Origin of the sequence: Bifidobacterium sp. M0404, assembly GCF_016101415.1 — a bacterium.
Taxonomy (GTDB): Bacteria; Actinomycetota; Actinomycetes; order Actinomycetales; family Bifidobacteriaceae; genus Bombiscardovia; species Bombiscardovia polysaccharolytica.
The window spans coordinates 692058-922743 of the sequence record NZ_JACFQP010000001.1; the positions used below are offsets into that span (position 1 = coordinate 692058).

Consider the following 230686-nt stretch of genomic DNA (forward strand, 5'->3'; position numbering starts at 1 on the left):
CCGCCCCCAGAGGACCAGACAGAAGAATCACATCCCCGCCATGCACACACGAGGCCAGGTTTCTGCCCAGGCGTTGCATGTCCTCGCCCGTAGGCACGACCAGCTCAAATCCATCCTGCTGACCGGCGCTGTCCCGCAGGCTCATGCCAATGTCCTTCCCTTGGCGGCAATCAGCTCCACTGCCCGTTCCAGAGCATAACGAGCATCGCCGCTGCTGGTCTTGCTGACCTCATCTGCCTGGGCCAAGGCCTCAATGCAGTCCACAAGACCGGAGGAGGTCCATCCATGCAGCTGCCGTTTTGCCTCCCGCAACTGCCAGTAGGCGGCCTTGGCCTCGGCTGTTGTGATGGATCCCGATTCGATGGCCGCCTCCTTGCCCAGCGTCCGCAACTTCAGAGCCAGTACTCCAATTAGAGAAACCGGTTCATTGCCCTGTTCCAAAGCTGAACGCAGGGCGACAACGGCTTGGGCCGGTCGTCCAGCAAGGGCCCTGTCCGCCACGGCGAATCCGGATACAGCCGGATTATCAGTCAAATACCGGTTAACGATCTCCAAGGCCATGGGGTCCTGGTCAAAATCGAAACAGAGCTGGGAGCACATGGCGGCCAGTTCAGGAGTACGTTCGCCCAGGACATCCACCAGGCGCTGGGCCGCCCGTGGCTGGATGCGGCGCTGATGGGCCTTGAATTGTCCATAGACGAAGTCGATCTTGTCATCGAACTTCTTCAGATCCGGCATCCGCTCTATGACTGCTCCGACTCGTTCCATCTGGTCCAGAAGCCTGCGGCCCCGGTTGCCCCCGTCATGACGTGCGATAACAATGCTGGATTCGGATTCTGCCGGCTCGCGGCAAAAATCCACCAGGGCCTGAGTCAAGGCCTCATCGGCCGCCTGCAGATCATCCAGAAAAACCACGGCCGTCTGACTGAGCAGAGAGGGTCCGACCGCCTCCTGAAAGGCGTAAGCGTCGCAGTCTGCCGCGTCCATTTCTATGTATTCGCTGTCCGGATGGGCTGCACATGCCTGTGCACACAGTTCCTTGACGCGTTGCCCGTTGAGGAAGGGATCGCCACCAACCACCAGATGGACGGAAGGGTTCTCCTGCTGAGCTTTGGTCATGCCTCAAATCTCCCTTCATCACTGGACATTGACATCGGTCGTTTTTGAAGACTAACTGGGCCAAAAGTCCATAGGTCTGTTGCAGCCAGCCCCTGATTGACGCCAAGGCCGACGGCCTAAAGGGAACCCCCGAAGCCACGTTTGTCGTAGTTGACCATGAACAGTCCCGCCTCCGGACGCGGATGAGTCGAATCAGCCGGTGATCAATCACGGCCATGAGACCCAGACCAAGCAGGCAGGCACTGCCAACTGGCCCCGATGGCCAAGCCGCCGGAGCAATAGCCTCGCCCATCCATTTGGCGGCAAAAGCCATAACTCCGGTACCCAGGGAGGTCAGTCGGGCCAGCAAGAACCCCACTGGAGGCCACACCCAGGAGGTAAGCAGAGCCAGCAGGCCGGTCACTGTGGCAGCATCGACCACAGGAGTGACTAACAGGTTGGCCAGCGGGGCCAGCAGAGGCAGTCCTGAACTCATCAGCATCTGCACGGGCAGCGTCCCGGCCTGGGCACACAGGGTCGGGGCCAATGGACGTGCAAGAAATGCTGGAAGATGGTCTTCAAGAAAGGCCGTCAAACGTCGGTTGCCCAGACCGATGCCCAGCACGGCTGCGCAGGAGAGCGCAAAGCCGAAACTTGCTGCCATGGAAGGCCGCAGAATTAGTATCAGCAGCACACACCAGGACAGGGTGTTCAATGACTGGGCAGGCCGACAGGCAGCCAGAGCCAATGCCGAAAGAAGTCCCATGGCCTGAGCTCGCAAGACTGAATCCCCGGGAACCATCAGCATACCCAAACCCATATAGGCTGCAGACAAAACCAAGGCCATCAGCAAGGGCGGCGAGCGTAGAGCCCGCATGATCGAAACCAGCAGCGAGGCCAGGATCATGAAGTGTCCGCCGGAGACGGCCATCAGATGCAGGATGCCAGATGCCCGGAAATTCTGGGTTAGACGAGCAGCATATGCAGGCTCCACTGCCGGTCTGCCCAGAGAACCACCCGACCCGGGTAGGGCTTGGTTACCCAGGATGCCCATGGTCAACCCCGGCACCAGGATTCGCCCCTGGTCATCAAGCCTGCTGGTCTGTTCAAGAAAGGCCTTTTGCATACGAGCTATCAATCGTCTACAGGGCCCTGGCGGCCTGACCTGTTGCAAGCCATTCTCCACGGCCAGCCAAGGCATAGGACGGCCGTACGTGGGGGGTGCCAAAAGGCCTCGCGCACGATACTGTCCGCCCTGCTGCAACAGGCATGACCGGCTGCGAGCGAAGAGCACGATCCGTTCATCGGAAGGCATGCGCACCCCGGCCAAAGTCACCCATTTCAGTTTTAATTCCGCCTGACAGTCCCAGCCTCGCCGAGAGGATGCGCTCATAGGGCCCACAGCTCGGCCATGCACCTCGGCAAGTGCTTTCCCCTGCCGAATCTGACGGGCTGCAGGCCCGTTACGCACTGATTCATGACCAACTGCAGCGGCAGTTGCTACAGCCAAAGCCACCGCAGTCAGGACGGCGAGCATTGGTAGCCTCCGAGGACCAAACCAAGCGGACACCAATGTTTGCAAGGCGGAAACAAGCATGGAAGAAGAACGGAATGAGGAAGACTTGCAATCAGAATAGCGCCTGAACCCGGTGTATGAGCGTTTGCCTGAGAACCGGCGCAACCACTGAATCCGGATATCCCGATGAGTCGTATTCTTATAAACGGTGTCTTTGGTGTTCGTGGTATTCACGCGGGGTGCATTCCGATGGTTTTCGTTCCAACGACTTTTGTCCCTATGATTCTTCTGCCCAGGACTCGCACAAACTCGGGACAGCTGGTTCCGTCTGCGTAAGCGAGGGGACCGCCGACATATCTGACTTCTGCAATCGGGATCCTCTGTGGCGGACAAGCAGACGAGTTTGATGGCAAGCAGGACCATTGCAAGGAGTAATGGAAGCGCTAGGGCAAGCGGCATTATCCAGACCGCCATGCACATGCTTCCACCGGGTGTACTCCCGCCGGCCATAGCGCCTCTGGACTCCTCCGCCGTCTTGGCCCAATCACCGCTCTTGCCTGATACTGGCATGACTGCGCCCATGTTCCTGTCCAGAAGCCATGGGACCAGTAGTGCAACCGCCCAGGCCAGACAGGCAGCGGGGAGCATTCGAAGATTGCGACTGCCGTTCTCCCGATCAGTTGCATCGTGAACCCCAGCGTGAACTCTTGAATAAACGGCCATCATTGCGCCATCAAATATGGGCGTAAGCGGGCCAAGGTCTTGGCACCGATGCCGGGGACGTCCAGGATCTGGTCTACCGAGGTGTACCGACCGCCGATGGCGCGCCGGTGCTCCAATATTTTTGCAGCCTTGACCGGGCCAATTCCCTTGACATTTTCCAGATCCTGCTGGCTGGCGCTGTTAAGATTCACGCGTCCCGCCTGGTCTGCTGACTCCGAGGAGGAACTGGGGGCCGGCACAGCAGGGGCATTGTCGGCCTTTTCAGTATGTTGGGCAGAGTCTGAGGCCGGATCGGCCTGCTCGCTTACTACTGCGCTCGAAGTGTCCCGGCTACGTTCATTACCCGAGGCTTGCTTGCCTCGGTGTGCAGCGCTGTTCACATTACCGTTCGCAGGAGCCGATGAACTGGTCCCGGATCCGTCAACGGCTGCTCCTGCAGCCAGCGCCCGTCCCTGCTGGGCCAGCAGGGTCAGACTTAGGGCAAGAGCCGACACCAGAATAAGGATGGCTGTCAAGGCCTGGAGGGGCGTAAACGACCAGACGGGCCGATCCCGTCGGACCTGGGACTTGGCCTTGCCTTCGGCTGACCCCTCCAAATGAACCGATTGATTCAGGGCCAAAGCTTGTAGGGGCGGCGCTGGCGGCTGGGTGATGTTGATGCTCATGGACCCAGCCTGGCATGAAAAGTCCCCCGATATGAGGTCGGGGGGCTATGTGGTCGAAGGTCGTCATCCGTCCACAGCCTGGCTGCGGACAGTACAGGATCAGGCCGGCACGACCGAAACGATCTTAGGGGCCTTAACAATGACCTTCCGCGGCTCCTTGCCACCCAGCCGCTCCTGGACGGCGGGCAGTTCCAGGGCCATGGCCTCGAGTTCATCAGGCGCGATGTCGGGACTGACCTGCAGCTTGCCGCGGACCTTGCCTTTGACCTGGACAACGGCGGTGACCGTGTCCTCACCAAGATAGCGATCATCCCAGGTCGGCCACTGGGCGTGCGCCAGGGACTCCTTGTGTCCCAGACGGCTCCAGAGCTCCTCGCAGATGTGGGGGGCGATGGGCGAGAGCATGAGCACCAGGGGCTCAATGGCTGCCCTGGGCGTCGGATTCAGCCCGGTCAGATGGTTGTTGAGCACGATCATCCTGGCGATGGCCGTGTTGGGCCGCATGGCCTCCATCTCCACCGTCACGTCGTGGATGGTGGTGTTGAGCAGCTTCAGGGTCTTCTGGTCGAGCTCACCCTCGTCCAGAACCACCTCGCCGGTCCGTTCGTCCACCACGTTGCGCCAGAGCCGCTGCAGGAAGCGCATGCCGCCCACCACGTTGCGCGTATTCCAGGGCCGGGACTCGTCCAGGGGTCCCATGCTCATCTCGTAGAGGCGGAAGGTGTCGGCCCCATAGGTGCGGTACATGTCGTCAGGGGTGATGATGTTCTTCAGGCTCTTGCCCATCTTGCCGAACTCGCGGTTGACCGGCTGCCCCTGCCAGGTGTAGCTGACCTTGCCGCCCTCATCATGCTCCTCCACCTCGGCAGCGGGCACGTATTGACCGCGCTGGTCCGTGTAGGCGTAGGCCTGGATCATTCCTTGGTTGAAGAGCTTGTGGAAGGGCTCCTTGGACGAAACGTAACCCAGATCATAGAGCACCTTGTGCCAGAAGCGGGCATAGAGCAGGTGCAGTACCGCGTGCTCCACACCGCCCACGTAGAGGTCGACACCGCCTGACTCCCCGGCCGTGGCGTTGTGCTGGGGCCCCAGCCAGTAGTCGTATTCCTCCGGATCGACCATGTGCTGGTCATTCTTGGGATCGATGTAGCGCATGTAGTACCAGCAGGAGCCGGCCCAGTTGGGCATGGTATTGGTGTCCCTGTGGTAGACCTTGGGCCCGTCACCCAGGTCCAGGGTCACGTTCACCCAATCCTGGTTGCGGCTCAGCGGGGCCTCCGGGCTGGACTGTGCATCCTCGGGATCAAAGGTCTTGGGCGAGTAGTCGGGCACGTCCGGCAGGGCCACCGGAAGCTGATCGTCGGGCAGCAGGTGGGGCAGGCCCTGATCATCATAGACCACCGGGAAGGGCTCGCCCCAGTAGCGCTGACGGGAGAAGAGCCAGTCGCGCAGCCGGTAGGAGACTGTCCCATGGCCCACGCCTGCCGACTCCAGCCAGGCAGTGACTTTCTCGATGGCCTGGTCAACCCGCAAACCATCCAAGCTGAGCGAGTCGCCAGCGGCCTGGGTTGTCTGAACCGAAGAGTCGACCACAATGCCGTCGTGAGAGACGAAAGGTGCCTTGCCCCGATAGTCGTCCAAGGTCTGTCCGGACTCAGCCAGTGGGCTGACCGTGTAGACGACGGGAAGGCCGTACTTGACGGCGAAGTCGTAATCGCGCTGGTCACCGCCTGGCACAGCCATGATGGCTCCGGTACCGTAGTCCATCAGCACGTAGTCAGCAGTGAAGATGGGCAACTTGGCCCCGGTGATGGGGTTGATCGCGTACAGCCCGGTAAACAGGCCGGTCTTGGCTCCGCCCTCGTCCACGCGATCCTTGGCGGTCTTGGCCTCGGCGGCCCGTCGGTAGGCTTGCACACCATCAGCAGGATTGACATAGCCGCCCTTCCACTGCTCGGGCACATCTTCCGGCCACTCCTGTGGCAAGTGCTGCAGCAGGTCGTGCTCTGGGGAAACCACAGCGAAGGTAGCACCGAAAAGCGTGTCAGGACGGGTGGTGTAGACCTCCATGGTCTGATCGCCGTCAGGGCTGGGCACGGTGAAGTCCACCGAAGCCCCGTGTGACTCCCCGATCCAGTTGCGCTGCATGAGCTTGACCTTATCGGGCCAGTCCAGGATATCCAGATCCTCCAGAAGCCGGTGGCCGTAGGCGGTGATGCGCATGGACCACTGCTTGAGCTCACGCTGGTAGACCGGGTAGTTACCTCGTTCCGAGCGCCCCTCGGCGGTCACCTCCTCATTGGCCAGGACCGTGCCCAGTCCGGGGCACCAGTTGACCGGCGAGCGAGAGATGTAGGCCAAACGGAAGTAGTTGAGCACCTCGGAGCGCTCGGCCTCGTCCAGGTCATCCCAGGAGGCATCGGCATGGCCGGGGATGGGCCTGCTTCCGGACTTGAAGGCCTCAACCAACTCGCTGATGGGCCTGGCCGAGCCCGTCCCTCCATCTGCACGGCGGTAGTCGGGGTCATACCAGGACTCGTAGATGCGCGAGAAGATCCACTGTGTCCAGCGCACGTAGTCGGTATCGATGGTGGCGAAGGAGCGGCGGTCGTCAAAGCTGAGCCCCAGCCGGTGCAGCTGCCACCGCATGTTGGCGATGTTCTGCTCAGTAGTGACCCGGGGGTGCTGGCCGGTCTGGACCGCATACTGCTCGGCGGGCAGGCCGAAGGCGTCATAGCCCATGGCATGCAGGACGTTCTCGCCCTTCATCCGGTGATAGCGGCTGACCACATCGGTGGCGATGTAGCCCAAGGGGTGGCCCACATGCAGGCCCTTGCCCGAAGGATAGGGGAACATGTCGATGACGAAGTAGGGACTGCGGCCCCCAGCATGATCTCCCTGGGCATCCGTCAAGTCGCCCTTGGTGTTGGCGGCCCAGAAGGTGCCCTCCTTGTCCCAGCGCTGCTGCCAGCGCTCCTCGATGGTCTGAGCCATGGCGGCATCGTAGCGGAATTGAGGCTGTTCGGATTCCTGGGTCTGCTGATGATCCCTGTCTTCATTCGCGTTCATATCGTGAATTATCGCCATTCACATGGACACAGCCAGGCTTATGTCCAGCATCCGTCATCCTAACCGGAGCTGTGCTCAGTGGTCGCCAGGCTGCAGGGTGCGAGCTGCGGCATTGATGGAGAAGCCGATGGACTTGGAGGCCCGACCCAGTGCGGCCTTGAAGGATCCGTCCCGCATCATCCTCTTCAAGGCCTGGTCAATGACATCCACCAGCTCCGGATCCCCGTGGGGCACGCCGATACCGTACCGTTCATGGGAGAAGGGATTGCCGACCAGGCGCAGCTGGCCGCCGCCGCGAACATGAGTCAGGCCGGCCAGGGCAAAGTCGTCCCCGCTGGCGGCATCAGTGTCCCCGCTGAGCAGGGCCGTGATGCACTCGGGGAACTCCTCCCGCTCCTGTACCTGGGCTTGGGGGGCCAGCGAGCGCACCAGAGTCCCGGAGGTGGACCCAGCTGCCACGCAGACCCGCTTTTGGGCCAGATCATCCACTCCGGCGATGTCGTTCTGAGTGCGGCGAACCAGTAGGTCCTGCCCCGCAGCCAGGTAGGGCCCGGCGAAATCCACCAGCTTTTGCCGTTCCTGGGTGATGGAATAGCCAGCCACGACCATGTCTACCTGGCCTTGTTCGAGCATGCGCTCGCGGTCCGCAGGCTTCACCTGACGGAAAACGATCTGCGACTCGGCGTATCCAAGTTCGTGGACCACGTACCGGGCCACATCCACATCCAGACCCCGGTACTGGCCGGACTGGGCGAATCCAAGCCCGGGCTGGTCGAAGGAGATGCCCACGCTGATCTTGGGCCCGATGGAACCAGCCCGGTAGCGATCCTCCTGGCGGCCGCACCCGCTCAGGGGCACCGCCAGAACCAGCGCCACCAGAGCCGCCGCAATCCTGCGTGCAAACATAATCGGCCCCTACTTGAACATTCTCGAGCGCGTCAGGAACCAGGTTACCAGGGCGGTCAGCAGGCCTGACAGAATCACCACGACCGCAAATCCCCAGGGCTTGTCGGTAAAGGGCATACCGAACATACCCTGGTTGAAGTTCATGCCATACATGGAGAAAATCAGCGTGGGCACCGACAGGCTGATGGAGATGATAGTGAAGATCCTCATGACGTTGTTGACATTGTTGGAGACAATGGAGGCGAAGGCGTCAGTCATGTTTGAAAGCACGCTTGAGTAGATGTTGGCCATCTCGATGGCCTGCTTGTTTTCGGTAATCACGTCGCCCAGAAGATCCTCGTCGTCCGGGTAGCGCTTGATCCGCTCCAGGCCGGTCAGCTTCTCCAGGACGATCTCGTTAGACTTGAGGCTGGTGGCGAAGTAGACCAAGGTCTTGTTGAGCTCCAACAGCATGAGAATCTCTCTGTTCTGCATGGAGTGGCGCAACTTGAGCTCCAGCCGGTCCGACTCGCGGTCGATGATGCGCAGGTAGCGCAGATAGAGGGTGGCGTTACGGTAAAGGATCTGCAGGATGAAGCGGGACTTCATGAAAGTGTTGAAACCCCGAATGGTGCCCTCCATAAAGGGATGGAGCAGAACCGTGTCTTGCATGCAAACGGTGACGATCAGATCCTCGGTAACGATGATGGACAGAGGAATGGTCTCGTAGTAGTCCCGCCCGTCGCGCTCCTCGGCCCGGGGAATGTCGACGATGACCATGGTGTATTCGTCCTCCACGTCCACACGCGAACGCTCCTCATCGTCCAAGGGTGCACGCAGGTCTGCCAGGTCTATGCCGGTGGTCTGGGAGACATTGGCCAGCTCGACATCAGTTGGAGCCGATAAGCATATCCATGAGCCCTTGGAAGCCTTGCCGATCTGCTCGATCTGCCCGTTCATGGTGCTGAATACTCTCATCATCGCCATCACCGCCTCTCGTGCTCGAACCTGGCCGACGTGTCTGGCCGAACCGATAGTAGCAGATAACCAGTTGCCGCCGTGCTCAATTTCGCAGGGTAGTCCCTGGTCACCCCCTCCATGGGCGCAGGACGGCGGGTTGGATTTGGGAGGCGTCGAAGCGGAAATGACCGGTGATGGGACGATGACCGGGCGATCCCAGGTAGTCGTTCTCCCTGGCGCGCTGGCCCATGTTATGCAGAAGCAAGGGAATACCCCGGCTGTCCCTTTTATCCGAGGCCATGCCGATGTGCCAGGAGGTATCGAAGATGACGATGTCGCCCTGCTGCCACTGGTCGGTGGCCGCGATGTCGTTGGTCAGACGCTGGGCGTGCCGGGACAGGAATACGCCGAGGACGTTGGTGCGTCTGAAGTCGATGTTCGGATCAGGCCTGCTGATGACTCCGGCATAGGCCCCAGGAGACGAGGCGCTGTCAGCGTCGACCATGGCTTTCAGATCGTAGCCGGCCTGTCGGAAGGCCCTCCAGATCTCATCGGTACAGGCACCCCGGTCATCGGGTGGATAGCCGCCCTGATAGTAGCCGCTGTCATAACGTGGATGGATGCGTGCCTCCTGATGGGCTCCACGCACCATAGCCGTGTAATCGTCCACACCGTCGTGGTTGTAGTCCACAGGCGAGATCAGAGGCGGGTGGACAGCAGTCTGCTCAGGAGAATACCCGGGAGGGCTATGGGAAGCGGTCTTGCGGCCGTTTGCAGAGGAACTTTGATTATCATGGCGAGCAGATCCGACACCCATCAGCCTGCCAGCCAAGGCCAAGGAGCCCGCCACAATCAAAGCAAGCGCCAGCAGAACGGCCACCCACCGCAGAACAGTCGTCCGCCCACGACTGTTGCCGCTACGGCTTTGCTCTGTCGGCACGGCGGTCACCTCATCCGGTTGCGAAGGGGTCTGCCATCCATGAACCGACGAAGATTATCCAGGCAAATTTCCCGAACCTTGTCCATGTTGGAGGGGAGATGAGCTCCCCCGGCTACATGCGGAGTGAGCAGGCAGCGTGGTTGCCTCCAGAGTGGGTGGTCTTCAGGCAGAGGTTCCGGTTCGGTCACATCCAGCCCTGCACCGAAAATGCCATCCTTATCCAGGGCTTGGGCCAGAGCCATGCAATCCACGGCATCTCCCCTGCCCGCGTTGATCAGCACGGCGGTGGACTTCATCAATGCAAGACGATGGCCGTCGATGATATGTCTGGTCTGCGGCGTTGAAGGCAGGGCCAGAGCCACTACATCCATCTCAGGCAGCAGGGCATCCAGATCGTCAAAACCAGCCAGACGGTCGAACCCCTCCACCGGCTGGTCGGGATGCCGCCTGATACCGATGGTCCGAGCGCCTACAGCCTTGGCCAGACGAGCGAAGGAGGCTCCGATATCCCCCGTGCCCAACACCAGAACCTGGCAACCGCGCGGTGAAAGGACAGCCCCGCGAGGTTCCCAACGGCCCATGCGTTGATTGTCCCGGTAACCAGGAAGGTCCTTCATCAGGGCCCACATCATGGCGAACATGTGCTCGGAGACCGACTGCCCGTAAGCGCCTGAGGCACTGGTCAACATGGCATCCGGAGGCAGAACCCCCGGTTTCAGGTAGGCATCCACACCCGCGCTGCTGGTCTGCAGCCAGACCAGGTTACGGCAGGCAACCACCTGCTCGGCCGGCGGATTACCCAAAATGATCGTGGCCTCCGATCGGAGGGATTGAGGGACATCGATGAGCCAATGCATGCTCTGCCGCATGTTCGTGCCGACGACGAACTCCTGACGAACGCCCGGAGCCGCCTGAAGGAATTCCTGTCGCTCGCCCTTATCCAAGGGCAAGCAGTTGATGATCAGCTGGTCCCCGGGATGGGCCTTGTTCTGCTTTTCATCCCGCATTCCGGCATCGACTTTGCCTGTCATGGTCCGCCGCCTTTCAGTTGCTGCCGACCCCCTTGGTCGCCCCTTGCCCTCATGCTAGCGCACTAGCAAGCTCAAAACGACCCAAGACCATTCGAGGATAAAATCCATCAAATAGCTCACAATCCCTGCAATTCCGGGGCAACACACTGAGTTGCTCCATTCGCCAATCCCGGTGTACTATGAGCAAGGCTTCACCAAGCAAGGTAAGTACGGGGCTATGGCGCAGCTGGTAGCGCGTCTCCATGGCATGGAGAAGGTCGGGGGTTCGAATCCCCCTAGCTCCACAGATAGAATCCCGGGGTCACCTCGGGATTCTTTTTTATTTCCAGTGCCCTTGCATATGCTGGAGCCTGGACCAAGACAGCACTGCCAAACTCCAGTACGGCGTAGACGGACGATCCCGTTCAATGGCCGTCTGCACTATATAGAACACGCATCTCGATATCTCGATCAAGTCTTTAACCCCAGCCTGCCTGTAATGTTTTTATCTCCCACTCCACTGGGTGGAGCTCGTTCATTTCCCCATTCTTCCGTGCGAATCATGCCTGCTGCATCCGTCGTACTGACAATCTTCCAGGGGCCTTGCAATGATTCTGATTAAAAATGTCACAGTCTATCTGCAGACAGATTAATAGGCTCATCGCAACGACTCCGGAGGCTTGTACAACAATGACCAGAACTGAAAAGGGCGCACTGGGCGCACTTACTGGGTTGTCATTAGGGGACGCGTTGGGCATGCCCACGCAGAGCATGAGTCCTGCAGCAATACATGAGGCCTACGGCAGGATCCACACCCTTTGCGATGCCATTCCGGATCAGCCCATAGCTCCCGGTATGCCTGCAGGGTCTGTAACCGATGATACCGAGCAGGCGTTGATCGTGGCGGAACTGACTATCGAGGGTAAGGGGCACATCGATCCGAAAGAGTTCGCCAAGCGTCTTCTGGCCTGGGAGGATGACATGAAGTCGCGTGGATCGCTCGATTTGCTCGGGCCATCCACCAAGCTGGCCCTGGAACAGGTTCGCCAGGGCGCGGACATCATGACCACAGGAAGGACCGGCACCACCAACGGGGCCGCCATGCGAGTCACTCCGGTAGGCATAGCCAACAGGCCCGAGGACACCAGACAACTGGCCAATCGCATCTACGAGTCCTGCCAGGTCACCCACGACACGGTCGCAGGCTTCCAAAGTGCTGCGCTGATCGCTACGACAGTCAGCCTGGGGCTTGAGGGGATGACCGTTCGCCAGGCACTGAACGAGTCCTTGCGTATGGTGCCCGCCATGGAAACGTCCGGGGCCTGGACTCCGAAGGCATCGGTTCCCGCACGGGCCCGTCAGGCAATACGGCTATCTGAGGAATTCAGTGATGAGGGCGATTTCGAACGCCACCTCATTGAAGACTGCGGAACCTCGGTCGAGGCCAATGAGTCTGTGGCAGCCGCCTTCGCCCTGGCCTGGAGATTCGCTGACGATCCTCAATCGGCTCTGTTCGCTGCAGTCAACCTTGGTGGCGATACGGACACCATCGCCGCAATGACCGGCGCAATGACCGGCGCGTGCACCGGTCCCGAGGTCTTCGACCCTGCACTCTGCTCCCATGTAGCTTCGGTATCCCACCTCGACCTGCAGAAAACTGCCCGTGGTCTGATTGCCCTAAGGTAGCAAAGCGCAAAACGAATACCGTCGAATCCTTCATGAACACAACAATGTAAAATCCACTCAACCCCAAGACCATGGGGTCCACCCAGATCACACCACAGGACTGAACAGACAAGTCATCACTACATCCAGTACATCTTGAGTCAAAGGAGACAATCCATGTCAACTGCACCAAGGGAGGGCACCATCCTCTCCAGAGTCGAGCAAAGGGGCATCGAACCTGTGCCTGAGGACCAGAGGAACGGATCGCCCGGACAGCTCTTCTGGGTCTGGTTCGCCGCCAATATCTCAATTCTGGGAATCCCTCTGGGAGCTACCCTGATTGCCCAGGGACTCAACCTCTGGCAGGCCGTGCTCGCCACGATCATCGGAGCCTTCGGATCCTTCGCCCTCGTCGGCATCATCTCCATAGCCGGAAGAAGAGGCGGCGCGCCCACGCTGACCCTGTCCCGGGCCATTTTCGGCGTCAGAGGCAATGCAGGCCCCACGCTGGTGGCCCTGCTGTCCAGACTGGGCTGGGAGACGGTGAACACGATGACCGGTGCCTTTGCGTTGCTCTCCCTGATCGCCATCAGCTTCGGTACTTCAGCCGACGCCAAGCGCTCCCCCTTCCTGACCTTTGTCTGCATTGCCGTCTTCGTAGCCTTGACCGTGGTGGTCTCGGCCGCCGGTCACGCCTTCATTCTGACTGTGCAGAAGTGGGCCACCTGGATATTCGGAGCCCTTACCCTGCTGGTGGCCATCTATCTGGCCACGACCGTAGATTGGTCCTCCTTCATCGACAATGCTCCCGGATCGGCCAGTGCCTTCCTTATCGGTATCGGCACCATAGCCGCAGGGACGGGCATCGGCTGGGTCAACTCCGGTGCAGACATGGCCCGTTACCAGAAGACCTCGGTAAAATCAGGCCCTCTGATCCTGACCGCGGCGGCAGGCGCCGGAATCCCCCTGGTCGTGGTCATCGGCCTGGGATCGGTCCTGACAGCAGGCAACTCCACCATTGCCTCCGCCGCCGATCCTGTCGCCGCGGTTCGAAGCGCTCTGCCTGCATGGGTTTCAATCCCCTATCTGATTGCCGCATTTGCAGGCCTGCTTATGTCAAACAACCTTTCCGTATATTCGGCCGGCCTGACAACCATCACCTTGGGCATCAGAATCCCCCGCGTCTATGCGGTCGTGGTCGATGTGGTGGTGACCACCTGCGGAGCCTTGTACTTTACCTTGGGTTCCGACGGATTCTATGGCCCCTTCGTCACCTTCATCTCCCTGCTGGCAGTGCCACTGAGCACCTGGGCAGGCATCTTCCTGTCAGATATGATCTTCCGCAAGCGTTACGATTCTAACGGCCTGCTGAACCTTCAAGCAGATTCCCCATACTGGTATTGGCACGGAGTCAACCTCCCAGCCATCATCAGCTGGCTGGTGGGGATAGTCGTCGGCTTTCTGTTTGTGACAGCCCAGGTCTCCAAGAACGAAGTCTGGTTCTCAGGACCGCTGTCCGGCAGCTTCCTGGGCAGGAACGGCCTAGCATGGCTCGTATCCCTCCTCCTGGGAGGAATCCTCTACGCCATTTTGCACCTCCTCTCCAAGGATTCCGTGGCGGTGGGGAGCAAGAGCCATGACTGAACCCAGCATCCTCCATCTGGGTCAGGTGGTGGTTGACCTTAGCATGGACATCGACCACCTCCCGGAGCGTGGAGGGGACATTTTCGCCAGACGAAGTGCCATAAAGGTTGGCGGCGGATACAACGTGATTCGCGCAGCCAGGCAGATGGGAGCGCCCATAGCCTACATGGGGGCGATTGGCACAGGTCCGATGGCGGACATGGTCCGTGTGGCCCTTGCCGCCCTTCAAGTTCCCGCCCAAGGGTCTGTTCTGGAAGACTGCGATACCGGATACTCGGTAGCCATGATCGAACCCTCCGGCGAACGCACCTTTGTTTCAGCAAGGGGCGCAGAGACCCGCGTACCGGAGGGCACCTACGAAAGCATGAATCTGGTTCCTGGCGATGTCATCTATCTGAGCGGATATTCCTTCTGTCACAAGGACAATACCCGAAGCCTGGTCGGTTTTGCTGAGAAACACCAGGACGAGGGATTTCCTGTACTCTTCGATGTGGGACCCATGGTGGCAAATATTGACCTGGATGTGTTTGGTGCGGTCAACGGACTGCATCCGATCTGGTCGCTGAATGAACGCGAGGGACCAATCCTGGCGAAACGTCTGAGGTGCCAACCCAAAACTGGCGACGTAACCGAGTTGGAATCCCTCTGCCGCTCGCTTTCGCTAAGACTGGACAGTCCGGTGGTTCTTAGGGCCGGCGCTCGCGGTGCCTGGTACTGCCAGCCCAAGAATGCGATGCAAATCAAGTACATTCCCACCCCACAGGTTCGTGCCATAGACACCAACGGTGCCGGCGATGCCCATTCGGGCGTCCTTTGTGCTGGCATATTCCAAGGCCTGCCCATCGAGGAGTCACTAATACTGGCCAACTGTGCAGGAGCGCTTTCCACTACTCAGCCCGGTCCAGCCACATGCCCAGATGAGGAAGCCATACGAAAGGCCGCCAGCTCGCTTCAAGGGTGACCAATGCAACGTCGGGAAAAATAAAAGCGACCGCCGACTCCATGCCGACGGTCGCTTGGCATCTCAAAGAAAGATCAGAGCAAGAGGACTCAGAGTTGCTTGCCCAGCTGATCGGCTGCGCGCAGGGCGTGAGCCACATCGGTGGGAGTCACCTCGAAGGGCATGTTGCCCATGGTCTCGTCGGGACCGCAGGCATGCTCGCCGACCTTGAGCAGATCCTCCTCGCTGGCCTGGCCGATGCCGATCTGCTCCAAGGAGGTGGGCAGACCCACGCTGCGGAAGAAGTCATAGACCCTGCGGGTCTCCTCCAGAGGCCGATCCTCAAGGACCAACTGGGCCAAGGTGCCGAAGGCCACCTTTTCGCCGTGCAGCATGGAGTGGGTGCCCTCCAGGGCGGTCATCCCGTCATGAATGGCGTGGGCTGCAGCCAGGCCAGAGCTCTCGAAGCCCAGACCGCTCAGCAGCGTATTGGCCTCGATGATCTTCTCCAGCGCAGCTGTGCGCACACCGGCCTTGGCAGCGGCCACGGCCTTGACCCCGTCCTCCAGCAGGGTATCGCGGCAGAGACGGGCCAAGGCAAAGGCGGCCATGGTGGCGTGGCCTCCGGTCATGGTCACGGCGTTCGACTGCACGCAGGCGGCTGCCTCATAGTAGGTTGCGAAGGCATCGCCCAGTCCTGATACCAAGAAGCGCACCGGAGCCTTGGCGATGACATCGGTATCCATCAGGACCACGTTGGGGTTGGCAGGCAGGGGCAGATAACGGTCAAAGACACCCTCAGGCGTATAGAGCACGGACAGCCTTGAGCAAGGCGCATCCGAGGAGGCTGCCGTGGGCACAATCATGACCGGCAGATGGGCGAAGTGGGCCACAGCCTTGGCGGTATCCAAGGTCTTGCCGCCGCCGATGCCAATTACCGCGTCACTGCCGCCCAAATGGGCACGATGACGGTCGATCTCCTCCATGGAGCACTCGCCGCCGAATTTCATCAGTTCGTAGGGGATCCCATCGTGCTCAAAGGAGGCGACAATGTCGTCGTGGTAGAGCCCGTCGATGACCGGATCGACGATCAGGTGGGCGCCTTTGGTGCCCAGAGTCGCATATTCTCCGGCCAGCTTTCCCATGGCACCCTCCTGCTGAACATAGGAGCCTGGAGAGCACAGAACCTTGCGCATATACACACCTTTCTCATTCTGGTCCCGCCTTCGGGACCAGATCCTTGGGGACGGACCTTATGGACCGCCCGAAAGTGACCCTAGTCACATTACATGGTGGGATGCGTGTGCCGCGCCGAACGGCAGGTCAGTTAAGAGGCGAGGAATTTGTCGTGCTCGTCGGTGACGACTGCGGCGTAGAAGCCGTGTTTGAGGGACTGGGCGTGGAGCCGGTCGCATCAGCAGACGGCGAAGGTGAGCTCGTGGGTTTCCCTCCCTGCTGCTGCACCTGTCCTGACCCTTGTTCGGTGCCTTGGTTCTGATTTGTTCCGGACGGCTGGCTCTGAGGGGCACCCGGGGTCGCCTGGTTCTCAGGCTCCTCTGTGCGCTGCGCGGGCTTTGAGGGAGTCTCCTCCTCCTGGCTGGGGGTTACCACCTGGCTGGCCGGTGGGCTGACGACGTTGCGAACCACCTTGTCGGTGCCTTCGCCTTTGGTCAGGGCATTGATGGCCAAGGCGGAAAGCAGTACGGCCACCAGGGCGCTCACCACGGAGACGATGATGACGTTGCGGTGGCGTTGATCCAGCTTTTTCCTGCTGGTTGCCGTAATGGAGGCCGCATGGGTTCTTGGACCATTGCTGGATGAAATGGTCCTACCGGTCTTGGATGTCGACTTTTCGTCACCGACAGGAGGCATGACTTGGGTGGAACCATCTACCGGGGCCATGACCTGGGTTGATCCATCGGCAGCATCGCTGGAATCGTCAGAACGACCCTTGCCCTGGGCCGGCAACATGGTGGTCTGTCCATCGGCATCCGAATCGTCATTCGATCCGGTTTTGGAGTCAGCATCATCCTGGTCAGCACTGCCGACCACGGACTCCTGCAGCTTCTGGCCGGAGGCTTCCAGAACATTCTTGTAGATCTGCGAGGCCACGGCGGAGACGATGGAACCGATGGCTACGCCGATGATGGATCCTGCCACGCCGATCTTGGCGGCCAGCCAGAAGGAGGTCATGGCTGCAAGAGCGCCGGCGATGATTTGCGCCCAGGAAATGTCATGAAAGAACTGCTTCACTCCGACCCCTTTTGATCCAACGGCTGGTGGCTGCGCTCTTATGGTAGCTGGTGGTCATGGCGATAGTGTGATGGTCGGCCGACCGCCTAGGACCTCAGTCGGTCTGGACCAGCCCTCGGGGATTGTCCCAATCCCCCCGCATGGCGATGGCCGGACCACGATTGTAGTCGATCATGGACCAGCGCAGACCACCGCCTGGCAGGTCTCGTGGCATCAATCGGGCCCAATGGGCGTTCCGCATGGTGACCAGGCCCAGGTATTCGGGATACGCAGTGGCCATGCCCAGCAGAGCCTGAAGAGTCTCGGCAATAAAGGACCCATGAGAGAAGACCATGAGATCCGTGTCCGGACCAGCCCGGTGAATCCATCGATTCAGGGTTTCCAGGCCTCGTTTGCCCACCTGGGCCTTGGTCTCGGCACCGTGGAGCAGCTCTCCCCCGGCGCCCCGGGACCAGGATTCGTAATCCTCAGGCCAGCGTTGACGAACCTCCTCAGCACTGGCTCCCTCCCACTCGCCAAAGCTGCGTTCACGCAGCCCGCGATCAAGATGAACTGGCTGAGCCAATGGATCGGCGAATGCATGAGCAGTGGCAGCAGCCCGGCCCAGATCAGAGGAAACCACCAGCAGGTGACGGTCTTGGGGTGCGCCGTCCACATATTCAGCCCGCAACTCCTCGCCGGTCCTCTCCACCTGCCAGCGGCCTACGCTGTTGAGAGGAATGTCAATCTGGCCCTGCATCCTGTGCCCTGCATTGTATGAGGTCTGCCCATGGCGGACCACAGTCATGGAGCGCACATGCCGGCTATCTTCGGCGGTGGTATCTGTGTCAGTCATGGCTTTCCTGAGGGTCAGCGAAACGGCTGCGTAGATCATCCTCATTCAGATCATCCGCCTTGGAGGCCAGCTGGCCGTCCGGATCATCATCGGCAAGGGTGAAGGGATGCTCCAGCTGCAGGTCCACCTGGGGGCAGTCCTTCCAGAGCCGTTCCAGGTCGTAGTAGGCTCGGGCCTGTTTGTGCATGATATGGATGACGAAGTCACCGTAGTCCAGCAGAACCCACTGAGCCTCCTGCACGCCTTCCCGAGAACGCGGGTCCAGATTCTTTTGCAGATGGAGCTGCTTCTCCACCTCCTCGGCGATGGCCAGAACCTGACGTTCGTTGCTACCGGTGGCCACCATGAAGATGTCAGTGATGGCAATGGGTTGGGAGACGTCGAAGGCCACGATGTCCATAGCCTTGACATCGTTGGCAGCCCGAGCGGCCACCCGGACCGCGTCGATGGATTCCTGCAATGCTGGCACTTGTCACGCCTTTCCTCGTTGTGAAGCAGATGCTGTCATGGTTACCGTTCCCAGGCGGGCTTCCAGTCCGGAACCTGATGCTGGTCATTGGTGGAATAAACCATGGCTCCGTCTTCCACCGGATGGCGGATGACCGATCCGGCTCCGGTCGTAACTCCGTCGCCCACCTGGACCGGAGCTACGAAGAGATTCCCTGCGCCCACGTGCACTTCCGACCCAATCTCGGTGCGGTTCTTATGCACGCCGTCGTAGTTGGCCGTGATGGATCCGCCACCCACGTTGCTGTCGTGGCCTATGTGCGCATCCCCTACATAGGAAAGGTGGGGAACCTTGGTCCCGTGGTCGATGGTGGCCTTCTTCATCTCGACGAAAGCCCCGGCCTTGGTGTCCTCGGCAAGGACGTTGCCAGCCCTCAGATAGGTCCAGGGGCCGATGTTGGCCCGGGCTCCAATCCGGGTCTCCTGCACGCGGGAGCGCTCAACCTTGGCCTGCGGCTCCACAATCGCATCGATCAGGGTGGTATATGGGCCGATGACGGCATCCGAGGCGATCTCGGTATGACCCTGCAGGAAGCAGCCGGGCAGAATGACGGCATCCTGCTGGATGACCACGTCGTCCTCAATCCAGGTGGTGGATGGGTCCAGGATGGTCACCCCCCGGCGCATGAACTCCTGGCAGACCCGCAGGTTATGGGCCTTAGCCAGATCAGCCAACTGAATCCTGTCGTTGACCCCTTCAACCTTGAGTGGATCAGGAGCGGCGAAGGCCCCGACCCTGCCCAGGCGACGAGCAGTCTCCAAGGCATCGGTCAGATAGAACTCCCCCTGGGCGTTGCTGTCGTCCAGGCCGCGGACTGCCTGTCGGAGCAGGTCAGCCTCGAAGACGTAAACAGAGGTGTTGACTTCCTTGACGGCCAGCTCGGTGCCGGTGGCATCCCGCTGTTCGACGATGCGCAGAACCCGTCCATCCTGGTCACGAATGATGCGACCGTATCCGGTGGGATCGTCCAGATTTACTGTCAGCACGGTGGCGCCGTCGCCGGAGCTGACATGATAGTCGAGCAGGCTATGCAACGTGTCTGCGTCCAACAGGGGCATGTCGGAGGCGACGATCAGCACCTGACCGTCGTGTCGAAGTTCCCCATCCAGCTGATCCACGGCGCACTGGACCGCGCGTCCCGTACCCGGTCGGCTGTCCTGACGCACGATGCGCACCTGCGAATCGTAAGAGCGTGCAGCCTGCGCCACCAGGTCGGCCTGATGATGAACTACCACAGCCGTCAGCTCGGGATTCAGAGCAGTCACCGAAGTCATGACCCGTTGCAAGAAAGTCTTGCCGGCCAGGGTGTGCAGAACCTTGGGATGGGCCGAGCGCATGCGAGTGCCCTCGCCTGCAGCCAGAATGATGCCAGCGGTCAGCGTCTGCCCGCCGCTCAAAACTCCACCACCCCGCTCTCGGCGATGTCGATCAGATCCTGAATGGAGTCCACCACCTGGTCAGGGCGGTAGGGGAAGGTTTCCACCTCGGATCGTGTAGTGATGCCGGTCAGCACCAGGAAGGTGTTCAGGCCAGCCTCAACTCCGGCCACCACATCAGTATCCATTCGGTCGCCGATCATGGCCGTGGTCTCGGAGTGGCCGCCCACCCTGTTCAGAGCCGTACGGAACATAATGGGATTGGGCTTGCCCACAAAATAGGGCTCCCGGTTGGTGGCCTTGGTCACCAGAGCTGCGACGGCTCCCGCCGCAGGCAGGACGCCGTTCTCGCTGGGGCCTGTGGCGTCCGGGTTGGTGCAGATGAAACGGGCCCCGCCCAGAATCAAGCGGATAGCTGTGGTGATGGACTCAAAGGAGTAGGTTCGGGTCTCGCCCAGAATCACATAGTCCGGGTTGATATCGGAAAGAATGAACCCGGCCTCGTGCAAGGCTGTGGTCAGCCCGGCCTCACCAATCACATAGGCCGACCCCCGCGGCATAGTCCGAGACACGAAGTCGGCTGTAGCCAAGGCTGAGGTCCAGATCCGGTCTTCAGGCACATCGATACCCGAACGACCAAGGCGGGCCGAAAGGTCGCGAGGGGTGTAGATGGGATTGTTGGTCAGCACCAGATACTGGCGGTTATTGCGCTTGAGGGTGTCGATGAATTCGGCAGCGCCGGGCAGGGCCGTGTTCTCGTGCACCAGCACGCCGTCCATGTCGGTGAGCCAGGTTTCGATCTTCTTGACTGCCAAGACAGTTCCTTTCGGTTGGTCACCGACCCCAAGGAGGCCGTCTCCGACCGGAATCGGCGAGCGTAAGCTCCCCCACCTGGATTCGAACCAAGACTAAGGGTTCCAAAGACCCGTGTGCTGCCTTTACACCATGGGGGAAGGACGGAGCCCTTCAGGCCCCGCCAGGTTCATTATGCCACAGCCGGACGATTACGCCACGCCATGCCGGGCAGGCAAGGCTTTAAGCGAAGAGGAAACCCTGACCATGATGAGCTGGATACGTGTCGAAGAGGCGGGCCACCGAGCCGTCCTCGAAGACCGCCTTGATGGCCGAGGCCAGCAGGGGGGCGATGGACAGAACGGTCAGGCCATCCCAGCGCTTCTCCTGGGGAATGGGAACCGTATCGGTCAGAATGACCTCCTTGGCCTTGCAGGACTTGAGCCGCTCCACGGCGGGTCCGGACATGACGCCATGGGTGGCCACAATGGTGATGGAGTTGGCGCCAGCCTCATCCAGCACGTTGCAGGCCTCGGCGATGGTGCCGCCGGTGTCGATCAAGTCGTCCACCAGCACGCAGTCCAGGCCGCGCACGTCGCCCACCACCCGATGGGCCACAGCCTTATTGGGCTGAGTGATGTCACGTGTCTTGTGGATGAAGGCCAGGGGCACACCTCCCAGACGCTGGGCCCACTGCTCGGCCACCCGGATGCGGCCCGCATCGGGAGAGACCACGGCCACCTTGGACAGATCCATCCGGTCGCGCACATAGTCCACCAACACAGGCATGGCAATCAGGTGATCCACAGGTCCATCGAAGAAGCCCTGGGACTGGGCGGCATGCAGGTCGACCGACATGATTCGGTCCGCACCGGCCGCCTTGAGCAGGTCGAACATGAGTCGGCAGGAGATGGGCTCGCGGCCCAGATGCTTCTTGTCCTGACGGGAGTAGCCCAGGAGTGGGCAGACAGCGGTGATGGACCGCGCCGAGGCCCTCTTGAGGGCGTCGATCATGATCAGCTGCTCCATGATGGACTTGTTGACCGGGTCGGAATGGGTCTGCAAAACGAAGACATCGGCTCCACGCACCGACTCCGTATAACGCACATACATCTCGCCGTTGGCAAAGTCGTATGCTGTCGTCTCCAAGACGTCAATGCCGAGTTGATCGGCCACGTCCGCCGCGAGTCTGGGATGGGTCCGGCCTGTGACAAGTATGAGATTTTTTCCTGGTCTGCCTTTGAGTATCGCGCTCACCATATCTCCAAACGTTGTTTTCGCTGAAGCGGACAGCCTCCATAATAATGGCGCGCGCTGACACAGCAGGGCAGTCCGTGTTGGCGCGTCCGACTGTATGCGATGCTCAGGAAGCCGAGCGGTAAAGCCCGTGCTTCTTGATGTACTGCACCACCCCGTCCGGGACCAGGTACCAGACCGGCATGCCACGGGCCGAACGACGCCGCACGTCCGTGGACGAGATGGACAGGGCCGGAATCTCCAAGGTATCCACCCGTTGAGCAGGCACCTGAAAATCGCGCAGACTAGATGAGTAGCCCGGTCGGGAGACGGCGACGAACTTGGCCAGATCCCACATCCGGTTGGCATCCTTCCAACGCATGATCTCGGCCACGGCATCCGCCCCGGTGATGAAGAAGAGATCGCTGTCGGGGCGCATCCGCTTGATGTCGCGCAGGGTGTCCACGGTATAGGTGATGCCAGGACGCTCAATATCCACCCTGGAGACCGTGAACTTGGGGTTTGAGGCCGTGGCGATTACGGTCATCAGATAGCGGTCCTCGGCATTGGTCACCGTCTTGTTCAGTTTGAAGGCCGGACGGCCGGTAGGCACAAAGATGACCTCATCCAGGTCGTAGACCCAGGCCACCTCCGAGGCAGCCACCAAGTGGCCATTATGGATGGGGTCGAAGGTGCCGCCCATGATTCCCACCCGGGGTCGACGGTTATGGTGGGATGGCCCACAGGCCCGATCAATATCTGATGGCTCCTGCCCAGACTCCCCCTCCTTGGACAGTTCAGACATCATCCGGTTCACGCCTGCTCGCCCTCCCGTCTGGCTTCCGAGGCGTTCTCCTCGTTTTCGGACTCGGCCTCCTGGCGCATTTGCTCGGCGCTGGGGTTGACCCTGTCGGGATCGATCCGCTCCATATCGGCATTCCACTCTTCCTGAACCACACGGCGGATCTCGGAATAGGTGGGCAGGGGAAAGCCTGGCTGGTAGGCTCGACGGACCTGGGCCACGCATCCAGTGATGGCTACCAATGAATCGGACAGATCAGCGATGCGCCCCTCCTGCTCCTGTTTGCGGAAGACAGGCACCCGTTCCTCCATGACGGTGATGTCATGCCTGACCTGGTTGAGCTGGTCTTGGTCCAGGTCGTACACATCATCGGCATGCTCGTCCGGCCATCCAATCAGGACCGCATCGGCGTACTCCAGGCAGGAGCGCTGATCTGCATCCGGGATGCCGTCCTCGATTTGGACCAGAAAGACGTACCGCAGCAGGCTTAGCCGCTCTGAAGCCACCCTCAGCCAGATGCGTGGATTGTCGTGCTCGCGTTGGAAGAGCTCTTCGATCTTCTCGTTCACGGCCGCACCTGCCCCCTGCCGTAGCCGATCCATTTGGTGGTGGTCAGTTCCTGCAGACCCATGGGTCCTCGGGCATGCAGCTTCTGGGTGGAGATGCCCAGCTCGGCACCCATGCCGAACATGCCTCCATCGGTGAATCGCGTTGAGGCGTTGACCATGATCACAGCTGAATCCACCCGACGAGAGAACTCTTCAACAGCCTCATAATCCCGGGCCAGGATGGCCTCGGTATGGCCGGTGGAGTGACGGTTGATGTGCTCGATGGCCTGGTCAAGGGAGTCCACCACGCGCACTCCCATTTTCAAATCCAGATACTCACGGTCCCAGTCGGCTTCCTCAGCGCGGACCAGCAGTTCTTCAGGCAGACCATGACCGGCCAGGATGTCCATGGAGACCGCGTCCAGGTGCAACTCGACCTGTGCCTGGGTCAGCGCTTGTGCCACACGTGGCAGGAACTCAGCGGCCACATCCCTGTGGACGATCAGTTTTTCAGCGGCGTTGCAGACACCCACCCTCTGGGTCTTGGCGTTGACGATGATGGGAATGGCCTGATCCATATCCACCGAGCGATCCACATAAATATGGACATTGCCAGCCCCGGTCTCGATGGTGGGCACGGTGGCCTGCTCTATTACGCTGCGGATCAGCCCTCGGCCACCCCTGGGCACCAGCAGATCAATATGACCGCGTGCCTTCATCAGAGCCTGGGCCCCCTCGCGACCGTATCGGTCCACGGAAGCCACCAGAGCCGGATCCAACCCCTGCTCACGAAGTACCCCGCCTATCAGCTCCACCAGGGCGTGATTGGTGCGTTCAGCCGCGTGACCCCCTCGCAGAAGGGCCGCATTGCCAGACTTGAGGCAGAGGGCCACCACATCGATGGTGACATTGGGTCGGGCCTCATAAATCATGGCCACCACGCCCAAGGGAACCCGCACCTGATTGAGCCGCATGCCGTTGGGCATGTCATGGCCGCGAACCACCTCGCCCAGGGGATCGGTCAGCCCGGCCACCATGCGCACGCCGCTGGCGGCATCCGCGATACGAACCTTGTCCAAGCGCAGACGATCGATCAGACCGGCGCTCATTCCTTCTTCAAAAGCCTGCGTGCAGTCCTGCTCATTGACTGCTGCAATCTGATCGGCCTGGTCGATCAGTGCATCGGCCAGGGCCAGCAAGAGAGCGTTCCTGGCCTCACCGGTCATGCCTGCCAGACCTGCTTGTGCAACAGCCGCTGCATCGGCCATGGCACAAACCTGATCGAACACATCCTGACGATTGGAGTTCTCGTTTTCAGTCATGTTCGTCAGATCCTTTCGCCCTCGCGGGTCAGCCAGACCCATATTCTGTACCGATTGTAACCCTCAGTGAGGGCAATGATGACAGGAGGAGGGAGGGCATTGCTGCACCTCCCTCCTCCAAGGGCCAATCAGTGGGTCTGGTCCAGCTCAGGATAGAGCGGGAAGGCCTCAACCAGCCGGTCCACCCGGGCCTTGAGAGCATCCAGATCCGCCTGGGGGCCCTGGGCCAGCGCAGTGCCGATCACGTCGGCCACCTCCTCGTACTGAGCCGGGCCGAATCCGCGAGTAGCCAGGGCGGAAGTCCCGATGCGCAGACCGGAGGCCACAGAGGCCGGGCGAGGGTCGAAGGGCACTGTATTGCGGTTGACGGTGATGCCAATCTTGGCCAGCAGGTCCTCACCCTGGCGGCCGTCCATCTCGCTGTTGCGCAGATCCACCATGACCAGGTGGACATCCGTACCTCCAGTGAGCACGGTGATGCCATTGTCGGCCACATCCTTGGCCATCAGGCGTTCAGCCAAGATCTTCGCACCCTCCAGGGTGCGCTCCATGCGTTCCTTGAATTCAGGCGTTCCTGCCAGCTTGAAGGCCACAGCCTTGGCAGCGATCACATGCATAAGCGGGCCGCCCTGGTTGCCGGGGAAGACCGAGGAGTTGAGCTTCTTGGCATATTCCTGACGGGCCAGGATGAAGCCGGACCGAGGTCCGCCCAGGGTCTTGTGGGCCGTGGAGGAGACCACATCGGCATAGGGCACCGGGCTGGGATGCAGGCCGGCTGCCACCATACCCGCAAAGTGGGCCATATCCACCCAGAACTTGGCACCTACCTCGTCGGCAATTTCCTTCATGGCTGCGAAGTCCTCAATACGCGGATAGGCGCTCCATCCGCCGATAATCAGGGCTGGATGGGTTTCCAGGGCCCGCTGGCGGATGATCTCGGGCTCGATGCGGAAGGTCTTCGGATCGACCCCGTAGGATTCGGCATGGTAAAAACGTCCAGAGAAGTTGATCTTCATACCGTGGGTCAGATGGCCGCCATGATCCAGAGCCAGGCCCAGCACTGTGTCGCCGGGCTTGATCAGGGCCTGATAGACGGCGGCGTTGGCCTGTGCGCCCGAATGAGGCTGGACATTGGCGTACTCGGCGCCGAACAGGGCCTTGGCGCGGTCCCGGGCCAGGTTCTCGACCTGGTCCACCCACTCGCAACCACCGTAGTAGCGTCTGCCAGGATAGCCCTCGGCATACTTGTTGGTCAGTACGGATCCCTGGGCCTGCAAGACGGCCTTGGGCACGAAGTTCTCTGAGGCGATCATCTCCAGACCACCGCGTTGGCGCTCCAACTCTCCATCCAGCAGTGCGGCGATCTCCGGATCCACCTGCGAGATCGAAGAGTTCAGGACATCGTAGGATTGCTGTACCGGGTTCTCTTCGACCATGGGTCACTCCTTTGTCTATAAGGTCCAGCCACGGATACAGGGCTGGTGGGCAATACTGTACGCCATGCCAACCCCTGGCAGGCCGTGGCGTCCATAGACGGTTTCCTCCGCGAGCCGAGCAAGGCCATGGTTCGGACTCCTGTACGGGGGTAGAATGCCCTGGTAATGATCTGTTCGGCGACATGGCGGAGGGGCAGGCAACCATGAGCACATACCACAGCACCCGAGGCGGCAAGGAGCAACTGCAGTCCAAGCAGGCCATCAGACGAGGCCTGGCTCCTGACGGCGGACTCTATGTCAGCGATGAACTGGACACTGAGACCATCGAACCTGCCTCGGTTGCCGGTCTGGAATACAAGGGCACAGCCAAACTGGTCCTTTCGAGACTGCTGAGTGATTACTCTTCCGCTCAGCTGGACTCCTGCCTGGACGCAGCCTACGGAGAACAGTGGTCCGATACGGCAATCACCCCTCTGGTGGATCTGGGCGGCAACGACTTCGTACTGGAGCTCTTCCGCGGACCCACATCGGCCTTCAAGGACGTGGCCCTGCAGCTTCTGCCGAGACTGATGGCGCTGGCCGGAGACGATGATGAGCGAATCATGGTGCTTACAGCCACCTCCGGAGACACAGGCAAGGCGGCGCTGGCCGGATTCGCGGACGCGCCGGGCACGGGTATCACCGTCTTCTATCCTCAGGGCAAGGTCAGTCAGATCCAACGCCTGCAGATGGTCACCCAGGAGGGCAGCAACCTGCGGGTTTGCGCGGTTCGGGGCAATTTCGACGATGCCCAGTCCGCAGTCAAGTCCATCTTCGCCGACACTGATCTGGCTCGTGAACTGAGCGAGAAGGCCTCAACCGTCCTCTCATCGGCCAACTCCATCAATGTGGGCCGCCTGGCTCCACAGGTCGTCTACTACTTTCGGGCCTATGGCTCCCTGATGGAACGGGGTGTGATCGGACCTGGGGATCCAGTCGAATTCTGCGTGCCCACCGGCAACTTCGGCGATGTGCTGGCTGGATACTATGCCAAAATGATGGGCCTTCCGGTGGCCCGGCTGACCGTGGCCTCGGACCGCAACCGGGTTCTCAACGACTTTCTGACCACAGGCGTTTACGACCGCAACCGCCCCTTCTACACCACCACCTCCCCCAGTATGGACATCCTAATCTCGTCCAACCTGGAGCGGATGCTCTACTACATGGCCGACGGCGACACCAAACTGATTGCCTCGCTTATGGCCGATCTGGAGTCCACGGGACGCTACCAGGTGCCCGAAGCCGTTATGACCAGAATCTGCGGGCTCTTCTCCTGCGGCTGGGCCGACGAGGACCAGGTGGCATCGGCCATCAGCAACTGCTGGGAGAAACGGGGATACCTGATTGATCCGCATACGGCCTGCGGTTACCAGGTCATGACCAAGCAGACCGACAGGGATCCTGCCGTGCCACGGGTGCTGTTGTCTACAGCAAGCCCCTACAAGTTCCCCCGGGTAGTCTGCCAATCCCTGGGCCTGGAGACCCCGGACAGTGATTTCGACTGCATGGACTTCCTGGCCGAGGCCACCAATACCAGACCCCCCAAGGCTCTGCGCGCCCTGGAAAACGCACCTGTACGCTTCCAGGACTGCATCGATCCAGGGGACATGTCCGACTACGTCCGCCACGCGGTCATACAGTCCTGAAGCCGACCCTGGACTGCGAGGACATAAATCACCATAATCGCTGTCAGATTGAAAGTCTGGCGTCAATCAATCTCCCTGCGCGCGTAGACCCTGCTAGAAACGCCTGCTGAGATCAGGTTCGCCAACAAGACGATGGCCAGACCAAGAACTACAGGTTTCCACAGGTCCCCTATAAGAAAACGTCCCAACTTGGTCATAAGGGTTCCCCAGCCCAAAGGCAGCCAGGCCAAGACAATACCGACCAAGGCAATAAGAGCGAAGAGCACCAACAGGGCCCGTCGAGCTTTTACTGGATCAAGCCAGTAGAAAAGTGGGGCGACCAAGGCAAAAAGCAGCATTTCGAACACGAAGATAGCCAAGGTAAACAAGGTCGCAGCCTGCCAAGGATCTGAACCCTTCCAAGGCTGACTTCCAGCTATCCGGAAATAAATCACGAAACAGCAGCATTGAGCCAGGACCAGTAGCGCAACAGCCGAATAGCGTCCCAGCACCTGATGATCACGCGAAATAGGCACAATGCCATTAAGACGAGATGCTGAAGAGGAAAAATCAATGAATAATTGGATCTGCATGGCGGCAGCATCTGCAACGCAGAAACCTGTGACCAATCCACTTAACGAGTCTATATTTCCGTCCTGGTTGTGGCCGGTTACGACGAGAACGCCCTTCAGGACGATTCCTACCAGTGGTGCAGCGATGAGGAGCAGCACACCCGGCCAATAACCGCCGGTGCCTCCGCTGCAACGTTGTAGGTCCAGCCTGATCTGTTTGGCTATCGCCTTCATGCTTCCGTCTCCTTATTCTCCTCGCTCGCAGAAAGTGAGCCCGCGGTCAGTCTGATGATGTTGTCAAAGTCGGCCCGCTCCACCAGATAGCGGTCCTCTGAAGACGCCACAACGGCAGGAGAAGCCAATGCCAGAAAATCCTTCAAGTGTTCAGTAGGCACCAAAGCCTCGAAACCATTGGCGGAACGCTGCAGGCCTATCAGATGGGGTATCTGCGCTCTAGCCAGATCGTCCGGTCCCCCTCTCACAACCTGAAAAGCCTCCAGCAGTTCATCCTTGGAGCCGGTGTAGAAAATCGATCCCCGATTGATATAGGTAACGAAGTCAGCCACCCGTTCAAGATCTGCGGTGATGTGAGTGGAGAAAAGCACCGAGTGACGACCGTCACCGATGTAGTCCAGCAGAATATCCATGAGCTCGTCTCTGGACAGGACATCCAGGCCGCTGGTGGGTTCATCCAGAATCAAGAGCCTTGCATCGTGACTGAGGGCAACGGCCAGCATCAGCTTCATCTGCATGCCACGGGAAAGCTTGCCGATTCTGCGGTTTTCCTGTAGACCGAACCGATGCAGATAATCCTGATAACGATCACTGTTCCAGGAGGGATACATGGGTGCCATCACTGGCTCGACGGCCTTGACCTTCCATGTCTTTAGGAAATAAATGGAATCGAAGACCACACCCAGGTCTGCTTTGACCTCCTCCTCCTGGCTCAAGGGATCACGGCCCAGAATACTGATTTCTCCGCTGTCTCGGCGGATCATATTCAGCAAGAGCCGGATCAGGGTGGATTTGCCTGCGCCGTTGGGACCTATCAATCCCATGATGTAGCCCATGGGCAGGTCCATGGTGACCTGGTGCAGGCGGAAACCCGTGCCGTCAGCCTTGACGTAGCTTTTCCCAAGGTCACTGACGAGCAGGGCATAGTCGACCTCTTCACCAGAAGTCGTCATCGGCGGTGATGCACGCATACTACTATTCCTTTCCTTGTTCGGACGCGGGCGCAGAACCCTTGTCCCCCAGCAGACCGTCGAGCAGGCCGCGAATTCGGTCCGGCTCCATGCCTGCCCAACGAGCCGTATCGACCGCCTCGCCCAGCAGGGACCGCACGCGGTCCTCCAGATGCTGCCGCATGACCTTGTCTCCGCTGTCGGTCACGAAGGTCCCCTTGCCTTGGATGTTTTCCACCAAACCCTCTTGAGCGAGTTCGGTATAGGCGCGGGTCACGGTCAGCACGGACACCCTGAGTTCTCGTGAGAGATGTCGGAGCGAAGGCAGTCCCTCCCCTGCTTTCAGGTCTCCAGTCAGAATGGCCGAACGTATCTGGTCTTCGATCTGCCGATAAATCGGCTGTCCGGACAGGGATGAGATGATCAGCTTCATCCAAGCCCCTTTCATTGATTGTCGGCACGACCCTGGCTGAGCTGTGCCGGTGTTCATGTATACACTATAACAGTTTGGCCATGAAGACAAGCCTATCGCTGATCTTCTTTCTGCGTGATTCAAGATTCGATAGAAACGGTCTGTAGTGCTGATCTGCTGGCCAATCACAGGTAAAGGCAAACGGCCATCAGAATCGGGTCGCCGCCACATTACTCAAGCCAAGGACGGACACGGTGTACTCAACGAAAAATCCAACATGATCGTACCGCACGGCCACCAACAGCCGAATGAGTACAGTCAAAGCATCAAAACGAAAAGCAACAGAATGACGGATGTCGAGCACGTAGCGGCGAGGCTGCAAAAGGCTGCAAAGTCGCCCAAACTTGTCAAAGTCACTAAATTGACGAACGTTGGCACGACAAAGCGTAGACGGCAACCAGACCTATCGGGCCTGGAGCCTGCTGGAGGTCAGAAGCTCCCGAGCGTGCTTCAGGGAGGTCGCAGACTCGCTGCCAGCCAGCATCCGGGCGATCTCCCGCTCTCTGTCTTCGCCCTCTACCTGGCGGACCAGGGTCTCTACAGCATCGCCACCTTCACGTCCTTTGGCCACGACGAACTGTCGGTCGGCCCAGGAAGCCACCTGCGGCAGGTGGGTGACCACAATCACCTGGGCGGTGACAGCCAATCGGGCCAGACGATGACCAAGCTCCACGGCAGCCCGACCGCCAACTCCAGCATCCACCTCGTCGAAGATGAAGGTCATCGTCGGGCCGCCAACCTGGGAATCGAGACCAGTATGCCCATGGCCAGGCCCGTCAGATCCCGAAGAGGTACGGCCTTCGGCGGCCACCAGTTCCAAGGCCAGCATGAGTCGGCTGAGTTCGCCGCCCGAGGCGCTCTTACCCATGGGCAGAAGGTCCGAACCTGGATATGGCCTGAAGAGGAAGTCGATCTGGTCCAGACCATGCCCGTCCATGTCCTGGTCCTGGCGTGGCCTGACGCGGATCTCCAGCCCGGCGCCCGCCATGGCCAGAGAGTGCAATTCGCCATCGACAAGATCGCTCAGTCTTCGTGCAGCCTTGCCCCGCGACGCTGACAGTTTCCGTGCCGCTTTCAAGGCGCTTCCGCGAAGCTGCTCAACCTGCCCTTGGAGCTCCTCCAGCTTCTCGGGTGAGGCATCCATGTCCTCAAGGTCAAATGCAGCCTTCTTGCGCCAAGCCAGAACGTCGTCGATATCTGGTCCCCAGCGTCGGGTCAGCTCATCCAAATCGTGAATCCGGGCGTTGATCTTGTCCAGATCGCCCTCCTGGCCTTCGTCATCCAATTGGCTACTCAGGGTGAAGACCAGATCAGACAGATCGGCATTCAGCGACCGCAGCCGCTGGGCCGACTCCTGAAAGACCCCCTCCACACCGATGCCTTCTAAGGCGGCAATAGCCCGTTCGACCAGTGCCGTGGCCGATGGTGCGTCAGCATCAGGGTCGATTTGGCCGGAGTCCAAGGCGGACAGCGCGGACATGACTCCCTGACTGATCTGGGCAGCATGCTCAATCCGGTCCCGCTGGGCCTTGAGTTCACGATCCTCGCCGGAATGAGGGTCAACGCTGTCAATCCGGGCAATGGATTCACGAAGATAATCAGCTTGGGCCATCGCGCCGGACTGCTGGTTACGCAGCTCCTCCAGATGGTCCTGAGCCTGTCGGTACTGCCTGAAGGCCTTGGAAAAAGCCTCCAGCTGTGGGCCGTCACCGGCATAGGCATCCAGAAATTCGCGCTGCCGGGCCGGACTGGCCATACGCATCTGATCCGCCTGACCATGAACAGTGACCAGCATCCCAGCCACCTCCTCCAACAGGCCACGAGGGGCCGTCCTACCGTTCAGAGCGGCACGGGAACGCCCCTTGACTGGCATGGTTCGGGCCAGGAAGATCTGTCCCTCATCCTCCGCGGGCAGGCCTGCCTCAGTTACGGCAGCGGTCACTGGATTCTCGGCTCCTGCCGCTCCAGCATCGAAAATCCCTTGGACCCACGACTCACGTGCTCCGGGAGACACCAACTGCGGACGGGCAGTGGACCCCGAGATCAGCCTGATGGCGTTGAGCAGCATGGACTTGCCAGCCCCGGTCTCCCCGGTGATGGCCGTCATGCCAGCAGCAGGGCGTAGCAGGGCATGATGGATGGGACCCAGGTCTCGTACTTCCAGCTCTTCCAGCATCAGTGCTCCTTATTCGACTCCTGCGGCTCCCCCTGATCCTGCCCGTTCGCAGCCGCCGAAGGGCGATGTTGCTCCCTCCAGCCGACCACCGGCAGGTCGAACTTGGAGACCAGCCGTCTGGTGAAGGGCACCCCCGACAGCCTGGCCAGCCGCAGGATGTCGTGGGACTGCCGCACCACGATGCGGGAGCGCTTGGGCACTGGCCGCTGACGGCGCCCGTCATTGCAAATCCAACCGGCCGACTGGGAATCACTCAGGACATCCAGGGTGAATTTCGACTTTGGACCGATGATCAGGGATCGGGCAAAAAGGGCATGGGCAGCAATGGGCACCATCTGCAACGACTGCGCATCCGGCCAGACGATGGGCCCGCCTACCGAAAAGGCATAGGCCGTCGATCCGGTTGGGGTGGCCACAATCATGCCGTCGCAGCCGAAGGAGCTCATCTCCACATCGTCCACTCGGACCGATACCTCGATCATCTTGCCCCGATCATATCGTTCCAGGGTCATGTCGTTGAGGGCCCAGTCGCTCAGTGGTCGATCGGCCCCAGGTATCCACAGGTCCACATGGGCCACCATGCGTTCGTCGATGGAATAGTCATGATCAGCCACCCGACGAATGGCCTCCCCTATCTGGAAGCTCTCGAACTCTGCCAGGAATCCCACATGGCCCAGGTTGACCCCCAAAATGGGCACCTGGGTGCCCTTGACCAGCTCTGCAGCCCGCAGAATGGTCCCATCACCACCCAGAACAATGACAATCTCGGTGTCATCGGCCACCTTCTGACTGGGGCTGCCGAATTCCGGGGCGGCAATGTTGTCGACGATCGAAACGCGAAACCCGTCCCGGCGCAACTGCTCCTCGACCTCGTCCACCAGGTGGCCGCTTGCCCGGACCCTGCTGTGCGTGACTACGACAGCGCTACGAGCACCCATGGGGCCTCCCTTCCGGCAACAATGATCATCCTATCGGGCCCGGTCAACAGCGGGGCTCATCGTGGCGGGGTCAAGCCAAACGACGACCAGCAGCTGTGGCCACGCCTTGCCCGGTCTCATACCGGGGCGATCCCGTCCCGTCCACGGCATCGGCATCCACCACAACACGGGAAACATCCGTCCTGTCTGGCAGCTCGAACATGGTCGCCTCAAGGGTGTGCTCAATGATTCCTCGCAAGCCTCGGGCGCCGACCTTGCGCTCCAGGGCAACGGCCGCAACCCGATCCAAGGCGGCATCCGTGAAGATCAGATCAGCCCCGTCATCCAGGAACATGCGCCGGTACTGGTCGACAAGGGCATTGTCCGGTTCGGTCAACACCCTCCGCAACTCATCGGCACCCAGCGGCTCCAGGGTGGAGATGACCGGCAGCCGCCCCACAAACTCGGGAAGCAGGCCAAACTGTTCCAGGTCCTCGGCCCTGACCTGGCTCATGACCCGGTCGTCGGGCACCCTGTCAGACCCCTGAGTAGCCGAGAATCCGCTCTCCCGCAGACCCAGCCGCCGGCGTACGATCTCCTCAAGACCGACGAAGGCGCCGCCGCAGATGAAGAGGATGTTGGCCGTGTCCATGACGACCGTGCGGACATCCCCGTGCCGCCGCGAACCCTGTACCGGCACGCGGGCCTGGGTGCCCTCGATGATCTTGAGCAATGCCTGCTGGACTCCCTCGCCGGACACGTCCCGGGTGATGGAGGTGTTCTCCCCCGATTTTCGGGCGATCTTGTCGATCTCATCAATGTAGATAATCCCCCGCTGGGCCAGGTCCATGTTGCCGTCGGCAGCCTGGAGCAGCCCCTGCAGGACGGATTCCACATCCTCGCCTACATACCCCGCCTCGGTCAGGCTGGTGGCATCCACAATGACGAAGGGAACGTTCATGATGGTGGCCAGTGTCCGCGCCAGGTAGGTCTTGCCCACGCCGGTGGGGCCCATAAGCAGGATGTTGGACTTGTCCACCTGGACGCGTGGGACCGCATCCTTGCGTTCAAACGCAGTGTCTGCAGCACGCCCACGGTCGCCCAGGTCCATGTTGACGCGCTTGTAGTGGTTGTAGACCGCAACCGACAGCGTGCGCTTGGCGGCCTCCTGGCCGATGACATACCGGTTCAGATAGGCGAATATCTTTGAGGGTGCAGGCAGGGTCACCCGCTGGTCGGCAGCGTCCTTGGCCATGTCCTCCTGAATGATCTGAGCGCATAGACGTATGCATTCGTCGCAGATGGCGCAGGAAGGACCTTTGACCAGGCGGCGCACCTGGTGCTCATCCTTGCCGCAGAACTCGCAGCGATTCAGTCCGTCATTGTAGCTGACCACACGGCCCATGGCTCTCCCTTCCCGGAGAATCCGCAAGGATCGGCGAAATCAAATTTGACTGGCATCGTCTATGATGCCAAAAACATCCGGAGGCCGTAGGCCCTAGGGGCCCGCCGCCATCCGGACGATCAATCATATGCGCAGTCACCGGTGCTAATTGCGGTGCTCCAGGACCTCGTCCACCATCCCGTAGTCCTTGGCCTGCTGGGCGGTCAGAATGGTGTCCACCTCGATGTCCTTGCGGATCTTTTCCACATCCTGACCGGTGTGCTTGGCCAGGGTCTCCTCCAGCCAGGTGCGCATGCGCAGCATCTCCTTGGCCTGGATCTCGATCTCGGTGGCCTTGCCGAAGTCCTGCTCCATGGCCGGCTGATGAATCAGCACACGGGCGTTGGGCAGGATCAAGCGCTTGCCCTTGGTGCCTGCCGCCAGGAGAACTGCAGCGGCCGAAGCAGCCTGGCCCAGGCAGACAGTCTGTACATCGGGCTTGATGTACTGCATTGTGTCATAGATGGCGGTCATGGCCGTCATGGATCCCCCCGGCGAGTTGATGTAGATGATCACGTCGCGATTGGAATCCTGGCTCTCCAGAACCAGGAGCTGGGCCATAATGTCGTCCGATGAAGTGTCATCCACCTGGACGCCCATGAAGATGATCCTGTCGTCGAAGAGCCTGGTGTAGGGGTCCTGGCGCTTGTAGCCGTATGGGGTGCGCTCCTCGAACTGCGGCAGCACATAGCGGTCGGTGGGCACAGCGGCCAGGCCGCGAGGGCCTGCCAGTCGACGGGCCCGAGCTACGAATTGCGCTTCTTCAGATGCCATATGGAGTGCTCACTTCCCTTGATCCGCGGTCATAGTGCCGTGGGTGGTCACGATCCGGTCGACGAAGCCATACTCCAGGGCCTGCTGGGCCGTGAACCAGTGATCGTATTCGTTGTCCCGGTAGATCTCTTCCAGGGTGTGGCCAGTCTGCTCGGCTGTCAACTGGGAGAGTGTACGCTTCATGTCCATGATCAGCTCGGCGTTGATCCTGACATCAGTGGCCGTGCCTCCGACACCGCCCGAGGGCTGATGCATGAGCACCCGCGCATGGGAGGTGACGAAGCGCTTGCCCTTGGCCCCGCTAGAAAGCAGGAACTGGCCCATGGAAGCAGCCATGCCGACCGCGACCGTAGCCACGTCGGGCTCGATCAGCTGCATGGTGTCGTAGATGGCCATGCCGGCCGTAATGGAGCCGCCAGGCGAGTTGATATAGAGCCAGATATCCTTCTTAGGATCCTCGGCCGCCAGCATCAGCATCTGTGCGCAGATGACGTTGGCGTTGGCGTCCTTGACCTCGTCCCCCAGCCAGATGATCCTGTCCTTGAGCAGTCGGTTGAAGATGGGATCGGTCGGCGTAGGGGCCTCCCCCTCCTCCATCACGGGACTGGTTGCCAATGAGTTGTTCACCCTGTCTCCTTCGATAAACGTATCTGTATTGAGAGTAGCCCCCGCAATCGACGCGTCCACAGTCTTTCTGCTCTTTGCGCAACCGCTACGACAGGGCCGCACCCAGGCTGTTTCGCCACTGGGTGCGGCCCTGTTCGCTGCTTTGAAAAAGCTACTCCTGATCCTGGGAGAGCTGGTCGGCCACTTCAGCCGCAGCAGAGGCAGCCTGGACGCTCTCGTCCTGCTCCTCCTGGGCCTCGGACTCATCCTCGCCCAGGAAGCGGCTCAGGTCCACCTCCTGGCCATCGGGATCCTTGAAGGTGACGGCCCGCATTCCGGCCAGCATACCCTTGGAGCGGCCGACCTCCTGCACGGCCGAACCCAGCTGGCCGTTACGGACGATGCCGTTGATGAAGGCGCTGGGATCCATACCATACTGCTGGGCGATGGAGGCCAGGAAGTTGGTCACGTCAGCCTGGCTGACCGTGATGCCCAGCTTCTCAGCCAAAACATCCAGGGTCATCTGGTCGCGCAGCTCCTTCTCCACAGTCTGTTCGGCCTCGGCCTTCTCGTCCTTGCTGGCCTTGTCGGGATCCTTGCCGGTGTTCTTAATCTGATCGGTCACCATGGACTGCTTGATGCCCTTGGGCACCGGGATGTCCAAGCCGTCCTGGAGCTTGGCGATGAAGGCATCGCGGGCGTCAGTGGCCTGCCGACCCTCGGCATCCACCTGGCACTGCTTGCGTACGTCCTCGCGCAGCTCCTTCAGGGTCTCGAACTCCGAAGCCTCCTTGGCGAACTCGTCGTCCAGGTCGGGCAGCTCCTCGGCCTTGACCGAGTTGACCTTGACCTTGATTTGGGCCTTCTCGCCCTGGTGCTCGCCGGCCTCCAGGGTACCCTCGAAGGTGGTCTCTTCCCCGGCGGACAGCCCGTCAAGGGCCTCATCCAGGCCATCCAGCATGGTGTTGGAGCCCAGCTCGTAGCTGACCCCCTGCTGGGAGTCCACGGACTCACCGTCGATGACGGCATCCAGATCGATGTTGGCGTAGTCACCCTTGGTGGCGGGGCGATCCACGCTGACCAGGGTGCCGAAACGCTGACGCAGGTTGTCCAGACGCTTGTCCACGTCCTCGTCGGTGACGGCAGGCTTGGGGACCTCAATCTCCATGCCCTCAATGTCGTGAAGCTCGAACTTGGGACGAATCTCCACCTCGGCGGTGAACTTAAGCTTGGTGTCGTCCTTGGCCGAGGAAGGAATGTCCTTGACATCGATCTGCGGCTGGGCCATGGCGTGCAGCTGCTTCTCCTCCAGAGCCTTGGAATAGAGTTCGGGCACGCCCGCGTTGACGGCCTCGCCCGCCACGCTGGCAAAGCCTACGCGCTGATCGATGATGGGTCCAGGCACATGGCCCTTGCGGAAGCCGGGGATGGTCACCTGCTTGCCGATCTCCTTACGGGCCTGATCCAGGTAGGGGTTCAGCTCATCGGGATCGACGGTGATGGTGAGCCTGACCTTGGTGGGCTCGAGGTTTCTGACGCTGATTTTCACGCTGCGCTCCAATTCATCCAAACCGTTTGATCTGCCAGTAAGGCAACCGTTACATAATAGCGCGAGTCAGAGACTCTGACAGGAGTGAAACCTGCCAGGGGCGGGCACCCTCCTGATGCAAAAAGTCGGCCACATCGCGCTTCTCCGGTTCGTCTGTCCAGCAGAGGTTGCGCAGGTAGCGGGGCTTGATCAGAATCTCGTCGGGTGTGTTGGTCCGGCGTCCCACTTCAGTCACCGCCTTGCGCGCTGCCTCCAGCCTTGCAAACCGGTCCGGGTGACGATGCCGCCAGATCTGCATGGACTTGGGGGCATTGGTCTCCTCACACCGCGGCTTGGGAGGCACCGGCAGCTCTTCGGTAGGCAGACTCAGCGCCTCCAGAATAGCCTGTTTCCAGACTGCGGACCTGACCCGGCGCTGGATGGGCGCATAGCGCTCGAACATGCGGTCCTGCTCGCCGCCGGTGTGGATCCTGACCCGCTCGTTCAAGGATCGGATGGCTCGGAACTGCGCGTTGTTGTGCGGCTTGAGTCTGCCGGCCTCGATGATGGCCTTGTCGGGCAGGAGGAGCGTCGGAGCGATGTCGTTGCGTCTGGCCAGCTGATCCCTGACGGTCCACAACGAGCGGGCCACAGCCAGGCCTCGACGGTCATTGTGCAAGGCGTTGATATGCGAGATATGTCGCCAGGGCTGCTCAGGCTCCGGCTTGGGGATTTTGCCCTGCTCCAGCAACCAGGCGAATTCCTGCCTGGCCCATTCATTCTTGCCGTGACTGCGCAGGTCCTCCAGCTCGCGCGTTCGCACCTGATTCAGCAGCTCCACGTCCAAGGCTGCGTAATTGCGCCAATCACGCGGCAGTGGGCGGTAGGACCAGTCTGCGGCAGAATGCTCCTTGGCCAGCGTCAGCCCCAGGTAGTGCGCGGTCACTGCAGACAGGCCGTAATGCCCCAGATTAAGCATCCTGGCTGCAAGCTCGGTGTCGAAGAGAGAGGAGGGCCTCATGCCCAACGCATAGAAGCCAGGCAGATCCTGAGGAGAGTCATGAATGATCCACTGGGCCCCATCAACAGCCTTATTGAATTCCGACCAGTCACAGCCCGCCTTCATCAGCGCCGGTGGGTCCAGCAGGAATATCCCCGCTCCCCGGCGCTTGAACTGGACCAGGTAGTCGTCGTGGCCATAGCGGAAGCCAGAGGCCCGTTCAGCATCCGCGGCCAGCGCACCGCTCCCCTTTGACAGCATTCGACAGGCCCGGCGGTATTCGGCCATATCGTCGATGACCGACGGCACACCCTGGGCGGGCTCTGAAAGCAGCTGCGTCTTAGGTTCCGTGGTCACCTGCGCTCAACCTCTTTTTTAGTTTGTCTTCCATCACGCTACCGGACCGACCGGCCCGGAAAACACACGCCTGAAAGCATAGTCCATGGCCTCAACCCACCGATAAACCCTTGCTAAGCAGACTTCGTCGACAGTTGATCGATTTACGGGGTTGATCATTTACCAAGCCGGTCATTCAGCGTGCCCGTCATTTAGTGAATATGACAGTGAGTGAGTCTGTCATTCGCTGATTGGCTGGCTGGTCTCCGCTCAAGCAAACAAAACTCCCCACGACATCTGCCGTGGGGAGTCACAAGAAAATTAATTGGCTTTCTCCTGGGTCCGTCATGGAACCACAAAGGGTTCTGAGGCTCAGTAGACCACGAAGCCATGGGCCTCCAGCTGCTTCTTGACCCTATCCTTCAGGGCCGCCGAGGGGCCTTTGGCATCCTCCAGTGGGTAGGGAATGCGCAGCTCATGCCATTTGGGCCGTCCAAGCTGATGGAAGGGAAGCACATCAATGTGCTCAATGGCATCCTTGAACTGTTCGCACACCCGCGCGACGTTCTCGACGTTCTCCTCGGAGTCGGTCAGCCCCGGCACCAGCACGAAGCGAACCCAAATCTTGCTGCCACGGGCAGCCAGACGCTTGCCGAATTCGATTGTGGGGGCCAGCGTGCCGCCGGTCACCTTCTTGTAGGTGGCCTCGTCGCCGGATTTGACGTCCAGCAGGCACAGGTCGATATCGTCAATCATGGCATCGGTGTAGTTGCGATTGAGGAAGCCTGAGGTGTCCAGGCATGTGTGGACGCCCATCTCCTTGGCGGCCCGAAAGACGCGTGAGACAAAGGCTGCCTGCATCATGGACTCGCCGCCGCTGAAGGTGATTCCTCCGCCCGTACTTTTGAAGAGGTCCTGGTAGCGGGCCACCTTATCGATCATGGCCTGTAGGTATACGGGCTGGCCATCGCGCATCTTCCAGGTGTCAGGATTCTGGCAGTACTGGCAACGCAGGGGGCATCCGCTCATGAAGACGGTCATCCTTGTGCCCGGCCCGTCCACTGAGGTATTGATGTCCCAGGAGTGAACAAATCCGATGTCGCCCGTGCGCAGGGCATTCATACGGTCGTGCCGGTCCAGTCCAATGGGCGATTCGAACCCCGAAAGGCCGCCCATCAGGGTCTGGCTCTGGTAGACCTTGGATTCCTTGAGCATGTGCGGCTGTGTGGTATGGAAGGTGGTGGTCTCCGTCATTGGATCCTCCTGAAAAAGACGAAAAGGGGGCGGGGCCTTGGTGCGCCCCGCCCCATGATTCACCGTCTCATCAACGGTTGACTATCGCACAAGGGCGATCAGTCGGTCACCGCACCCTGGTGGAAGGTGCGAGAGATCACGTCGAGCTGCTGCTCGCGGGTCAGCTTGACGAAGTTGACGGCGTAGCCCGAGACGCGCACGGTCAGGTGCGGGTACTTCTCGGGGTGTTCGACGGCATCCTCCAGCTGCTCCTTGCGCAGGACGTTGATGTTGGCGTGGTAGAGCCCGTGGCCGTTGCCAGCGTCCAGGATACCCACCAGGTTGTTGATGCGCTCATCCTCGTCGCGGCCCAGGCCGTCAGGGGTGATCGTGTTGGTCAGCGAGATGCCGTCCAGGGCGTCGTCGTAGTCGATCTTGCCCACGGAGAACATGGAGGGCAGCATGCCGTGCGAATCCATACCGTTCTCGGGGTTGGCGCCGGGAGCGTACGGGGTGCCCTTCTTGTGGCCGGAGGGGAAGGACCCGGTGTTCTTGCCATACTCCACGTTGGAAGTAATGGTCAGAATGGACTGGGTCGGCACAGCGCCACGGTAGACAGGCAGACGCTTGATCTGGCCCATAACGGTGGAGACAGTCCACTTGGCCAGGTCGTCGGCGCGATCGTCGTCGTTGCCGTAGATCGGGAACTCGCCGACGGTCTTGTAGTTGACGATCAGATCGTCGTCAGCGCCCTCGACATACTCAGGGGTGCCCTTGGCATCCTTGTTGTAGATCGGGTAGACCTTGGCGTACTTGATAGCCGACAGGGAGTCAGCGGCGATGGACAGGCCGGACATGCCGCAACCCAGGGTGCGGTAGACCTCCTTGTCGTGCAGGGCCATCTCAATGGACTCGTAGTCGTACTTATCGTGCATGTAGTGGATGATGTTCAGAGCCTCAACGTAGGTCTCGCTCAGCCACTCCAAGGCCTTCTCGTAGTTGTCCTTGACCTCCTGGAAGTCCAGAGAACCGTCTTCCTTGGGGGTGACAGGCTTGATCACGTCCTTGTCGATGACCTGCATGCCGGTCATCTCGTCACGGCCGCCGTTCATGGCGTAGAGCAGGGCCTTGGCGGAGTTGACGCGGGCGCCGAAGAACTGCATCTGCTTGCCGACCCTCATGGGGGACACGCAGCAGGCGATGGCAGCGTCATCGCCCCAGTGGGCGCGAATGTCCTTGTCGGACTCGTACTGGATGGCGGAGGTGTCGATGGAGATACGGGCGCAGAAGCGCTTGTAGCCCTCAGGCAGCTTCGGATCCCAGAAGATGGTGATGTTGGGCTCGGGACCGGGTCCAAGGTGCTCCAAGGTCAGAGTAGCCAGCAGACGGAAGGAGGTCTTGGTGACCATGGGCCTGCCATCGTCGCCGAAGCCAGCGTCGGACCAGGTGGCCCAGTAGGGGTCGCCCGAGAAGATGTTGTCGTAGTCCTTGGTCCGCAGGAAGCGCACGATGCGCAGCTTCATCACGATGTTGTCGATGATCTCCTGGGCATCGGTCTCGTCGATCAGGCCAGCGGCCAGATCACGCTCGAAATAGACGTCGAAGAAGGCGGACAGGCGGCCGATGGACATAGCGGCGCCATCCTGGCTTTTGACCGAGGCCAGGTAGGCCATGTAGGTCCACTGGACGGCTTCCTTGGCGTTCATAGCAGGACGGCTCAGGTCCAGGCCGTACTCCTTGCCCAGGTTTAGCAACTGCTTCAGAGCCTTGATCTGCTCAGCGTGCTCCTCACGGAAGCGGATCCAGTGCTCGATCTCTTCCTCGGTAAAGTCGTTGCGGTAAGGAATCGAATCCTTGTCGGCCTTCTTGCGGGCAATCAGCTCGTCGATGCCGTACAAGGCCACACGACGGTAGTCGCCAATGATACGGCCGCGGCCGTAAGCATCGGGCAGACCGGTCAGAATCTTGTTGTGGCGGGCCAGCTTGATCCTCTTGGTGTAGACGTCGAAGACGCCATCGTTGTGGGTCTTGCGATACCGAGTGAAGATCTTCTTGACTTCAGGATCGGGCTCCTTGCCGGCCTCCTTGAGGGCCTGCTCAACCATACGCCAGCCGCCATAGGGCATCATCGCACGCTTGCAGGGGACATCGGTCTGAATGCCGACAATCACGTCGTCTTGTGTTTCGCCGGCAGGCTTGCCATCGATGTATCCGGCCGGGAAGGCGTCAATGCCAGCCGGGGTGTGGGTGTCCACGTCGTAGACGCGCTGCTTGCGCTCTACGGCAAGGAAATTGTCATCCAGGTAATTCCACAGGAACTTGGTCTTCTCTGTGGCCGGTGCCAGGAAGGATTCGTCACCGGTGTACGGAGTGTAGTTTTTTTGGATGAAGTCGCGAACGTCGATGTCTTTCTTCCAGTCCTCGCCCTTGAAGCCCTTCCAAGCCTTGGCTTGCAGCTCTGCGGGAGAGACGGTATTGGTCTCAACTGCTGTCATAGTCAACTCCTTGTTGATATGGTCAATGGCGCTTCCTCACACCACTGTCACTTTCAAGTATAGGGGGCGCATTACCACGGGAAACCGAATCACGACGTGAGCTATATCACACTGCGAGCAGACTCGCAATAGGCGCCACGCCCATATCCTGCAAGCTCGCCCGGCACACCGCCTGAGCCCCGATCCATTCTGATTGCTCAGCCAACTGGTTGCCAACGCTGGTGTGCGATCCAGCGGAAGCTTCATCTGTCAGCTGAGGACTGTTCCTGCCCGGGATCACCCTCCCAGGCCTGCCGCCAACGGCGGTCCTCTTCATCCCATTCCTTGTTCCGGCGCTTGGCAATCTTCCAGGCATCGAGGGCCTCCTGCCTGCTGTGGTAGGGGCCCATCCGCCTGTCCTGCGGAGACAGCTTGCCCTGCTCGGGTCTGCCAGTGACGGTATTGAAGTACCAGGCCGTCCGCTGCTCTTCGGAGCCCATAGCGATCACTCCCTGAAAGCGTTGGTGACGGGCAGCCGCCGGTCCCGGCCGAAGGCCAGGGAGGTGACCTTGGGCCCCAGCGGGTACTGGCGCCGCTTCCACTCGGCCCGATCCACCAGCCGCATGACCGTGTCGACCGTGTCGGGATCGAAGCCGTCGGCCAGAAGGTCGGCCCGACCATGCGCATGCTCGATGTATGCCTCAAGGACCTTGTCGAGCAGGCTGTAGTCTGGCAGGGAATCAGAGTCTTTTTGCCCTTGGCGCAGCTCGGCCGAGGGAGGCTTGACGATGGAGTTGACCGGGATGGGCTCACGTTCACCCCATGCCTGGGCCCGGGCATTCCGCCAGCGAGCCAGCTGCCAGACACGGGTCTTGAGCAGATCCTTGATGGGTGCGTAACCGCCGACCGCATCGCCATAAATAGTTGAATAGCCACAGGCCAGCTCGGACTTGTTGCCTGTGGCCAGTGCCAGAAGCCCCTCGTCATTGGCATAGGCCATGACAATGACGCCGCGTATCCGAGCCTGCAGATTCTCTTCCGCTACCCCTTCCAGATGCAACTGTCCTTGGAAGGCATCAAATTCCGGGCCTATGGCTTGGACCACGTAACGCACGCCCAAACGCTGGGCCAGGTCGGCAGCATCATCCCGGGAACCTTCCGAAGAATAACGGCTGGGCATGGAGATGCCGCGTACATGCTCCCCCCCGCAGGCATCGGCGGCCATGGTGGCCACCAGGGCCGAGTCGATTCCGCCTGACAGCCCCAGGCAGACGCCCGTGAAGTGGTTCTTGGCCATATAGTCTTTCAGCCCCAACACGCAGGCCCGATAGACCTCCTCATCCCCGGGCATCTCTTCGGCCATGCATGACTCACTGGGCAGTGGGCGCTCCCCTGGTGCAGGAAGGGTCCAAGTAGACAGATCCTGGACGAATCTAGGCGAGCGCTCCAGCAAGGTGCCATCCTGGTTCACCACGAAACTGCCGCCGTCAAAGACCAGATCGTCCTGCCCGCCCACCTGGTTCAGGTAGAGCAGAGGCGCACCGACCTGCTTGGCCCGGCGAGCCGCTAACTCGTAGCGGACATGCCCCTTGCCCTCCTCGAAGGGAGAGCCATTGATGGTCACCAGGAGGTCAATGCCCCTGCCAGCCAGGTCGCTGATGGGATCGCCCTCCTGCCAGATGTCCTCGCAGATGGCCAGCCCTATCCGGTGCCCCTGCACCTCCAGGACCACAGTCCTATCCCCCGGGGTAAAAATCCTGTATTCGTCAAAGACCCCGTAGTTGGGCAGGAAGTGCTTGTCGTAGCCGGCCTCGACCCGCCCCTGGTGCAGGACCACCAGCCGATTGCGAGGCCTGTCCTGATCCGTATCGGTGCCCACGGTCCCCACGATCACATACAGATGGCCCAGACCCTGCTCGTCCAGCTCCTTGGCCAGACGGTCGGCCCTAGACCAGGCGGCCCTACGAAAGCTGGCACGAAATGCCAGGTCCTCGATTGGGTAACCGGTCAGGCTCATCTCGGGAAAGACCACCAGGGTCGCTCCCTGCTCAGCTGCCTTTCGGGAGTAGTCCATAATAATGTCGGCGTTGCCGTCAAGATCGCCCACACAGGTGTCGATCTGAGCCAGAGCCACCAGCAGATCGCCATCCCGCCGCGGCTGTTCCTCTTGTTTGACCATACCAATGATTCTAAACCGTGCCTGGGCCGGCTGACCGGCAGACAATCCCAAAAGACCGAGGCAAAGAAGCAGGGTACGGATGCCTCAGACCTTATCGGCGCCAGCCTTGCGAGCAGCCCTACGCACCAGCACCGAGGCGACCAGTCCCAGGAGAAGCAACAGGACTGCAAAGCCCATGGCCCACTGGGCGCCTTGGGTGAATCCCTCAGTCAAGGCATTGGTCACTTGAGGACCCAAGGCTCCCAGTCGGCCCCGGGTGCCTTGAGCTCGCATGCCGACGATGGCATTACCTGCAGAGGATTGAACCGATCTGACCAGGCCATCGGCGATCTGCACTGAAATCCCCTTGAGGGCCGTCAGATGTCTTGGCAGCACCAGACTCAGAGCCAGGGAGAGGGCGGAACCGGAAACTGCAGCGCCCAGGGCAGTACCCCACTGACGAATGGTGGACTGGGTGGCTGAAGCCTGGCCGGACTGGGACACCGGAACACCGGACAGCACCAGACTGGTCAGCTGTGCCGAGGCAAAGCCCAGACCAGCACCGTAGATAATCAGAGTCAGGGTCATGGGCCAAACCGGCACCGACCCACGCATGAGCAGAATGGACAGGGCCACGCCGACGATTTCCATCAGCAGGCCCGTCTGCACCGTGCCTCCAGCTCCCAGTCGGGCTGAGACCACACGAGCCAGACCCCCCGAAACAACTGACCCCAGGGCCATGACACCCAGGATGGATCCTGCCCCCAGGGGACTCAGGCCTCTGGCGTTGATCAGGTAGAGAGGCAGGACGAACATGACCGCGAACTGACCGGCGTTGACGATGGCGGCCGTCAGGTTGCCCCAGCCGAAGGTGCCAATGGCGAACATGGACACGTCCAGGATGACCATCTTGCCCTTGCGCGCCCTAGCCAGCTCGGTCAGCGCAAAGGCGGCCAACAGGGCCAATCCGAGGATCAGACTGACCGGAACCGGCGACAGGGGCACTGCTACAGACCAGTGCAGTGGGCCCAGTTCAAGTGCGGCGCGCGGATGCCACCAGCCGTAGGTCTGCCCCTCAATCAGCGCAAAGACCACCAGGGCCGACCCTAGAGCCGAAAGAAGTATGCCCTTCCAGTCGGCAAGCATCCCCCACCGGTCACCAGTCTGCCGGGGAGCGGACTTGGTCTCGGGCACAAAGACTGCGCTGGCCACGAGAACGATCAGTCCCAGAGGCAGATTGACCAGGAAGATCCACCGCCATCCGATGGTGCTGGTGAAGACCCCGCCCAGGAAGGGACCGACCGCCGCAGCGGATGACATGACGGCTCCCCAGATGCCGAATGCAGTGGCCCGGTGACGACCCCGGAAGGTGGCGGAAATGGTGGACAAGGTGGAAGGCATGACCAGGGAGCCGCCAATTCCCTGAACAAGCCGGGCTAGAAGCAGCACTGTGCCGGAGAAGGCCGATGCGGCGAAGATGGAACCCAACACAAAGATGACCGTACCCACCTGCAGGATCCGCTTGCGCCCGATCATGTCCCCCAGACGACCGGAAGGCAGGAGCAGGGCCGCCAGAACGATGCTGTAGAGAGCGGTCACCCATTGAGCTTGAGCCAAGTTGATGTGGATGGCAGCGATGATGGAAGGAATGGAGACGTTGACAATGGACGAATCCAGCACAATCATGGCCAGACCCAGGGCCAACACCCAGAGGGCACGCCAAGGCGGTGCCGCCTCCAGAGAATCCTGGCTGCCTTTCATACTGCCTTTCTTCACGTCTATGCTTGCCGATCCAGTCATCAGCTCTCCCCCCTCGCCCTGGTCTGCGAATTTTTTGCGACTATACGTCGCGAAAATCCATCTGGCAAATTCACTCAGCGCGGACAAGCCGCACGCTAAAGAGACCCTTACGGCTTGGCTCTGCTGTAAATAGGCCATATCATATGCCCCATGACCGGCTGAGCTTGATTCATCGTCGCTGCAACCAGGAGGCCGAACCAAGGAGGACCATGCCCAGGATCCACGAATCCACGCTCCAGGAACACCGCGCCAAAACACTAGACCAGATCATTGCCGCCGCCGAGGCCATCCTGCGCACCGGCGGACGCGACCGGCTGACCATGGCTGAGGTGGCCCGACGCACCAATCTGGCCCGTAACTCCCTATACCGCTATGCCCGGGATGCCGACCAGCTCTGCGACATGGTCATGGAACGGCACCTGCCCGACTGGGGTCAGGCCCTGGACCAGGCCTTGGGCAGGACAGACGACCCGCGCCGGACAGTCGAGATTTGGACCCGCACCAATCTGGAACAAGCCGGGCTGCACGGACATGGTTGGCTGATGAACCTCTATGCCGAGCAGCACGACGAACAGTTACGCCAGACCCTGATCTACGGCAATCCCTCCAACCCCCAGGAGCCCGTCCCAAGGAGTGATCGACCCACGGACCGGCAGGCCCAAGCCCTTCTGGACTTCCACCGGCAGGTCAACCAGCCGCTGATCCAGGCATGGGCAGCCCTGCGGCCAGCAGATCCTGCCATGGGCGTGGAAGTGACACGTGGCATCGTCCAATCCGGCATGCGACTGATCGATGCTCTGGACCAGGATCTTGCGCCCGAACAGCGGCAGGAACGGCTGACCATCATCATTGAAAAAGTGACCGCCTGCGCCAAGGCCGTCATCGCCACACTGACGGAAGGACCTACATGCGCCTGATCGGCAACATCTGCTGGCTGCTGCTGGGAGGACTGGCCATTGCACTGGCCTGGACCCTGATGGGCATCGTGCTCTGCCTGACAGTGGTGGGTATCCCCCTGGGGGTCCAGGCCTTCAAGATGGCCAGACTCACCCTGACCCCATTTGGCCGACAGGTCATCTACGGAGGCGGGCTGGGATCCTGGCTGGCCAACCTGCTCTGGATCATCCTGGGTGGCTGGTGGCTGGCTCTGGCCTATCTGGCGGCCGGACTGGTCACCATGCTGACCGTGGTGGGCATACCCTTCAGCCTGCAGGCCTTCAAGATGGCCCGCCTGGCCCTGATGCCCTTTGGATCCTCGGTGCGCGTCGCCGTCTTATGAAAGGATTGGGAACATGAGCACAGTCATCATGCATACCTCAGAAGGCGACATTCGCCTGGACCTCTTTGACGATAAGACCCCGGAAACCGTAGCTAACTTCTTGGATCTGGCCGCCGGTCGCAAGGACTGGACCGACCCCGAAACGGGCCAGAAGCGTCAGGATCCTTTCTATGACGGGCTGACCTTCCACCGAATCATCAAGGACTTCATGATTCAGGGCGGCTGTCCGCTGGGTACCGGCACAGGCGGCCCCGGCTACGAATTCGACGATGAGATCGACCCCTCTCTGACCTTTGAGGAACCCTACAAGCTGGCCATGGCCAATGCAGGGTTGCGCCGGGACCCCGCCACCGGAAAGACCCATGGCACCAACGGATCACAGTTCTTCATCACCACCGTTCCCACCCCCTGGCTGAATGGGCACCACACTATCTTCGGCCAGGTTGCCGATGAGGATTCCCGGCAGGTGGTCGACAAGCTGGATGCCGCGGCCACCGACTCGGGCGACCGTCCCCTTGAGCCGGTCTTCATCAACAGCGTCGAAGTCCTCTGAGCCGTGCCGGGGATGGTTTCGAAAAAGACACCCAGCAGATTCCAGCCCGGCACACGCAGCTACACCATGTCCCGAATCAGGGGCACAGAAACATCAATAGAACGCCAGGTCCGGTCCTACCTCTTCTCGCGCGGTCTGCGGTTCCGCAAGAATGACAAGAGGTATCCGGGCCATCCTGATGTGGTTCTGCCCAAGTGGCGGGCCATGGTATTCGTCAATGGCTGTTTCTGGCACATGCATCAGGGCTGTGCCAAATTCTCCCTTCCCAAATCCAATGTGGAGTTTTGGACCACAAAGCTGACAAGGAACCGTTTGCGGGATCAGGAGCAGGGCGATAAGCTGAAAGCCATGGGCTGGCGGGTTTTCACCGTCTGGGAGTGCGAGCTGGATGCACGTCATGCCCAAGAAACCCTGCAGAAATTGTATGAGGCCATCACAGCAGATGGCCATTCGAACGAAGGAGTCAAGGATGAGCAGATTGAACGGCAAACGACAAGAGGCTGAGCAGAAGGGAATGCGGGTCAACTTCGCCATTCTCGGCGCTGGAAGTATAGCCAACGCCCTAGCCAAGACGGTGGTAATGATGGCCCAAGATCCGCAGTACAGTCACCTGGTGGCCCCCTATGCTGTGGCCGCCAGGGACGGGGATCGTGCAGCCGACTTCGCCCAAAAATATGGAATCCAGCATTCCTATGGCTCCTACCAGGAACTCCTGGATGATCCCCAGGTGGATCTGGTCTACATCGCCACGCCTCACAGCCTCCACGCCGAGCAGGCCATCGCCTGCATGAAGGCCGGGAAGAACGTGCTGGTTGAGAAGTCCTTCACCGCTAACGCCGACCAAGCCAGGCAGGTCATGGAGACATCCGAGAGCACCGGCCTGCTCTGCACCGAGGCCATCTGGACCAGGTACATGCCCTCGCGCTCCATCATCGACGATGTCATCTCCTCGGGAGAAATAGGCACCGTAAAAACCGTGACCGCCAACCTGGGATATGTAACCGTGGGCAAGGCCAGAATGACCGACCCCGCCCTGGCCGGTGGCGCCCTGCTCGACGTGGGTGTCTACCCTCTCAACTTCATCGACATGGTCATGGGACCCAAGCCCATCGAACGGGTCTGCACGGATTGGGTCCGCAGCCCGGAGGGCGTGGACAGCCAGAACTCCACAACCATTTCCTACCAGGATGGATCCATGGGAGCAGCAACCAGCTCCATGGTCTCAGTCAGCGACCGGACCGGCCGCATCTGGGGAGATCAGGGTTACCTGCAGTGTGCCAATATCAACAATGTGGAGTCCATCGACCTGTACGACGGGGACCATAAATTGAGGAAAAGCTACCCCATCCCCGACCAGCTGACCGGTTATGAATACGAGGTGGCCAGCGCCGCACAGGCCATCCTGGACGGCAAGACCGAGTGCGCCCAGATGCCCCACAAAGACACCCTGCGCATCATGGAGCTCATGGACTCCCTGCGCCGCCAGTGGGGATTGGTCTTCCCCTTCGAATCATGAACTAGCACACAGGCCACTTCAATGATGGAATCATCCCTCCAGAAGGAGTCTTTGCCAATGAGGAGGATGCAGGCAGACTTGGCCTATTTGATGCGGCGGACCTTGCCATGCTCGACCAGGTAGGCCCGCCGGGCAAGATCGATCATGGGCAGGTCGAAGGCCGAATCGGTGTAGAAGGCGTCAATTGCCGCCTCCTGGCCCAGGGTCCGCTGAAAGTGCAGGGGCTTGTCAGGTCCGAAGTTGAGGTAGCCCACGGTCAGGGACTCCAAATCCAGAGTGGAGCCGATGCAGTGGTTGATGCCCAGTCGTCGGCAGGCCTCCCCGGCCACCAGATCGAATGAGGCGGTCACCACCACGTCGTCGGCCTGGGGGGTGTACCAATCCATGATTTTGTGCATGTTGGCATCCCAGAACTGGCTGACCAGCCGGTCCATGTCAAAGCCGGGACGCGAGGTCAACCGTCGCAGGTAGCGCGAGCCCACCCGACGCATGGCCGAATCCAGCTGCTCCAGGGTGACCCGGCCCAAGCGGTAGCGGACGGCATAGAAGAGGGCAACCGGCAGGTAGTGCAGCACCCGCGGATCCTTGCGGGCAGTGAACAGGTAGAAGTCAAGCAAACTCTCGCCATCGTAAATTGTGCCGTCGAAGTCCAGTACCCGCATGCCAGCCCTTTCCAGATTAGGTCGCGAAAAGAGAACATTTTAGCATACCGTGGAGCAACGACGGTGATAGTCCCCGACCTTGGACGAGCAAAGGGGCAATTCCTTTTAACCCAAGAGCCTGAGGTAGACAGAAAGTTCCTGGATGATCGACTGGTACAGACATCAAGTAGGGGCAGCCTGGGGAATTATGATGCGCCTGGCCTCTGTTCCGATTGTGGACCATCCCCAAGGTGTCGACAGCATTGATATGATGAAAAATGCGTCGTCCGTGCTGGGCCGAGGCTAGGGAGTTGCTGAAAATAGGCCTGGAAGGGGAACGGCGCCGAAGGGGTCCATGCGGTTATCGGGTTAACCATGCCCGCAGAATTCTTCGATCTTCCTTACCAGCTAGGGGGCAGCAGCGATGTTAAAGAAGAGCCACTACCACAACCTGAGCAGCTGCATAGCCGGAATCTACCGGCATGCACGCAACGATGCCAGCCGCTATACAGGCGACTCCACTTTACGGGGTACCCAAGGTGATCTGATTGTATACCTCTATGATCATCCAGGCCTCAGCCAGCGCCAGATAGCACGGGACCTGTGCGTGGATCCCAGTCTGCTGGCTCGGGATCTCAAGGCTTTGAAAGCCCAGGGCCTGGTCAGCCGTGAACAGAACCCCGCTGATCACCGAGTCAATATCATCGCCCTGACCAGGTCAGGCGCAGATATGGCTCGCAAGAGGATCAGGTCAGTCAACAACTGGTGGATCGATCTGTTCAAGCAGAATCCCGATATCGACCCCGAGACTTTCCAAACCGAGTTACGTTGCGTCTACAACCGGCTGCTGGCTAACCAGCTCTGATCTCTCTTATTGAGAAAGGAATATTACTGAGAACAGGACCTGGCCGATTCCTTGGCCGCCCCTCGACGGTACCAGGCTCATGCCAGGCCTTATACCTTTTAGACCCTTTATACCCTTGGGTCGGCACTATCAGCCCACCGAGCGGCCGGACGTCTCCCAGCCCATCAGACCCACAACGAGCATGGAGGCCAGAGCCACCAGGCTGATGGTGACGAAGATTGAGGTGCTTCCCCACTGGCTGAGCATGGCGCCGATCAGCACGGGCATGAGCACATTGCAGAGCTTGGCAACGGCATTGGCAATGCCCACGCAACGGAAGCGGACAGTGGTCGGGAAGAGCTCGGGCGCATAGACGGCCACTACCGAAGACATGAGGACGTAGAGGCTGGCCATGAGCAGGATGCCAACCAGAATGGCCGTGACCTGGCTGGTCTGCGCGGCATAGAGCAGACCGAAGACCGCCGTCAGCAGGAAGGCCGTAACAATGATCCGCTTGCGGCCGACCCGGTCCAGAAGCAGGGATCCGATCAGGCAGCCCAGGGGGGCGCCCAGCATCATCAGGGTGCTGATCCACAGGGACCCGCTCAGATTTATGCCCCGCTTGAGCAGAATGGTGGGCACCCAGGAGGTGAAAGCGTAGGAGCAGACGTTGGTGGCCGAGACAGCCACAGTGGCCACAATCAGGCCACGAACAACGCTACCCGACGCCTTGGCAGATGCCTTAACGTCTTCATTCTTTTCGGCGAGGACGGAGCCGCTGACAAAACCGGAACCTGCCTGTTCCCGACCGTTATCGGCCTCCAGAAGTTCAACCACCTGGGTGGCCTCGGCCATCCGCCCATGCAGGGCAAGCCAGCGAGGAGACTCAGGGATGTCACGCCGCAGGTACCAGATCAGCGCAGCTGCCAAGCCAATGCCCACAAAGAGCGGCCTCCATGACCAGCGGGGAATAATCCAGGCGCACAGGAGCATGGCCAGGGGGACTCCGGTGTTAGCCACGAGCGAGACGATGGCGCTCCAACGGCCGCGGTGCTTGATGGGAGCGAATTCGTTGACCATGGAGAAGCCGGTGACAATCTCGGCGCCCAGCCCCAGGCCGGCCCCTAGACGGCAGACCGAAAGGACGGCCATGTTCGGTGCCAGAGCGCCCAGCAAGGTAAAGCCTCCGAAGAGCAACAGGTTGATCTGATAGGCGGTCTTGCGTCCACGCAGGTCTCCGATAAACCCGGCCAGCAGCGAACCCACCAGGAGCCCTAGGAAGCCGGCCGACAGGAAGAGAGAATTCTGGGCGACCGTGGACCATCCGGTGCTCAAGGCCGAACTGGCTACTGCGCTGCCCACATAGACATCGATGCTGTCCATGAGCATTCCCGCAGCCACCAGGGCCACGATCTTGTAAAAAGTAGCCGATTCACGAGCATTGTCTACTCGCCGGGTAATCTCGCGGACCGCCAAGTCGTCCTCGGCCACACCGAGACCCTTTGATTGTTCGGATATGTCTGCTTTGTCAATGACCGCTGTCGACATCGTCACCCTCGCGCCCGTGCATGAGGCAGGCAAACCCCATGCGTCCATGCCAGGCCTGCCGACGACGACAGACTCCTTGTGGGAGCGTGGCGACCGTCAATATGGAAGGCCTGGACCCTGCGGCGTTTCGGTCATTGTGTGGCTGCTCAACGTCTATTGGGTGCCCAGTATAGGAGTCTCGGCGGTCATTGCCTAGACCCGGCGTTTCCCTCCGGCCCGGCAGCCCTGTCCAGGATGGCCCTGATGGCCTCCAGTCGGGGACCGAGCTGGCGCTCGTAGCCTCGATCATTGGGGTGGTAGTAACGTCGTCCGACCAGTTCGTCCGGCATGTACTGCTGTGGGGCCACCGCGTCCGGCGCATCGTGGGCATACTGATAGCCCTCGTGGTTGCCCCAGGCCTTCATCAGCTTGGTGGGAGCGTTGCGCAAATGAAGGGGAACCTGGCCGATATGCCCGGCGTCCACGTCTTCCAGGGCCTGGTTGATGGCCAGGTAGGACGCGTTGGACTTGGGTGCGGTAGCCACGGCGATAACTGCCTCGGCCAGGATCAGGCGGGCCTCAGGCATGCCCACCATGGCCACGGCCTGAGCAGCTGCGACCGTGATCTCCAACACCTCCGGAGAAGCCATGCCTACCTCCTCGGCAGAGGCGATCATGATTCGTCGGGCGATGAAGCGCGGATCTTCGCCAGCCCGGATCATCCGAGCCAGGTAGTGCAGGGCCGCATCCACGTCAGAACCCCGCATTGACTTGATGAAGGCCGATGCCACGTCGTAGTGATCGTCACCCTTCTTGTCATAGCGGACAGAGGCCACATCCATGACCGAGGAGACCACCTTGGCATTGATCAGCGGCCGACGCGCCCCCTTGGCACGAGGCCCGTCCTCGGTGACAGCTCCCGCTGCAGCCTCCAAAATGGTCAGAGCACGACGGGCATCACCTCCGGAAAAACGCACGATCTGGTCCAAAGCCTCTGGATCCAGTCTTACCTGATCCTTGAGCCCCCGCTGGTCCTTGACAGCCCTGCGGACCAGCTTGGCCAGGTCCTGATCGTCCAAGGCCTCCAGCTTGACCACCACCGAGCGCGAAAGCAGGGGCGAGATGACCGAAAAGCTGGGATTCTCCGTGGTGGCTGCGATAAAAGTCACATCCCGGTTCTCTACGCTGGGTAACAGGGCATCCTGCTGGGACTTGGAGAAGCGGTGGACCTCATCAATAAAGAGGACTGTCTCCTGTCCCTGGCTGACCAGCCGCTCACGAGCCTGGGCGATAACCTGCCGGACCTCCTTAACCCCCGAGGTAACGGCCGAAAGCTCCTCGAAATGCCGCCCGGATTGTCGGGCGACAATGTATGCCAGGGTGGTCTTGCCCACCCCAGGAGGACCGAAGAGAATGACCGAGCTGGGAGCCGTCAGACGGTTGTTCGGATCCGACCGGGCCAGCCGCTCCAAGGGGGTTCCAGGGGCTGTGACCTTGTCCTGGCCGACCACCTCGTCCAGGCTTCTGGGCCGCATCCTGACAGCCAAAGGCAGGGTGTGCTCCTCGGGGGGATCAGCCGCCTGGAAGAGATCATCAACCATCTGCAATACCTCATTCCTCGGGGCCCCTATGGCTCCCCGCCCTCACCAGCATAGGCCTGAGCCTGCCACAAATAGCAAGACGAACGCGCTAGACTGGAAACCCATATGGCCGTATCGCCCAGCGCGTAGTTGGGTTCCAGAAATACGGTGTGTGTACAGTTTACTGGTCATCAGCCTGGATATCTTCAGGAAAGTCCATGGGCGGCAGCAAGGCCTGTCGCCTGAAAAATCGGGACCGGTACAGGTCGGAGCAATAAGGAGAATCGCCAGTGATCGCCAAGCATGTTCGCCAGGGATGGACATCGGGTCCAGGCAGGTGGGTCGTCGGCCTGCTCGCCCTGGTCCTGGGGCTCTCAGCCCTGATCGTCGCCCCCCTGGCCACGCCGGCGCAGGCGACCCAGGACTCCCCCGCCGCGCAGGCGGTCCACGGACGAACCTTCCGCGTCGCCACCGACACCACTTTTGCCCCCTTCGAATTCAGGGACTCCTCTGGCAATCTGGTCGGCATCGATATGGATCTGATTCGCAAGATCGCCGATATTGAGGGGTTCTCGGTGCAGATCCAGTCCTTGGGCTTCAACGCCGCCCTGCAGGCCTTGAACTCCCAGCAGGCCGATGTGGTCATAGCCGGCATGACCATCACCGACCAGCGCAAACAGGTCTACGATTTCACCGACCCATATTTCGACTCCGGCGTACAGATGGCCATCGCCAAGGACAACGACCAGATCCACAGCTACAAGGATCTGCAAGGCACGGTGGTGGCCGTGAAGATGGGTAGCGAGGGTGAGGCTTTCGCCAAGCAGCGTGCAGCCCAATACGGCTTCACAGTCAAGGCGGTGGACCAGTCCTCCACCATGTACGAGATGGTCAAGTCCGGCAATGCCCAAGCGGTCATCGATGACTACCCGGTCCTGGCCTACGGCATCGCCCAGGGCAACGGACTGAAGACCGTGACCAAGAAGGAGCCTGGCGCCTCCTACGGGGCAGCCGTCCGCAAGGGCGAGAACAAGGAGTTCGTAGCCGCCTTCAACGAGGGTCTGGCCAAGATGAAGGCCGACGGCAGCTATAAGAAGCTGGTTGATTCCTACGTAGGCAGCGGCCACTCCAGCAAGAGTGCCCCCGCCTCCCGGCCAGGATTCTTCGAACTGGTCCGCCAGGCATTCCCATCCCTGATGCTGGGCCTGCGCAACACCCTGGCCATCACAGCCATATCCTTCGTCATCGCCCTGGCCATCGGCATCATCCTGGGACTGTGGCGGATAAGCCCCAACCGGATCCTGTCCTGGATTGCCCGCATCTACGTGGCGGTCTTCAGGGGCACACCCGTCCTGGTCTGGGCCTTCTTCTTCTACCTGGGTGTCCCCCAGCTGATCGGCCACCGCATCAGCATCTGGCTGGCCGGCGCGCTGACATTGTCCCTCAACTCCGGAGCCTATCTGGTGGAGATCGTGCGCGGGGCCATTGACTCGGTGGACGTCGGGCAGATGGAGGGAGCACGCAGTCTGGGCCTGACACGTCGCATGGCCCTGCGCCGGGTCATCCTGCCCCAGGCCGTCAGGTTCGCCACGCCCTCCATCATCAACCAGCTGGTCATCATGCTCAAGGACTCCTCCCTGCTGCTGGCCATCGGCTTCGGCGAACTGCTCTACCAGGCCCAACAGATCTACGCGGCCAACTTCCGCGTGACCGAAACCCTGTTCATGGTGGGCGTCATCTACTTCGTCGCCATCAGCGCCCTGACCTGGATGGCCAATATGCTCGATAGGAGGCTGCATCGATGAACTTCGAGGACCCGGACATGGACACCGGACGACTGACCCGTCGCATCCGCCAGAACCAAAGTCGCCGCAACCAGGGAGAGTCCCAGATGGCCGTATCCATCCGCGACCTGCACAAGCGCTACGGCGACACCGAGGTCCTCAAGGGGATCGACATGGAGGTCAAGCCGGGCGAGGTCATCTCCATCATCGGCCCCTCCGGCGCGGGCAAGTCCACCCTGCTGCGCTGCATCAACGCCCTGGAGATGCCGACCTCGGGCACCATCAGCGTCTACGGGATCGACATTTCCGATCCAAAGACCAACATCGACAAGCTGCGCGAGCACGTGGGCATGGTCTTCCAGCACTTCAACCTCTTCCCCAACATGAGTGTGGCCGACAACATCATGCTGGCCCCTCATATGCTACACAAGACGCCCAAGGAGGATGCCCGGCAGCAGGCCCTGGACCTGCTGGAGACCGTAGGGCTTCAGGAGAAGGCGGACGCGCGGCCCACGGATCTGTCAGGCGGGCAGCAGCAGCGTGTGGCCATCGCCCGCGCCCTGGCCATGCACCCGGACATCATGCTCTTCGACGAGGCCACCTCGGCCCTGGATCCGGAGATGGTGGGCGACGTGCTTGAAGTCATCCGCTCACTGGCTGAGGGCGGCATGACCATGATTCTGGTCACCCACGAGATGGCCTTCGCCCGGGAGGTCTCCTCCAGGGTGATCTTCACCGACGCCGGAATCATCGAAGAGGAGGGCACGCCCGAACAGATCTTCGGCCACCCGCAGAGCCCTCGGCTGCAGTCCTTCCTCTCCAAGGTCCTATAGGGACCCGGGTTTATAGGTCCATCAGTTCCTCGATGGGACCCACCCGGTACTCCTTGAAGACCACCTGGCCGCTCTCCTGGGTGGCATCCAGATCCACGATGCCTGCGATGCCCCAGTCGCGCTCCCCCTCGACGTCGTCGAAGATCTGTTGGACCCGCCAGGTGTGCCCCTGGTACTCGTCACGGTCATCCAGGCTGAAGAAGTCCGAGGACCTGGCCTGGGCATCGGTCAGAATCTGCTCATGGTCCTCGTAAAGGTCGTCCAGCGCGTCGCTCCAGGCCCGCAGGCCATAGCCCCAGTCCGCATCCAGGTCGGCCAGGACCTCCGGCCGGTCGGCGGCAACCAGCTCCACCCGCTGGAACATGGCGTTGCGCACCAGCAGGGTCAGTCCCCGCCGGTCCGTCACCACCTGGTTCTCCACCTTGGGCGGAGCGGCATCCAGGCCGCTTGCGACTTCGCCATTTTCAGCCCTGCCCGTGGCCTCCCACTCATCCACCAGGCTGGAATCCACCGAGCGCACAATAAGTCCCAGCCAGGCCAGGATGTCCTCCAGCCGCTCATCCATGAACTCTTCGGGAACCGTCCTGCTGAGCGCCCGATAGGCGTCGGACAGATAACGCAGCAGTGTCCCCTCCGACCGGGATATTCCGTAACGGGCGATGTAGCCGTTGAAGTCCGAGGCTGTCTCGATCATGTCCCGCAGAACAGACTTGGGATGGATCTCATAGTCGTTGGCCCAAGGAACATCCCGGCGGTAGCGGTCGAAGGCCTCCCCCAGCAGCTCTTCCAGGGGCTTGGGCCAGGTCACCTCCTGCAGACGCTCCATACGTTCCTCGTACTCCAGGCCATCCTCCTTCATCTGCTGGATGGCCGCGTCGCGGGCCTGCCGCTGCTGTGCCTTGAGTATCTGCCGGGGATCCTCCAGGGTGGCCTCGACCATGGAGAGCAGATCCATGTCGTAATCAGGGTCCTCGGGATCCAGCAGCTCCAGGGCGGCCAGCAAGAAGGGCGAAAGAGGCTGATCCAGGGCGAAATCCTCGGGCAGATCCACAGTCGTGAAGTAGTCCAGGCCGCCGTCGGGGTTTCGTTCGGTCTCGATGACCCCGGTGTCGGTCAGGGTCTGGAAAATCTCGTCGGCCCGGTCCTGCAGATACTCCTTCTGCTGCGGTGTCTGACGGGAGTCCTCGATCAGGTCCTCCACCCGTCTCCTGGCATCCCCGCCCTGGTCGACCTCGTTGAGCACCATGGCATGGGAGATCTTCAGGTGCGGCGTCAGGGTCTCGGGACGTGCCTCGATCAGCTTGTCAAAAGTCCCCTTGCCCCAGGTTACGAACCCCTCCTGTGGCTTCTTCCGCTTGATCCGCTTGAGCTTCTTGGGGTCGTTGCCAGCCTTGGCCACGGCCCTGGCGTTCTCAATCTCGTATTCGGGGGCCTCGGCCACGACCAGCCCGCTGGTATCGAAGCCCATGCGCCCGGCCCTGCCAGCAATCTGGTGGAATTCCCGAGCCCTCAGGCGACGCATCCTGTAGCCGTCGAACTTGGTCAGTCCGGTCAGCAGGACCGTGTGGATGGGCACATTGATGCCGACCCCCAGGGTGTCCGTGCCACAGATGACCGGCAGAAGGCCATCCTGGGCCAGCTGCTCCACCAGACGCCGATACCGGGGCAGCATGCCCGCATGGTGGACCCCGACCCCGGTGCGCAGCAGCCGCTGCAGAATCCTGCCGAAGGCCGTGGTGAAGCGGGTGCCGGCCATGGCCTCCTTGATCCGGTCCCGCTGGCCCCGGTCGGAGACCCCCGTGCTGGACAGGGCCTGGGCCGTCTCCAGGGCGGCATCCTGTGAGAAGTGGACGATGTAGACCGGCGAATCCCCATCGGCCAGCAAGGACTCCACAGTGTTGGGCAATGGGGTGTCCACATAACGGTAATCCAGTGGGACCGGTCGGGGGGCGTCGGCAACGATGTCCACCCCCACCCCGGTTTTGCGCTCCAGGTCCTGGGCGATCTGATCCACGTCGCCCAGGGTGGCCGACATGAGCAGGAACTGCACATCGGGCAGGGTCAGCAGGGGCACCTGCCAGGCCCAGCCTCGGTCCGGATCCCCGTAATAGTGGAACTCATCCATGGCCACACAGCCGATATCGGCATGGCGACCCTCCCTGAGCGCCTGGTTGGCCAGGATCTCGGCAGTGCAGCAGATGACCGGGGCATCCGTGTTGATATGGGTGTCGCCGGTGATCATACCCACCCGGTCGCGACCCAGAACCGAAACCAGGTCGAAGAACTTCTCGGAGACCAGGGCCTTGATGGGAGCCGTGTAATAGGAGCGCCGCCCAGTGCACAGGGCGATGAAATGCATGGCCAGGGCCACCATGGACTTTCCCGAGCCGGTCGGGGTCGACAGAATCACATGGTCGCCAGAAACCAGGGAGAGGACAGCCTCCTCCTGATGCGGCCAGGGGGTGATGCCCCGGGAAGCCACCCAGGAGAAGAAACGGTCGTAAATCTGATCCTCGGTCAGATTGCGGGGGCCTCCCGCCTCAGGGACCAAGTCGCCCAAGGAGACTGGTTGGTCGGTTGAGGCGGTTGAGGAATCAGCATGTTCTTGGACCATGTCCACCAGTCTATCCGGCCAGGCACACAAGTACGGCCGGACACAGGCTTCGTCAACTAAGTCCAGAAACGGGAAAGCCGCCAGACAGGGAACAGCAAGGAGCTCTTCGTCAGCTCCTTTTCTTGCTGTCTTTGTCGCTGCCGCCTTTCTTCTCCTTCCTGGTCTTCCCCTCGGCTTTCTGCTCACCACCGGAGCGGCTGCCACGGCCGGGTTTAAGGAAGTCCGGAATCTCAAGGCTCGCCTTGTGCGGATCGACCAGCGTGTCGGGCTGAGTCCGGTCATAGCCCTGGATGTAGCGGGTCTTCCTCCAGTGCTGGATGGAGGCATTGGATCCACGGTGGTGGGCGTGGTACTGCAACGGCGCACCGCCGTACCGGTCCTCGTCCACCTCCTTGGCTACGGCTATCTGGTTGACGTTGGAGGGATCCATGATGGCCACGGGCGCGGCCGGCTCCACGAAGTCGGCGGGGGCGGCAGTGCGCTCCTGCATCTTCTTGGGCAGCCAACGGGCGAAGTGCGACAGCAGGAAGCAGACGAAGAAGTAGACCACCGAGGCCACCACCAGGGTCTGCAGGATGTTGAAGTACATGGAGCCCAGGCGACGAGATTCCTGCAGCAGATCCGTGTACATGATGATGGAGCCCAGAGCCGTATCCTTGAGGACCACGACCAGCTGGGTCACGGCCGCCGGTAGCATGGCGTAGACGGCCTGCGGAACCTCGATCTGCATCAGCGACTGGGTCCTGGTCAGCCCCAGTGCCAGGGAGGCCTCACGCTGGCCGTTGGGCAGGTTGCCCACCCCCGAACGAATCAACTCAGCCACCACGGAGCCATTGTAAAGAATGAGGCCCAGCACGACGGCCCAATAGGAGGCCTGGCTGACTCCGGCAAAGGCGAACCAGCGCCAGAAGAAGATCATCATCATAAGAACCGGGACGGCCCGGCAGAACTCCACGATGATTCCTGAGACTGCCCTTACCAGCCAGTTGGGCAGCAGACGGCCAAGGCCGAAGACAAACCCAAAGATGACCGAGCCAATCACTGCAACCACCGAAGCCTTGATGGTCAGCCAGAGCCCAGGCAGATAGAAGTCCGACCAAGCTTCGTAGTCCAGGGCCGGACGCCAAAGCTCCCAGCTGAGCTGGTTCTCCCCATCAGGAGGATTGTGCAGCCTCATCAGCACCAGAATGACCACTATGGCGAAGATGATAGCGGCTATCCAATTGGCGATTCGTATGGTGCGCCGACCCTTGGGACCGGGCTGATCGAAGAGCAGCGAGCTCTCATTATCTGGTGCCATGGCCGCTCACCTCCTCACTGCCAGCTTGTTGGACAGGTACGTGGTCAAAGCTCCGATGGGCAAAACCAGAATCACATATCCTAGGGCGAAAATCAGGAAGATGGCCACAATGGCATTGGCGTGGAACTCTATCATCTCGCTCATCAGGGAGGAGCTCTCGGATGCCACGGAGGCGGCCGCAGCCACGGTGGAGTTCTTCAGCAGGGCGATGAAGGTGTTGCCCAAGGGCGCTACCGAACCACGGAAGGCCTGGGGCAGAATGATCTGCGAGGCCGACTGGAAGAAGCTCAGCCCCAGGGCACGGGCCGCCTCGGCCTGGCCCAGAGGAACCGTGTTGATGCCCGAGCGCAAGGACTCGCAGACAAATGCTGCCGTATACAGGGACAGGCCCGTCACTGCCAGCCAGAAGAAGTTGACGGAGAATTCCGGCGAGAAGCTGATCTTGAGCTGTGCGAAGGCACCCAGGACCATGAAGACCATGATGATGGTCAAAGGCATGTTCTGGAAGAACTCCACATACCCTCGGCCGACGGCCCGCAGGGAGGAGATGGGCGAGATGCGCATGATCACCAGGATGATGCCCAGGATCAGCGAGAAGAGGGCCGACCAGAGGGTCAGCTGGATGTTGACCCAAAAGGCTGCCGGGATGTCGTAGTCGGTGAACAGTTCGATGATGGTTGACATCTCACTCCCCCTCCTTGGGCTTAGGTGGGTTGTAGCGCGGATCGGGTTTGTAATGGGTGCCCCGGGTGTTGTTCTCGAGCGCCCGCTGCCAGGAGCCGTTGGCCTCCATGTCGGCCAGAGCCGCGTTGATCTTGTGGGCCAGCTTGGTATTGCCTTTTTTGATGCCCACACCGTAGTACTCCTGGGTGAAGGGCTTGCCCACCAGCCGCAGCCTTCCACGGGAGGCAGAAGCCAGACCAGCCAGGATGATGTCGTCAGTGGTGACTGCATCGACGATGCCGGAGAAGAGGGCGGTGGCGCATTCGGCGTAGCCCGGCTGCTCCATCAGCTGGACCTCTTTGGCGAACCGTTTCTTGACGGTGACGGCCGAGGTGGATCCGGTCACTGAGCACAGTCGTTTGCCGTTGAGGTCTTCGGGGCCACGGATATGGTGGTCCTCCTTGCGCACCAGCAGGTCCTGTCCGGCCACGATGTAGGGTCCAGCGAAAGAGACGGCCCGCTTGCGCTCATCCGTTATGGAATAGGAGGCCAGGATCATGTCCACGTCGCCATTCTGGAGCATGGCCTCACGCTGCTTGGAGGGGGCCTCCTTCCAGACGATGTCGTCGGGGCTATAACCTAGCTTGTCGGCGATGTAGGTGGCCACGTCCACGTCAAAGCCCACATAGGTTCCGGCCTTCTTGAAGCCCAGACCAGGCTGGTCGAACTTGATGCCCACCCGAATCTTGCCTGCCTCCTTGTCGGAGCCGCAGGCCGCCAAGGAGATCAGGCAACCCAAAGCACACAGGATCGCGGTCAAATTCCTGGCAAGCCGTTTCAACGGCTGGCCCATGCCATGCATGCTTGCATTCATGCGGATACGCTTCCCTCCTGCTTCAGTGGGTCAGAATCTTGGACAGGAAGTCGGCGGCCCTCTGGGTCTTGGGGTGATCGAAGAAGTCGTCGGGGTCGTCCTTCTCCAGAATCCGTCCATCGGCCATGAAAACGATATGGTCGGCGGCCTGGCGGGCAAAGCCCATCTCGTGGGTCACGCAGATCATGGTCATGCCCTCCTGGGCCAGCTGAATCATCACATCCAGCACCTCGTTGACCATCTCCGGGTCAAGAGCCGATGTGGGCTCGTCGAAGAGCATGATCTTGGGCTGCATGGCCAGGGCGCGGGCTATGGCCACACGCTGCTGCTGGCCGCCTGAGAGCTGGGAGGGCATCTTGGAGGCCTGGGATTCCACGCCCACCCGGGCCAAGAGGTCCATGGCCAGGTCCTCAGCATCCTTCTTGGGCATATGGCGCACCTTGATGGGCGCCAGGGTCATGTTCTCCAGGATGGTCTTGTTGGCGAACAGATTGAAAGACTGGAAGACCATGCCCACCTCGGCCCTGAGCCGAGCCAGGTCACGTCCCTCCTGAGGCAAAGGCTCTCCCTCGATCCTGATGACACCGGAGTCGATGGACTCCAGACGATTGATAGTCCGGCACATGGTGGACTTGCCGGAGCCTGAGGGGCCGACCACCACCAGCACTTCGCCGGTATCAACCTGCAGGTTGATGTCCTTGAGGACGTGCAGGTTGCCAAAATGCTTCTCGACGTGCGCCAGCTCGACCAGCGGCCCGGAGTTATCCTGGACGGGGCGATCCGAGGCCGGTTTCTCCGGCAGAATCCGCTCCGACGGCTGTTTGGTTGTTTCGCTCATATTGGGCAGTTTACTCATCCTTTGTTGCAGAGCGGTCATAGAAACGGTTCTCCTGAGAAGCAGAGCCACTGGCCGAACGCGACCGATTGACCTGCTGCGCATAAACTGGCCTAAACAATAAGGGCCGGAATCCCGCAGAATTCCAGCCCTTTTAGACTCTCGTCGACCAGTGACGAAGTGCGCTCAGTCGGTATCCTCCTGATCCGGTTCCCAATCCACGCCGGTCTCGGCGCGTTGCTGGTCGGAGATGGGCGCTGGAGCCCCGGTCATGGGATCCTGGCCGCCACCGGACTTGGGGAAGGCGATGACATCGCGGATGGAGTCCGCTCCGGTCAGGATCTGGGCAGTCCTGTCCCAACCGAAGGCGATGCCTGCGTGGGGCGGAGCGCCGTACTTGAAGGCCTCCAGCAGGAAGCCGAACTTCTCCTGGGCCTCCTCGGGGCCGATGCCCAGCACTTTGAAGACCCGGTCCTGAATGTCATCGCGGTGAATACGCACCGAGCCGCCGCCCATCTCCTCGCCGTTGCAGACGATGTCATAGGAGTCGCTCATGGCGTGTTCGGGATCCTTGTCGAAGCGGTCGATCCAGTCGGCCGAAGGCATGGTGAAGGGATGGTGCATGGAGGTCCACTTAGAATGTCCCACGGCCACATCGTCGTCGTCCGGGTCGTCGGTGGGTTTGAAGAGCGGGAAGTCCACCACCCAGGTCAGGGCGAATTCGTCGGGTTTGAGCAGCCCCTGGCGACGGGCGATCTCCACACGGGCCGCGCCAAGCAGGGTTTGCGAAGCCTCACGGGGACCGGCTGCAAAGAAGACGGCATCCCCGTCCGTGGCGCCTACGGCCTTCTTGAGGCCTTGGCGCTCGGCATCAGACAGGTTCTTGGCCACCGGGCCCTTGAGAGTGCCGTCGCCGGTGAACTGGACATAGGCCAGACCCTTTGCACCACGCTGGCGGGCCCATTCCTGCCAAGCGTCGAACTGCCTGCGGGGCAGGTTAGCCGCACCCTGGTAGACCACGGCGCCTACGTAGGGAGCCTGGAAGACCCGGAAGGGGGTGTTCTTGAAGTAGTCGGTCAGTTCGACGATAGGGTTGCCGAAGCGCAGGTCAGGCTTATCGGAACCATACTTGTCCATGGCCTCCTGCCAGCTGATCCTGGGGATGGGCAGGGTGACCTCGAATCCTGCAGCCTTCCAGACCTCGGCAATGACCTGCTCGGCCATGGCCATGACGTCCTCCTGGGAGGCGAAGCTCATCTCGATGTCCAGCTGGGTGAACTCAGGCTGCCTGTCGGCGCGGAAGTCCTCGTCGCGGTAGCAACGGGCGATTTGGTAGTAACGCTCAAAGCCGCCCACCATCAGCAACTGCTTGAGCAGCTGGGGAGACTGCGGCAGGGCGTACCAGGATCCGGGCACCAGGCGAGCCGGCACCAGGAAGTCACGGGCGCCCTCGGGGGTTGACTTGATCAGGGTCGGCGTCTCGATCTCGCAGAAATCCATCTTGTCCAGGGCAGCACGGGCGGCACGGTTCATGGCGGCCCTTAGACGGATGTTGCGCTGCATGGAGGGGCGACGCAGGTCCAGATAACGGTAGCGCAGCCGCACATCCTCGCCGGGCAGCTTGTTCTCGGCCTCGTTCTCCAGGGCTGTGGACACCTGGAAGGGCAGGGCTGCCGACTTGGCCAGAACCTCGATCTTGTCTGCAACGATCTCGATGTGTCCGGTGGACAGGTGTTCGTTGTCATTGCCCTCAGGGCGTTCGCGAACCTTGCCGGTGACCTGGATGACGTACTCGCTACGCAGGGGCCGGGCCTCTTCCTCGTCATAGATGACGATCTGCACCAGACCGGAGCGGTCACGCAGGTCGATGAAGGCCACGCCTCCGTGATCACGGCGGCGATCCACCCATCCGGCCACCGTCACCTGGCGACCGACCATATCTTCAGTGACATCCGTGGCGTAGCTCGTTCTGTAAGCCGACTGGCCCATGCTTTCCTGTACCTCCATAATGCTCGGCCTGCCCCTGCGTCAGGCCTGGTATTCCACACTCTGCCGGGCATACAGGCTATCCGGCGTCCAAGACACCAGGTCAGCCGGAGTCTGATCGCCGGTGATGATGTTCTTGACCTGGTCGCCCTCCTGCTGTCCCTCCTTGGCAGGGAACCAGACATAGGGGATGCCCAGGTGGTCGGCATAGCGGATCTGTTTGCCAATCTTGGCTGCAGTAGGCGCCACATCAGCGGCAATACCCCTGGCCCGCAGATCCTGGGCGATGTGGTTGCTGATGGTCCGATCCTCTTCGTCCCAGACGGCGACCATGACCGCAGCCGGAGAAACCCTGGAGGCCTGAACCCCGTGGGCCAGCAGGTAGGAGAGCAGGCGAGAAAGCCCAATGGACAGCCCTACGCCTGGATAGGTCCGGTTGCCCTGGCTAGCAAGATTGTCATAGCGGCCGCCGGAACAGATGGATCCCAGGGACTGCGCCCCCTCTAGGAAGGTCTCGTAGACAGAGCCGGTGTAGTAGTCCAGCCCGCGGGCGATCTTCAGGTCGGCGATGACCGAGCCAGGCCGAATGCGAGCGGCCTCATCGATGATCATGGCCAGCGTCTCCAGCCCCTCAATGGCCAAGGCGTACGAAGAAGACTCCTTATCGATGCCAACCTTGTCAACCAAGGCATCGAACCGCTGGCGCAGCTGCTTACCATCGTCGGCGGTCAGCTCGGCCAGAGCCAGGCAGGCCTTGGCCTGGTCCTGATTGGCGCCGCACTCACTGACCAACAGGCTGGCCACCTCGTCAGGGCCGATCTTGTCCAGCTTGTCGATCTCGCGCAAAACGCCCTCGACATCCTCCAGACCCAGACCCCGGTAGAATCCCTCGGATAGCTTGCGGTTGTTGGCGTGCACAGTGGGCTTGGGCAGGCCGAAGGCCCGCAGCTCCTCCAGAGCACTCAGCATGACCAGGGGCACTTCGACCTCGTAGTGGTCGGGCAGCTCTCCATTGCCAATTACGTCAATGTCAGCCTGGACGAACTCCCTGAACCGTCCCTCCTGGGGCCGCTCTCCTCGCCAGACCTTCTGAATCTGCCAGCGTTTGAAGGGGAAGGTCAAGTCGTTGCTGTGCTCCACAACATAGCGACTCAGCGGCACGGTCAGGTCAAAATGCAGCCCCAGCCGGCGCTCCACTGGCACATCCTTTTCCTGGCCCAGATCCTGCAGTCGGGAGAGCAGGTAGATCTCCTTGCTGGTCTCCCCCTTCTTGAGCAGGCTGGAGCCCTCTTCTACGGCTCTGGTCTCAATGCCGATGTAGCCGTTCAATTCGAAGACCTTGCGGAGCGTGTCGAGGATGCGCTGCTCCACCACTCTTTGCGAAGGAAGCCATTCTGGGAAACCGGATAGAGATGTGCCTTTTGCCATAAGAACCTATACTATAGGAGGTCAAGGAAAATGGTATTGCCATATTTTGCGATCTCTCCAACACACAAGCCTAAGGAGCTGGCCATGGCCGACAACACCGCCATCACACCCGAGAACACCTCGACACCGCAGGAGGAGCACACCGCGGACGCGGAGGGCCAGGTCGCCGCTGCGACAACGCCCGAAGCCGGGCAGGAACAGGCTGCCCCCGGACAGACCGCATCTACTGAGGATGCACCAACCCAGAGCGCACCGGTACCGGCTGAGCCACAGCCTGCAACTGCGGAAGCACCCGCGCCAGCAGCTACACCTGCTGCGCCCAAGCCCAAGGCGGTTCCCTCCCCCGCAGCTCTGGCCCACAAGGCCCCTCACGTCAAGGCCGCCCCGGCCGCTCCCACCTACAGCCAGGAGGAGATCGACAAGGCAGAAGCCTTCGGCCGGGTGGACGAGCAGGGCAACGTCTTCGTCCGCGAAGGTGACCAGGAGCGCCAGGTGGGCCAGTTCCCCAATGCTGATGCCAAGGAGGCCCTGGACCTTTACGCCCGCCGATACTTGGACCTCAAGGAGAAGCTGAACCTATTCGCCTCCAGACTGCGCAGTCCCAAGATCAAGGCCCACGAGATCGACGAATCCATAACCTCACTCAAGGAGGAGACCAGTCAGCCTGAAGCAGTCGGCGACCTTGCCGCCCTGCGCACGCAACTGGAGCAGCTGGCCGAAAAGGGGCAGACTCGCAAGGCTGAACTGGCGCAGGCACGCAAGGATGCCATGGCCAAGGCCATCAAGGAGCGGACCGCCATCGTGGAGAAGGCCGAAGAGCTGGCAGCCTCCCTCGGCGACTCCACCAACTGGCGATCCACAGCAGACAAGTTCCGTTCCCTCTTCGAGCAGTGGCAACACCACCAGCGCACCACCATCCGCATCGACAAGGCCGACGCGGACGCGCTCTGGAAGCGTTTCTCCTCCGCCCGCACCACCTTCAACCAGGCCCGCCGCAAGTGGGCCCAGCAGCGTGACGCCCAGCGGTCCGAGACCAAGCGGATCAAGGAAGAAATTATCGCCGAGGCCGACCAGATCAAGGACTCCACTGACTGGGTACCCACTTCCCACCAGTTCAACGAGCTCATGGACCGCTGGAAGCAGGCCGGGCGTGCAGGACGTCAGGATGACGACGCCCTCTGGGCTCGGTTCCGTCAGGCCGCGGATGTCTTCTTCAACGCCCGTCAGGCCGACCGGGACAAGACCTCGGTCAACGAGCGCGAGAACCTGACCAAGAAGGAGGCCCTGGTGGCCAAGGCCGAGGCCTTGCTGCCCGTCAAGGATTCCAAGGCCGCCAAGCAAGCCCGGCAGGAGCTGGCCAAGATTCAGGAGGAATGGGACGCCATTGGTTTCGTCCCCCGTGACGACGTGCGCCGAATCGAGGGCAGGATGGATGCCGTGGACCGGCAAATCAAAGCCGTGGAAGATGCGGCCTGGAACCAGTCCGACCCCGAGGCCGATGCCCGCGTCTCCAGCTTCGAACAGCAGCTGGCCGCCCAGCTTCAGGACCTGGATCAGCGAATCGCTGCCGAGCAGGATCCGGCCAAGAAGCAGGAACTGGAGGCCGAGAAGGCCACCAAGGAGCAGTGGATGAACGCCGTGCGCTGATTGTAGCAGTTTCCGTTAGAACCCCCGGCTTGGTCATTGACCACCGGGGGTCTTTCTGTAATAACCGTTAATAACCGTCTTTTTAATAACCGTCTTTTAGATTTTGAGTCGTTGAATTTTCAAGGCTGAAAGCAAGTAATAGGTTTGACGAGATACCGGCAAAATGCCGTCGCGAGAGTAAGAAGAAAAGTAGGCATAACGGTGATTGCAGGGAAAGTCAGATGGCCCGCATATGGGGTCTGGTCGAACCCTTGGCTCCGGTCAGCCGGTAGGCATCGAAGACACCGTCGATCTTCCTGACAGCCGACAGGAGCGTATTCAGATGTTGGGGGTCGCCCATCTCGAAGACGAATTGACTGACCGCAACCCGGTCACGACCGGTGGATTGGCTGCCCGACAGGATGTTGACCCCGTGGTCGGACAGGACCTGAGTAATGTCCGAGAGCAGGTGGGGCCGGTCCAGGGCCTCCACTTGAATCTGGACCATGAAAGTGCCCTGTTTGCCCGTCCAGGAGACCTCTATGATGCGTTCGGGCTGCTTCTTGCGCAGTTCCAGAAGATTCTGGCAGTCGGACCGATGAACCGAGACGCCCTGGTTGCGGGTGATGAACCCGGTGATGGGGTCCCCTGGCACTGGAGTACAGCAACGGGCCAGCTTGACCCAGACATCGTCCACGCCCTTGACCGAAATCCCCTGGGAGGTCTCCGGCCGGCTGGACTTGGTGACCCGCTGCAGGGGAATGGCCTCCTGCTCCACCTCGTCCTCAAGGGCCGACCGGCCGGCATCATGTACCAGCCGGGAGATCACGTTCTGAGTGGAGACCTGTCCGTCGCCAATAGCGGCGTAAACCGCCTTCTCATTGGGATAGTTGAGCTCGTCGGCAGCCCCCACCATGGCTTCAGGGGTCAGCAAGCTGGCCACGGGCAGGTTCCGCTTGCGCATGGCGCGGATGAGCTCGTCCTTGCCCTCCTCGATGGTCTCCGAACGGCGCTCCTTGCTGAACCACTGACGGATTTTGCTGCGGGCACGGGGGCTCTTGGCAAAGCTGAGCCAGTCGCGCGAGGGCCCATCGGTGTCGGACTTGCTGGTCAGAATCTCTACCGTGTCCCCGTTGCGCAGCTTGGTGTCCAGGGGGACCAGGCGGCCGTTGACCCTGGCGCCCATGGTTCTGTGGCCAACCTCGGTGTGGACGGCATAGGCGAAGTCCACGGGCGTTGAATCGGCCGGCAGGGAGATGATCTTGCCTTTGGGCGTGAATACGTAAACCTCGGCCGCGCCCAGATCATCCTTAAGGGAGCCCAGGAACTCGTTGGAGTCCGGAGTCTCGCTGGTCCAGTCGGCCAACTGCTGGATCCAGGTCAGGTTGTCCTCCTGGCTCAGCTCCCCCTCCTGGCGCTCACGCTTGACGTCGGACTTGTCGGGCTGGGAGAGCTCGCGGCCTGCAGAACCGTTCTCCTTGTACTTCCAGTGGGCGGCGATGCCGAATTCGGCGCGGCGGTGCATCTGCCAGGTGCGAATCTGGATCTCGACCGGCTTTCCGCCCGGGCCCACCACCGTGGTATGCAGGGACTGGTAGCGGTTGGTCTTGGGCATGGCGATGTAGTCCTTGAACCGCCCAGGCACCGGGCTCCAACGGGCATGGACGGCACCCAGGGCAGCATAGCAGTCGCGAATGGTATCCACGATGATGCGCACCCCAACCAGGTCGTAGATGTTGGCGAAATCGTGCCCGCGCACGATCATCTTCTGGTAGATGCTGAAGTAGTCCTTGGGCCGCCCTGTCACCTGAGCCTTAATGCCCTGAGCATCCAGATCCTCGTGAATCTCGTCCAGGATCTGCTGCAGGTAGACCTCCCGCTGGCCGGCTCTGCGGGAGACCAGGACCACGATTTCATTGTAGATCTTGGGATAGAGGGTCTTGAAGCTGAGTTCCTCCAGCTCGGTCTTGATGGCGTTCATGCCCAGCCGGTTGGCAAGGGGCGCATATACGTCCAGGGTCTCACGGGCCTTGCGCTGGGCTGATGAAGCCTTGACATAGCGCCAGGTACGGGCGTTGTGCACACGGTCAGCCAGCTTGACCACCAGGACGCGCACATCCCGGCTCATGGCCACAATCATCTTGCGGATGGTCTCGGCCTGGGCCGAATCGCCGTAATCCATCTTGGATATCTTGGTGACCCCGTCCACCAAGCCAGCCACCGTGTCGCCGAACTCGTCCCTGCACTGCTCCAGGGTGTAGTCGGTGTCCTCCACGGTGTCGTGCAGTAGACCGGCCGAAACCACCGTGGGCCCCATGCCAAGGTCGGCCAGAATTTGTGCCACAGCCAGTGGATGAATGATGTAGGGCTCGCCAGACTTGCGCCTCTGGTCGGCATGCTGGACCACGGCCCGGTCATAGGCGCGCTGAAGCATGGACAAATCCTCATCAGGATGATGGGCGGCGCAGATCTCCCAGATTGGCATCAGGGGGTTGAGCGGATCGTCGCTGACCTCACAGCCCAGGGCTCTGGAGGACAAGCCAGAAGGGGCCTGGTCGCCGACATCATTGCTACAGACGCTGCCCTCCTGAGTGACCATTCAAGCCTCCAATATCCCGATATAATGCACCAATCCTACACTTCGATATAGTCCATTCAGGTCGCTCGTGTCCGAACCGCGCCTCAGCGGCCGGTCGAGCCGAATCCGCTATCCGAACGCGCCGAGCCAGGCAGGCGTTCAGCAGGCACGAAACGGGCCTGCACGTAACGCTGGATGACCAGCTGGGCGATGCGTTCCCCAGGCTCGAAGTGGACCGACTCATGAGGATCCAGGTTGATCAACGGCACCTTGATCTCGCCCCGGTACCCAGCATCAATCGTCCCCGGCGCGTTGAGCACGGTCACCCCCATTTTCACTGCCAGCCCCGAGCGCGGGTGAACCAGGCCGACGTACCCGTTGGGCAGAGCCAAGGCCACTCCCGTAGGAACTAGCGCCCGCTGGAAGGGGGCCAGATCCACAGCCACTCTGGTTCGCAGATCGGCCCCGGCATCGCCGGGCATGGCATATTCCGGCACGTCGGCCCCGCCCAAGGACTTGAACAGGACCTCGACCGTTTCTGGCTCGTTGTAGGACTCGTCATAGGCCATCAGGCGGCGCACTCCTTGCAGACGGGCTTGCCGTCGGGGGTGGTGTAGGCCAGTTGGCTCCGGTGCTTGACCAGGAAGCAGTTGGAGCAGATGAATTCATCGCCCTGCATGGGGATGACGGTCACCGAAGAATCCTCATTGCTTAAGTCGGCGCCAGGAAGCTCGTAGTCCTCGGCGATGGCGTTCTCGTCGTCGTCCAGATCGGCCCCGGCATCCTGGCCGCTTTTGCCGAGCTCCTGCAGGGATTCCTCGTCTTCATCCTTGTCTCGCGGGGTATCGTAATCTTGTGCCATCGTGTACCCTTTCCTTGTTCGACCAGTCACCTCGTATACCGGTCATTCCACACGATATGTACTGCGCATAGGATACACGATTTCAAAAGCACGTAAAATACCAACCGTAGGGCACAATGGAAATACCTGAGGCCGTGTAAAGGAACCGTAAGAGGATAGGGGCGTGCATGTCTGAGAATGGGACCAGGATGGCCAGCTTTGACCATGTCGACGACAGGGGCGATCTGGTCTTCGTCTGTGACCACCGGCACTTCGCCGTACGGGTCGACGATGCGCTTGATCGCGCCATTCTTGAGGCCAAGCAGGTCAAGGAGGAAGAGGATGTGGATCCCCAGACCGGCAAGTCCAAGCCCCTACCTGTCTCGGCCATCCAGGCGGCTGTGCGTGCCGGCGCCCGCCCTGAGCAGGTGGCACAACAATACGCTGTCAACGAAGCGCTGGTACGGCGTTTCGCGGCCCCGGTGGAGACCGAAAAGAAGTATGCCATAGAGCAGTTCCTGACCATGCCGGCGCCCAAAGGGTCGGGCGGGCGAAATTATCAGGAACTGATCGGCAAGGTGCTGGCCCGTGCCGGGGTCAGCCTGGCACAGGTTTCCTGGCAGGCCACCAGACGAGGGTACGAACCCTGGAACATCAACGGCGTGTTTACGCTGGACAAGCGGATCTTCAACGCCCGCTGGGCCTGGAACATGCATGACAACACTGTGACCTGCCTGAACAGGGCAGCCAGGATGCTGCTGGATGATTCCGCAGACGACCATGGCCAGGATCGGCCCGATTTGGACCAGGGCACAGCCGAAGAGATCGATGACCAGACTGACAGGCGCCCTCCAAGCCAGGACGATGCCTTTGCCCAAATAGAGGACGAGGAAGAGGACCATGGATCGGGCGACCAGGAGAACGGGGAGCGTCAGGCGGCGCTCACGGCCTGGCTCTATGGCAAACCCAAGGAAGGCCAGGAGCGGACAGCCGAACGAGAACCCAACCACCTCAGTGCCGAGCTGACTGAGGACCCCGACACGGCTGAGCATCCCCCAATCAGGGACACCGAGTCCACCATGGTCCTGCCTGTTCAGAGCCATGGGCAGAGCCAGGCTGACCAGGAGCAGCTCCAGCAGCCGGATCAAGGCGATGATGCCAGTCAGGACGGTCAGGAGGACGAACCCAAGGAGGGTCGCCGGAGCAAACGCGCCAAAAAGCACTCCGGACGGTCGGCCGTACCCAGCTGGGACGAAATCCTCTTCGGCAAGTAGCTGTAGGGTTCTATCCCCAGCAGTCAGACCAGATCGATCAGGCAGGGAATCTGCGTCTCCAGACGGGTCCAGGAGCCGTGGACGCCAGGCAGTCTGGTCGCTGCATCAGTCTGATCAGCCGAATTCACCAGGGTGACCCGGTCACCGGCCAGAACCAGAAGGTCACCGATCATGGGGCGAATCCGAACGTCCACCGGGCCGAAGATTCCCCTTTCGATGGCCTGATCCCGGGTCAGCACCCAGGCCCGCTCCCCCAGACGCTCCCGCCAACGGGCGGCCACGACCTTGGGATCCGCCCTCTGGTCCAGATAGAGCATGACAGCCCTGGGCTCGCCGCCAACCAGTCGCACTTCCCGGTTCAATTCCGGGTCTTGAGCGATGTCGATGCGCTGATCCGGATCAGCCTCGACCATGCCGTGATCGGCTACGATAACCGTCAGCGTCCCGGCTGGCAGGCGGCGATGAAGCTCGGCCAGCTGTGCATCGGTCGCTTCGAGAGCGGCCACCCATTCTTCGCCCTCCCAACCGCTGTGATGGCCCACCTTGTCCACATCGCGGATGTAGAGGTAGGTCAGCCCTGGCTGGCGGGCAGCCTGGCAGGCGGCCAGGAGACGCTGACGGGAGTGGTTGTGGGCCAGGTACTCTCCGCCGCGCAGAGCCGCACGGGTCAGGGCGGAGTCACGAAAACGCGGCAGGCCCGAAGATGTCACGCGGACCCCCTGCGCCTGGAGGGTCTCGAAGACAGTTGGACGGCGCTGCAGGCGCTCGGGGTCCTGGGCGCCTCTGAACTGGATCATCTGACCAAGCTGGCCGGTGTCGGGGTTCAGCTGTGTGTAGCCGGTCATACCGGTCAGTCCAGGGCTGGTCCCGGTGCCGAAGACCCCCATGGCCGCCACCGTAGTCGAGGGCAGGCTGGTATAGAGGGGACGCTGGTTGATGGGTTCGGACAGCAGAGAGCGCAGGTAGGGCACATGGCCCTGACGGCTGACCAGGTTCCAGAATCCCAGACCATCCACAAGGACGACGACAACCGACCGGGCATCAGGCAGCCCCAGGGCCTCCTGGAGGGCCTTGGCAGACGGATGGACGTCAGTGGCCACAGGCACTCCCAGACATGCGCTCAGGGCGGGCAGGACAGCGGACAGATGCCGAGGTCCGCCAACATGATTGTCCCCCGCCTGGTCCCCGTATTGGATAGGCAGACTCGGCTCCAGCAGTTCCTTCATGTCAGGTGTATCCAGACCCATACCTTCCATTCAAGCACGGTCAGACCCCAGGCCGACACCGGACCCAGCAGGCACGCTTTGGCGGACCGTCCGGTTATCATAAGGCGGAACGTGAAGGAGCAGGAGCTGGAGCATGGCAACTCATCGCAGGAGCAAGGCGGCGGGGTACGACCCCCGGCAGGTCAAGGAGCACATCGTCGAAACCCCCCTGAACGAGGAGATGAGCAAGTCCTTCCTGGAATACGCCTACTCGGTCATCTACGCTAGGGCCCTGCCCGATGCCCGTGACGGACTCAAGCCGGTCCAGCGACGGATCATCTACCAGATGGGCCAGATGAACCTCAACCCGGACCGCCCATACATGAAGTCTGCCAGGGCCGTGGGCGAGGTCATGGGCAAGTTGCATCCCCATGGCGACTCCTCCATATACGAGGCCATGGTCCGCCTGGCACAGCCCTTCGCCATGCGCCTACCTCTGGTCGACGGCCACGGCAACTTCGGATCCTTGGACGACGGACCGGCGGCCTCCCGTTACACCGAGGCCAGGCTGGCCCCGGCGGCTCTGGGCATGAACGCCGACATCGACCAGGACACGGTGGACTTCTCCCCCAACTACGACAACAAACTCAAGGAGCCACAGGTCCTGCCCTCGGCCATCCCCAACCTGCTGGTCAACGGAGCCTCAGGCATCGCCGTGGGCATGGCCACCAATATGATCACCCACAACCTGGGCGAGGTGGTGGCCGCCGCCAAGTATCTGATGGCCCACCCGGACGCAGGGCTGGATGAACTCATGCGCTATGTACCCGGTCCGGATTTGCCCGGAGGCGGGATCATCGTAGGGCGGGACGGCATCCGCAAGGCCTACGAGCACGGCCGGGGGGCCTTTGTGACCAGGTCCGTCACCCACTTGGAAAACGTGACCGCCCGAAAGAAGGCCATCGTGGTCACTGAGCTGCCCTTCATGGTGGGCCCTGAGCGGGTTCTGGAGCGCATCTCCGAGGGGGTGCGCAACCACAAGCTGGAGGGCATCTCCAGCGCCATCGATCTGACCGACCGGCACAACGGGACCCGCCTGGTCATCGAAATCAAGACGGGATTCGACCCAGGCAAGGTCCTAGGCAAGCTCTTCAAGTACACGCCCCTGGAGGACTCTTTCACCATCAACAACGTGGCCTTGGTCCATGGACGACCCAGAACCATGGGGCTCAAGGAGCTGCTGGAGGTCTGGGTGGAGCACCGGCGGACGGTCATCCACCGTCGCAGCGAGTTCCGCCGCAAGAAGGCCCTGGAGCGTCTGCACCTGGTTGAAGGGCTCCTGCTGGCCTTGGTCGACATCGACGAGGTCATCCAGGTCATCCGCAGTTCGGACGACGCGGATGCGGCTAAGACCAAGCTGATGGCGGTCTTCGACCTGGATCAGACCCAGGCCCAGTATATTCTCGACCTGCGGCTGCGGCGGCTGACCAAGATGAGCAGGATCGAGCTGGAGGGCGAGCGCGACGACCTCAAGAAGCAGCTGGAGGAACTGGAGCGGATTCTGGACTCCTCGGCCGAGCTGGACCGGGTGGTCATCCAGGAGATGGATCAGGCGGTGGCCCAGTGGGGCACACCCAGGCGCACGGTCATCCTGGACCAGGAGCCATCCGGAGATCTGGCCCCTGTGCAGTCGGCAGCCAGTGATCAGCAGACCGCTCAACAGACCACCAGTAAGGCCAGTGCTGGCCGAAAGGTTGCACTGGCGGTCAACGGAGGAACCAGCCGCAGCGAAGATGGTGGCGATCTGCACATGGAGGACAAGCCCTGCACGGTCATGATGAGCGCCACCGGACTGCTGGCACGCAGCACTCCAGGCGCCCTGGATGCATGGCGGTCCCGGCCACGCAACCAGGACCGTGGGCATGACGACCAGATCATCGCCATATTCGCCACCACCACCCTGGCCAGATACGGCCTGGTCACCACAGCTGGACGGCTGATCACCACTCCTGTGGCCGACCTACCGCTGATCCCGGCCACCGCCAACCCCAACCTGAGCGGAGGCATCGTGGCCGACGAGCTCCTGAGCGGAACGGCCAGCACCGAACCCCAGGCCGACGAGCACGCCGTCACCGTCATCAACATGACCGACTCCCGGCCTCTGGCACTGGGCACACGCCTGGGCAAGGTCAAGCGCTGGAACCGCGAGTCGCCGACCACCATGGACTCCTGGTCGGTCATCGACCTCAAGGATGACGACCAGGTGATCTTCGCAGCCCCCTGCCAGGACGGGGACCGCATGGTTCTTATCTCCTCGGATGCCAGCCTGCTGACCTTCACCGGGGACAAAGTCCGACCCCAGGGCCGCAATGCAACAGGCATGGCGGGCATACGTCTGGCCCAGGGCTGCCAGGTCGCCACCTTCGCGGTCGTACCGGCAGGGGAGATCGGCTGGACCTACCAGGAGACCGGCGAGGATGGCATGAGCACCCAGGCCGGGGCCGTGGTCCTGACCGTGGCCGGCGACTCCGAGGCCCTGCCAGGCACCGAGAACGGATCGGCCAAGCTGACGCCGCTGGAAATGTATCCGGTCAAGGGCCGTGGCACGGGCGGCGTGCGCTCCCAGCGCTTCCTCAAAGGTCAGGACACCCTGCTGCTGGCCCGGGTGGGCTCCTGGCCCCTGCACGCCAGCACTGCTGCCGGATCGCCGGTCGAACTGCCCGACGTGGACATGCGACGGGATGCCTCCGGCCAGGAACTGGCAGCACCTATCGCCTTCGTGGCATGAGGACGCTCAGCAAAGGCTCAGTAGAGGGCCATGCCACCCGGCCCGGCCGTGAATCCGGCAACGGACATGGCCATGCCCACCGGTTCGCGCATAGTCAGGGGTCGGCCATTGGCATCACTGAAGAGAATGCGTCCCTGCCCGCCCCGCCTCAGCCATGAGGCCAGCTGGGCGAAGGCGGCCTCCAGCAATCCACGGTCCGGCTTGCCGAAGACCAGTAGATGATGACCCTTGGGCGCCGCATAGACCAGGGCACGGCCTCGATTCTGCACCATGAGGTTCCCCATGCGCCGAATGGGCCGACCGCTGCCATCCCCCGATGTGGTTGGCCAGGCAAGGGCCGTGCCATAGAGGTTGGCTGGATCGGTCACGTCCATGACCACGGGTTCGGGGGGCCGCTGCTCGGAATCATCGTTAGCGCGCTCATCCTCTTGGAAGCCTCTGAGCTGGTCAATCACCTCCCGGGGGGCGAACTGGGCGCCGCCGAAACCGTCAACGATGACTCCGCGCGTCAGCTGGCCGGCCTCCTCCATACGTCTGCAGACCTGATAGAGGGCCGAGAATCCGCCAGGGAGGGACCGCACTTCAGACAGTACCGGAGCCAGGAGCCCATAACGGTCCAGGATGGCTTGCTCCTCGTGGACCAGGCGGACGGTCCGCTGCCGGTCAGCGTCCTGGCTACTACCTCTAAGCTCATCGCTTGAATCATCCTTGTGAGTCCCTGACGCACCTCCCGCTGCTCCGCGCTCATCCGCAACCAGAGTCCAGAACCCCTCCGTAGCCGCTGACAGCGCTGATGAGCCGGCTGTCCGCGTCAAGGCCGAACGACCCAAGGGCCTGCCGCGTCCACGCAATCCATGGGGCAAACGGCGGGTCCTACCTGAGGTCTGTGGGCCTGACCCTCGGACAAGGCGCCGTACTGGAGCCAAAGAGGCGTTGGTGACCATTCCACGCCTGACCAGCCACCAGAGCGACCGGGCCAGAGCCTCCTGGTCGGGGGTCTCAGAATCAGTGGAATCAATGTCACTTCTGCCCCGATCGGCGCAGGCTCGCAGAAGCCGATCGAAGCGGTAGGCTCCGCCATCAGCCAGAACATTCAGCAAGGTCTCTTCCAGATCGCCCGCGTTGCCCGAGTTGCTCGACTTGTCGGCCTCATCCGTGACTGGTAGAGAACCGGCAGCATGTGCTGGAAGCTCCTTATCTAGGTCCTCGGCCAGATAAAAGGTCATGGCGCCCAGAGGCCCCTCGCCCTGTTCGGAACCCACCCAGACCACCTTGCCCGAGGCCAGCAGATCGTCCATCAATGCGGGACCGTAATCACGCACCCTGGCCGGGAAGATGGCCGATTCCCAGAGCGCAGGCGGAAGAGCCAGCCCTTCCAGCTGCCCGACTACCTCCAGTAGCCCCTCAGTGCCTATCAGGGGTTCCTGACCGAGGAGTGCCAGACCCTGCCGATGAAGAAGAAAGTCGCTGTAGACATGGCCGGGAACGGGGCTGGCGGCCTTGCTCGCCTTGGCCAGGGACCTCGAGCGCAACCGACGGAAGACCTCGGGATCCAGCCATCCTCGACGGGGTTCGCCTCCCTCCCATCCGGGCTCACCATAGGCACTCAGGTCAGGACGGGGGAAGACCCCGGTCATGAGTAGCTCGCGTGCGACCAAGGAACGCAGTCTGTCCTCCAAGAGGGCACTGCCCAGGCCCAGGTGGCCGGCCAGGTCCGCGGTGGTGAACGGCCCATGGACTGCAGCGTATTGCCTGACCAGCTGGTCGAAGGCCTCGCTGTCTGATTCCTTTGTTGACTGGACGAATGGCTGGATGCCTGGGCCCAGGACCGCCGTAAGCCGCCCCGCCTGACCAGCCCATACCCAGCAGTCGCGAGCGCCTAGCCTGATCTGTACCACCCTGTGCTGGGCCTTCAGCTCTTCCAAAATGACACGAACCTGTGCCTCCGTTGCCGGTTCGTCCTCCTGCCCGTGCATGCGCCGACGAATCCCCGCCAAATCCATGGGGCCCAGGATGCGCAGCAGGTCGGCCAATCCTTCGACCCCCTTGGCCCGGGTCCTGGGCGAGAGCCGCTGCAAATCAGCGGTCACCTGGTCTACTGTCTCCTGGTCCAGAAGGTCGGCCATGTCCACCTGGCCGACCATCTGCTCCAGCAGGTCGGAGTCGATGGCCAGCATAGCGGCATCGCGCTCGGCCTTGGGCATGTCGTACTGGTACATGAAGGTACCCAGGTAGCCGAAGAGCAGCCCTGAGGCCATGGGCGAGGGGGTCTTGGTAGAGGCCGGGACCAGACGGACGCTCCCCTGCTCCAGGTCGGCCATCAGCTCGCGCAGGGCAGGCATGTCGTAGACGTCCTGCAGGCACTCGCGCATGGTCTCCAGAACCAGGGGGAAGTCATCCTCCTTCAGGGCTGCATTTAGCAGACGGGAGGCCCGTAGACGCTGCTGCCAGAGCGGAACCCTGCGGCCGGGCTCCATCCTGGGCATGTAGAGCGAGCGGGCTGCGCACTGGCGGAAGCGGGCTTGGAAGAGCGCAGAGCCAACCAGATGCCGTCGAACCTCGCGTTCCACCTGATCGGGGGTGAATCCGAATATTCGCTGATCTTCCAGGAAGGCATCCGTGTCTGGAATCTGCACGACAATGCCGTCCTCGCCTGCCCAGACGGATCCGTCGTAGCCGCGCTCGCGGGAGAGCCGTGCGGTGATGGCCAAAGCCCAGGGCTCGTTGACCCTGCGTCCGTATGGCGAATGGAGGACCAGCCTCAGGTCGCCCTCCTCGTTGGGGCAACGCTCGACCACCAGATGCCGGTCGTCGGGCACCTGGCCCGTAGAGGCCTGCTGCTCGGCCAGTAAGGCGGCCAAATTGTTGATAGCAGGATAGTCCAAGCCGTCCTCCAACAGACGAGAGCAGACAGCTTGAGTGAAGCCCGGCCGACCGGAGGCGGTCTGGACCGCCGGTATCAGACCCTGGGACAGTTCCCTGGCAAGCTTGCCCAGGCGACGGCCGAAGGCAGGGTCACGTCCAGTGCCTTCACCATGCCAGAAGGGCAGTCTGGCTGAGCGTCCCGGAGCGGGTACCACCACCACACGATCGCGGGTGATCTGCTGGATCCTCCAAGAGGTGGTACCCAGGGTGATCACGTCTCCCTTTCGGGACTCATAGACCATCTCCTCGTCCAGCTCTCCTACTCGACGGGGTTTGCCGCCGGCGGCCTCTGAAGGCATGACCACACTGTAGGAGCCACGGTCGGGAATGGTGCCTCCGGACGTAACCGCCAGGCGTTGCGCGCCGGGGCGGGCTGTCAATGTGCCAGCCTGGTGATCCCAGACCAGGATGGGGCGGAAGGCGGTGAAGTCCTGTGAGGTGTAGGCGCCACTGAGCATGCCCAGCACCGCCCGATAGACTTGCTGGTCCAAGTGGGCGAAGGGTGCAGCCCGTCTGACTGTGGCAAGCCAGTCCTGCTCCTTGAGTGGCCCCATGGCAGCTGCGGCCACCGTCTGCTGAGCCAGAACATCCAAAGGACTGCTGGGCATGATGGTGGGTTCTATATCACCTTGGACCATACTTTCCATGCTGGCCGTGCACTCCAGGATCTGCTCACGAGTCAGGGGGAAAAGCCTGGCTTGCGACACCCGTCCCACCTGGTGGTCGGCCCGGCCCACCCTCTGCAGCCCCGAGGCGGTCGACAGCGGGGCATTGACCTGGATGACCAGATCGACCGAGCCCATATCGATGCCCAGCTCCAGGCTGGAGGTGGCTACTACGCACCGCAGCCTGCCGGCCTTGAGGTCGTCCTCAACCTGGCGGCGGCGCTCCTTGGACACCGAACCATGGTGGGCCATGGCAATGGGTTGGTCGACACTCAGGCCGGAAGTCCTATCGGAAGTGGACCCGGTGGCCGAATCGTAGTGGGCGGGCTCCCTGGCCTGCCCAGCCCTGCCGGTGGACTCGACTTTTTCATGGGATAAACCTGGCTGGTCGTGATTCAAGGCCTGCAGATCTGACTGGTGCAGGTCGTTCAACCGGGCGGTCAGGCGCTCGGCGAGGCCCCGTGAGTTGACGAAGACCAGGGTGGTGTGGTGGGACAGGACCTGGTCCAGAATGGCCCGTTCGACGGCAGGCCAGATGGATCCGCTTCTTTGGTCGCCATCCTGACCATCCTGGCCCGATTGGCCGGGCGGCGCAGCCAGATCGCCCATGTCCTTCAGGGGTTCGATAAGCCGCAGGTCCATGGCTGTGGACGACTTGGGCTGAATCAGGCTGACGGGACGGCTGCCTCCCAGAAAACGGGCCACTTGCTCGGGCGGCCGGACCGTAGCCGACAGACCTATCCGCTGCACTGGCCGTCCGACCAGGTCGTCCAGCCGCTCCAAGCTCAGCGCCAGATGAGCCCCGCGCTTGTTGCCTGCCAAAACGTGGATTTCGTCCACAATAACGGTCTGGACGTTCTTCAGTGTGTTGGCCGTCTTTGAGGTCAGCATCAGATAGAGCGATTCGGGGGTGGTGACAAGAATATCCGGAGGATGAGCAGCCAGAGCCCTACGGCCGCGGGCATCGGTGTCCCCAGTGCGGATGCCCGTCCGGACCTTGGGCACTTTTCGTCCCTGTCTGGCGAAGCGCTCGGCAATGCCGTCCAGCGGATTCTGCAGGTTGCGGGCCACGTCCGTCCCCAGGGCCTTCATGGGCGAGACGTAGAGCACAGCGACACCTGGTTCCCGAGAGCGCCGAGGCCTGGTCACGAGCTCGTCAATGGCCCAAAGAAAGGCAGCCAGAGTTTTGCCTGAACCGGTGGGCGAAATGATCAGCGCATTGCCGCCCGAACGGATGGCCGGCCAGGCTTGTACCTGGGTCGGCGTGGGACCTTCGGGAAAGGCCTGACGGAACCAGTCCGCCGTCTGCGGGGAGAAATTACCCAAGGGATCGTTCATATGTGTCACGTTCCTCTCCCCGTCCTTTTGGACATTCCTGAAGGTCAATCAGGTATCGATCTTGCTCCGGTCGAAGTCGTCGGCATTGTCCACGATGAACTGCTTGCGGGGCGGTACGTCGTCGCCCATGAGCAGGGGGAAGATGCCGGCCGCCTGAGCGGCATCCTCCATGCGGATACGGCGCAGCATGCGGGTCCTGGGGTCCATGGTGGTGTCAGCCAGCTGGTCGGCGTCCATCTCACCCAGACCCTTGTAGCGCTGCACATCGGGATTGTAGTCGATGTGCTTGGCCTGTAGGTCGGCCAGCTTGCCTTCCAGCTCATCGTCCGAATAGGTGTAGATGAACTTCCCCTTGTTCTTGCCTGCAAGAGCGATTCGATGCAGGGGCGGCACGGCTGCATAGACCCGCCCGTTCTCGATCAGGGGCCGCATGTAACGGTAGAAGAGGGTCAGCAACAGGATGCGGATGTGTGCGCCGTCAACATCGGCGTCGGTCATCATGATGACCTTGTTGTAGCGGGCCTGGTCGATGTCGAAGCTGGCTCCCGAGCCAGCACCGACCACCTGGATAATGGAGGCGCACTCCTTGTTGGTCAGCATCTGGGACAGGGAGGCCTTCTGCACGTTGAGGATTTTGCCGCGGATGGGCAGCAGGGCCTGGAACATGGAGTTTCGGGCGGCCTTGGCCGTACCCAGGGCGGAGTCGCCCTCGACGATGAACAGCTCAGCGATGTCGTCGTTGCCAGGCATGGAATCCGAGAGCTTGGAGGGCATGGAAGCTGACTCCAGGGCGTTCTTGCGCCTGGTGACCTCCTTGGTCTTGCGTGCCTGGACGCGGGCGTGCATCTCGCCGACGATCTTCTCCAGTACTTGGCCGGACTGCTCCTTGAAGCCGCGCTTGGAGCCACTGATCATTTGGCCGAACTGATCGTCGGTCATTCGGGTGACGATGGGTTTGACCTGGGCTGTACCCAACACATCCTTGGTCTGGCCCTGGAACTGCGGCTCGGCGATGCGTACCGTGACCACGGCCACCAGCCCAGCCAAGACATCGTCGCGCTCCACCTTAGTGTGAGAGTCCTTGAGGTTGACCTTGAGGCGGCGGGCATTGGCCTCCACGGCCTTGCGCACCTGACGGGTCACGGCGTTCATGAACCCGTCCACGTGCATGCCTCCGCCGGGTGTCTCCACCACATTGACGAAGCTACGGACGACTGAATCGTAGTCATTGACCCAGCGCAGGGCGATATCCACCCCGCAGACACGTTCCACCTGCTCGGCATGCAGCTCGCCGTCCGAACCCACTCGCTGGGTCTCCTCCTGGTAGGTGTCCTGTCCACTGATCCGCCAGATGTCGCTGACCGGCTCACCCTTGGACAGGAAGTCAACAAAGTCCGTCACTCCACCGGTGTGAAGGAACTCCTCCACTCGCTGATGGCCGGACTCGTCCTCCGGCTGCAGCATGAGCCGGTCAGCCCGCTCAGTGGCCGAAAGATTGGCGTCATCTCTCTCATGATCCGATCCGTCGGAATCAGAGCCATCTGAATGTCCGACCGAGGTTAGTGCAGCATCTGCCTGCGTGTCCTCGGCACGTTCGTCTCCGGCACCTTTTTCAGAGATATCGCCGCTGTCAGGCGATTCACGAAGGTTCTCATGAATGTCCTGATCGTCCTGGACCGGAGCGGGGTCGCCGTCAACCTCCAGGCGCAGGTCCTGTTCGGCGCTTCCTGTGGCCGGAATGCGGTCGTCAATCACGGTGATCTTGAGGCCGGGCACCAGGAAGCTGGTCTGACGCACCCGGTCAATCAGCTGGGCGTAGCTGAACCGGGCCGTGGGGTTGAAGATTTCTGGGTCAGCCCAGTAACGCACCCTGGTGCCGGTACGGGACTTGGGCACGCTACCCACTACCTCCAGGGGCGTAGGCCGGTTCTTCCTGGTGCGTTTAAAGGGCGAGTCAGGCGATGGATGCTCCGAATCTGGGTCCTGATAGGTGCCAGGATGACCCTGGTGGAACCGCATCCGATGGGTCTTGCCATCCCTGTCCACCTCCACGTCCAGTCGGGAGCTCAGGGCGTTGACCACCGAAGAGCCCACTCCGTGCAGGCCGCCCACAGCCGTGTATGAAGAGTTACCGAACTTGGCGCCGGCGTGGAGCTTGGTCAGGACCACCTCCACGCCGGTCAGCCCTGTCCGAGGTTCAATATCGACAGGGATGCCTCGGCCGTTGTCGTCAACCTCGATAGAGCCGTCCCGGTGCAGGATGACCTTGATGTGGTCGCACTGGCCAGCCAGGGCCTCATCCACGGCATTGTCGATGATCTCCCAAAGGCAATGCATGAGCCCCTGGCTGTCCGTGGTCCCGATGTACATGCCTGGACGCTTGCGCACTGCATCCAAGCCATCCAGGACCGTCAGACTGCCGGCACCATAGGACTTTCCCTTATCAGGCTTTTTCGCCACCATTTACCTCGCCGTTCACCTCATGGCGCCCAGGAGGATATAGCTCCTCACATGGGCGGTCGCTTACGCACCGATGACCATTTCTAGCAAGGAGGCCTCGACAGTGTCAGATCCTCCCGGTCGGGCGTAGAGGTCACTGATCCAGGAAGTCCCGCAGGGTCTGCGAACGCGAAGGATGCCGCAGCTTGGACATGGTCTTGGACTCGATCTGGCGAATGCGCTCACGGGTGACCCCGTAGACACGGCCGATGTCGTCCAGGGTCTTTGGCTGCCCATCCTCCAGGCCATAGCGCATTTTAATGACGCCGGCCTCGCGGGGGCTCAGGGTCTCAAGAACCTGCTGGAACTGTTCCTGCAGCAGAGAGAAGGCCACAGCATCCGATGGGGCAATGGCATCGGTGTCCTCGATCAGATCACCGAACTCCGAGTCGCCGTCCTCACCCAGAGGGGTGTGCAGGGAGATGGGCTCACGCCCATACTTCTGGACTTCCTGAACCTTCTCGACAGGCATGTCCAGCTCCCGCGCCAGCTCGTCGGGGGTGGGCTCGCGGCCCAGGTCCTGCAACATCTGACGCTGAACGCGGGAAAGCTTGTTGATGACTTCGACCATGTGGACGGGCACGCGGATGGTTCGGGCCTGGTCGGCCATAGCACGGGTGATGGCCTGGCGGATCCACCAGGTGGCGTATGTGGAGAACTTGTAGCCCTTGGTATAGTCGAACTTCTCCACAGCGCGGATCAGACCCAGGTTGCCTTCCTGGATCAGGTCCAGGAAGAGCATGCCCCTGCCGGTGTAACGCTTGGCCAGGGAGACCACCAGTCGCAGATTGGCCTCCAGCAGATGATCCTTGGCCTTCTTCCCGTCATTGGCAGCCCACTTGAGCTCGCGGCGGCGCTTGAAGTCCATGCCCTCGCCCTCGGTGTCCAGCAGATGCTGGGCATAGAGGCCGGCCTCGATACGCTCCGAAAGGTCCACCTCCTGCTCGGCGTTCAGCAGGCTGACTCGGCCAATCTGCTTGAGGTAGTCCTTGACAGGATCGGCAGTGGCGCCAGCGGTGACCACACGACGCTTGGGGTTGCCTGAGGGGGTGACATTCTCGTCGTCATCAGAATCGTCGACAACGAAGGCACCCTTGACCTTGGCAGCGAGGGCATGAGCGGCCTTGCGGTCCTCCTCGGCCTCATCCTCGACCTGGGAGGCCTCATCCTCCTCCTGATCGTCCTCGTCGGGCTCGTCCTCCAGCTGATCCTCGCCCTTGTCCAGCTGGTCGTCCTCCTGGTCCTCTAGCAGGTCCTCGTCGGGCTCTTGCTCCTCCTGCTGCAGGACAGGCTCCTCTTCGACCTTCTTCGTGGTCTTGGAGGCCGAGCGGTGGTTCGTCTTGGTAGCCGAAGTGCCGGCAGTGGCGGTCTTGCGGGCTGTGGTCTTGCGGGACGCCTTGCTGCTGGTCTTGGACCTGGTGGCGGTCTTGGTCTTGCCGGCGGTTGAACTGGTCCGGCCCTTTCCGGTATCCACTGTGGCTGTCTTGGCTGACTTGGTGTCCTTCGTGGCCAAATTCTCCTCCTGGATCATCCCACCCGCCGACACTGCTTTTAAGGCACAGCTATGGCAAGGTCAAATCGTAGACTCACTAAGTGAACCACCCCAGGGGGACGATTATTCCCGATTCAGCCCGATTGCCTCCAAGCTGGGTCGATACTGCGGCCGATCAGTGCTAGAACGATGGCGGCCAAGCTGCATGAGCGGTCGTCGTCCAGGGCTCCCTCAGCAAGACCGGACGCCCGGGATCCCCCACTCCACCAGTCGACATAGGCCGCGACCGCCAGGGGCTGGGACCGGAACCCCGGCGGAACCTTATCCGCCATGGCCTCAAGCATGGCCAGTCCAGCCTGACAACGGGGTTGGTCCGGCCGTGTCGCAGGATCCTTGAAGACCGCATCCAGAATGCTGCAGAGCGCCGTCACGTTGGATGGATCGTTGGGACGAACACACAGGTCCAGCAACCGATCCCTGTGCAGACCAGGCTCAGGCGCCAGGATGGACAGAATAAGCCCGTCGCGTATGGCTAGGGTCTCCTTGATGGCCACAGCCAGACGGTCAGCTGTATCGGAGTCCAAAGGCGGGTACGGCTGCTGCCCTTTCAAGCCGGCAGTCCAGTCCGTCAAGGGTTGCCGGAGCCATCGCCTGTCAGCATCTTCCACACCCCATCGTCGTCGGCCCTCTCGGTAGTTCTCAACAAGTTTTGTCATGCCGTCTTCGTGCATGTCACTCATACAGTCATCGCCTCCCATCCGCTCCCGGTCTGTGGTCCGGGGAGCCTTGGCACCATCCTGAACCAGTTGGAACCGTTGGGAAGGCCACAGCCGATCATGTGGTCAAGTGGGGTCATCCATCCACCATGTTCCTTGCAGCCATGGGCCGTGCAGCCCACCCGCTGGGCAGATATGCAGATAGGCTCTAAGGCATGAAGAGCGTGACAGCAGCACGGGTCGAACAGCGTATGGAGGAACTACTCCATCGCCATTGCGACCACCTGACTGCTCCGAGGCCCGGACCGGACCATCCCCTAGATCAGGACCCCTCCCAGGAGGCTTTGCAGGCGGTTATTCTCCAGGCAATCGAGGCTGGCCGAGGCGGCAAACGGCTGCGTGCCCTGCTGCTCTGCGACGTCTGGAGGGCTCTGGAATCCGAGCAGAATCCAGACCGTGAACAGGCGGTAGTGGACCTTGCCTGTGCCCTGGAGGTCTACCAGACTAGCGCCCTGGTCCACGACGACATCATTGATGGCTCCCCCCGTCGCCGGGGCCGCCCTGCCGCGCATCTGGCTCTGAGCCGGTCGGTTGCCGAAAACAATCCAAACGACCGGGCCCCCGCCCGACCTGATGCTCGCGGCACTGGCTTGGGCATCCTCCTTGGCGACCTGCTGGCATCGCTGAGCACGGCCCTGGCCCTCCAGGCGGCTGCCGACCTGCCTCAGGGGCCGGCCATCGGCAGGGTCTTCCAAGCTATACAGACAGCTGTGGTCACCGGACAAGTCCTGGACATGGGGATGGAAGAGGCTTCCTTGGACGATCCGGAACGTCTGCGCAGCCAGGCCATGCACACCATGGCATGGAAGACCGCCTCCTACACCACCATGGCCCCCCTGGCTCTGGGGTTGCTAGCTGCCGGAACGGACCTGGAAGAGCATAAAGTGTCAGTGCACGCCCTAGGCCTGGATCTGGGACTGGCCTTCCAACTGTCGGACGATCTGCTGGATGTGGTAGGCGACGACCGCCACACCGGCAAACCCGTGGGAGGCGATATTCGCGAGGGCAAGCGGACCGTCCTCCTGGCAGACACTCTGGCCATGGCCAATCCTGACCAGGCCAAGGAGGTTCGCCGTCTCTATGATTCCCCCTCCCAACGCCGCAAGGATGCCCAGGTGAATATGGTCCGTGACCTGATGCAGTCCTGCGGTGCTGTAGAGGCCAGTCGTCGACGCATAGCCGACCTGTCCGTCCGAGCCCAGGCCCGAGCCCAGGCCCTGGCCGATGACCTGCACCTGTCTGCCAGGGGCCGAACCATCTTCTTGAAGGCCTGCCGACGCTTCCTGCCGCTTGCCACCACCGCCGGGTATCATGAACGTGTATCTTCCATTGATGCCGAGGCCGGTCAGGCCTCCGAGGTGCAGAGGGCCGGACAAGACGAGCATGAGTGAAGCGGACGAGAGGACAGGCGACCGGATCGTAGACGGGCGCTACCGCATTCTGCGCGAGATTGCGCAAGGTGGCATGGCCACGGTCTACGAGGCTCTGGATCTGCGGCTGTCCAGGCATGTGGCGGTCAAGATCATGCATACCATGCTGGCCCAGGGGCCGCACAGGGCCCAGTTCGAGGAGCGTTTCCGCCGGGAGGCCAGGTCTGCGGCCGCCATCGCCAACCCCCACATTGTCCAGGTTTACGATACCGGCGTCGACCAAGGTCTGGACTACCTGGTCATGGAGTATGTCCACGGAATAAGCCTGCGGAGGGACATGACCCGTCAGGGCGTCTATCCCCTGAAGGAGACCCTGCGCATCGTGGGCGAAATCCTGGACGGCCTGGCCTCCGCCCACCGAGCCGGCGTCATCCATCGCGACATCAAGCCGGAAAACATCCTCATCAACGACCGCGGCCATGTGGAGATCACCGACTTCGGCCTGGCCCGCGCCGCCGCTCAAGCCACTCTGTCCTCGACAGGCATGCTCATGGGCACGGCCGCCTACCTGGCCCCCGAAACCATTGAGAACAATGATGCCTCCCCCCAGAGCGACCTCTACGCCGTGGGCATCATCGCCTACGAGATGTTGACCGGCACGGTCCCGTTCGCCAGTGACAATCCGGTAACCATCGTCTTCAAGCACGTCCACGAGGATGTCCCCTCCCTGGCCAGGGTCTGCCCGGGAATCGACCCATCCGTAGCCGCCCTGGTCTCCGGACTGACCGACCGCTCCCCCGAAAATCGCCCAGACAACGCAGGCAAGGCCCTGGAGAGCCTGAGAAAGGTGGTCAGGGGACTAGACCGGCAAGCCATGGACTACATGTTGCCTGCAACAGCCACAGCGGCCGTAGCAGACGCAGCAAGCAGAGAGCCCGAACTCACCATCGCCGGGACCCCTGGACACGACCCTGAGATGCCCGAATCGCTAACTCAAAGAGCTACGGCACCCAGTGACGATGCCGAAGATGCAGCCACACATACCATTGCTGCAGCAACCGACCCGGAGGGTTCAGACACGGTCCTGGCTGTGCCCGCCCCGCCCGAAACCGATGCGGACGCAGCGACCAGACGCTATCGGCTCAACGACGTGGACACTCCCTCCCAGGCCGAAACTACAACCGTTCTACAGCCTCAGGACCCGACGACTTCCCCCGCCGATGTGGCGGCTGTCCCGGCTTCTGTCCAGACCATGCAGCAAGGCGCTGAAGCAGCGAAACCCAAGCACCGGCATCGGGGCTTGATCATCGTGCTGGTGATTCTGCTGGTACTGGCCCTGGCTGGAGGCGGCGGAGGCGCCTGGTGGTATTACCTGGGTCCGGGCAGTTATTACGCACTGCCCAAACCGGATGACATCTCCTGCTCCGAGAATCAGGAGTGCAAGGTTATTGGCGCCGACTACGCCAAGTATACCCGCACGCTTAAGGTCGCAGGCATTAAGGTCTATACCGACTATGACTTCAGCGATCAAGTGCCCAAAGGGACCATCATGGCTGCGGATCCCGATGCGGTCGGGGCCCATATCAGCAAACGTGGCGGTCGCCTCAACCTGACCGTCTCCAAAGGGGTTCGCCAGGCTACAGTGCCCAAGGACATCCTGATGCCAGATACCTCCAACGGCAAGGACCCCGTCCAAGCCCTGAAAGCGGCTGGGTTCGACAAGATCGTCCATGACTCATCCAAGGACCAGTACTCCATGGATATACCCGAGGGAGCGGCGATTTCAGTGGACCCGGCCCCAGGGACCAAAACCCGGCACGATGCCAAGGTCAGCCTGGTCCTATCCAAGGGTCGGATGCCCGTGGCCATGCCCGACATCATCGGCAAGGCCAGGGACGATGCCAAGGCGGCCCTGGAAGCCCTCCGGCTCAAGGTCAACTACAGCGAGGACTGGTCAGACACGGTACCCCGCAACCAGGTGATTTCCGCCTCCCACCAGGCCCAGGAACAGCTTCACTGGGGCGATGCGGTCAACGTAGTGATCTCCAAGGGGCCGCAGTCCATCACCATGCCCGATGTGAAGGGCAAGAGCCAGGACGAGGCCACCCAGATCCTGCAGAGATACGGACTCAAAGTCAACATCTCCGCACCGCTGGGCAACCTGACCCATACGGTGCGAATTCAGGATCCCAACCCCGGCACCCGAGTCAAGGTGGTCAATGATGACGGCTCACCAGCCGTCGTGACTCTGACTGTGGTCTGACTACGCTATTCCCTGCAGTCCGTTGTCAGCCCAGTTCTTCTTTGCTCTCATGCGCCTTGATGACCTGAGCATACACATCCACGTAGCGCTGCCCGCTCATCTCCTCGATCTCCTGCATGATCCTGTCGGTCAGGTTGCGGATCTCCTCGTGGGTGAGGCTGTTGACAGGCACGTAGGGCACAGTAATGGGCTTGCCGAAGATGACCTTGGTCTTGCCACGATGCGGAAGCACATGGCCGGGTTCCTGAAGCTGCCGAGTACCGATGATTGCAGTGGGCACTACTGTCGTTCCAGTCTCGAAGGCAAGCCGCGCCGCCCCGGTGTGCCCACGGTAGAGCCTGCCGTCAGGGCTTCGCGTACCCTCTGGATGGATGCCGAAGATATGCCCGTGTTCAAGGATGGAACGTGCGGTTTCCATGGCTCCCAGTGACTTGGAGCCGCCCGACCTGTCGACGGGGAAGACTCCGACCGAGCTGAACCACCACTTCTTGAACTTGCCCTTTATTCCCTTGCCGTTGAAGTACTCGGCCTTGCCCATGAAGTGGATCATCCGCGGGCAGGTGATGGGTAGGAGGGCATCGTCGATGACGGCCAGATGATTGGAAGCGATGATGGCAGCCCCCTGCTTGGGAATGTTCCCCGTGCCTTCAACGGTCGGTTTGAACCAGGTACGCGCCAACGGACCGAGCAATTTGACGAAGAACCAGTACAGCACAGAGACTCCTTGGTAGCGAATGCGTGCGGCCGAGGTTACGATGGTTCTATGACCGAGCACAAGCATAACGACGCCGGGAATCAGTATAACAGCGAGGCGGGAACCGGGTCCTCACAGGGGAACGATGAGTGGATGGACTTCCTGAACTCGCACGCTGACGAACTAGGTTCCCTGGAATCGTCCAAGACGGCCAAGGAATTCGAAAAGAAAGCTCGGAAGTCCGAGAAGAAGGCGGCGCTGAGGGCCGAGGACTTGAAGCGCGATTCCTTCGTCGGCGGCTCCGGGCCACGCGATTTCCAAGGCAGGAGCTGGCTGGACACCGACGAGGTCATGGACCAGTCGTCGAACTTTGTGCCGCCTAACCCTGACCTGAGCGACCTTGGCAAAAGGCGGATGGCCTTCATCATCATGACGGTGCTGGGCCTGGTCTGCTTCTTCCTGACCATCCTGATCCCCCGCTGGTCCGGCTTGACCGGCCTGCTGGCGGGCTTGCTTCTGCTGATAGGCATCGCAGGATTGATCATTGACCGGAAGAACTTCCGCGATGCCTCAAGCGGCCTCTTCGATGATGACGAACGACACTACCGGCGATGAAGCTGTGAGCCGCCATATATAAACCGCCAATACGTTCGGGCCTCGCTGGCAGAAGCATCAGCCAGCGAGGCCCAAACAGTTGTGGTAGCCGTGAACCTACACCAATATCGGGCGACGTGCCCGTTCCTCTTGCTGGCAGCGGGTCTGCGCCTCCTGGGCTCCGTGAATCCAGGCGGCTAGCAGGTCGGCGGCCCTGCCCTGGTCCACAACCTCCGTAGCCAGTTGGTAGGCCTGAGCAAACCGGACACTCAGATCGGCTTCGGGATCAGCTTCGATCTGTGTGCCGTCAGCTACGATGGCCGACGCTGCATTGAGCAGGGCTGTTGAACGGGAGGGAATCGACTTTCCAGCCAGGAAGTCCCTGACGACACTGGCATTGAAAGCTGGATCGCCGCCGCGTAGGTCATCCAGATCGACCGGATCAATACCTAGCTCACGAGTCGGGTCGAAGGACCGCTCCTCCACCTTGCCCTGGTGGATCTCCCAAATGGAAACCGGGCCGGTCGGGGCCATCTCGTCAAGGCCTTCGACCGAGGTGTAGACCATGCCCTCCTGACCGCGTGAGGCGTAAACCTGGGCCATCATGGGGCTCAGCTGACGCTGGGCGCATCCAATGGCCACATAGCGCGGGTTAACCGGGTTGGTCAAGGGTCCCAGCAGGTTGAAGACGGTCGGAATGCCCAGCGACGAGCGGACAGGTCCTGCAAAGCGCATGGCAGGGTGGAAGGTCTTGGCAAAGACGAAGGTGATGCCGTAGCGGTCCGCCATGGCGGCCACCTCCTTGGGCGGCAGATCCAGCGGAAGACCCAGCTGTTCCAGACAGTCGGCGGTGCCGCTCTTGCTGGATGCGGCCCTGTTGCCGTGCTTGACGATCCTGACCCCTGCTGCCGCAGCCACGATGGCGCCCATGGTCGACAGGTTGACTGTTGCAGCCCCGTCGCCGCCAGTACCGACGATGTCGGTCACGTCGCCACTGACCTTCAGCGGCACCGCATGACCCACCATGGCCTTGGCAGCCCCTTCGACCTCCGGACTGGTCAGACCCAGAGTGGACTGCATGGACAGGGCGGCCCCCACCTGCACCGGGTCGGCATTTCCGTCCATCAGGTCGTTCATGCACCACTCGGCCTCATCCGCGCTCAGGTGTCGACCGGACACCAAGGAGTTCAGGACGGATTTCCAGCTAAGTGGCCGCATGATGACTCTTTTCCTTCGAAGAAGCGGGGCTGGATGCCCCGCTGTTTGCTCTAGGTTTACTGCCCTGGCCCTCCCTGACACAAGGCCATCCCACATTTCGGTCACTTGTCTACCAATATATGGAAGCACCTAATCCAATATATGGAAACGGCCACCGCCCTAATGAGCGATGGCCGTCAAGTAGATCAGCAACCCTGCCTAGGCAGTCCGCTGCAGATTATGCATACGTGTCATTTCTTCTCGTTCTGGCCATGGCACATCTTGTACTTGCGTCCAGACCCGCAGGGGCAAGGAGCGTTTCGAGGCGTGCCTGGGAAGGTACGGCCATCGGCCCAGGGCGAGTGATCTTCTACGGCCTTAGGCCTCTTATTGGCAGGAACTTTGCCCTCGGCATGACTGATGGGCGCAGGTCCAACCGGAGCCGGAGCGCTAGCGTCATCAGCCTCGCTCGCTTCAGCGATATCCTCGGAAGAGTCTTTATCGGAATCCTCTTCCGAATCCTCCTGGACGCTGCCAGCAGGAGCACCTTCGTCACGCTCCTCGGCTGTCTCGTCGATGTCAGTGGTCTCGTCCTCGGCATCAGGCTCTTCAGGCGCCTGATAGTTGACCGGCTCGGACTGACTCTCCTCATTCTCCTTGCGCTCCTCGCGGGCCCGCCGCTCGTTCTCCTGGCTGGCCGCGATCTGCTTGAGGTCCACGTTGAAGAGCAGCTGTACAGTCTGCTCCTTAATGGCATCGATCATGGAGTTGTACATCTGGTAGCCCTCACGCTGGTACTCGACCAGAGGGTCACGCTGACCCATGCCGCGCAGGCCGATGCCGTCCTTCAAGTAGTCCATTTCGTAGAGATGTTCACGCCACTTGCTGTCCAGGACGGAGAGAACCACCTGGCGCTCCAGTTGCCTGGAGCCCTTCTCGCCCAGCTCATCCTCACGCTCCTGGTAGATGGAATTGGCATCCTCCACGACCTTGTCGGCCAAGGCTTTAACGGCCTTGTCGCCCTTTAGATCCTCCAGGGAGTCCATGGTTTCATCCTGATCAAGACTGATCGGATACACGGAGGCCAGCGCCTTCCAGAGCCCGTCGGCATCCCAGTCCTTTGGCTTGTCCGAACCGTTCTGAGCCCCGCGGATATATGAGGTCACGGTCTCTCGGATGAAGCGGAGGATGTCCTCATGAATGTCCTCACCCTTGAGCACGGCCTGACGCTCGCCATAGATGACCTGACGTTGCTTGTTCATCACGTCGTCGTACTTGAGCACGTTCTTGCGAATCTCGTAGTTGCGGGATTCAACGGACTTCTGTGCATTGCGCACACCTTTGGAGACACTTTTGGTGCCAATGGGTTGACCTTCGGGCAGACTCTTGGAGGACATCATTCGGGCCACCAGCTGGGTGTTGAACAGGCGCATCAGGTCATCCTCCAAGCTCAGATAGAACCTGGACTCACCGGGGTCGCCTTGACGGCCGGAACGGCCGCGCAGCTGGTTGTCGATTCGGCGGGACTCGTGCCGCTCGGTGCCCAGCACATAGAGGCCGCCCAGCTTGACGACCTCCTCATGCTCGTCCTTGACCTGCTCCTTAACGGAGTCCAGCATCTTGGGCCAGCGCTTCTCGTACTCCTCTGGTGTGTCGTCTGGCGAGTAGCCCTGCTCCTTGAGCTTCTGATCGGCAAGGAACTCCACATTGCCGCCCAACATGATATCGGTGCCGCGTCCAGCCATGTTGGTGGCCACGGTCACGGCCCCCTTGCGCCCTGCGACTGCCACAACCGCAGCCTCACGCGCATGCTGCTTGGCGTTGAGGACCTGATGGTCGATGCCGGCCACGTCCAGCAGGGAGGAGACCACCTCGGAGGACTCCACGGATGCGGTGCCCAGCAGAATCGGCTGGCCCTTTGCATGGCGTTTGGCAACATCGCGGACGATGGCGGCCAGCTTCTCCTTCTTGGAGCGATAGATCAGATCGTCCTGATCCTTGCGGATCATGGGCTTGTTGGTGGGAATGGGCAGCACACCCAGCTTGTAGGTATTCATGAACTCGGCGGCCTCGGTCTCTGCCGTGCCGGTCATGCCCGCCAGCTTGTCGTACATACGGAAGTAGTTCTGCAGGGTGATGGTGGCGAAGGTCTGGTTCTCGGCCTTGACCTCCACACCCTCTTTGGCCTCGATGGCCTGGTGGAGACCCTCGTTGTAGCGACGTCCCTTGAGCAAACGGCCGGTGTGCTCGTCCACGATCAGGACTTCGCCGTTCTGGACGACATAGTCGCGGTCGCGCAGGAAGAGCTCCTTGGCCTTGATGGCGTTGTTCAGGTACCCGATCAGAGCGGTGTTAGCGGGCTCGTAGAGGTTGTCGATGCCCAGGTAGTCCTCCACCTTGGTGATGCCAGGATCCAGGATGCCGACGACTTTCTTCTTCTCGTCGACCTCGTAGTCCTCATCCCTGGTGAGCTTGGGGACCAGCTTGGCGAACTGCCGATACCATCGGGTCACGTCGCCTTCGGCCGGGCCGGAAATAATCAAAGGAGTTCGTGCCTCGTCGATCAGGATGGAGTCCACCTCGTCCACGATGGCGAAGTGGTGTCCGCGCTGAACCAGCTCGTCCTTGTCCCAGGCCATGTTGTCGCGCAGGTAGTCGAAGCCGAATTCGTTGTTGGTGCCGTAGGTGATATCCGCTTGGTATTGCTTGCGGCGCTCGGCGGGGCGCTGGTCGGTGATGATGCAGCCCACGCTCATGCCCAGGAAGCGGAAGATGCGCCCCATAAGCTCGCTCTGGTAGGAGGCCAGGTAGTCGTTGACCGTAACCACATGCACGCCCTTACCCTCCAGGGCATTCAGATAACTGGGCAAGGTAGCCACCAAGGTCTTGCCTTCTCCGGTCTTCATCTCGGCTATGTTGCCCCAGTGCAGGGCCGCTCCACCCATCAGCTGGACATCGAAATGCCGCTGGCCCAGGGTGCGCTTGGAAACCTCGCGTACCGTGGCGAAGGCTTCGGGCATTAGGGAATCGAGGGATTCGCCGTTCTCCAATCGCTGCTTGAACTTAGGCGTCTGCGCCTTGAGCTCCTCATCACTCATGGCCGAGATCTGATCCTCGAAGGCGTTCGTCGCCTTGGCCACCCCCTGAAGCTTGCGAATCTGACGACCCTCGCCCATACGGAGGACCTTGTCCAAGACTGCTACCACGTTGCGCTCCCTACCGTTTCTTTATGGCCTTAACACGCCCTCAGCTGGCGTAGGCCCAGACCTTGATTATCTTACGCGAATGCACCGATTTTCTCGAAACCGATTGTTCCACAAACCCAGCTTCGGCCTTAGCAGCTGGACCGGGCATTGAAGAAGGGCCATTCTCCGGTGGTCAGACAACCTGCCGCCGGGGAATCGCCCCACAGTTCAATATCCGTTCTTCGGTTACTGCTTTCGGCCTACATGCTCAGGCGTATCGATCTCGAAGACGCCATAGCTCCATCCGTGCCGACGGTAGACCACCGATGGCCGCTTAGTTTCCTTGTTGACAAAGAGGAAGAAGTCGTGGCCGATCAGCTCCATCTCATATAGGGCCTCGTCGATACTCATTGGCTCCGCGATGTGCAGCTTGCGGCGAATGACGATAGGGGTGTCCCCCACCTGCACTTCGACCGACTGGCCCGGCGCCAAGTCCGAGGCCACGGCGCTCTGGGCGCTGTTGTCGGGATTGGACTCCTGGCCCTGCTCTCCCTGATCGCCTGCCTGATTATCCACGGGCAGATCGACGGGCAGGGGCGGATGCTCCAGTCCACGGCGGTGGTCCTTGCGGCGGTCGCGGACTCGCCGCAGACGCTGGGTCAGTTTGTCCAAAGCCATGTCCAGCGCGCTGAACTCGTCGGCGCTGGAGGCCTCGGCGCGAATCACGGTCTTGCCGGCCTGGACAGTGAGCTCCACCCTCTTGGCGCTGTCAGCCTGGCGGGGATTGCCTTCATGTGTCAGAACGACCTGGATGCGCTGGGCATCGGGGGCGATGGCCGTCACCCTGTTCATCTTGCTGTCCACAACATCGCGGAACCGCTGCTTGATTTGGGTATGTCGACCGGTAATGACGATCTCCATGGGAATCTCCTTGCACTCGTGAGCGGACGAACCGCTGGTGCGATGGCGGACTTGGTCACCATCGACTGTGCTTCCGATTGTATCCGAAGAGCAAGGCTGACTCACTGATTGAGCTTGAGGCCACAGCGGAATCATCACCACTGGTACGGTCGTTCAGTTCCGCTATGCTGTATCCCCGAGACCTCTCGGATGGCCGCGGCCCCTCCTCTTGGGAAGGGTTGAGGAACTTCCGGGCTCCATAGAGCACGATGGCGGATAACGTCCGCCCAGGGCGACCTGAGAGATAGCGCAACAGAGAACAGACCGCTCGTCCTGTAAAGACGGGTAAGGGTGAAACGGCGGTGTAAGAGACCACCGGGTCGACGGTAACGCCGACCGCATGGCAAGCCTCATCGGGAGCAAGGCCAAGCAGAAGGCATTCAGGGGTTGCTCGTCCCGCCTTCGGGTAGGCCGCTAGAGCCTGGCGGCAACGTCAGGTCGAGATGGATGGCCATCCGTCGTCCGGATTTCTATCCGGTCGATGACAGAACCCGGGGTATATGAGAGGTCTCATCTACTCTTCTACTGTGTGGTGCCTTGGCAGCAATCAGCTCAATCGAGAGGGTCGTCAGAAGCGAAAAGGTCTGCTGCGACCTGGTTGAGGAGGTCGGGGCTGTGGCCCTTGCGGGATCCAGCACTCCAGAATCGCCGTTTGCGTACCTTGAGATCGAGTCCGGCTGTCTTGCGGGCCACCTTGCGACCGAGCTCATAGGCTGAGTCGACGAAGAGTCCCTCACGAGAGGCCTGGGCCACCACCTGCGCAGCCAGTCCTGAATCCAGACCCTTGCGGGTCATCTCCGAGAGCACGCCCCGCTCCCCCAGTGTTCGATGCAGGCAGGAACGCAGAAGATCCTGGGCATAGGCCTGGTCATTCACAAGACCCAGTCTGGTCAACCGGTCGATCACCTGATTGATCACGTTCGTGTCGAACCCCTTGTCGGCCAGACGACGGGCCAGGGCTCCGCTTGAACGGGCCGCCGCATCCAGCAAAGTCAGGGCAGCCTCCCTGCAAACATCTGCGTCATCCGCATCTGCTCGTGGGACTGCAGGCGCAGAACCTCCGCCAAAGCCGCCAGCACGTGGGTGATGGCCACGACGGCGGGCCTTTCTGTCAAAACCCCGGGAAGAACGGTGCCCCTGGGAAGGATGGTGACCTGCCAGTGATTCGTCAGACATATCAGTATTGGCAGCACTGTCAATATCTTCCAGACTCCCTCCAAATCGAGCGCCATGCTCCAGCCCCAGGGCAGCGGCTTGCACTGGGCTGCTGTCTTCCTTGTAGCTGTCATTCTTCTGGCTAGCAACGGGGCGAACATCCGCAGTGGGCAGGGAATTTACGGTATGCGGAAAGCCTGAGTCAGACCGCGAATCAGTAGCGAAATCTGGGACTGTTCCCATACCCGCCACACCTACTGAACCTGCCGAGCCAGGCGCACCTGCGGAGTCTGCTTGGAACCGGTCCGGTCGAGAATCCCGCGGCTCTGTGCTGGAGTCGGCAGAATCCTCGGCCTGAACCAGTCGGACAGGATTTTCCTTGAGGAAGTCCTCAGCCGAGATCATCGGGTCATGCAGCCTGAGCAGTAGGCACAGTGCCGTTGACGTCGACAGGAGCTGAGTCGTCTTCCTTGCTGCCTTGGTCGGCATCAGCCTGATCGTCGTTGTTATCCTCGGAGGGAGCAGGGATAAGGCCGAAGGCAACCTTGACCTTATCCTCAATCTCCTTGGTCAGGCCAGGGTTGTCCTTGAGGAACTGACGGACGTTCTCCCTGCCCTGACCAAGCTGATCGCCCTCATAAGTGAACCAGGACCCCGACTTCTTGACAATATTGGTCTGCAAGGCCATATCCAGAACCGAACCCTCCTTGGAGATGCCCTCTCCGTAGAGGATGTCGAATTCGGCCACCTTGAAAGGCGGAGCCATCTTGTTCTTGACCACCTTGACCTTGGTGCGGTTGCCCACCGCCTCGTCGCCGTTCTTCAGAGTCTGGATACGGCGGATGTCCAGGCGGACCGAGGCATAGAACTTCAGGGCCTTGCCGCCAGTGGTAGTCTCCGGGCTGCCGAAGAAGACGCCGATCTTCTCCCTGAGCTGGTTGATGAAAATGGCCGTAGTGTTGGCCTGAGACAGGGCGCCGGTCATCTTGCGCAGGGCCTGGCTCATCAGCCTGGCCTGCAAACCCACATGGCTGTCGCCCATGTCGCCCTCAATCTCGGCCTTGGGCACCAGGGCAGCCACCGAGTCAATGACGATAACGTCCAAGGCGCCCGAACGAATCAACATGTCGGCAATCTCCAGCGCCTGCTCGCCGTTGTCTGGCTGGGAAACGATCAAAGAGTCCGTGTCCACACCCAGCTTCTTGGCGTACTCGGGATCCAAAGCGTGCTCGGCATCGATGAAGGCAGCCACTCCACCGCCAGCCTGCGCATTGGCCACCGCATGCAGGGCCAGGGTGGTCTTGCCCGAGGACTCAGGACCGTAGATCTCGACGATGCGGCCGCGGGGCAGTCCACCGATGCCCAGGGCCATGTCCAAAGCCAGGGACCCGGTGGGGATGACCTCCACGTCCTGGGCAGGCTTATCACCCAGGCGCATGGCCGAACCCTTGCCGAAGCTCTTTTCCACCTGCGCGAGGGCCGTGTTCAAGGCTGCCTGGCGACGGGGGTCGATCCCGCTCTCCTCTTCCTTCTTCGCCTTGCCACTGTTGCTCTGACGTGCCATATGGCTCTCCTTCTTCGTAACCGACCTCACGATGACGACATCCTGATTGACAACCTCACGATTGACAGCCTATCCGTCGTCGGAACCCGTCTGCAGTCCCGGCGCCCGATGTGGTCGAACGTGCCGATGGTCACCGGACCATGGGTATCAGTATACCCGACCATGCGAACAAATGTTCGAAAATCGCCTGGGGCAGGAAATAAATTCGCGAAGGATAAAACCCGCTGATCAGGCTGCCGGCAAGGGCGGCGCATTGTGGTCCTTCCCCCAGCGGCGGGAGTCTGGGATCTCCATCTGATCGCAGAGCACGTTCCAAACTACGCGCGGCTCCACGCCTGCATCCAGGGCCTCTATAACGGTCATGGCATCCAAGGCGGTCAGCCTTTGGTCGCGGGCCAGACTGCGTCCGTAGACCCGGCCAAAGACCTCCTCCAGCAGTTGCCAGAATTCCCGTTCACGCACCCGACATCACCTTTCGTCCAAGGCCCACCTTGTCACACCCCTTCTACGGTAGCAACCGACAGTCAGCAGAAGAGGGCGCCTGGTTCATAAGAACCGGACGCCCTCAAGAACGGTCCGCCGGATCAACCAGCCGGATCGGACGTGCTTACTCCTGAGTGGACTCCAGATAGTCCGCCACCATCCGCAGCGTCTGAGGCACACCCAGGCCCAGCGCGTCGGCGATGGAGCTCAACAGTTCAGAGCTGGCCTCCTTCTGGCCACGTTCCACCTCGGACAGGTAGCCCAGGGAGACACCTGCCTTCTCGCTGACCTCACGCAGGGTCTTGTGATCATTAGTCCTCAGCTCGCGCAGCACGTGGCCCAGGGCCTCGCGCAGAGAGACGGTGTGGGTGACGGCACGGCCGTCGTTGGCGGAGGCTGCCCGCTGACGGCTGGCTTCCATGCCGTCCTCCTCCATCCACATCTTGTTCAGGTTGGCCTGGCGCTCCTCCTTGGCCTTCTTAGCGGCCTTGGCACGAATCACCTGCTGCTGGGCGAAGACAACGGCACGACGCTGGGCGGGTGTCAGATCACGAACCCGCGCATTGCGCTCCACTCCGGGTGCGGCTGGCTTGACATCATAGGTATTGTTGGTTCGAGTCATCACGGTCTCGGTGCTGGCCATAGCAGCCCCTTTCGCCATTATCGTGTTCAACTTCTTACGCAATGACCAACAGACGAGCCCAAAGATTATTCCAGGGGAGGAACCCGAAAGGCCCGTTTTGTGACCAAAGTCACGTATGCGAAAGACCAGAGCCAGGAGGGATGGCTCAATACAGCTAGCCTCTTGCCCCAGGCCTGCCGGCTACAGCAAATACTGCAAGCGCAAGACCCGACATCGGCTTGCGGAAGCCATAAAAGCAACTTACCACATCATGCCCTCAGCCCCGCGAATGCAGGGCCTGATCCAGCTGGTCCAGAATCCTCATGACCGTGCCCCTGCGCACCTGCTCCCGGTCGCCATCCAAGTGCAACTCATAAGCATAGGTCCGGTAGGCATGGGACTGAAGGCCAGTCTCCATACGGCCACCCATCACCCGGACTGGTAGGGCCAGACCGATGTAGACCAGTCCGGCAGGATCATCCCCATCAGGACCCGGACCAGCTACACCTGTAGTGGCCATACCGATGACCGTGTCCTCGTGCCCTGGCCGGGTGTAGAGCCTGGCCGTGCCCTCGGCCATCTCCTGGGCAACGCGTGGATGAACTGCGCCTTGGGTGGCCAGCAGGTCCTGATCCACCTTGAGGATGGCAGCCTTGGCGGCGATGTCGTAAGTGACGGCTGACCCAAGGAAGACGTCTGATGCGCCGGGGATCCTGACGAAAGCATCGGCCAGCAGCCCCCCGGTCAGCGATTCGGCAGCGGCCAGCAACAGGCCCGAATCACGGCAGGTGTCGATAATCCTTCCAGCCAGGTCATCGCAGCGGCCCTGCATGCTCTTGCCAATCATCGCCGCATCCCTATCACGTATTCCGCTCCTGAATAGAGGCAGAGGGCCAGGGCCACCAGAATTACCACGCGGGTGGTCACCAGGTACCAGGGCCAGACCGGCGACAGGGGCACCATGAGCATGCCCAGACCGATACATTCAAACAAGGTCTTGTATTTGCCAGCCTGGGAAGCGGCGATGACCCGTCCCTGCCTATTGATGACCAGAACCCGCAGCAGGGTAATGCCCAGCTCCCGCACCAGGAAGAGCAGGGTGACCCACCACCAGAGTTCGCCGAAGACGGATGCCACAACTAGCGCCGAGCAGATCAGCAACTTGTCGGCGATGGGATCCATGAGCTTACCCAGCTCGGTCACTTGATTGTACCGGCGGGCCAGCCACCCGTCCAGCTTGTCGGTCGAGGCGGCGAGGATGAAGAGCACTGCGGCGGTCCACCGCATACCAGGCCTGCGCTCCCCCCATGGACCCGCCATCAGATCCAGGGCGATGAAGATCAGGACCAGGAGGATACGGGTGTAGGTGACCAGATTTGGGGGTGAATTCCATCCTTCGAGAAGCCTGCGCCTCTCACGACCGGTCTCTGACTCGGCATGCTCCTGCATTGCCACTCCTTATACGCGATACTGGTGCGCTCGGGCCGTCCAACAATACTTGCCGGACGGCAGTTTCATCATAACGGTAGACCAGGCCTAGCTCTTTGGACCGATGTTCAGCCCTGCGCTTGCTCATCCGGGGCGGGATCCATGGAGGTGGCGTCACCGCGGATGAAGGCCAGAGCCTGCTGCAGCTGCGGCGGCTGAATGAGCACCTCGCGGGCCTTGGAACCCTCCGATGGCCCTACGATTCCCCTTGACTCCAGCAGGTCCATCAGCCTCCCTGCCCTGGCGAAGCCCACACGCAGCTTGCGCTGGAGCATGGAGGTGGATCCGAACTGTGTCGTGACCACCAGCTCGGCCGCCTGGAGCAGTTCGTCCATGTCGCCGCCGATCTCCTCCTGGATCTCATTCTTGTGGTCGGCCTTGTCGGCCATCTGCTCAATGTCCTCGCGGTAGTGGGGCTTGCGCTGGGTGCGCACATAATCCACCGCCTTGCGAATCTCGGACTCAGAAACCCAGGCTCCCTGGACACGGGTGGGCTTGGCCTGGCCCATGGGCAAGAAGAGGGCATCGCCCTGGCCGATGAGGGTCTCGGCGCCGGTGGCGTCCAGAATGACCCGGGAATCCGTGGAGGAGGATGTGGCGAAGGCCAGCCTGGAGGGGATGTTGGCCTTGATCAGGCCGGTCACCACGTCCACCGAGGGTCGCTGGGTGGCCAGGACCAGGTGGACACCAGCGGCACGCGCCAGCTGGGTGATGCGCTGAATGGAGCTCTCCACGTCGTTCTTGGCCACCATCATCAGATCGGCCATCTCGTCAACCACCACAACCAGGTAGGGGTACGGGGCCACCTTGCGGTTGGAGCCGGAGGGGGCGTGGACCTTGCCCTCGCGCACGGCCTTGTTGAAGTCCTTGATGTGCCGGAATCCGAAGAACTGCAGGTCGTCGTAGCGGGCGTCCATCTCCTTGACCACCCACTCCAGGGCCTGGGCGGCCTTCTTGGGCTCGGTGATGATGGGCGTGAGCAGGTGGGGAATGCCGGCGTAGGCGCTCAGCTCCACGCGCTTGGGGTCCACCATGATCAGGCGGACCTGCTCCGGCGTGGCACGCATGATCAGCGAAACCAGCATGGAGTTGATGAAGCTGGACTTGCCCGAACCCGTAGCGCCGGCCACCAGCAGGTGGGGCATCTTGGTCAGGTCGGCAGTCACATAGTGGCCTTCCACGTCCTTGCCCACGGCCGTCATCATGGGGTTGTCGTCCTGCTTGGCCTTGTCGGAGCGCAGCACGTCGCCCAGGTGGACGATCTCGCGGTCCACGTTGGGAATTTCGATGCCGATGGCCGACTTGCCGGGGATGGGCGAGAGGATGCGCACGTCCGAGCTGGCCACCGCGTAGGCGATGTTGCGCTGAAGGTTGGTGACCTTCTCCACCTTGACGCCCGAACCTAGCTCCACCTCGTACTGGGTGACCGAGGGGCCACGCAGGAAGCCTACAACCTTGGCATCCACGTCAAACTGCTGGAAGGTCGATTGCAGGGCCTTGATGACCGAGTCGTTGGCTGAGGTCCTGACCGCGTGGGGCTTGCCCTTGACCAGTAGGTCCGTGCTGGGTAGCACATAGGGCCGGCTCTCGTCCACCTGGCGATCATCGGAGGAACCTGACGCGTCGGCAGCCTGGGCTTCGGCCATCTGGTTCCCTGCTCCCGGAGCGGGCTGGGCATCCATCTGCACGGTGTCGGCCGCTGCTGCAGCAGCGGCCCATGGATCCGAGGCTCCCACGCCTGACAGGGCAGCCGGATCCACCTTGGGGTGCCCCTGCTCCCTAGCATCCAAAAGGGCAGCCGTGGCCGGGGCCTCCACCGCAGGCATGTTTTGCGTGGAAACCTGATCAGACTCGGCTTCCTGCTCCGAGTGATCACCCTGGTCAGTCCCCTCCAGTGAGGCCGCCTGGGAGAAGGGCTCGTCAGCCTCGTAACGCTCCAGATGGGTGTCCGTGTCCTTGCCGATGCGGCCATGCAGCAACCGACTGAACCACCCGACCACCCCGCCCCTGCCGGAGTTCTGGGCATCCTCCTGATCCGGCTCCTGGTTAGTGGGCACGCCAGGAGCCAGCGGCAGGGTGTCATCCCCCAGCCTGACCTCGTTGGGAGCGATCGGCGCAGAAGCCGAGCTGGAGGCATTAATCCTCTTGCCTCGCAGCCAGGCCATGAGGTCGCTCATATGGAATCTGAAGGTGATGAAGAGACCGAAAATAGCCACAAGAACGAAGATGATGACTGCGAAGACCTTGGACAGCCCCCAGGCCAGGGGCGAACCCAGGACGAACCCCAGAAGGCCGCCTGAGTCACTGATGGCTCTCATATCGAAGCCCCGATAATCCGAAGCCATGAGCACGTCCAGAATGGAGCAGACCGACCAAAGCACCACCATGAGACCGCCCACCACAGGCAGGTTGCCGCCCTCACGCCCGGTGTAACAGACCAGCCGGAAGGCCGCAAAAAGCAGGACCACCGGTAGGATGATGCTGCAGAGCCCCAGAACGCCTGCAGCCAGGGTGTGCAGCCCCCGCCCCAGAAAGCCGTTTACGCGGAACCATTCGCTGGCGCAGAAGAGCACGGCCAGAATGACCAACACGAAGCAGAGCCCATCCTTGCGATAGGCGGAATTATCGCCGTTCTTGCCGGCCACAGCGCGCACCAGGGATCCCAGACCCCGGGGCAAGGCTAGCAAAGCCTTATGCCAGAAGGGTTCCGGGTCCTGGCTGTCCTTGGATGCGGTCCGGCCGCGACCGCGTGCGTCTGCTTGCTGCTTACGTGTCATAACCCTTTCAGCCTACCCAGAACCCCGGTCTGCAACGGGCCCGCCGGGTCAGTGTGCACAACTCTTTCAGACGGGGGCCGACAGGGCTAGCATCGTTGGCATGACACCAGCCGAACGTCAGAGCGCCGTGGCCTTCGCCCTGCGCAACCTGCTTCTGGATGACCGTCAGCCCAGTCCTTCGGCCCTGCAGACGGCCAGCGACTTTATGGCGGGCGGGAAACAGGCCGAGGCACTGGCCGACCAGGCCCGACGCTTGGAGGCCAAGGTGAACGCCAAGGCGGATGCCCTCTTTCTGCGGACCATCCTGGTCTGTCAGCGGCCTTGGGCGACTGAGGGCGACCTTCAAGAGCTGCGAGCCATCCACCGCCGGCTGCTGCCCAGCCTGCCGGAAGAGCGAGCGCTGCGCCGACCTCAACCCGACGACAACGCCAGCCTGTATCCAGCGACCATGCTGGAGCAGGGAGCCGCTGCCATCAGCCAGGAGCTGGCCGCCGAACGCAATCTGGCCAGCCTGGACCGTCCGGTCTTCATTGAGCGTCTGGCCCACTATTACGACGAGCTCTCCTACCTGCATCCCTTTGCCGACTGCGATGGCATGACCCTGCGCATCTTCCTCTCACGCCTGTCCCACGATGCAGGCTGGGACCTGGACTGGGGACGGGCCGATCCGACCGCCCACCGCAAGGCCATCCAGCGAGCGCTCCGGGCCAACACCGACGACCTGCAGACCCTGATTGCAGGCATGGTTCGCCCGGTCAACCCAACCAGAATATTTCTGATAGCCGGATGGGACCAGGGCCCAGCCCACTGAGCCGACAGCCTCAGCCTGCCAGCCGCTCGTTGCCGCTGCGCTTGGCGGCCTCGATAATCTGGGCACTCTGATTGATCAGTTCCGTCGCCCCGGCCTGGTCGTGGTCGCGCACGTGCCCCCAGTATTGTATTTTGAGCTCCACATACCGCTTTCTTGCCCGCAGATCGGCCATCCGCTGATCCAGCCGCCGCTCCTGCTCGGCCAGGAGTTCGATCTGCCGTCCGGCGGCCTCTGCTCCCGCCGCGCGGTTGCCCAGATACTCCCGCATGTGCTCCAGGGACATACCCGTAGCGCTCAGGCAGGAAATGGTCTCCAGCAAGTCAAGATCCTTCTGGTTGTAGCAGCGGTGTCCGCTTGAGGGGTCCCTGGCGATGGGCGGAATGATGCCGATGGTCTCGTAATAGCGCAGGGTGGTCTCCGGCATCCCCGACATGAGCGAGGCCTGGCGAATGGTGTACCAGGGCCCTGATTCATGGTCGGGCTGAGTTTGGACGGTCTGGGTTTCAGCCTGGGGCTGCGTGATGGTGGTCATACCTGTCCAGCCTAGGAACTTCAAGTACTTGAAGTCAAAGCGCGCCCAGATGGTGTCTGGTCACCCTCCCCTGGTCCGACTGGTCAGCCTGGGCGTCCGCCTGGTCGAAGCAGCCTTGGTCGGCCTGGTCCACCAGGTCCAGGGCCTGCTGGGCCAGGTCCGGGGCCAGGGCATTCAGCCAGTGGATGCGCGGATCGCGGCCGAACCAGCCCATCTGCTTGCGGGCCAGGCGCTTGGTCTTCTGCGCTATCAGTTCGAAGGCGGCATCCAGGTCGGTGCGGCCGTCCAAATAGTCCAGAATCTGCTGATAGCCCAGGGCGCGTGAGGCCGTGGCCCCCAGGCGGTTCCGCAGCCCGCTCACCTCATCGACCAGCCCCTGGTCGCGCATGGCCTGGGTGCGCTGGTCGATTCTGCGGTCCAGCTCCTCCCGGGGCAGGTCCAGCCCCAGCTGCAGGGCGGGCAGCAGGTAGCGGTACCGGGGCAGACTGGCCGAATAGGGCCGTCCGGTGATCTCCATGACCTCCAGAGCCCGCACTGTCCGCCGCACATTCCGGGGATCCATCCGGGCCGCAGCCTCCGGGTCCCGCTCCTGCAGCTGGCGGAAGAGCAGCCCGGGGCCCTCCTCTTGGGCCCGCTCCTCCAGCCCGGCTCTGACCGCCGGGTCGGTGCCGGGGAAGGACAGATCGTCGATGACAGCCCGGGTATAGAGCCCGGAGCCGCCGACCAGAATGGGCCTGATTCCCCCCGCCCGCAGTTCAGCTATCAGGGATCGGGCCATGGTCTGGAAGCGGGCCACACTCATGGCCTCCTCCGGCTCGATGATGTCGATCAGGTGATGGACCACCGCCTGCCGCTCCTGAACCGAGGGCTTGGCCGTGCCCACATCCATCCCCCGATACATCTGGTAGGCATCGGCATTGACGATATGAGCCATCTGCCCGCGCGCCTCAAGAGCCTGGGCCAGGGCCACTCCCAGGGCGGTCTTGCCCGAGGCCGTGGGACCCACGATGGAGACAATACGGGGTCCCTCTCCGGCAGGCTGCTCCGGTTCAGCGAATGTCATAGACCTGCCCCGCCCGGGGATCCGGGTCAGCAATCAGATAGTGGGGTCCGGCCTGGGTGACGGTGCAGGTGACCAGATCCCCGGGCTTTGGCACAGGCATCCCCCGGGGCACGCCGACGTGGACCAGCACCCCGGTACGCTCATGTCCAGTCACCCGATGGGTGCTGCCGTCGTGACGGCCGCGCCCGTCGCCGATCAGCACTTCCACCTCTTTACCCAGGAAGGCCTGCATGTGCTCCATGGTGATGGACTCCTGCAGGGCCTGTAACCGCTCGAACCGGTCCTGGACCACGGCCTTGGGCAGCTGGGGCATGCGCGCGGCTGGAGTGCCCGGACGAGGCGAATACTCAAAGATAAAGGCCGACGAGAAGCGCGCCCGACGCACTACGTCCATGGTGGCCTGGAAGTCCTCCTCGGTCTCCCCGGGGAAGCCCACGATGATGTCGGTGGTGATCAGGGCATCGGGCATGGCAGCCCGCACCTTGTCCAGGATCTCCAGAAAACGCTGGGACCGGTAGGAGCGCCTCATGGCCCGCAGAATCCTGTCGGAGCCCGACTGCAGGGGCATGTGCAGCTGGTGCATGACCGTGGGCGTCTCGGCCATAGCCGCGATCACATCGTCGGTGAAGGCCGCAGGATGGGGCGAGGTGAAGCGGATTCGTTCCAGCCCGGGCACCCGGCCGCAGGCGCGCAGGAGCCGGGCGAAGGCGTAGCGGTCCCCCGTCGACCAGCCGTAGGAGTTGACGTTCTGCCCCAGCAGGGTCACCTGGCGGGCCCCGGAACGGACGCAATCCTCAACCTCCTGGAGGATGTCGTCCATGGACCGGTCCCGCTCTCGCCCGCGCACCGAGGGCACGATGCAGAAGGTGCAGGTGTTGTTGCAGCCGACCGATATGGACACCCAGGCCTGCGAGCGCGAGGCCCTGACCGCCGGCAGCCTCCCGGGCAGATCCCGTAGCTCCTGCGAAACCCCCACCTGGGGTCGCCCGTCCTTGCGGGCCTTGTCCAGCAAGCCGGGCAACGAGCCAATGTCCCTCGTGCCAAAGACCGCATCCACCCAGGGCGCCGCCTTTATGATCCGCTCCCGGTCCTTCTGGGCCATGCAGCCGCCCACGGCGATGCGCGTGTCGGGCTTGTGCTGCTTGAACCTGTGCCAGCGTCCGATGGTCCCGTACATGCGCTGGGTGGCGTTGTCGCGTACGGCGCAGGTGTTGAGCACCATCACGTCCACCTCGCGCGCGCGGACCTGCTCGGGCGTAGCCTGCTGGTAGCCCTGGTCCCGGAGCACCCCAGCGATCCGCTCGGAATCGTGCTCGTTCATCTGGCAGCCCAGGGTCCGTACATAGTAGACGCCCCTGCTGTCCTTACGCTGAGCGGTCACGCTCATGCCCTCGCCTGCTTCCATAAGCCATGATTGTATGCGTAGGTCGGGTCCCGCGACCATCGGGGCCTGTGCGTACCATGAGTCATGGTTACGAACGACGGCATGGGAGGTTCATGTGATACTCGACCGTAACAGTGCCATGAGCGCATCCGAAATGAAGCAACGACTGTCCGACTTGGACGAAAAGGACCGTCCTAAGCTGGACATCGACGAGATAACGGAATTCGTCAATCTCATGCAGACCTACGAGGGGGCCATGTACGAGATTTCGACCAAACTGGACGTGCTGGACACGGAATTCCAGGTCCGGTTCAGTCATAACCCCATCCATCACATGGAGCGCCGGCTCAAGAGCGTGGACTCCCTGATCGGCAAGCTGCACCGCAAGAACCTGCCCGTCACCATCCCCTCGGTGCGCGATCACATCTTCGACGTGGCCGGCGTGCGCGTCATCTGCAACTACCGGGACGACGTCTACTCGGTCTCCCGCTACCTCTCCGACCAGTCGGACATCCAGGTGCTGAGGGTCAAGGACTACATCCGCAACCCTAAGATGAACGGCTACCGCAGCCTGCACGTCATCTACGCCGTGCCGGTCTTTCTGACCTCGGGCCCCCACTACACGCCGGTCGAAGTGCAGTTCCGCACCATTGCCATGGACTACTGGGCCTCCCTGGAACACCAGCTGCGTTACAAGTCCGACCTGCCCGACGCCCGCCTGGCCGAACATTCGCAGACCCTGCTGGACTGCGCCCGCTCCCTGCAGAACATCGAGGTGCAGATGCAGTCCATCCACCGAGACATTTCAGGTTCGCCCCAGGAGCAGGAGTCCGACGACGAAGCCATCAGTGGGAATAACGATTAGCTGAATCCTCACAAATCCTTTACCATAGGAATCAGGCCAGGTGGAAGGGTTGGGGCTTCTGCCGGGTCCCGGGAGGAGGCCCCGCCTTCAAGGTCGGGTCTCCTCCTGTACCACCATCACTCAGAAGTCGAAGTTGTCGGGATCCCCGCCGGTGCGCTCGTCCCTGTTCATGGCGGTGATGGCCTTCATGTCCTCATCGCTCAGCTCGAAGTCGAAGACCTGCGCGTTCTGCTCGATCCGCTCCTTGTGGGTGGACTTGGGGATGACGATGACCCCGCGCTGCAGGTGCCAGCGCAGCACGATCTGTGCCGGGGAGCGGTCATAGCGCTCGGCCATGGCCTTGAGCCTGGGGTCGGCCAGCAGGTTGCCGCCGGTGCCGCCCAGGGGGCTGTAGGCCTCCACATCCACTCGCAGGGTGCCATGGCAGTAGTCGACCAGGTCGCCGTTGACGAACTGGGGCGAGGACTCGATCTGGTCGACCGCCGGCTTGGTGCCGCTGATGGTGTGCAGTTCGTCAAGGTGGTGTTTTTGAAAATTGCAGACACCGATGGCTCGCACCCGCCGTTGGGTGTAGAGCTCCTCCATGTCCTCCCAAGCCTGCTGCCAGCCCTTGGCGGGCCAGTGGATCAGGTAGAGGTCCAGGTAGTCCACACCCAGCCGGTCCAGGCTCTCTTTGAAAGCCTCTTTGGTGCGTCCCGCACGGATGTCGTCATTCCAAAGCTTGGTGGTCAGAAAGACATCCCGCCGGTCAACTCCAGAGCGGCGCAGACCCTCCCCCACTGACTGCTCGTTGCCGTAGATCATGGCGGTGTCGATGTGGCGATAGCCCGCCTGCAGGGCCCAGGTGACGGCCTGGCTGGTGGCCTCGCCGTCGGGTGTTTGGAAGACCCCAAGCCCCAGCTGGGGGATGCTGACCCCGTTGTTGAGGGTGATGACGGTATCGGTGACGTTTCCTGTCATATAGGCATACTCCTTGTCGACCAATCGAAGGTCGCGACGTGTTGTGTTCATTCTAGCTGGCAGGCAAGATGGAAAAATGCCAATCACGACTTTATCGATTGGCGGCTGCTGCACACGCCTAACTTTATGCACTTTATGCATTTACAACTCGCACATTATCTGTTGTCTTGGTGGTAGGGTAAAGGGCGGGATGTCGAGAGATGACTGGCTTCCGCCGGGATTCGCGCAATCTGATACACATCTTACGTCGGCAGGCAGAAGGGCTTCCGACAGGCAGAACTTTAGGAGGCAAACGGCGCTGATTCTGCATGGTGCCGGTGGGGGGTTGGTGTCATGCGTCTGGTTTCCCGTCTGCGTCGCATCTGTGCGATGATGATTGTCCTGCTGGGCCTGCTGGCGGGCCTGGGCGTCGCATCCGCCCAAGCGGACGCTCCTGCACCCGCCGGATCAGGCCCTCGCGTAGCTGAGCAAACCCCCGCCATTCCCCCCAGCAGCGCAACCAATACCCCCCTACCTTCACCCTCGCCTCTGGAAACCGCCTCGCCGCTGAACCCCACGCCGAGCGCTACAACATCGTCATCGCCGACGGGCACACCAGAAAACACAGACTCCGCTTCAGACAAGCCATCCGATCAGACGGATGATCAAGCCTCGCATATGGTGCGTTTTGACCCGGCCGACGGGAGCAAGCCAACCCAAACAGCCGTGAAGACCGGGATTCTCGCCTCCCCTCCGGAACGGAATCCGCAGCGTGAGGGCTTCCGGTTCGACGGATGGACGCTTGACGGCCAGCCCTATGACTTCCAAACCCCGGTCCTCCAGGACATGACCCTGAAAGCCCAGTGGTCGAAAACCACGGACTGGACGCTGAGCCCGGACCATGGGCCCGCCTCCGGCACCAGGCTGACCATCAGCCCCCCCGGCCTGCAGAAGCCGTACTACGTCAGCATCCACACAGCAGGCGGCCCGACAGTCGGCCTGACCGGCGACGGCAGCATCTACACATGGACGAAAGACAGCCCGCCCAAGCAGGTGCCCTTCCCCGCCCAGACTCCCAGCGGGTTCCATTACCAGCAGGCCAGAGCCGGTAGCCGGTGGCAGGCCGCCTTGGGATCCGACCAGCGGATCTACGCCTGGACCAGCCGACAGGCCACACCCACGATCCTCGACACCGACCGGAACACCGGGTTCACCAGCATCAGCATGAATGACGACCGCCTCCTGGCGGTGGACCGGCAGGGACACGTCCACGCCTACCAGTCCAGCCAGGCCAACAACCAGGACCAGACCCCGGAATTCACCCAGAAGGCCGCAACCGGCCTGCCCGGGCATTCTCAGGCCGTCACCGTCGCCGCCTCTGACAAGCGGATCCTCATCCTGGACGCGGACGGGCAAACCTGGACATGGGAGACGAGCAAGTTTGGAAAAGCCAAACCCGAACGCGTCATGCAGGGCCAAGGCAGGCGCATCATCCAAGCCCAAGCCCTCAACAAGGGGTTCATCCTCCTGGACGCGGACGGGCACGCCTGGTACCTGGCCGACAGCACGACCAGCTCTGCAACCAACAGCCTGCAGGAAAGCATGAAAGCCCGCTCAATCACCACCAACGGCAGCCAGGCCATCATCACCGGGACGGACGGCCAAGTCTGGGCCTGGAAGCCCGGCAGCAAACCCGTGCGCGCGGACGACGGGAGCCAAGCCTACACGCAGGCCGCCGAAGCCGACGGCAGGATCACCGCCACCAGCAGACAAGGCGGCCTATACCAGTGGAGTCTGGACGCTCAAGGCAAGCCCGGCAAGCCATCCAGGCTCGTCTCCAGCACCGCGCCCACATTGGAATCTGCCAGCCTGGACGGCCAGACGCTCACACTCACCAAGACCGGCGACGCCTGGCAGACGGACATGCCCGCCCGCAAGCCCGGACCAGCCGCCATCACACTCGCTGGCAGACAAGACGGTCAGCCCTTCACCAAGAGCCTCATGTACACGGTCGACCAGACCCTGACCAGAGACGCCACTACAGACTCCACCCATACAGTCACCTTCGACACAGGCGAAGCAAACACCAAACCCGAAGACCAGAGTGTCTCCACCCCGTACGGCAGGGCCAAACGACCCTCCCCCGACCCGGTACGCGACGGCTACCAGTTCGACGGATGGTTCACCGGGCAGGTCGCCTACGACTTCAGCAAACCCGTCACCCAAAACCTCACCCTCACCGCCAAATGGACGCCAGGCAGATGGACCATCAACCCCGACAAAGGCAGCCAGCTGGGCAACGAAACCACCACCATCACCCCGCCTGACAGCACGAGCCGAGGCATCCGATTCAGCCAGGTCAGCGGATCAAAAAACGACAGTAGTATTCCCTATGGTTTTTCCTTGGCTGTGGGCAGTGACGGGAACGCTTACGCGTGGGGCGACAACAGGTTTGGCCAGCTCGGCGACGGCACGACCATCAGCCGGCATACGCCGGTCATGGTGAGAAAGCCTGATCGTAAGACGTATACGGACCTGCCGGCGGATTTCACCTACGTGCAGGTCAGCGCCGGAAGCTATTACTCGTTGGCCTTAGGCAGCGACGGATACGCCTACGCCTGGGGATGGAACCCGTATGGCCAGCTCGGCAACAACACAACCAGCGGCAATAATGCGAATCCTGTTCCTGTTCGGGTGCGCGACCCAGCCAGCCCCGAGGACGCAAGCAAAGGACTACAAGCCGTACAGGTGAGCGCCGGATACTCTCATTCGCTAGCCGTGGGCAGCGACGGATACGCCTACGCCTGGGGATACAACGAGTATGGCAAGCTCGGCAACAACAACAACCATCCGGCTGATGTTCCTGTGCACGTGTGCGACCCCGCTGACGCAAGCAAAGGACTGAAAGCCATTCAGGTGAGCGCGGAATGGAGGCATTCGCTGGCAATCGGCAGCGACGGTTACGCCTACGCTTGGGGATACAACAAAAATGGGCAGCTCGGCAACAACAGCACCAGCGGCGAGAATGCGAATCCTGTTCCTGTTCGGGTGCGCGATCCCGCCAGCCCCGAGGACGCAAGCAAAGGACTACAAGCCATCCAGATCAGCGGCGGATACTCTCATTCGCTGGCTGTAGGGAGCGACGGATACGCCTACGCTTGGGGATTCGACTACTGTAGTCAGCTCGGCAACAACAGCACAACGGATTCAACTGTTCCTGTGCACGTGCGCGACCCCGCCAGCCCTAATGACGATGATAAAGGACTGCGAGCCACGCAGGTGGACGGCGGATACGAGCATTCGCTGGCCGTGGGCAGCGACGGATACGCCTACGCCTGGGGAAACAATGACAAGGGCCAGCTCGGCAACAACGCAACCAGCAGCTACTATTCCTACCCTGTGAAGGTGCTCGCCTCCGAGCAGTCCTCGAGCAAGGCCGGCCCCTGGCTGCACGCCTTGCGAATAATCGCCGGTGACCAGCATTCGCTGGCCATCGACACGGACGGAAACACCAAAGCATGGGGACGCAACGACTCTGGACGGCTCGGCGACGGCACCACTAGCAGCTCGAGTGTTCCTGTGCCGGTGGCGTTCAAACTGCAGCTGGTGATCACTGATGTCTGGTTCGACCAGACCTCCGTATCAGGGCTGACCAGCGGCGATGGCAACAGCGTCACCGTGACCACGCCCGAACACCTGCCGAGCACGGTCACGGTCAGCGTAGACTATACGCTGTGCGGCGCACCCCAGCAGCCGGACACCTCCCTCAAATACACGTACACGCCTGCGGGCGTACTCCCCCAGGCCGGAGGGGAAGGCATCCTGCTCGCCCTGACCACCGGCATGACCGGCATGGGCGGGGTCCTGGCATCCCGCCGTCACCGAAGAGAACAGCAACAGCTGTCACACGCTTCGCCCGAATAAAAGAGGCCAGGAGGCGTATCAATCCCCCGCCCTGACCTACACAGGGGAGCAGGGAGGAACGTGCCAGTCAAGGCTCAAACCCCACGGGGCCGATACTCCTCCCGCGCCCCACCACGTCCATCCTGCCAAGTGCTGGGCAACCGCGACGACGAGAAGTGGGCATGCAACCATCCCGCCATGGCAGCCATCCTCTCCTGATTCCAGCCAGAGCAAATACCTTTTATATGGCCAAACCGGCCATGTAGAATTGAACAAGACGATCATCCGCCACAGGCGGGAACGACAAGGAGGAGCAGATGGCTTTCAACGGGGATTCGCGGCCGCAGGCCCCATACAGTCAGTACGCACAGCAACCGATGCCTACCACGCAGGGTGGTGAACCCTACGGCATGGGTTCGCCCATAGACACCAACGCAGCATACAGCTTTGAAAAGGCGGAACGGGTCTCCATGTCCCGTGCCTATGCGGAGATGGCCGTCGGCCTGCTGGTCACCGCCCTGACCGCCTACCTGACTGCCCGGACCGGTCTGCTCCTGGCCTTCATGCAGGCCACGGGCACCTTGGGCTGGATCGGCATGGCCGTGGTCCAGGTGGCCTTCGCCATGGTCCTGAGCGTCCGTGTTATGCGCATGCGCACCTCCACCGCCCGGGTCATGTTCTACATCTATGCGGCCCTGATGGGCTTCACCCTGAGCACCATCTTCATGACCTACTCCCTGCCGTCAATCATGCTGACCCTGGTGATCAGCGCAGGCTTCTTCTTCGTCCTGAGCATGCTGGGGCTGACCACGCGGCGCAACATGCTGGGCATGGGGTCCATCTTCATGGCCGGCCTGCTCATGCTGATCCTGGTCCAGGTGGTCATGCTTTTCGTGGCCCCCTCCAACACGGCCCTGCGCGTGGTCTCGGCCATCGGCATCATCCTCTTCGCCGGGCTCACCATGTACGACGCCCAACAGACCAGGGTTATCTTCGCCACCTACCGCAGCCAGGGGCCGGAAGCCATCAAGCGAGTCTCCATCCTCTGCGCACTCAACCTCTACCTAGACTTCGTCAACCTCTTCCTCTACATCCTGGACCTGGTCGGCGATCGCAACTGACAAGGAAATCCCCGCCCCTGGCATTGGTGGCGGGGATTTTTTATATCTTCTTCAGGCTTCCTGGTTAGCTCTGGACAGCAGACCACGCAGCACGTACTGCAGGATGCCGCCGTTGCGGTAATACTCGGCCTCGCCAGGTGTGTCGATACGCACCTTGGCCGCAAACTCCACCTTGCTACCGTCGGGCCGCTGAGCCCGTACCTGGACCTGCTCGGGCAGGGAGCTGTTCAGGACATCGACACCAATCAGGTCATAGGTCTCCTGGCCATCCAGACCCAGGCTCTGGGCCGACTGACCCGCTGGGAACTCCAGCGGCAGCACGCCCATGCCGATCAGGTTGCTGCGGTGGATGCGCTCGAAGGACCTGGCGATGACGGCCCGCACACCCAGCATCCTTGTGCCCTTGGCCGCCCAGTCCCTGGAGGAGCCCGTGCCGTACTCGCTGCCGGCCAGTATCACCAGGGGCGTGCCCTGCCTGGCATAGTCCTGCGCCGCCTCGAAGATGGTCGTCTCCTGGCCGTTTAGGAAGTCGTAGGTGAACCCTCCCGGGCGTACATCCAGCCCCACCGAGGCCAGCAGCTGGTTGCGCAGGCGGATGTTGCCGAAGGTGCCCCGGACCATGACCTCATGGTTGCCGCGCCGGGAGCCGTAGGAGTTGAAGTCCCTGGGGGCTATGCCATGCTCCTGCAGGTAGCGGCCGGCCGGCGCGTCGGCCTTGATGGCCCCTGCGGGCGAAATGTGGTCGGTGGTGACCGAATCCCCCAGCAGGGCCAGCACCCGGGCCCCGTGGATGTCCTCCAGGGGGTCGGGTTGGGCCTTCATGCCGTCGAAGAAGGTCTGGCGGCGGATGTAGGTGGAATCCTGGTCCCAGTGGAAGAGCTCGCCCTCCGGCACCTCCAGCTTCCGCCAGCGCTCGTCCCCGCCGAAGACGTCCGCATAGTCGCGTAGGTACATGTCCCGGTCCAGGGCGGTGCTCACCACGGACTCGATGGCCTCCTGGGAGGGCCAGATGTCCGCCAGCATGACCGGCTTGCCCTGGCTGTCCTGGCCCAGGGGGTCGCGCCAGGGGTCGAAGTCCATGGTGCCGGCCAGGGCGTAAGCCACCACCAGGGGCGGCGAGGCCAGGTAGTTCATCTTCACGTCCGGGCTGATGCGCCCCTCGAAGTTCCTGTTGCCCGAGAGCACGGCCGTCACCGTCAGATCGTGGTCGACAATGGCCTGGTGGATGGCCGAGTCCAGGGGGCCGGAGTTGCCGATGCAGGTGGTGCAGCCGTAGCCGACCAGCTCGAAGCCCAAGGCATCCAGGTCCTTGCTCAGGCCGGTCCGGTTCAGATAGTCCGTCACCACCTGGGAGCCGGGAGCCAGCGAGGTCTTGACCCAGGGCTTGGGCTTGAGGCCGCGGGCGCGTGCCAGGCGGGCCAGAAGACCAGCAGCCACCATGACCGAGGGGTTGGAGGTGTTGGTGCATGAGGTGATGGCCGCGATGACCACATCCCCGTCCCGCAGGCTGAACTCGCTGCCATCGGCCTTCTTGACCGGCACAGCCGCGCCGTCGCCGTCCCTGTCCTGGTCGCTATAATCCTTGAGATCCCGCTGGAAGGTCTTCTGGGCCTGGTCCATCAGGATGCGGTCCTGTGGCCTCCGGGGGCCGGCGATGGACGGACGCACCGTAGACAGATCCAGCTCCAGCACTTGCGAATACTCGGGCTCGGGGCAGTCGTCATCCTCCGGGTCCATCCACAGGCCGTTGGCCTTGGCGTAGGCTTCCACCAGGCGCACATGCTCGTCGCTGCGGCCAGTCAGACGCAGGTAGTCCAGGGTGATTCGGTCGATGGGGAAGATGGCGCAGGTGGATCCGAACTCGGGGCTCATGTTGCCCAGGGTGGCCCGGTTGGCCAGCGGGACCTGGGCCAGGCCCTTGCCGTGGAACTCCACGAACCGACCGACCACGCCCACCTCGCGCAGCATCTGGGTCACGGTCAACACCACGTCGGTGGCGGTGACCCCCTCGGGAATGGATCCTGTCAGCTTGAAGCCCAAGACCTGGGGCACCAGCATGGAAATTGGCTGGCCCAGCATGGCCGCCTCGGCCTCGATACCGCCCACGCCCCAGCCCAGCACGCCCAGGCCATTGACCATGGTGGTGTGGGAGTCGGTGCCCACGCAGGAGTCCGGATAGACCAGGGCCGGCCCCTCCCCCTGGGTCCTGTCCCTGCGCATGACCACCTGGGCCAGGTACTCCAGGTTGACCTGGTGGATGATCCCAGTGCCCGGGGGCACGACGCGGAAGTTCTGGAAGGCCTGCTGGCTCCAGCGCAGGAAGCGGTAGCGCTCACTGTTGCGCCGGTATTCCATGTCCATATTGTGTTCCAGGGCGCCGGACACGCCCGAGCTGTCTACCTGGACAGAGTGGTCAATCACCATCTGCGCTGGGATGAGCGGGTTGACCAGAGAGGGGTCGTCGCCCAGGGCCTTGACGACATCGCGCATGGTGGCCAGGTCGACCATACAGGGCACGCCGGTGAAGTCCTGCATGAGCACCCGGGCGGGGCTGAACTGGATCTCCCTGTCAGGCTGGGCCTTGGGGTTCCAGTTCAGAAGTTGGTCCAGCTGGTCCCGGGTCACCGTGGTTCCGTTCTGGTGCCGCAGCAGATTCTCGGCCAGGATGCGCAGGCTGTAGGGCAGGTGATCGATCCCCGGCAGGTCGCTGATTCGGTAGTATTCGAACTCCTCGGAGCCCACCTTGAGCTTGGAACGACCGGCATCTTGTGCGGATTCTGACATGCACCACCCCTTCCTTGGACGCTCAGGCATTAGTCCTTGCGCCCATGTGGACCGGCGGCGGGAGAACCCCAAGCCGTCAGCGACGCTTATCTGTGCTTTTGAGGTTCATTCTTAGCGCCCATGTGTTACCTGACGGATGTAACGTGCGCATGCTGGATAGCCCAGGACGGCCAGGACCATGAGCAGAGCACCAACCAGGGCGAAGGCCACGGTGGCGGCCAGGGCAGGACCAGTGGGCAGACTGATGGCGAAGAACTGCGCCACTATGGGAATCAGGGCTCCGATCACTCCGACTGCGACGAAGAAGAGGACCAGCAGGCCCCTCCAGGAGCGCAGGGGTCGGGCCACCTGGGTCAGGACCAGCACGCCCATGCAGAAGAGAATGATGGCGCAGACGGATCGCCAGCGTCCCAGATCCCCGGGCCGAGCCAGGTTCAGGTCCAACAGACCGGGCAGGCTCCAGGCCACCGCCAGCACAATGAAAGCCGTGGCGATGCCCGAGGGCAGGGCGAAGGTAACCACCCGCTTGAGGAAGCCGGGCCGGTAGCGCCTGGTGTTGTGGGCCAGCGCCAGGAAGAAGGCCGGTGTGCCGATGGTCAGGGCGCCGATGTAGGTGATGTGCCGTGGCAGGTAGGGGAAGGGGATGCCGGTCAGGACCACGCCCAGGGAGATCAGGGCCGAGTAGACGGTCTTGACCAGGAAGAGGCCGGCCACACGCTCCATGTTGGCCATGACTTGCCGACCCCGGGCCACCACGTCAGGCAGATGGGAGAAGCGCGAATCCACCAGGACCAGCTGGGCCACGGCCTTAGTGGCGGCCGCAGCATTGCCCATGGCGATGCCCAGATCCGCCTCCTTGAGGGCCAGGGAGTCGTTGACCCCGTCGCCGGTCATAGCCACTGTGTGACCCTTCAGGTGCAGGGCCTGGACGATGGCCTTCTTCTGGTCGGGCAGAACCCGGCCCAGCACGTCCACGTCCTCCAGGACCTCGGCCAGAGCTGCCGTGTCTTCGGGCAGCTGACGGGCATCCATGGCCCGGGGTGCCCGGTCGCCGGTCAGACCCACCTTGCTGGCGATGGCCGCCACCGTGGCCGGGTTGTCGCCCGAAATGACCCGGCAGCGCACGCCCTGTTGACGGAACCATGCCAGGGTCTCGGCAGCGTCGTCACGGATGTGCTCAGAGCAGGTGATCAGGGCCAGGGGCTTCAGGTTCCCGGGCAGATCGGGACTGCTGGTGAAGTAGTCAGACTGGTCGGTGCTCGGATACCCATCGGGGGCGGCCAGCATCAGCACCCGGTAGCCGCGGTCGGCTAGGTCGGCCACTTGCTGATCCACCTGGGGCCATCTGCCCGCCTGGGATGCCAGGAGCACCTCCGGGGCGCCGAAGTACCAGATCCGCCCGGACTGGTCGGCCACGGCGCTCCACTTGCGGGCCGAGGAAAAGGGCAGGCGGCTGACGGCTCTGCCGGGGTGCGGATCATCCATCCCCTTGAGGATGGCTCGGCCGGTGGCGTTGGGGCTCTCCTCTGCGCAGACGTCCACCAGGGCCTGCCGGAGCTGCTGTGCCGGCAGATCCTCGGCCAGCTGGTGCAGGTCGTCATAGACGATGCCCCCGTCGGTGATGGTGCCGGTCTTGTCCAGATTCAGGGCATCCACCCTGGCCAGGGTCTCCACGGACTCCATCTGCTGGACCAGGGTCTGATGCCGGGCCAGGCGGATGGCGGCCAGGGCGAAGTTCAGGGAGGTCAAGAGGACCAAACCCTCGGGGATCATGCCCACAACACCGGCCACGGCAGACACCACAGCCTGCCGCCAGGCTCCCGTGGCCAGCGCCGTCTGGAAGCCGCCCACGGTCCGCATCTGGGTGAAGATGAGCAGCAGACAGAGGGGAATGACCACTACCGTCATGACCTTGAGGATGGTGTTGATGCCCTCGTTCAGGTCAGAGCGAACCTTCTTGTAGACCTTGGCCTTGGCCGTCAGCGTGGCGGCGTAGGAGTCGGCGCCCACGGCGGTCACCTGGGCCAGAGCCATGCCCGAGACGGCTGTGGAACCTGAGTAGACCTGGTCGCCCGGCTTGTGCTTGACTGTGCGCGACTCACCGGTCAGCATGGACTCGTCCAGCTCCAGACCGTAGGTGTCGATGATCTGCGCGTCTGCGGGCACCTGGTCCCCAGAGCGGATCCAGAGCAGGTCCCCCTTGACGATGGCATCGTGGGGCACGGTCAGGTTGCGCCCATCCCTGCGCACTGTATAGTCGGAGGCCACCAGGATGGACAGCCCGTCCAGAGTGTGCTTGGCCTTGAGCTCAGTGGCCACGCCAATGCCAGTGTTGATGATGATGATCAGGCCAAAGACCGCGTCCTTCCACTGCCCGGTCAGCAGGACCACCACCATGGCGGTCAGGATGATCCCGTTGAAGAGGGTGAAGACGTTGTCACGGATAATCTGGCCCAGGCTGCGCGAGGTTTGGTGCTGGGAGACGTTAACCAGACCCTGGGCCTTCAGCTGCTCCACCTCCTGCGAGCTCAGCCCCGGCCTGTCGGTGTCCGGAAAGCCTGTGCCCACTGTCGGCTCTTGCTCACTGCCTGTGCTCATCCTCGGCCCCCTCTCGGTCGGCGCTCAGGCGCACGGCCATGATCCTGGCATGCGGCCCGTCGTCCACTATGGTCTGCAGAGCGTCAGCCAACATAGGCGAGTGCGGATGCCCAGCAGGATCCACCGGGTGGACCGTAGCCGCATAGTAGAGCCTACCTGGGTCAGGGGTCCAAGCCTTGGCGCTTTGAGCGAACTCTACCACAGGGATGCCCGCCTTCCGGGCCGCCTTCAGGACGGGAGTCCAGTTCCCGGCCCCGGGCCGACGGATCAGAATCAGACTGACACCCCGGTTGACGGCATCCTGCACCCCATCCTGCTGATCGCTAGTGGACTGCGCTGAGGAGAAATAGCCCTTTATACGCTCCGCCTTCAGCGATGCCAGGATGCGGCTGTCAAGACCGGCATCTGGGTCCTTGTCACCTGTCTGCGGGCAGCCAATCAAAGCCACTAGTATGTCGGAGCGATCGACACCGTCATGGGGCACGGTGCCATCATTCCAGGAGTCGCCCACGGCCCTGTCCTTTGGGGCACAGCCGGTCAGCATGGGCAAGCCTGCCAACAGGGCGACCGCCATCAACAGACCGCAGAGCCGCCTGACCACTGCCAAGACCCGCCCGGCGCGGTTCAAGTCAGCGCCGCCTTCCCGCCGTGCGGGTGAAGACCGCCACCGTCTCCACGTGGTGGGTCATCGGGTAGATGTCAAAGGCCTCAAGATGCTTGGGACTATAGCCTAGGGAAATCAGGGTGGACGTATCCCTAGCTAGGCTGGTCGGATCGCAGGCCACATAGATGATGGTCCCAGCCCCGCTGGCGGCCAGCAGTCGACAGACCGCAGCCTTGGCGCCAGCTCTAGGAGGATCAAGTAGGATCAGGTCGGGATGGCCCAGTCCCTTGGGCGGACCTCCAGTCAAAACCTTGGCCACATCACCTCGACGCAGGACCACTCGGTCCAGTCCAGCCCGTTTCACATTGTTTTTCGCACTGGCAATGGCTCCGGCGGAACCCTCCACAGCCAGGAGCCGGGCTCGTCCGTCCGCCAGGGCAGCCAGGGGCAGGGTGAAGAGACCTGATCCGCAGTAAAGATCCCAGATGACCGGCTCAGCGACCCCAGCCAGGGCCCTCTTAGCCTGGTCCAATACCGCCTTGGCCAGCACGACTGGTGCCTGACGGTGAACCTGCCAGAATCCGTCAGCCTGGACCCGGTACTCAGGTCCCGTCCCTGCCTCCAACCGCTCTGTTAGCAGGCGGCTCCCCTGGCGCAGACGGCCATTGACCAGCAGGGCGTAGTTGTCGCCAACCGGTCCCCCATCGCGCGGCTGGGGCGCAGCCAGACGTATACGGGCTCCTGCGGGCAGGCCGCCTTCCCATATACCCAGGCCCTCGGCCAGCTTCAGCAACTCCTGCGTGGCAAGGGGCATGGTCTGAATCGGTAGACGGTCATGCGATCCCCGCCGACGCATGGAGGGACGGCCCTGGTCGTCGGCCACCAGCTCGATTCGAGTCCTCCAGTGCAGGCCGCCCAGCTCCTCATCGCCCGGAACCCGGGCCACAGGCACCTGAACATCCACCCCGCCCAGGCGGGACATCTGCTGGCCGATCAGGTCGGCCTTCCAGGCCAGTTGACCGGGAAGGCTCACATGAATCAGATCGGCGCCGCCCAGGCCTCCTCCCCAGGCCAGCGGTCCAGCCAGGGGCCAGACTGGCTCACGGCGGTCAGGACTGGCCTCCAGCACTTGGGTGACCTCGCCTGTGGCAAATCTACCGGCTCGGCCGTGAGGCTCGTCCAGAAGAACCTCCACCAGCTCCCCAGGCAGGGCAAAGCGGACGAAGACCACCCGGCCGTCCTCCAAGTGGCTCACGCAACGGCCCTGGTCGGCATAGCGTTCGATGCGCAGACGAACCCTGGTTTCAGTCATGATCGGCATGGACCTCCTGGTCGACCTGGCGACGATGATAAGGGCCTCCGATCAGCAGCCAGCTGATCCAGATGCCCAGAGCAAACAGGGGCAGGCCCAGGATCAAACGCGCTGCGCCGAGGAACCCGACGGAGCCGGCCATGTAGAGCGGCAGCTGAACCAGCAGACGAAGAGCAAAGACGGCGATCCAGACCAAGGTGGCCTGGGTATAGGCCCGAATCAGATCAGGTTCGCCCCGCCAGGAGACCAGCCATTGCTTCCAGCCTGAGACGACGGGTCGGCGCATATACTCCACCAGCAGGCCTATGCCGGGCATCCGTGCCAGCAGTGAGGCGGCCAAAACGATAATCCAGAATCCGTTGGTCAGGAATCCTGGCAGGTAATAGTTGCGGGCATCCCGGGTCAACCATGCAGCCACCAAGCAGATGCCCACCGAGAGCAAACCGGTCAGAGCTCCCAGAAAAGACTGCCGCTGGACCAGACGAATCAAGAGTTGCAACAGGGCCAGGGCTGCTGAAACCGCAACGGTCAGACCCAGACGGCCGGTCACCAGGAAGAAAAGCAGAAATACCAGTCCTGGCAGCAAGGACTCGACGATCCCCCGCCATCCGCCGATGGCCTCCATGACGGAGAAATCGTCGTCGGCCAGCGCTGCCAGCCCGGAATGCTTCTGCTTCACAGCCTTAGCGAACCTCCGAGAACATGGGTCCGCGAGACAGTGTGGTCTTCACCTCGGTCTGCTGGTCCGAGTCGAAGGGCCCCTCCGGCTTGCCAGGGATCTGCGCGCTCTCATCGTCCTTGGACTCCGAGTCTTCAGCTTCCCCGCGGCGCTGATTGGGGGTGATGGGCGCATGCATGGGAACCAGGTCACGAGGGGCCAGAGGCTCATCGCCACGGACCACCACCAGGTCGGCCAGGTAACCGTCAAGAACATCCTTCTCCTTGCCGCCCTTGGCTGCCGGGCCGGAGAAGATGCCACGCAGCATCCAACGGGGTCCGTCGATGCCCACCACCCGAGTCAGCAGGTTCTTGCCCTTGACCTTGACAGGCAGGGTCAGCTCCTTGCCAAAGACGCCGTCCACCTCCTTGCAGGAGGGGTTGGCCTTTAGCAGGTCGGCCCGAACCTCGTCCCACAGGCCTAGGGACTTGGGGGCAGCGAAGGGCTCCAACTCCAGACTGGAAGACTTATAGGTGATGGTGGCTCCCAGCACGTCGCCGGTCTGCGAGTTGGCCTTGAGCCTCAGCTCGCTGCCCTGCAGGAAGGGAAGCATCAGGGCGCCGATGTCCAGATACTCATCGGTATCGGGGGCCTCGGGATCCATGCTGTCCCAAGGGCCTTGGCCGCTCTGCTCGGCTTCGTCCTGCTCCGCAGCCGTCTCGTCACGATCCGTCTCTGACGTCAGATCAGATTGCTCAGTGGATTCCTCAGCGTCCTTGGACTTGTCGAGCTCCTTGGACTTGTCCTCCTGATCCTTGATGTCCTCCTCGGCCTGCGTCTTGGCGCGTTTCCTGCCGAAACCGAACAATCCCATGATGCCTCATTTCCTTGTGAGTCTGTGCAAAGGATACCTAGTCGAGACCCAAGCGCAGCTTGCCGCCTGGAATGGCGTCCAGCAGATCCTTGGTGTACTGGCGCTGCGGATGGTCGAAGACCTCGTCGGTGGTGGCGTGCTCCACCAGCCGACCGTGCTGCATGACCACCACCTCGTCGGCGATCTGCCTGACCACGGCCAGATCGTGGGTGATGAACAGGTAGCTCAGACCTTGCTCGGCCTGAAGGTCGTTGAGCAGCCGCAGCACCTGGTCCTGGACCAGCACGTCCAAGGCGGAGACGGCCTCGTCGCAGATGATCACATCCGGATTCAGGGCCATGGCCCGAGCAATGGCTATGCGCTGACGCTGACCGCCGGAAAGCTCGTTGGGATAGCGCCCCATGACCGACTCGGGCATCTCCACCATGTTCAGCAGCTCCTTGACCCGCTTCTGCCTGGACTTGGCGTTGCCGATCTTGTGGATGCGCAGGGGCTCCTCAATAGAGCGGTAGATGGAGTACATGGGGTCCAGGGAGCCGTAAGGGTTCTGGAAGACCGGCTGCACGTGCCGCCGAAACTCCATGAGCTGACGGCTGCCGAAACCGGCGATGTCCTGGCCCTCGTAGGTCACCCGGCCCGAGGTGGGCTTGAGCAGGTGCAGAACCATGTTGGCCACGGTGGACTTGCCCGAGCCGGACTCCCCCACGATGGCCAGGGTGGTTCCCCGCTTGACCGAGAAGGAGACGTCGTCCACTGCCTTGAACATCTCCTTACGACGCGGCAGCCTGAACTCGCGGGTCAAGTGCTCCACAGTGATGACGTGCTCGCTGCGCTCCAGGGTGCTCTCGCCCTTGACATGATGCTCCAGCAACCCCTCGGCATCCTGACCACGTTGCTTGGCGGATATGATGCGCTGGGAGGCCAGCGAGGGCGCAGCCTGGACAAGCCGCTTGGTGTAAGGGTGCTGGGGGTGTTGCAGGACCTCCAGGCTAGGCCCTGACTCCACTACCTGACCCCGGTACATGACCACGATGTGCTGGGCGCGCTCGGCTGCCAGACCCAGGTCGTGGGTGATGAAGAGCACCGCGGTGCCCAGGGATTCGGTCAGGCTGCGCAGGTGGTCCAGAATCCTCTTCTGGACCGTCACATCCAGGGCGCTGGTGGGCTCATCCGCAATCAGCAGGTCAGGGCGGGAAGCCAGGCCGATAGCGATCAGGGCGCGCTGGCGCATGCCGCCGGAGAACTCATGCGGATACTGCCGGGCCCTGGTGGCGGCCTCAGGCAGCCCGGCCTCCGACAGCAGACCGGCAATACGGTCATCCATATCCGATCCGGTCACATGCTCCTTGGCCAGCGTCCAGGCTTTGTCGTCATTCACACCGGCGTCGATCAGGGACTTGGCCACACCCCATCGGGTCTCGGAACCCACATCCCACTCGGCCTTCATGGCCTCCATGGTCTTGTCCACGTCGGCAACCCCGGCGTCGCTCAGGGCCTGGCGAGCGGCCTCGAGCAGACCAGGCAGGTCCTTGGAAGAGATGAAGAGCTCGTCGTCAGACTTCTTTACTTTCACCTCTTCGTCGCTAGCCAGAGCCTTGGCCAGCCGGGAGCGCTTCTCCCGGGAGACATCCATGTGGTTGGCGGTCAGCGCCTCCTTGACTTGGGAACCGATGCGCCAGACCGGGTTCAGATTGCTCATGGGGTCCTGCGGGACCAGGCCCACCTGGGAGCCGCGTAGTGCCTCGTAGTCCTTGCGGTCCAAGCCCACCAGCTCGCGACCCTTGAGTCGGATACTGCCGCCGGTCACTTTGCCGGTGCCAGGCAGAAGACCAAGCACAGCCATGGCCGAGGTGGACTTGCCCGAGCCGGACTCCCCCACGATGGCCACCCACTGGCCGGGATAGACGTTGAAAGAGGCATTGCGAACTGCGTGGACGGTGCGCCCATCGGCGGTGAAGTCCACCTGCAGGTCCCGTACATCGAGCAGGGGCTGATTCTCCTGATTGGTGGTCATGTTCTTGTCTGCTTCAGTCATGCTTCCTCCACTCAGGCCGTTCTGCTCTTGGGATCCAACGCATCCTTGACCGCGTCACCCATCATGATGAAGGCCAACACAGTGATGGCCAGGGCTGCGGAGGGATAGAAGAGGACCGAGGGATTGGTGGTCAGGAGGCTCTGGGCCGTCGAGATATCCCCTCCCCAGGAGACCACGGTGGAGGGTAGGCCGATGCCCAGGAAGCTCAGAGTGGCCTCAGAGACGATGTAGCTACCCAGCGACATGGTAGCCATGACAATGACCGGAGCCAGTGAGTTGGGCAGGATATGCCGGAAGAGGTTGCGCAGAGGCGTGGAGCCCAAGGCCGTGGATGCGGTATTGAACTCCAGGTTCTTGGCTTCCAGGACGGCGCTTCGGGTGATACGTGCCATGTTGACCCAGCCGAAGAGGGTCAGAGTCAGTATAATCTTCCACAGTGAGGTGGAGGTACGGAACATCTGCAGGAGCACGATGGCACCCAGGATCATAGGGATGGCGAAGAAGATGTCGGTGATGCGGCTGAGTACTGCGTCGACCCAGCCCCCGAAGAATCCAGCGATTGCGCCGATGAGTCCGCCGAAGACGGTGACCAGGATGGTGGTCATGACGCCGATGGCCACCGAGGTTCGGGCCCCGTGGATGACGCGGCTGTAAACGTCACAACCCTGCAGGTCGAAGCCGAAGGGGTGCCCCGGCCGACCTGGCTCCACAGAGTTAGACAGGTTGCAGGCCATGGGGTCCTGCTTGGCGAAGAGGTCGGGGAAGAGGGCCACCAGGATGACCACGATCGCCAGGATTGCAGAGATGATGAAGAGCGGGTTGCGCCTCAGGGTCTTCCAGGCATCGGCCCACATGCTGGTAGGCGGCACGTCCTCATCCACCGAATCCACCTCGCGCAGGGGTGTCTCGTCGACTGGGGCCACGAACCGCTCCTGCCCCGGCAGGGGGTCAGGGAAGTATACGCGGGCCTGGCTTTCGTTCTGTTCGCTTGACTCGTTCATTGCCGTTTCACTCATAGTCGGTCCCTCTCCCTCACGCATACCGGATTCGCGGATCGAGCACTGCATAGAGCAAATCGACCAGGAGGCTGGTTATGACGAAGATCAGGACCAGAATGGTCACGATGGAGACCACCAGGGTGCCTTCGCCCCTCAGGATGGCCTGGTAGAGGGTGTTACCCACTCCCTGGATGTTGAAGATGCGCTCGGTGATCATGGCTCCGCCCATGAGTCCGCCGATGTCGGCGCCTAGGTAGGTGACCACGGGTATCAGGGAGTTGCGCAGCACGTGCCGCACGATGACGGACCGGTTGCTCATGCCCTTGGCCCGGGCCGTGCGTACGTAATCCTCGGAGATGTTAGAGGTGATCTCCGTCCTTGTCAGACGGATGATGGAGGCCATGGAAACCGACCCCAGCACGACGGCCGGCATGAGCAGATCAATAAAGCCTGGATTGGCCCCGGCCGTGGCTGGCAGCAGATGCCATTTGACCCCGAACAAGTACTGCAGGATGAAGCCGGTAACGAAGGTAGGTACCGAAATCAGCAGCAGGGAGAGGACCAGGATGATGTTGTCCGACCACTTGCCCTTGGTCAGGCCGCCGATGATGCCGAAGATCACGCCGAAGATGCCTTCGAAGACGAAGGCCATCAAGGCCAGCTTGATAGTCACCGGGAAAGCCCTGCCGATCACACTGATCACGGGCTGACCGGCGAAGGTGTTGCCGAAGTTCAGGGTCAGCGCGTTCTTCAGGAAGAGCACATACTGCACGATGAAGGGCTTGTCGAGATTATATTCCGAACGTATCTGTGCGGCAACGGCCTGATTGACCGGCTTGTCCCCGAACATGGCGGCCACAGGGTCACCAGGAAGCGCGAAGACCAGCGCGTATATCAGCAGTGTCGTGCCGAGAACGACGGGGATCATCTGCAGAATACGTCGCAGAAGATATTTTCCCATCGGCTATTCTCCTTTGTCATCCGCGACCGGGATCGGCATGGGGATCGGGGCCGCCGCAAAAATTCTTGTTTGAGTCTACCAGCACACCTCAACAGGGGTGTAAGAACACCAGGGCCGACGCGGAGTAAATCCTTCCGCGCCGGCCCGGGCGGTGTCAGTTTTAAGGTGCGTGATTCAGGCTCCCGTCACCTCACTTGCTGATGTTGTAGTAAGCGGGGACACCCTTCCAATTGAAGGAGAATCCCTTGATGTTCTTGGCGGCCACGCCGTTGGAGTTCTGGTAGTAGAGCGGGACTGCGGGCAGGTCACGGAAGAGCAGCTCCTCGGACTGCTGGTAGATCTTGTTGGCCTCGTCAATACCCTTGGCGGAGGCTGCCTTGTTCATCAGGTCGTCGAACTCGGGGTTCTTGTAGTCGCCGTCGTTGGACCCGTTGCCGTTGGCGGCCGAGCTGGCGAAGTTGCTGGACAGATAGCTCTCAGGCGAGGGGTAGTCAGGCTGCCAACCGGAGCGGAAGGCCGAGTCGGTGAACTTGCGGTTCTGCACATTGGAGCGGAACTCGCTGAAGGTAGGCAGAGGATTGCCTGAAGACTGGATTCCCAGGGCGTTCTTGATGGAGTTGGTGACGGCGTCGTAGATCTCCTTGTGGGCACCATCGGCGTTGTAGGCGATCTTGAAGGTGTCGCCCTCGCCCCATGGGGAGATCTTGTTGGCCTCGGCCCAGAGCTCCTTGGCCTTGGACGGGTTGTACTTGAGCACGTCGGATCCCTTGATGCTGGTTGAATAGCCGGGGATGACTGGGGCAGTGAAGTCGTGGACCTCCTTGGCGGTTCCGGACAGCACCTTCTTGATGATGGTCGGCCGGTCGATGGCCATGGAAATGGCCTGGCGACGGAGCTTGCCCTCCTGATCCTGGCCGAAGTGCTTCATGTAGGTGGGGATGGTGAACATCTGGATGACCGAGCCCGGGTCGTTGATGGCCTGGATCGTGTTGTCGGTCTGGAAGGTCTTGCGAGCCGAGGCAGGCAGGGTATCCAGCACGTCCAAGTTGCCGGCCTGAACGTCGCGGTAGGCTGCTGTGGCATCGGTGTAAGCGCGGAACTCAACGCCGCCGTTCTTGACCTTGACGCCGCCCTTGTATGAAGGATCCTTGACCAGCTTAATGGACTTGTTATGCTCCCAGGACTTGAACTTGTAAGGTCCCACGGTCACCGGCTTCTCGCCGAAGGCCTTGGTGTCCTTGTAGAAGGATTCAGGTAGCGGCGCGAAGGCGGTGTAGCCCACCTGGATGGGGAAGGTGGAGGAGGGCGAGGCCAGATCCACGGTGAAGGTCTTGTCGTCGATGACCTTAAGGCCAGACAACTGGGCATCACTAGGGGTGCCATCCTTCTGTAGATCGTCATAGCCCTTGATGTTGGCGAAGAAGCTGGAGCCCAGCTGCTTGTTGGCGATGCTGGATGCCCAGGACCAGGCCTTGGTGAAGGACTGTGCGGTGACCGGGGTGCCGTCCGAGAACTTCCAGCCGTCGTTGATGATCACCGTGTACTGGGTGTTGTCCTCGTTGGCCTTGATCTGCTTGGCGATCTCGTTGGCTGGCTTGCCCTTGTCGTCGAAGCGGACCAGCTTGGAGAACATGACATCGATGGGGTTGCCGCCGCCCACCTCGTTGGTCATGCTGGGGATGAGTGGATTGGCCGGCTCCGGGTTGAAGACCGAGATCATGGCATCTGAGCTGCCACCGCTGGTCCCCTTAGCAGAAGAGTCGGATCCACCGGATCCACCGCAGGCGCTCAGCGTGAGCGCCATGACGCACAGTCCGGCACCAGCAATGGTCAGGGCCGATTGCTTCTTCATATATACTGCTCTTTCCTTTAGTTGGTTTCCCAAATCCGTCGCCAGTGCATAAGACCCGGGTACGGATTCGCTTTGCTGCGAATCCGGCCGGGTCGGCGACGACGGATTATGCCGTTTCCGGCACGATCTTTACTTCTTCTTGGACAACTCCGCAAGGTTCGCATGGCCGTCCCAGCGCATGACCAATCCCTGCACATTCTTGGCTGACGCACCCTTGTTATTGGAGTAGTAGAGCGGAACCGCAGGCATGTCTTGTAGAAGGATCTCCTCGGCCTGCTGGAAAAGCTTATTGGCTTCGTCAGTGTTCTTGGCCTTGGCAGCCTGTTTCAGCAGGTCGTCGAACTTGGGGTTCTTGTAATCGCCGTCGTTGGACCCGTTGCCGTCGGCAGCCGAGCTGGCGAAGTTGCTCAACAGGTAGCTCTCAGGAGATGGGTAGTCGGGCGACCAGGCCGACCGGAAGGCTGCATCCTTGTAGGCGCGCTTGTTGACGTTGCCACGGAACTCGCTGAAGGTGGGCACAGGAGTGGCCACGGCCTTGATGCCCAGCGTGTTCTTGATGGAGTTGGCCATGCCGTCATAGAAGTCCTTGGCACCGCCATCGGCGTTGTAGACCAGCTGGAAGCTCTTGTCAGCAGGCCACTGGCTGATGGCATCGGCCTTGGCCCAAGCATCCTTGGCCTTCTTGGCATCGTACTTCAAGTTATCGGAACCCTTGAGGTTCTTGGAGTACCCAGGGATGGTCGGCGCGGTGAAGTCGGTAGGTTGCACGCCCAGACCGCCCAACACCTTGTCAATCAGCATCTTGCGATCCAGAGCCATGGAGATGGCCTGACGGCGCAGGTGGCCCTCCTGATCCTGGCCGAAGTGCTCCATGGTGGTGGGGATGGTGAACATCTGCAGGACGGAGCCGGGCTTGTTGTAGCCCTTGACCAAACTGTCGGTCATAAAGGTCTTCTGAGCCGAAGTAGGGATGGTATCGATCGCGTCCAGGTTGCCTGCTTGTACATCAGCATAGGCCGAGCCGATATCGGTGTAGATCTTGTAGTCGATGCCCCCGTTTTGGATCTTGACATCACCCGTGTAGGAGGTGTTCTTACGGAGCTTGACCATGGTATTGTGCTGCCAGGAATCGAACTTGTAGGGACCCGAGCTGACAGGATTTTCACCGTAGGCTTTGGTGTCCTTATAGAAGGAATCGGGCAGCGGGGCGAAGGAAGTGTAGCCCACCTGGATGGGGAAGGTGGAGGAAGGCGAGCTTAGATCCACAGTGAAGGTCTTGTCATCTACGACTTTCAGGCCGGACAGCTGGGCATCGGCAGGCGCACCCTCCTTCTGCACATCGTCATAGCCCTTGATGTTGGCGAAGAAACTGGATCCCAGCTGGCCATTGTTCACATTGGCTGCCCAGGACCAGGCCTTGGTGAAGGACTTGGCCGTGATGGGAGTACCGTCCGAGAACTTGCGCCCATCAGCCAGGGTGACCTTATACTGAGTCATGTCGTCATCGGCCTTTATCTCCGAGGCCAGATCATTATGGGCCTTGCCATGGTCGTCGAAGCGGACCAACTTGGAATTGATGGCGTCAGCGATCGAGCCGCCGCAACTCTCTACAGTATTGCTAGGAATGAGCGGCTGGGCCGGCTCGCACCCACGGATTGAAACGACAGTATTATTGCCGGACTGGCTGCTGGACGATTGCTGAGCGCCCTTGGTGTCGGAACCACTGCCGCAGCCGCTGGCCAAAAGCGCCAAGGCGCAGATAGTGGCGGATACGAGCGTAAGCTGTGAACCCTTCTTCATTACTGCTCCCTTTATTTATTTGTTTATTGAGTGTCAACGTCACGTCTACAACCAAGGACACTAGGATGACCGAACCTCAAAGATCCCTGACCGACGTGTAAGCCACAATACGCCATATTCTGGTACGAAGATGTTTCGTAAGGCAAGTCTCATCTCATTTGCCGGTCTCAGGCCCGCAGCCACTTGTCATCACTGGTCCTTGGAAAGCTCCTCGAAGATCGGATAACCGTCCCAGCCCAGACGCATCCCATGGACCTTCTTGGCGGACGCACCATTGTTGGTGGGGTTGTAGAGCGGCACCGCAGGCATGTCCTGCAGAAGAATCTCCTCGGCCTGCTGGAAGAACTTGTTGGCTTCATTGGTGTCCTTGGCCATGGCAGCCTGCTTCAGCAACGAGTCGAACTTCGGATTCTTGTAGTCACCGTCGTTGGATCCGTTGCCATCGGCCGCAGAGCTGGCAAAGTTACTCATCAGGTAGCTCTCAGGCGAGGGATAGTCAGGCGACCAGGAGGATCTGAAGGCTGCATCATTGTAGAGGCGCTTTTTGATGTTGCCACGGAACTCGCTGAAGGTGGGCACAGGGGTGGCCTCAGCCTTGATACCCAGCGTGTTCTTGATGGAGTTGGCCATGCCGTCATAGAAGTCCTTGGAACCGCCATCGGCATTGTAGAGCATCCGGAAGCTCCTGTCAGCAGGCCACTTGCTGATGGCATCAGCTTTTGCCCAGTACTCCTTGGCCTTCTTGGCGTTGTACTTGATGTTGTCCGAACCCTTGAGGTGCTTGGCATAGCCTGGGATAGTCGGTGCGGTGAAGTCGGTGGGCTGCACACCCAGACCGCCCAGAACCTTGTCAATCAGCATCTTGCGGTCAATTGCCATGGAGATGGCCTGACGGCGCAGATGACCCTCCTGATCCTGTCCAAAGTGTTCCATGGCGGTGGGGATGGTGAACATCTGCAGACCGGAGCCGGGCTTGTTGTAGCTCTGCACCATGCTGTCGGTCATGAAAGTCTTGACAGCAGAGGTTGGAATCCTGTCGATCACATCCAGGTTGCCTGCCTGCACATCGGAATATGCCGAACCCATATCAGTGTAGACCTTGTAGTCGATGCCGCCGTTCTGAACCTTGACCTCCCCGCCGTAATCGCTGTTCTTGCGAAGCTTGACCATGGCGTTGTGCTGCCAGGACTCAAACTTGTAGGGACCCGAGCTGACCGGGCTCTCCCCGTAGGCCTTGGGATCCTTATAGAAGGACTCAGGCAGCGGCGCAAAAGCGCCGTAGCCCACCTGAATGGGAAAAGTGGACGAGGGCGAGATGAGGTCCACGGTGAAGGTCTTGTCGTCGATAACCTTCAACCCGGAGAACTGAGCATCCGCAGGCACACCCTGCTTCTGCAGATCGTCGAAGCCCTTGATGTTGGCGAAGAAGCTGGCATTCAGCTGGCCGTTGTTCACATTGGCAGCCCAAGACCAGGCCCTGGTGAAGGACTTGGCCGTGATAGGGGTGCCATCAGAGAACTTGCGTCCGTCAACCAGGGTGACCTTGTACTGGGACATGTCATCGTTGCCCTTGATCTCCGAGGCCAGATCGTTGTGGGCCTTGCCCTGGTCGTCGAAGCGGACCAGTCTGGAGTTGATGGCATCAACGACCTGCCCGCCGCAGCTCTCCACTGTGTTGCTGGGAATGAGCGGCTGGGCCGGCTCACACCCATGGACCGAGACCACGGCGTTGTTGCTGGACCGGCTGCCGGAGGACTGCTCGGCACCCTCGGTGTTGGTACTGCTGCCACTGCCGCAACCGCTTGCCAAAAGCGCCAAGGCACAGATGGTCGCGGACACGAGCGTAAGCTTTGAACCCTTTTTCATTGCTGCTGCTCCCTTTAACTGGTTCTCAACCTCGCGCATACACTTCGACGGTACTGGACTGACGTACCTTGACTGACATGTAGGCTGCGATACGCCACATTCTGATACCAGGATGTTTCACAGGACAAGACTTGTCTCATTTGCCGAATCTCAAGCCCGTGGAAAAGCCTGCCTATATCGGGCCTGCAACTGCTCGATGGAGACGTGGGTGTAGCGCTGTGTTGTCCGCAGGGAGGAGTGGCCCAGCATCTCTTGAACCTCGCGCAGGTCGGCTCCTCCATCCAGCATATGCGTGGCGGCCGAGTGTCGCAGGGCGTGGGGGGCGATGTCGGGTACCCCAGCCTGGCCAGCCGCCTGATGAACCACCTTACGGACCTGCCGCTGGCCAACCCTGCCGCCAAGCTGACCCAGGAAGAGGGCCTGACCTGCCTTGCGGGCCGCTTTGGCCGTTGAGCCCGCCAGGACCGGCCGCCCCTCCCGCAGCCAGCGGCCCAAGGCGCGATCGGCTGGCAGGCCGTAGGGCAGGACCCGCTCCTTGGACCCCTTGCCCAGAACCTTTGCAGTGCGGCTGTGCCGGTTCACGTCATCCAGGTCCAGTCCGCAGAGCTCGGCCACACGCATGCCCGTGGCGTACAGCAGTTCCAGCATGGCCGCATCGCGCACCTGCAGGGCCGCCTGAACTTTCTTGTCTTCTCGGGGCTCGACCGGATCCTGGTCAACCGTATCCATCAGGGTGCGAGCCTGATCGTGTGTCAGGATCCGTGGAAGGTGCTCGGACTGCTTGGGACTGCTCAGGGCCAGGGTGGGGTCGGTCTGGATCCGGCCGTGCCGGCTCAGCCAGCCAAAAAAGGACCTCAGTGCGGCCGTCTTTCGGGCCATAGTCGAGCGGGCGTGGGTCGATGCCTCGTGGGCCAGCCAGGACCTGATAGTGGCCAGATCGATCTGCGAGGGGTCATCAATGCCATGCAGATGCATCAGGTGCAGAAAGCCCGCCAAGTCGGCCCGGTAGGAGCGCACTGTGTTGGGGCTCTTGCCTGCCACCCGGGAAAGATAGTCGGTGAAGTCCTGCAAATCCTGGTCCACTGCGGGCACTCCCTTCACTTGGCTGTGCAGTATGTGCAATACAGTCTAGGCGCTTCCGCCCTCGTCGCAGCCGCTGGTGATACTGATCCAGGAGGTGGATGACCATGCGTTTGCCAGCAACCATACCGGCCGGAGCACGGCTGGTGGTCAGGATTGCTCTTGGACCGGACCGGGAAGACGGAAGGCCCAAGTTCCGCGACTACATAGGGCATGTGGTTGACTGGAACGGACGGCGGCTGATCCTGGACAGGGATCCAGCGGCCAACGGATCGCGTCCCGGGGAGCGCGTGACCCTCCAAGCAGAAGACATGGTGGCACTGAAGCCGGTCCCGGAACGCCGTTCGCCTCCGGACCCTCAGAATTTCAGTCGATGACCGGCGGGTGCAGCACCCGGGCTCTGCTGGTGGTCAGGAAGGCTGAGACCTGCTCGCCGCGCAAGGCCGAATCCAGCAGCTCCTGCCGCCAGTTGCCTTCCTGCGGATCCAATTCCAAATCGGTTGCGGACATCTGCTCCTGGTCGACCATGGCTGCCTTGTAGCGCCGGAAGGGATCGGCCTGAAGGAAGAAGTCCTGACGCTTTCCATCGGCCTCTGGCTCCTGGTCCCGCAAAAGAGAAGCTATGCCCTGCAGATTCTCGACCAGAACATCCAGAAGATCGGCCACTTGGTCGGCGTTCTCCTCCACCATGGCCCGGGTCCGTTCCGGGTCGGTCAGGGCTACACGGGTCATGTCCCGCCAGGATCCGGCCGCCAGAGCCGAGGCCACACGACGGTCAGACGATCTCGTCAGCATGTTGGCCAGGGCGGTGGCCACCACATGAGGCATATGCGAGATCAGTGCCGCAGCCCGGTCATGAGTGGCATCGTCCAGAGCAATCAGTCTGTTCCCCAGCCCCTGGGTGACCATATCGGCTACGGTCAGGAAGCGGCTGTAGTCCGTACGCTCATCGACGCAGAGGGCCCAGAGGGCATCTGCCAGCAGGGAAGGGTCCGAGTCCTCATAGCCGGAGCCCTCGCTGCCGGCCATGGGATGGGCGCCTACATAACGATCGGCCAGACCTGCCTGCTCGACCTGCCTGCGGACCGGACCCTTGACGCTGCCCACGTCGGTCAAGGTGGTGCCACGGGTCAGCACCGGCGCCAAGGCCTTGAGCACGTCGGGCATGGCACGCAAGGGTGTGGCCAGCACCAGCACGTCTGCTTTGCCCTTGGCCAGCTCCTCCAAGGTGTCCACACAATGGATCCCTTGGCTGCGGGCCTGCTCGTAGGGACGGTCGTTATGGTTCCACGCAATCACGAATCGACCCCGGGCGGCCAGGCGTCGGGCCAGCGATCCGCCGATTAGACCCAGCCCCGCAATGGCAATCTTGTGGGCCGAGGTCAGCACCGGCGAGGCGGCCATGCCCGCTATCGGGTGCATGTGCTCGGGCCCAGACAGGTCCATATGTGGGAAAGGCGCGGATTCATCTACCATAACAACTCCTTGCTGATTGTTTCGGAATCGGGGTCCTCACCCCTGAAGGCCCCCGCCCTGGGCAGCATCCATTCACGTATGGGTGGGGCTGGATGCGGGGTGCGCGGATGAACCGCCAGTGTCTTGAGCCAGTCCCCCCTTTCCAGCAGGTCGTCCAACACCTGGTTCAGACCCTTCTGCCATGGTGCGGCGTCGATGCTGGCTACGAAACTGTAGGTCCCGTCGTGCCCCTTGATGGGCCGGGACATGAATGAGGTCATGTTCAAGCCTGCATCGCGCAGACGGTCCAGCAGGTTGGCCAGCACGCCCGGACCCGTATTCAGGGGAATAAAGGTGATGATGGACTCGAAATCCCCGCCCGGCGCCAGGCGGCGTGCCAGCCCGGCGACCTGATTCCGGGGAGCCAACAGAAGAAAATCGGTTCGGGCCCCCTGATAGTCCTGCACCTCACGCCGATAGGTCTCCAGCCCGTAGAGGCTCCCACAGATGCGCGGACCCAGAGCCACCTGATCAGGGCCCAGATCACGGCAGGCCGCAGCGTTGGAGTTGGCTGTCACCGGTTTCAGGCCGGTCTCTTGGATGAAGCCCTTGCACTGGGCCAGTCCGTGAGGGTGGGCGCCGACCTGGCTCAGGGGGCCATGGTCGGACCGGACGAAGGCGTCGAAAACGATGGGCAGACGGACCATGCCGAAGCCCGCTACCGCTTGAGCATCAATCAAGGCGTCCATGTTGGGCACCACATGGCCCTCCACGTTGTTCTCCCAGGCCAGCACTCCCCAGCCTCGGCCCTCCTCCACGGCGGCCACAATGGCAGCTGCATCCGTACAGGGCCTCAGATCAGCCTGGCAGCCCAACCTTGTCTCCATGAGGTTGGTGGCCTCAAGGGCGGCCTGATGGGTGAAGGTCCCCTCGGGTCCCAGGAAGTGCAAAGGAATACGATCGGGCAGAGTCGCCCGTGATTCTGACAGAGCCTGACTCATGCGGATCGCCCCTGACGACGCAGGGGGCCGTCAGAAAACCAGGAGGCCGGCAGGCAGATGGCCAAGGTCTGGATCAGGACCAGCCCGCCCATCCAGAGGAAGACCGCATACTTGGCAAAGAATGTAGGGAAGTTGGCATAGGGCATGAGTACATCGCCGCCCGGCCCCCGCATGGAGAGCAGCCAGACCGTGACCGTGGAGGCCACCAGATGCAGGGCCAGGCCCATGGTGCCGCTATCGCAACGAACCCACCAGGCGGCCAGGGCCACCAGCAGATAGGCCAGGACCATCCCCCAAGGCAGACCCTGAGCGGCTCCGGAACGCTGGACCAGAGTACCCAGCACGCCCACCGCCAGCCCGATGGGCAGGCCCAGCAAACAACGGAAGGGACTTGCCTTGTCAGACTCCCCCGTCGAATGGGAGACGGTCTGGTCCTTGGATTTGGAAACCTGAGACTTCATGGATTCAAGACTAGTCCGACCCGGTCACCGTGGGGCGGCCGGGTCGCACTGATCCGATTGTGAGAAAAGGTTTACTTGTTGTTGGCCCTGCGCTGACGGGCGTTCCACTTATACCAGGCATCCCTGTCCAGGATGATCTTGCGCACGCGGATGGACTCGGGTGTCACCTCCACGCACTCGTCATCGTTGGCGAAGTCCAAAGACTCCTCCAGGCTCATGTCGATGGGCGGAGTCAGGGTCTCCAGCACGTCGGCGGTGGAGGAACGCATGTTGGTCATGTGCTTCTCCAAGGTGATGTTGATGTCCAGGTCGCCAGGCTTGTTGTTGATCCCCACGATCTGCCCCTCGTAGACGGGCGACTGCGGCTTGACGAAAAATTCACCGCGGGCCTGGAGCTTCTGCATGGCATAGGGGCTGGCCTTGCCGGAGCGGTCGGAAACCATGGATCCGTTCTGCCGGGTCTTGATGTCACCTGCCCAGGGGGCGTAGCCGGCGGAGATCGACGAGGAGATGCCGGTGCCGCGGGTGGCGGTCAGCAGGGCGGTGCGAAAGCCCAGGAGGCCACGGGAGGGCACGGTGAACTGCATCCTGACCCAGCCGGAGCCGTGGTTGGTCATGGTCTCCATGCGACCCTTGCGATCGGCCATGAGCTGGGTGACTGCGCCCATGTATTCCTCAGGCACGTCGATGGTGTCGGACTCCATGGGCTCCTGAATCTTGCCGTCCACAGTCTTGGTGACCACCTGAGGACGGCCTACGGTCAGCTCGTAGCCCTCGCGGCGCATCTGCTCGGCCAGAATGGCCAGGGCCAGCTCGCCACGGCCCTGAACCTCCCAGGCGTCGGGCCGATCGGTGGGCAGCACCTTGATGGAGACGTTGCCGATCAGCTCGCGATCCAGACGATCCTTGAGCATGCGGGCGGTCAGCTTATGGTCCTTGCCCTCAGTGCCGGCCAGCGGCGAGTCGTTGGTGCCGAAGGTCATGGAGACAGCCGGGTCGTCAACGTGAATCAGAGGCAGGGGGCGGGGATCGTCCTGGTCGACGATGGTCTCGCCGATCATGATGTCCTCAACACCGGCCACAGCCACGATGTCGCCGGGGCCGGCCTCGTCCACTGGGGAGCGCTGCAGGCCCTTGGTGCGCAGGATCTCAGTCAGCTTGAAGTTCTCAATGGATCCGTCCACACGCGACAGGCCGTACTGGCGGCCCTTGGTCAGGGTGCCGTTATAGATGCGTACCAGACCCAGACGGCCCAAATAATCGGACGCGTCAATGTTGGTCACATGGGCCTGCAGGGGGGCGCCTTCCTCATACTCCGGGGCGGGGATGTTATTCAGGATGGCCTCGAAGAGAGGCTCCAGATCGTCGTTGTCTGGCACAGCGCCGTCGGCCGGCTGGTTGACGGACGCCTTACCAGCCTTGGCAGCGCAGTAGATGACCGGCAGGTCCAGGAGGGAATCCAGATCCAGGTCCACTCCCTCCTCGCTCACGTCCTGGGCCAGGCCCAGGAGCAGATCGGTGGACTCGGAGACCACCTCGGAGATACGGGCATCGGGCCGGTCGGTCTTGTTGATGACCAGGATGACAGGCAGCTTGGCCTCCAGGGCCTTGCGCAGGACGAAGCGGGTCTGAGGCAGGGGTCCCTCGGAGGCATCCACCAGCAGGACTACGCCGTCGACCATGGAGATGCCACGCTCCACCTCGCCGCCAAAGTCGGCGTGGCCAGGGGTGTCCACCACGTTGATGGTGATGCCGTCAGGCTCGCCCAGCTTGGCTGCCAGGGGGCCCGTGTACTTGACGGCGGTGTTCTTGGCCAGGATGGTGATGCCCTTCTCCTTCTCCAGGTCGTTGGAGTCCATGACCCGGTCGGGCACCTCCTCCCGCTCGGAGAAGACGTGCGACTGCTGCAACATGGCGTTGACCAGGGTGGTCTTGCCGTGGTCAACGTGTGCCACAATCGCCACATTTCGTATATCGCCGCGTACCGCCATCAAAACCTCATTCTCGTGAATGCTATCCATGCCCCCACCGGCCTAGCTGCCGGCTGGCGTGGTCCAGGAATTGGACAAACAGAGACAAGTGTAACCGCTTTGTGTGACAGGCGTTCACTCCCCCTCGCCCTGGGGAGAACCCTAGGCAGGATCCGGGGATTCGGGCTGCCCAGACAGCTCCTGGCGTGCTTGGGCCAGAGCCGAGTCCTCATCGGGCAGGAAGGGGGCCAGGGAGGGCAGATCCTCCAAGGATTGCAGGCCCATCCGTTCAAGGAAGAGGTCGGTGGTAACCAGCAGCGCGGCATGGGTCTGCTCATCCAGGCCCTCCTCCCGGACCAAGCCACGCACCAGCAGGGCCCGGATGACCCCGTCTGAGCTGACCCCGCGAATCTGGCCCACCTGGGCACGGGTCATGGGCTGGCGGTAGGCCACGATGGCCAGGGCCTCCAGGGCCGCCTGGGAAAGTCTGGCCGTCTGACCATCCTTGACGAAAGCCGCCACCACGGGCTGGTAGACGGCCCGGCTGGTCAGCTGCCAGCCTCGGGCGGTCCGACGCAGTTCGAATCCTCGGTCGCTATAGGATTCGGCCAGCGATTCCAGGGCAGTATTGACTGGACCCGGATCCACGGCCAACACCCGGGAGAAGTCCTCTGCAGTCAGCGGCCGATCCGTGGCCACCAAAATAGCCTCCAGACAGGCGGCCAGCCCGCCGGGAAAGTCCTGCACGTCGAAGTCCACATATTCGGGACGGGTATCGGGAGCCGAGGATTGGCTCATGCGAAGTCCCCCTCACTGATCAAGGCCGTTTCCGGCTCCTGGATAGACCCAACCCAGCGCAGATAGAGCGGTTGGTAGGGGCCATCCTGACGGTACTGGATCAGCTCCTGCCTAAAGAAAATCAGCACAGCCAGGAATCGGGCCACCACCTGCGCCCGGCCCTTGGAGGAGGCGACCAGGTCGGCGAAAGCCACAGGCTGACCGGGCTGCGCCAGCAGGGCCTGGCGAACCTGGTCGGCCTCCTTGTTCAGGTCGACCAGGGGCACGTGCAACTGGTCCAGACGGACCTGGGAGGCCGGAGCGTTGACCAGGGCATTGGCACAGAGCAGGGCCAGATCCTCTGGCTCCAGGGTCCAGACCAGATCAGGCAGCAGATGGGCCAGCTGGGGCTCCAGATGGCCGGGATGCGGGTAGCGGCCCGAGTTGGCGGCCAGCCTGGCTCGAAAGTCCTGTCCAGCCTGCTTGAAGGCCCTGTACTGCAGAAGTCTGGCGAAGAGCAGGTCACGCTCACGAAGGGCATCCATGGAGGCCTGGTCACGCATGGATTCGTCCTCCACAGGCAGGAGGGCAGCGCTCTTGGCCTCTACCAGAACAGAGGCCACGTCCAGGAAGGCGCTGGCCTGATCCAGACCCTGACTGAAGTCCAGTGTGCGTACGTAGTCCAGAAACTCCCCAGTGATGGAGGCCAGCGAAACCTCCGTCAGGGAGAGCTTTCGGTTGGCCAGCATGCCCAGCAGCAGGTCGAAGGGCCCCTGGTAGACATCCAGGTCGACGGCGAAGCCGTCCGCTGATCCGCTCACGCCACGATGCCGCGGGCGATCAGCTCCCGGGCAACCTCCCGATACTCCTTGGCGGTCTTGTGCTCGGGTGCGAACATAGTGATGGGCTCACCGGCCACCGTGGCGTCGGGCAGCTTGATGGACCGGCTGATGATGGAGTGCAGGACCTTGCCCCTGAAGGCCTCGTAGATACGCTGAAGCACCTCGTCCGAATGCAGGGTCTTGGTGTACATGGTGACCAGAACACCGTAAACCTGCAGGTCAGGATTGATGCGGCTACGGACCTTCTCAATGGATTGCATGAGCAGTGCCACGCCGCGCAGGGCGAAGAACTCGGCCGCCACGGGAATGATGACCCCGTCCGCGGCAGTCAACGCATTGACGGTCAGCAGTCCAAGCGAGGGCTGACAGTCGATGATGATGGCATCATACTCCTGCCGCAGGGGCCGGATGGTGGCTGCCAGAGCCTGTTCCCTACCGACCTCGGTAACCAGCTGAATCTCGGCGGCCGACAGATCAATATTGGCCGGGATGATGTCCAGCCCGTCAAAACGGGTGTGCCTGACTACCTCGTGAACATCCAGTGACGGGTCGAACATGGCAGTGTAAATGGTGTTGTCCACGCTGTTGGCATTGATGCCCAGACCCACAGTGGCTGCACCCTGGGGGTCGAAGTCCACGATCAGCACCCTTCGCCCATACTGGCACATGGCCCCAGCGATGTTGATTGATGAGGTGGTCTTGCCCACACCGCCCTTCTGGTTGCACATGGCGAGGACACGGGCCGGGCCGTGCTGTTTCAAAGGCTCCGGGGCAGCGAACGTCTCATACTCGCGCCCTAACAAATCCGTAGGCATGCCTCTACCCTATCAAGTTTCCACCCGCATTCGCGGGTTGGCGGGTCAGCGGGCACGGGGATGGGCCGTCTGGTAGGTCTCCATAAGGGCCTGGGGACTGACGTGTGTGTAAATCTGTGTCGTGGTCACCGAGGCATGGCCCAGCAGCTCCTGGACCGAACGCACATCGGCGCCTCCCTCCAACAGATGAGTGGCGAAAGAGTGCCGCAGGGTGTGGGGATGCAGAGGTCTGTTCAGGCCCGCCCGGCGACCGGCGTCCCTGACCACCTGCCAGACGGTCTGCCTGGTCAGCCGCTTGCCCCGCTTGTTAAGGAAGACTGCCCTCAGCTCCCTGCTCTTGGTGGCTCGATCACACAGGCTGGCCCGTCCCAGATTCAGGTAGGCCTCCATGGCCTGGCAAGCGTAGGAACCTATAGGCACTAGACGCTGCTTGTCGCCCTTGCCGGTCAGACGGACCACCCGCTCGTCCAGGTCCATGTCCTCCAGATCCGTGCCGACGGCCTCCGAGACCCGGCAGCCGGTTGCGTACATGAACTCAAGCAGGGCCTTGTCCCGCAGGACCACTGGATCCTTGGACCCGCCCATCACAGCCGCATCCAGCAACCGGGTCACCTGGTCCACGTCCAACACATCCGGCAGGGCCGAGGTGCCCTTGGGAGCCTTGACCGTACGAGAAACATCCTGGTCGGTCACTCCCTGCTTGAGAGCGAACCGGTGCCACTCATGGACGGCGGCCATCCTCCGTGAGCGGCTGGCTGGACTCTCGTCGGCCAGATGGGCCAGAAAACCCTCCACATCGGCGGTTTGGATCTGCCCCATGCTGGTGATGCCGTGGCCGGACAACCAGTTGATGTACATAGTCAGATCGGACTTATAAGCCTTGACCGTGGCGGTGGCAAGACCCCGCTCCAGACCGGTGTAAGCCAGGAACTGATCCAGCAATGCAGTCAGCCCCTCCTGATGATCACCGTCCACTACTGCTTAACCTCCGGTTCTCTTCATCAGTGCTGGTCTTTAGGGCATATTCTAACGCTCCACTCCCCTGTTCCCGTACTTCCAACGTGCCTGGGATTGCGGCGGCATCTCAGGAAACATCCCGGATCAGTCCTTGAATCCCCTCTTGCTGAAGGATCCGTCGATAGGGGCCGGCCTCCCTGCTGATGATTCCGTCAATGGCGTGCATACCAAGCAGCTCCACTGGCGCATTGTCATCAGTCAATACCCTCCCATTTACTTCCTCAACCGTGTTCAGGCGGGAGCTGACCTGCTTCATCATCTCGGACAGGTCTGGATCAGGGCTGACCCTGGCAGCGGCCTCCGCCAGCAGGTCGGAACCAGGATAGTCCCTCATGGCCTCCCTCTTATCCCCTCCTGCTCCCGAAAAATCCTCGGAAGCGGGGCGACGTGCAAAGAGCTCGCGGTTGGTGGTCTGGGGCACATCGGCGGTCAGGATGGCATCGGAGCCGAAGACCCTGGTGATGGTATTGGTCAGGGCTGCATTGATGGACCCCTGACCGTCGTCGATCATGTTCATGTTGACCACCATGACCCCGCCAGGATTCAGGTGGTTCCTGACCAGGCTAAAGAACTCGGTGGAGCTCATCTGAAAGGGTATGGTGATGTCCTGATAGGCGTCGACCATGATCAGGTCGTAGCACTGGCGACTGGCCGCCAGCCAGGCTCGACCGTCATAGGTGGAAACCGGAATATCAGCTGGCTGGTCGAAATACTTGATGGCCAGGTTGCTGATGGACTGGTCGATCTCCACCCCCTGGATGGCCATCCGCGGATAGTACCGCTTCAGCTGCCGGGCGTAGGTCCCGGTCCCCATGCCCAGGATCAGGGCCGAGCGGGCCTGATTGGCCATGAGCGGCGCCGCCAAAGCCGTGTCGTAGTACATCCCGGTCATCCCGGGGTGCTTCATGGTCACCGACTGGACGCCGAAGAGGACGTTGGTGGAAAGGATGGTTCTATCCGCCAGGGTTTTGACCTGCAGGTAGTTGTAGATGGACTCGCCCTCATATGCCAGGCCCTTCTCCCAGAAGGCGAACCCCGTCATCGGCGACAGGGCGGCCGAGATGACAAAGGCCACCGTGGCCATGAAGCAGGCCAGGCGATGCACGTGGGAGGAAAGAAAGTAGATCAAGGCCACTAGGAGCAGTATTCCGGAGAAGATCAGGAAGGTGACGAAGGTCCCCACGGCCGGGATGGTCACAAAGGTGGGCAGGAAGGTGCCCAGGATGGATCCCACGGTATTGCAGGCGCTGAGCCGGCCGACCACCGAGGCGTTGTCGTCCAGGGAGTCGGTGGCGCTCTTGACCAGGCCCGGGGTGATGGTGCCCAGGAGGAAGAGGGGCGGAACAAAGATGATCAGGCAGGAGATAAAGGCCGCCAGGACCAGGAAGTTGGTGGAAACGGCCACGATCAGCAGTCCCGAAACCAGGATGATCAGATACTTGCCGACCAGGGGAATCAGGGCAATCCAGACGGCTGCAGCCATAATGCACAGGTAGAGTCTGTCCGGGTCGGGGTTTCTATCGGCCCAGCGGCCGCCGACGACGGCACCCAGGGCCAAAGCGATCATGATGGTCCCGATGATGATGGTCCATACGATCTGGGAGGACGAGAAGTAAGGAGCCAGCAGGCGGGAGGCCCCCAGCTCTGCGGCCATGACGGCCATGCCAGAAAAGAACTCCGTCACATAAAGAAAGATCCGCGACCGAAGGATGGGGCGCGGCTGATTAATTCTGGCCAGTATGGATGTACCGCTGCGAGATGATGGACCGGCTTGACCTGCTGATTCTGCCGGGACAGCCGACGCGTCTAGGCTGTGGTTATCGTTCATGGCGGCTCCCGGCATCATTGTCGTCAATCAACTTACCGTTCCCCTGAGGAATGGTCAAATATGCAATGAACCCCGCGAAAGGCGAGGTTCTTGCAATACAGTGTTCAGGTCCGCTGATCAGGCAGCGACCGGAGCATTTACGTCGGCAGGCAGGGCCTTCTTGGCCTCAGCCACGATGGCGTTGAAGGTGTCGATGTCGTTGACGACCAGGTCGGCCAGGGCACGGCGGTCCAGCTCGATCCCGGCCAGGCGCAGACCCTGGATGAAGCGGTTGTAGGTGATTCCCTGGGCGCGGCATCCGGCGTTGATGCGCTGGATCCACAGCTTGCGGAAGTCGCCCTTGCGAGCCTTGCGGTCCCGGAAGTTGTATGTATATGAATGGAGCAGCTGCTCCTTGGCCTTGCGGTAGAGACGGGAGCGCTGGCCACGGTAGCCTGACGCCCGCTCCAGGACGACCCGACGCTTCTTATGCGCGTTGACTGCCCGCTTGACTCGTGCCATAAATATTCCTCAGCTTTCTAAAATCTCACTCGACGCGACAGCACCCGCTCAGCGGGCCAGCATCCTCTTCATGTTCTTGGACTGGGTCGGAGCGAGCACCTCGTCAGTGGACAGGTGGCGACGCTTCTTGGCCGACTTGTGCTCCAGATTGTGGCGCATACCGGTCCCGGCGTGCATGAGCTTGCCCGAACCCGTGGTCCGGACGCGCTTGGATGCGGCGGAGTTACTTTTCATCTTCGGCATTGCTGCCCTCCTTGGATTTCATCTGCTTGGGAGAAGTATTGTTATTGGAGCCCGCAGTCTCTTTTTCATCGGCCTTGGCAGCCAGATGGGCCGCCTGACGGGCCTTGCGCTCGGCACGGGCCTGTCCGCCCCGCCGACGCTGCTCGGACTGGGTATGGACCTTCTTGCCCTTGGGTGACAGGGTCATAATGATGTTGCGCCCCTCCTGCTTGGGGGCAAACTCGATGGAGCCCAGATCCGCGACGTCATCAGCCAGCTTGCGCAGGAGCTCCACGCCGCCGATGGGCCGTGACTGCTCGCGCCCACGCAGCATGATGGTGACCTTGACCTTGTCTCCGGCGGACAGGAAGCGACGCACATGCCCTTCCTTGACCTCGAAGTCGTGGTCGTCGATCTTCAATCTGAAGCGGATCTCCTTGATCTCCGACATACTCTGGTTGCGGCGCGCCTCACGAGCCTTGATCTTCTCGTTGTATTTGAACTTGCCGTAATCAATGAGCTTGGCGACCGGAGGCTTGGCCTTGGGCGCAACCTCGACCAGGTCAAGGTTGGCCTCCTTGGCCAGGTTGAGGGCGACGGAGGTCGCAATGATTCCCACCTGCTCGCCGTTGGGCCCGATCAGGCGTACCTGAGACACTCGTATATCGTCGTTAATCCTTGGTTCGTCGCTAATGATGACTCCTTCTCAAATACCACAACATCCACTGCCCGGCGAAGAACCCATAGGTTTCGAACATGACCGTCGCAGCCGTATAGCAACGAAACCGTCAATGCCTGCACCGTAATACTGACGGTCAACCGTCACCGGCGCGGGTCGAACCCGAAGCCATGGAAGGCTCCCAGGTGGGATCATCCGCTTTCTTGATTTCTCAAGCCGAGTAGCAGTATAACACAACCCTTAGGACCGGGCCTAGTCAGGCGGTTGCTCCGTCCACCAGGGGCAGGTAGTCTCCGTAACCCTCCTCCTCCATCCGGTCCCGCGGAACGAACCGCAGGGCGGCGGAGTTCATGCAATAGCGCTGCCCGCCACGGTCAGCCGGGCCGTCGTCGAAGACGTGTCCCAAATGGATTCCGGTCTGTGCCGTCCGCACCTCGATCCGAGGACGACCCAGCAGCTTGTAGTCCTTGCGGTTGACCAGCAGGTCGGGATCTATGGGCTTGGTGAATGCCGGCCAGCCACAACCCGAGTCGTACTTGTCCGCCGAGGAGAAGAGTGGCTGCCCGCTGACCACGTCCACATAGATGCCCGGGCGGAATTCCCCATCGTAGGCGTTGGCGAAGGGCCGTTCGGTGGCCGAGTGCTGAGTGACCTCGTAGCTTTCAGGGTCCAGGGACCAGATGCGCTCGATGTAGCGCTGGCGGGAGGCGGCGTTGGCGATGGCCTCCAGGGGAATGTGGCAGTATCCGCCGGGGTTCTTGAGCAGGTAGTCCTGGTGGGACTCCTCCGCCGGATAGAAGTTGATCAAGGCCTCCACCTGCACAGCGGGCTGACGGCCGGTCCTGCGCTCCAGCTCCTCCAGAGCGCGACGGAAGACAGGCTCTTCCTGCTCGCGATGCTCGGAATCCCAGTAGAGGCCGCTGCGGTACTGCCTGCCCCGGTCATTGCCCTGCCGATCCACCGAGAAGGGGTCGATCAGATCCAGCAGAAGCAGGGTCAGGGTCCGCAGACTGACCGTCTGGGGATCATAGGTCAACCGCACGCTCTCCACAGCGTCGGTGACACCGCTGCAGACCTGCTCATAACTGGGGTTGGGCACTGTGGACTGGGCGTATCCCACCTGAGTGTCGATGATCCCGTCCACCTCTTGGAAGAACCGCTCGATGCCCCAGAAGCATCCCCCGGCCAGGACGACCGTAGCCGGGTTGTTGGTCGAAATCTTGTTCTTGTCCATGATTCCTCCTCACATACCGGTGTCTATCGCTAGGTTCAACCAGATCCGCAGAGCCGCTATTCCGTCCTTCCAGCCTCTTGACAGCCTTCTCACATTGTCGACCAGTCTGTCCTTGCGGCGCAAGAGGCGATTATCATATGACCATCTCCAAATCGAAGTCAGGAGGCGGGTCATGCAGCGAGCGCAGGAAGACGCTGACGAAGACGCGAGGTCCTCCGGGACCATCCTGGGTTCTCTGGCTGCGGCCTTCCCACGGACCCTACCCATCATGGCCGGATTCTTGGTGCTGGGGATCTCCTACGGCTTCCTGATGACCAGCCACGGATTCCCGGTGATCTACCCACTGGCCATGAGTGCCCTGATCTACGCCGGATCCATGGAGTTCGTGACCGTGGACCTGCTCTTGTCCACCTTCAATCCCTGGGGCGCGTTGATGCTGACCCTGATGGTCAATGCACGCCACCTCTTCTATGGCCTGGCCATGCTGCCGGTCTTTCGAGGGACGGGCCGGAAGAAACCCTACCTGATCTTCGGCATGTGCGATGAGACCTTCGCCCTCGAGTCCTCCGATCCTCACCCGGCCGGAACCGACAAGGGCTGGTACCTCTTCTTCGTCACACTGCTCAATCAAATCTACTGGGTGGGCGGTGCCACGCTGGGCGCTGTGCTGGGCAACATGGCGAACTTCGACACCCGGGGGCTGGATTTCGTGCTGACCGCCATGTTCCTGGTGCTCTTCCTGGAGCAGTGGCGGCAGGCCGAGGCCCGCGTGCCGGCCCTGATCGGTCTGCTGGCCTCCTTGGCCTGTCTGCTGGTCTTTGGACCTGACCGGTTCATCATCCCGTCCATGGCGGTCATCCTGGCCGTCTTCATCCTCTTGGACTTCCGCAGCCAAAGGGAGGCCTCATGACCACTGCACAGCAACTGATCACCATAGGCATTGTGGTCCTGGGAACCATGGCCACCAGATTCCTGCCCTTCATAATTTGGCCGGAGGGACGTCGGCCACCGGCCCTGGTGACCAGGCTGGGACGTCTGCTGCCAGCCGCCGTCATGGGACTGCTGGTGGTCTATTCGTTGAGGCACACCAACCTGGTCGGAGGCGACCACGGGCTCTACGAGGCCCTGGCTCTGCTGGTCACAGCCCTGGTCCACCTGCGCTGGCGAAACATGATGGTCAGCATCGCCTGCGGCACCCTGACCTACATGGCCCTGGTGCAAGGGTGGCTGCTCTTCCTGATCCGTCTGGTTGGTCTGGGATGATGAGTGTGCGTCCAATGGGCGAGCGCAGAAAGAAGAATCTTATGCAGGATGACGGTCAGTCGGACCGCACAGGCCAAGCACCGCTCTGCCGAATCTGGGGTGCCGGACAGTACTTCGGTGAAGAGACAGCACGCGGCGAACAAGCTTTGGTCATAGCAGCGGATGGAGGAATGGAGCCGGCTCTGGAGCACGGTGACGAACCCGACCTGGTCGTAGGCGACTTCGACTCCCTGCCCGCTGGCAGCCGAAAGCTGCGCACAGACATCCCGCGCCGTGTCCTGCCTGCTGAAAAGGACGACACCGACCTGCTGGCCGCAGTCAAGGTAGGCTGGCAGCGGGGTTGCCGACGATTCCTTATATATGGAGGTCTGGGCGGGCGTATGGACCACACGCTGGCGAATCTGAATCTGATCCATCTGATTGCTGCCCGCGGTGGCCGGGCCGAACTCTGGGGCCAGGGAATGCTGGTCACGGCTCTTGGACCCGGAAGCCTGGACTTTCCGGCCTGGGACTGCCCGCCCAAGTCCATGGTCTCCGTCCTGGCGGCCGACGACCAGGCTCTGGGTGTGGTCGAGCAGGGCCTCAAATACCAGACGGACGGCATGACCATGACCAACCAGCAGGTCACCGGTGTCAGCAACGAGTTCCTGCCCAGCAGACCGGCCCACATAGCACTGAAGCAGGGAACAGTGTTCGTCACCTACCCCACATCAGCGCCCGAGCCGGTCTGGAGCACCAGTCTGGAACCCGAGGCCGACCTGGGCCCCTTGGAGACCCGACCCTCCCGTCGTCTGGCCTGAGCCCTCTTTTGACTTGAAACCCCACGTGGAAAGGAACAATCTATGACAGCATCATCAACCAAGCAGCTAACGACCCCGACAGCCGAGCACCCGCTCTTCATCTGCTACAGCCGCTGCACCACCTGCGCCAAGGCCCGCACCTGGCTGCGTGACCACAATGTGGACTTCACCGAGCGCGACATCAAGGAGGACCGCCCCACTCAGGATGAACTGACCGCTTGGTTGGACATGAGCGGCCTGCCCGTCCGGCGATTCTTCAACACCTCAGGTCAGGCTTATCGCAGTCAGGGGTTGAGCAAACGCCTGCCGCAGATGGACACGGAGCAGGCTCTGCAGCTGCTGTCCACCGACGGTATGCTGGTCAAGCGTCCCATTCTGCTGGATGGCCGGCATGTCCTGGTCGGATTCCGTCAGCAGCAGTGGGAGGATTGGCTGGCCAATACGAACGAAAATTCTCACAATTCCTGATCGTTTTGTTGCGCAAACAAACAACAAAACCTACCAATTTTTTTGTTCGTTTTTTCCTCGGCACAACCCGCGTAATCGCTTGCTTTAAGTACATAGGGTTCTATAAACTATGAGATGTTATCAGTAATCGGCCATATACGGTCCGGTAATTTTTGTGCTGTATACGGCCAATCTCCAAGGGAGAATTGAATGACAGTAAAGATTGGCATCAACGGATTCGGACGTATCGGTCGTCTGGCCTTCCGGCGCATCTTTGAGCTCCAGGCCCGTGGCGGCGACGCCTCCAACATCGAGGTTGCCGCCATCAACGATCTGACCACCCCGGCCATTCTGGCCTATCTGCTCAAGTACGACAGCACCCAGGGCACCTTCCGTCACGACGATGGCACCCCTGTCTCGGTCACCTCCACCGACACTGCCATTGTAGTGGACGGCAAGGAGTACCCGGTCTACGCCGAGAAGGATGCCAACAACATCCCCTGGGTCAAGAACGACGGCGTGGACTACGTGCTGGAGTGCACCGGCTTCTACACCTCGGCCGAGAAGTCCCAGGCCCACCTGAACGCCGGAGCCAAGAAGGTTCTGATTTCCGCCCCAGCCAAGGACGACACCACTCCTACCGTGGTCTATGGCGTCAACCAGGAGACCCTGAAGCCCTCCGACAAGATCATCTCCGCCGGCTCCTGCACCACCGGCTCCCTGGCCGCCATGGTCAAGATGTTGGATGACAACTTCGGCATCCGCATTGGCTACATGACCACCATTCACGCCTACACCGGCTCCCAGATGCTGCTGGACGGCCCCAAGGGCAACAAGCCACGCAACACCCGCGCCGCTGCCATCAACACCATTGAGCACTCCACCGGTGCCGCCAAGGCCATCGGCAAGGTCGTTCCCTCCGTTGACGGCAAGCTGCAGGGCCATGCACAGCGTGTGGCCGTTCCCTCCGGCTCCGTCACCGAGCTGACCTGCGTCCTGGACAAGAAGGTCACCGTCGACGAGATCAACAACGCCGCCAAGAAGGCCTTCGAAGGCAAGGACTACTTCGGCTACAACGACGAGGGCATCGTCTCCTCCGACGTGATCGGCGACACCCACGGTGGCATCTTCGACCCCACGCAGACTGATGTCAACACCTATGGTGACGACCAGCTGGTTCGCACCGTTGCCTTCTATGACAACGAGTACGGCTTCACCAGCAACATGATCCGCACCCTGCTCTACTTCGCCAAGTTGGGCGACTGAGCATCCGGCCGGTTCCTCTGGCCATGGCGATTTCGGGGTCCGTTCCCTTCGGGGGCGGACCTCTTGCTTATAATCAGCGCCTCCGGGTGAGCGCCCGCATGGCCAAGTCGCAGACCAGGCCTACGACCATGCCCACCAGAAACCCGATGGCCATGACGGCCAGAGGGTTGTTTTCCAGCCAAGAGGCGGCCAGATACCCCAAGGTCCACATATACATGGACCAGAGCAGACCAGCCAGTGCAGCCAAGGGCAGATAACGGCTCAACGGATACCGCGCCGCCCCTGCAGTCAGATTTACCACGGTCCGGCCCGAAGGCACGAACCGCGAGGCTAGTGTGAAGAAGCCGCCTCCCTGCAGTAGCGCCCGGTGGGCCCATGATGTCACAGTCTTGCCTGCTGCACCTCGAAAGACGGCCAGACGATTCAACGGGACAAGTCGCCCCAGCCCATAGGTACAGGCATCTCCGCCCGCAAAGGCCAGGGCGCAAACCAGAAAGACCAGGATGGGAAGGGGTCGCCCCGAGGCTCGAAAGGCCGAAGCCGTGGCCAGGACCATAAGCTCCGTAGGTATGGGAATGATCAGCGCATCCAGAAAGGCGGCCAGAAAAAGCACAGCCAGACCCCATCCGCCCGTCACCGCATCGAGCAGCCAGGCATTGACAGCGGTCATGGACTACCCTTTCCGCGAGATCGCACCAAAGACACCCCTAAGCCTACGCAAACGGTCAGTACCTTAGCATGGAGTCATGAGCAAGAAGAAGCGGGCAGACTCGGATGCCGCGACTCCGGCCATGGCCCAGCTGGAGCGTCTAGGGGTTCCCTTCACCGTCCACGAGTATCATCACAATGCTGACCACATGGACCAGGGGTACGGCATCGAGGCTGCCAAAAAACTGGGCCTGGATCCGCGCACGGTCTACAAGACCCTGATGGCCGACACGGGTAAGGAGCGGGTCATCGGCATTGTTCCGGTGACCGGCCATCTGAACCTCAAGCACCTGGCCGCTGCCGTGGGTGCCAAAAAGGCTCGTATGGCCGACAAGGCCCAGGCCGAGCGGGAGAGCGGATATGTCTTGGGCGGCATCTCGCCCTTCGGCCAACGCACCCAACACTTGACCGTGCTGGACCAAGGTGCCCTGGAGTTCGACACCATTATGGTCTCCGGCGGCAAGCGCGGCATCAGCCTGGGTCTGGACCCGAGGGATTTGATACGGGTTCTCAAGGCCAAGACCGCGCCTCTAGCCGTTGACTGAGAGATTTTAGCGGCTTGGGCTCAGCCCTGCGGCTGTGGAATCTTCCTGGACACGCGTGTTGAGCGCAGGGCAGCAGGCAGGACGAAGTGCATGTGCTCGTCGACTGCTCGTTCTCGGGTTACCCGGGTGAATCCTCGGGATGCCAGGGTCTCCAGTACCCCCTGAACCAGGTTTTCAGGAACTGAAGCGCCCGAGGTGAGCCCTACCGAATCCATGCCCTGCAGCCAGGTCGGGTCCAGTTCACCCGCATCGTCGACCCGGTGAGCCCTCTGCTCACCCTGACCAGGAAAGCGCGCAGCCAGGGCCTGACGGGCCACCTCAACCAGACGAACTGAATTGGAGGAGTTGGCCGACCCCACCACAATCATGCAGTCCGCCTGACCGGCCACCAGCTTGACCGCCTGTTGCCTGTTCTGGGTGGCGTAGCAGATGTCGGAACCCGGCGGCTCCTCTATCCAGGGGAAGCGTCGACGCAGGGCCGCAGCCAGATCGGCGGTCTCATCCAGGCTCAGTGTGGTCTGAGTCAGCATGACCAGAGGCGTGTCCGGTCCGAAATCCAAAGCCTCGATATCGGCCTCATGCTCCACCAGATGAACCCGGTCAGGTGCCTCCCCCATGACTCCAATAGCCTCGTCGTGCCCCCGGTGGCCTATGTAAATGATCGAGTAGCCGTCCCGAACGAAACGCTGGACCTCCCGGTGGACCTTGCTGACCAGCGGGCATGAGGCATCGACCACGCGCATCCCCCGCCGCTGGGCCTCCTTGACGACCGAGGGGGCGATGCCATGGGCCGAGAAGACCACGGGAACCCCGGCGCGGACGGCCTGGTCGGGAATCTGGTCCAACTCATCCACGAACACGGCCCCACGCCGGGACAGGTCCTCAACCACATGCCGGTTGTGGACTATCTGCCGACGCACATAGACCGGTGGCAGACCTTGGTGGGGGTTGTCTGCATCCAGGATGGTCTGCACAGTCTGAATGGCACGGTCCACCCCCGCGCAGAACCCGCGCGGATCAGCAAGGATGACCCGGCCATGCCCCTGCGGGATCGGCTGTTCGCACACGGTGGTCCGAAATCCTGCCACTGCCGCTCCTTATCGATATCAATCCGGACGGTTCCGGACGCTGCAAATCCATGGTAGAAAGCCAGAGCGGCCCCCGATAGTCCATTCGCCACTCTTTCACCAAGAAGCCAAGACCGCCCAGGCGCTAGGATGGTGGCGTACCAAGCATCAACGGCACTATGGAAGTGGGAGCATGCATACGAACGAGATGATGGGCGGGGCCGTGCCCCGGACAGGACAGCAGTACAGCATCCGTCATGGGGACTATGAGGCGGTGGTGACCGAGCTGGGAGCCATCCTGCGTGTCCTGAAATACCGGGGAAAAGGCCTGCTGGCCTCATTTGACCCGGATGAAACCGTACCATGTAGCAACGGGAACGTGCTGGTACCCTTCCCCAACCGGATCGAGGATGGCACCTACGAATTTCAGAGCCACACCTACACCCTGCCCATCGACGAGCATGACCGGAACACCGCCATTCACGGCTACGGATACCGGGCCTACTGGCGGCTGCAAGCCCTGACCGAGGACTCCGTCAGCCTCTCCTGGCGGGTGCCAGACATGGGCGGATACCCCTTCGACGTGGTGGTTACCGTCACCTACACCCTGGACGACCAGGGGCTGACCATGACCACCCGTGCTCTGAACCTAGGCGACGAGGCTGCGCCTTGGGCCTTCGGCATCCACCCCTGGCTAGCCAACGGCAAACAGGGCGTCGGTGACCAGATTCAGAAAGACAACGCCCCCTGCACCCTGTCCATTCCCTGCCGTACCCACGTGGTGGTCGATCCCGACAGGCTGCTGCCCACCGGTACCGAACCCGTCCAAGGGCGAACAGATCTGCGCCAGGGCCCTGCGCTGGGTGAGGATGCGGACTTCGACGATGCCTGGACTGATGTGGAGCGGGACGACGACGGCACCTGTTCGGCCTGGTTCACCCGGCCGGACGGCATACGCATTCAGCTCTGGGGCGATGAGACCATCACCTCATGGCAGGTCTGCACTGGAACCGGCTTTGACGCGGGCATGCGCCCGGCCGGTGTTGCCGTGGAGCCCATGACCGCCTACGCTAACGCCTTCAGAACTGGTCGGAATCTGGTCATTCTGCAGCCTGCAGCTGTCTATACCACCCAGGTGGGTTACCGGGCACAAGAGGTCTGACCAGCCTGGTTGGTCGACAAAGGTCAGCCCGGTGTGCGATAATCGGCAAGGCTTATAGGTTCATCAGTAGCAAAGGAGTCCAATCATGGGCATGCGCGGACGCAAGCGCAGGGATCGCCGCAAGAAGGCCGCCAATCACGGCAAGAGGCCGAACACCTGATTGTCTGCCCCGGCACCAACGGTGCCGGGGTTTTGCATATATACATAAAAAAAAAAACCATGGTTGCATAGACATGACCATGATCCCTGCAATAGCCTGAACAGTCGGATAGAACCGTCGTACTGCCAAGGAATCGACGAGATTTACCTAACTGAATCTACTTGTCCGCAGTGCGTTCCGTGGTCCCCTGCTCCAGTTCATCCATCTGATCGAACATGTGCCTGAGCCGGTCCAGCAGACAGTCCGGTGCACATTCTGGACGCAGGTACCGGCGCAGCTCCTCGATGACCATGCGCTCCCGCTCGTCGCAGCAGGAATCCGGATCGAAGCAGTCGCTGGGGTCAACGCAGGAGGCATCCTGGTAGATGCGAAGGCTGGTGTGGGTCACCCTGACAGAGCCGCCGTCATCGTATGCGTAGTGACTCATCTCCACGCGTCCGTCCATGCTCCTGCCCACTTCCTGATACCCGATCTTCGGGGGCCCTCAATGCCCCTTGCTGCTGATCTCTTTTTTTATACTAGGCCTGACCTCAACAGGTCCATGGTGTTCCGCTGAGGGCTTGCCTGCGGCCCCGCGCTCCTGCTGGTAGCCACGCTCCTTGGCATACCGCTCCAGCTCCTGGCGTAGCTGCGAGCGTGCACGGTTCAGTCGGCTCATGACTGTGCCGATCTTGATGCCCTCCTCGTCGGCGACCTGTTGGTAGCTCTTGCCATCGATGGCAGCGTCGATGAAGACCCGCCGGCGTTCCGGACTGAGCCGATTCAGCGCGGCCATGATCTCCTCGGGGGCGAAGGTCTCCATGTATTCCTGCTCAGCGGATTTGAGCCCTTCGGACCCGTGCTCCGATGCCGAATAAATATCCCAGTCGTTGTACTCGCCAGTCGAGTCGTTGGCCCTTTGCGGACGCCGCTTGGCCTTGTGGTACTGATTGAAGTAGGCGTTGCGCTCGATGGTGGTCATCCAGGCCTCGAAATTGCTGCCGGGCTGGAAGCGGTCGAAGGCCTTGAATCCGCGCTCGAAAGTGTCCTGAACCAGATCCTGGGCATCGTCGGGGTTGTTGGTTAGGCGCATGGCCTGTCGGTAAAGCACATCCACCGCAGGCATGGCCAGGGCCTCGAATTGACGTTTTCTGCTTTCGAGTTTGCTGGTATCTGCCACACCCCTATTGTGCCATCCCCCCTCGCCCGTCGCGGTTCCGACCCGGTCGCGGGCCGGTCGCTCCTCGGTTACCATAAAGACTGAGGAGAAATCACGCTTATGGAAAACACCGAGTACACAAGCATGGAGCAGGCGCTTCAGTCGGCCCCGCAACAGGAGGGGTCGACACGCCTAGGGGACTCCTGGCTTCTGGGGTTCGACACCGAGACCACGGGCACCAAACCAGGCAAAGACGGCATTGTTTCGGCCAGTCTGGTTCTGCGCGACCCGACTAAGGGCTACGCAGGGGATGTGGTAGCCACCTGGATAGTCAATCCGCACCGGCATATCAGCAAGGGGGCCAGCAGGGTCAACGGGTTCACCGATGATCAGCTGGCCACCGAGGGCATGGAGCCTGAGCTGGCCACCGAGCAGATGGCCGGATTCATCGCCTGTGCCCAGAACAAGCGCATCCCCCTGCTGGCCTACAACGCCCCCTTCGACGTGCAGATGCTGGACGGGGACATCGCCCACTGGTGCGCAGGGTCAGTCAAGCCCCTGAGCGAGGGGGATCTGCTGGTGGTGGACCCTCTGGTCCTGGACAGAGAGATCTCCCACCGGTCGGGCCGCCGCACCCTAGGAATGACCAGCGAGTACTACGGCGTCATCCCCCATGGCAACTTCCACAATGCCACGGCGGATACGGTGGCGGCAGTGGATTTGATTAAACCAATGACCACCCTCTTCCCCCAGGTGGCCCGAATCACCATGGACTCCCTTATGGACTGGCAGCGGCAGGCACAGGCCAAGTGGCGGGACCAGTTCAACCAGCACCTGATCTCACAAGGGCGTCGACCGGTCACTGACAACTGGCTCTGACCCCGGCCCTGATGCCCACAGGCCTCTGCCTGGAAATACAGAGCAAGGAGTGATCAAGATAAGCGGCTACCCGCATTTGACCATTCAGTCAAAGGGTCGCCGGACCCACCTTCTTCGGCCTCAACGGGGTTATAGACTTGGGTCTGGTCTCGGTCAGATCTCCTATCGGGACAGGCACAACCCAACGGACAAGGGGGAAAACGGCATGGCGCTGACGATGGCTTCGACCTTGGAGCTACTGCACGAGCATGATCAGCTGCGCGAGGTGATCCGAGGCGACCGGTGGACTTTGGATTCGCCCGAGGATATCCAGCCATCCAGGCCCTTCACCGATGTCACCTACGACACCCGTCAGGCGGGACCTGGCAGCCTGCTTTTCTGCAAGGGACACTTCCTGCCTGAATATCTGGATTCCTGCGGCCCGGAAGGACCGGCGGCCTACGTGGCCCAGCAGGACCTGTCCGCACACACCAAAGCTCCGGGGATCATCGTCAACGACGTGCGCAAATCCATGAGCCTGCTGGCCTCAGCCTTCTATGGCCGCCCCCAGGACCGGCTGACCCTGGTGGGAATCACCGGCACCAAGGGCAAGACCACCACTGCCTACTTCCTGCAGGCCATGCTCTCCAGGCTCTCCGGGGGCCGCGCCGCCTTGCTCTCCTCGGTGGACAACTGCCTGGACGGCCGACACTACCAGGAATCCCAGCTGACCACTCCCGAGTCGCTGGACCTCTTCCGCATGATGCGCCATGCGGTGGATGCAGGCATGCGCTACATGGTCATGGAGGTCTCCTCCCAGGCCTACAAGGTGGATCGGGTCTACGGGTTGACCTTCGATCTGGGGGCATTCCTGAACATCTCCCCAGACCACATCAGCCCCATCGAGCATCCCAGTTTTGAGGACTATTTCTACTGCAAGCGCCGCATAACCTACAACAGCCGGCAGCTGGTCCTGGGAGCCGATACGCGCGGAGCCGACCTGATCCGTCAGGATGCCCGCGCCGCCGGAGTTCCAGTGACCACCTTCGGCGATGGAACTCGACAGGCCGACTTCCTGGTCCGCAAGGCTCCCGGTGAGGGCGACGACTACCTGGTAGGGCCCTCCGACGGAGCCCTGCGACCGGTCAGTCTGTCCATGGACGGGGATTTCAACGCCTTGAACGCGGCCGCCGCCCTGGCCATGCTGACCCGTCTAGGTCTGGAGCCTGATTCCGGAGCCATCCAGGCCATGGGGAACGTCAGAATCGCCGGCAGGATGGAACGCTTCAAGGCCGACAACCGGGTGGTTTACGTCGACTACGCCCACAACAAGGCCTCGGTCACAGCGCTTCTGAATTTTGTAGATGAGCGCTACGGCGAGCGTAAACCCCTGATTACTCTGGTTTCCGGTTCCGCTGGCGGCAAGGCCATCGATCGCAGGGAGGGCATCGTCAGCGCCGCCCAGGACCGTGTCGATCGGCTGATCCTGACCGCCGACGATGAGGACGGAGAGAGCTCGGACCAGGTGGACCAGCAGATGCTGGGCTTCGTGACCAACCCGAACCTGGATGTCAGCATCGAGCCGGACAGGACCCAGGCCATCAAGCAGGCCGTAGGTGATCCAGGCCAGCCAAGGGACCGTTTACGCGTCACCCTGGTCATCGGCAAAGGCGAGGAACGCTGGATCAAGAAGGACGGCAGCCACGTGCCCTATGAGGGCGACGACCATGTGGTAGCTCGCCTGCTGGGTACGAAAAGCTACAATCTGGGAGCCACCGGAACAGCCCAGGGATGACTATCCCGACAAGCCCCTAAGACGGGAATCCGATGCCCCGTGGCAGAACAGGACGCACGACCACCTGGCAGGTGGTTTCAAATAGATCAAAGAATTCCAGCCGGTCATACAGGGCAGAGAGGGATCCCGCCATGCCGCAGCGGCCCATCGTGGACTCTCAGGCGGTCCCGGCACAGGTCAACCTTGATCGGGTTCGGACTCTTCGCGACCTGAACGATCCGGATCGTTCAGCCGCTGGGAGATGACGGCCGTCACCCCATCGCCACGCATGGTGACCCCATAGAGAGCGTCAGCGATGCCCATGGTCCGCTGCTGATGGGTGATGATGATCAGCTGGGCATGCTCCCGCAGCTGCTCGAAGGCCTTGAGCAGCCTGGTCAGGTTGACGTCGTCCAGGGCGGCCTCGACCTCGTCCATGACATAGAAGGGGCTGGGCCGGGCCGTAAAGATGGCCAAAAGCAGGGCCAGGGCCGTCAGCGACCGCTCTCCACCCGAAAGCAGGGATAACCTGCGGACCCTCTTGCCGGCCGGGCTGGCCTCGACCAGAACGCCGGTGGTCAGCAGGTCGTCCGGATCCTCCAGCCGCAGTCGACCGCGCCCGCCTGGGAAGAGGGTAGAGAAGATACGCTCGAAGGCCTGGGCGGTGTCGTCGAAGGCCTCCTTGAAGACTGTGACCATGGTCGAATCCAGATCCTTGACCAAGGCCATCAGGTCATCCCGTGAGCCTATTACATCCTGACGCTGCTCGTGCAAGTAGCGGTTGCGGGACTCTAGAGCCTCGTATTCCTCGGTGGCCAGCGGGTTGACCTTGCCTAGGGCGGCCAGGTCCCGCTTGGCCTTGGCCAGCCGTTTCTCCTGCTCACCGCGCCGGTAGGGCACTGTTTTGAAAGCTGGCAAATCCCCATCTTCGCCCATCCCCTCCTGGTCCAGGGGCACCGGGTTGCCCTCGTCATCCAGAACAGGAACCGGACGGTCGGGGCCATATTCGCGGATCAGTTCCTCCGGCTCCATGCCCAGGTCATCCTGGATGCGCTGACGCAGACGGCCGCCTTCACCTGCCAGACGCTCCCGCTCCAGGTCCAGACCGTGCTCATCCTGGCGCAGACCGGCCACCTTGGGTTCCAGAGCGTCCCTGCTGGCACGCAGATCTGTCAGTTCCTTGTCATGGGCCGAGGCCTTGGCCCTGAGCTGATCCCGGCGGCGGACAGCACGCTCCATCCTCTCCTTGATCAGCTGGGCCAGCAGGTCTGCCCTGAAAGCGATCAGTCCCAGGGAAGCCATGCCAGCCTTGCGCTGACGATTCTCCTCACCTATTCGCTGACGATGGCGTTCGGCCTGCTCGGCCTGATCCCGCAGCAGATCGATCTGACGCAGCAGGGAGGCATGCCGCCGGTCGCTCTCGGTCCAGGTCAGCTTGGCTTCCATCTCGGCAGTGCGGGCCTGGTCCAGAGCCGTCTCCAATTCATGCTGCCGGTCTTCCATGCCCTCCGGGTCATCAGAGTCAGATTCCCCGTTTTCCTGGGCACGAGCCAGGCCGGCCTTGAGATCTTCCAGTTTGAGTTCGTGGGTACGCACCTGGTCGCGCACCTGTGCCAGCCGGTCATCCAGATCCTTGACTCCGGCCTGGGCTCGATCAGACTCCTTGCGGGCTGCCGCCAGATCCCGGGCGGCCTGCTCAGCCTTGACCCGGGCCTCAGTGCACTGGTTGCGCGCCTCCTGAAGCTTCTGCTCTGCCTGCTCAAGGACGGCACGTGCCGCTTCCATCTGGGGCTGCAGTGTTTTGGATTCCTCCTGGAGGGCCTCCACCTGCGCCAGGGCCTTATCCCTACGCGCGGTCAGCGCCAAGTCGCTGGTGGCTGGAGCGGATCCACCTACGGCGCCTACCCGGTCGTAGAGGTCGCCCAGGCGAGTCAGCGCCTGTTGCCATCCGTCCTCCAGGGCATGACGGGCCTGATCACCGTCATTGACGGCAGCTGTAGAGGCCAGCAGACTGCGGACAGCATCCAGCACCCCCTGGGCCCGGTCAGGATCGGCAGGATGTTCCCGCAGGGTCACTAGGTCGGCGGCCGACCGCCAGGGGCCGTCACCATGCCTTACGCCTGCACCCTTGATCGGGCCTGATGCCGAGATCAGCGCGGCGCGTCCCAAGCGATCCTGGCGGGCCCGCTCCAGGGTTCGATCGACCGTCTGCTCATCCTTGGCCACCAGGGCCGAGGCATAGTCATGCAGGGCCTGGGCCAGGGGCTCCTCCCAGCCATCCTCTACTCGGACGAAGTCGGTCAGCAGGCCCAGCAGGGCCGGATCCCCGGCCTGGGACAGGGCCTCGCCGGCGCCGCGATGGTCCAGCGTGTCCGCCAAGGCATCAGCCTTGGCCTGAGCAGAGATGGCATCGGACTGAATTCGACGTTCCCGCTCCTGAAGATCGTTGAGTCTGCTGCGGGCCTGGTCCCTGACCTGACCCGCCTGATCCAGGGCCTGTCTGCCGTCCTGCTCAGGGTTTTCCTCCTGATTATCCAGATCCCGCACCCGGTTTCTAGCACGCTCCAGGCCTTCCCTGACCTGACCCTGCTGGCGGGTCAGGTCGCGCTCACGCTGCCTGGAAAGTTCCAGGGCCGATTCCTCCTTGGCCACCAGCTGCGCCAGGTCACCAAGCCGAGCCTGTCGCTTCCTGGCAGCCTGCCGCAGCTCGGTCATGGTCTGCCGGTGAGCGGCCAGCCGCCGCTCCAGATCCGCACGGGCTTGAACGCAGCCATCCAGGGCGATCCGGTCGGCTCCGACCTGGCCCTCCTCCTGATCAGCCTGGCCCTTGAGCTCGTCAGCCCGCCGCCTGAGCACCCCAGGATCCTGACCCTGATCGGCCACCATGCCCGCCTCCAGCGAACGGCTGCGCTCCCTGGCCAGGGATGCCAGGGACCCGGCACGCTCACCGAGCTTGGTCAGGTCGTTCCACTGCTGGTTGACCGCATCCAGGGCCGGACTGGACTGCCTATCCAGCCCCTCCAACTGTTCGATGCGCAGCTTGACCCTGGTCAGGTCCTCCTGTCCCCTGGCCAGCCGCCCCCGGGTCTCAACCATCTGCGAACGCAGATCCTCCAGCTTTTTCTGCGAAGTCAGAGCATCATCGGCATGGATACGGGCCTGGGCGTCCCGCAGACTGACCTGGATCATGTCTGCCCGGCGGGAGACCTTGGCCTGGCGACCCAGCGGTCCCAACTGCCGATGAATCTCGCCAATCAGATCATCCAGACGGGAAAGGTTGGCCTCGGTGTTGGCCAGCTTGTGCAGGGCCCGTTCCTTGCGCTTGCGGTGCTTGAGGATGCCGGCCGCCTCCTCGATGAAAGCCCGATGGCCGGCGGGATCAGCCCGCAGGATGGCATCCAGCCGCCCCTGGCCGACGATCACGTGCATCTGCTGGCCCAGCCCGGTGTCGCTGAGCAGCTCCTGGATGTCAAGCAGGCGGCAGTCGGAACCGTTGATGGCGTATTCGGACCCGCCGTTGCGGTAGATGGTCCGGCTGATGGTGACCTCGGTGTAGTCGATGTCCAAGGTCCGGTCGGTGTTGTCGATGGTCAGGGTGACCTGCGCCCGGCCCAGCGGCGGCCTGGAGGAGGTGCCTGCGAAGATGACGTCCTCCATGGATCCGCCGCGCAGGCTTTTGGCCCCCTGCTCGCCCATGACCCAAGCCAAAGCGTCGACTATGTTGGATTTGCCTGATCCGTTGGGGCCCACCACAGCGGTGATGCCCGGCTCGAAGCGCAGGGTGGTAGCCGAGGCGAAGGACTTAAAGCCCTTGAGGGTCAGCTCCTTGAGATACATCAGGCGCGCTCCGCCTTAGGCTTGGCCAGATCGGGGTTGGGACGCTCGGCCAGCAGGGTGCGGGCATCGCCGGCGGTGACGAAGCTGCCACAGATCAGCACCCCACGGCCATAGCCCACGCCGGTCTGATCCTCGCTGTCGACCATGTCGACGGCCGTCTGGATGGCATCGGGCATCCGATCGCGCCGAACCACCCTGTCGGTTCCGAAGACTCGTACGGCGACCCGCTCCAAATCCTCGGCCGGCATGACCCGGCCCTTCCAAGAGTTCTCGGTTACCACGACGCTGTCCAGCACGGGCTCCAGTATGCCCAGATAGTCCTCCACCTGTTTGTCGGCCATCATGGAGATCACGCCCACCAGCTGCTTGAAGTCGTAGTTCTCCTCGATGGCCGCACGCAGGGACTGGGCCGCATTCAAGTTGTGTCCGCCATCGATGATGATGGTGGGCGAGGTACGTACCTGTTCGATCCGTCCAGGAATGCGCACCTGGCTTAAGGCCTCGGCCACCAGATCCTGGTCCAGGGCCCCATTGATGGGGATGACCGTCTCGGCTGCCGCCAGGGCTGCCAAGGCGTTGTGGGCCTGGTGCTCCCCGAACTTGTCGATGGGCACATCCTTGTAGAGCCCCTGGGGTGTGCGCAAGGTGGCCACCTGACCACCCACTGCGGGCATGCGGGAGACCACCTCCAGCTCGTTGCCGTCCCTCAGCAGGGTGGGGGCACCCTGCTCGCGCACAGCCTGCTCGATGATGGGCATGACGGCATCCTCATGAGGCTGGGCGCCGACGATGACCGTGGACTTGGGCTTGATAATCCCGGCCTTCTCCCCTGCTATCTGCTCGACCGTATCCCCGAGCCACTGCATGTGGTCCATGTCCACCGGCCCGATGATGGAGGCATCGCCATCGAGGACGTTGGTGGCATCCCAGCGGCCGCCCATCCCCACCTCGACAATGGCCACATCCACGGGGGCATCAGCGAAGGCCCAGACAGCCATGGCGGTCAGGACCTCGAAGAAGCTCATGGGAGCCCTGCCCTTCTGAGCGAAGCGGTCGTCCACCATGGCGATGAAATCCTCGATCTGCTGGTAAAGGTCTACGAAGTCCTCGTCTGAGAGCTCCTTGCCGTCGATGGCGATCCGCTCATTGATCCGCTCCAGGTGGGGCGATGTATAGAGCCCGGTGCGCAGACCGTAGGCCCTCACCAGAGCCTCGGCCATCCGCGCGGTGGATCCCTTGCCATTGGTCCCGGTGACATGGATGACCCGGAAGCTGTGCTCAGGGTGGCCCAGCAGGTCCAGCATCATACCCATCCTGTCCAAGTCCAGATTGGGGCTGTCATGCTCAGCGGGACGCGCCATGATGGCCCGTTCGACATCGCGAATATTCTGACCCTTGCTATTGGGGTGTTCGAATGACATATTCTGCCTGCGCCTCCTGCTGGCTGTGGATGCTTCCCGCCTATTCTATGCGCGACCGACCCCGATTGAAGGCCGAAACAGCCGACTGTCACATCGGCCAAACGCACTACCATGGAACCAACATAGTAAGAACCGAAATTTCAAGGAGGCCGGACGTGACCGCATCCGCACAGGAGCATCTACAAGGAGACACCGATCCCAAGAACGTGGACCTGGATGAGCAGAACATGGACGACCGGGTGAACAACCGCACCCTGCGCCCCAACTCCCCCGCCTTCCAGAAGTTCATGACCACCGGCTGGCAGGCCCAGGAGCCCCAGATCGAGCCATTGGAATCCAGCAAATACACCGAGCGCCGCCTGCGTGAGCTGGGCCGGCGTTTCCCCGGTGAGCGGCTGGTCATCCCCGCAGGCTCCTACAAGACCCGAAACAACGACAACGACTACGCCTTCCGCCCAGACACCACCTTCGCCTACTACACGGGCCTGGGCGAGGACTACGAACCAGGAGCCATCCTTGTCCTGGACCCTGTGGACCCTGACAGTCCTGAGGCCGCCAAGGGCCTGACCCATACCCCTGAGCTCTTCGTCCACCCCCGGGCCGATCAGTCCACCCGCGACTACTATCGGTCCGCTCAGTACGGAGAGTACTGGGTGGGTCCCCGGGCAGGTCTGCGGGAGCTGGCCGTCATGACCGGCATCCCCACCAAGGACATTGCCTCCTTCCCTGATGCCATCGCCAAGGATCTGGGCCCGGACCAGGGAGCGGTCAAGCTGCGTGTGATCCGTACTGCAGACCAGGAGGTCCTGAACCAGGTGGAGGCCGCCCGCAAGGCCAACGGCATCGGTGGTCCGGACCGCAATGAGGAAGCCGACGACAAGCTCGAAGAGTTCACCTCAGAGGCCCGTATGATCAAGGACGACTATGAGGTAAACGAGCTGCGCAAGGCCATAGCGGCCACCAAGGACGGGTTCGACCGGATCCTGACCCATCTGCCTCAAGTGGTAGGCAAGCCCCGTTCCGAGCGGATGCTGGAGGGTGTCTTCAACGCAAACGCCCGTGAGAAGGGCAACGACGTGGGCTACGGTTCCATCATCGCCTCGGGCAAGCACGCCCCGATCCTGCACTGGATGCGCAACGATGGGACAGTCCAGAAGGGCGACCTGCTCCTGATCGATGCGGGCGTGGAGGTCAATAGCCTCTACACGGCTGACATCACCCGCACCTTCCCTGTAAGCGGCACCTTCAGCCCCCTGCAGAAGCGGATCTACCAGACCGTGCTCAAGGCCCAGCAGGCCGGCTTCGAAGCCGCTAAGCCCGGCGCCACCTACTCGGACATCCACCATGCCATCATGCGGGTGCTGGCCGAAACACTGCACGAGTGGGGCATCCTCAAGGTCAGTGTGGAGGAGTCGCTCTCCCCGCAAGGCCAGCAGCACCGCCGCTGGCACGCCTGCGGATGCGCCCACCACCTTGGCCTGGACGTGCACGACTGCGCGGAGGCCAGGTACGAGTCCTACCAGGGTGCCCCCATCGCCCCTGGGATGATCTTCACCATCGAGCCCGGACTCTACTTCAAGGAGAACGACCTGCTGGTGCCTCCGGAGTTCCGCGGCATTGGCGTGCGCGTAGAGGACGACGTGCTCATGACCGAACAGGGGCCCCAGTGGCTGTCTGCAGGCATTCCCAAGACCGTGGAAGAGGTGGAGGCCTGGATGGCGGAGCGGGCCGCTCTGGCCGACCCGGACCGGGACTGATACATGCCCACCCCTGACTTCGTGCTCAGACTGCGCAGGTCTATAGGTCATGACCTGCTCTGGCTGAACGGCGTAACGGCTTTCGTCACTGACGGCCAGGGCCGCGTCCTGCTGGGCCGGCGCTCTGACACCGGCCAGTGGGCCCTGGTCTACGGGATCAACGAACCCGGAGAGGACCCGGCCGACACCGTGGTCCGCGAGGTCAAGGAGGAAACCGGGGTGGATGTGATCGTCTCTGACCTGGCGGCGGTCACATCCTCCCGGCAGGTGGTCACCTATGTCAACGGTGACCGGACCATGTACATGGATCATCTATTCATCTGCCGGCCCGACCCCAACGGCAATGCCGACCCCTATGTCGGTGACGAGGAAAGCCTGTCAGTCGGCTGGTTCGACTCCGACCAACTCCCAGCCCCGCTGGCCCAGACTACTGTAGAACGCATGGCTCGGGCCCGAACCTATCTGAAACGCCTGCATGGCGGAGATGCCCATGCCCTCTTCAAGGTCGGTGGCAGACAGCTGCCCGCCAATTCCGACCAGTCGTAGGTTGGTCATTGAACCCTTGCACGGCTCAGGCCTTGGCAACTCAGTCTTCGAAGAAATCCAGCGGATCGTCGATGAAGCGGCGCAGACCTACCAGCGCTGCTCCCTTGAGGGCCGGGTAATCGGCCTGGGTGGGGATGAGCACACGGATGTCCACGGCATCCCGGCCCAGGGTCAGCTGATTGAGACGATCCTGCAGACGCTGGGCAAGGTTTCCCCCGAAGTGCGACCAGAATCCTCCCAGGATGACCGTATCCACATCCACAATGTTGATGGCAGAGGCGATGACCGAGATCATGGCATCGAGCCCACGGTCAATGGCATCAACGGCCTTGGCATCTCCCTGCTGCCAGCGCTGGTAGAGTTCCTCCATGGCCTGGGGCGTGACCGCCTCGGCTCCGGTGGCGATGCCCGCTGCCTCAACCAGAGCCCTGCGCCCGGCATAGGTTTCCAGGCACCCACGGCGGCCGCAACGGCAGGTAGGCCCGTTCAGATCCACCGAGGCATGTCCCAATTCGCCAGCGAACCCGTGATCCCCTGACTCCACGGCTCCACGGCGCACCACAGCTCCGCCTATGCCTATGTCAGTTGAAATGTAGATAAAAGAGTCTGTGGGTGAAAGCGGTCCCTCATGCCCGTCAGCGGGACGCTGGGCAGCGTAGCCGGGAATCTGTGCGAGGGCTGCCAGACGCGCCTCGTTGCCCACTCGGGGGGCCAGACGGCGAACCAGGGGGAAGTCCTGCAAATCCAGACGTTCCCATCCCAGATTGCGGGCCATAAGCAGGGTGGTGTCGCCACCAACCAGACCGGGCAGGGCCAGGCCCGAACCCACTGTATGGTAATGGCGACGTGACAACTTACGTTCGATGGGCTTGGCCAGCTTTTCCAAGTTGGTGAAGACCTGATCGGGCTCCGCCTCGTGCATATCGTCCTTGACCCAGGCTGAATCGATTAGGGTCCCATCCAGATCCATGGCCAGACAGCCGTAGCCGTCGGTATTGATCTGCAAGCCCAGGCCGGCCCAGCGCCCGTGTGCGATGGACAGCGGGGTGCTGGGTCGTCCGTGGTTGCTCTGCGAGGTCTCAGGCTCCTCCTCGCGCACCACCCGATTCCTGAGCAGGAGCCCCGCCAGGAGCGACATGGTGGCCTTGGTCAGCCCGGTGGCCTTGGCCAGATCCGCCCTGCTGAGCGAGGTAGGCGACCGCAGAATGGTATCGATGATGACCGAGAGGTTGTGGTTCCTCAGATCATCCTGATTGATAGAGCGCAGGGCAGTCACGGTTCAACAACCTTTCATGAACAAACATAGGCCCGCTAAATTCTGGGCCTCTCCAATATCTTACGTTCCAGTCTGACGGCAGTTCAGCAATTGAGATGCACTGAGCAAGGACATTTAGTTTATCGATTTAATAATTGAGATACTATGATGGAGTACTCCAATGACCGGAGCCCGGAAAGCAAGGAGGCTGACATGAATGAGATCCTGGTGGCGGGGGTGGACACATCGACCCAGTCCTGCAAGGTCAGGGTCACCGAGGCCCGGACCGGTCGGCTGGTCCGTTTCGGCAAGGCTCAACACCCGGCAGGCACCAGCGTCAATCCAATGGCCTGGTGGAAGGCCTTTCAGGAGGCTTCGGCCCAGGCAGGAGGTCTGAACGATGTTTCAGCCATCAGTGTGGGAGGCCAACAGCACGGTATGGTATTACTGGACCGTCAGGGGCAGGTAATCAGGGATGCCTTGCTCTGGAACGATACGCGTTCGGCTCCTGATGCCGACAATCTCATCATCCGGCTAGCCAAGTCCAAGACCGAAGAAGCTGAAAGCACCGAAACGGAAAACGACGGGCCAAACAAGGACCCGAACTCGGATCAGGACCTGGCCATGCGCGGCAAACAAGCCTGGGTGCGGGCTGTGGGCTCCTCCCCCGTTGCCTCGCTGACCATCACCAAAGTGGCCTGGGTCAGCAGGGTGGAGCCGGATAATGCCAGGACCATCGCGGCCATATGCCTCCCCCACGACTGGTTGAGCTGGGTCATCGCCGGTCATGGTCCCGCAGCCGACCCGGAGACCGAACCAGGGCTGGAGGATCTCTTCACTGATCGCTCGGATGCCTCGGGCACGGGCTACTACGACCCTGCCTCTGACTGCTACCGGCGTGACCTGCTGGACATGGCCCTGCCCGAGGGCATGGCCGAGCGTGTGATTCTGCCTAAGGTCCTTGGCCCCCACCAGGTCGGAGCCAAGGCTGACCCACGCATCGCCGGCAGAGATGTACCAGGCGGCTGCATCATCGCACCGGGTGGCGGCGACAACGCCATGACGGCGCTAGGCCTGGCTATGCAGGTGGGCGACGTCTCAATCTCCTTGGGAACCTCGGGTGTCGCTGCAGCGGTCAGCCCTGTCCCCGCCTATGACATGAGCGCCTCGGTGACCGGATTCGCGGATGCCACCGGCCACTGGCTGCCCCTGGCCTGCACCATCAACGCGTCACGCATCCTGGACGCGGGTCTGGCTGCTCTCGGGACGGATTATGACGGTCTGGCCGAGCTGGCGAAGAAGTCCTCGCCGGGGGCCGAAGGAATCACTCTGATCCCCTACTTCGACGGCGAGCGCACCCCCAACCGCCCTGATGCCCACGCCAGACTGGAGGGACTGACCCTGGCCAACACCACGCGCACCAACCTGGCCAGAGCATTCGTGGAAGGACTGCTCTGCTCCCAACGCGACTGTTTGGAGCTGCTGAAACGGCTGGGCACCACGGTCTCCAGAATTCTCCTGGTCGGCGGCGGCGCCAAGTCTCCAGCGGTCAGAGCCTATGCCCCAGGAATCCTAGGCATGGATGTGCAGTTGCCGCAGCCGGATGAGTATGTGGCCATCGGTGCAGCTCGCCAGGCAGCCTGGGCTCTGACTGGAGAAGAGGAGCCTCCCGTCTGGTCGGTGAACATCGACACCACGCTGACGGGAGCCCCCTGCGAGCAGGTCTACCAGCAGTATCTGCGCTGGCGGGGTTGAAAGGCCCCGCCAGCCTTGGTCACTTGGAACGGACCCGCAGGTGCAGTCCAAAGACCAGATCGGTTTCATCCAAGCGGTAAGCGGGATCCAGCTCGGGTCCGCAACTGTTGGAGCCTACGCCGCTTGTTGCATAGTCCAGGCAGAGTACGGTCGAGCCGCACTCCTCCAGCTCGTGGTCGTGCCCCTTGGCGGTCAGCTCCTCCTGCGTGTAGGGGGAACAGTTGAAGCTGATGGGCCCATCCCCCGCTGCCTGCAGCAGGGAACGGTCATCCTCCACCAGGACGTAGTCGCAGCCATAATGGGAGCCGTTCTCCTGGGGACGCAGGTAGTGCTCTACCATGCCTGACGCAGTGTTGCGGAAAACGCCGTAGTGGCTGGCACGGTGCATGTCCCGGTAGCTTTCATAGGGCCCATAGCCGCAGTAGGTGACCCGCTGCAGGCTCTTGGGCAGGAAGAGCCGCAAGCCGAACCGGGGCAGATAGGGGAACTCAGGATCACGGTGCAGTTCCATCTTCAGATCCAGCCCACCCTGGTCGCTCAGTGTCCAGGTGGCAAGGATGCTGCCCATGGGCTGAATGAAAGGTGCCACCAAGGATAGTTCAGCTTTAATTATGGTCAACCCCTGTTCCTGATCAGTCTGTAGCTGGCAGGATAGGGCCCTGGTACTAGCACGGTCGTATTCGGCCTTGCGCCATTCCTGCTTGATGGTGGCATCATTGTCGGTGGGCGCCCGCCAGAGGTTGATCTCCATAGGGGCGGTCAAGAGCGAACGGTTGTCGACGCTCATTGATTCCACCATGCCGGTACGGCGGTTGAAAATGTAGCGCCAATCAGCCCCCTCCACATCGAAGCGGGCATCAGTCTGCCTGACCACCGGCCGGTGGGCGCCCCGGGCTCCGCTGCCGGGATCGGAACTGATGACCCTGGCCACGCCATTGGGACGTTCAGGCATTCCCATATCGGCAGCTTCAAGCTGATCGAAGCCGAGCAGATGCCCTTGCGGAAGCACTGAATCGGCCTTGGCCAGAGCGTACTCCACCAGCAGGGTCAGACGGCCCTTCTCGGGCGGATCCATCGTCGGCAGACCCACGGTGCCCTCGGCATGGGGGGCGATGTGCAGGCCTGTCCCTCGGTCAAGCTCCGGAGTTCCAGAGGCAACCGGCTCCCCATCGCACAGAAGGGTCCACTTCAGGCTCAGGTACTCATCCAAGAAGGTGAAGTCCAGATAGTTGTGCAGGGTGAGCAGCCGGGTCTGGGGATCGTATCCGACCAGACGGGCCGGACGAAAGACGTTCTTGAACTCCTTGAGGCCAGTGTGAGGCCGCCGGTCGGGGTAGACCAGGCCGTCCATGCAGAAGTTGTCATCATGGGGGTACTCACCGTGGTCGCCACCATAGGCATAGATCCGACGGCCCTTGCGGTCCCTGCCCTGATCGATGGCATGGTCGGCCCACTCCCAGATGCAGCCGCCCAGAAGCCCTGGATAGGCCTGAATGACCCGGAAGTAGTCCTCCAGATCCCCTGGGCCCAGTCCCATGGCATGGCAGTATTCACAGAGGAAGTAAGGCCGACGGCCTCCGTCCCCGTCATCCCCGTGGCTGCTGATGCCGTGAGGACCCTCCGGCGTGAAGTAATCCTTGATTTGCTTGATGCTGGGATACATCCTTGAGGTGATGTCCAGATTGCTATAGTCCAGATCCTTCCGGGGCGAACCGTGGATGGCCGACTCGTAGTGAGTCAGACGGGAGGGGTCCCGAGACTTGGTCCAGGCCAGAGCCGCCTCGATGCCGCAGCCGTATCCGCTTTCGTTGCCCATGGACCAGATCAGAATCGAAGGATGGTTCTTGTCCCGCTCCACGCTGCGCTGGACCCGATCGACGATAGCCTTGGTGAAGCGCGGCTCGTCAGCGATGCGGCCATTCCAGTAATCGGGTTCTTTCCAGTCCGGACTATGGTAGAGGGTCTCGATGCCGTGGGTCTCCAGGTCGGCCTCGGCGATCAGGTAGAAGCCCAGCTGGTCGTAGAGGGCGTAATACTGGGGGCTGTTGGGATAATGGGAGGTGCGGATGGCATTGACGTTGTGTTCTTTCATCAGAGTCAGGTCGCGCATGATCTGCTCCTGATTGATGGCAAAGCCGGTGCGTGGATCCCCGTCATGGCGGTTCACCCCATGAATCTTGATGGGGCTGCCGTTGACCTTAACCACCTGGCCGTCCACACTGATGGTGCGAAGACCGATGTACTCGGTGATGACCTCCTCAGGATGCTCCCCCGGCATGGACTCAGCAGAATCGCCGGTGTCAGATGCGCTGGACCTAGTCGTCAGCGTCAGCCGGTAGAGTTCAGGATCCTCAGCATTCCAGAGGCGAGGATGGCTGACTTTCAGGACAAATTGCGCAGGCTCCTTACAACCTGTCAGCTCGGCCCGGGCCACCTCCACCCCATCGGGGTCGGCCAGCAGAGCCTGGACATCAATAGCAGCATCGTTCTGGCCCGATACGCCGGTCGGATCCAAGTCCAGGGTCACCTTGGCATGACTCATGTCCTCGTCCAGGTCAGTGTGGACGAACCAGTCACGCAGACGTGCCTTGGGTCGACGCAGGATGTAGACATCGCGGAAGATGCCACTCATCCGGAACTTGTCCTGATCCTCTAGATAGCTGCCATCGCACCACTTGAGCACCAGAACGGCCAGCTGGTTGCGGCCCGGCCGCAGGTGGTCGGTCACATCGAACTCGCTGCTGGCGTGGGAGACCTGGCTGTAGCCGATCAGATCACCATTGACCCAGAGATAGAAGCAGGAGTCCACTCCCTCAAAATTGAGCAAGGCCCGGGGTGCCGAGGAATCAGGCTCGTAGTCGAAAGCGCGCAGGTATATGCCGCAGGGATTGTCGGCAGGCACCCTGGGCGGATCGTAGGGGAACGGATAACGCACGTTGGTGTACTGGGGGTTGTCATAGCCCTGGGTCTGCCAGACTCCTGGCACATGGATGGGCTGGTATACCCCTTGGCCCGCATCCCGAGAAGGGCTGTAGTCGGCTTCGAAAAAGACCGGATCCTTAGCCTCGTTGGCGGACTGAACCTCGGCGTCCAGCTGGTCGATGCTGGCGTAATAGCGAAAGTCCCAGTCTCCATCCAGATCCAGGTACCGATCAGAGCGCCTTCGCAGGTCGCCACGCGTGTCCATGGGGGCGCCGGCCGGCACGAAGTAGGCACGGTTGGGCTCGGTTCCCACATGCAGTGTGGCTGGATCCTCGTAATAACGTGGTATGAACATGACGACTCCATCCTCCTCGGTGGCCTTGGCAGCAGACGTTTCACAGGTATGACTGTTTACGCTCACATGCGACCATGATACCGGTGCCATAGCACAGACTTACCGGCGGTTGTCACGGATTTCATCGCACTGGACGTGCCGTGCTCTCACGGATGACCAGCTTGGGGGTCAGAATTCGGCGGTTGCTACTAACTGCACCGCCGTCGAAGACCTTCAACAGCAGATTGGCAACCTTTGTACCGTAAAGCCCTGCATCACGATGTACTGCGGTTATCGATGGACTGGTGGACTGACAAATGAAGCTGTCCTCGAAACTGACGATACCCGGCAGCGCATCAGTCCTAGCTGGAAGATCCACGGCGGCGTCATCCGAACGACGCATATTTAGGGATCGCAGGCTTGCAGCCGCCAGAATTTCATTCTCATAGATAAACGCTGTATAAGGGTGTGTGCCCGAAAACAACGATAAGGTCTGGTTCACGGCTTCATCCGGATCGAAATCCGTGAATTTGACTATAGCTGAATCCAGGCCATTACCTTGCGCAAAATGATGGAATGCTGAGGCCCTAGCCCTGCTGTAATCCAATTTTGGATCTCCGGAAAGGTAAGCAATACGCCTATGGCCTTGAGATCTCAGATGTCTGAGAATAGTGGTCATGGTTTTGGAATCATCAATCGAGAGTGAAGGCAGTTCATGATGGGTATCGGGACCACCCGCCAAGACGGCCGGCATTCCCAGAGCCTTGAGTCTGCCCGGTCTCGGATCGTCAATCAACGAATCCACGAGGATGACCCCGTCAACTCGTTTGCGTCGAGCCCAATCCTCGTATGTTGTTAATTCCTCCTCCAAGGAACGGCAGGGCCGAAACAAAAGGCCATACCCGTGATCGCTGAGGGATGCATGAATTCCAGCCATGAAATGCAACATGAAAGTTTCCGTCTGGAAAGCATCTATCGATCGCGCTGGAGCAAACCCAATGGTCATGGTACGAGAGGAGCCCAGAGCCTGGGCCGCATACACAGGACTCCAACCAAGCCTGGCCGCTGCATCCTTGACCCGTCGCTTGGTGCGCCTGGAGACGCCAGGCTTGTCATTGATCGCAAACGAAACAGCCGTCTGGGATATGCCAAGCTCTTTAGCGATATCCTTCAGACTGACACGCTGTGGTTCCGAAGACGAATCCTGTCGCTCCATATCTGTTTTGACTCGACTCATACCCTTCCCACGCTCCATCGCCAACTGACCGTCACCTTACCCTGAACGTTCAGATAACTTACTGATCCCTAAGGAAAATTTCCTCCAGACCTCGTATTACCTCCTGCGGCATGTGAGATTGGAACCAGGAAGGTTCACCATAGTCCCCAGGAGGCATTTCGAGAGTGTGAAGTGCTGACACTGCTTTGACGCCAAGATTCCTGACTTGATCCCAGGCCTGCTCCTTAGTGAAGTAGAACATTTGTGCACCTTGCAACAATTGCAGAGCATCATGATTCATAGGGTTGTGCGCAACTTGTGGTCGATCATTGAAGACCAGATCAATTTGCGAGGTACACGACAGACTTCGTAAGGATACAATCAAGCTGAGTCGTTCCTCATCATAGGTGCAGGAAAAAGGAACCGCCTGACTGTCTGACAGTACCGTGATCCTCGATGCGTCCACTGGGGCTAAGCCACGGAAAGTCAGCGTCCAATCCCTGCGCTTTGGCACTACGAGCCCCGGGTCATTGGATACCCCCGCTGCCCCCTCTTCCGGACATACTTGAGCCGGACTGATGGTGAACTTTCCCTCTTTCCAGTTCAAGTCCAGATCAGTCCGCACCCATGTAATCCTGCCCTGGGGTGCCCCGTCATCCTCCCAAAGCGTGAAATGCCCGTCATCACCAGGGAAAATACGCAAGTCCAGACCTTGTGGGTTTTCTACAGTGTTCAACGAATAATCGTAATCGTTATCATTTTGTCCCCTATGGTCATTGCGACTCTGAAGCGGAACAATACCTCCTGCCTTGGCAAAAACCGGCATCCGGTCCAGTCCACGCCAGACTTCCATGTTGCGCCCATTCTTCTGTTCTGCGTCATAATGGCGGCCATCAAACCAGTCGAACCAAAGACCATGTGGGAACCAAACTTGCGCTTTGGCTTTCTGCAAGGCACGATCAGCCGGTTCCAGGATGGGAGAGACAATTAACTCGGTGCCGAACATGAACTGAGTGGGCACATTGCCTCCTGAGTAATGCCAGTACATCGGTTCCACCAATGGCAGATCCTCATATGCGGCACGTCTATTCATGGAATACAAATATGGAATCAGCGCATGCCGCAGTCTGAGGGCCCCGACCATACTCTGAGCAACATCCACGCGGAAGTTCCAAGGTTCCTTGCCATTGAAAGGTGACGAACTTGAGTGCAATCGGTTGATGGGGCTGAAGGTCCCCAACTGATACCATCGAGCCTCCAACTCTTCATCACGGTAACCGAACATATGGCCGCCGATGTCATGACTCCACCACCCATAACCGATATTGCTGGCCATGGCAGTGAAATATGGCTGGAATCTGAGTGATTTCCAACTAACAACAGTATCGCCAGAGAATCCTACCGGATAACGGTGCGAGCCAGGACCGGCATATCTGGAGAAAGTAAGAGGTCTATGCCCAGGCATATGAGCAGAATCCAAATAATGCAGATGATTCAGCAACCACAACGGATCCAAATCCTTCTGCTTGGCAACTGATCCCTGTTGCCAATCAATCCACCAAAAATCAACACCCTGTTCTTCCATCGGGTGCAAAAGGGCATCAAAATAAGCATTCATACTTACGGGCGAAGTCACATCAAATTCGACTGTTTTCTTCGATGCAGGATCGATTCCGGCGGCTCTAGCTACGCGCTCATATGGTTCTTCAAACGACCGAACCCCATCACGCGGATGTAGGCTGAGCGTGGTTCGCATGCCATGATCGTGCAACCAATGCAGAAAGTCTTTTGGATTGGGGAATAGCTCCCTGTTCCAGGTATAGCCCGTCCAACCTGAGCCTAAGTTGGGATCAATGTCGACAAGATGCCAGTCCATATCGATGACGGCTACGGTGAATGGAATGCCTTCATGGTTGAACCGTTCCATAAGCTGTTCATACTCATCCTGCGAGTACCGATGGTATCGGCTCCACCAGTTACCCAAGACGTATCTAGGCAAGAGCGGAGTGTGCCCGCTCAAATGGTAAAAATCTTTTACAGCCTCGGTTATCTTCTGATTGTAGCCAAAGAAATACCAATCCTGGCTCGGCCCTTCCTTGGGGAATACCCAGGTACCGAAAGGATTGGGCTTCCCGCCTACCTTATCCGCCTTGCGTATCAGGCTTGTTCGGCTATCATCAATCACTGCCCAGCCATATTTGGATATTAGGCCTGGATCTAATGCAGTGGAGCCTTCGATTTGATCGAGAGTTCTAGTGGTTCCTCCCAAATTGCCTTTCTGCTCATCTCCATAATGCCAGGTACTCTCTTGAGCGCCTGAATGCTTCATATAGATGTACAGTCCCTCAGGACTGAAGGGCTGCCCGTCGTAGAATATTCTTAATTCTGAAGTTTCGATTTCCAACGAACCATCGTCATTGCGCGTGACTGTGTAGTCCGGAACTGGCTCGAATCGCCGATTAATGGCCATAGTCGTGGCATCGTCGACAAACACCCCAGTATCTGACCACTCGAAACGTATGAGCGCATCCGTAAGAATGCCTATTCTCCATCGGTCGCCCTGCACAACCGAACCTTCGCACATCCGAGGATGCGCCCCCATGCTCTCCAACGAGAACAAGCGAGAATCAACCATCCGTGTATCTCCCTTTGTTTACTTGCTTCAAGTGGGGATCCTTCGTCCATTCTCGAAGGATCCCCCCTGTCATGGTCCGAGTTAGATTCAATCCGATCGGGCTACATTGCTGTACACATTCCCTGTACGAAGCTCAACTGGCAGACATTCACGTATGCCCCTGGCATTCAGGCTCTGCTCGTCGTGCACACAGGCAGATGTGACCACTGCAGGATGCTCTCCTGAGCGTGACAACTGCATCCAGGCTTCGAACACAGAGCCTCCAGGAGCCAAGGAGCCCCGCGACAGCGGCAATCCCTGCTCGTCCACATCGACAATTACAGCGACCTGTCTATTGACAACCATGGGCAAGGGCTCAGCCACTATCTGAGAAAAGGCTTTGCCGACCTCCGTTAGATTCCCTTTTAGATCAAACAGACCCAGGTGATGCTCCAATTCCGGAAAGTCAACAAAACGCCCATCGACATCGTGGGAACACCACCAGGTAATACCGTAGAGATCGCCGCAACGCAGCATCCTCTGGATTGAGCGACTGCAGAAAACCCCAGATTCACTATTGGTTATCACATTATTCGGAGCCCCAATCTCTTGGACCCATACCGGCCGATGATCATGACGTGCGAATGCTTTGGACAATTCGACAAGGTATTCAGCATGACCAACACTTTCGACGCTCAGAGCACCGTAATGCTGGGCAGTTCCGTTGAAGACCCACGAATGGATAGCTGTCACATCTCCCAGATTCGCTGCCTGGTCGGGAGTAAATGGATGACCGTCGGCATACCAGACCTCATCATTCTCACTGTGCAGAAGCACTCTCCCATCGTGGTGAGCACGCTCCTGCAAAGGCAACAGCAAAGCGCGAAGCCAGGCATCGGCCTGCGCCTTTGTCAGTGGCATTGGCGAAGGATGCGTCATACTCGCGAACTGGTTGCATTCATTGCCTAGAGTCAATCCGGCAAAGCCTTGAACATCAGCCATAGCGTCATAGATGGCTATAACCAGCTGGATCTGAGCCTGTACAGCTTGAGCATCGACAAACATATTGCGAGAATGCCAAGAGCGCAGCCAGGATGGAAGAAAATCAAAACTGGACAAGTGCCCCTGAAGCACATCTACATAACAATCCAAACCTGCTTCCGCTGCCAGTTCCCCCATATGCCGTAAGTCATCCAGCGCTTGAGGATTGATATAGTTTCTGTTCGGTTGCAGGATAGGCCATAAAGGGAAGATCCTTACATGGTCCACCCTAATCGAGGCTATCTGTTCCAGATCTTCTCTGATACGTCCCCAATCAGGATGAAGCCATGTATAGAACCAACCGGCGGATGGTGTGTAATTAACGCCGTATTTCATGAGTATCTGTATTCCGTTATTCCTTAACCCCGCCGACTTCCAGTCCGTGGAAAATATAGCGCTGGAAGACGAAGAAGAAGATGAGAATAGGCACCAGGGCAATGACAGTCCCTGCGGCTACCAATCTGGGATCCGAGACAAATGTTCCCTGCAAACGAGACATCCCTAGCGTCAATGTGTAGTGACTGTCGTCTGTCAGAACAATCAGAGGCCAGAGGAAGTCATTCCACGAACCCATGAATGAGAAGATAGCCACTAGAGCCATGGTCCCCTTGACCTGCGGCGCACAAATCATGGTGAACCTTTGCCAAACGCTAGCGCCATCCATTTCTGCGGCCTCAATCAGATCTCGAGGTATCGCACGAAATGCATTAACGAACAGCAGAATGTTCATCGCGCTTACAATGCCGGGCAAGGCGACACCTATCAAGTTGTTCTGTAAGTTCAAAGAACGGATGATCAGGAACTGCGTAATCATAACTGTTTCTCCAGGAATCAGCATGGAAAGGAACAGAATTCCTACTACGATCCGCTTGCCTTTGAACTTGAGCAAAGCAATGGCATAGCCGGCCATAGTACCGCTGATGACATTGCCGACAATATTGATTGCAGCCACGACCAGTGTGTTTAAGGCATAGCCAACTATAGGCAGACGCTTGAAGACTCCGCTGAAGTTACTGACCGTAGGGTCACGAGGCCAGAAGTATGGCGGAACGGCATACATATCATCCTTAGGCCCCTTGAAAGCCAAGGATATCTGCCATAGCAGCGGGCAGGCAAGGAAAAGGAAGAGCAGGACCAAGACGGCATACTTCACAACTTTGCCTACCGTTATATGCTTACTCGTCATCAGAGGACCTCGATTCCAGGAACCATTCGAAGAGAATCAGAGCACCGAGCACAAAGAACATAACCAGACCCAATGCCCCGGCATATCCGGTTCGGGCATTGATGCCAGTGCCTTCGTTCTTGATTAGCATTGTCATCGTTATGTCAGCTCCGCCGATTCCACCGCTGCCGTTAGTCAACATGTAAATCTCACCAAAGACTCTGAAAGCTGACATAGAAGACAGCAGGGAGATCAGAATCATAGTCCAGGTGCATCCAGGTAGAGTGACATGGATGAATTGACGAATTGCGCCTGCTCCATCAATTTGTGCAGCCTCATACAAGACCGGATCAATATTGGCGATAGTCGTCAAATAGATAATCATGTAGTAGCCCAGACCGGTCCATATGGTTATAGTCATGGCGCTGAACAAGAGCAACCAGCGATCAGTGAGAAATGGAATGGGCTTGCTTATCCAGTGCAAGGCACGGAACAGACCGTTGACCAGACCCTTGGAATCCAGCAGGTTGGTCCATATCAATCCAACCACCACACTGGACATGATTACCGGGACATAGAACGATGTTCTAAAGAATCCCATTATTCTGGTTCTTTCGGCCACCAACGCCGCAAGAATCAACGGCAGGATAATCATGAAGGGCACAACGCAGACGACATACAGCGATGAGTTTGTCATTGCCGTTCTGAAATGCGGATCATGGAACATATCGGTGAAATTCTGGAATCCGATGAATTTTCCAGGACGCAACAAGGTCGAATCCGTGAAGGACAAGCGGATTGTGTTCAGGAACGGCAACAAGGAAAAGACCAGAATCCACAAAATCGGGATAGTCACGAAGAGCCATGGAGCAACACGACCGCTCCTGTTGGCCCCCAAAGGATGCACATAGGTGCCGTCAGGGTTAAGGCGCCGGGCGCCGGCGGAACCGGCGCCCTTACGCTGTCTATGAGACAACTGGACCATTACTTCAACCTGCCGTTGGCGTATTCAACAACATTATCCAGTGCCTGCTTGGGAGTCACCTTGCCCTGCAGGGCCTGAACAATCTGCTCCTGAAGTCTGGTGCCGTCTACTGCAGTAAACTGCGGAGGACCCCATATACGTCCTTCACGCACCTGCTTGGCGACCATCCTCATGCCTACAGCATTCATATCGTCACCAGATGGGTTGAAGAATGGATCGTCAATGGTGCCCTTAGAGGATGGGAAGACATTGGCTTTCTTATCGAAGGTCAGCTGGTTCTTGGAGTTGGTCACGAATTTGGCCAGTTTCAGCGCCATATCCTTATGCTTGGAATTGGCATTGACGGTCATCATTTCCAACATCATGTTCGGATGGGTGTTGGCTACCATGTTGGTAATGCCCATATGTTCAAAAACATTGGGGGCATTCTTTTTCATATCGTCAATGCTGTATAGGCTGCCATTGAGGAAAACCTGTGATCCTGAGTTGAAGCTCTTTGACTCGCCGCTATTGGAGGTGTTCAGCATCTCGTCAGTAAAGGCCTTGGCCTTATACATGTCCACATAATGCTGGACAAAGGCCACACCCTTAGGATCATTAAAGGTGAACTTGGTGTGATCCTTGTTCATCAGCGGGACGCCGTACATGCCGAAATCCTGGATGCTGGGGATACCGGTGGTCATAGCATACTTGCCGCCACACTTCGGTCCGAAGATTTCCGCATTGGCAAACATCTCATCCTGAGTCTTTGGCACTTTGAGTCCGCACTCATCGAGCAAGGCCTTGTTATAGAGGGTAGGGCCTGTATTCAGGTACCAAGGCAGTCCATAGGTGCCCTCCTCCAGATGCGGACCTTTGAAAGTGGCCGATTGCCATGCAGCATCAAGATATTGATCCTTGGCTTTCGGCTCCTCCTTGGCAATGTTGAGCAGCGCTCCAGCACTAGCCAAGGTATACGCAGGCTCAGGCCCCATATCAATTACATCGGGCAGGGAATTTGCGGCGGCATCGGTTGAGAGTTTGTCCTCATAGTTGTCAGCCGGCTGATCTACCCACTTAATGTGGACGCCTTTGTTCTCCTTTTCAAACTGCTTGATCAGATCCTGGAAGTATCCTGTGAACTTGTCGTTTTTGAGGTTCCATGTCTGGAACTTCAGTTCGATAGGACCAGACCCGGAGGATGCGCTTCCCCCGCATCCTCCGAAGCTCACGACTGCCGCTGCTGAGCACAGCAACGACAGCGCCGTTTTTATGGTTTTGTTCATTGTGATTTCTCCTTTACTAATTCATCCTTGAATTCCGGCTTTAGAAAGCCGAAGAGTAGCAATCTGGAAAGGTCCCAGATCAAGCCGAGCCCCCTCAGCAGCCCCCGGCTGTTTGAGAGCATCAGGCTCACCCTGATAGTGGCGGTCCCGCTCCAGCAAGTCGGTCTCATAGACCTGTGCCCCCACCATGGGCCCATTCACTGCAAGCGATGCAGATGCCGGTTGGCCTTTGGCCTCGTAGATACGCACTATCAAATCACCTGAGCCATCGTCAGCCATCTTGATCCAATCGACGACAGGCAAGCCCTGCACATTTTGCAGACCAATCAAGGGCTCCATATCAGGCACATCCTTCAACACTGGTGCATTGATTTCCGCAGCTGCAGCCAAGGTCGAATCCAGATCAGGACCAGGCACCAGAGCCCAATCAAACTCATGGTGGCCCAGATCTGCATGCGGGTCTGGTGCTTTTGGAGCACCTACCAAGGTCAGGCGTACCTGAGTGCCGACTTCCGGACCATTCTCTGGTCCATATATGGCGGACACATCGGATCCATAAGTCGACCCATTGACGATGCCAACGCCAAATTCTTCATTAGCTATGCGGACGAAACGATGCGTGCAACTCTCGAAACGTGCCTCATCACCCTCGGTATTCTTCACGATAGGACGTTCGATAAGGCCGAATTGTGTTTCATACTGGGCACGGTCTGCTCTGACAGCAAGCGGAAGAGCAACCTTGAGCAGCTTTTCCGGCACGAGCCAATCAACGTCAGCATGAAAATCAAGCTGTCTCAAACCTGGACGCAAACTGATGCTGGTTCGAATATTGCTGGCGCGGTATTTGTTGATCACATGGACGTGAACAGTACCGTCCTCGTCAGTCTTCACATCTTCGATTTGGCCTTGATCCAAATCAGAAACAGCCAAGAATGCATCGCGCTCTACATCCCAAGCATCAAAGACGCCAGGCTCATCTTTGAGTACCTGATAAAGCCCACAGGATTGGCCAGGTGCCACTATTTCTCTGCCGGTTGCCAGATCGCATATGGATGTCACTGCTCCAGATTGAGCAATGACAACGCGCAAAAGGCTGTTGTCCAGAATCAACTCGCTGTTTGCATTATGAGATACAGCGACGGCTGAAGCATTCCTGACTATTCCCTTTGCATTAACCGGACTCCAGGATGCCTGTCCCGATTCAGCTCGTCCGACCTGCATGATTCGCGCCTCAGGCCAAATTCTGGTCTTAGTAGATGCTTCGACCGCACGCAAGGCTTCGGCGGTCAACTCCCGCAGCCGGGCTATACCTTCTGCATACTCCTTGCGAGCCACGCGGTATATCCAGGCGATGCCAGATCCAGGCAAAATGTCATGGAACTGATTGAGAAGCAAGGTCTTCCAAATTCTGTCAAGCTCTTCTCGCGGATAAACATATTCCTCATTGACCAATTCGGCATAGGCACAACAATATTCCGCCATGCGCAGCCATGATTCCTCTTTGCGACAACCACGTTTCATGTCCTGCTGGGAGGTCAACGTCTTGCGATGGAGCTCGAGATACAACTCGCCTTTCCAAGTGGGCATCTCACTGCCAGCCTGGTCAGCCATATCGTGATAAGCCACGTCAAAGAAATGATCTGGATTGTCATATTCCACCCGAGGAAGGCCTTCGAAGCTACGAAGACGCGCAGCCCTCATGGTCATCTCTCTTGTTGGTCCACCACCGCCGTCTCCATAGCCGAACAGCAGAATCCCGTGATCCGACAGATCCTTATCCTTAAAATTCTGTTCCGCATAGTGCAGGTCCTTGGGGGACATGTCGGAATCGTACTTATCTGCTGGAGGGAAATGGGTGAAAATCCTGGAACCGTCAATCCCTTCCCACATAAACGAATGATGCGGCAATCGGGTCGTATCATTCCAACAGAGTTTTTGCGTCAGGAACCAACGTGCTCCCGACCGGCGAGCGATTTGGGGCCATGAACCTGAGTATCCAAAACTGTCCGGCAGCCAAACCCCATGGGTTTCAACACCGAACTTCTGCTTAAAATACCGTTGCCCATAAGAAAGCTGACGAATCAGCGACTCGCCTGAGGGAACCATTCCATCCGACTCGACCCACATGCCTCCTACAGGAATAAACCTTCCCTCCTGTACGTAGCGCTGCACACGTTTGAACAAATCCGGGTGCCGTTCCTCGAGCCAGGCATACTGCTGGGCAGAACTCATGACGTAGCAGAACTTTGGATCGTTATCCAGGAGGGTCAGCACATTGGCGATTGTCCGTCCTACCTTGCGTTTGGTCTCACGCACAGGCCAAAGCCAAGCTGAATCGATGTGAGCATGCCCCATGGCGGATAGCTGCAAAGCAGAAGGTGCAGAGGGTTTATTCATCACCGCTTCCAGCGTTTCACGCGCAGCAGGCAGGGTGGCTCTCACAGTCTCTTCATCAGCTCCATCAAAGATGTTCATGGAACGCTGTAGCGCCTTGGCCAGCTTCCAATACCGTGGCGAACCGGCATCCAACTGTTCTACAGCGCCGCTGACGATGTCGAGGTCTATCCAGTATTCATGGACTTCGTGATCATATTCGGCGATTTGCACCGATTCAAAGACGTAACGCTCATCCGCCTTGCCCGTGGGGGCATCGCCAAGACTCGTAACCGTGAAAGACGGGACGTTAGGATTGTATGCCGCTTCAACGTAGACAGTGAAGGCTCCGTCATGATCAACGACTTGGTCCGCCTTGCCTTGATCATCAACCAATGGAATCCAGTAGTTACGTGGATGGATGGCCTTGATTACCGAGCCATCAGGCCGATACACCATTCCTTCGATGTGTCCGCCAACTGGCCAATCCAGCCAACCCAGATTGAAAAGCAGTTCGATCGGGTGTCCATTGCCTGAGTTGCGAGGCAATTGGCCAGTCACTTTCATCCACGTCGTCCCCCATGTGGTGCCCCATGGCTCACCGACGGCAAGAGGGGTGAATGCCACACCCCCATGCCGTGCTTCATCAAGGAAGGTTGACGGATTCACCGGTTCCCCCGTATAACGAACAGCCTGTACATCGCACTGGGCGAGCACATGGTGGATATGAGGGCGTACCCGCTCATTCATGACCCGCTTGCAGCGATCAACCTCACGCTGTACTTTAAGCAACATAATCAATGACCCTTCATTGTTCTTTCGATCTTATTTGCCGATAATTTGTGGTTGGTGCAGTCTGAGGGTGGTGAATTGGAAGGGCATAAACTCCAGAGAGGCACCTTCAGCATTCACCTCACCTTTATCTACCAATCCATGACGCAAATCGTCAGGCAAGGGCGACTCCTCCAAGGAATCGGTCTCTCGTACCGTAGCCCCCTTCAACAACGGTCCCAGCCTCAGACGACCGCAGGCAGGGGAGGAATCAGGATCATATACACGAATCACCAGATCACCACTGCCATCGTCAGCCATCTTCATCCAGTCAATGACTAGCCTTCCGGAAGTGGTGTCCAAACTCACCAGAGGCTCTGCGTCAGGCAGACCATCTGGGAAGACAGGAGCATTAAGCCGATAAGCTTGAGCTAAGACAGCGTTTTGGTCTTCGTTAGGGACCACGGACCAGGCAAACTCATGATGACCTCGGTCAGTGTCCGGATCTGGGAAAACTGGCGCAGAAAGCAGTGTCAGACGAACTAAAGTTCCTGCCTCCTTACCATGAGCCGGATCAGCTGGAATAGGTGTGGTATCGCCGCCATAGGTCGAGGCATTTACCACGCCAACGGCTAGATCGTCATCCCTAACCCGCACAAACCGGTGGGTGCAACTTTCGAATTGCGCCTCTTCGGCCGCATTGTTCTTCTGTATAGGCCGGTCAATGAATCCGTATTGACATTCAAACTGGGCATAACGTGCTTGGATAGCCAAGGGAAGATCCACTTTCAGCAACTGCTCATCCTGATGCCAGTCCACGGAAGCGGTGAAGTCCAGCCTCCTGGCCCCAGGCGACAGGCTGATGCCAGTAGTGATCCGCGTGTCACCGTGGTTTCGAACCACGTCTACCCCGGACTTCTTTGCAGTGATCTGAACAGGGTCATCCACCGGCATGGCGGTAAGAAGGGCGTCACGTTCCAAATCCCACGCATCCCACATAGTGGGCTCATCCTTGAGCAGTTCGTAACCACCCATTGTTGAACCCCTGGGAATCAGCTCCCGTCCGGAAACGACATCCAGCAAGGAGTGGACTGTGCCATCAGTCCCCACTACCGCCTTGATAAGGCCATTGTCCAGAATATATCCTTGGTCGTTAGCAGAAACTTGGACCATAGACGTTGGACCACCTGTCTTGGGCACTGACGGTACAGCCCGCCAAGCGTCGTCCCCATCAGTATCCATTGGGTTTATTAGAGCAGCAGGCACACGTTGGATCCCCCTCTGTACTCTGGCAATGACACTGGCGGCCTCTTGACCGATTTCTCGCAGGCGATCAATGTCACGCTGATAATCCTCGCGAGCGAGTCGATGAACCCAAGAGATGGCTGAACCGGGCAGAATGTCGTGGAATTGGTTCAGCAGCAAAGTTCGCCAGATTTGATCCAGCTCAGCATGAGGATAGTCATAATTCGCATCAGCCAGGGAAGCATAAGCGCACAGGTACTCCACAGTACGCAGCATTGCTTCTTCCTGCCGGCAGCCACGCTTCATATCCTGCTGGGAAGTCAGTGTCTTACGATGGAGCTCCAGGTAGAGTTCGCCTTTCCAGACCGGCATCTCTCGACCAGCGCGCTGATGAATCTGTTGACAAGACTCACGGAAGAAATCATCCGGAGTCTCATAACGCGCCTTTGCAACACCTTCCACATCACGCAGACGGTCAAACCGACCCAGCATTTCGCGAGTAGTGCCGCCGCCTCCGTCACCGTAGCCGCACAGGACTATGGCTCTATCGGAGAAGTCCTTGTCTTGGTAATTTTCTTCAGAATGATTAAGCTCCCGGGCAGTCATGCTTGAGGAGTAGGTATCCATCGGTGGAAAGTGAGTGAATATAGGCGTGCCATCGATACCCTGCCAGTCAAAAGTATGATGAGGGAACTTTGTAGTGTCATTCCATGAGATCTTTTGCGAAAGGAAGTAACGCATGCCAGCACGCCGGGCAATTTGAGGGAACTGGCCCGTATAGCCGAAACTGTCAGGCTCCCAGACTACATCGGTATCTACGCCTAGATGCTCACGATAGTAGCGTTTTCCATAGCTGAACTGGCGTGTCAATGATTCGCCCGCTGGCAACATCCCATCAGATTCGACCCACATGCCACCCACAGGAATGAAGCGTCCCTCTTTGACGCGACGCAAAAGGCGAGCAAACAGATCTGGATGATCAGCCTCAAGCCAGGCATACTGTTGTGGGGAACTCATTACATAGATAAAATCGGGATCTCGCTCCATCAGCGCCAGCATATTAGAGACTGTACGGGCTACCTTTCGGCGAGTTTCACGCTTGGGCCAAAGCCAGGCCGAATCAATGTGTGAATGACCTACCACTGCATGATCCAAACTGCTTGACACAGCCGGCAGGCTGAGTTCTTCGGCCAGGGCCGTACGGGCCTGTTGCAGACTAGCTGCATCACCCTCCCGATAGCTGTTCAAGGAAGTCTGCAGGGCCTTACCCAGCCTCCAATAGCGTGGCTGCTTGGGGTCGCACTCCCGGATGATCTGGCTGACCGCTTCCAGATCCATGGCATAGTTCCACATCTCATAATCGAAATGACAGACATCCAGTTGATTCAGAGCGTTAGGCTCGTCGGGTCGGCCCGTGGTGCCTTCACCCAAACGAGTCTTAACGAATGGAGGAACCCCGAGAATGAGCGGGTTGCAGGCTGCCTCCAGATAGAGGGTAAAAGTGCCATCGGACCTGATAAGCGAAGGTTCTTCATCAATGGCTGACCCTTTCCAGTCTCTGCCATCCAGGGGAATCCATTTATTTTTTGGGTTAACGGCTTTAATTATGGAACCATCGGGACGGTAAGCCTCTGCCTCGTAGTGGCTCCCCGGTGAGTCTGGCTGCCATCCAAGGTCCACGATTAGTTCCAACGGGGTCTCATCGCGGTGATCCTGGTCAATGTTTCCTGAAATTTCCATCCAAGTGGTCCCCCAGGTGGTCCCCCAGGATTCACCTACGGCCATGTGCTCAAAGGGAATATCTCCTTTAGCCAAGCGAGCGAAGAAGTCCTGGGAAGCAATAGGCTCGCCAGGGATCCGGTAGGCCCTGACATTGCAATGGCCAACCGGCCGATCGACATAGGGCAACAGTCGTTGCCTCATGACTCGATCGCACCTGTCGAGTTCACGCCCCACGTTTAGCTGCATCCCGCAAACCTCCTCGTTTCAGCCGATTCAACATTGATAACTAAAGCGGTTTAGTTAAATTGTAGCACGATTCGCAGAGAAGCAATGACTCACACGATAAAACCCGATAATCCAGGCTGATAACCGAAATTGCCGGCGTGTCGTCAAAGGCTAATGATCAAACGGAGAAAAGTCAGAGCTATCACTAATCTTCGGACTACTGTCTGAGGTGCAAATAGGCAGCGCACGAACATAGACCATGCCAACGAAAAACCCATTGACGCAACTCGACTGTCAGTACACGATTGAGATACCGATGTCATTTCCCCTGTTCAAGTTTTAAGATACCTTTGACGAGCCTTATCTTTCGTATCAGAAGGGGATCTACCCTATGAATCGAATCACAGATCCGTCACTGCGTAAAACTATTTCATTGTTTTACTTAACCAAATCCTTTTGGAAGACTTTCAGCATGTATTTGAAGCAGGCTCAGCCTTCATAGGTCTTGCCGATTGTACTGTTCACACTAGAGTTGACACAGACCCGATAAAGCTGGAATTGCCAGGCTAAGCGAATATTCTTGAGTGTTGATTAAAGTCCTCATTAACTCGTTGACCATCGAAATAGTCTGCCCCTCCCCCATGAAGTCCTGAGCATTCAAATCTTTGAAAACGCTGGCAAAGGCTCCTGAAACTATGGCGAGATTAATGAATTCAAAAGAATCAATCGGCCGCTTGACAAAACCGACAGACATTGCCAGTTGTCTAGTCCAGACATACGGCGCTGACCGGCAGCCTCTCGATGTATTTGGGAGGCGCGGCCGACAAGACAGTGGCCGCGTGAAGACTTGGAACCGGGGAGCACTCACATTGAGCTGTTTAGGTTGGGATTCGACGGGTTGGCGGACTAGATAAATTCCTGACTAGTGTCGTTGCGCCATTGCATGGAATTGGCAATGGCGGCACCTGCTTACTTAATGCAGACCCCGGGAGGCACCACTAGCACGCCTGACGTAGCCATCATTCTTAACTTCAGTCAACAATACGAGGACCAAATATGACTAGTCCTAATTCATCGCGAACCTGCAGGCACAACAACCTCAAATAAGAGAATTCGGCCCCACACAGTGCCAGGAGCATCGCATGAGGCCGAAGACAGCATTTTCTTATGCTCAGGCCTGAGCCAGAGCCTCGACAATATAGTTGTTGATGGTGGCCTTGACCACTTCAAGATGGTCGGACTTGTCGGCGGCGATCAGTTCCGCCTGTGGCTTGTCAAGGCTGTACTCCTCCAGGGAGGCCAGCGTGGCCGTGCCGTCCTCAACAGTGGCGCCGATGCCGGATTCGAAGGAGGAATAGCGCTCCTGCTGCAACTGCTCGATGTAGCCGTCCTCATGCATCTTGGCAGCTACCAGCAGACCGGCGGCATAGGTGTCCATGCCTACGATGTGGGTCCTGAAGAGGTCCTCAGGCAGGAAGGAGGAACGGCGCGGCTTGGCATCGAAGTTCAGGCCTCCGTGGGGCCCGATGCTCCCATTGGCCAGCACCTCCCACATGACGGCAGTGGCATCGTAAAGGTCTGAGGGGAACTCGTCCATGTCCCAGCCGATCAGCTTGTCGCCCTGGTTGGCATCCAGGGATCCCAGGAAGCCGGCCTCTCGGGCCACGCGGACCTCATGCTGATAGGTGTGCATGGCCAGGTTGGCGTGGTTGCCCTCGATATTGAGCTTGAAGTTATCCTGCAGGTCGTAGGTGCGCAGGAAGTTGATGGTGGTGGCCGCGTCGTAATCGTACTGGTGGAGGGTGGGCTCCTTGGGCTTGGGTTCGATCAGGAACTGCGCGTCGAAGCCGATCTCCTTGGCGTAGTCCACGCACATATGGAAGAGGGCGGCCATATGGTCCTGCTCTTCCTTCATTCGGGTGTTCCAAAGGGATTCGTAACCCTCACGACCGCCCCAGAAGACGTAGTTCTCAGCACCGAGCCGCTTGCCGATCTCCAGGCTGTGCTTGAGCTGGCCTGCCGAATATGCATAGATATCAGCGAAAGGCGAGGTACCGGCACCGGCCTCGAAACGAGGGTTGGTGAAGAGCGACGAGGTGTTCCATAGTAGCTTGACGCCCGTGTCCTTCATGGCGGCCTCGATGCGGTCGATCACCTTGTCAAGATTGGCATCGGTCTCGCGCAGGGTGTCGCCCTCGGGAGCCAGATCACGGTCGTGGAAGCAGAAGAACTCGACCCCCAGCTTGGTGAAGAGCTCGAAGGCGTAATCCACCTTGGCCAGCGCCTGATCCATGGGATCGGTGTATCGGTAGTAGGGCCTCTGAGCGGTGGGATCGCCGAAGGGATCCACCAGACCCTGGTTGAAGGTGTGCCACCAGGCAACGGCGAAGCGCAGCCAGTCCTTCATGGGCTTGCCGGCCACCACCTTGTTCTTGTCGTAGTAACGGAATCCCAAGCCTTCCTTGACACCCTGGCGACCCACGTATTCGATTTTGTCAACGTCCCACAAACCCATCCGAAATGCTCCTTTGCCTATTGCATTTACCTTTACAGCGTTTACAGGGGAGGAAACCAATTCCTGCCTCCTGAGCAACAAGAGTAGAGGGATGAATCGATTTTGTCAATTCGTTGAATTATATAGAAGCGGTATCACTACCCCCTGGTACTACTCAGCTGATTTCGAGAAGCTCCTTCGCCGTATAAGACCCAGTGCTCAACAAGTACCCAACGATGAAAGCCGAACGTGTCTTGGTACGACAATTATCCTGTCGGTTTTAAGCTTTGGCATAAAAACTGGCCAAAGCTTGAAACCGGCAGACGAGGCACAGACCATTTTCCTGGCTCGAGATTTATGCAATCCTAAGACTCCGTGCAAGAAACGTCCAAAAAGCCGCAGAGCCATACTCTACTCATTGATGATCATTCTCGCGCTCTTCCCGCCTTTCGATTTGAACTCGTAATCGATCCGATCAGGAGTTCGCTCCCTTCCGAAGAATGTCGGCGAAGCCCCAAATCACAGAGGCGATCCTTCCCAACTCCGATTCCCGACTGACCTGACGCCAGACCGTAGCGTAAGACTCAAACCAGATCTCAAAAGCATCGGCCAGGCCCCGATCGCCTTCTGCATCCGGAGCTCCAGGCAGAACGCCATAGCGAACGGCTAGACTACGACCCAGTGCGTTAAAGAGGCGTTGACCTTGGACAGCCATCAACTGAGCCTGCAAAGTTCTGCGCGCATCAGCCCGGCATCCGGCGGCCGCCCTGCCCATGCGTACAGCTGCGTCGACCAGCAGAGCGTCACGCTGATCCACCTGCTCAAGACGAATGCGCAAAGCCTTAAGCAGGCTCCGGCGAGCTTCGTCGAGATCGGCAGACGAATCCAGTGCAGGCACGCCTGCGCCCGGCAATGTAGAGGCCACATCCTGGTTGAGGCCCCCATGTCCGTCATCAAGCTCCCAGTAACGCACCATGTCGTCCCAGCCGAAGACCGCACTGGAGCCAGCTTGGATCAGTGCCGGCAGATAGTCCCCCGTCGCATCCCCATAGACCAGCAGACCCAGATCCCTGTCCACCCGGTCTCGATCATCGTCATTGGGGTTCCAGAAGCACTGCGCGGCGTAGGCCATGCCAGGCAAGCTCATGCGCGGGTCGTTGATGTGCCCATAATCGCCCCAGTCGGTGACCATGGCTCCAACGGCACCGTACTGGATCCCATATTGACTCAGACGGCTGATGTTCTTCCAAGCATTGTCGATTCCAGGAAGGAGAAGATTCCAGGCATGAACGGCCGAGCAGACTACCTGTCGGGCCCCCGTCGAGGCTACAAGGGCAACCTTGTCCGGCCCCACCTGCGGGTCATAGAGCCAGTTGAGCAGCGTACAGTCCTCGGGCAGCCTGTCCAAGACTTTGGGCATGGACACGGCGACATCGCCCCAGAACATGGGATGGCGGCCCTGCGCATGTAGGTGATCGCACAGACTGATCAGATAATCGGCATACATGTCAGCAGGATCCTTGCTGGAACCATCCTTCCGCGAACGCCCCTTGCCCAGATCGAAGGTCTCATCTCCGCCGATATTGAAGTTACGCGTACGCATAAGCGGCGCATAGGCGTCAATCAGCCCAGTGGAGAATGCCAGGGCCTGTGGATGGTTGACATTGATGGTGTGATGCTCCTGGCGCTCTATAAAAGAGTAGGGCCGGTCCGCCTGCTCGGGAAACTCGCCCAGATCCCTGAATCCGCGAGTGCGAAGGCTGGTGTAATGGTGGCTGAAGGTGGAAATCGAAGGCACCAACTCGATACCCAGGCGGGCGCAATAGTCATCGAAGTCGGTGATCTGCCCGGGCTCCAGAGGGCTTGTGCCCCTCCAGGCCTCGCTCATGCCCGGGAAAGCCATGGTGTGCTCAATGTAGAGCTGCAGCTGATTGAACTTATACAGGGCCAATATGTCCGCCCAGTGCCGCAGCCATTCCATGGTGGGCACCCGACCGCGGGTCACATCCAGACTGTAGATGCGCGTTGGATAGGCGGGGCGGTCCTGAATGTGCAAGGCGGGAAGCACCGGACCGCATTGCATGATGACCTGGCGGAGGGTCTGTACCCCCCATCGCAGTCCCTGACCGTCGCCGCCGCGGACATCCACAATCGGGCGGCGCTCCCCCTGATCGGCGATGCGCAGAAGATACTCTTGAGGACCAAGTTTTTGGTCCAGGTCCAGACTGATTGCGCCAGTCCAAGCTCCCCCTCGCGAATGATCCCAGACCATACCCGTAGCCTGCTTGATGGTATCTGTCAACTGGTCGCTGAGGACGGAAGCCAGCTCCTGGTCAACTGCTGAACCGCAGACAATTCTGCCCGCCACTGGCAACAGCAGCTGACCCCGATTCCTTTGCATGTGAAGCGGCCGGGGAATCAGGGCCAGCGGCCGCTCCTTCGACGGATCGGCGACGGTGTCGATGCCATTATCAAGACTCATGATCCATACCTTTCGTGCAATAGACTGATGCCACTGACGACCGCGTCCTTGACATGCTCCAGCCATGACCATCGATGGCCACCTCATCAGTCTACCCATAAGCCGGAGACGAGAAGAGGTGCCGGCGTTTAGGGCGAACGGGCACCGTCAGAGCCCAATATCCACCGCACAAGCAGCTCGCTTAGGACTGCGAGCCTACAAGAACCTACTATCCATCGCACTGGTGAAGAAATAGAGGCTGATGAACTTCTTGGCTGCGATGAAGCGGCCAACGACGGGATTGTCTTGTCGAGAAACCTTGAACAACTTTGAAAGTTTGTGCAAGGATAATAAACAGTGTTAATATATAAACGTTGTTCATAAAGTGCACGAAGATCGTGAGACTGTACTACTCAAGGAGGAGGTCGACATGCGCGGCAGTCCATACGCCAGCACACCAAAGGCCCTCTCCGAACTCAATCAGTCACGCATCGTCCAATATCTGCATCAGCACGGCACCAGTTCACGAGCCCAGATGGCACGGGACCTCAACCTGACGCCGGCGGCCGTAGGCAAGCTGGTGGCCCGACTAATCAGCTTGGGTCTAATCAGCGAGACCGGCAGCATGGACTCAGAGGGCGGCCGCCGATCCATCGGCCTGGCCCTGAACGCCGACCGCTACCAGGTCATCGGAGTCAAGTTCGCTCGCAGTTTGGTCAGCATCGGACTGTTCGACATCAGCGGCCATCTCCTGGACTCGGAGGAGCTGCCCCCCGTCGATCCCGATGACATCCCCGGCACAGTAACTGAAGTCAGAGCACGGGTGAGAAAACGTCTGGAGACAAACCCCACCATCGTGGCCGTGGGCATAGCTGTGCCGGGCCCCTACCTGCGAGAGACCGGCCGCATCGCACTGGTTACCAGCATGCCCGGCTGGCGTGGCGTGGACTTTATACACGAATTCGGCCAGGCTTTCCGCGTACCCACCTTCATCGAGCAGGATGCACGAGCTGGCGCGCTGGGCCAGAGCCTCTTCGACCCCCGCGTGAGCGCTTCCAGCATGGCCTACTTCCTGGTGGGCGAAGGCGTGGGATTAGGAGTCATAGACAGAGGCGCCCTGGTGGACGGAAGCCAGGGAGCGGCCACCGAAATCGGCCACGTCAGCATCGACCTGAATGGCCTGCCCTGCGAGTGCGGCAACCGCGGCTGCCTGGAATGCTACTGCTCGGCGGTAGCCATCCACCGCCGCATGTGCCAGCTGGATATGCGGGATCACTTCCCTGGAATCGAGACCATGACCCACGCCAAGGCCTGCACAAGTCTGTTCGACCAGGCCCGCTCGGGCCAGCAGGTCGCCCGGACCTTGGTGGATCAAATAGCCGACTACGTGGGCTATGGCTGCGTGACCATCGTCAACGCCTACAACCCTGCTCAAATCATCATCGGAGACATGGTGGCCGCCGCTGGTCCCCGCCTGCTGGAACGAGTTCGCACCATAGTATCCCAACGCGCCCTGCCTGGCTTGCGCGAGCACACGCAGATTCTGCTCTCCCGTCTTCCAGCCGATGCCACACTGACCGGAGCCGCTGCGGTGGCGGCCAGCCAATTTTTGGAGCACCCGGCCAGCATGGGCCGCACAACTGTGAAATCAGCAAACACAAGGCGGGCACATCGCCCGTCGTCAGGAAAGGAACACCATGACCAGTAAACCCGTGGTCCTCAGCATCGGCGAGATCCTCTGGGACGTCCTGCCAACAGGCAAGCGGGCCGGTGGAGCACCGGTCAACTTCAGTTATCATGCCGCAAAGAACGGGGCGGAAGGCTATGCCTTCAGCGCCGTGGGCCGGGACGACCTGGGCCGAGAGCTTGAGGAGGCGGTCCAGAAGGCCGGCGTCGATGCCTTCCTACAGCACAACGACCACCCCACCAGCACCGTCGAGGTCCAGCTGACCGAGGGCATCCCCCAGTACGTCTTCAAGCCTGATGTGGCCTGGGATCATCTGGAATACACGGATGACCTGGCCGGGCTGGCCAGCAAGGCCGACGCCGTCTGCTACGGCACGTTGAGCATGCGCAGCAGTGAGTCCCGCGAAACCTGCCTGCAGGTCCTGCGCCACACTAAGAGCCATGCCATGCGCTTCTTCGACATCAACCTGCGCGGCACCTTTTACAGCAAGGATCTGATCCAGGAACTGCTGGACATGGCCACGGTTTTCAAGCTCAACGACGAGGAGCTGGTCACCCTGCGCGACATGTTCCACATTCCTGGGGCCACCGACGACGAACTCTGCAGCTGGTTCATGGACCAGTGGCATCTGGACACCATCGTGCTGACCGCCGGTAGCGACTACAGCACGATCTATCTGGCGGACGGCCAGTCCTCACACCTGCCCACGCCTAAAATCACAGTGGCAGACACGGTCGGGGCCGGCGATGCCTTCTCCGGCACCTTCGCAATCAACCGCCTATTGGGGGCCTCCCTGACTCAGGCCCACCGGGCTGCAGTCAACACTGCCGCCTTCGTCTGCACCCAGCAGGGCGCCTGGCCCGAATATCCTGAGCATATCCCCGACTATTTAGGCCAGCAGGGCCAATGAGTCCCTGTCCTTGAGCATGACTGCGGTCCCGTCAGGTCGAGCCGTCAATGCCGACAGGACGGGACCAAACTTATACCTACGGAATTGGGAATTTACCGGATGCCGATGAGCTGCCACGCATCGACAGGACTCTGCGGCTTGACCAGGATCTAAGACAATGCCCAGGGAGAAGCGGGAATATCCACAGCGTCCATCTGTTGTATACTGACGAGGCTGGTCCGCAATGGCACCAGCGGAGCTTGATAATTCAAGATTGGGGCTGATCGGTTTCGACGGTGACCTGTTCGTCGCAGGGAAGCGTGCCGAGAACGCGGGGGTCCGCTCGTTAATGTCCTCCCGCAAACAACAAGTGCTAAATCTAACCGCACTGAGTTCGCTCTCGCTGCCTGAGCTTCGCGCCAGGATTAACCAGTGAGCAGCTGCTCCGTTCACTCCCCTTCGCCTTCGGGGGGATGCTGAGCGTCATTAAGAAGACTTGCCTGGACTGCCGCGCCACAGGGCGGTTCGGGGACTTTTTCTGCGGCTATGCCCGCCAACGGTTGTCTGCGACACAGGTGGGGGCAGACAGATAGCCACAAAGGCCAGCAGACTACGCACGTAGAAGACTGAGGGTGCGGTCACCGGACCGGGGTTCAATTCCCCGCAGCTCCACAAGACAAGGGCCAGCCGAGGCAACTTGGCTGGCCCTTGTCATACCGCTTTACAGTTCAAGGATCCACCTTCCCGGATTACTTTGTGCATCCATTGTCAATAACCTTACTCATGAATCTCGGGTCATTCTCGTTTCTCTACTTGCAGTGTTAAATGACTCCAAGATAACTCCATTCGGAGCAATAACGATATAATTCTGGAGCTAAGAAAATAATTGAGCAATCGGAGCAGGTGAAAGCAATGAAAGAGACAGCGAGAATTCAAATTCGCACCAGCGAGGATATGAAACGTCGGGCCTCACAGCTTTTTGAAGACCTAGGCCTTGATCTCGGCACGGCAATTAACATGTTCCTCTCTCAGTCGTTGCGCGAGGGAGGGCTTCCATTCCGCTCTCAACTTTCCAAATTTGACAGAGAAATGGAGGAGGCCGAGGCTTCACCGGTCACTCACGTGGGTGATGTAGAGAATATGAAAGACATCATCCATCATGTATGAGTTTGCATATACGCAAAAATTCCTGCGCGATGTCAAGAAAACCAAGAAAAAGCATTTCGACTTAAGCATGCTCGATCAAGTGCTCGACGATTTGACTAACTACAATTCAGCACTGCTTAAACGTAAATATCGAAAGCACCAGTCGAAAGGACGCTGGTCCGAATACGAGGAACTCCATGTCGACGCAGACTGGCTCCTAGTGTACAAGCGCGATAAGAATCGAATGGTTCTTACCTTGATGACCACCGGCAGCCACGACCAAACACTGTGACATAAGTGAAAGTCTCGGCAATCAAGCCTTGTTCCGACTGACACGACTCACTGTACTCAATACACAAACTTGACCGCCAATTGTTTATCTACTCCTATGTTAAAGGTTAACCGTCCACAGGATCTCCTAAAGATTAACTTGCCATAATGGCGATACTCATCTTCGAGCGTCCAGCATGTATTTGTCGTATTGACCTGTGTTGGCCAATCCCACAGAAAACTGCCCGTTGATGAATATGCCACACACAACCATGGCCGAAATCAATGCCTGGCAAGACCGCTCAATTACACATCGCGGATCCAACAATTAAAGCTCACTGCCGATCATTCGCCTATAGCACCTTGCAAAATGGCTATGGGCGAGCGCTTCAAAGCAGGCCGCGCCGTCAGCATGGTCGCCAGCGACCCGACAATGATGATCGGCGACCCGCAGATAAGGAAAAACTGCCAAGGAAAAACTACGGACAGACTGTGGACAAGCGGCCAATAGACCATGGCTGTACTCAGTCCGACCAGTCCGGTGCCGCCTGCTGCGATGATAATGCCTGTAGTCATCACGATGGTGCCGTCCAATGTGGATATAGCAGTAAGCTGCTGCGGGTTTGCCCCAGCGATTGACAGGAGCGCCAGATCAAGGTCACGATCCCGAGCGGCGATGGCGAACCCCGCGATCACGCCGACCAGGGCGACCAGCAGCGCTGCCCAGAAACCATAGAGCAACTCCAAAGTCCCGCCCGCTGTGGCACTCGGTATTCCCGGCACCTTGTTTATGGCGACGGTACTGGTGCCTCCGGCAGTCAGCAGACCGCCGACCAAAAACATGCAGGCGGTCAACGCTATGACCGTTGAGCCGAATGTCGTGTCTTTGCTTCTGACAACAGCCTGTGAACGCGCTACCCGCCAGACGGCAGACGATGACGGCACCAGAGCAGTCCAGAGTTGAGTGACCCTGCCTATAACCGGCCCACCAGCGCGAGCCAAGGCTATCAGCAGCAAGAGAATGGCGAAAAGCGGTCCACTTCCAACGGCACTTATGACCGCCCGGACTTGCTTAGGATCCAAAGGTCCAGAGCCGCTGTGCCAAAGATAGGCAAAGACAGGCAACGGCAATAGCAGCAAGGCCAGCCCAAGGAAAAGGGCCACAAGACCACGTCTATGTCTCGGCCGTTCAACCGATTCGCTCTCCTCAGCACGGTGCACCATCCGGACTGGTGTCATCTTTCCCAAATCCCGCAATGTCCGGCTGGTCGCCAAGACGGCCGTGGCCAATCCCACTACAAGGCCAGTCAGGGCAGACCTGGGAAACCTGTGCCAGGTAAAAGCGAAATGTACCGGCATTCGCATCCCGGTGGAATACCAATCGAGGATCCTTCCAGCCAGCGCAGGTGAAAGAGCCACGGCAACAAGGGAGGCCGGCAGAAGCAAAATCATCACCTGCAAAAGCGTAAGCACCAGGACCTGCTTAGGCGTAGCTCCCAGCAGCGAGAGAAGGGCCAGCCCCTGCCGACGTTGGCGAATTGATGCCTGCAGGGTTTGCTTGATCACCAGACAGCCAAGCACAATGACCGTGAGGAAGACCAGACTCAGGGCCGAAGCCAGACTCTTAGCAGGATCCCTGGTCTTGACCGACAGACTTTGGTAGTAGCTGTTGACTCCCATGCTCACACTCATGGCACAGAGCAAGGTTTGTGTGACCACAAGAACGATAAAGACGCCAGCCCAAATGCCGCTATTGGCTTTCAGATCACGTAAGGCCCAAGTCATGATTCATTCACCTGCCACATCCTCGTGCGTACACTCTGCCAGATCCCTCTATTTATATGAATAGCCGATCCGCGCGGGAGACAACATCCGGCAAACCCCTGAAACGACCCTGAATTAACCCTGATTCCTTCTTACAATGGACCGTTGGCCACTCCCCCTGCTCATTCAAGCATCAGAGTGTTGCCCCGCGCTATTCTGATGCTCAGAATCTAATGCAGGTTCCCGGACGATGGTCAAGTACCCGGACAGCGACAAGACTTGCAGAAAGGAAGCCATGTCCTCGTGGATTGTACTCATACTCGCCGGCATCTGTGAATCGGTCTGGGCCAACGCCTTAGGCAAGTCCCAAGGCTTTACCAAAATCGTCCCTGACATCGTTTTTATCGTGGGATTGATTCTCAGCATGGTTGGTCTGGCCTTTGCCATGCACAGCATCCCTACCAGTACAGCCTACGCGGTCTGGGTCGGTATCGGAGCTGCCTTGACTGTCCTATACGCCATGGCTACAGGATCGGAGCCTGTTTCACTCGCCCGCATTTTGCTCATCATCGGTCTAGTCGCCTGCGTAGTCGGTCTCAAGGTTGTCAATTAAGAATTGATGCCCATGAAAGCAGGTACACCCCAGCAACAAACAAACTCAAGAGGAAAGGAGTCGCCATCATGACCGCAGTAATACGGCAATGCACCTCGGATGATGCCTGGCTGATACGTTCCTTGGGCATGACCACCTTCCGTGACACCTTCGCCGCCGACAACAGCCGGGAGAACATGGAAGATTACCTCCGGCATTCCTTCTCCCCCGAACTGGTCAAGTCGCAACTGTCTGAACCCGAATCCGTTTTTATGCTGGCCAGCGTGGGCGGCACTCCCGCAGCCTACATGCAGCTCAACACTGGGAAGGCCCAGACGGAGCAGTTCGGTGATACTTCCATGGAGATCGAGCGGCTATACGTTCTATCGGACTTCAAACGCCAGGGACTGGGCACCATGCTGGTCAATCAGGCCTACGAACGAGCCAGGAACCGGGATCTGAGCAAAATCTGGTTGGGCGTATGGGAGCGCAATGAACCCGCTCAACGTTTCTACCAAGCCATGGGCTTCTAACGGACCGGCGAGCACACATTCACCTTGGGCACAGACATTCAGACCGACTGGATTATGACCGCAGCGGTCAATTGATGGCTACCTCTGTGCAAACACGAGGCACCGGGTGCCGCTTTAGAAATCGGCGATACCCGGCATCACCAACCCCAAGCACAAACTTGCGCGTCTGACGCCCGAATCAGGGCAATCGGCCCTGACCCGAGCACCAGACGCGCAGGTCATTCATACACACAACAGTCATGTATCACGGTTCCCTGCAGAAGACCGATCCTCCGGCAGGGAACCAGTTGCTCAATCCGACATGACCGTCGCGTCGATCTTGCCTCGGAAGAGCATGACCGCCACAGCCACGACGATTTCAATGATGCCGATGATCAGCATCAACGGCAGCTGCTGGTCCAGGGTGGTCAGTTTGCCATAAACCAGCAGCATGATAGCTGTGCCGATGGCCGCCGACAGGGTGAAAGCGGTCTGCATCTGTGTCTCATAAGACTTGGGCGCTATGGCCGCCACAGTCGAGTTAGCTGCAACGCCGTAGGGGAAGCCACCGAAGTTGGAGACCACATAGTAGACCAGCAACCAGAGCACGGAATATCTAGCCGTATGAGGATTGAGCACCACAGTGGGAACGATCAGCAGCAAATTAGAGATGCCGAAGAAAGCGAATCCGAACCAGAGGCGGTTGGTGGACTTCCAACGCTTGCCCGTGTCGGTCAGCCAGAACCAGCTGAAGAAGATGCCGGCCAGCATGGCGATGATGCCCACGAGAGTGTTGAAGGAACCCGGCGCGATTTCAATACTGCCGAACTTTCTGTTGATCCGCTGGTCCAGGAACATGAGCAGGGTGGTGCCCTGAATGGCGTAATCCACCCCTGCAACAATCTGCATGATCACGATGGGCACGAAGGCCTTGAGCCGGCGACGCTCCACACCGACGATCCTCTTGGAACGCCAGATGACCAAGAAGAAGGCGATGGCCACCACAAAGGTGCAGGAGCTGACCGTATTGGCCAGCGCATTGACGCTGATCTTGTGGGTGACAAGAAGGATGGCGATGAACAGGCCAATCACCACCAGCACGCCCAAGGCGCCCCATCCGTAGCGTTTACGCTCCTGGCTGTTGAGCGGGCGTGAGGGCTTGGAGCCCAGCGAACCGAAGAAACGATTGCCCGGCACGCCGATGATGGCGGCGTAAATCAGCGCGGCGACCGCTCCGATGGCGAATCCGTAATGATAGTTGAGCAGACCGAGCTGAGCAGAGATGATTGGGGTGATGAACCCGGCGATGTTGTTGGCAATGGCGTGAATGGCGAAAGCGCCGTCACGACGGTTGTCCTTGCGGTGGAAGAGCATGCCGGTCAGCGAGGCGTTCGAAGCCCCCATGATGGGTAGGTTCATGAGGATCATGCCCACTATGGCCATGACTCGACCTTGACTGACGGAGAAGGCCGGAATGGCCAAGAGCCCGCAGGACAGCCCCTTGACGATGTTGCCGATGACCAGGGCCTTGCGCGCACCGAACACCCTATCCGCCAGCCAGCTGCCCACGATGCCGAACATGGAATTGATGGCCGCAACGATGGCTATAAGCTGTGCTGCCTCCCCCTGGCTGAATCCCAGACCCTGGGTCCAAGGCTTATAAAGGTAGTAGATCGTCACGGCCCCATAAGAGGCCCAACAGATCGAATTGAAGAAATTGCCGGCTGCCAGGGCACCGATGCCCTTGGGGTAGCCGAAGAAGGAGCGGTCCGCCCTCAGCTGGTTCAGCTCCTCCTCCTGTCGTCGGTCAACCTTGAGGCCGGATTCATCGACCACAATGTCCGGTTGTTCGCCGCCGTTTTCCGTTGGTGCTGCCATACGTTTCTCCTCGCTTCTCACTGGTGCCTACCCTCGTTGTACGGACACCCTTTTGCTCTGCGTGGAACCACAGGCTGTTCCACTTCGACGGTAAATCCTCAGCCCGTCGAACGTAGGTGCAAAGAGAACGGAAAAAGGTGGATATTTCTCGGTAATGCTATGTGGCCACTACTCGACAAGGCTTCCCAGTCAGGTAGTTCCTTGCTCAGAAAGCTTGCCATTGCAAGGATTAGGAAGAAATAGAAGCCAGCCAGAACAACTCCAAGCCAAAGGCACAAGATTGTCCACCCATTCGACGATTTCCCCCACCTTCCTGATCGGGCTTCCGTCCATAGACTGATGAGGTAAGGCGCACGAAGGCGTCGGGGCAGAGCGGCGCCGACGGATCGGAGACGACCCGACGGAAACCATGACCGGCCAGAATCCGCCTGTCAGCGGAGGAAGTAGGTAATTCATCATGACATCATCCATGCACACTGATCAGGACTGCGTCGACGAGGCGGCCCGTCAGATCTACATCGGCAACACGGGCACCGTGGACTTCGACCTGAAGCTGCCGACCGAGGGGGCAGAGGGAACCACAATCGAATGGGCCAGCAGCGACGATCGATGGGTCAGTCCCACAGGCAAGGTCAATCAGCCTGAATACGGTCGGGGCGACCGGAACGTGACCCTGACCGCGACCGTCACCAAGGGCGGTGCCAAGGCGCAGCGCAACTTCGATGTGACCGTGCTGCAGATGCCCAACAAGATCGAAGTGCGCAAGGTCTATCCCATCGAGATCAAGGCGCGCAAGGGCGCCACCTACTATCTGCCCATGTTCACGGCCGTGCTGACCAAGGACGGCCAGAAAGTCTCCCAGCGGGTCAACTGGGACGAAGGTGTTGAGCATCGGGACGAACAGACCGGCGAGCACGACTTCCAGGGGTCCATCGACGGCAGCGACATCCGTGTGCAATGCAAGGTTCAGGTGATTGACGAAGATCCCGAACAGCCAGTGGATTCCAGCCCCAAGGTCCGCCGCGTGCCCATCTCTCGGGTGCGGCTGACCGGTGATGGCATGCTGGCAGGCAACCAGCGCCGACGGATAGCCTTCCTGAAGACCCTGGACGACGATCAGCTCCTGGTGGAGTTCCGCCGGGCCGCCCACCTGGACACCAAGGGCGCCAAGCCCATGATCGGCTGGGACGCTCCGGATTCCAACCTGCGCGGCCACACCACCGGGCATGTCCTGTCTGCATATGCCCTGGGGTATGCCGCCACCGGCGACGAGAACATTCGGACAAAGCTGACCTATCTGGTCGACGGGCTGGCTGAGGTCCAGGCCGCCTTTGCAAAGAGCGGGAACACCAAACCGGGCTTCCTGTCGGCCTACGACGAGAGCCAGTTCGACAAGCTGGAGCAATACGCGCCCTACCCCACCATCTGGGCGCCTTACTACACCTTGCACAAGATTCTGGCCGGGCTGATCGACGCCTACCACTTCGCGGGCAATGAAACGGCTCTGCGTGTGGCCTCGGACCTGGGTGACTGGGTTTATGACCGTGTCCACCGGCTCCCCCATGAGCAGCTGCAGAACATGTGGAGCATGTACATCGCCGGCGAGTTCGGCGGCATGAACGAGTCCCTGGCCCATCTGTACGCCATCACCGGACGTAAGGAGCACCTGGATGCCGCTCGCCTCTTCGACAACGACCGTCTCATGGTTCCCATGCGCCAGAAGGTGGATGCCCTGGGCGGACTGCATGGCAACCAGCACATCCCCCAGGTCATCGGTTCGGTGGAACTCTTCCGCCAGACCGGTCTGCCCTACTACCTGCAGCAGGCGGAATTCTTCCTCAAGTCGGTCATGGGCCATCACATCTACGCCATGGGCGGCACCGGGCAGGGCGAGATGTTCCAGCAGCCCGACGTGATTGGCGCCCTGCTCAAGGACAACACCGCCGAGTCCTGCGCCTCCTACAACCTGCTCAAGCTGTCGGCGCTCCTGTTCTCCTTCGACCCGGATCAGGAGTATGCAGACTACACCGAGCTGACCATGCTCAACCACATCGCCGCCAGCACCGACCATGTGCCCCAGGGCGGCAGTCTCTACTTCTTCCCCACACAGCCGGGCGGCCGCAAGGAGTTTGATGAGGAGAACAGCTGCTGCCACGGCACCGGCCTGGAATCGCACTTCTACTATGCGGACGGAGCCTTCTACACGGACGAGACGACCTTGTGGATTGAGCAGTATCTGCCCTGCAGCCTGAACGACATCGATCAGAAGATGGCCCTGAGCGTGGGCGTGGACGACCGCCACCCCGAGAAGGTGACCATCACCATAGAGGCCCTGGACAGACCCCGCCTGGCGCTGCGCATCCCCGCCTGGACCCGCGGCAGGGTCCACATCGACATCGACGGAACCCCGGTGTCCCAGGCTCTCATGGGCACTGACCCGGCTGTGGCGGTCCTTGATGTGAGCGCCTGCGGTCTGAATTCCTGGTCAGGAACCACCATTACGCTGACATTCGAACCGACCATCCGGCTGATTGGCACCCCTGACAGGCCTTCCCTGGCCGCCGTGGCCTGGGGACCCTACGTACTTGCCGCCTTGAGCCCCAGCACTGATATGCAGAGCCTTGACATCGACCGGAAGGATCCTGGGTCCGCCTTCGAGCGCCAGGGCGAGAAGCTGGTCTTCCGTCACCGGGACAGCGGCCTGGAATTCGTCCCCCTCTGGACCATTGACGAAAACCAGCCATATCATGCCTACGTCGAAGTGGCCAGCCACTGACCGCGTCCCAAGGCCAAGGTTTCAGCTACAGGGAGGACGGTCAGCACGGATCAGGCAATCATCACCAGTTTCCCCAACGATGCGGCGGTCTTCAAATCCGCAGGGCGCTTCATCGGCACTCCCGGATGGATCCACGAGCGCCGCACCGTCGACAGCTTTGAGCTGATCCTGGTTGAAGAGGGCCTCCTCCCGCTGACGGTAGCCGGACGGCATCATGATCTGAAGGCAGGCGGCCTGTTGCTGATTCCGCCCGGCACCCCTCATGAGGGCAGTCGACGGCTGGGACAGGAGCCTCTGACCTTCTACTGGGCCCACTTCACCTTGCCTGACTGGCAAAGGGTTCAAGGTCTGTCTGACGAACAGAGGGATGGAAATGACCAGGGCGCGGCACGCGTGGTGCTGCCCCTGGATTTTCGTCTGGCAGACAACAATCGGTTGACCGTCATGTTCAACCAGCTGCTGGACATCTACCAGCGCACCTACCCGGATCCCAGCCCCTACTGCAGCTATTTCATGACCTGCTTGCTCATGGAGATCGCCATGGGAAGGCCCGCGCCCAAGGACCGTCAAGAAGCTGACGACGAGGACAGCACCCTCCAGAAGGTCCAAGATTGGATCCGTATCAACGCCTGCGACCGGATCAGTGTTGCCAGCGTAGCAGAAAACTTCAACTATTCGCCCTCGTACCTGTCGACCATCTATAAGCGGCGGTTCGGCATCGGTATCACCGGACAGATCAGGCGGATCCGCATCGAACGAGCTCAGGAGCTGCTCCTGTCGACCTCCATGGGTGTCAGCCAGATAGCCGAGGCCTGCGGGTATGACGACCCTAAGTATTTCATGCGCGTCTTCAAACGGTTCTCCGGTCTGACCCCAACCAGATACCGATCCAGCTTTTCCCAGCGACACTACAACAATGCCTGAAGTCCTTAGACTGAAACCATGAGAATCGTCATACAGCGGGTCAGCCGTGCCCGGGTCGATGTGGTCGATGAGCAGGGGCGGCCGGATCCCGATTTTAAACCCCAGAGCATCGGCATGGGGCTCATGCTCCTGGTAGCCGTCCAGGATGGCGACGGGGCAGACCAGGTGGACTATGCCGTCCGCAAGCTGACCCGGATGCGCATCTTCGCCGACGAGGAGGGCCGGATGAACCGGTCAATCCTTGATTGCGGCGGCTCCATCCTTTCCGTCTCCCAGTTCACTCTTTACGCGGATCTTCGTCGCGGCAACCGTCCCAGCTTCATGGCTGCGGGAGAACCCCAACACGCCCAAAGCGTCTGGAAGGATCTGAACCGAGCTTTGGAGGCAACCGGTGTGCCGGTTGCCGCCGGACGCTTCGGCGCCCACATGCGAGTGGATCTGGTCAACGACGGACCGGTGACCATCCTGCTGGACACCGACAGATTGATGAAGCCGGCAGCTCCTTCAGCGACTACTTGACAATGGGCCTAAGGGGCGCCGACACATCCAGTTGATGCTTATCGCCAATCTTGGACGGATCGTTGATGATCTTGTCGACCACGGCCTGCTTGAGCTTCAGATCAGAGCCGTCACCCCAGATGATGACATGTTTGCCCTGGTCCAGCTCAGTGGTGATGGAGTCTTGGGTTTTCGCAGTCACCTTGGTCACCGAATGGCGCATGGCCTCCGGCATGGTTGACAGAATCCGAAGAGTCTGCCTGACCGCCTGATCCTGCTGGGCACGCTTGACGGTGGCAACCTGGATGACCGGCACCCCCTCCACTGGCTTGGACACAGTATTGAGCACCCTGCCCTGCCTGTCTACAGCCGTCAGTTTCCGCTGCGCATCCTTGAAGACCGCAGTAGGCTCCTGGGCATCGAAGGTCACCTCCAGACCGTGCGGAAAACTCTTACGGACCTTGGCATCGGTCACCCCGGCCATGCCGCTGATCTCCTGCTCGACGCCATTGGTGGAAATCAGCAGCAGAGAGCGATCACCCTGATTGGCCACGATTGAGACCACTCGATCGTTGGACACCCAGGCATTGCCGCCACTGACGTTGATCTTGTCGGTTTGCAGGCGAAAGACCGGCGAGAGAAAGAGCAACCATGCCAGTCCTGCTATCAGAGCCATGACCACGACGACGACACCCGTCCGGATCAGGACCAGCCTGCGGCTGACCTTCTTCTTCTCGCGCACCCGAGCCTGAAAATCCAGCACCTTGGGCCGAACAAAAATCCCCAGCCCCTGATCTTCCTGATCAGTGCCTATTCTGCCTGAGACGGGTCGGTCCGGCGGTATGGCCCGGGCATCGACGAATCCTCCGGCCGAACTTGTCAAGCGTGAGGTCGCGGACTTGGATGCCGCAGACTTGGAGACTGATACGCTATTGCCCTTTATCAGAGAACGGGAGGATGATGAGGCGGATCTGGCGCTACGAGTACGTGAACCGCTTGTATTCTTGGAACGACTCGGACGACCCCTGAAACGCTTCGAACCTTTGAAACGCTTGGACCGCTTAAGGCGCCTGCCCTCACCACCTGTTTTTTCCACCTTGGACTGGCTGGCCTGTGCCGAAGCATCGGAGGCGGCCGACTTGCCCGATCTGGCGGTTCTACCGGTCCGCTGCTCCTCTTCCGAAGGCCTGGTGCGCCCAGACCGGGCAGTCCGTGCGGCCTTTGCGGCCCGGACTGCCCTGGTTCTGGACGAGGCTCCACTGGAGGCCCTGCGATTCTTGCCGTTCTTCACTGCTCATTCCGTTCAGCCAGCTTGTCGAGAATGATCGGCCCCATGGCAGTGATATCGCCGGCGCCCACGGTCAGGATCACATCCCCAGGCTCCGCTCGTTCGGCCAGATCCAGAGCGGCCTGACGCATGTCCGAGCAGGTCCGGAAGACGGTCTCAGTCGACTTATGTCCTGAGTTCTGGGGCTTGTGGTCCGATGCCTTGCGGGCGGCGGCAGGGATGGTGCCTGCATCCACGCCCGGAAAATCGCTGGCCAGCTCACGGGCGGGGAAGATGTCAGTTACCGTCACATCGTCCGCCAGGGACAGAGCGGCAGCGAACCGGTCGGAGAAGATGGCGGTGCGCGAATACAGGTGAGGCTGGAAGAGCACCCTGATAGTCCGGCCCGGATAGCGTCGCCTGGCGGCGGTAAGCAGGGCGGCGATCTCCGTGGGATGATGGGCGTAATCGTCCACTACGGTGACCCCATGTTGGCATCCGCGGACCTCGAAGCGTCGAGAGGCACCACGGAAGTCGGCGGCGGAAGCGGCGGCCGTATCAGGATCCATCCCCAGCAGGACGGCGGCGATGACGGCTGCTGCTGCATTGCGGGCGTTGTGGATGCCGGGAATCGCCAAATCCACCTGCAGATCGAGCGGCTTGCTGGCATCCAACCCTGCCGCCTGGAGCACCTGCACGGGGAGAGCCAGACGGCAATGTTCACGGCCGCTGCCGCTGCTCTCGGACTCGGACCCGATGCGGACCAAGCCCAGAACCCCAGGCATGGAGTCAATGCTCAGCTGGGGATCTGATGCATAGACGATGATCTTGGCGCGGCAGTCCCCTTGCAGCCGCCGCAACACCTCCAGGGCCCCCTGGTCGTCCCCGCAAACCACCAGGAAACGTCGGGCATGCCGGGCATGTTCCACAAAAGCCTGGTGGAAGGCATCAGCCGTGCCGTAGTGGTCCAGATGGTCGGGCTCGACGTTGGTGATGATGGCGATGTCGGGAGTGTACTTGCCAAAGCTGCCGTCGGACTCGTCCGCTTCGGCCACTAGAACCCGTCCGACTCCCACGTGCCCGCCGTCCATGGGCCCCTGGCTGCTCTGGAGGCTGCCCCCGATGGCGTAGCTGGGATCAGCCAGATCCCCTCGGCCGCCCTTGGTCAGCAGGTGGGCCAAGAGCGCGCTGGTGGTGGTCTTGCCGTGGGCTCCGGCCACGGTGACCGAAATCCTAGAGGCCATAAGCAGGGCCAGAATGTCGCTGCGATGAACCAGCCGGGCGCCCGCATCACGAGCTGCCAGAATCTCGGGATTGTCAGGTTTGATGGCACTGGACCAGACCACCGTGCGGGCCCCGGCCACATTGCTGGCTTGTTGACCGATGGCGACCCGGATTCCTAGCTGACGCAGGCGTCGGGTCTTGTCCCCCTCGGCGCGGTCGGATCCGGAGACCTGCACCCCCTCCTGGTGGAGCATCTCGGCCAGCACGCTCATCCCGGCCCCGCCGATGCCGATGAAGTGTGTGGGCCCCAGATCCTTTGAGTCGCACACTCCGGCCTGGGCCAGAGCGGGCAGGCAGGGATCCAGGACCGGCAGGGACCTGTCACCGCCGTCCTGCCGACCGGGCACTGTATTCAATTCATGCTTGGGCACAGTAGTTGCATCTCCTCCAACAGTTCAGGACCATTCAGGACGGCCGCGCGTCTTCTGCCTCCATTATGCCCGATTAGTCCCTCCCAGAGTCCTTGCGGGCAAGGTGTTGGTCGGCCATGGTCAGGATCTGCTCGGCCATCACCTGAGCGGCATCGCGAATCCCGTACCCCCAGGCCCGGCGGCGCATGTCAGCCAGCCTATCCCCATTGGCCATAAGAGCAGGTACGTGGCTGGCTATCCATTTAGCGTCCAGGGCCGCATCATCGACCATGAGCCCTCCCCCGGCATCAACGACCGGCTGGGCATTGAACCGCTGCTCACCATTGCCGATGGGCAGGGGCACGTAGACGGCCGGCACGCCCAGGGCGGCCAGCTCGCTGACAGAGCCTGCACCAGCCCTGCAGACCACCAGATCAGCACAGGCGAAGGCCAAATCGATCCGCTCCAGGTATTCAGCCATGTGGTAGTCCCCCTGGCCCCGGTGAGCCTTGTCCAGATCGTTGATAGCCGCATCGCCCAGGTCAGCCGTCACTTGCTCCCTGACCCGGTCGGCCTTGCCACGGCCCGTCAGATGGATGACCTGTGTTCGATCCAGCAGCTGCCGGGCTGCGCCAGCCACCGCCTTGTTCAGGCTGAGCGCTCCCAAGGATCCTCCAGTCACCAGCAGGATGGGCCTATCGGGATCCAACCCCAGAGAATGCGCAGACTCCCGGCGGGCTCCTGCATGGTCAGCCTCCATCTGCTTGGCCAGTCGGGCGATGGTCGGCCGCAAAGGCAGACCCACGCGGCGCACTGGTACTCCGGACCTGGCCCGTATGCCTGTATTCTCATAGGCCGTACCTACGAAATCGGCCCAGCGGGCACCCAGCTTGTTGGCCATGCCCGCCCGGGCATTCTGTTCGTGGACGACGATGGGCAGACCCAGGTTCCGTGCGGCCCTGTATGCCGGCGCCGAGGCATAACCGCCAAAGCCGACCACCAGGTCGGCTGACCGATCCTGCAAATACCCTCGGACTCGCTGCACCTCACGCCGCCAACGCCGGGGGAAGTCCAGTGCGGCCTTGCCAGGACGACGAGGGAAGGGCACCTTCTCAATCAGGTCAAGGGGAAGTCCGGCGGCCGGCACCAGGTCGTGCTCCAGCCCGACAGCAGTGCCAATTACGCTGACAAAAGCGTGCGGGCAGCGCTCCCTAATGGCCTCAGCCACACTGAGCAGGGGGTTGACATGCCCTGCCGTCCCTCCCCCGGCCAGCACCAGATGGGGACCAGCACCTTTCCCGGAATGCTCCTGGGCATCCCCAGGCATCCCTTTCTCGGCCCTCGTCGCTGTCGTCATCCGCGAATCCGCTTCCTTTCCACCATGTCCATTCCGCATCTCAGGACCCGTCTGTGGCCGCCATCACGTCTGGTTGGGTCCGAATCATCTTCAGAGCCACCCCGGCCGAAGCCAGGCAGGAGATCAGGGCGGTCCCTCCAGCCGACACGAAGGGTAGGGGCAGCCCAATGACCGGCAGCAGACCCAGAACCACACAGATGTTGATCAGGGCTTGGCCCACCAGCCACACATCCAGGCAAATCAGCACCATGCCCGCATACCGGTTCCTGGTAGTCAAGGCGATTCTCAGCATGCACCAGCCCATGACCACGAAGACCAGAATAAGCATAGCCGCCCCGACAAAACCCAGCTCCTCGCCGATGACAGCGAAGATGAAGTCATTGTGCGCCTCGGGCAGATAGTTCCACTTCTCCCTGGAGTTGCCCAGACCGACTCCGGTCAATCCTCCCGAAGCCATGGCGTAGAGCCCATGGATGGACTGGTAGCAGACACCCTGGATGTCATCCGCCGAGCACTTGCCGTAGGCGGCCATGATCCGCTGGGTCCGGTTACTGTTGCCATAGACCGAAAAACCGATGACCGCAGCCATCCCCAGGACCGCCAGGCTGAGCAGCCATCGCAGGGGGAAGCCTGAGACCAGGAAGGCCACGAAGCCAATGATGACGATGATCATGGCGGTCCCCAGATCCTTGCCCAGCATGATGAACATGAAGCTGATCAGAAAGCCGAAAGCCGGCTTGGCATAGGCCTTGGCCAGGCTCTTCAGATCGGATTCCTTGCCGACCTGCCGCTGGGCTTCGATCAATGCCTGGGGCAGCCACAGACACAGGGCCAGCTTGAGTAGCTCGGCCGGCTGCATGGAGATGCCCCCTATCGAGATCCATCCCTCGTTGCCGTTGGCGGAGCGCCCCAGCGGGGTGCGGGTCAACAGCTGGATGCCCTGGCTGGCAATCAGAAACCAGTTGCTCCAATTCCGGTAGTGATCAATGCTGATCCTCACAGCCAGAAGGGCCAGCAAAAGCCCCAACACTGCGTATATGGTCTGGCGGATGACCTGACTCCAGGGTGAGCTGCCCTGGGCCACCAGATCCACAGCCGAAGAGGAGAATACCATCATCAGGCCGAAGACCGTGGTGGCGACGACTGTGGCCAGAAAGCCGTAGTAGCACCAGAGCGGGTTGAGAATGGCCCGCCAACCCCGGTAGTCTCCCTTGCTGCCAGACCCTCGTGAGTGGGCCTTGCTCGGATCAGTGTTGCGTTTCATGCTCGTGGACCCACTGTTTGGCCTGCTGGGCAAACTGGTCGCCCCGGTCAGCATAGGAGGCGAACTGATCCATTGAGGCGCAGGCAGGTGCCAGCAGAACCACCTGGCCGGGCTGTGCATAGGAGCCAGCCGCTCGAACAGCCCGGGCCATGACCTGATCTCCAGCACCAGGATCGATCAGGGTAACCGGCAGATCGGGCGCTTGGGCCTTGATGGCTTGGATCATGGGCTGCTGGTCCTGGCCGATGACCACAGCTGCGGCCAGCTTGGACCTGCGGGACCGGACCAGATCGTCGAAGCGGGCGCCCTTGGCCAGTCCGCCGGCCAGCCAGACCACCTGGCCGTCATGGTAGCTGGCCAGGGAAGCCTCGGCTGCATGGGCGTTGGTGGCCTTGGAATCGTCTACAAAACGGATGGCCTGTGCACCCTGGCCTAGTGTGGCCACGGTGCTGATCCTATGGTCGCCGGGGGTGAAAGCGCGCATGGCCTCGATGGCCGCGTCGACCTTGGCTCCAGCACCCAGTGCCAGAGCCAGGGCACAGAGAGCATCAGCCAGCAGATGTGGGTAGACCGTGCCATCAGGCTCACACAGGTCCGTCAGGTCGGCCACCCGGACCAGTCTGACGCCCTCATTACGGTCCTGACGGGTCAATCCACTGCGGTCCACGACCCAGCCGTCCTCCACGCCCAGCTGCCCAGACTCAGGCCGGCCCAGGGTGAAGCCCACCAGTCGGCAACCTGGGGCTGGCTGCGCCTGTCTGGCCAGGTTGGAGACCCGGGAGTCATCGGCGTTGTAGACCAGGGCCTTGCGCACGCCACGGTAGATGCGTGCCTTGTCGGCCGCGTAGGCCTCGAAGCCCCCGTGCCAATCCAGGTGGTCGTCGGCCAGATTGGTGATGGCCGCGCACTCCAGGGCCGGCGAGAAGGTGAAATGCAGCTGGAAGGAGCTCAGCTCCACGCAGAGCATGTCATTGTCGGGATTCAGGACGGCAGTGGAGACGGCCTTGCCGATATTGCCCACCGCAGGGGCCGTGAACCCGCTGGCCTGCATCATGGCGGAGACCATCCTGGTGGTCGAGGTCTTGCCGTTGGTGCCGGTGATGCCAATCCAGGGTGCCGGCCGGCCTGTCCGGGCCGAGGGCACCCGTAGCAGCCAAGCCATCTCCACCTCGCTGACCACGGGGATGCCCCGACGCTGCGCCTCAAGGATAAATGGGGTGCGCGGATTGAAGACTGGCGAAGCCATGACCAGGTCCACCTGACTCCAGTCCACCTGGTCAAAGTCATGAAGATCGGCCTGCGGGGCGCGCTGGTCCACAGTGGTCACTCCGGCCGCCCGGCCTCGCAAGGCTGCGGCCACGCTCCGTCCGGAAATGCCCAGCCCTGCGACCAGTATGCGCTTCTGGCTCAAGTCCATATCCATGAACACCTCATTCCGCTAGCTCCGGCATCTGCTTGGCATGATACCGGCTGCCGAAGTCCGGTACCGTGAATGGACGCACTCAGATGGGCAGCCCGGAGCGGACCACCCAGTCTGCATAGAAGCAGACCAGGGCCAACAGGACGAAGATCAGGTCCACCATCCAGAACCGGACAACCACCTTGGACTCCTGCCAGCCCATCAGCTCGAAGTGGTGGTGGATGGGTGCCATCTTGAAGACCCGCTTGTGGGTGAGCTTGAAGTAGCCCACCTGGATGACATCGGAGGCGGCCTCTCCCACAAAAAGTCCGCCCAGGATGACCGCCAGCAGCTCGGTATGAGTAGCAATGGACAGAGCGGCGAAGAGCCCGCCCAGAGCCAGGGATCCTGTGTCTCCCATGAAGATGGAGGCCGGATTGGTGTTGTACCAAAGGAAGCCAAAGCAGGCCACAGCCGCGCAGCAGGCGATGATGGCCAGGTCCAGGGGGTCTGAGACCGCGTAGGCATGGCCTGGATGGCCGCCGCCCTTCAAGTGGTAGCTCTCCCAGAAGGCGATGATCGTGTAACCCACGAAGGCGATCATGGAGGAGCCCGACGCCAGCCCGTCCAGGCCGTCAGTCAGGTTGACCGCATTGCTCCAAGCCGTCATCAGCAGATTGACCCAGATGATGAATAGCACCACGGAAAGGACGCTGCCCGCCATTCGGAAGTCAATGATGGGCTGCTCCACGAAGGATATGCCCGCCTGTGCGCTGGGATAGCCATTTTTGGTGGGCAGTTTCAGGGCGAGCACTGCGTATATGGTGGCCAAAATAAACTGGCCGGTGAACTTGGCCCTGACCGACAGGCCCAGGTTCTGCTTCTTGCGCACCTTGGCGAAGTCGTCAATGAAGCCCAGTAAGCCCATGGAGAGCATGGCGAACAGAACCAGCATGGCCGAAGGGGACACGGATTCCCCCCGCGACAGGTAGCGGTAAAGCGCCGAGGCTGCCCAGCCCAGCAGGATGGCCAGGTTGATGACCAGCCCGCCCATGGTCGGCGTACCACGCTTGACCAGGTGGGACTTGGGCCCGTCCTGGCGGATGTACTGGCCGTAGTGCAGCCGATGGACCAGCCGTATCAGCAGGGGGGTCCCCGCCAGCGTCACCACTAGGGCGACCAGGATTCCGATGATGAGGGCAATCACAGTGTGTACTCCAACTCTTGGATTCTGTCCTTGAACATTAGACCCCGCTGCGGGGATGCCAGTAGATTCATAGCTCAGCCCTGCCACCGGTCGGCCAGAGCGGACAGGCCGGACATGTGCGAGCCCTTGAGCAGGACAAGGTTCTTCCGGTCCGAATGCTTGGCGCACAGACGGCGGACCATCTGGTCAGCCTGGTCAGCGTCCTGAGCAAAGAGTACCCGCATGGCCCCCGGCTGATCATCGCTCGGATCAGACGGGCCGCCGGCACCACGGACCAGGGCCTGGACCAGACCGTCCATCTGCTGATTCCGGCAACCCACTGCGACCAATGCATCAATGTCCTGACGACGGCAATAGGCACCGATCTCCTGGTGCAGCTGCTCCCCTCGATCGCCGAGCTCGAGCATGACTCCTAGGACCGCTATCCGATAGACCGGGCCATCGAATCCCCTCCAGGCAGCCAGGGCATCCAGACCTGCCCGCACGGAGTCGGGATTGGCGTTGAAGGAATCATCGATCAGAGTGAAGGAGGCACCCGGCAACTGGACCGAAGACACGGCCATCCGATGCGGGCTGATCCGCTGCTGTCGACCGAGCTCATCGGCGATACGCTCTGCATCCAAACCCAGGGCGTGGGCCACCGTGGCGGCAGCCAGGGCGTTCATGACATTGTGTCGTCCCGGGATGCCCAAACGAAGCCGAACTGGCTGCTGGCCACACAGGCGCAGCTCGAAGGTCGGCCTGTCCAGGCTGTCACTGTCCAAGTAGCGAGCCGAACCATCCAGGTCGCGGTCCTGCCCGCTGTCCTCAGTGGCCAAGCCAAACCGCAGAACAGGCCCAGAGGCCAGATCGGCCATGGCCGCCACCCGGGAATCGTCTGCATTGAGCACGGCGGTCCCACCCGGCACCAAACCTTGCACGATCTCGCTCTTGGCTTGGGCGATGCGCTCCACGGAGCCGAATTCACCCAGGTGGGCCACCCCCACCTTGAGAACCAGGGCCATGTCCGGAGGAACAATCCTGGTAAGGCTTGCTATCTCGCCCACGTGGCTGGCACCCATCTCCGCCACAAGGTAGCGGGTGTCCGGCCCGACCTCCAAGGCAGTCAGAGGAAGACCGATCTCATTGTTGAAAGACCCGACCGGAGCCACCACAGAACCCAACAGGGCCAGCAGGGAAGCCAGCAGATCCTTGGTCGTGGTCTTGCCGACAGAACCGGTGATGCCGATGACCGTGAAGGGGCCTGAGTCCTTGCGCCGACGGTCTATGTTGGCCCGTGCCAGCAGCCCCAGGGCAGCAACCGTATCGTCCACAAGAATCTGCGGCAGGTCAGCGCCCGGAACGAGGTGATCGACCAAGGCCGCGCGGCAGCCCTTGGCCCCCAGGCCGGGAACATAGTCATGCCCGTCCACGTGCTCGCCCTTGATGGCTATGAAGAGCCCATCGGCTTCCACCTGCCGGGAGTCCGTCACCACCCGCATGCGCACAGACCTGCGATCGGGTTCGCGACCAGGACCGGCCTCGACCAGCCGACCGTGCACATATTCGACGACCTCTTCCAGGGTCATGGGCATGGACCCGGCCCCTACAGACTGACTCATCCTCACCTCTCAGGACATTTCACGGGAGACGCGCAGGGCGCTCCTGATGTTGTTGCGTTTGACGCCGGCGGCCATAGTCATGGCGATGCACAGGGACAGGTCGTCACTTTCTGCGTCTGCGGGCAGGGACTGGCGGGCCAGTCCGTCTGATTCCTCGTTGCGCCGGGCCACGATGGTATGCCCGCCCAGGTTGAACCCATATCGGCGGGCCTTGGAAATCAGCCGCAAGTGTCGCATATCGCGGGTGGAGCCCTCCTGGGCGCCCAGGGCCACCACATCCAGGTCCACCGCCTGCAGGGCATCCTTGGCCAGGGTCTGTTCATCCACGGAGATGACTACAGCGGCCGCCCCGTCCTCCAGCGTAATGGACAGACTGCGCTGCACATCGAACATGCTCAGGGGATATTCGAGGTCCAACCGGCGATCCAGCGAATACGAGCCCTTGGCACTGAGAATGCCGACGGGATTGCCCAACACGTGCAGGAAATCGGCCAGAAGATCCACCTGGTCCTGCACCTGGGAACCGACCAAGGCGAAGACAGCCAAGGCTCCCGAAGGATCCCCTGCGGCATTGGCCAGCAACTGGCCCATCTGCCAGGGGTGCATGGTGCCGAAGAGCAGGGGTATGCGGGCTCGTCCCACCTCTTGGCGAGCCGAAGTCGGCAGCAGGGCTGCATAGGCCCCACGGCGCTCGGCCTCCTCGATCATGCCCTGGTCCACCTGCTGGTCTGCAGGCACGTACAGGCTGCCGGGGCGCACTGAGGGCAGGTCGTCCACCAATGAGGTAACCGTGACTGGCTCAGCGAAGTCAGGGACCAGTGTCAACCCGTAGCGCCCTTTGAGCTGCCCCAGGGTCAACCGTCGGGAGATTGATTCACTCAGCGCGCTCATGCTGCAATCTCTCCTTCGTCCGGGAACGCCATGATGCCTGCCGGTATCACCATGTTACCGGGATAGCATCGGTCCTTGGCTGCGACGCGGGGACCTGGTATTTCTGCATAAGGAATTCACCGATCTGGGCAAAGATGGGTCCGGCGGTCATACTGCCGAAAACCCCATCGCTGCTTTGAGGGTTCTTCAGCGCCACAGTGACCACAAAATGGGGGTCGTCGGCGGGCAGGATCCCCACCCAGTCGCTGATGATGCCGCCCAGGTGACCCGAGCTGTCAGCCACCTCGGCGGTTCCGGTCTTGGAAGCCACTCGATAGCCTTCCACCTTGGCCGTGTTCTCGTACTTCTCGGCCACCGATTCCATGCCGTTCATGACCGCAGCCGCAACCTTCTCATCCACGACCCTGACTTGATTGGCTTTGACCGCGCCCTGCCCTCGGATGATGGTCTGGTCGGACCGGACCCCCTTGTTGGCCAGGGTGGCGACGGCATTGGTCAACTGAACGGCGTTGGTGGCATAGCCTTGGCCGAACAGAACCGTGTTACGGGTGCGGCGGTCCCAGGTCTGAGGCGTGGTCAGCAGGCCCTTGGACTCCCCTGGCAGGCCCAGGGCCGAGGCCTGGCCGATGCCGAAACGGGTCAGATAGTCGTAACGCTTCTGATCAGAGTAGCGATCCGCGGCCATGATCATGCCCACGTTAGAGGAGTTCTGCAGAATGCCGGCAAGAGTCCAGTGCTCAGCGGGATGGTAGAAGGCGTCCTTGTACTGCTGGTTGTCCACGGTGATGTGGTCGGGCACGGTGAAGCGGTCGCTCATGGAGTGGACCTGCTCCTGAAGCATGCCTGCAGCAGAGATGGTCTTGCCTATGGAGCCGGGCTCGAAGGTCTCCGCGACCGCCCTGGAGGAGTTGACCTTGGCCTGGTCGCTACCCGCCTGGTAATCGTCGGTGTCGGCCAGGGCCACGATCTCGTTGGTGCGGGTGTCCTGAACCACCGCCAGGCCCCAGTCCGCATGGTAGCGCTGGCAACCTGACTTGAGGGCCTGACGGACGTACCAGAGCACGTCCTGATCAATGGTCAGGGTCACGTCCTTGCCGTTGACCGGATTGCGCTGACGGGTCACGGTTCCCGGGATCTCCTGGCCCAGCAGTCCCTGCTGATAGACCGTATAGCCGTCAGTGCCGGTCAGCCGCCGATTTTCCATCTGCTCAATCCCGGCCACGCCCTTGCCGCTGTCATCGATGCCCCCGATCAGGGCCCCCATCAGATCGGCATGCGGATAGGTACGTTCACTGCTCAGCTCGGCCGTGATGATCCCCTGCAACCCGAGCTTGTCAATAGCGCGCTTGGCCTCGGGAGTCACCCGCTTGGCCAGGACCACATATCTTCCAGGGACGCTGAGCTTGCCACCCAGCTCCATGGCGTTCATCCCCAGGGCCGGCGCCAGGAGGCGGGCCACGCCGGCAGCACCGTCGGCGCCCACTGGATGACCCTTGATACTGTGGCAGTCGCTGCCTGTGCGCTTGGTGCAGTTGATAGGTATGAAGGAAGCCGCAGCCTCGGGGTCACCAATGATGTTGTAACGCTCCAGGCTCTGGGCCAGCACCCGGCCATTGACATCCAGAATGCGGCCGCGCTGGGCCTTGATGGTGTGCGGCACGGTGCGACTTGCCGCAGCGGCCTGGGCTATGGACCTTCCATCGAAGAGCTGGATGTAGGCCAGCTTGCCCAGGGCCAACGCAGCTACCACGATCAGGATCAGGCCTACAGACAACGAACGCTTGCAGAAGGAGATGTGCCAAGAACCCTTGGTTCCCTTGCGGCTCATGGTTGCCCCGCCTTGCCCTGGGCGTTCTGAGGGGGCTTGTAGCCCTGCAGATCGATGGAGTTCAGACCTTGCTGGGGCTGCATGCCCAACTCCTGGGCCTTGTCCGGCAGGGAGGCCTGGAGCTGGTCGAGCTTGTTCTGGTCATCCTGGACATCCTGGTTGAGATTACTGATCTGATGCTGGACCCGGGTGGCCTCGAAAGAGTCCTGGACCATCTGGGTGCGCAACATCAGGGAACCGAACATGCAGGCTGCCAGAAAAACAACCGAGGTCATGATGCGCAGCAGAGGATTGCCGCGGGTTCGCGTCCAGCCGATCAGACGCCGGGCTCCCTCAGCCACTGGACCTCGTTCCGGCTGGCGCGCCTTGCCTGCCTTGCCTGTGCCCTTGATCAGACTGAGCTCAGGCCTGGTGGGCATCTCTTGGATGCGGGGATGCCCTTTGTCCGGGGATGCCTTGGAACGGACTGAACGTGCTGGCATGCTCATGACCGGCGCCTCGATTCCGAACCGTGGCCAACATTGCAGTGGCGACCATTTGAAACCTCACCACGTGCCTCGGCCTGAAGCCGACGACGACGCTCCTCGGGAATGGATCCGATCATCTCCACGGCCCGCAGGCGCACTGAGGCGGACCGGGGGTTGCGTTCCCGCTCGGCAGGATCGGCCTTGATGGCCCCATGAGTCAGATCTAACAGATAGGGGCGGGCCTGATCGGGCACCACCGGCATGCCTGCCGGCAGGTCCACATGCAGCCCGGGCGCCATGAAGCGCTTGACCATGCGGTCCTCCAGGGAGTGATAGGACTCCACGACCAAACGACCTCCCTGAGCCAGTCGCAGAATGGCCTGGGGCAGGGTGCGCCTCAGACGGTCCAGTTCTCCATTGACCTCGATGCGCAGCGCCTGGAAAACCCTCTTGGCCGGATTGCCCGGGGGACGGTGGCCACGCGGCACGACCCTGTCGACCAGACGGTCAAGCTGCGCCGAGGTGGTCAGTGGCTGTTCCTGCCTGGCCTCGATGATGGCCCGTGCGATGCGTCTTGCATAGCGCTCCTCCCCATACCGGGAGAAAATGTCGGCCAAGTGTTCCTGGTCATACTCGGCCAGAACCTGCGCGGCCGTCAGCTCCTGGCTGGTATCCATGCGCATGTCCAGCGGAGCGTCCTGCCGGTAGGTGAATCCCCTGTCGCGCCGGTCAATCTGCAGGGAGGAGAGTCCCAGATCCATGAAGACCAAATCCACCTGGCCTACTCCCAGCGCATCCAGCTGCTGGTCCAGCTGGTCAAAGGGGGCGTGCACCGGCGTGAAGCGATCGGCAAGACCCTCGTCGCACATCCGGCCAGTGGCTAGACCCAGGGCCTGACGATCCCTGTCAATGCCTATAAGACGGGCCTCAGGGCAGGATCTGAGGAAGGCGGTGGCATGACCAGCCAAACCCAGCGTGCAATCCACAGCCACCGCCCCCGGGTGCTCCAAGGCAGGCCGGGCCAGTGCAAGGCAACGCTCCAGCAGAACGGGACGGTGGACCATGCCCCTGTCCACAGCTTCCTGGTCGGGTGGATTGCGATTTTCCATGAGGGTCTCCATCAGCAATCCACCGCCGGAAGAACATCGTCGGCGATATCGGCGTAGCCCTGCTCCTTGCTCTCCAAGTAGGCAGTCCAGGAATCCTGATCCCAGATCTCAGCACGGGTGCCCACACCAATGACCACAACAGGGCCGGTCAGCCGTGCATAGGATCGAAGCATGGGCGGGACCAGGATGCGGCCCTGCTTGTCAGGGACCTGGTCGACGGCGCCGGACAGAAATACACGCAGGTAGTCTCTGGCCGACTTGTCGCCCATGGAGGTGTGTTGGATGCGCACGGCCATCCGCTGAAATTCCTCAGGGGGCAACAGAGTGACGCAGCGTTCCTGGCCGCGGGCCATAACCAGGCCCTGACCTAGCTGAGCGCGGAACTTGGCCGGCAGAGCCAGGCGGCCCTTGGAATCCATCTTGGGCGAGTAGGTGCCCAGAAGCATGGGGGGCAGGGAAGGCGAGGCGGCATCTGCGTCGTATGTATCGGCCATGCCCCACCTCCAATGCCAGTTTGGTAACCAAGAGACGGCCCCATCGGGTAGCGTCCCCTACGCAATGCTCCCCACTTTACCCCACTTATCCCCATTGCTCACCACTATGGCACCACCTCAGGCCCAAACCCAACCATTTGCCTCGCCAAAGGGTCCGCCTCGGCGTTTCGCCACCCGGCAAAGACGATGCGACCAAGGGTCTGCCGGGCCGAAAAAGTAGAGGTCGAGCGGTATATTGGATCATCCGATTTTTGAACATTCCACAGAACGGACGCACATGTCGAGCTATTCCTCACAGCTGCATGAAGAGCAGGCGGCGGTGGACAGGGCCTACGGCCGTCTGGACGAGCTGCGGACGCAGGCCAGGACCAGACTGGACGCGGTTCGGGCCGCCGGCTCCCACGGATCCCCTACCCAGCGCACCGAGCGGGATTCCTTTGCCAACATGTATGAGGACCGGCTCACCCAGCTGCGGGCCGTGGAGGACCGTCTGGTCTTCGGCAGACTGGATACTGACCAGGGCAGCCGGCGATATATCGGACGGCTGGGCCTTCTGGACAGCAACCACGAGCCCATCCTGACCGACTGGCGGGCCGAGGCCGCACGCCCCTTCTACGAGGCCACACCGGCGGACCACGGTGACATCGTTATGCGTCGGCACATCACCCTCAACTTCCGCCAGGTCACCGGCATCGAAGATGAAGTCCTGGACTTGTCGGCCCCCGAGGTAGACAAGGCAGCCCAGGGCGGTACGCTTGCCGGCGAGGGTGCGCTGATGGCCTCCCTGTCCAGCCGCCGGACCGGGCAGATGACCGACATCGTAGCCACCATCCAGGCTGAACAGGACCGGATCATCCGCTCCCCCATGACCCGCCCGCTGGTGGTCCAGGGAGGACCCGGCACCGGCAAGACGGCCGTGGCCCTGCACCGGGCAGCCTATCTGCTCTACACCCATAGGCGCAGACTGGAAAGTTCAGGCGTACTGATTGTCGGGCCCAGCAACGCCTTCCTGCACTACATCGACCAGGTCCTGCCCTCCCTGGGCGAGACCGGAGTGCTCAGCCGTACCTTGGGCGACCTCATCCCCGGCATCAGCACCGAACGGCAGGAGGATCCGCACGTGGCCCGGCTCAAGGGAGACATCCGCATGGCCGAGGCCGTAGCCAACGCCGTCGCCTCTCGGGAGCGGGTGCCTGCCTCCCTGCCCACGGTCAAGGTGGATGGGGTTGCCGTACCCATGCTTGCAGTTGACCTGGAGCAAGCTCTGATCGATGCCCGACGCAGCCACCAGCCCCACAACAAGGCCAGAAACACCTTTGTGCGCTCGGCCCTGAACGCCATGACCACCCGTTATGCCGAAGGAGTGGACTACGAGCCCGGAGCCGAGGAACTCGCCCGGGTCACCTCATTGCTGCGGCTGAACGACCAGGTGCGGAGGACCCTCAATCTGGCCTGGCTACCTATGAACCCACGCTGGCTGGTCAACGACCTCTGGTCCAGGCCGGATCGTCTGCGCCGGTTCGCCCCCTGGCTGACCCCGGAACAGATTGACCTGCTGACCCGCCAGGATGGTGCCGAATTGACCGTATCCGACATCCCCATCCTGGATGAGGCCATGGAACTGCTGGGCCCCGACCCACGCCAAGCGGATCGTGATCAGGCCGAAAAGGCCCGTCGTGAAGAGGAACGCCGGTTTGCCAGCGACACCTTGGCCCAGAACGGCATCGGCACAGGCATCGTGACCTCGCAGATGCTGCTAGATTCCATCAACGGCCAGGAAGATAACCAGGCAGCCACTCAGGCGGCCGCCGACCGTGAATGGGTCTACGGACACATCGTGGTTGACGAAGCCCAGGAGCTAACGGCCATGGACTGGAGGATGCTGGTCCGGCGCTGCCCCTCCCGGTCCTTTACCATCGTAGGAGATGTGGCCCAGACGGCGGCCCTTGGCGGCACACGGTCCTGGGCCTCCACCATGGACGCGCTTTTCGGACCGGACGGATGGGACCTGAGGCAGCTGACCATCGACTATCGCAACCCTCGTCAGGTATCCAACCTGGCCTCCTCCTTCGCAGCCTCCGAGGGTCTCGAGGTTTCAACGCTCAAGGCAGTCCGCGAGGTTGAAGGATCGGTCAGCCACCTGCGAGCTGACGATCAGGCCAACCTGCTGGACCAGCTGCCTGCTCTGGTGGGCGAACTGACGGAACGCCATCTGGGCAAAGACGGTACCGGACGCCTGGCGATCATCGTTCCCAACGCTCTGGAAGCGGAGGTCAGCTCACGGCTGCATATTGATAAGGCTCAGGAGCACCAAATCACGGTCACGACCACCGGCCACACCAAAGGGCTGGAATTCGATGCCGTGGTTCTGGTTGAGCCTGGAGCCATCCAGGATGAAGCCCCTTCCAGGCTGAGCGCAGCGGCCGACCTTTATGTGGCCATGACGCGACCTACTCAGGAGTTGGTCATCGCCCAGACTTCTGAGGATCAGAGGCTGCTGGATCTGGGATGATGTACCTGGGTGCCAGGCCTGCATCATGCCTGGCACCTCCGTTTATTCCCCGTCACAGTTCAATCCCGTTGCACGCCGACAGAGGCAGCTAGCCTGCTGCAATGTGGACCTGTTCCGGTCACAATGGCCGGTGGCAAAATTGTTAATTTCAGGACTGCACAGTAGGAGATTGGCTTTCAGCAGACTGATCTTCAGCGCGCAGGGTGTCAATGGCCTGCTGGAAGTCCTCCAGGTTGCTGAAGTTGCGGTAAACCGAAGCAAAGCGCAGATAAGCCACCTCGTCCAGCTCCCTGAGGGGCTTCAGGATGGCCCTGCCGACCTCTTCCGAATCGACCTGAGCCAGGCCGCGTGAACGCAGATCCTCTTCAACCTGCTGGCCTAGGAGCTTCAGGTCATTCTCATCGATGGGCCTGCCCTGACAGGCCTTCCTCACGCCAGAGATGACCTTGTCGCGGTTGAAGGGCTCAGCATTGCCTGAGCGTTTCATGACCAGGAGAATTGAGGTCTCCACTGTGGTGAACCGACGCGAGCATTGCGGACACTCACGGCGACGCCTGATGGCATGGCCGTCGTCGCTGATTCGCGTATCCACAACCTTGGTATCGGGATTCTGGCAGAAAGGGCAGTGCATATGCAATATCATAGCGCCTAAGGACCGCAAGACCCACGTATACCGGGCCTATCAGCATACAACCCTGGACATACTCCTCGAATTCAGCTAGTGCATTCATCCATGCGAAAAGTCATTGAAGTCACGTCATTTATTTCCTGGATCGAAAAACACTGCCTCAATCGTCACTGGGAATCAGAATTCGGTCACCAACACGCAGATTGGGCGAGGACATATTGTTGATCTGCATGATACGGTCTACGTTTTTTGTGACATCCTCACCTTGCGGAGTGATCGAAGTCGCAAAGGACCAGACATTATCACCCGGTCGAACCGTTCTGGTGACAACCTCCTGCGGTCCTGGAGCGGAGCTGGCTGATCGAGCCATCCATCCGACCCCAGCAAGGATCAGAGCGCCGAAAGCCAGGGAAACCGCGAATCTACGCACAATGATGCCTATAAAACCTTGCTCGGACACACAGACTTTTGCAGCTCTAAGAAGACGAGCCATGACGGACGAGAACACAGATCTTACATACGCCCGGCAGACCGAGAACAAGTTCGACGGCGCAGACATGCTGGAACTGGCACAGGTACGAATAACCATGGCACACCACTTTCGAACATTTGTTCTATCGAACAGATGTTCTCATTCTGGCACCGCGACAGTCATTTGGCAAGGCTGATTCGAACATTTGTTTGATTTTTCACTCCAAGCGGGTTAGACTGAGTTCAGTTTCCTAGGAAAGGAGCCCATCGTGAGTACCATCCCTTTTGTCGGATCCACGCCCATGGGCTCTCTCAACCAATCCACTGCGTCTAAGAGCACCGACTCTCAGAAAACAGCCGAAACTTCAGCCATGAACACAACGAAAGAAAAAGCAGCCAGCGCCGAGAGCCTGAAGCATGGGTCCAGGCCCAAGCTGACCGATCGCCAGGCCAGGGTGTTGGAAGCTATCAAGCGGCACCTGTCAGAGCGTGGATTCCTGCCCTCCTATAGGGAAATCGGCAAAGACGCAGGACTACGCAGCACTTCTTCCGTCAAGCATCAGCTTCAGGTCTTGCAGGATCTGGGCTACATTCGCCTGACTGCCAACAAGGGACGTGCCATAGAGCTGGTCCAGGACCAGCCTGAGCCGATTGCAGGAACCGCCAGGATCGTACCCTTCCCTGACACACAGACCGACGAGGCCATCATGCAATCGCGCGACGTGCCCCTGGTCGGCAGAATCGCCGCCGGTCAGCCCATTCTGGCCGAGCAGCATGTGGATGATGTCATGCGTCTTCCCGAACGTCTGACGGGATCGGGCGAACTCTTCATGCTTGAGGTCCACGGGGATTCCATGGTCGATGCCGCCATCTGCGACGGAGATTTTGTGGTCGTCCGCCGCCAGCAGGAGGCTGAAAACGGAGACATCGTCGCAGCCCTGCTGGACGATGGGGCCACGGTAAAGACCTTCCGCCGCGAGGACGGTCACGTTTGGCTGATCCCCCATAACCCGGCCTACTCCCCCATTGACGGCACCCACGCCGTCATCATGGGCAAGGTGGTCACCGTCCTGCGCAAAGTCTGAAGGCTACATGTCCAAATGCTCGCCGCTGCTGTCCCGGTGCCCCTGCTGTTCTATCTGAAAGGTAGTGTGCTCGACCGAGACTGGGAAATGATTACGCAGGCAGCGTTGCATGCTGGTCAGAATACGTTCGTTTTCGACAGGCGAGGTGCCCTGACGCACAATCACGTGTGCTGTCAGCTGCGGCAAGCCGGTGGAGACACTGTTGGCATGCAGGTCATGAACCTCAAGTACGCCGGGTACACCCTCTAGGTGCTTCCTGACCTTGGCCATGTCAAGATCCGCTGGGGTCTCCTCAAGAAGTACAGAGACGCTGCTGGCCAGCAATTTAATCGCGCGGGGAATCATCAGCAGAGCAATTACGCCTCCCGCTACAGCATCGAATCCAGCCCAGCCGGTGACCATCATGACCACGGCTGATATCAGGACCGCCACCGAGCCCAATGCATCGTTGACCACTTCGAGAAAAGCGGCACGCATGTTCAGGTTGTCCTTATGGCCGGAGGCCAGGACCAGGATGGACCCCACATTGGCAGCCAGACCCAAGATGCCGAAGAAGAGCAGGAGCCCCCGTTGCTGGACCTGGTCCCGCCCGGGTGACAAGAGCCGCAAGACGGCCTCTACAATGGCGTAAATTCCCACAGCCAGCAGAACCAAAGCCCCACCAGCCGCCGTGATGACCTCCAGACGGGACCAGCCCCAGGTCCGCCGATTTGTGGGGCGGCGTTCCATCAACACAGCGGTGACAGTGGATGCGATCAGCACAGCCATGTCGGTCATCATGTGCCCAGCGTCGACCAGCAAGGCCAGGCTGCGGGTGACCAAGGCGCCGACGACTTCAGCTACGAAGACCGATCCAGTCAGAGCCAAGGTCGTCAGCAACTGTCGACGATGGGCGGATCCGCCACCCTGAACAACACCTTCATGAGCGCTCATGCATACCCCGTTTCATCAATCACCAAGGTATGCCACCAGGCACTGCGAGGCAAGAGTTTCCTGTGAAATACTCAGAAACCGAACTTGCTTGCCGTCTCCTTGAGGGTCTCGGCGGAACGCTTCAGAGCGGCCAGCTCGCCGTCGCTCAGCGGGGTGTTGATGTGGGTGTTGACCCCTTCGCGGTTGAGCACGCTGGGCACCGACATGCACACGTCCGATATGCCGTGGAAGTCTTCCAGCAGGGAGCTGACCGGCAGGATCCGGTCGGTGCCGTTCAAGATGGACTCGATGATGTCCACGCCGGACATGGCGATGGCGAAGTTGGTCGCCCCCTTGCCCTCGATGATCTGGTAGGCAGCGTTCTTCACCTCCTGGTGGATCTCCTCGCGCTTGGCCGCATCCAAAGGCTCATGGCCGGGCAGTTCCATCCAGTCGCACATGGGCACGCCGCCGATGGTTGCCGAGCTCCAGAGCGGGACCTCGGAGTCGCCGTGCTCGCCAGCGATGTAAGCATGGACGTTCTTGACATTGACCCCGGTCTGCTGACCGATCAGGTAGCGCAGGCGGGCGGAGTCCAGGTTGGTGCCCGAACCGAACATCTGGTTGACAGGCAGTCCGGATAGCTCCAGCGAAACCCTGGTGACAATGTCGACGGGGTTGGTGATCAGCAGGAAGATGGCATTGGGAGCCACCTCGACCATCTGAGGGATGATGGACTTCATCATATTGATGGTGGCGCCTGCCAGGTCCAGCCGCGTCTGCCCCGGCTTCTGCCTGGCTCCGGCCGTGATGACCACCATGTCGGCATCGGCGCAGATCTGCGGATCGTCCGAGCCGTCGATGGTGACCGTGGGGTAGAAGCTGGATCCGTGCTGCATGTCGCGAACCTCGGCCTCAACACGCTGGGCGTTGATATCCTCAAGAACGATCTCTCGAGCCACGCCACGCTGGGCCGCCGAAAAGGCCAGAGTCGACCCCACGGCTCCAGCTCCCACGATCGCTAGCTTGGTTGGCTTGATTGATGATTCCGCCATATTTTATGGACCTCTCTTATCGGAACCCGAGAAACGGGTTTGCCGCTGACAACATACGTAGTCTACCCAGCATAGGTGACCTGGTTCGCTTCTTCCCTTAAGAGTTCAGCCCGGTCGATGGCGTGTCACCCGCTGGAGCCTGCAAGGGCTTCTGATCAATCGCCTGGTCAAGCACGGCAGCCGCCAGCCGGTCATCCACGTCAGCGCTCAGCGCAACCCCATCGGCCCGGTATTCCAATGAATCCACCCGTCCCAACTGCCGTACCTGCTCCAGCAGGGAGCCGCTGGTATAGGGCAGGATGGCCTGGACATGCACAGCAGGGGCGGGCAACAACTCCTCCACCCGCCTGCGCAGAGCTTCCAGACCCTGACCCTGCCTGGCCGAGACCAGGAAGGCCTCCGGCTCAAGATTGGCAAGCCGCTGTCGGGCATCCTGGTCAATCAGATCTACCTTGTTGAAGACCAGCAGGCGGGGAATGGACTCGGCGCCGGGGATATCTGCCAGCACGGCGTCCACAGCTTTGATCTGGCCGAAGGGATCTGGGTGGGAGCCGTCCACGACGTGCAGAATCAAATCGGACTGCCCCACCTCCTCCAGCGTGGATTTGAAGGCCTCGACCAGCTGGGTGGGCAGGCGGCGGACGAACCCAACGGTGTCCACATAGACGTAGAGCCGGCCGTCTGCCGCCTTGGTGCGCCTGACGGCCGTATCCAGAGTGGCGAAGAGGGCGTTCTCCACCAGTTCCTCGGAACCGGTCAGCCGGTTGGTTAGCGAGGATTTGCCGGCATTGGTGTACCCCACCACAGCCACAGCCGGCAGCTGGTAGCGCCGCCGGGATCCGCGCTTGACCTGACGAGAGGGGGCCATCTGGGCGATCTGGCGCTTCAGCCGGGAAATCCGCCGTCTGATGACACGCCGGTCTGTTTCGATCTTCGTCTCGCCTGGGCCGCGCGAGCCTATGCCGCCGGCCTGCCCGGCAGCCTGGCCACCAGCCTGGCGGGAGAGGGATCCACCCCAGCCACGCAGCCTGGGCAACATATACTCCAATTGAGCCAGCTCCACCTGGGCCTTGCCCTCGCGGCTTGTTGCATGCTGGGCAAAGATGTCCAGAATCAGGGCCGTCCTGTCGACCACCTTGACCTTGGTGACATCCTCAAGGGCACGTCGCTGGGAGGGATGAAGGTCGTCATCGGTAATGATGGTGTCGGCGCTCAACCGGGCCACAATATCTGCCAGCTCCCGCGCCTTGCCCGAACCCAGGTAGGTGGCCGGATCCGGCTTGACCCGCTGCTGAAGCAGTCCGTCAAGCACCTCGGCCCCGGCAGTCCTCGCCAGGGCAGCCAGCTCGCGCAGGGACTCCTCGGCCTGACCGACCGTGGTCCGCGAACCCGACCAGACGCCGACCAGGACCACCCGCTCCAGACGGACCTTGCGGTATTCCACCTCGGTCACGTCCTGGAGCTCACCCAGCCCCTCGACATGGCGGAAGGCATTGCGCCGACTGCGCTCCTCCCACTCCTGATCCTGGTCCTGCCCGGCCTGCCCTTCACTGCCGGTCAGTACCTCGGATTTGTGAGAGAGCGGGTCCTGATTGGCATCGTCAACTGCTGAACCATGCTCTTGGGTCGGTTTTTCTTGGGTCAAAGGCACCTCTGCGTTGATCTATGGACTAGGGAACGAATCCGGTATAGGCGGAATCATGACACAGTCTTTATTATCATCTTCTTAGCAGACATCAGCGGGTGCCCGAGGGACGGGCAGACTTCAAAGACGGATGGGATGGACATGACGCACAGGGACCATGGCAGCAGCCGGGGGCAATCCTCCAGGACCGAGACGGACGGAGGCGAACAGTACTTCGTGGCCCGTCCGGCCTCCCCCGACCAGCGGCGGACCATCAAGGTGGACTTGGCCGACCGCACCTGCCAGGTGGAGGTCTCTCACGGGGTCTTCTCGTCGGGCAGGCTCGATCTGGGCACTTCGGTCTTGCTCAAACGCGTCCCTCAGCCACCGACAGAGGGCGACTTTCTGGACCTGGGCTGCGGATGGGGGCCCATCGCCCTGAGCATGGCCATGCAGTCGCCCAAGGCCAACGTCTACGCTGTGGACACCAACCTACGGGCCCTGGATCTGACTGCCCGCAACGCCCGATCCCAGGACCTTGACAAGGTGCGCACCCTGACCCCGGAGCAGGTGCCGGACGATTTGCGCTTCGATCTGATCTGGTCCAACCCGCCCATCCGAGTGGGCAAGACGGTCCTGCACGACCTGCTGATGACCTACCTGCCCAGACTGAAGCCCCAGGGCCGGGCCTATCTGGTGGTTCAACGCAATCTTGGTGCCGACTCCCTGATCCCCTGGCTGGCCGACGCCCTGGGCCCCGGTTGGACGGCCGAGAAGTATGCCTCAGCCAAGGGCTACAGGATCATCGAGGTGGGCCGGGCATGAGGTTCGAGTATCCTGCTGAGCTGCCCATCAGCGCGGCCAAGGAGGACATCGTCCATGCCGTGCAGTCCTCTCAGGTGGTCATCGTCTCGGGTCAGACCGGCTCGGGCAAGACCACTCAGATCCCCAAGATCCTCCTGGAGATGGGTCGCGGCGACCACGGCCGCCAAATCGTGCACACCCAGCCCAGGAGGATCGCCGCCAGAACCGTGGCTGAGCGCATTGCCTCGGAGACGGGCACCAGGCTGGGCGACCAGATCGGCTACCAGGTGCGTTTCACCGACAAGTCCAGCCGCAGCACCCGCCTGCGAGTGGTCACCGACGGCATCCTCCTTGCGCAGATCCAGGGCGATCCCCAGCTGCGGGCCTACGACACCATCATCATCGACGAGGCCCACGAGCGCAGCCTGAACATCGACTTTCTGCTGGGGTATCTGACCGCCCTGCTGCCCAAACGGCCCGACCTGAAACTGATCATCACCTCGGCCACCATCGATTCGGTCAAGTTCCGCGATCACTTCGCCAAGGCCTTGCACACTAAGGTGCCCGTACTCGAGGTCTCGGGGCGCACCTATCCGGTCCAGACCCTCTATGAGCCCGCCGGATCGGCTCCGGCCCTGATGCGACACGTCCCCGGGTTCGACTCCGAGGATGGCCAGGACAGGGAGGATCCGGACATTCCCAAGGCGGTGGCCCGGGCCTGCGCCGAGCTGGTCATTCACTCCACCCACACGGACGGCCCCAGGGACATCCTGGTGTTCGCCGCCGGCGAGCGCGACATCCGCGAGTACGAAACCGCACTGCGGCGCCATTTCGGCCCGCGGACCTCCGACATGCGCCGCCCGGACGCTTTGGAGATTATCCCGCTCTTCGCCCGCCTGTCGGCCAAGGAGCAGCACCGGGTCTTCGAACGCCACGGCCATCAGCGCATCGTCATTGCCACCAACGTGGCCGAAACCTCCCTGACGGTGCCGGGCATCCGATACGTGGTGGACCCTGGACTGGCCAGGATCAGCCGATACTCCAAGTCGGCCAAGGTCCAGCGGCTGCCCATAGAGCCCATCTCCCAGGCCTCGGCTGATCAGCGTGCGGGCCGTTGCGGACGTGTGGCCGACGGCATTGCCATCCGCCTCTATGCCAAGGATGACTATGACACCCGCCCCAAGTTCACCGACCCGGAGATCCTGCGCACCTCCCTGGGTTCGGTCATCCTGCACATGCTCTCGGTAGGCGTGGCCCATACGGCCGAGGATGTCACCGACTTCGGCTTCATCGATCCACCCGACACGCGGGCAGTCAGTGATGGTCTGCGTGAACTGACCGAGCTGCAGGCCATCTCCCGCCAGCAAGGCCTTATCCGGCTGACCAAGCTGGGACGACAGCTGGCCAGGATCCCCATCGACATCCGTCTAGGCAGAATGATCCTACAGGCCGGCCAGGATGCCACCCCGGACACCCTGGCCGCCGTTCTGGTGGTCGTAGCCTTCCTCTCCCTGCAGGACCCTCGCGAAC

General features: G+C 60.9%; 183 protein-coding genes, 2 tRNA genes, 2 other RNA genes, 1 pseudogene and 1 riboswitch (2 of these 189 only partly in view). Of the genes and pseudogenes, 54 read left to right on the plus strand and 134 right to left on the minus strand.

Going from position 1 to position 230686, the window contains the following annotated elements; all coding sequences use genetic code 11:
• The 9 genes and pseudogenes from tsaE to H3T93_RS02910 all read right to left on the minus strand — a co-directional run.
• Nucleotides 1-145: the beginning of a tRNA (adenosine(37)-N6)-threonylcarbamoyltransferase complex ATPase subunit type 1 TsaE gene (gene tsaE / locus H3T93_RS02875; protein WP_144176973.1), read on the minus strand. Its footprint begins 458 nt before the window's first position; only the first 145 of its 603 coding nucleotides appear in the window; its start codon is at nucleotides 143-145; the stop codon falls past the left edge of the window.
• Nucleotides 142-1119: a DNA polymerase III subunit delta gene (gene holA, locus H3T93_RS02880; protein WP_144176971.1), complete on the minus strand. Its 978-nt coding sequence runs from the start codon at nucleotides 1117-1119 to the stop codon at nucleotides 142-144. The genes tsaE and holA overlap by 4 nt, the downstream gene beginning before the upstream one ends.
• A gap of 220 nt (nucleotides 1120-1339) precedes the next feature.
• Nucleotides 1340-3340 (minus strand): annotated as a pseudogene (locus H3T93_RS09305) (ComEC/Rec2 family competence protein); the annotation flags it as partial.
• Nucleotides 3337-4002, minus strand: a complete 666-nt coding sequence (locus tag H3T93_RS02885) for a ComEA family DNA-binding protein (RefSeq protein ID WP_144176967.1) — start codon at nucleotides 4000-4002, stop codon at nucleotides 3337-3339. The pseudogene H3T93_RS09305 and the gene H3T93_RS02885, both read right to left, overlap by 4 nt.
• 99 nt (nucleotides 4003-4101) lie before the next feature.
• Nucleotides 4102-7071: a leucine--tRNA ligase gene (gene leuS, locus H3T93_RS02890; RefSeq protein WP_144176965.1), complete on the minus strand. Its 2970-nt coding sequence runs from the start codon at nucleotides 7069-7071 to the stop codon at nucleotides 4102-4104.
• 75 nt (nucleotides 7072-7146) lie between these two features.
• On the minus strand, nucleotides 7147-7977 hold the full coding sequence (locus H3T93_RS02895; protein ID WP_144176963.1) for a glutamate ABC transporter substrate-binding protein: 831 nt from the start codon (nucleotides 7975-7977) through the stop codon (nucleotides 7147-7149).
• A gap of 9 nt (nucleotides 7978-7986) precedes the next feature.
• Complete coding sequence (locus H3T93_RS02900; protein WP_046322833.1) at nucleotides 7987-8937, minus strand: magnesium transporter CorA family protein; 951 nt, start codon at nucleotides 8935-8937, stop codon at nucleotides 7987-7989.
• Between the two features lie 106 nt (nucleotides 8938-9043).
• Nucleotides 9044-9856: a DUF1287 domain-containing protein gene (locus tag H3T93_RS02905; protein WP_144176961.1), complete on the minus strand. Its 813-nt coding sequence runs from the start codon at nucleotides 9854-9856 to the stop codon at nucleotides 9044-9046.
• 5 nt (nucleotides 9857-9861) lie between these two features.
• Complete coding sequence (locus tag H3T93_RS02910; RefSeq protein WP_144177578.1) at nucleotides 9862-10863, minus strand: D-2-hydroxyacid dehydrogenase; 1002 nt, start codon at nucleotides 10861-10863, stop codon at nucleotides 9862-9864.
• A 235-nt stretch (nucleotides 10864-11098) separates the two neighbouring features.
• On the opposite strand from H3T93_RS02910, the gene H3T93_RS02915 reads away from it, so the two are divergent.
• The 4 genes from H3T93_RS02915 to H3T93_RS02930 all read left to right on the plus strand — a co-directional run bounded on the left by H3T93_RS02915 (nucleotide 11099) and on the right by H3T93_RS02930 (nucleotide 15136).
• A tRNA-Ala gene (locus H3T93_RS02915) sits at nucleotides 11099-11171 on the plus strand.
• A 385-nt stretch (nucleotides 11172-11556) separates the two neighbouring features.
• Nucleotides 11557-12552, plus strand: a complete 996-nt coding sequence (locus tag H3T93_RS02920) for an ADP-ribosylglycohydrolase family protein (protein ID WP_144176959.1) — start codon at nucleotides 11557-11559, stop codon at nucleotides 12550-12552.
• 156 nt (nucleotides 12553-12708) lie between these two features.
• Nucleotides 12709-14175: a purine-cytosine permease family protein gene (locus tag H3T93_RS02925; RefSeq protein WP_144176958.1), complete on the plus strand. Its 1467-nt coding sequence runs from the start codon at nucleotides 12709-12711 to the stop codon at nucleotides 14173-14175.
• Nucleotides 14168-15136, plus strand: a complete 969-nt coding sequence (locus H3T93_RS02930) for a PfkB family carbohydrate kinase (protein WP_144176957.1) — start codon at nucleotides 14168-14170, stop codon at nucleotides 15134-15136. The genes H3T93_RS02925 and H3T93_RS02930 overlap by 8 nt, the downstream gene beginning before the upstream one ends.
• An 89-nt stretch (nucleotides 15137-15225) precedes the next feature.
• Here the strand turns inward: H3T93_RS02930 and H3T93_RS02935 are convergent, their stop codons facing one another.
• The 12 genes from H3T93_RS02935 to glyA form a co-directional block, all read right to left on the minus strand.
• Entirely contained in the window at nucleotides 15226-16311 is a 1086-nt protein-coding gene (locus H3T93_RS02935; RefSeq protein WP_144176956.1) for a glycerol dehydrogenase, read from the minus strand.
• A gap of 127 nt (nucleotides 16312-16438) precedes the next feature.
• A complete protein-coding gene (locus H3T93_RS02940) occupies nucleotides 16439-17368 on the minus strand; it encodes a hypothetical protein (RefSeq protein WP_110425159.1) in 930 nt (309 codons plus the stop codon).
• Nucleotides 17369-17462: 94 nt separating this feature from the next.
• Nucleotides 17463-18203: a histidine phosphatase family protein gene (locus H3T93_RS02945; protein ID WP_181415089.1), complete on the minus strand. Its 741-nt coding sequence runs from the start codon at nucleotides 18201-18203 to the stop codon at nucleotides 17463-17465.
• Entirely contained in the window at nucleotides 18196-18672 is a 477-nt protein-coding gene (gene rsfS / locus H3T93_RS02950) for a ribosome silencing factor (RefSeq protein ID WP_046322826.1), read from the minus strand. Before rsfS ends, H3T93_RS02945 begins: the two co-directional genes overlap by 8 nt.
• Nucleotides 18673-18713: 41 nt before the next feature.
• The gene (gene glmU, locus H3T93_RS02955; RefSeq protein WP_267900935.1) at nucleotides 18714-20090 is read right to left on the minus strand and encodes a bifunctional UDP-N-acetylglucosamine diphosphorylase/glucosamine-1-phosphate N-acetyltransferase GlmU; all 1377 of its coding nucleotides are present in this window, start codon (nucleotides 20088-20090) and stop codon (nucleotides 18714-18716) included.
• A 14-nt stretch (nucleotides 20091-20104) separates the two neighbouring features.
• Nucleotides 20105-20902: an HAD-IIA family hydrolase gene (locus H3T93_RS02960; RefSeq protein WP_015021717.1), complete on the minus strand. Its 798-nt coding sequence runs from the start codon at nucleotides 20900-20902 to the stop codon at nucleotides 20105-20107.
• A 67-nt stretch (nucleotides 20903-20969) separates the two neighbouring features.
• Nucleotides 20970-21040, minus strand: a tRNA-Gln gene (locus H3T93_RS02965).
• Between the two features lie 82 nt (nucleotides 21041-21122).
• On the minus strand, nucleotides 21123-22139 hold the full coding sequence (locus tag H3T93_RS02970) for a ribose-phosphate diphosphokinase (RefSeq protein WP_029678934.1): 1017 nt from the start codon (nucleotides 22137-22139) through the stop codon (nucleotides 21123-21125).
• A 103-nt stretch (nucleotides 22140-22242) separates the two neighbouring features.
• Complete coding sequence (nadD, locus tag H3T93_RS02975) at nucleotides 22243-22923, minus strand: nicotinate-nucleotide adenylyltransferase (RefSeq protein WP_144176954.1); 681 nt, start codon at nucleotides 22921-22923, stop codon at nucleotides 22243-22245.
• 5 nt (nucleotides 22924-22928) lie between these two features.
• Nucleotides 22929-23486 carry a phosphoribosylglycinamide synthetase gene (locus tag H3T93_RS02980; protein WP_144176952.1) on the minus strand — a complete coding sequence of 186 codons (558 nt, stop codon included), beginning with the start codon at nucleotides 23484-23486 and terminating at the stop codon, nucleotides 22929-22931.
• Nucleotides 23483-24787 carry a glutamate-5-semialdehyde dehydrogenase gene (locus H3T93_RS02985; RefSeq protein WP_144176951.1) on the minus strand — a complete coding sequence of 435 codons (1305 nt, stop codon included), beginning with the start codon at nucleotides 24785-24787 and terminating at the stop codon, nucleotides 23483-23485. The genes H3T93_RS02980 and H3T93_RS02985 overlap by 4 nt, the downstream gene beginning before the upstream one ends.
• Before the next feature lie 128 nt (nucleotides 24788-24915).
• Nucleotides 24916-26223: a serine hydroxymethyltransferase gene (gene glyA, locus H3T93_RS02990; RefSeq protein WP_110417070.1), complete on the minus strand. Its 1308-nt coding sequence runs from the start codon at nucleotides 26221-26223 to the stop codon at nucleotides 24916-24918.
• 203 nt (nucleotides 26224-26426) lie between these two features.
• Here glyA and thrC point away from each other — a divergent pair, with 203 nt between their 5' ends.
• Nucleotides 26427-27908 (plus strand): threonine synthase, encoded by a 1482-nt coding sequence (gene thrC, locus H3T93_RS02995; RefSeq protein WP_144176950.1) that lies wholly within the window; start codon nucleotides 26427-26429, stop codon nucleotides 27906-27908.
• A 62-nt stretch (nucleotides 27909-27970) separates the two neighbouring features.
• Here the strand turns inward: thrC and H3T93_RS03000 are convergent, their stop codons facing one another.
• The 15 genes from H3T93_RS03000 to H3T93_RS03070 form a co-directional block, all read right to left on the minus strand.
• Nucleotides 27971-28693, minus strand: a complete 723-nt coding sequence (locus H3T93_RS03000; protein WP_144176949.1) for an ABC-2 transporter permease — start codon at nucleotides 28691-28693, stop codon at nucleotides 27971-27973.
• On the minus strand, nucleotides 28690-29646 hold the full coding sequence (locus tag H3T93_RS03005) for an ABC transporter ATP-binding protein (RefSeq protein WP_411674996.1): 957 nt from the start codon (nucleotides 29644-29646) through the stop codon (nucleotides 28690-28692). The genes H3T93_RS03000 and H3T93_RS03005 overlap by 4 nt, the downstream gene beginning before the upstream one ends.
• 22 nt (nucleotides 29647-29668) lie before the next feature.
• On the minus strand, nucleotides 29669-30076 hold the full coding sequence (locus H3T93_RS03010) for a GntR family transcriptional regulator (protein WP_144176947.1): 408 nt from the start codon (nucleotides 30074-30076) through the stop codon (nucleotides 29669-29671).
• A gap of 442 nt (nucleotides 30077-30518) precedes the next feature.
• Nucleotides 30519-32291, minus strand: coding sequence for a DNA repair protein RecN (locus tag H3T93_RS03015; RefSeq protein ID WP_144176946.1), 1773 nt, complete (start codon nucleotides 32289-32291; stop codon nucleotides 30519-30521).
• Nucleotides 32291-33229 (minus strand): NAD kinase, encoded by a 939-nt coding sequence (locus H3T93_RS03020; RefSeq protein WP_144176945.1) that lies wholly within the window; start codon nucleotides 33227-33229, stop codon nucleotides 32291-32293. Before H3T93_RS03020 ends, H3T93_RS03015 begins: the two co-directional genes overlap by 1 nt.
• Nucleotides 33230-33299: 70 nt before the next feature.
• A complete protein-coding gene (clpX, locus tag H3T93_RS03025; protein ID WP_144176943.1) occupies nucleotides 33300-34613 on the minus strand; it encodes an ATP-dependent Clp protease ATP-binding subunit ClpX in 1314 nt (437 codons plus the stop codon).
• A 144-nt stretch (nucleotides 34614-34757) separates the two neighbouring features.
• On the minus strand, nucleotides 34758-35426 hold the full coding sequence (locus tag H3T93_RS03030) for an ATP-dependent Clp protease proteolytic subunit (RefSeq protein ID WP_144176942.1): 669 nt from the start codon (nucleotides 35424-35426) through the stop codon (nucleotides 34758-34760).
• Nucleotides 35427-35435: 9 nt separating this feature from the next.
• Nucleotides 35436-36023 carry an ATP-dependent Clp protease proteolytic subunit gene (locus H3T93_RS03035; protein WP_029678947.1) on the minus strand — a complete coding sequence of 196 codons (588 nt, stop codon included), beginning with the start codon at nucleotides 36021-36023 and terminating at the stop codon, nucleotides 35436-35438.
• A gap of 181 nt (nucleotides 36024-36204) precedes the next feature.
• Nucleotides 36205-37581, minus strand: coding sequence for a trigger factor (gene tig / locus H3T93_RS03040; protein WP_144176941.1), 1377 nt, complete (start codon nucleotides 37579-37581; stop codon nucleotides 36205-36207).
• Nucleotides 37582-37630: 49 nt separating this feature from the next.
• Nucleotides 37631-38917 (minus strand): HRDC domain-containing protein, encoded by a 1287-nt coding sequence (locus H3T93_RS03045; protein WP_046322816.1) that lies wholly within the window; start codon nucleotides 38915-38917, stop codon nucleotides 37631-37633.
• 351 nt (nucleotides 38918-39268) lie between these two features.
• Nucleotides 39269-40150 (minus strand): pyruvate formate-lyase-activating protein, encoded by an 882-nt coding sequence (gene pflA / locus H3T93_RS03050; RefSeq protein ID WP_015021700.1) that lies wholly within the window; start codon nucleotides 40148-40150, stop codon nucleotides 39269-39271.
• 98 nt (nucleotides 40151-40248) lie between these two features.
• Nucleotides 40249-42624 carry a formate C-acetyltransferase gene (gene pflB / locus H3T93_RS03055; RefSeq protein WP_046322815.1) on the minus strand — a complete coding sequence of 792 codons (2376 nt, stop codon included), beginning with the start codon at nucleotides 42622-42624 and terminating at the stop codon, nucleotides 40249-40251.
• 242 nt (nucleotides 42625-42866) lie between these two features.
• A complete protein-coding gene (locus H3T93_RS03060) occupies nucleotides 42867-43103 on the minus strand; it encodes a hypothetical protein (protein WP_144176940.1) in 237 nt (78 codons plus the stop codon).
• Nucleotides 43104-43108: 5 nt separating this feature from the next.
• The gene (locus tag H3T93_RS03065) at nucleotides 43109-44782 is read right to left on the minus strand and encodes an NAD+ synthase (protein ID WP_144176939.1); all 1674 of its coding nucleotides are present in this window, start codon (nucleotides 44780-44782) and stop codon (nucleotides 43109-43111) included.
• Between the two features lie 84 nt (nucleotides 44783-44866).
• Entirely contained in the window at nucleotides 44867-46537 is a 1671-nt protein-coding gene (locus H3T93_RS03070) for an MFS transporter (RefSeq protein ID WP_332468166.1), read from the minus strand.
• Between the two features lie 233 nt (nucleotides 46538-46770).
• Between H3T93_RS03070 and H3T93_RS03075 the strand changes: the two genes are divergently transcribed.
• The 5 genes from H3T93_RS03075 to H3T93_RS03095 are packed head-to-tail and all read left to right on the plus strand — an operon-like array spanning nucleotide 46771 to nucleotide 49909.
• Entirely contained in the window at nucleotides 46771-47478 is a 708-nt protein-coding gene (locus H3T93_RS03075; protein ID WP_186363876.1) for a TetR/AcrR family transcriptional regulator, read from the plus strand.
• Complete coding sequence (locus tag H3T93_RS03080) at nucleotides 47469-47840, plus strand: YccF domain-containing protein (RefSeq protein ID WP_144176936.1); 372 nt, start codon at nucleotides 47469-47471, stop codon at nucleotides 47838-47840. The genes H3T93_RS03075 and H3T93_RS03080 overlap by 10 nt, the downstream gene beginning before the upstream one ends.
• Before the next feature lie 13 nt (nucleotides 47841-47853).
• Nucleotides 47854-48393 carry a peptidylprolyl isomerase gene (locus H3T93_RS03085; RefSeq protein ID WP_144176934.1) on the plus strand — a complete coding sequence of 180 codons (540 nt, stop codon included), beginning with the start codon at nucleotides 47854-47856 and terminating at the stop codon, nucleotides 48391-48393.
• 12 nt (nucleotides 48394-48405) lie between these two features.
• Nucleotides 48406-48897 carry a very short patch repair endonuclease gene (locus H3T93_RS03090; RefSeq protein WP_110425136.1) on the plus strand — a complete coding sequence of 164 codons (492 nt, stop codon included), beginning with the start codon at nucleotides 48406-48408 and terminating at the stop codon, nucleotides 48895-48897.
• Nucleotides 48863-49909 carry a Gfo/Idh/MocA family protein gene (locus H3T93_RS03095; RefSeq protein ID WP_144176932.1) on the plus strand — a complete coding sequence of 349 codons (1047 nt, stop codon included), beginning with the start codon at nucleotides 48863-48865 and terminating at the stop codon, nucleotides 49907-49909. Before H3T93_RS03090 ends, H3T93_RS03095 begins: the two co-directional genes overlap by 35 nt.
• Nucleotides 49910-49992: 83 nt before the next feature.
• Here H3T93_RS03095 and H3T93_RS03100 read toward each other — a convergent pair whose 3' ends face one another.
• The gene (locus H3T93_RS03100) at nucleotides 49993-50571 is read right to left on the minus strand and encodes a haloacid dehalogenase-like hydrolase (RefSeq protein ID WP_046322806.1); all 579 of its coding nucleotides are present in this window, start codon (nucleotides 50569-50571) and stop codon (nucleotides 49993-49995) included.
• 403 nt (nucleotides 50572-50974) lie between these two features.
• Here H3T93_RS03100 and H3T93_RS03105 point away from each other — a divergent pair, with 403 nt between their 5' ends.
• Complete coding sequence (locus H3T93_RS03105; RefSeq protein WP_144176930.1) at nucleotides 50975-51415, plus strand: MarR family winged helix-turn-helix transcriptional regulator; 441 nt, start codon at nucleotides 50975-50977, stop codon at nucleotides 51413-51415.
• A gap of 129 nt (nucleotides 51416-51544) precedes the next feature.
• Here H3T93_RS03105 and H3T93_RS03110 read toward each other — a convergent pair whose 3' ends face one another.
• Nucleotides 51545-52942 carry an MFS transporter gene (locus H3T93_RS03110; protein WP_144176928.1) on the minus strand — a complete coding sequence of 466 codons (1398 nt, stop codon included), beginning with the start codon at nucleotides 52940-52942 and terminating at the stop codon, nucleotides 51545-51547.
• Between H3T93_RS03110 and H3T93_RS03115 the strand changes: the two genes are divergently transcribed.
• On the plus strand, nucleotides 52926-53138 hold the full coding sequence (locus H3T93_RS03115; RefSeq protein WP_144176926.1) for a hypothetical protein: 213 nt from the start codon (nucleotides 52926-52928) through the stop codon (nucleotides 53136-53138). The genes H3T93_RS03110 and H3T93_RS03115 overlap by 17 nt on opposite strands.
• On the opposite strand, the gene H3T93_RS03120 is transcribed toward H3T93_RS03115, so the two are convergent.
• The gene (locus tag H3T93_RS03120; RefSeq protein ID WP_144176924.1) at nucleotides 53128-54522 is read right to left on the minus strand and encodes a replication-associated recombination protein A; all 1395 of its coding nucleotides are present in this window, start codon (nucleotides 54520-54522) and stop codon (nucleotides 53128-53130) included. The two genes, H3T93_RS03115 and H3T93_RS03120, sit on opposite strands and share 11 nt — an antisense overlap.
• 269 nt (nucleotides 54523-54791) lie before the next feature.
• Between H3T93_RS03120 and H3T93_RS03125 the strand changes: the two genes are divergently transcribed.
• The gene (locus H3T93_RS03125; protein ID WP_144176922.1) at nucleotides 54792-56306 is read left to right on the plus strand and encodes an amino acid ABC transporter substrate-binding protein/permease; all 1515 of its coding nucleotides are present in this window, start codon (nucleotides 54792-54794) and stop codon (nucleotides 56304-56306) included.
• Between the two features lie 86 nt (nucleotides 56307-56392).
• Entirely contained in the window at nucleotides 56393-57118 is a 726-nt protein-coding gene (locus tag H3T93_RS03130) for an amino acid ABC transporter ATP-binding protein (protein WP_045936082.1), read from the plus strand.
• A 10-nt stretch (nucleotides 57119-57128) separates the two neighbouring features.
• Here the strand turns inward: H3T93_RS03130 and H3T93_RS03135 are convergent, their stop codons facing one another.
• The 7 genes from H3T93_RS03135 to hisS all read right to left on the minus strand — a co-directional run bounded on the left by H3T93_RS03135 (nucleotide 57129) and on the right by hisS (nucleotide 66818).
• Entirely contained in the window at nucleotides 57129-59732 is a 2604-nt protein-coding gene (locus tag H3T93_RS03135) for a DEAD/DEAH box helicase (RefSeq protein WP_144176920.1), read from the minus strand.
• 109 nt (nucleotides 59733-59841) lie between these two features.
• A complete protein-coding gene (locus H3T93_RS03140; RefSeq protein ID WP_144176918.1) occupies nucleotides 59842-61032 on the minus strand; it encodes an amino acid ABC transporter permease in 1191 nt (396 codons plus the stop codon).
• A 6-nt stretch (nucleotides 61033-61038) separates the two neighbouring features.
• The gene (locus H3T93_RS03145; RefSeq protein ID WP_110412705.1) at nucleotides 61039-61716 is read right to left on the minus strand and encodes an amino acid ABC transporter permease; all 678 of its coding nucleotides are present in this window, start codon (nucleotides 61714-61716) and stop codon (nucleotides 61039-61041) included.
• Nucleotide 61717: 1 nt separating this feature from the next.
• Nucleotides 61718-62548, minus strand: a complete 831-nt coding sequence (locus H3T93_RS03150) for a glutamate ABC transporter substrate-binding protein (protein WP_046323731.1) — start codon at nucleotides 62546-62548, stop codon at nucleotides 61718-61720.
• A 43-nt stretch (nucleotides 62549-62591) separates the two neighbouring features.
• Nucleotides 62592-63446, minus strand: coding sequence for an amino acid ABC transporter ATP-binding protein (locus tag H3T93_RS03155; RefSeq protein WP_269751089.1), 855 nt, complete (start codon nucleotides 63444-63446; stop codon nucleotides 62592-62594).
• A 144-nt stretch (nucleotides 63447-63590) separates the two neighbouring features.
• A complete protein-coding gene (gene aspS, locus H3T93_RS03160; RefSeq protein ID WP_144177576.1) occupies nucleotides 63591-65393 on the minus strand; it encodes an aspartate--tRNA ligase in 1803 nt (600 codons plus the stop codon).
• Nucleotides 65394-65432: 39 nt separating this feature from the next.
• The gene (hisS, locus tag H3T93_RS03165; RefSeq protein WP_110425129.1) at nucleotides 65433-66818 is read right to left on the minus strand and encodes a histidine--tRNA ligase; all 1386 of its coding nucleotides are present in this window, start codon (nucleotides 66816-66818) and stop codon (nucleotides 65433-65435) included.
• 84 nt (nucleotides 66819-66902) lie between these two features.
• On the opposite strand from hisS, the gene H3T93_RS03170 reads away from it, so the two are divergent.
• Nucleotides 66903-68465, plus strand: a complete 1563-nt coding sequence (locus tag H3T93_RS03170; protein ID WP_144176916.1) for a DUF349 domain-containing protein — start codon at nucleotides 66903-66905, stop codon at nucleotides 68463-68465.
• A gap of 217 nt (nucleotides 68466-68682) precedes the next feature.
• On the opposite strand, the gene H3T93_RS03175 is transcribed toward H3T93_RS03170, so the two are convergent.
• From H3T93_RS03175 to H3T93_RS03185, 3 genes are all read right to left on the minus strand, one after another.
• Nucleotides 68683-71043: a RelA/SpoT family protein gene (locus H3T93_RS03175; protein ID WP_232348601.1), complete on the minus strand. Its 2361-nt coding sequence runs from the start codon at nucleotides 71041-71043 to the stop codon at nucleotides 68683-68685.
• A gap of 83 nt (nucleotides 71044-71126) precedes the next feature.
• Nucleotides 71127-71591, minus strand: coding sequence for a dUTP diphosphatase (gene dut, locus H3T93_RS03180; protein WP_110425127.1), 465 nt, complete (start codon nucleotides 71589-71591; stop codon nucleotides 71127-71129).
• Nucleotides 71591-71884 (minus strand): DUF4193 domain-containing protein, encoded by a 294-nt coding sequence (locus H3T93_RS03185; RefSeq protein WP_024627827.1) that lies wholly within the window; start codon nucleotides 71882-71884, stop codon nucleotides 71591-71593. The genes dut and H3T93_RS03185 overlap by 1 nt, the downstream gene beginning before the upstream one ends.
• Nucleotides 71885-72051: 167 nt before the next feature.
• Here H3T93_RS03185 and sepH point away from each other — a divergent pair, with 167 nt between their 5' ends.
• On the plus strand, nucleotides 72052-73137 hold the full coding sequence (gene sepH / locus H3T93_RS03190; RefSeq protein ID WP_144176914.1) for a septation protein SepH: 1086 nt from the start codon (nucleotides 72052-72054) through the stop codon (nucleotides 73135-73137).
• 23 nt (nucleotides 73138-73160) lie between these two features.
• On the opposite strand, the gene H3T93_RS03195 is transcribed toward sepH, so the two are convergent.
• The gene (locus tag H3T93_RS03195) at nucleotides 73161-74384 is read right to left on the minus strand and encodes an alkaline phosphatase family protein (RefSeq protein WP_110425125.1); all 1224 of its coding nucleotides are present in this window, start codon (nucleotides 74382-74384) and stop codon (nucleotides 73161-73163) included.
• 112 nt (nucleotides 74385-74496) lie between these two features.
• On the opposite strand from H3T93_RS03195, the gene H3T93_RS03200 reads away from it, so the two are divergent.
• Nucleotides 74497-77130, plus strand: a complete 2634-nt coding sequence (locus H3T93_RS03200) for a DNA gyrase/topoisomerase IV subunit A (protein ID WP_144176912.1) — start codon at nucleotides 74497-74499, stop codon at nucleotides 77128-77130.
• Nucleotides 77131-77147: 17 nt separating this feature from the next.
• On the opposite strand, the gene H3T93_RS03205 is transcribed toward H3T93_RS03200, so the two are convergent.
• From H3T93_RS03205 to H3T93_RS03220, 4 genes are all read right to left on the minus strand, one after another.
• Entirely contained in the window at nucleotides 77148-82058 is a 4911-nt protein-coding gene (locus H3T93_RS03205) for an ATP-dependent helicase (RefSeq protein ID WP_144176910.1), read from the minus strand.
• 48 nt (nucleotides 82059-82106) lie between these two features.
• Nucleotides 82107-84521: a DNA gyrase/topoisomerase IV subunit B gene (locus H3T93_RS03210; protein WP_144176908.1), complete on the minus strand. Its 2415-nt coding sequence runs from the start codon at nucleotides 84519-84521 to the stop codon at nucleotides 82107-82109.
• Between the two features lie 130 nt (nucleotides 84522-84651).
• Nucleotides 84652-86070 (minus strand): RNA polymerase sigma factor, encoded by a 1419-nt coding sequence (locus H3T93_RS03215; RefSeq protein WP_232348602.1) that lies wholly within the window; start codon nucleotides 86068-86070, stop codon nucleotides 84652-84654.
• 113 nt (nucleotides 86071-86183) lie between these two features.
• Nucleotides 86184-86789 (minus strand): DUF4192 family protein, encoded by a 606-nt coding sequence (locus H3T93_RS03220; RefSeq protein WP_186363874.1) that lies wholly within the window; start codon nucleotides 86787-86789, stop codon nucleotides 86184-86186.
• Nucleotides 86790-86989: 200 nt separating this feature from the next.
• Here H3T93_RS03220 and H3T93_RS03225 point away from each other — a divergent pair, with 200 nt between their 5' ends.
• Together H3T93_RS03225 and H3T93_RS03230 are read left to right on the plus strand one after the other, a co-directional pair.
• A complete protein-coding gene (locus tag H3T93_RS03225) occupies nucleotides 86990-88216 on the plus strand; it encodes a polyprenyl synthetase family protein (RefSeq protein WP_186363873.1) in 1227 nt (408 codons plus the stop codon).
• Nucleotides 88209-90458 (plus strand): protein kinase domain-containing protein, encoded by a 2250-nt coding sequence (locus H3T93_RS03230; RefSeq protein WP_144176901.1) that lies wholly within the window; start codon nucleotides 88209-88211, stop codon nucleotides 90456-90458. The genes H3T93_RS03225 and H3T93_RS03230 overlap by 8 nt, the downstream gene beginning before the upstream one ends.
• A gap of 25 nt (nucleotides 90459-90483) precedes the next feature.
• Here H3T93_RS03230 and H3T93_RS03235 read toward each other — a convergent pair whose 3' ends face one another.
• Nucleotides 90484-91173, minus strand: coding sequence for a lysophospholipid acyltransferase family protein (locus tag H3T93_RS03235; protein ID WP_046322784.1), 690 nt, complete (start codon nucleotides 91171-91173; stop codon nucleotides 90484-90486).
• 48 nt (nucleotides 91174-91221) lie between these two features.
• Here H3T93_RS03235 and H3T93_RS03240 point away from each other — a divergent pair, with 48 nt between their 5' ends.
• The gene (locus H3T93_RS03240; protein WP_121913353.1) at nucleotides 91222-91767 is read left to right on the plus strand and encodes a hypothetical protein; all 546 of its coding nucleotides are present in this window, start codon (nucleotides 91222-91224) and stop codon (nucleotides 91765-91767) included.
• A 96-nt stretch (nucleotides 91768-91863) separates the two neighbouring features.
• Here H3T93_RS03240 and trpD read toward each other — a convergent pair whose 3' ends face one another.
• The 3 genes from trpD to hpf all read right to left on the minus strand — a co-directional run bounded on the left by trpD (nucleotide 91864) and on the right by hpf (nucleotide 97049).
• A complete protein-coding gene (gene trpD / locus H3T93_RS03245) occupies nucleotides 91864-92964 on the minus strand; it encodes an anthranilate phosphoribosyltransferase (protein WP_110425116.1) in 1101 nt (366 codons plus the stop codon).
• Nucleotides 92965-93194: 230 nt separating this feature from the next.
• Nucleotides 93195-96149, minus strand: a complete 2955-nt coding sequence (gene secA, locus H3T93_RS03250) for a preprotein translocase subunit SecA (RefSeq protein ID WP_144176899.1) — start codon at nucleotides 96147-96149, stop codon at nucleotides 93195-93197.
• 225 nt (nucleotides 96150-96374) lie between these two features.
• Nucleotides 96375-97049: a ribosome hibernation-promoting factor, HPF/YfiA family gene (gene hpf / locus H3T93_RS03255; RefSeq protein WP_110425114.1), complete on the minus strand. Its 675-nt coding sequence runs from the start codon at nucleotides 97047-97049 to the stop codon at nucleotides 96375-96377.
• A gap of 177 nt (nucleotides 97050-97226) precedes the next feature.
• Here hpf and rnpB point away from each other — a divergent pair.
• An RNA gene (gene rnpB / locus H3T93_RS03260) (RNase P RNA component class A) lies at nucleotides 97227-97604 on the plus strand.
• 36 nt (nucleotides 97605-97640) lie between these two features.
• Here rnpB and H3T93_RS03265 read toward each other — a convergent pair.
• From H3T93_RS03265 to H3T93_RS03300, 8 genes are all read right to left on the minus strand, one after another.
• Nucleotides 97641-98078, minus strand: a complete 438-nt coding sequence (locus H3T93_RS03265; RefSeq protein ID WP_046322778.1) for a regulatory protein RecX — start codon at nucleotides 98076-98078, stop codon at nucleotides 97641-97643.
• A 2-nt stretch (nucleotides 98079-98080) separates the two neighbouring features.
• A complete protein-coding gene (locus tag H3T93_RS03270) occupies nucleotides 98081-98377 on the minus strand; it encodes a hypothetical protein (protein WP_186363872.1) in 297 nt (98 codons plus the stop codon).
• Nucleotides 98378-98652: 275 nt separating this feature from the next.
• Nucleotides 98653-99807 (minus strand): recombinase RecA, encoded by a 1155-nt coding sequence (gene recA / locus H3T93_RS03275; RefSeq protein WP_046322775.1) that lies wholly within the window; start codon nucleotides 99805-99807, stop codon nucleotides 98653-98655.
• Between the two features lie 228 nt (nucleotides 99808-100035).
• The gene (locus H3T93_RS03280; RefSeq protein WP_024627845.1) at nucleotides 100036-100269 is read right to left on the minus strand and encodes a DUF3046 domain-containing protein; all 234 of its coding nucleotides are present in this window, start codon (nucleotides 100267-100269) and stop codon (nucleotides 100036-100038) included.
• 145 nt (nucleotides 100270-100414) lie between these two features.
• Complete coding sequence (locus H3T93_RS03285) at nucleotides 100415-100933, minus strand: helix-turn-helix domain-containing protein (RefSeq protein ID WP_110425112.1); 519 nt, start codon at nucleotides 100931-100933, stop codon at nucleotides 100415-100417.
• A 256-nt stretch (nucleotides 100934-101189) separates the two neighbouring features.
• Entirely contained in the window at nucleotides 101190-101744 is a 555-nt protein-coding gene (locus H3T93_RS03290) for a CinA family protein (protein ID WP_181415132.1), read from the minus strand.
• Nucleotides 101745-101755: 11 nt separating this feature from the next.
• Nucleotides 101756-102361: a CDP-diacylglycerol--glycerol-3-phosphate 3-phosphatidyltransferase gene (gene pgsA, locus H3T93_RS03295; RefSeq protein ID WP_110425110.1), complete on the minus strand. Its 606-nt coding sequence runs from the start codon at nucleotides 102359-102361 to the stop codon at nucleotides 101756-101758.
• Between the two features lie 107 nt (nucleotides 102362-102468).
• Nucleotides 102469-105177, minus strand: coding sequence for an FtsK/SpoIIIE family DNA translocase (locus tag H3T93_RS03300; protein ID WP_144176895.1), 2709 nt, complete (start codon nucleotides 105175-105177; stop codon nucleotides 102469-102471).
• A gap of 100 nt (nucleotides 105178-105277) precedes the next feature.
• Here H3T93_RS03300 and H3T93_RS03305 point away from each other — a divergent pair, with 100 nt between their 5' ends.
• Complete coding sequence (locus H3T93_RS03305) at nucleotides 105278-105988, plus strand: Fic family protein (protein WP_144176893.1); 711 nt, start codon at nucleotides 105278-105280, stop codon at nucleotides 105986-105988.
• Nucleotides 105989-105998: 10 nt separating this feature from the next.
• Here the strand turns inward: H3T93_RS03305 and H3T93_RS03310 are convergent, their stop codons facing one another.
• Genes H3T93_RS03310 through miaB form a run of 3 tightly spaced genes read right to left on the minus strand, consistent with a single transcriptional unit; the run spans nucleotide 105999 to nucleotide 108988 of the window.
• Nucleotides 105999-106520 (minus strand): MerR family transcriptional regulator, encoded by a 522-nt coding sequence (locus H3T93_RS03310; protein ID WP_144176891.1) that lies wholly within the window; start codon nucleotides 106518-106520, stop codon nucleotides 105999-106001.
• A gap of 34 nt (nucleotides 106521-106554) precedes the next feature.
• Nucleotides 106555-107583: a tRNA (adenosine(37)-N6)-dimethylallyltransferase MiaA gene (miaA, locus tag H3T93_RS03315; protein WP_144176890.1), complete on the minus strand. Its 1029-nt coding sequence runs from the start codon at nucleotides 107581-107583 to the stop codon at nucleotides 106555-106557.
• Nucleotides 107570-108988: a tRNA (N6-isopentenyl adenosine(37)-C2)-methylthiotransferase MiaB gene (gene miaB, locus H3T93_RS03320; protein WP_232348603.1), complete on the minus strand. Its 1419-nt coding sequence runs from the start codon at nucleotides 108986-108988 to the stop codon at nucleotides 107570-107572. The genes miaA and miaB overlap by 14 nt, the downstream gene beginning before the upstream one ends.
• Nucleotides 108989-109121: 133 nt before the next feature.
• Between miaB and H3T93_RS03325 the strand changes: the two genes are divergently transcribed.
• On the plus strand, nucleotides 109122-109832 hold the full coding sequence (locus H3T93_RS03325; protein ID WP_046322765.1) for a GTP pyrophosphokinase: 711 nt from the start codon (nucleotides 109122-109124) through the stop codon (nucleotides 109830-109832).
• A gap of 120 nt (nucleotides 109833-109952) precedes the next feature.
• On the opposite strand, the gene H3T93_RS03330 is transcribed toward H3T93_RS03325, so the two are convergent.
• A complete protein-coding gene (locus H3T93_RS03330; protein WP_046322763.1) occupies nucleotides 109953-110792 on the minus strand; it encodes an aldo/keto reductase in 840 nt (279 codons plus the stop codon).
• Nucleotides 110793-111125: 333 nt separating this feature from the next.
• Between H3T93_RS03330 and H3T93_RS03335 the strand changes: the two genes are divergently transcribed.
• From H3T93_RS03335 to H3T93_RS03345, 3 genes are all read left to right on the plus strand, one after another.
• Complete coding sequence (locus tag H3T93_RS03335) at nucleotides 111126-114695, plus strand: RCC1 domain-containing protein (RefSeq protein WP_144176886.1); 3570 nt, start codon at nucleotides 111126-111128, stop codon at nucleotides 114693-114695.
• A gap of 60 nt (nucleotides 114696-114755) precedes the next feature.
• Nucleotides 114756-114893 carry a hypothetical protein gene (locus tag H3T93_RS03340; RefSeq protein WP_186363871.1) on the plus strand — a complete coding sequence of 46 codons (138 nt, stop codon included), beginning with the start codon at nucleotides 114756-114758 and terminating at the stop codon, nucleotides 114891-114893.
• Between the two features lie 98 nt (nucleotides 114894-114991).
• Nucleotides 114992-115795, plus strand: coding sequence for a Bax inhibitor-1/YccA family protein (locus tag H3T93_RS03345; RefSeq protein WP_144176884.1), 804 nt, complete (start codon nucleotides 114992-114994; stop codon nucleotides 115793-115795).
• Between the two features lie 51 nt (nucleotides 115796-115846).
• On the opposite strand, the gene acnA is transcribed toward H3T93_RS03345, so the two are convergent.
• The 13 genes from acnA to H3T93_RS03410 form a co-directional block, all read right to left on the minus strand.
• Entirely contained in the window at nucleotides 115847-118579 is a 2733-nt protein-coding gene (acnA, locus tag H3T93_RS03350) for an aconitate hydratase AcnA (protein WP_144176882.1), read from the minus strand.
• Between the two features lie 111 nt (nucleotides 118580-118690).
• A complete protein-coding gene (locus tag H3T93_RS03355) occupies nucleotides 118691-121177 on the minus strand; it encodes an HAD-IC family P-type ATPase (RefSeq protein ID WP_144176880.1) in 2487 nt (828 codons plus the stop codon).
• A complete protein-coding gene (locus H3T93_RS03360) occupies nucleotides 121161-121805 on the minus strand; it encodes a substrate-binding domain-containing protein (protein ID WP_144176878.1) in 645 nt (214 codons plus the stop codon). The genes H3T93_RS03355 and H3T93_RS03360 overlap by 17 nt, the downstream gene beginning before the upstream one ends.
• Nucleotide 121806: 1 nt before the next feature.
• Nucleotides 121807-123093 (minus strand): class I SAM-dependent RNA methyltransferase, encoded by a 1287-nt coding sequence (locus H3T93_RS03365; RefSeq protein ID WP_144177572.1) that lies wholly within the window; start codon nucleotides 123091-123093, stop codon nucleotides 121807-121809.
• Nucleotides 123086-123772, minus strand: a complete 687-nt coding sequence (locus tag H3T93_RS03370; protein ID WP_144176876.1) for a DUF3159 domain-containing protein — start codon at nucleotides 123770-123772, stop codon at nucleotides 123086-123088. Before H3T93_RS03370 ends, H3T93_RS03365 begins: the two co-directional genes overlap by 8 nt.
• Before the next feature lie 4 nt (nucleotides 123773-123776).
• Nucleotides 123777-124625: a DUF3710 domain-containing protein gene (locus tag H3T93_RS03375; protein WP_144176874.1), complete on the minus strand. Its 849-nt coding sequence runs from the start codon at nucleotides 124623-124625 to the stop codon at nucleotides 123777-123779.
• 37 nt (nucleotides 124626-124662) lie between these two features.
• On the minus strand, nucleotides 124663-126660 hold the full coding sequence (locus H3T93_RS03380) for a dipeptide ABC transporter ATP-binding protein (RefSeq protein WP_144176872.1): 1998 nt from the start codon (nucleotides 126658-126660) through the stop codon (nucleotides 124663-124665).
• Nucleotides 126661-126671: 11 nt separating this feature from the next.
• Entirely contained in the window at nucleotides 126672-127661 is a 990-nt protein-coding gene (locus H3T93_RS03385; RefSeq protein ID WP_046322754.1) for an ABC transporter permease, read from the minus strand.
• A gap of 31 nt (nucleotides 127662-127692) precedes the next feature.
• Nucleotides 127693-128619, minus strand: coding sequence for an ABC transporter permease (locus tag H3T93_RS03390; RefSeq protein WP_015021632.1), 927 nt, complete (start codon nucleotides 128617-128619; stop codon nucleotides 127693-127695).
• Nucleotides 128620-128809: 190 nt separating this feature from the next.
• The gene (locus H3T93_RS03395) at nucleotides 128810-130471 is read right to left on the minus strand and encodes a peptide ABC transporter substrate-binding protein (protein WP_144176870.1); all 1662 of its coding nucleotides are present in this window, start codon (nucleotides 130469-130471) and stop codon (nucleotides 128810-128812) included.
• Nucleotides 130472-130600: 129 nt separating this feature from the next.
• A complete protein-coding gene (locus H3T93_RS03400) occupies nucleotides 130601-132271 on the minus strand; it encodes a peptide ABC transporter substrate-binding protein (protein ID WP_144176868.1) in 1671 nt (556 codons plus the stop codon).
• A gap of 189 nt (nucleotides 132272-132460) precedes the next feature.
• On the minus strand, nucleotides 132461-134137 hold the full coding sequence (locus tag H3T93_RS03405; protein WP_144176866.1) for a peptide ABC transporter substrate-binding protein: 1677 nt from the start codon (nucleotides 134135-134137) through the stop codon (nucleotides 132461-132463).
• 150 nt (nucleotides 134138-134287) lie between these two features.
• The gene (locus H3T93_RS03410) at nucleotides 134288-135220 is read right to left on the minus strand and encodes a tyrosine recombinase XerC (protein ID WP_144177570.1); all 933 of its coding nucleotides are present in this window, start codon (nucleotides 135218-135220) and stop codon (nucleotides 134288-134290) included.
• 104 nt (nucleotides 135221-135324) lie between these two features.
• Between H3T93_RS03410 and H3T93_RS03415 the strand changes: the two genes are divergently transcribed.
• Nucleotides 135325-135594: a DUF6725 family protein gene (locus tag H3T93_RS03415; protein ID WP_144177568.1), complete on the plus strand. Its 270-nt coding sequence runs from the start codon at nucleotides 135325-135327 to the stop codon at nucleotides 135592-135594.
• Here H3T93_RS03415 and H3T93_RS03420 read toward each other — a convergent pair.
• The 13 genes from H3T93_RS03420 to msrB form a co-directional block, all read right to left on the minus strand.
• Complete coding sequence (locus H3T93_RS03420; protein ID WP_186363915.1) at nucleotides 135584-136621, minus strand: prephenate dehydrogenase; 1038 nt, start codon at nucleotides 136619-136621, stop codon at nucleotides 135584-135586. The two genes, H3T93_RS03415 and H3T93_RS03420, sit on opposite strands and share 11 nt — an antisense overlap.
• 65 nt (nucleotides 136622-136686) lie before the next feature.
• Complete coding sequence (locus H3T93_RS03425) at nucleotides 136687-137673, minus strand: prephenate dehydratase domain-containing protein (RefSeq protein ID WP_144176864.1); 987 nt, start codon at nucleotides 137671-137673, stop codon at nucleotides 136687-136689.
• On the minus strand, nucleotides 137670-138134 hold the full coding sequence (locus H3T93_RS03430) for an alcohol dehydrogenase (protein ID WP_121913676.1): 465 nt from the start codon (nucleotides 138132-138134) through the stop codon (nucleotides 137670-137672). Before H3T93_RS03430 ends, H3T93_RS03425 begins: the two co-directional genes overlap by 4 nt.
• Before the next feature lie 71 nt (nucleotides 138135-138205).
• Complete coding sequence (typA, locus tag H3T93_RS03435) at nucleotides 138206-140125, minus strand: translational GTPase TypA (protein WP_046322747.1); 1920 nt, start codon at nucleotides 140123-140125, stop codon at nucleotides 138206-138208.
• A gap of 141 nt (nucleotides 140126-140266) precedes the next feature.
• The gene (scpB, locus tag H3T93_RS03440) at nucleotides 140267-140902 is read right to left on the minus strand and encodes an SMC-Scp complex subunit ScpB (RefSeq protein WP_144176862.1); all 636 of its coding nucleotides are present in this window, start codon (nucleotides 140900-140902) and stop codon (nucleotides 140267-140269) included.
• Nucleotides 140899-141702, minus strand: a complete 804-nt coding sequence (locus H3T93_RS03445; protein WP_144176859.1) for a segregation and condensation protein A — start codon at nucleotides 141700-141702, stop codon at nucleotides 140899-140901. The genes scpB and H3T93_RS03445 overlap by 4 nt, the downstream gene beginning before the upstream one ends.
• Nucleotides 141699-142538, minus strand: coding sequence for a ParA family protein (locus H3T93_RS03450; protein ID WP_046322744.1), 840 nt, complete (start codon nucleotides 142536-142538; stop codon nucleotides 141699-141701). Before H3T93_RS03450 ends, H3T93_RS03445 begins: the two co-directional genes overlap by 4 nt.
• 45 nt (nucleotides 142539-142583) lie before the next feature.
• Complete coding sequence (xerD, locus tag H3T93_RS03455; protein WP_144176857.1) at nucleotides 142584-143513, minus strand: site-specific tyrosine recombinase XerD; 930 nt, start codon at nucleotides 143511-143513, stop codon at nucleotides 142584-142586.
• Between the two features lie 109 nt (nucleotides 143514-143622).
• Nucleotides 143623-145209, minus strand: coding sequence for a spermidine synthase (locus H3T93_RS03460; RefSeq protein ID WP_144177564.1), 1587 nt, complete (start codon nucleotides 145207-145209; stop codon nucleotides 143623-143625).
• Between the two features lie 291 nt (nucleotides 145210-145500).
• The gene (rplT, locus tag H3T93_RS03465) at nucleotides 145501-145884 is read right to left on the minus strand and encodes a 50S ribosomal protein L20 (protein WP_015021618.1); all 384 of its coding nucleotides are present in this window, start codon (nucleotides 145882-145884) and stop codon (nucleotides 145501-145503) included.
• 48 nt (nucleotides 145885-145932) lie between these two features.
• On the minus strand, nucleotides 145933-146127 hold the full coding sequence (rpmI, locus tag H3T93_RS03470; protein WP_015021617.1) for a 50S ribosomal protein L35: 195 nt from the start codon (nucleotides 146125-146127) through the stop codon (nucleotides 145933-145935).
• Complete coding sequence (gene infC, locus H3T93_RS03475) at nucleotides 146108-146803, minus strand: translation initiation factor IF-3 (protein ID WP_082097735.1); 696 nt, start codon at nucleotides 146801-146803, stop codon at nucleotides 146108-146110. Before infC ends, rpmI begins: the two co-directional genes overlap by 20 nt.
• 238 nt (nucleotides 146804-147041) lie before the next feature.
• On the minus strand, nucleotides 147042-148019 hold the full coding sequence (gene msrB, locus H3T93_RS03480; protein WP_144176855.1) for a peptide-methionine (R)-S-oxide reductase MsrB: 978 nt from the start codon (nucleotides 148017-148019) through the stop codon (nucleotides 147042-147044).
• A gap of 172 nt (nucleotides 148020-148191) precedes the next feature.
• Here msrB and H3T93_RS03485 point away from each other — a divergent pair, with 172 nt between their 5' ends.
• From H3T93_RS03485 to gap, 5 genes are all read left to right on the plus strand, one after another.
• Entirely contained in the window at nucleotides 148192-148929 is a 738-nt protein-coding gene (locus tag H3T93_RS03485; RefSeq protein WP_144176853.1) for an AzlC family ABC transporter permease, read from the plus strand.
• A complete protein-coding gene (locus tag H3T93_RS03490; protein WP_110425083.1) occupies nucleotides 148926-149282 on the plus strand; it encodes a branched-chain amino acid transporter permease in 357 nt (118 codons plus the stop codon). Before H3T93_RS03485 ends, H3T93_RS03490 begins: the two co-directional genes overlap by 4 nt.
• 14 nt (nucleotides 149283-149296) lie before the next feature.
• On the plus strand, nucleotides 149297-150082 hold the full coding sequence (locus H3T93_RS03495; RefSeq protein WP_186363870.1) for a thiamine diphosphokinase: 786 nt from the start codon (nucleotides 149297-149299) through the stop codon (nucleotides 150080-150082).
• 42 nt (nucleotides 150083-150124) lie between these two features.
• On the plus strand, nucleotides 150125-150550 hold the full coding sequence (locus H3T93_RS03500; RefSeq protein WP_144176849.1) for an arsenate reductase family protein: 426 nt from the start codon (nucleotides 150125-150127) through the stop codon (nucleotides 150548-150550).
• Nucleotides 150551-150739: 189 nt separating this feature from the next.
• A complete protein-coding gene (gene gap / locus H3T93_RS03505; RefSeq protein WP_110425080.1) occupies nucleotides 150740-151795 on the plus strand; it encodes a type I glyceraldehyde-3-phosphate dehydrogenase in 1056 nt (351 codons plus the stop codon).
• 73 nt (nucleotides 151796-151868) lie between these two features.
• On the opposite strand, the gene H3T93_RS03510 is transcribed toward gap, so the two are convergent.
• Entirely contained in the window at nucleotides 151869-152465 is a 597-nt protein-coding gene (locus H3T93_RS03510; RefSeq protein WP_110425079.1) for a DedA family protein, read from the minus strand.
• A gap of 76 nt (nucleotides 152466-152541) precedes the next feature.
• Between H3T93_RS03510 and ybaK the strand changes: the two genes are divergently transcribed.
• On the plus strand, nucleotides 152542-153048 hold the full coding sequence (gene ybaK / locus H3T93_RS03515; RefSeq protein ID WP_144176847.1) for a Cys-tRNA(Pro) deacylase: 507 nt from the start codon (nucleotides 152542-152544) through the stop codon (nucleotides 153046-153048).
• Between the two features lie 20 nt (nucleotides 153049-153068).
• Here ybaK and H3T93_RS03520 read toward each other — a convergent pair whose 3' ends face one another.
• Nucleotides 153069-154136, minus strand: a complete 1068-nt coding sequence (locus H3T93_RS03520; protein ID WP_144176845.1) for a 4-hydroxy-3-methylbut-2-enyl diphosphate reductase — start codon at nucleotides 154134-154136, stop codon at nucleotides 153069-153071.
• Nucleotides 154137-154308: 172 nt separating this feature from the next.
• Here H3T93_RS03520 and H3T93_RS03525 point away from each other — a divergent pair, with 172 nt between their 5' ends.
• Complete coding sequence (locus H3T93_RS03525) at nucleotides 154309-155277, plus strand: aldose 1-epimerase family protein (RefSeq protein WP_144176843.1); 969 nt, start codon at nucleotides 154309-154311, stop codon at nucleotides 155275-155277.
• Nucleotides 155278-155362: 85 nt separating this feature from the next.
• On the plus strand, nucleotides 155363-155437 hold the full coding sequence (locus H3T93_RS09310; protein WP_099327425.1) for a 50S ribosomal protein bL37: 75 nt from the start codon (nucleotides 155363-155365) through the stop codon (nucleotides 155435-155437).
• A gap of 157 nt (nucleotides 155438-155594) precedes the next feature.
• On the opposite strand, the gene H3T93_RS03530 is transcribed toward H3T93_RS09310, so the two are convergent.
• Together H3T93_RS03530 and H3T93_RS03535 are read right to left on the minus strand one after the other, a co-directional pair.
• Nucleotides 155595-155882 (minus strand): hypothetical protein, encoded by a 288-nt coding sequence (locus H3T93_RS03530; RefSeq protein WP_232348604.1) that lies wholly within the window; start codon nucleotides 155880-155882, stop codon nucleotides 155595-155597.
• A 39-nt stretch (nucleotides 155883-155921) separates the two neighbouring features.
• Nucleotides 155922-156542, minus strand: coding sequence for a sigma-70 family RNA polymerase sigma factor (locus H3T93_RS03535; protein WP_121913754.1), 621 nt, complete (start codon nucleotides 156540-156542; stop codon nucleotides 155922-155924).
• A 153-nt stretch (nucleotides 156543-156695) separates the two neighbouring features.
• On the opposite strand from H3T93_RS03535, the gene H3T93_RS03540 reads away from it, so the two are divergent.
• Both H3T93_RS03540 and H3T93_RS03545 read left to right on the plus strand, forming a co-directional pair.
• A complete protein-coding gene (locus H3T93_RS03540; protein ID WP_144176841.1) occupies nucleotides 156696-157454 on the plus strand; it encodes an exonuclease domain-containing protein in 759 nt (252 codons plus the stop codon).
• Nucleotides 157455-157659: 205 nt separating this feature from the next.
• Nucleotides 157660-159228 carry a Mur ligase family protein gene (locus H3T93_RS03545; protein WP_144176839.1) on the plus strand — a complete coding sequence of 523 codons (1569 nt, stop codon included), beginning with the start codon at nucleotides 157660-157662 and terminating at the stop codon, nucleotides 159226-159228.
• A gap of 177 nt (nucleotides 159229-159405) precedes the next feature.
• Here H3T93_RS03545 and smc read toward each other — a convergent pair whose 3' ends face one another.
• Both smc and H3T93_RS03555 read right to left on the minus strand, forming a co-directional pair.
• Nucleotides 159406-163044 carry a chromosome segregation protein SMC gene (smc, locus tag H3T93_RS03550; protein ID WP_144176837.1) on the minus strand — a complete coding sequence of 1213 codons (3639 nt, stop codon included), beginning with the start codon at nucleotides 163042-163044 and terminating at the stop codon, nucleotides 159406-159408.
• Nucleotides 163044-164465: a bifunctional folylpolyglutamate synthase/dihydrofolate synthase gene (locus H3T93_RS03555; protein WP_144176836.1), complete on the minus strand. Its 1422-nt coding sequence runs from the start codon at nucleotides 164463-164465 to the stop codon at nucleotides 163044-163046. Before H3T93_RS03555 ends, smc begins: the two co-directional genes overlap by 1 nt.
• Before the next feature lie 155 nt (nucleotides 164466-164620).
• Between H3T93_RS03555 and H3T93_RS03560 the strand changes: the two genes are divergently transcribed.
• Together H3T93_RS03560 and H3T93_RS03565 are read left to right on the plus strand one after the other, a co-directional pair.
• Complete coding sequence (locus H3T93_RS03560) at nucleotides 164621-166222, plus strand: aminopeptidase P family protein (protein ID WP_046322722.1); 1602 nt, start codon at nucleotides 164621-164623, stop codon at nucleotides 166220-166222.
• Between the two features lie 3 nt (nucleotides 166223-166225).
• Nucleotides 166226-166768, plus strand: a complete 543-nt coding sequence (locus H3T93_RS03565) for an NUDIX hydrolase (protein ID WP_144176835.1) — start codon at nucleotides 166226-166228, stop codon at nucleotides 166766-166768.
• A 40-nt stretch (nucleotides 166769-166808) separates the two neighbouring features.
• Here the strand turns inward: H3T93_RS03565 and H3T93_RS03570 are convergent, their stop codons facing one another.
• Nucleotides 166809-168044, minus strand: a complete 1236-nt coding sequence (locus H3T93_RS03570; RefSeq protein ID WP_144176834.1) for an ROK family protein — start codon at nucleotides 168042-168044, stop codon at nucleotides 166809-166811.
• Between the two features lie 192 nt (nucleotides 168045-168236).
• Here H3T93_RS03570 and H3T93_RS03575 point away from each other — a divergent pair, with 192 nt between their 5' ends.
• Nucleotides 168237-169778 carry a xylulokinase gene (locus H3T93_RS03575; RefSeq protein WP_144176833.1) on the plus strand — a complete coding sequence of 514 codons (1542 nt, stop codon included), beginning with the start codon at nucleotides 168237-168239 and terminating at the stop codon, nucleotides 169776-169778.
• Nucleotides 169779-169797: 19 nt separating this feature from the next.
• On the opposite strand, the gene H3T93_RS03580 is transcribed toward H3T93_RS03575, so the two are convergent.
• From H3T93_RS03580 to H3T93_RS03630, 12 genes are all read right to left on the minus strand, one after another.
• Nucleotides 169798-173121 (minus strand): glycoside hydrolase family 2 TIM barrel-domain containing protein, encoded by a 3324-nt coding sequence (locus H3T93_RS03580; protein ID WP_442859371.1) that lies wholly within the window; start codon nucleotides 173119-173121, stop codon nucleotides 169798-169800.
• Between the two features lie 55 nt (nucleotides 173122-173176).
• Nucleotides 173177-174271 (minus strand): LacI family DNA-binding transcriptional regulator, encoded by a 1095-nt coding sequence (locus tag H3T93_RS03585; RefSeq protein WP_232348605.1) that lies wholly within the window; start codon nucleotides 174269-174271, stop codon nucleotides 173177-173179.
• 58 nt (nucleotides 174272-174329) lie between these two features.
• A complete protein-coding gene (locus tag H3T93_RS03590; RefSeq protein ID WP_144176832.1) occupies nucleotides 174330-176885 on the minus strand; it encodes a glycoside hydrolase family 31 protein in 2556 nt (851 codons plus the stop codon).
• Between the two features lie 87 nt (nucleotides 176886-176972).
• Nucleotides 176973-178241 carry a glycoside hydrolase 5 family protein gene (locus H3T93_RS03595; RefSeq protein ID WP_144176830.1) on the minus strand — a complete coding sequence of 423 codons (1269 nt, stop codon included), beginning with the start codon at nucleotides 178239-178241 and terminating at the stop codon, nucleotides 176973-176975.
• Between the two features lie 16 nt (nucleotides 178242-178257).
• The gene (locus H3T93_RS03600) at nucleotides 178258-179091 is read right to left on the minus strand and encodes a carbohydrate ABC transporter permease (protein WP_110425066.1); all 834 of its coding nucleotides are present in this window, start codon (nucleotides 179089-179091) and stop codon (nucleotides 178258-178260) included.
• Nucleotides 179081-180055 carry a carbohydrate ABC transporter permease gene (locus H3T93_RS03605; RefSeq protein ID WP_082097733.1) on the minus strand — a complete coding sequence of 325 codons (975 nt, stop codon included), beginning with the start codon at nucleotides 180053-180055 and terminating at the stop codon, nucleotides 179081-179083. The genes H3T93_RS03600 and H3T93_RS03605 overlap by 11 nt, the downstream gene beginning before the upstream one ends.
• Complete coding sequence (locus H3T93_RS03610) at nucleotides 180055-181320, minus strand: ABC transporter substrate-binding protein (RefSeq protein WP_046322711.1); 1266 nt, start codon at nucleotides 181318-181320, stop codon at nucleotides 180055-180057. The genes H3T93_RS03605 and H3T93_RS03610 overlap by 1 nt, the downstream gene beginning before the upstream one ends.
• A 21-nt stretch (nucleotides 181321-181341) precedes the next feature.
• Nucleotides 181342-184488 (minus strand): alpha-mannosidase, encoded by a 3147-nt coding sequence (locus H3T93_RS03615; protein ID WP_144176829.1) that lies wholly within the window; start codon nucleotides 184486-184488, stop codon nucleotides 181342-181344.
• 30 nt (nucleotides 184489-184518) lie between these two features.
• The gene (locus H3T93_RS03620; RefSeq protein ID WP_144176828.1) at nucleotides 184519-187677 is read right to left on the minus strand and encodes an alpha-mannosidase; all 3159 of its coding nucleotides are present in this window, start codon (nucleotides 187675-187677) and stop codon (nucleotides 184519-184521) included.
• Nucleotides 187678-188182: 505 nt separating this feature from the next.
• Nucleotides 188183-188410 (minus strand): hypothetical protein, encoded by a 228-nt coding sequence (locus H3T93_RS09120; RefSeq protein WP_232348606.1) that lies wholly within the window; start codon nucleotides 188408-188410, stop codon nucleotides 188183-188185.
• A 417-nt stretch (nucleotides 188411-188827) separates the two neighbouring features.
• The gene (gene xylA, locus H3T93_RS03625) at nucleotides 188828-190171 is read right to left on the minus strand and encodes a xylose isomerase (protein WP_144176827.1); all 1344 of its coding nucleotides are present in this window, start codon (nucleotides 190169-190171) and stop codon (nucleotides 188828-188830) included.
• A 454-nt stretch (nucleotides 190172-190625) separates the two neighbouring features.
• The gene (locus tag H3T93_RS03630; protein WP_186363869.1) at nucleotides 190626-192632 is read right to left on the minus strand and encodes a glycoside hydrolase family 20 zincin-like fold domain-containing protein; all 2007 of its coding nucleotides are present in this window, start codon (nucleotides 192630-192632) and stop codon (nucleotides 190626-190628) included.
• Nucleotides 192633-193041: 409 nt separating this feature from the next.
• Between H3T93_RS03630 and H3T93_RS03635 the strand changes: the two genes are divergently transcribed.
• The 5 genes from H3T93_RS03635 to H3T93_RS03655 all read left to right on the plus strand — a co-directional run bounded on the left by H3T93_RS03635 (nucleotide 193042) and on the right by H3T93_RS03655 (nucleotide 196625).
• Nucleotides 193042-194319, plus strand: coding sequence for an ROK family transcriptional regulator (locus H3T93_RS03635; RefSeq protein WP_144176825.1), 1278 nt, complete (start codon nucleotides 193042-193044; stop codon nucleotides 194317-194319).
• The gene (locus H3T93_RS03640) at nucleotides 194309-195208 is read left to right on the plus strand and encodes a carbohydrate kinase family protein (RefSeq protein WP_144176824.1); all 900 of its coding nucleotides are present in this window, start codon (nucleotides 194309-194311) and stop codon (nucleotides 195206-195208) included. Before H3T93_RS03635 ends, H3T93_RS03640 begins: the two co-directional genes overlap by 11 nt.
• A gap of 255 nt (nucleotides 195209-195463) precedes the next feature.
• Nucleotides 195464-195862: a transfer-messenger RNA gene (gene ssrA / locus H3T93_RS03645) on the plus strand.
• Between the two features lie 237 nt (nucleotides 195863-196099).
• On the plus strand, nucleotides 196100-196354 hold the full coding sequence (locus tag H3T93_RS03650; RefSeq protein ID WP_110425057.1) for a type II toxin-antitoxin system RelB/DinJ family antitoxin: 255 nt from the start codon (nucleotides 196100-196102) through the stop codon (nucleotides 196352-196354).
• Entirely contained in the window at nucleotides 196347-196625 is a 279-nt protein-coding gene (locus H3T93_RS03655) for a type II toxin-antitoxin system RelE/ParE family toxin (RefSeq protein WP_144176823.1), read from the plus strand. Before H3T93_RS03650 ends, H3T93_RS03655 begins: the two co-directional genes overlap by 8 nt.
• Nucleotides 196626-196948: 323 nt before the next feature.
• Here H3T93_RS03655 and H3T93_RS03660 read toward each other — a convergent pair whose 3' ends face one another.
• Nucleotides 196949-198295, minus strand: a complete 1347-nt coding sequence (locus tag H3T93_RS03660; RefSeq protein ID WP_186363868.1) for an FtsX-like permease family protein — start codon at nucleotides 198293-198295, stop codon at nucleotides 196949-196951.
• Nucleotides 198296-198590: 295 nt separating this feature from the next.
• A riboswitch (guanidine-III (ykkC-III) riboswitch) is annotated at nucleotides 198591-198653 on the plus strand.
• A 9-nt stretch (nucleotides 198654-198662) separates the two neighbouring features.
• On the opposite strand from H3T93_RS03660, the gene H3T93_RS03665 reads away from it, so the two are divergent.
• Entirely contained in the window at nucleotides 198663-198980 is a 318-nt protein-coding gene (locus H3T93_RS03665) for a DMT family transporter (RefSeq protein WP_144176820.1), read from the plus strand.
• A 68-nt stretch (nucleotides 198981-199048) separates the two neighbouring features.
• Nucleotides 199049-199492, plus strand: coding sequence for a GNAT family N-acetyltransferase (locus H3T93_RS03670; protein ID WP_144176819.1), 444 nt, complete (start codon nucleotides 199049-199051; stop codon nucleotides 199490-199492).
• Between the two features lie 291 nt (nucleotides 199493-199783).
• Here H3T93_RS03670 and H3T93_RS03675 read toward each other — a convergent pair whose 3' ends face one another.
• Nucleotides 199784-201349: an oligopeptide:H+ symporter gene (locus H3T93_RS03675; RefSeq protein ID WP_110425053.1), complete on the minus strand. Its 1566-nt coding sequence runs from the start codon at nucleotides 201347-201349 to the stop codon at nucleotides 199784-199786.
• A 469-nt stretch (nucleotides 201350-201818) separates the two neighbouring features.
• Between H3T93_RS03675 and H3T93_RS03680 the strand changes: the two genes are divergently transcribed.
• Nucleotides 201819-204125 carry a beta-L-arabinofuranosidase domain-containing protein gene (locus H3T93_RS03680; protein ID WP_144176818.1) on the plus strand — a complete coding sequence of 769 codons (2307 nt, stop codon included), beginning with the start codon at nucleotides 201819-201821 and terminating at the stop codon, nucleotides 204123-204125.
• A gap of 21 nt (nucleotides 204126-204146) precedes the next feature.
• Here H3T93_RS03680 and H3T93_RS03685 read toward each other — a convergent pair whose 3' ends face one another.
• The gene (locus H3T93_RS03685) at nucleotides 204147-204341 is read right to left on the minus strand and encodes a hypothetical protein (RefSeq protein WP_144176817.1); all 195 of its coding nucleotides are present in this window, start codon (nucleotides 204339-204341) and stop codon (nucleotides 204147-204149) included.
• On the opposite strand from H3T93_RS03685, the gene H3T93_RS03690 reads away from it, so the two are divergent.
• Together H3T93_RS03690 and dtd are read left to right on the plus strand one after the other, a co-directional pair.
• A complete protein-coding gene (locus H3T93_RS03690) occupies nucleotides 204288-205049 on the plus strand; it encodes a helix-turn-helix domain-containing protein (RefSeq protein WP_232348666.1) in 762 nt (253 codons plus the stop codon). The two genes, H3T93_RS03685 and H3T93_RS03690, sit on opposite strands and share 54 nt — an antisense overlap.
• An 18-nt stretch (nucleotides 205050-205067) precedes the next feature.
• Nucleotides 205068-205568 carry a D-aminoacyl-tRNA deacylase gene (gene dtd / locus H3T93_RS03695; protein ID WP_144176815.1) on the plus strand — a complete coding sequence of 167 codons (501 nt, stop codon included), beginning with the start codon at nucleotides 205068-205070 and terminating at the stop codon, nucleotides 205566-205568.
• On the opposite strand, the gene H3T93_RS09260 is transcribed toward dtd, so the two are convergent.
• The 12 genes from H3T93_RS09260 to mraZ form a co-directional block, all read right to left on the minus strand.
• Nucleotides 205561-206838 carry a cell division protein FtsQ/DivIB gene (locus tag H3T93_RS09260; protein ID WP_233439309.1) on the minus strand — a complete coding sequence of 426 codons (1278 nt, stop codon included), beginning with the start codon at nucleotides 206836-206838 and terminating at the stop codon, nucleotides 205561-205563. The two genes, dtd and H3T93_RS09260, sit on opposite strands and share 8 nt — an antisense overlap.
• On the minus strand, nucleotides 206835-208412 hold the full coding sequence (gene murC, locus H3T93_RS03705; RefSeq protein WP_411674994.1) for a UDP-N-acetylmuramate--L-alanine ligase: 1578 nt from the start codon (nucleotides 208410-208412) through the stop codon (nucleotides 206835-206837). Before murC ends, H3T93_RS09260 begins: the two co-directional genes overlap by 4 nt.
• Nucleotides 208413-208542: 130 nt before the next feature.
• Entirely contained in the window at nucleotides 208543-209775 is a 1233-nt protein-coding gene (locus tag H3T93_RS03710; RefSeq protein ID WP_186363914.1) for a UDP-N-acetylglucosamine--N-acetylmuramyl-(pentapeptide) pyrophosphoryl-undecaprenol N-acetylglucosamine transferase, read from the minus strand.
• 70 nt (nucleotides 209776-209845) lie between these two features.
• Nucleotides 209846-211069, minus strand: a complete 1224-nt coding sequence (locus tag H3T93_RS03715; protein ID WP_144176811.1) for a peptidoglycan glycosyltransferase FtsW — start codon at nucleotides 211067-211069, stop codon at nucleotides 209846-209848.
• Nucleotides 211053-212492 carry a UDP-N-acetylmuramoyl-L-alanine--D-glutamate ligase gene (gene murD / locus H3T93_RS03720; RefSeq protein WP_144176810.1) on the minus strand — a complete coding sequence of 480 codons (1440 nt, stop codon included), beginning with the start codon at nucleotides 212490-212492 and terminating at the stop codon, nucleotides 211053-211055. The genes H3T93_RS03715 and murD overlap by 17 nt, the downstream gene beginning before the upstream one ends.
• Nucleotides 212493-212571: 79 nt before the next feature.
• Nucleotides 212572-213675 carry a phospho-N-acetylmuramoyl-pentapeptide-transferase gene (mraY, locus tag H3T93_RS03725; protein ID WP_144176809.1) on the minus strand — a complete coding sequence of 368 codons (1104 nt, stop codon included), beginning with the start codon at nucleotides 213673-213675 and terminating at the stop codon, nucleotides 212572-212574.
• A 74-nt stretch (nucleotides 213676-213749) separates the two neighbouring features.
• Nucleotides 213750-215276 (minus strand): UDP-N-acetylmuramoyl-tripeptide--D-alanyl-D-alanine ligase, encoded by a 1527-nt coding sequence (locus H3T93_RS03730; protein WP_144176808.1) that lies wholly within the window; start codon nucleotides 215274-215276, stop codon nucleotides 213750-213752.
• 9 nt (nucleotides 215277-215285) lie between these two features.
• On the minus strand, nucleotides 215286-216167 hold the full coding sequence (locus H3T93_RS03735) for a hypothetical protein (RefSeq protein WP_046322684.1): 882 nt from the start codon (nucleotides 216165-216167) through the stop codon (nucleotides 215286-215288).
• 46 nt (nucleotides 216168-216213) lie between these two features.
• On the minus strand, nucleotides 216214-217995 hold the full coding sequence (locus H3T93_RS03740) for a peptidoglycan D,D-transpeptidase FtsI family protein (protein WP_110425044.1): 1782 nt from the start codon (nucleotides 217993-217995) through the stop codon (nucleotides 216214-216216).
• Nucleotides 217992-218477 carry a hypothetical protein gene (locus H3T93_RS03745; protein ID WP_232348607.1) on the minus strand — a complete coding sequence of 162 codons (486 nt, stop codon included), beginning with the start codon at nucleotides 218475-218477 and terminating at the stop codon, nucleotides 217992-217994. The genes H3T93_RS03740 and H3T93_RS03745 overlap by 4 nt, the downstream gene beginning before the upstream one ends.
• Before the next feature lie 2 nt (nucleotides 218478-218479).
• A complete protein-coding gene (gene rsmH / locus H3T93_RS03750; RefSeq protein ID WP_411674988.1) occupies nucleotides 218480-219571 on the minus strand; it encodes a 16S rRNA (cytosine(1402)-N(4))-methyltransferase RsmH in 1092 nt (363 codons plus the stop codon).
• 11 nt (nucleotides 219572-219582) lie between these two features.
• Nucleotides 219583-220065: a division/cell wall cluster transcriptional repressor MraZ gene (gene mraZ / locus H3T93_RS03755; protein ID WP_046322681.1), complete on the minus strand. Its 483-nt coding sequence runs from the start codon at nucleotides 220063-220065 to the stop codon at nucleotides 219583-219585.
• A gap of 277 nt (nucleotides 220066-220342) precedes the next feature.
• On the opposite strand from mraZ, the gene H3T93_RS03760 reads away from it, so the two are divergent.
• Nucleotides 220343-222577: a HelD family protein gene (locus tag H3T93_RS03760; protein ID WP_144176806.1), complete on the plus strand. Its 2235-nt coding sequence runs from the start codon at nucleotides 220343-220345 to the stop codon at nucleotides 222575-222577.
• 148 nt (nucleotides 222578-222725) lie between these two features.
• Here the strand turns inward: H3T93_RS03760 and nrdR are convergent, their stop codons facing one another.
• Nucleotides 222726-223208 (minus strand): transcriptional regulator NrdR, encoded by a 483-nt coding sequence (nrdR, locus tag H3T93_RS03765; RefSeq protein WP_046322678.1) that lies wholly within the window; start codon nucleotides 223206-223208, stop codon nucleotides 222726-222728.
• A 770-nt stretch (nucleotides 223209-223978) separates the two neighbouring features.
• On the opposite strand from nrdR, the gene lexA reads away from it, so the two are divergent.
• The gene (gene lexA, locus H3T93_RS03775; RefSeq protein WP_411674993.1) at nucleotides 223979-224761 is read left to right on the plus strand and encodes a transcriptional repressor LexA; all 783 of its coding nucleotides are present in this window, start codon (nucleotides 223979-223981) and stop codon (nucleotides 224759-224761) included.
• A gap of 3 nt (nucleotides 224762-224764) precedes the next feature.
• Here lexA and H3T93_RS03780 read toward each other — a convergent pair whose 3' ends face one another.
• From H3T93_RS03780 to hflX, 3 genes are all read right to left on the minus strand, one after another.
• Nucleotides 224765-225694, minus strand: coding sequence for a cation diffusion facilitator family transporter (locus H3T93_RS03780; protein WP_144176803.1), 930 nt, complete (start codon nucleotides 225692-225694; stop codon nucleotides 224765-224767).
• A gap of 71 nt (nucleotides 225695-225765) precedes the next feature.
• Nucleotides 225766-226728: an L-lactate dehydrogenase gene (locus H3T93_RS03785; protein WP_046322674.1), complete on the minus strand. Its 963-nt coding sequence runs from the start codon at nucleotides 226726-226728 to the stop codon at nucleotides 225766-225768.
• Nucleotides 226729-226825: 97 nt separating this feature from the next.
• Entirely contained in the window at nucleotides 226826-228289 is a 1464-nt protein-coding gene (hflX, locus tag H3T93_RS03790; protein WP_144177555.1) for a GTPase HflX, read from the minus strand.
• A gap of 225 nt (nucleotides 228290-228514) precedes the next feature.
• On the opposite strand from hflX, the gene H3T93_RS03795 reads away from it, so the two are divergent.
• The gene (locus H3T93_RS03795; protein WP_046323699.1) at nucleotides 228515-229177 is read left to right on the plus strand and encodes a class I SAM-dependent methyltransferase; all 663 of its coding nucleotides are present in this window, start codon (nucleotides 228515-228517) and stop codon (nucleotides 229175-229177) included.
• Nucleotides 229174-230686, plus strand: partial view of an ATP-dependent RNA helicase HrpA gene (gene hrpA / locus H3T93_RS03800; protein ID WP_144176802.1) — the 5' end (the start) only. It continues 2579 nt past the right edge of the window; the window shows 1513 of its 4092 coding nt (coding positions 1-1513); it begins with the start codon at nucleotides 229174-229176; the stop codon falls past the right edge of the window. Before H3T93_RS03795 ends, hrpA begins: the two co-directional genes overlap by 4 nt.

Coding starts and splice junctions, on each gene's coding strand:
- H3T93_RS03195 (WP_110425125.1), bottom strand. CDS start 74,384: ATGGGTCTGGATACACCTGACATGAAGGAACTGCTGGAGCCGAGTCTG.
- sepH (WP_144176914.1), top strand. CDS start 72,052: ATGTCTGAGAATGGGACCAGGATGGCCAGCTTTGACCATGTCGACGAC.
- H3T93_RS03060 (WP_144176940.1), bottom strand. CDS start 43,103: ATGGGCTCCGAAGAGCAGCGGACGGCCTGGTACTTCAATACCGTCACT.
- H3T93_RS03285 (WP_110425112.1), bottom strand. CDS start 100,933: ATGGCCAGCACCGAGACCGTGATGACTCGAACCAACAATACCTATGAT.
- smc (WP_144176837.1), bottom strand. CDS start 163,044: ATGTATCTCAAGGAGCTGACCCTCAAGGGCTTTAAGTCCTTCGCCTCG.
- H3T93_RS03660 (WP_186363868.1), bottom strand. CDS start 198,295: ATGAGTGTGAGCATGGGAGTCAACAGCTACTACCAAAGTCTGTCGGTC.
- H3T93_RS03290 (WP_181415132.1), bottom strand. CDS start 101,744: ATGCAGGGCCGCTGCGATGACCTGGCTGGAAGGATTATCGACACCTGC.
- H3T93_RS02925 (WP_144176958.1), top strand. CDS start 12,709: ATGTCAACTGCACCAAGGGAGGGCACCATCCTCTCCAGAGTCGAGCAA.
- H3T93_RS03395 (WP_144176870.1), bottom strand. CDS start 130,471: ATGAAGAAGCAATCGGCCCTGACCATTGCTGGTGCCGGACTGTGCGTC.
- rsmH (WP_411674988.1), bottom strand. CDS start 219,571: ATGGAAAATCGCAATCCACCCGACCAGGAAGCTGTGGACAGGGGCATG.
- H3T93_RS03075 (WP_186363876.1), top strand. CDS start 46,771: ATGCCCAGGATCCACGAATCCACGCTCCAGGAACACCGCGCCAAAACA.
- H3T93_RS03715 (WP_144176811.1), bottom strand. CDS start 211,069: ATGAAACGCAACACTGATCCGAGCAAGGCCCACTCACGAGGGTCTGGC.
- msrB (WP_144176855.1), bottom strand. CDS start 148,019: ATGGACAAGAACAAGATTTCGACCAACAACCCGGCTACGGTCGTCCTG.
- H3T93_RS03130 (WP_045936082.1), top strand. CDS start 56,393: ATGGCCGTATCCATCCGCGACCTGCACAAGCGCTACGGCGACACCGAG.
- glyA (WP_110417070.1), bottom strand. CDS start 26,223: ATGGTCGAAGAGAACCCGGTACAGCAATCCTACGATGTCCTGAACTCT.
- H3T93_RS03680 (WP_144176818.1), top strand. CDS start 201,819: ATGCACACTGATCAGGACTGCGTCGACGAGGCGGCCCGTCAGATCTAC.
- H3T93_RS03585 (WP_232348605.1), bottom strand. CDS start 174,271: ATGAGTCGAGTCAAAACAGATATGGAGCGACAGGATTCGTCTTCGGAA.
- H3T93_RS03600 (WP_110425066.1), bottom strand. CDS start 179,091: ATGACGAGTAAGCATATAACGGTAGGCAAAGTTGTGAAGTATGCCGTC.
- H3T93_RS03565 (WP_144176835.1), top strand. CDS start 166,226: ATGCCCACCCCTGACTTCGTGCTCAGACTGCGCAGGTCTATAGGTCAT.
- H3T93_RS03065 (WP_144176939.1), bottom strand. CDS start 44,782: ATGGTCAAACAAGAGGAACAGCCGCGGCGGGATGGCGATCTGCTGGTG.
- H3T93_RS03205 (WP_144176910.1), bottom strand. CDS start 82,058: ATGAACGATCCCTTGGGTAATTTCTCCCCGCAGACGGCGGACTGGTTC.
- leuS (WP_144176965.1), bottom strand. CDS start 7,071: ATGAACGCGAATGAAGACAGGGATCATCAGCAGACCCAGGAATCCGAA.
- H3T93_RS03240 (WP_121913353.1), top strand. CDS start 91,222: ATGACCGAGCACAAGCATAACGACGCCGGGAATCAGTATAACAGCGAG.
- H3T93_RS03000 (WP_144176949.1), bottom strand. CDS start 28,693: ATGAAGGCGATAGCCAAACAGATCAGGCTGGACCTACAACGTTGCAGC.
- H3T93_RS03555 (WP_144176836.1), bottom strand. CDS start 164,465: ATGTCATTCGAACACCCCAATAGCAAGGGTCAGAATATTCGCGATGTC.
- H3T93_RS03640 (WP_144176824.1), top strand. CDS start 194,309: ATGACCAGTAAACCCGTGGTCCTCAGCATCGGCGAGATCCTCTGGGAC.
- H3T93_RS03140 (WP_144176918.1), bottom strand. CDS start 61,032: ATGGCACCAGATAATGAGAGCTCGCTGCTCTTCGATCAGCCCGGTCCC.
- H3T93_RS03300 (WP_144176895.1), bottom strand. CDS start 105,177: ATGACACGTAAGCAGCAAGCAGACGCACGCGGTCGCGGCCGGACCGCA.
- miaA (WP_144176890.1), bottom strand. CDS start 107,583: ATGACATTCGCTGAACCGGAGCAGCCTGCCGGAGAGGGACCCCGTATT.
- aspS (WP_144177576.1), bottom strand. CDS start 65,393: ATGGGCCAGTCGGCTTACAGAACGAGCTACGCCACGGATGTCACTGAA.
- H3T93_RS03650 (WP_110425057.1), top strand. CDS start 196,100: ATGAAAGAGACAGCGAGAATTCAAATTCGCACCAGCGAGGATATGAAA.
- H3T93_RS03375 (WP_144176874.1), bottom strand. CDS start 124,625: ATGGGATTGTTCGGTTTCGGCAGGAAACGCGCCAAGACGCAGGCCGAG.
- H3T93_RS03210 (WP_144176908.1), bottom strand. CDS start 84,521: ATGGTGGCGAAAAAGCCTGATAAGGGAAAGTCCTATGGTGCCGGCAGT.
- H3T93_RS03390 (WP_015021632.1), bottom strand. CDS start 128,619: ATGGGAAAATATCTTCTGCGACGTATTCTGCAGATGATCCCCGTCGTT.
- pgsA (WP_110425110.1), bottom strand. CDS start 102,361: ATGCAGGAGCATGCCGAGTCAGAGACCGGTCGTGAGAGGCGCAGGCTT.
- H3T93_RS02895 (WP_144176963.1), bottom strand. CDS start 7,977: ATGTTTGCACGCAGGATTGCGGCGGCTCTGGTGGCGCTGGTTCTGGCG.
- clpX (WP_144176943.1), bottom strand. CDS start 34,613: ATGGGCCGTGTGGTCAGCTACAATGACGGACTGAATCGCTGCGAGTTC.
- H3T93_RS03735 (WP_046322684.1), bottom strand. CDS start 216,167: ATGAGCGCGCTGAGTGAATCAATCTCCCGACGGTTGACCCTGGGGCAG.
- H3T93_RS03500 (WP_144176849.1), top strand. CDS start 150,125: ATGACAGCATCATCAACCAAGCAGCTAACGACCCCGACAGCCGAGCAC.
- H3T93_RS02885 (WP_144176967.1), bottom strand. CDS start 4,002: ATGAGCATCAACATCACCCAGCCGCCAGCGCCGCCCCTACAAGCTTTG.
- H3T93_RS03665 (WP_144176820.1), top strand. CDS start 198,663: ATGTCCTCGTGGATTGTACTCATACTCGCCGGCATCTGTGAATCGGTC.
- H3T93_RS03365 (WP_144177572.1), bottom strand. CDS start 123,093: ATGACTGAAACCAGGGTTCGTCTGCGCATCGAACGCTATGCCGACCAG.
- H3T93_RS03745 (WP_232348607.1), bottom strand. CDS start 218,477: ATGCCAGCACGTTCAGTCCGTTCCAAGGCATCCCCGGACAAAGGGCAT.
- H3T93_RS03345 (WP_144176884.1), top strand. CDS start 114,992: ATGGCTTTCAACGGGGATTCGCGGCCGCAGGCCCCATACAGTCAGTAC.
- H3T93_RS03545 (WP_144176839.1), top strand. CDS start 157,660: ATGGCGCTGACGATGGCTTCGACCTTGGAGCTACTGCACGAGCATGAT.
- scpB (WP_144176862.1), bottom strand. CDS start 140,902: ATGAGCCAATCCTCGGCTCCCGATACCCGTCCCGAATATGTGGACTTC.
- typA (WP_046322747.1), bottom strand. CDS start 140,125: ATGGCGGTACGCGGCGATATACGAAATGTGGCGATTGTGGCACACGTT.
- H3T93_RS03145 (WP_110412705.1), bottom strand. CDS start 61,716: ATGTCAACCATCATCGAACTGTTCACCGACTACGACATCCCGGCAGCC.
- H3T93_RS03020 (WP_144176945.1), bottom strand. CDS start 33,229: ATGGGTGCTCGTAGCGCTGTCGTAGTCACGCACAGCAGGGTCCGGGCA.
- H3T93_RS03110 (WP_144176928.1), bottom strand. CDS start 52,942: ATGTCGACAGCGGTCATTGACAAAGCAGACATATCCGAACAATCAAAG.
- H3T93_RS03120 (WP_144176924.1), bottom strand. CDS start 54,522: ATGGTTGATGATCTCTTCCAGGCGGCTGATCCCCCCGAGGAGCACACC.
- dut (WP_110425127.1), bottom strand. CDS start 71,591: ATGGCCTATGACGAGTCCTACAACGAGCCAGAAACGGTCGAGGTCCTG.
- mraZ (WP_046322681.1), bottom strand. CDS start 220,065: ATGGCCGATACATACGACGCAGATGCCGCCTCGCCTTCCCTGCCCCCC.
- H3T93_RS03035 (WP_029678947.1), bottom strand. CDS start 36,023: ATGGAGGAGGGGGAGGCCCCTACGCCGACCGATCCCATCTTCAACCGA.
- miaB (WP_232348603.1), bottom strand. CDS start 108,988: ATGGAAGCAGGCGAGGGCATGAGCGTGACCGCTCAGCGTAAGGACAGC.
- H3T93_RS03090 (WP_110425136.1), top strand. CDS start 48,406: ATGGTTTCGAAAAAGACACCCAGCAGATTCCAGCCCGGCACACGCAGC.
- H3T93_RS03575 (WP_144176833.1), top strand. CDS start 168,237: ATGAATGAGATCCTGGTGGCGGGGGTGGACACATCGACCCAGTCCTGC.
- H3T93_RS03150 (WP_046323731.1), bottom strand. CDS start 62,548: ATGGGCCAGCCGTTGAAACGGCTTGCCAGGAATTTGACCGCGATCCTG.
- nadD (WP_144176954.1), bottom strand. CDS start 22,923: ATGATGTCTGAACTGTCCAAGGAGGGGGAGTCTGGGCAGGAGCCATCA.
- H3T93_RS03095 (WP_144176932.1), top strand. CDS start 48,863: ATGAGCAGATTGAACGGCAAACGACAAGAGGCTGAGCAGAAGGGAATG.
- H3T93_RS03780 (WP_144176803.1), bottom strand. CDS start 225,694: ATGAGCGCTCATGAAGGTGTTGTTCAGGGTGGCGGATCCGCCCATCGT.
- H3T93_RS03330 (WP_046322763.1), bottom strand. CDS start 110,792: ATGACAGGAAACGTCACCGATACCGTCATCACCCTCAACAACGGGGTC.
- H3T93_RS03655 (WP_144176823.1), top strand. CDS start 196,347: ATGTATGAGTTTGCATATACGCAAAAATTCCTGCGCGATGTCAAGAAA.
- trpD (WP_110425116.1), bottom strand. CDS start 92,964: ATGCGGCCACTTAGCTGGAAATCCGTCCTGAACTCCTTGGTGTCCGGT.
- H3T93_RS03400 (WP_144176868.1), bottom strand. CDS start 132,271: ATGAAGAAGGGTTCACAGCTTACGCTCGTATCCGCCACTATCTGCGCC.
- H3T93_RS03590 (WP_144176832.1), bottom strand. CDS start 176,885: ATGGTTGATTCTCGCTTGTTCTCGTTGGAGAGCATGGGGGCGCATCCT.
- H3T93_RS02985 (WP_144176951.1), bottom strand. CDS start 24,787: ATGACTGAAAACGAGAACTCCAATCGTCAGGATGTGTTCGATCAGGTT.
- H3T93_RS03670 (WP_144176819.1), top strand. CDS start 199,049: ATGACCGCAGTAATACGGCAATGCACCTCGGATGATGCCTGGCTGATA.
- H3T93_RS03430 (WP_121913676.1), bottom strand. CDS start 138,134: ATGAAGTCTCAGGTTTCCAAATCCAAGGACCAGACCGTCTCCCATTCG.
- H3T93_RS03525 (WP_144176843.1), top strand. CDS start 154,309: ATGCATACGAACGAGATGATGGGCGGGGCCGTGCCCCGGACAGGACAG.
- H3T93_RS03635 (WP_144176825.1), top strand. CDS start 193,042: ATGCGCGGCAGTCCATACGCCAGCACACCAAAGGCCCTCTCCGAACTC.
- H3T93_RS03015 (WP_144176946.1), bottom strand. CDS start 32,291: ATGCTGGAAGAGCTGGAAGTACGAGACCTGGGTCCCATCCATCATGCC.
- H3T93_RS03490 (WP_110425083.1), top strand. CDS start 148,926: ATGACCACTGCACAGCAACTGATCACCATAGGCATTGTGGTCCTGGGA.
- H3T93_RS02930 (WP_144176957.1), top strand. CDS start 14,168: ATGACTGAACCCAGCATCCTCCATCTGGGTCAGGTGGTGGTTGACCTT.
- ybaK (WP_144176847.1), top strand. CDS start 152,542: ATGAGCAAGAAGAAGCGGGCAGACTCGGATGCCGCGACTCCGGCCATG.
- H3T93_RS03760 (WP_144176806.1), top strand. CDS start 220,343: ATGTCGAGCTATTCCTCACAGCTGCATGAAGAGCAGGCGGCGGTGGAC.
- H3T93_RS03605 (WP_082097733.1), bottom strand. CDS start 180,055: ATGGTCCAGTTGTCTCATAGACAGCGTAAGGGCGCCGGTTCCGCCGGC.
- H3T93_RS03540 (WP_144176841.1), top strand. CDS start 156,696: ATGGAAAACACCGAGTACACAAGCATGGAGCAGGCGCTTCAGTCGGCC.
- acnA (WP_144176882.1), bottom strand. CDS start 118,579: ATGTCAGAATCCGCACAAGATGCCGGTCGTTCCAAGCTCAAGGTGGGC.
- H3T93_RS03615 (WP_144176829.1), bottom strand. CDS start 184,488: ATGTTGCTTAAAGTACAGCGTGAGGTTGATCGCTGCAAGCGGGTCATG.
- H3T93_RS03010 (WP_144176947.1), bottom strand. CDS start 30,076: ATGAAGCTGATCATCTCATCCCTGTCCGGACAGCCGATTTATCGGCAG.
- H3T93_RS03420 (WP_186363915.1), bottom strand. CDS start 136,621: ATGGCCGCCTCGCCGGTGCTGACCTCGGCCCACAAGATTGCCATTGCG.
- H3T93_RS03730 (WP_144176808.1), bottom strand. CDS start 215,276: ATGAGTCAGTCTGTAGGGGCCGGGTCCATGCCCATGACCCTGGAAGAG.
- H3T93_RS03305 (WP_144176893.1), top strand. CDS start 105,278: ATGACACCAGCCGAACGTCAGAGCGCCGTGGCCTTCGCCCTGCGCAAC.
- H3T93_RS03005 (WP_411674996.1), bottom strand. CDS start 29,646: ATGACGACTTCTGGTGAAGAGGTCGACTATGCCCTGCTCGTCAGTGAC.
- H3T93_RS03175 (WP_232348601.1), bottom strand. CDS start 71,043: ATGGTCACTCAGGAGGGCAGCGTCTGTAGCAATGATGTCGGCGACCAG.
- rplT (WP_015021618.1), bottom strand. CDS start 145,884: ATGGCACGAGTCAAGCGGGCAGTCAACGCGCATAAGAAGCGTCGGGTC.
- H3T93_RS03155 (WP_269751089.1), bottom strand. CDS start 63,446: ATGACCGCTCTGCAACAAAGGATGAGTAAACTGCCCAATATGAGCGAA.
- H3T93_RS03185 (WP_024627827.1), bottom strand. CDS start 71,884: ATGGCACAAGATTACGATACCCCGCGAGACAAGGATGAAGACGAGGAA.
- H3T93_RS02970 (WP_029678934.1), bottom strand. CDS start 22,139: ATGGTGAGCGCGATACTCAAAGGCAGACCAGGAAAAAATCTCATACTT.
- H3T93_RS03415 (WP_144177568.1), top strand. CDS start 135,325: ATGCGTTTGCCAGCAACCATACCGGCCGGAGCACGGCTGGTGGTCAGG.
- H3T93_RS03610 (WP_046322711.1), bottom strand. CDS start 181,320: ATGAACAAAACCATAAAAACGGCGCTGTCGTTGCTGTGCTCAGCAGCG.
- H3T93_RS02945 (WP_181415089.1), bottom strand. CDS start 18,203: ATGACTGACACAGATACCACCGCCGAAGATAGCCGGCATGTGCGCTCC.
- lexA (WP_411674993.1), top strand. CDS start 223,979: ATGGGCTCTCTCAACCAATCCACTGCGTCTAAGAGCACCGACTCTCAG.
- H3T93_RS03620 (WP_144176828.1), bottom strand. CDS start 187,677: ATGCAGCTAAACGTGGGGCGTGAACTCGACAGGTGCGATCGAGTCATG.
- H3T93_RS02920 (WP_144176959.1), top strand. CDS start 11,557: ATGACCAGAACTGAAAAGGGCGCACTGGGCGCACTTACTGGGTTGTCA.
- H3T93_RS03795 (WP_046323699.1), top strand. CDS start 228,515: ATGACGCACAGGGACCATGGCAGCAGCCGGGGGCAATCCTCCAGGACC.
- pflA (WP_015021700.1), bottom strand. CDS start 40,150: ATGACGGAGACCACCACCTTCCATACCACACAGCCGCACATGCTCAAG.
- gap (WP_110425080.1), top strand. CDS start 150,740: ATGACAGTAAAGATTGGCATCAACGGATTCGGACGTATCGGTCGTCTG.
- H3T93_RS03335 (WP_144176886.1), top strand. CDS start 111,126: ATGCGTCTGGTTTCCCGTCTGCGTCGCATCTGTGCGATGATGATTGTC.
- xylA (WP_144176827.1), bottom strand. CDS start 190,171: ATGGGTTTGTGGGACGTTGACAAAATCGAATACGTGGGTCGCCAGGGT.
- H3T93_RS03310 (WP_144176891.1), bottom strand. CDS start 106,520: ATGACCACCATCACGCAGCCCCAGGCTGAAACCCAGACCGTCCAAACT.
- H3T93_RS03495 (WP_186363870.1), top strand. CDS start 149,297: ATGGGCGAGCGCAGAAAGAAGAATCTTATGCAGGATGACGGTCAGTCG.
- H3T93_RS03105 (WP_144176930.1), top strand. CDS start 50,975: ATGTTAAAGAAGAGCCACTACCACAACCTGAGCAGCTGCATAGCCGGA.
- H3T93_RS03100 (WP_046322806.1), bottom strand. CDS start 50,571: ATGCGGGTACTGGACTTCGACGGCACAATTTACGATGGCGAGAGTTTG.
- H3T93_RS03785 (WP_046322674.1), bottom strand. CDS start 226,728: ATGGCGGAATCATCAATCAAGCCAACCAAGCTAGCGATCGTGGGAGCT.
- H3T93_RS03380 (WP_144176872.1), bottom strand. CDS start 126,660: ATGACTGAAGCAGACAAGAACATGACCACCAATCAGGAGAATCAGCCC.
- H3T93_RS03385 (WP_046322754.1), bottom strand. CDS start 127,661: ATGAACGAGTCAAGCGAACAGAACGAAAGCCAGGCCCGCGTATACTTC.
- H3T93_RS02935 (WP_144176956.1), bottom strand. CDS start 16,311: ATGCGCAAGGTTCTGTGCTCTCCAGGCTCCTATGTTCAGCAGGAGGGT.
- H3T93_RS03115 (WP_144176926.1), top strand. CDS start 52,926: ATGACCGCTGTCGACATCGTCACCCTCGCGCCCGTGCATGAGGCAGGC.
- H3T93_RS03485 (WP_144176853.1), top strand. CDS start 148,192: ATGCAGCGAGCGCAGGAAGACGCTGACGAAGACGCGAGGTCCTCCGGG.
- H3T93_RS03425 (WP_144176864.1), bottom strand. CDS start 137,673: ATGAGTCAGGCTCTGTCAGAATCACGGGCGACTCTGCCCGATCGTATT.
- H3T93_RS09120 (WP_232348606.1), bottom strand. CDS start 188,410: ATGTCTGTCGGTTTTGTCAAGCGGCCGATTGATTCTTTTGAATTCATT.
- H3T93_RS02910 (WP_144177578.1), bottom strand. CDS start 10,863: ATGCGGGATGAAAAGCAGAACAAGGCCCATCCCGGGGACCAGCTGATC.
- H3T93_RS03510 (WP_110425079.1), bottom strand. CDS start 152,465: ATGACCGCTGTCAATGCCTGGCTGCTCGATGCGGTGACGGGCGGATGG.
- holA (WP_144176971.1), bottom strand. CDS start 1,119: ATGACCAAAGCTCAGCAGGAGAACCCTTCCGTCCATCTGGTGGTTGGT.
- H3T93_RS03675 (WP_110425053.1), bottom strand. CDS start 201,349: ATGGCAGCACCAACGGAAAACGGCGGCGAACAACCGGACATTGTGGTC.
- H3T93_RS03030 (WP_144176942.1), bottom strand. CDS start 35,426: ATGGCATCTGAAGAAGCGCAATTCGTAGCTCGGGCCCGTCGACTGGCA.
- H3T93_RS03460 (WP_144177564.1), bottom strand. CDS start 145,209: ATGGCCGCAGAGCTGGGGGCCTCCCGCCTGCTGGCTCCTTACTTCTCG.
- H3T93_RS03710 (WP_186363914.1), bottom strand. CDS start 209,775: ATGCCTGGGGATGCCCAGGAGCATTCCGGGAAAGGTGCTGGTCCCCAT.
- H3T93_RS03080 (WP_144176936.1), top strand. CDS start 47,469: ATGCGCCTGATCGGCAACATCTGCTGGCTGCTGCTGGGAGGACTGGCC.
- H3T93_RS03135 (WP_144176920.1), bottom strand. CDS start 59,732: ATGGTCCAAGAACATGCTGATTCCTCAACCGCCTCAACCGACCAACCA.
- recA (WP_046322775.1), bottom strand. CDS start 99,807: ATGGCACGTCAGAGCAACAGTGGCAAGGCGAAGAAGGAAGAGGAGAGC.
- dtd (WP_144176815.1), top strand. CDS start 205,068: ATGAGAATCGTCATACAGCGGGTCAGCCGTGCCCGGGTCGATGTGGTC.
- H3T93_RS03270 (WP_186363872.1), bottom strand. CDS start 98,377: ATGACAGCTACAAGGAAGACAGCAGCCCAGTGCAAGCCGCTGCCCTGG.
- H3T93_RS03170 (WP_144176916.1), top strand. CDS start 66,903: ATGGCCGACAACACCGCCATCACACCCGAGAACACCTCGACACCGCAG.
- H3T93_RS03085 (WP_144176934.1), top strand. CDS start 47,854: ATGAGCACAGTCATCATGCATACCTCAGAAGGCGACATTCGCCTGGAC.
- H3T93_RS03595 (WP_144176830.1), bottom strand. CDS start 178,241: ATGAAATACGGCGTTAATTACACACCATCCGCCGGTTGGTTCTATACA.
- H3T93_RS03685 (WP_144176817.1), bottom strand. CDS start 204,341: ATGATGCCGTCCGGCTACCGTCAGCGGGAGGAGGCCCTCTTCAACCAG.
- H3T93_RS03630 (WP_186363869.1), bottom strand. CDS start 192,632: ATGAGTCTTGATAATGGCATCGACACCGTCGCCGATCCGTCGAAGGAG.
- H3T93_RS03535 (WP_121913754.1), bottom strand. CDS start 156,542: ATGCCTGCGGTGGATGTGCTTTACCGACAGGCCATGCGCCTAACCAAC.
- H3T93_RS03220 (WP_186363874.1), bottom strand. CDS start 86,789: ATGAGTGACATGCACGAAGACGGCATGACAAAACTTGTTGAGAACTAC.
- rpmI (WP_015021617.1), bottom strand. CDS start 146,127: ATGCCGAAGATGAAAAGTAACTCCGCCGCATCCAAGCGCGTCCGGACC.
- pflB (WP_046322815.1), bottom strand. CDS start 42,624: ATGACAGCAGTTGAGACCAATACCGTCTCTCCCGCAGAGCTGCAAGCC.
- H3T93_RS03740 (WP_110425044.1), bottom strand. CDS start 217,995: ATGAGCCGCAAGGGAACCAAGGGTTCTTGGCACATCTCCTTCTGCAAG.
- H3T93_RS03530 (WP_232348604.1), bottom strand. CDS start 155,882: ATGGACGGACGCGTGGAGATGAGTCACTACGCATACGATGACGGCGGC.
- H3T93_RS03355 (WP_144176880.1), bottom strand. CDS start 121,177: ATGAGCACAGGCAGTGAGCAAGAGCCGACAGTGGGCACAGGCTTTCCG.
- murD (WP_144176810.1), bottom strand. CDS start 212,492: ATGGATATGGACTTGAGCCAGAAGCGCATACTGGTCGCAGGGCTGGGC.
- H3T93_RS02900 (WP_046322833.1), bottom strand. CDS start 8,937: ATGATGAGAGTATTCAGCACCATGAACGGGCAGATCGAGCAGATCGGC.
- H3T93_RS03450 (WP_046322744.1), bottom strand. CDS start 142,538: ATGCCTACGGATTTGTTAGGGCGCGAGTATGAGACGTTCGCTGCCCCG.
- H3T93_RS03325 (WP_046322765.1), top strand. CDS start 109,122: ATGAAGCAACGACTGTCCGACTTGGACGAAAAGGACCGTCCTAAGCTG.
- nrdR (WP_046322678.1), bottom strand. CDS start 223,208: ATGCACTGCCCTTTCTGCCAGAATCCCGATACCAAGGTTGTGGATACG.
- H3T93_RS03405 (WP_144176866.1), bottom strand. CDS start 134,137: ATGAAAAAGGGTTCAAAGCTTACGCTCGTGTCCGCGACCATCTGTGCC.
- hisS (WP_110425129.1), bottom strand. CDS start 66,818: ATGGCAAAAGGCACATCTCTATCCGGTTTCCCAGAATGGCTTCCTTCG.
- H3T93_RS03230 (WP_144176901.1), top strand. CDS start 88,209: ATGAGTGAAGCGGACGAGAGGACAGGCGACCGGATCGTAGACGGGCGC.
- hpf (WP_110425114.1), bottom strand. CDS start 97,049: ATGGAGATCGTCATTACCGGTCGACATACCCAAATCAAGCAGCGGTTC.
- H3T93_RS03200 (WP_144176912.1), top strand. CDS start 74,497: ATGGCAACTCATCGCAGGAGCAAGGCGGCGGGGTACGACCCCCGGCAG.
- thrC (WP_144176950.1), top strand. CDS start 26,427: ATGAGCACATACCACAGCACCCGAGGCGGCAAGGAGCAACTGCAGTCC.